The 226141-nt window shown below is 69.5% G+C and carries 206 protein-coding genes, 6 tRNA genes, 1 other RNA gene and 1 riboswitch (2 of these 214 only partly in view); of the genes, 47 read left to right on the top strand and 166 right to left on the bottom strand.

What is annotated here, in order from left to right; all coding sequences use genetic code 11:
- From INF26_RS03745 to INF26_RS03725, 5 genes are all read right to left on the bottom strand, one after another.
- On the bottom strand, positions 1 to 220 hold the 5' portion of the coding sequence (locus tag INF26_RS03745; RefSeq protein WP_193529369.1) for a hypothetical protein. Its footprint begins 113 nt before the window's first position; the window shows 220 of its 333 coding nt (coding positions 1-220); it begins with the start codon at positions 218 to 220; its stop codon lies off the left edge, out of view.
- A 189-nt stretch (positions 221 to 409) separates the two neighbouring features.
- Positions 410 to 486 (bottom strand) — tRNA-Glu (locus tag INF26_RS03740).
- A 4-nt stretch (positions 487 to 490) separates the two neighbouring features.
- Positions 491 to 567 (bottom strand) — tRNA-Glu (locus INF26_RS03735).
- A 29-nt stretch (positions 568 to 596) separates the two neighbouring features.
- Positions 597 to 670 (bottom strand) — tRNA-Gln (locus tag INF26_RS03730).
- Positions 671 to 767: 97 nt separating this feature from the next.
- Entirely contained in the window at positions 768 to 2162 is a 1395-nt protein-coding gene (locus INF26_RS03725; RefSeq protein WP_193529368.1) for a CCA tRNA nucleotidyltransferase, read from the bottom strand.
- Positions 2163 to 2291: 129 nt separating this feature from the next.
- Here INF26_RS03725 and INF26_RS03720 point away from each other — a divergent pair, with 129 nt between their 5' ends.
- Complete coding sequence (locus INF26_RS03720; protein WP_193529367.1) at positions 2292 to 3650, top strand: C1 family peptidase; 1359 nt, start codon at positions 2292 to 2294, stop codon at positions 3648 to 3650.
- A gap of 255 nt (positions 3651 to 3905) precedes the next feature.
- Here the strand turns inward: INF26_RS03720 and INF26_RS03715 are convergent, their stop codons facing one another.
- Together INF26_RS03715 and INF26_RS03710 are read right to left on the bottom strand one after the other, a co-directional pair.
- On the bottom strand, positions 3906 to 4547 hold the full coding sequence (locus tag INF26_RS03715; RefSeq protein WP_193529366.1) for an IMPACT family protein: 642 nt from the start codon (positions 4545 to 4547) through the stop codon (positions 3906 to 3908).
- Positions 4544 to 5083: a PTS sugar transporter subunit IIA gene (locus INF26_RS03710; protein ID WP_193529365.1), complete on the bottom strand. Its 540-nt coding sequence runs from the start codon at positions 5081 to 5083 to the stop codon at positions 4544 to 4546. The genes INF26_RS03715 and INF26_RS03710 overlap by 4 nt, the downstream gene beginning before the upstream one ends.
- 111 nt (positions 5084 to 5194) lie before the next feature.
- On the opposite strand from INF26_RS03710, the gene rnpB reads away from it, so the two are divergent.
- Positions 5195 to 5551: RNase P RNA component class A (gene rnpB, locus INF26_RS03705), an RNA gene on the top strand.
- 297 nt (positions 5552 to 5848) lie between these two features.
- Here rnpB and INF26_RS03700 read toward each other — a convergent pair.
- From INF26_RS03700 to INF26_RS03610, 19 genes are all read right to left on the bottom strand, one after another.
- Positions 5849 to 6514: a DivIVA domain-containing protein gene (locus INF26_RS03700; protein ID WP_193529364.1), complete on the bottom strand. Its 666-nt coding sequence runs from the start codon at positions 6512 to 6514 to the stop codon at positions 5849 to 5851.
- Positions 6515 to 6577: 63 nt separating this feature from the next.
- A complete protein-coding gene (locus INF26_RS03695) occupies positions 6578 to 6847 on the bottom strand; it encodes a YggT family protein (protein ID WP_193529363.1) in 270 nt (89 codons plus the stop codon).
- Between the two features lie 49 nt (positions 6848 to 6896).
- Positions 6897 to 7706, bottom strand: coding sequence for a pyrroline-5-carboxylate reductase (proC, locus tag INF26_RS03690; RefSeq protein ID WP_193529362.1), 810 nt, complete (start codon positions 7704 to 7706; stop codon positions 6897 to 6899).
- A gap of 11 nt (positions 7707 to 7717) precedes the next feature.
- Positions 7718 to 8341: a cell division protein SepF gene (locus INF26_RS03685; RefSeq protein WP_193529361.1), complete on the bottom strand. Its 624-nt coding sequence runs from the start codon at positions 8339 to 8341 to the stop codon at positions 7718 to 7720.
- 39 nt (positions 8342 to 8380) lie between these two features.
- Entirely contained in the window at positions 8381 to 9109 is a 729-nt protein-coding gene (locus tag INF26_RS03680) for a YggS family pyridoxal phosphate-dependent enzyme (RefSeq protein WP_193529360.1), read from the bottom strand.
- Positions 9109 to 9888 (bottom strand): polyphenol oxidase family protein, encoded by a 780-nt coding sequence (locus INF26_RS03675; protein ID WP_332307296.1) that lies wholly within the window; start codon positions 9886 to 9888, stop codon positions 9109 to 9111. Before INF26_RS03675 ends, INF26_RS03680 begins: the two co-directional genes overlap by 1 nt.
- Positions 9889 to 9923: 35 nt before the next feature.
- Positions 9924 to 11087: a cell division protein FtsZ gene (gene ftsZ, locus INF26_RS03670; protein ID WP_193529358.1), complete on the bottom strand. Its 1164-nt coding sequence runs from the start codon at positions 11085 to 11087 to the stop codon at positions 9924 to 9926.
- Positions 11088 to 11466: 379 nt separating this feature from the next.
- Positions 11467 to 12552, bottom strand: coding sequence for a cell division protein FtsQ/DivIB (locus INF26_RS03665; RefSeq protein WP_193529357.1), 1086 nt, complete (start codon positions 12550 to 12552; stop codon positions 11467 to 11469).
- A gap of 3 nt (positions 12553 to 12555) precedes the next feature.
- Positions 12556 to 13476: a UDP-N-acetylmuramate dehydrogenase gene (gene murB / locus INF26_RS03660; protein WP_332307295.1), complete on the bottom strand. Its 921-nt coding sequence runs from the start codon at positions 13474 to 13476 to the stop codon at positions 12556 to 12558.
- Positions 13467 to 14891 carry a UDP-N-acetylmuramate--L-alanine ligase gene (murC, locus tag INF26_RS03655; protein ID WP_193529356.1) on the bottom strand — a complete coding sequence of 475 codons (1425 nt, stop codon included), beginning with the start codon at positions 14889 to 14891 and terminating at the stop codon, positions 13467 to 13469. The genes murB and murC overlap by 10 nt, the downstream gene beginning before the upstream one ends.
- 167 nt (positions 14892 to 15058) lie before the next feature.
- Positions 15059 to 16186, bottom strand: coding sequence for an undecaprenyldiphospho-muramoylpentapeptide beta-N-acetylglucosaminyltransferase (murG, locus tag INF26_RS03650; RefSeq protein ID WP_193529355.1), 1128 nt, complete (start codon positions 16184 to 16186; stop codon positions 15059 to 15061).
- A gap of 270 nt (positions 16187 to 16456) precedes the next feature.
- Positions 16457 to 17953 carry an FtsW/RodA/SpoVE family cell cycle protein gene (locus tag INF26_RS03645; protein ID WP_193529354.1) on the bottom strand — a complete coding sequence of 499 codons (1497 nt, stop codon included), beginning with the start codon at positions 17951 to 17953 and terminating at the stop codon, positions 16457 to 16459.
- Position 17954: 1 nt separating this feature from the next.
- Positions 17955 to 19382 carry a UDP-N-acetylmuramoyl-L-alanine--D-glutamate ligase gene (gene murD, locus INF26_RS03640; RefSeq protein WP_193529353.1) on the bottom strand — a complete coding sequence of 476 codons (1428 nt, stop codon included), beginning with the start codon at positions 19380 to 19382 and terminating at the stop codon, positions 17955 to 17957.
- 13 nt (positions 19383 to 19395) lie between these two features.
- Positions 19396 to 20427: a phospho-N-acetylmuramoyl-pentapeptide-transferase gene (gene mraY, locus INF26_RS03635; protein WP_193529352.1), complete on the bottom strand. Its 1032-nt coding sequence runs from the start codon at positions 20425 to 20427 to the stop codon at positions 19396 to 19398.
- A complete protein-coding gene (locus INF26_RS03630; RefSeq protein WP_193529351.1) occupies positions 20424 to 21863 on the bottom strand; it encodes a UDP-N-acetylmuramoyl-tripeptide--D-alanyl-D-alanine ligase in 1440 nt (479 codons plus the stop codon). Before INF26_RS03630 ends, mraY begins: the two co-directional genes overlap by 4 nt.
- Before the next feature lie 13 nt (positions 21864 to 21876).
- Entirely contained in the window at positions 21877 to 23661 is a 1785-nt protein-coding gene (locus tag INF26_RS03625; RefSeq protein ID WP_193529350.1) for a peptidoglycan D,D-transpeptidase FtsI family protein, read from the bottom strand.
- A gap of 11 nt (positions 23662 to 23672) precedes the next feature.
- Positions 23673 to 24170, bottom strand: a complete 498-nt coding sequence (locus INF26_RS03620) for an FtsB/FtsL family cell division protein (RefSeq protein WP_193529349.1) — start codon at positions 24168 to 24170, stop codon at positions 23673 to 23675.
- Positions 24171 to 24391: 221 nt separating this feature from the next.
- Positions 24392 to 25372: a 16S rRNA (cytosine(1402)-N(4))-methyltransferase RsmH gene (rsmH, locus tag INF26_RS03615; protein ID WP_193529348.1), complete on the bottom strand. Its 981-nt coding sequence runs from the start codon at positions 25370 to 25372 to the stop codon at positions 24392 to 24394.
- An 18-nt stretch (positions 25373 to 25390) separates the two neighbouring features.
- Positions 25391 to 25849 (bottom strand): division/cell wall cluster transcriptional repressor MraZ, encoded by a 459-nt coding sequence (locus INF26_RS03610; RefSeq protein WP_193529347.1) that lies wholly within the window; start codon positions 25847 to 25849, stop codon positions 25391 to 25393.
- Between the two features lie 516 nt (positions 25850 to 26365).
- On the opposite strand from INF26_RS03610, the gene INF26_RS03605 reads away from it, so the two are divergent.
- Positions 26366 to 27016, top strand: coding sequence for a hypothetical protein (locus INF26_RS03605; RefSeq protein ID WP_193529346.1), 651 nt, complete (start codon positions 26366 to 26368; stop codon positions 27014 to 27016).
- Here the strand turns inward: INF26_RS03605 and INF26_RS03600 are convergent.
- Positions 27013 to 29445 carry a tetratricopeptide repeat protein gene (locus INF26_RS03600; RefSeq protein ID WP_193529345.1) on the bottom strand — a complete coding sequence of 811 codons (2433 nt, stop codon included), beginning with the start codon at positions 29443 to 29445 and terminating at the stop codon, positions 27013 to 27015. The genes INF26_RS03605 and INF26_RS03600 overlap by 4 nt on opposite strands.
- A 90-nt stretch (positions 29446 to 29535) precedes the next feature.
- Here INF26_RS03600 and INF26_RS03595 point away from each other — a divergent pair, with 90 nt between their 5' ends.
- Complete coding sequence (locus INF26_RS03595) at positions 29536 to 30156, top strand: hypothetical protein (RefSeq protein ID WP_193529344.1); 621 nt, start codon at positions 29536 to 29538, stop codon at positions 30154 to 30156.
- Positions 30157 to 30321: 165 nt separating this feature from the next.
- On the opposite strand, the gene INF26_RS03590 is transcribed toward INF26_RS03595, so the two are convergent.
- Entirely contained in the window at positions 30322 to 31212 is an 891-nt protein-coding gene (locus INF26_RS03590) for a site-specific tyrosine recombinase (protein WP_193529343.1), read from the bottom strand.
- A gap of 13 nt (positions 31213 to 31225) precedes the next feature.
- Positions 31226 to 32881 carry a CTP synthase gene (locus tag INF26_RS03585; protein ID WP_193529342.1) on the bottom strand — a complete coding sequence of 552 codons (1656 nt, stop codon included), beginning with the start codon at positions 32879 to 32881 and terminating at the stop codon, positions 31226 to 31228.
- Between the two features lie 224 nt (positions 32882 to 33105).
- Between INF26_RS03585 and INF26_RS03580 the strand changes: the two genes are divergently transcribed.
- Positions 33106 to 33405: a helix-turn-helix domain-containing protein gene (locus INF26_RS03580; protein WP_193529341.1), complete on the top strand. Its 300-nt coding sequence runs from the start codon at positions 33106 to 33108 to the stop codon at positions 33403 to 33405.
- A 139-nt stretch (positions 33406 to 33544) separates the two neighbouring features.
- Here the strand turns inward: INF26_RS03580 and recN are convergent, their stop codons facing one another.
- The 29 genes from recN to INF26_RS03435 all read right to left on the bottom strand — a co-directional run bounded on the left by recN (position 33545) and on the right by INF26_RS03435 (position 62259).
- Positions 33545 to 35188: a DNA repair protein RecN gene (gene recN, locus INF26_RS03575; RefSeq protein ID WP_193529340.1), complete on the bottom strand. Its 1644-nt coding sequence runs from the start codon at positions 35186 to 35188 to the stop codon at positions 33545 to 33547.
- A gap of 34 nt (positions 35189 to 35222) precedes the next feature.
- Entirely contained in the window at positions 35223 to 36080 is an 858-nt protein-coding gene (locus INF26_RS03570; protein ID WP_193529339.1) for an NAD(+)/NADH kinase, read from the bottom strand.
- 60 nt (positions 36081 to 36140) lie between these two features.
- Positions 36141 to 36878 (bottom strand): TlyA family RNA methyltransferase, encoded by a 738-nt coding sequence (locus INF26_RS03565; protein ID WP_193529338.1) that lies wholly within the window; start codon positions 36876 to 36878, stop codon positions 36141 to 36143.
- 5 nt (positions 36879 to 36883) lie between these two features.
- Positions 36884 to 37171 (bottom strand): exodeoxyribonuclease VII small subunit, encoded by a 288-nt coding sequence (locus tag INF26_RS03560; protein ID WP_193529337.1) that lies wholly within the window; start codon positions 37169 to 37171, stop codon positions 36884 to 36886.
- Between the two features lie 3 nt (positions 37172 to 37174).
- The gene (nusB, locus tag INF26_RS03555; protein WP_193529336.1) at positions 37175 to 37645 is read right to left on the bottom strand and encodes a transcription antitermination factor NusB; all 471 of its coding nucleotides are present in this window, start codon (positions 37643 to 37645) and stop codon (positions 37175 to 37177) included.
- Positions 37646 to 37651: 6 nt separating this feature from the next.
- Positions 37652 to 38014 (bottom strand): Asp23/Gls24 family envelope stress response protein, encoded by a 363-nt coding sequence (locus INF26_RS03550; RefSeq protein ID WP_193529335.1) that lies wholly within the window; start codon positions 38012 to 38014, stop codon positions 37652 to 37654.
- Positions 38015 to 38166: 152 nt separating this feature from the next.
- Positions 38167 to 38733 (bottom strand): elongation factor P, encoded by a 567-nt coding sequence (efp, locus tag INF26_RS03545; protein ID WP_193529334.1) that lies wholly within the window; start codon positions 38731 to 38733, stop codon positions 38167 to 38169.
- Positions 38734 to 38996: 263 nt separating this feature from the next.
- Complete coding sequence (locus tag INF26_RS03540; RefSeq protein ID WP_193529333.1) at positions 38997 to 39383, bottom strand: DUF956 family protein; 387 nt, start codon at positions 39381 to 39383, stop codon at positions 38997 to 38999.
- 93 nt (positions 39384 to 39476) lie between these two features.
- Complete coding sequence (locus INF26_RS03535) at positions 39477 to 40421, bottom strand: PTS system mannose/fructose/sorbose family transporter subunit IID (protein WP_193529332.1); 945 nt, start codon at positions 40419 to 40421, stop codon at positions 39477 to 39479.
- 15 nt (positions 40422 to 40436) lie between these two features.
- A complete protein-coding gene (locus INF26_RS03530; protein WP_193529331.1) occupies positions 40437 to 41249 on the bottom strand; it encodes a PTS mannose/fructose/sorbose transporter subunit IIC in 813 nt (270 codons plus the stop codon).
- 16 nt (positions 41250 to 41265) lie between these two features.
- Positions 41266 to 42264 carry a PTS sugar transporter subunit IIB gene (locus INF26_RS03525; RefSeq protein ID WP_193529330.1) on the bottom strand — a complete coding sequence of 333 codons (999 nt, stop codon included), beginning with the start codon at positions 42262 to 42264 and terminating at the stop codon, positions 41266 to 41268.
- A gap of 532 nt (positions 42265 to 42796) precedes the next feature.
- Positions 42797 to 43921 carry a M24 family metallopeptidase gene (locus tag INF26_RS03520; protein WP_193529329.1) on the bottom strand — a complete coding sequence of 375 codons (1125 nt, stop codon included), beginning with the start codon at positions 43919 to 43921 and terminating at the stop codon, positions 42797 to 42799.
- Positions 43922 to 43973: 52 nt separating this feature from the next.
- Positions 43974 to 45155: a 3-dehydroquinate synthase gene (locus tag INF26_RS03515; protein ID WP_193529328.1), complete on the bottom strand. Its 1182-nt coding sequence runs from the start codon at positions 45153 to 45155 to the stop codon at positions 43974 to 43976.
- On the bottom strand, positions 45152 to 45691 hold the full coding sequence (locus INF26_RS03510; RefSeq protein ID WP_226371820.1) for a shikimate kinase: 540 nt from the start codon (positions 45689 to 45691) through the stop codon (positions 45152 to 45154). The genes INF26_RS03515 and INF26_RS03510 overlap by 4 nt, the downstream gene beginning before the upstream one ends.
- A gap of 240 nt (positions 45692 to 45931) precedes the next feature.
- Positions 45932 to 46432, bottom strand: a complete 501-nt coding sequence (locus tag INF26_RS03505) for a YqeG family HAD IIIA-type phosphatase (protein WP_193529326.1) — start codon at positions 46430 to 46432, stop codon at positions 45932 to 45934.
- Between the two features lie 9 nt (positions 46433 to 46441).
- Positions 46442 to 47752, bottom strand: a complete 1311-nt coding sequence (mltG, locus tag INF26_RS03500) for an endolytic transglycosylase MltG (protein WP_193529325.1) — start codon at positions 47750 to 47752, stop codon at positions 46442 to 46444.
- Positions 47753 to 47761: 9 nt separating this feature from the next.
- Positions 47762 to 48175 carry a Holliday junction resolvase RuvX gene (gene ruvX, locus INF26_RS03495; protein ID WP_193529324.1) on the bottom strand — a complete coding sequence of 138 codons (414 nt, stop codon included), beginning with the start codon at positions 48173 to 48175 and terminating at the stop codon, positions 47762 to 47764.
- A 3-nt stretch (positions 48176 to 48178) separates the two neighbouring features.
- Positions 48179 to 50842 carry an alanine--tRNA ligase gene (gene alaS, locus INF26_RS03490; protein ID WP_193529323.1) on the bottom strand — a complete coding sequence of 888 codons (2664 nt, stop codon included), beginning with the start codon at positions 50840 to 50842 and terminating at the stop codon, positions 48179 to 48181.
- A 98-nt stretch (positions 50843 to 50940) separates the two neighbouring features.
- A complete protein-coding gene (locus INF26_RS03485) occupies positions 50941 to 52281 on the bottom strand; it encodes an AI-2E family transporter (RefSeq protein WP_193529322.1) in 1341 nt (446 codons plus the stop codon).
- A gap of 40 nt (positions 52282 to 52321) precedes the next feature.
- Positions 52322 to 53143, bottom strand: coding sequence for a SigB/SigF/SigG family RNA polymerase sigma factor (locus INF26_RS03480; protein WP_193529321.1), 822 nt, complete (start codon positions 53141 to 53143; stop codon positions 52322 to 52324).
- Entirely contained in the window at positions 53133 to 53504 is a 372-nt protein-coding gene (locus tag INF26_RS03475; protein ID WP_193529320.1) for an ATP-binding protein, read from the bottom strand. Before INF26_RS03475 ends, INF26_RS03480 begins: the two co-directional genes overlap by 11 nt.
- Positions 53504 to 54070, bottom strand: a complete 567-nt coding sequence (locus tag INF26_RS03470) for a hypothetical protein (RefSeq protein WP_193529319.1) — start codon at positions 54068 to 54070, stop codon at positions 53504 to 53506. The genes INF26_RS03475 and INF26_RS03470 overlap by 1 nt, the downstream gene beginning before the upstream one ends.
- A 93-nt stretch (positions 54071 to 54163) precedes the next feature.
- Entirely contained in the window at positions 54164 to 55489 is a 1326-nt protein-coding gene (locus INF26_RS03465) for a replication-associated recombination protein A (protein WP_193529318.1), read from the bottom strand.
- A gap of 235 nt (positions 55490 to 55724) precedes the next feature.
- Positions 55725 to 56729 carry an alpha/beta hydrolase gene (locus INF26_RS03460; protein WP_193529317.1) on the bottom strand — a complete coding sequence of 335 codons (1005 nt, stop codon included), beginning with the start codon at positions 56727 to 56729 and terminating at the stop codon, positions 55725 to 55727.
- Positions 56730 to 57046: 317 nt separating this feature from the next.
- A complete protein-coding gene (locus INF26_RS03455; RefSeq protein ID WP_193529316.1) occupies positions 57047 to 58294 on the bottom strand; it encodes a deoxyguanosinetriphosphate triphosphohydrolase family protein in 1248 nt (415 codons plus the stop codon).
- 11 nt (positions 58295 to 58305) lie between these two features.
- On the bottom strand, positions 58306 to 59697 hold the full coding sequence (locus tag INF26_RS03450; RefSeq protein ID WP_193529315.1) for a hypothetical protein: 1392 nt from the start codon (positions 59695 to 59697) through the stop codon (positions 58306 to 58308).
- Between the two features lie 139 nt (positions 59698 to 59836).
- Entirely contained in the window at positions 59837 to 60616 is a 780-nt protein-coding gene (locus INF26_RS03445; protein WP_193529314.1) for a metallophosphoesterase family protein, read from the bottom strand.
- Positions 60617 to 60721: 105 nt separating this feature from the next.
- Positions 60722 to 61300: a very short patch repair endonuclease gene (locus INF26_RS03440; RefSeq protein WP_332307294.1), complete on the bottom strand. Its 579-nt coding sequence runs from the start codon at positions 61298 to 61300 to the stop codon at positions 60722 to 60724.
- On the bottom strand, positions 61294 to 62259 hold the full coding sequence (locus INF26_RS03435) for a hypothetical protein (RefSeq protein WP_193529313.1): 966 nt from the start codon (positions 62257 to 62259) through the stop codon (positions 61294 to 61296). The genes INF26_RS03440 and INF26_RS03435 overlap by 7 nt, the downstream gene beginning before the upstream one ends.
- A 148-nt stretch (positions 62260 to 62407) precedes the next feature.
- On the opposite strand from INF26_RS03435, the gene INF26_RS03430 reads away from it, so the two are divergent.
- A complete protein-coding gene (locus INF26_RS03430; protein WP_193529312.1) occupies positions 62408 to 63637 on the top strand; it encodes an MFS transporter in 1230 nt (409 codons plus the stop codon).
- Positions 63638 to 63821: 184 nt separating this feature from the next.
- Here the strand turns inward: INF26_RS03430 and INF26_RS03425 are convergent, their stop codons facing one another.
- The 18 genes from INF26_RS03425 to INF26_RS03340 form a co-directional block, all read right to left on the bottom strand.
- Positions 63822 to 64934, bottom strand: a complete 1113-nt coding sequence (locus tag INF26_RS03425; protein ID WP_193529311.1) for a hypothetical protein — start codon at positions 64932 to 64934, stop codon at positions 63822 to 63824.
- Between the two features lie 404 nt (positions 64935 to 65338).
- Positions 65339 to 66598, bottom strand: coding sequence for an acetylornithine/succinylornithine family transaminase (locus INF26_RS03420; protein WP_226371819.1), 1260 nt, complete (start codon positions 66596 to 66598; stop codon positions 65339 to 65341).
- Positions 66599 to 66643: 45 nt separating this feature from the next.
- Entirely contained in the window at positions 66644 to 67519 is an 876-nt protein-coding gene (argB, locus tag INF26_RS03415) for an acetylglutamate kinase (protein ID WP_193529310.1), read from the bottom strand.
- A gap of 244 nt (positions 67520 to 67763) precedes the next feature.
- The gene (argJ, locus tag INF26_RS03410; protein ID WP_193529309.1) at positions 67764 to 69050 is read right to left on the bottom strand and encodes a bifunctional glutamate N-acetyltransferase/amino-acid acetyltransferase ArgJ; all 1287 of its coding nucleotides are present in this window, start codon (positions 69048 to 69050) and stop codon (positions 67764 to 67766) included.
- A 48-nt stretch (positions 69051 to 69098) separates the two neighbouring features.
- Complete coding sequence (gene argC, locus INF26_RS03405; RefSeq protein WP_193529308.1) at positions 69099 to 70175, bottom strand: N-acetyl-gamma-glutamyl-phosphate reductase; 1077 nt, start codon at positions 70173 to 70175, stop codon at positions 69099 to 69101.
- A gap of 304 nt (positions 70176 to 70479) precedes the next feature.
- Positions 70480 to 71061, bottom strand: coding sequence for a DJ-1 family glyoxalase III (locus INF26_RS03400; RefSeq protein WP_193529307.1), 582 nt, complete (start codon positions 71059 to 71061; stop codon positions 70480 to 70482).
- A 68-nt stretch (positions 71062 to 71129) separates the two neighbouring features.
- The gene (locus tag INF26_RS03395) at positions 71130 to 71588 is read right to left on the bottom strand and encodes a PTS sugar transporter subunit IIA (protein WP_193529306.1); all 459 of its coding nucleotides are present in this window, start codon (positions 71586 to 71588) and stop codon (positions 71130 to 71132) included.
- A gap of 50 nt (positions 71589 to 71638) precedes the next feature.
- Complete coding sequence (locus INF26_RS03390) at positions 71639 to 72916, bottom strand: MFS transporter (protein WP_193529305.1); 1278 nt, start codon at positions 72914 to 72916, stop codon at positions 71639 to 71641.
- 10 nt (positions 72917 to 72926) lie between these two features.
- Positions 72927 to 73901, bottom strand: coding sequence for an aldo/keto reductase (locus INF26_RS03385; RefSeq protein WP_193529304.1), 975 nt, complete (start codon positions 73899 to 73901; stop codon positions 72927 to 72929).
- A 122-nt stretch (positions 73902 to 74023) separates the two neighbouring features.
- Complete coding sequence (locus INF26_RS03380) at positions 74024 to 75214, bottom strand: iron-containing alcohol dehydrogenase (RefSeq protein WP_193529303.1); 1191 nt, start codon at positions 75212 to 75214, stop codon at positions 74024 to 74026.
- Positions 75215 to 75381: 167 nt separating this feature from the next.
- Entirely contained in the window at positions 75382 to 76599 is a 1218-nt protein-coding gene (locus INF26_RS03375) for a thiolase family protein (protein ID WP_193529302.1), read from the bottom strand.
- A gap of 48 nt (positions 76600 to 76647) precedes the next feature.
- On the bottom strand, positions 76648 to 77499 hold the full coding sequence (locus INF26_RS03370) for a 3-hydroxyacyl-CoA dehydrogenase family protein (RefSeq protein ID WP_193529301.1): 852 nt from the start codon (positions 77497 to 77499) through the stop codon (positions 76648 to 76650).
- 46 nt (positions 77500 to 77545) lie between these two features.
- On the bottom strand, positions 77546 to 79138 hold the full coding sequence (locus INF26_RS03365; protein ID WP_193529300.1) for an acyl CoA:acetate/3-ketoacid CoA transferase: 1593 nt from the start codon (positions 79136 to 79138) through the stop codon (positions 77546 to 77548).
- Positions 79139 to 79141: 3 nt separating this feature from the next.
- A complete protein-coding gene (locus INF26_RS03360) occupies positions 79142 to 80761 on the bottom strand; it encodes a class I adenylate-forming enzyme family protein (protein ID WP_193529299.1) in 1620 nt (539 codons plus the stop codon).
- Entirely contained in the window at positions 80758 to 81912 is a 1155-nt protein-coding gene (locus tag INF26_RS03355) for a glycerate kinase family protein (protein ID WP_193529298.1), read from the bottom strand. Before INF26_RS03355 ends, INF26_RS03360 begins: the two co-directional genes overlap by 4 nt.
- Positions 81913 to 81917: 5 nt before the next feature.
- Positions 81918 to 82808, bottom strand: a complete 891-nt coding sequence (locus INF26_RS03350; RefSeq protein WP_193529297.1) for a class II fructose-bisphosphate aldolase — start codon at positions 82806 to 82808, stop codon at positions 81918 to 81920.
- A 108-nt stretch (positions 82809 to 82916) separates the two neighbouring features.
- Complete coding sequence (locus tag INF26_RS03345; RefSeq protein WP_193529296.1) at positions 82917 to 84041, bottom strand: PTS fructose transporter subunit IIC; 1125 nt, start codon at positions 84039 to 84041, stop codon at positions 82917 to 82919.
- Positions 84041 to 84367, bottom strand: a complete 327-nt coding sequence (locus INF26_RS03340; RefSeq protein ID WP_193529295.1) for a PTS fructose transporter subunit IIB — start codon at positions 84365 to 84367, stop codon at positions 84041 to 84043. The genes INF26_RS03345 and INF26_RS03340 overlap by 1 nt, the downstream gene beginning before the upstream one ends.
- A 301-nt stretch (positions 84368 to 84668) precedes the next feature.
- Here INF26_RS03340 and INF26_RS03335 point away from each other — a divergent pair, with 301 nt between their 5' ends.
- Genes INF26_RS03335 through INF26_RS03325 form a run of 3 tightly spaced genes read left to right on the top strand, consistent with a single transcriptional unit; the run spans position 84669 to position 87185 of the window.
- Entirely contained in the window at positions 84669 to 85232 is a 564-nt protein-coding gene (locus tag INF26_RS03335; RefSeq protein WP_193529294.1) for an STM3941 family protein, read from the top strand.
- 21 nt (positions 85233 to 85253) lie between these two features.
- Positions 85254 to 86180 (top strand): AEC family transporter, encoded by a 927-nt coding sequence (locus INF26_RS03330; RefSeq protein ID WP_193529293.1) that lies wholly within the window; start codon positions 85254 to 85256, stop codon positions 86178 to 86180.
- Positions 86181 to 87185, top strand: coding sequence for a PfkB family carbohydrate kinase (locus INF26_RS03325; RefSeq protein ID WP_193529292.1), 1005 nt, complete (start codon positions 86181 to 86183; stop codon positions 87183 to 87185). It abuts the gene before it with no gap.
- 200 nt (positions 87186 to 87385) lie between these two features.
- Here INF26_RS03325 and ruvB read toward each other — a convergent pair whose 3' ends face one another.
- The 5 genes from ruvB to INF26_RS03300 all read right to left on the bottom strand — a co-directional run bounded on the left by ruvB (position 87386) and on the right by INF26_RS03300 (position 92181).
- A complete protein-coding gene (gene ruvB, locus INF26_RS03320; protein WP_193529291.1) occupies positions 87386 to 88447 on the bottom strand; it encodes a Holliday junction branch migration DNA helicase RuvB in 1062 nt (353 codons plus the stop codon).
- Complete coding sequence (gene ruvA / locus INF26_RS03315) at positions 88447 to 89082, bottom strand: Holliday junction branch migration protein RuvA (RefSeq protein WP_193529290.1); 636 nt, start codon at positions 89080 to 89082, stop codon at positions 88447 to 88449. Before ruvA ends, ruvB begins: the two co-directional genes overlap by 1 nt.
- Complete coding sequence (gene ruvC / locus INF26_RS03310; RefSeq protein WP_193529289.1) at positions 89079 to 89585, bottom strand: crossover junction endodeoxyribonuclease RuvC; 507 nt, start codon at positions 89583 to 89585, stop codon at positions 89079 to 89081. Before ruvC ends, ruvA begins: the two co-directional genes overlap by 4 nt.
- An 87-nt stretch (positions 89586 to 89672) precedes the next feature.
- The gene (locus INF26_RS03305) at positions 89673 to 91493 is read right to left on the bottom strand and encodes an NAD(+) synthetase (protein ID WP_193529288.1); all 1821 of its coding nucleotides are present in this window, start codon (positions 91491 to 91493) and stop codon (positions 89673 to 89675) included.
- A 307-nt stretch (positions 91494 to 91800) separates the two neighbouring features.
- Positions 91801 to 92181 (bottom strand): desulfoferrodoxin, encoded by a 381-nt coding sequence (locus INF26_RS03300; RefSeq protein ID WP_193529287.1) that lies wholly within the window; start codon positions 92179 to 92181, stop codon positions 91801 to 91803.
- 148 nt (positions 92182 to 92329) lie between these two features.
- Between INF26_RS03300 and INF26_RS03295 the strand changes: the two genes are divergently transcribed.
- Positions 92330 to 92911 carry an NAD(P)H-dependent oxidoreductase gene (locus INF26_RS03295; RefSeq protein ID WP_193529286.1) on the top strand — a complete coding sequence of 194 codons (582 nt, stop codon included), beginning with the start codon at positions 92330 to 92332 and terminating at the stop codon, positions 92909 to 92911.
- A gap of 133 nt (positions 92912 to 93044) precedes the next feature.
- On the opposite strand, the gene dnaE is transcribed toward INF26_RS03295, so the two are convergent.
- Positions 93045 to 96875 carry a DNA polymerase III subunit alpha gene (gene dnaE / locus INF26_RS03290; protein ID WP_193529285.1) on the bottom strand — a complete coding sequence of 1277 codons (3831 nt, stop codon included), beginning with the start codon at positions 96873 to 96875 and terminating at the stop codon, positions 93045 to 93047.
- 237 nt (positions 96876 to 97112) lie between these two features.
- On the opposite strand from dnaE, the gene INF26_RS03285 reads away from it, so the two are divergent.
- Positions 97113 to 97559: a hypothetical protein gene (locus tag INF26_RS03285; protein WP_193529284.1), complete on the top strand. Its 447-nt coding sequence runs from the start codon at positions 97113 to 97115 to the stop codon at positions 97557 to 97559.
- Positions 97560 to 97668: 109 nt separating this feature from the next.
- Positions 97669 to 98340: a C39 family peptidase gene (locus INF26_RS03280; protein ID WP_193529283.1), complete on the top strand. Its 672-nt coding sequence runs from the start codon at positions 97669 to 97671 to the stop codon at positions 98338 to 98340.
- A gap of 76 nt (positions 98341 to 98416) precedes the next feature.
- Here INF26_RS03280 and INF26_RS03275 read toward each other — a convergent pair whose 3' ends face one another.
- From INF26_RS03275 to INF26_RS03265, 3 genes are all read right to left on the bottom strand, one after another.
- Positions 98417 to 99601, bottom strand: coding sequence for a sensor histidine kinase (locus tag INF26_RS03275; RefSeq protein WP_193529282.1), 1185 nt, complete (start codon positions 99599 to 99601; stop codon positions 98417 to 98419).
- Positions 99591 to 100304, bottom strand: a complete 714-nt coding sequence (locus INF26_RS03270) for a response regulator transcription factor (RefSeq protein WP_193529281.1) — start codon at positions 100302 to 100304, stop codon at positions 99591 to 99593. The genes INF26_RS03275 and INF26_RS03270 overlap by 11 nt, the downstream gene beginning before the upstream one ends.
- Before the next feature lie 112 nt (positions 100305 to 100416).
- Positions 100417 to 101607, bottom strand: a complete 1191-nt coding sequence (locus INF26_RS03265; RefSeq protein WP_193529280.1) for a Fic family protein — start codon at positions 101605 to 101607, stop codon at positions 100417 to 100419.
- A gap of 210 nt (positions 101608 to 101817) precedes the next feature.
- Here INF26_RS03265 and INF26_RS03260 point away from each other — a divergent pair, with 210 nt between their 5' ends.
- Entirely contained in the window at positions 101818 to 102522 is a 705-nt protein-coding gene (locus INF26_RS03260) for a DNA alkylation repair protein (RefSeq protein ID WP_332307293.1), read from the top strand.
- 59 nt (positions 102523 to 102581) lie between these two features.
- The gene (locus INF26_RS03255; protein ID WP_193529278.1) at positions 102582 to 103082 is read left to right on the top strand and encodes a hypothetical protein; all 501 of its coding nucleotides are present in this window, start codon (positions 102582 to 102584) and stop codon (positions 103080 to 103082) included.
- Positions 103083 to 103084: 2 nt separating this feature from the next.
- On the opposite strand, the gene INF26_RS03250 is transcribed toward INF26_RS03255, so the two are convergent.
- Both INF26_RS03250 and INF26_RS03245 read right to left on the bottom strand, forming a co-directional pair.
- Complete coding sequence (locus INF26_RS03250) at positions 103085 to 103468, bottom strand: MmcQ/YjbR family DNA-binding protein (RefSeq protein WP_193529277.1); 384 nt, start codon at positions 103466 to 103468, stop codon at positions 103085 to 103087.
- A gap of 187 nt (positions 103469 to 103655) precedes the next feature.
- Positions 103656 to 104483: a TipAS antibiotic-recognition domain-containing protein gene (locus tag INF26_RS03245; protein WP_193529276.1), complete on the bottom strand. Its 828-nt coding sequence runs from the start codon at positions 104481 to 104483 to the stop codon at positions 103656 to 103658.
- A gap of 361 nt (positions 104484 to 104844) precedes the next feature.
- Between INF26_RS03245 and INF26_RS03240 the strand changes: the two genes are divergently transcribed.
- Positions 104845 to 105168, top strand: coding sequence for a DMT family transporter (locus INF26_RS03240; protein WP_193529275.1), 324 nt, complete (start codon positions 104845 to 104847; stop codon positions 105166 to 105168).
- Here the strand turns inward: INF26_RS03240 and INF26_RS03235 are convergent.
- A complete protein-coding gene (locus tag INF26_RS03235) occupies positions 105143 to 106045 on the bottom strand; it encodes a DMT family transporter (protein ID WP_332307292.1) in 903 nt (300 codons plus the stop codon). The genes INF26_RS03240 and INF26_RS03235 overlap by 26 nt on opposite strands.
- Before the next feature lie 163 nt (positions 106046 to 106208).
- Between INF26_RS03235 and INF26_RS03230 the strand changes: the two genes are divergently transcribed.
- Positions 106209 to 106796 carry a hypothetical protein gene (locus INF26_RS03230; RefSeq protein ID WP_193529274.1) on the top strand — a complete coding sequence of 196 codons (588 nt, stop codon included), beginning with the start codon at positions 106209 to 106211 and terminating at the stop codon, positions 106794 to 106796.
- Positions 106797 to 106818: 22 nt separating this feature from the next.
- Here the strand turns inward: INF26_RS03230 and INF26_RS03225 are convergent, their stop codons facing one another.
- Positions 106819 to 108216: an FtsX-like permease family protein gene (locus INF26_RS03225; protein ID WP_193529273.1), complete on the bottom strand. Its 1398-nt coding sequence runs from the start codon at positions 108214 to 108216 to the stop codon at positions 106819 to 106821.
- Between the two features lie 222 nt (positions 108217 to 108438).
- On the opposite strand from INF26_RS03225, the gene INF26_RS03220 reads away from it, so the two are divergent.
- The 4 genes from INF26_RS03220 (at position 108439) to INF26_RS03205 (ending at position 111242) form a co-directional block, all read left to right on the top strand.
- A complete protein-coding gene (locus INF26_RS03220; protein WP_193529272.1) occupies positions 108439 to 108849 on the top strand; it encodes a helix-turn-helix domain-containing protein in 411 nt (136 codons plus the stop codon).
- A 373-nt stretch (positions 108850 to 109222) separates the two neighbouring features.
- On the top strand, positions 109223 to 109591 hold the full coding sequence (locus tag INF26_RS03215) for a GntR family transcriptional regulator (protein ID WP_193529271.1): 369 nt from the start codon (positions 109223 to 109225) through the stop codon (positions 109589 to 109591).
- A 35-nt stretch (positions 109592 to 109626) separates the two neighbouring features.
- Positions 109627 to 110517: an ABC transporter ATP-binding protein gene (locus tag INF26_RS03210; protein WP_193529270.1), complete on the top strand. Its 891-nt coding sequence runs from the start codon at positions 109627 to 109629 to the stop codon at positions 110515 to 110517.
- On the top strand, positions 110517 to 111242 hold the full coding sequence (locus INF26_RS03205; protein ID WP_193529269.1) for an ABC-2 transporter permease: 726 nt from the start codon (positions 110517 to 110519) through the stop codon (positions 111240 to 111242). The genes INF26_RS03210 and INF26_RS03205 overlap by 1 nt, the downstream gene beginning before the upstream one ends.
- Before the next feature lie 30 nt (positions 111243 to 111272).
- On the opposite strand, the gene INF26_RS03200 is transcribed toward INF26_RS03205, so the two are convergent.
- From INF26_RS03200 to INF26_RS03190, 3 genes are all read right to left on the bottom strand, one after another.
- Positions 111273 to 114791 (bottom strand): UvrD-helicase domain-containing protein, encoded by a 3519-nt coding sequence (locus INF26_RS03200; protein ID WP_193529268.1) that lies wholly within the window; start codon positions 114789 to 114791, stop codon positions 111273 to 111275.
- Positions 114788 to 117976, bottom strand: a complete 3189-nt coding sequence (locus tag INF26_RS03195; RefSeq protein WP_193529267.1) for a PD-(D/E)XK nuclease family protein — start codon at positions 117974 to 117976, stop codon at positions 114788 to 114790. The genes INF26_RS03200 and INF26_RS03195 overlap by 4 nt, the downstream gene beginning before the upstream one ends.
- Positions 117977 to 118236: 260 nt before the next feature.
- Positions 118237 to 118539, bottom strand: a complete 303-nt coding sequence (locus INF26_RS03190; protein WP_193529266.1) for a YerC/YecD family TrpR-related protein — start codon at positions 118537 to 118539, stop codon at positions 118237 to 118239.
- Positions 118540 to 118657: 118 nt separating this feature from the next.
- Here INF26_RS03190 and INF26_RS03185 point away from each other — a divergent pair, with 118 nt between their 5' ends.
- The gene (locus INF26_RS03185; RefSeq protein ID WP_193529265.1) at positions 118658 to 119488 is read left to right on the top strand and encodes an HAD hydrolase family protein; all 831 of its coding nucleotides are present in this window, start codon (positions 118658 to 118660) and stop codon (positions 119486 to 119488) included.
- Positions 119489 to 119624: 136 nt separating this feature from the next.
- Here the strand turns inward: INF26_RS03185 and fucO are convergent, their stop codons facing one another.
- The 5 genes from fucO to INF26_RS03160 all read right to left on the bottom strand — a co-directional run bounded on the left by fucO (position 119625) and on the right by INF26_RS03160 (position 124690).
- Positions 119625 to 120788 (bottom strand): lactaldehyde reductase, encoded by a 1164-nt coding sequence (fucO, locus tag INF26_RS03180; RefSeq protein ID WP_193529264.1) that lies wholly within the window; start codon positions 120786 to 120788, stop codon positions 119625 to 119627.
- A 271-nt stretch (positions 120789 to 121059) separates the two neighbouring features.
- Complete coding sequence (dapD, locus tag INF26_RS03175; protein ID WP_193529263.1) at positions 121060 to 121761, bottom strand: 2,3,4,5-tetrahydropyridine-2,6-dicarboxylate N-acetyltransferase; 702 nt, start codon at positions 121759 to 121761, stop codon at positions 121060 to 121062.
- 24 nt (positions 121762 to 121785) lie between these two features.
- A complete protein-coding gene (dapB, locus tag INF26_RS03170; protein WP_193529262.1) occupies positions 121786 to 122505 on the bottom strand; it encodes a 4-hydroxy-tetrahydrodipicolinate reductase in 720 nt (239 codons plus the stop codon).
- Positions 122498 to 123388 carry a 4-hydroxy-tetrahydrodipicolinate synthase gene (dapA, locus tag INF26_RS03165; RefSeq protein ID WP_193529261.1) on the bottom strand — a complete coding sequence of 297 codons (891 nt, stop codon included), beginning with the start codon at positions 123386 to 123388 and terminating at the stop codon, positions 122498 to 122500. Before dapA ends, dapB begins: the two co-directional genes overlap by 8 nt.
- 54 nt (positions 123389 to 123442) lie before the next feature.
- A complete protein-coding gene (locus INF26_RS03160) occupies positions 123443 to 124690 on the bottom strand; it encodes a diaminopimelate decarboxylase family protein (protein WP_193529260.1) in 1248 nt (415 codons plus the stop codon).
- A 52-nt stretch (positions 124691 to 124742) separates the two neighbouring features.
- Positions 124743 to 124914, bottom strand: a riboswitch (Lysine riboswitch).
- A gap of 102 nt (positions 124915 to 125016) precedes the next feature.
- Here INF26_RS03160 and INF26_RS03155 point away from each other — a divergent pair.
- On the top strand, positions 125017 to 126177 hold the full coding sequence (locus INF26_RS03155) for a M20/M25/M40 family metallo-hydrolase (protein ID WP_193529259.1): 1161 nt from the start codon (positions 125017 to 125019) through the stop codon (positions 126175 to 126177).
- A gap of 94 nt (positions 126178 to 126271) precedes the next feature.
- Here the strand turns inward: INF26_RS03155 and INF26_RS03150 are convergent, their stop codons facing one another.
- Entirely contained in the window at positions 126272 to 126499 is a 228-nt protein-coding gene (locus INF26_RS03150) for a hypothetical protein (RefSeq protein WP_193529258.1), read from the bottom strand.
- Positions 126500 to 126720: 221 nt separating this feature from the next.
- Here INF26_RS03150 and INF26_RS03145 point away from each other — a divergent pair, with 221 nt between their 5' ends.
- Both INF26_RS03145 and INF26_RS03140 read left to right on the top strand, forming a co-directional pair.
- On the top strand, positions 126721 to 127419 hold the full coding sequence (locus INF26_RS03145) for a hypothetical protein (protein ID WP_193529257.1): 699 nt from the start codon (positions 126721 to 126723) through the stop codon (positions 127417 to 127419).
- A 63-nt stretch (positions 127420 to 127482) separates the two neighbouring features.
- Positions 127483 to 128325, top strand: a complete 843-nt coding sequence (locus INF26_RS03140; protein ID WP_193529256.1) for a LysR family transcriptional regulator — start codon at positions 127483 to 127485, stop codon at positions 128323 to 128325.
- 69 nt (positions 128326 to 128394) lie between these two features.
- Here INF26_RS03140 and tatA read toward each other — a convergent pair whose 3' ends face one another.
- The 3 genes from tatA to INF26_RS03125 all read right to left on the bottom strand — a co-directional run bounded on the left by tatA (position 128395) and on the right by INF26_RS03125 (position 130466).
- A complete protein-coding gene (gene tatA, locus INF26_RS03135) occupies positions 128395 to 128592 on the bottom strand; it encodes a twin-arginine translocase TatA/TatE family subunit (protein ID WP_193529255.1) in 198 nt (65 codons plus the stop codon).
- A 135-nt stretch (positions 128593 to 128727) separates the two neighbouring features.
- Entirely contained in the window at positions 128728 to 129156 is a 429-nt protein-coding gene (locus INF26_RS03130; RefSeq protein ID WP_193529254.1) for an amino acid-binding protein, read from the bottom strand.
- The gene (locus tag INF26_RS03125; protein ID WP_193529253.1) at positions 129156 to 130466 is read right to left on the bottom strand and encodes a phenylacetate--CoA ligase family protein; all 1311 of its coding nucleotides are present in this window, start codon (positions 130464 to 130466) and stop codon (positions 129156 to 129158) included. The genes INF26_RS03130 and INF26_RS03125 overlap by 1 nt, the downstream gene beginning before the upstream one ends.
- Positions 130467 to 131200: 734 nt before the next feature.
- On the opposite strand from INF26_RS03125, the gene INF26_RS03120 reads away from it, so the two are divergent.
- The 9 genes from INF26_RS03120 to INF26_RS03080 all read left to right on the top strand — a co-directional run bounded on the left by INF26_RS03120 (position 131201) and on the right by INF26_RS03080 (position 140667).
- Positions 131201 to 131518 (top strand): PTS sugar transporter subunit IIB, encoded by a 318-nt coding sequence (locus INF26_RS03120; protein WP_193529252.1) that lies wholly within the window; start codon positions 131201 to 131203, stop codon positions 131516 to 131518.
- A gap of 93 nt (positions 131519 to 131611) precedes the next feature.
- Positions 131612 to 132904: a PTS transporter subunit EIIC gene (locus tag INF26_RS03115; RefSeq protein WP_193529251.1), complete on the top strand. Its 1293-nt coding sequence runs from the start codon at positions 131612 to 131614 to the stop codon at positions 132902 to 132904.
- Between the two features lie 125 nt (positions 132905 to 133029).
- A complete protein-coding gene (locus INF26_RS03110; protein WP_226371817.1) occupies positions 133030 to 133410 on the top strand; it encodes a PTS lactose/cellobiose transporter subunit IIA in 381 nt (126 codons plus the stop codon).
- 29 nt (positions 133411 to 133439) lie between these two features.
- Positions 133440 to 134885 carry a glycoside hydrolase family 1 protein gene (locus INF26_RS03105; RefSeq protein ID WP_226371816.1) on the top strand — a complete coding sequence of 482 codons (1446 nt, stop codon included), beginning with the start codon at positions 133440 to 133442 and terminating at the stop codon, positions 134883 to 134885.
- A 56-nt stretch (positions 134886 to 134941) separates the two neighbouring features.
- Positions 134942 to 135715 carry a hypothetical protein gene (locus tag INF26_RS03100; protein ID WP_193529250.1) on the top strand — a complete coding sequence of 258 codons (774 nt, stop codon included), beginning with the start codon at positions 134942 to 134944 and terminating at the stop codon, positions 135713 to 135715.
- Positions 135716 to 135812: 97 nt separating this feature from the next.
- The gene (locus INF26_RS03095; protein ID WP_193529249.1) at positions 135813 to 136694 is read left to right on the top strand and encodes a MurR/RpiR family transcriptional regulator; all 882 of its coding nucleotides are present in this window, start codon (positions 135813 to 135815) and stop codon (positions 136692 to 136694) included.
- A 120-nt stretch (positions 136695 to 136814) separates the two neighbouring features.
- Positions 136815 to 138329, top strand: a complete 1515-nt coding sequence (locus tag INF26_RS03090; RefSeq protein WP_193529248.1) for a glycoside hydrolase family 1 protein — start codon at positions 136815 to 136817, stop codon at positions 138327 to 138329.
- A 4-nt stretch (positions 138330 to 138333) separates the two neighbouring features.
- Positions 138334 to 139776, top strand: a complete 1443-nt coding sequence (locus INF26_RS03085) for a glycoside hydrolase family 1 protein (RefSeq protein WP_193529247.1) — start codon at positions 138334 to 138336, stop codon at positions 139774 to 139776.
- Positions 139777 to 139842: 66 nt separating this feature from the next.
- The gene (locus INF26_RS03080) at positions 139843 to 140667 is read left to right on the top strand and encodes an HAD hydrolase family protein (protein ID WP_193529246.1); all 825 of its coding nucleotides are present in this window, start codon (positions 139843 to 139845) and stop codon (positions 140665 to 140667) included.
- Positions 140668 to 140697: 30 nt separating this feature from the next.
- On the opposite strand, the gene INF26_RS03075 is transcribed toward INF26_RS03080, so the two are convergent.
- The 4 genes from INF26_RS03075 to INF26_RS03060 all read right to left on the bottom strand — a co-directional run bounded on the left by INF26_RS03075 (position 140698) and on the right by INF26_RS03060 (position 144736).
- Positions 140698 to 141897 carry a phosphopentomutase gene (locus INF26_RS03075; RefSeq protein ID WP_193529245.1) on the bottom strand — a complete coding sequence of 400 codons (1200 nt, stop codon included), beginning with the start codon at positions 141895 to 141897 and terminating at the stop codon, positions 140698 to 140700.
- 64 nt (positions 141898 to 141961) lie between these two features.
- Positions 141962 to 142564, bottom strand: a complete 603-nt coding sequence (gene deoC / locus INF26_RS03070; protein WP_332307291.1) for a deoxyribose-phosphate aldolase — start codon at positions 142562 to 142564, stop codon at positions 141962 to 141964.
- 35 nt (positions 142565 to 142599) lie between these two features.
- The gene (locus INF26_RS03065; RefSeq protein ID WP_193529244.1) at positions 142600 to 143928 is read right to left on the bottom strand and encodes a thymidine phosphorylase; all 1329 of its coding nucleotides are present in this window, start codon (positions 143926 to 143928) and stop codon (positions 142600 to 142602) included.
- Positions 143929 to 144316: 388 nt separating this feature from the next.
- Positions 144317 to 144736: a hypothetical protein gene (locus INF26_RS03060; RefSeq protein WP_193529243.1), complete on the bottom strand. Its 420-nt coding sequence runs from the start codon at positions 144734 to 144736 to the stop codon at positions 144317 to 144319.
- Positions 144737 to 144909: 173 nt separating this feature from the next.
- On the opposite strand from INF26_RS03060, the gene INF26_RS03055 reads away from it, so the two are divergent.
- Positions 144910 to 145989 carry a 6-phosphofructokinase gene (locus INF26_RS03055; protein ID WP_193529242.1) on the top strand — a complete coding sequence of 360 codons (1080 nt, stop codon included), beginning with the start codon at positions 144910 to 144912 and terminating at the stop codon, positions 145987 to 145989.
- 87 nt (positions 145990 to 146076) lie between these two features.
- Here INF26_RS03055 and INF26_RS03050 read toward each other — a convergent pair whose 3' ends face one another.
- The 4 genes from INF26_RS03050 to INF26_RS03035 all read right to left on the bottom strand — a co-directional run bounded on the left by INF26_RS03050 (position 146077) and on the right by INF26_RS03035 (position 149438).
- Positions 146077 to 147039 carry a 3'-5' exonuclease gene (locus INF26_RS03050; RefSeq protein ID WP_193529241.1) on the bottom strand — a complete coding sequence of 321 codons (963 nt, stop codon included), beginning with the start codon at positions 147037 to 147039 and terminating at the stop codon, positions 146077 to 146079.
- A 445-nt stretch (positions 147040 to 147484) separates the two neighbouring features.
- Positions 147485 to 148006, bottom strand: a complete 522-nt coding sequence (locus INF26_RS03045; protein ID WP_193529240.1) for a nitroreductase family protein — start codon at positions 148004 to 148006, stop codon at positions 147485 to 147487.
- Between the two features lie 57 nt (positions 148007 to 148063).
- Positions 148064 to 148432, bottom strand: a complete 369-nt coding sequence (locus INF26_RS03040; protein WP_226371815.1) for a helix-turn-helix domain-containing protein — start codon at positions 148430 to 148432, stop codon at positions 148064 to 148066.
- Positions 148433 to 148550: 118 nt separating this feature from the next.
- Positions 148551 to 149438: a LysR family transcriptional regulator gene (locus INF26_RS03035; RefSeq protein ID WP_193529239.1), complete on the bottom strand. Its 888-nt coding sequence runs from the start codon at positions 149436 to 149438 to the stop codon at positions 148551 to 148553.
- A gap of 219 nt (positions 149439 to 149657) precedes the next feature.
- On the opposite strand from INF26_RS03035, the gene INF26_RS03030 reads away from it, so the two are divergent.
- The gene (locus tag INF26_RS03030) at positions 149658 to 151571 is read left to right on the top strand and encodes an amylosucrase (RefSeq protein ID WP_193529238.1); all 1914 of its coding nucleotides are present in this window, start codon (positions 149658 to 149660) and stop codon (positions 151569 to 151571) included.
- Between the two features lie 27 nt (positions 151572 to 151598).
- On the opposite strand, the gene INF26_RS03025 is transcribed toward INF26_RS03030, so the two are convergent.
- The 4 genes from INF26_RS03025 to INF26_RS03010 form a co-directional block, all read right to left on the bottom strand.
- Positions 151599 to 151883: a hypothetical protein gene (locus INF26_RS03025; RefSeq protein WP_193529237.1), complete on the bottom strand. Its 285-nt coding sequence runs from the start codon at positions 151881 to 151883 to the stop codon at positions 151599 to 151601.
- Positions 151884 to 151950: 67 nt separating this feature from the next.
- Positions 151951 to 152274, bottom strand: a complete 324-nt coding sequence (locus INF26_RS03020) for a hypothetical protein (RefSeq protein ID WP_193529236.1) — start codon at positions 152272 to 152274, stop codon at positions 151951 to 151953.
- 53 nt (positions 152275 to 152327) lie between these two features.
- On the bottom strand, positions 152328 to 153323 hold the full coding sequence (locus INF26_RS03015) for a dihydroxyacetone kinase subunit DhaK (protein WP_226371814.1): 996 nt from the start codon (positions 153321 to 153323) through the stop codon (positions 152328 to 152330).
- A 37-nt stretch (positions 153324 to 153360) separates the two neighbouring features.
- Positions 153361 to 153966 carry a DAK2 domain-containing protein gene (locus INF26_RS03010; protein WP_193529235.1) on the bottom strand — a complete coding sequence of 202 codons (606 nt, stop codon included), beginning with the start codon at positions 153964 to 153966 and terminating at the stop codon, positions 153361 to 153363.
- A gap of 185 nt (positions 153967 to 154151) precedes the next feature.
- On the opposite strand from INF26_RS03010, the gene INF26_RS03005 reads away from it, so the two are divergent.
- Both INF26_RS03005 and INF26_RS03000 read left to right on the top strand, forming a co-directional pair.
- Positions 154152 to 155135: a LacI family DNA-binding transcriptional regulator gene (locus INF26_RS03005; RefSeq protein ID WP_193529234.1), complete on the top strand. Its 984-nt coding sequence runs from the start codon at positions 154152 to 154154 to the stop codon at positions 155133 to 155135.
- A 99-nt stretch (positions 155136 to 155234) separates the two neighbouring features.
- Positions 155235 to 156188 carry a carbohydrate kinase family protein gene (locus INF26_RS03000; protein ID WP_193529233.1) on the top strand — a complete coding sequence of 318 codons (954 nt, stop codon included), beginning with the start codon at positions 155235 to 155237 and terminating at the stop codon, positions 156186 to 156188.
- A gap of 36 nt (positions 156189 to 156224) precedes the next feature.
- Here the strand turns inward: INF26_RS03000 and INF26_RS02995 are convergent, their stop codons facing one another.
- Positions 156225 to 156734 carry a DNA-deoxyinosine glycosylase gene (locus tag INF26_RS02995; RefSeq protein ID WP_193529232.1) on the bottom strand — a complete coding sequence of 170 codons (510 nt, stop codon included), beginning with the start codon at positions 156732 to 156734 and terminating at the stop codon, positions 156225 to 156227.
- Positions 156735 to 156863: 129 nt separating this feature from the next.
- On the opposite strand from INF26_RS02995, the gene INF26_RS02990 reads away from it, so the two are divergent.
- Both INF26_RS02990 and INF26_RS02985 read left to right on the top strand, forming a co-directional pair.
- Positions 156864 to 157118 carry an HPr family phosphocarrier protein gene (locus INF26_RS02990; RefSeq protein WP_193529231.1) on the top strand — a complete coding sequence of 85 codons (255 nt, stop codon included), beginning with the start codon at positions 156864 to 156866 and terminating at the stop codon, positions 157116 to 157118.
- A gap of 42 nt (positions 157119 to 157160) precedes the next feature.
- Positions 157161 to 157583, top strand: coding sequence for an RbsD/FucU family protein (locus INF26_RS02985; protein WP_193529230.1), 423 nt, complete (start codon positions 157161 to 157163; stop codon positions 157581 to 157583).
- Between the two features lie 126 nt (positions 157584 to 157709).
- Here the strand turns inward: INF26_RS02985 and INF26_RS02980 are convergent, their stop codons facing one another.
- The 3 genes from INF26_RS02980 to INF26_RS02970 all read right to left on the bottom strand — a co-directional run bounded on the left by INF26_RS02980 (position 157710) and on the right by INF26_RS02970 (position 162351).
- Positions 157710 to 158459: an LOG family protein gene (locus INF26_RS02980; protein ID WP_193529229.1), complete on the bottom strand. Its 750-nt coding sequence runs from the start codon at positions 158457 to 158459 to the stop codon at positions 157710 to 157712.
- A gap of 279 nt (positions 158460 to 158738) precedes the next feature.
- Entirely contained in the window at positions 158739 to 161093 is a 2355-nt protein-coding gene (gene feoB / locus INF26_RS02975; RefSeq protein ID WP_193529228.1) for a ferrous iron transport protein B, read from the bottom strand.
- Positions 161094 to 161496: 403 nt separating this feature from the next.
- Positions 161497 to 162351: a DegV family protein gene (locus INF26_RS02970; RefSeq protein WP_193529227.1), complete on the bottom strand. Its 855-nt coding sequence runs from the start codon at positions 162349 to 162351 to the stop codon at positions 161497 to 161499.
- Positions 162352 to 162499: 148 nt separating this feature from the next.
- Between INF26_RS02970 and INF26_RS02965 the strand changes: the two genes are divergently transcribed.
- Positions 162500 to 164269 carry a 1-deoxy-D-xylulose-5-phosphate synthase gene (locus INF26_RS02965; RefSeq protein WP_193529226.1) on the top strand — a complete coding sequence of 590 codons (1770 nt, stop codon included), beginning with the start codon at positions 162500 to 162502 and terminating at the stop codon, positions 164267 to 164269.
- Between the two features lie 4 nt (positions 164270 to 164273).
- Here the strand turns inward: INF26_RS02965 and INF26_RS02960 are convergent, their stop codons facing one another.
- From INF26_RS02960 to murJ, 22 genes are all read right to left on the bottom strand, one after another.
- Complete coding sequence (locus INF26_RS02960) at positions 164274 to 165647, bottom strand: DUF2130 domain-containing protein (protein WP_193529225.1); 1374 nt, start codon at positions 165645 to 165647, stop codon at positions 164274 to 164276.
- Between the two features lie 347 nt (positions 165648 to 165994).
- Positions 165995 to 167371: a S1C family serine protease gene (locus tag INF26_RS02955; RefSeq protein ID WP_193529224.1), complete on the bottom strand. Its 1377-nt coding sequence runs from the start codon at positions 167369 to 167371 to the stop codon at positions 165995 to 165997.
- A 248-nt stretch (positions 167372 to 167619) separates the two neighbouring features.
- A tRNA-Cys gene (locus INF26_RS02950) sits at positions 167620 to 167693 on the bottom strand.
- A gap of 37 nt (positions 167694 to 167730) precedes the next feature.
- Positions 167731 to 167806 (bottom strand) — tRNA-Gly (locus INF26_RS02945).
- Positions 167807 to 167901: 95 nt separating this feature from the next.
- Positions 167902 to 168654: an anti-sigma factor antagonist gene (locus INF26_RS02940; protein ID WP_193529223.1), complete on the bottom strand. Its 753-nt coding sequence runs from the start codon at positions 168652 to 168654 to the stop codon at positions 167902 to 167904.
- A gap of 71 nt (positions 168655 to 168725) precedes the next feature.
- A complete protein-coding gene (locus INF26_RS02935; protein WP_193529222.1) occupies positions 168726 to 170972 on the bottom strand; it encodes a GAF domain-containing SpoIIE family protein phosphatase in 2247 nt (748 codons plus the stop codon).
- 110 nt (positions 170973 to 171082) lie between these two features.
- A tRNA-Leu gene (locus INF26_RS02930) sits at positions 171083 to 171173 on the bottom strand.
- Positions 171174 to 171305: 132 nt separating this feature from the next.
- Positions 171306 to 172331, bottom strand: a complete 1026-nt coding sequence (locus INF26_RS02925) for an ABC transporter ATP-binding protein (RefSeq protein WP_193529221.1) — start codon at positions 172329 to 172331, stop codon at positions 171306 to 171308.
- Positions 172332 to 173459: an ABC transporter ATP-binding protein gene (locus tag INF26_RS02920; RefSeq protein WP_193529220.1), complete on the bottom strand. Its 1128-nt coding sequence runs from the start codon at positions 173457 to 173459 to the stop codon at positions 172332 to 172334.
- Positions 173459 to 174379 carry an ABC transporter permease gene (locus tag INF26_RS02915; protein WP_332307301.1) on the bottom strand — a complete coding sequence of 307 codons (921 nt, stop codon included), beginning with the start codon at positions 174377 to 174379 and terminating at the stop codon, positions 173459 to 173461. The genes INF26_RS02920 and INF26_RS02915 overlap by 1 nt, the downstream gene beginning before the upstream one ends.
- A 44-nt stretch (positions 174380 to 174423) precedes the next feature.
- Positions 174424 to 175461 (bottom strand): ABC transporter permease, encoded by a 1038-nt coding sequence (locus INF26_RS02910; protein WP_193529218.1) that lies wholly within the window; start codon positions 175459 to 175461, stop codon positions 174424 to 174426.
- Positions 175462 to 175573: 112 nt separating this feature from the next.
- Positions 175574 to 177259, bottom strand: a complete 1686-nt coding sequence (locus tag INF26_RS02905; protein WP_193529217.1) for a peptide ABC transporter substrate-binding protein — start codon at positions 177257 to 177259, stop codon at positions 175574 to 175576.
- Positions 177260 to 177470: 211 nt separating this feature from the next.
- Positions 177471 to 177722, bottom strand: coding sequence for a preprotein translocase subunit SecG (secG, locus tag INF26_RS02900; protein ID WP_193529216.1), 252 nt, complete (start codon positions 177720 to 177722; stop codon positions 177471 to 177473).
- A gap of 418 nt (positions 177723 to 178140) precedes the next feature.
- Complete coding sequence (gene tpiA / locus INF26_RS02895; RefSeq protein ID WP_193529215.1) at positions 178141 to 178908, bottom strand: triose-phosphate isomerase; 768 nt, start codon at positions 178906 to 178908, stop codon at positions 178141 to 178143.
- Positions 178901 to 180091: a phosphoglycerate kinase gene (locus tag INF26_RS02890; RefSeq protein ID WP_193529214.1), complete on the bottom strand. Its 1191-nt coding sequence runs from the start codon at positions 180089 to 180091 to the stop codon at positions 178901 to 178903. Before INF26_RS02890 ends, tpiA begins: the two co-directional genes overlap by 8 nt.
- A 96-nt stretch (positions 180092 to 180187) precedes the next feature.
- Positions 180188 to 181213, bottom strand: coding sequence for a type I glyceraldehyde-3-phosphate dehydrogenase (gene gap / locus INF26_RS02885; protein ID WP_193529213.1), 1026 nt, complete (start codon positions 181211 to 181213; stop codon positions 180188 to 180190).
- Between the two features lie 295 nt (positions 181214 to 181508).
- Positions 181509 to 182465: a DNA-binding protein WhiA gene (gene whiA, locus INF26_RS02880; protein ID WP_193529212.1), complete on the bottom strand. Its 957-nt coding sequence runs from the start codon at positions 182463 to 182465 to the stop codon at positions 181509 to 181511.
- Positions 182466 to 182472: 7 nt separating this feature from the next.
- Complete coding sequence (rapZ, locus tag INF26_RS02875; RefSeq protein ID WP_193529211.1) at positions 182473 to 183399, bottom strand: RNase adapter RapZ; 927 nt, start codon at positions 183397 to 183399, stop codon at positions 182473 to 182475.
- 50 nt (positions 183400 to 183449) lie between these two features.
- On the bottom strand, positions 183450 to 184508 hold the full coding sequence (locus INF26_RS02870; protein WP_193529210.1) for a Gfo/Idh/MocA family protein: 1059 nt from the start codon (positions 184506 to 184508) through the stop codon (positions 183450 to 183452).
- 188 nt (positions 184509 to 184696) lie between these two features.
- Positions 184697 to 185386 carry an N-acetylmannosamine-6-phosphate 2-epimerase gene (locus INF26_RS02865; RefSeq protein WP_193529209.1) on the bottom strand — a complete coding sequence of 230 codons (690 nt, stop codon included), beginning with the start codon at positions 185384 to 185386 and terminating at the stop codon, positions 184697 to 184699.
- 1 nt (position 185387) lies between these two features.
- A complete protein-coding gene (gene uvrC, locus INF26_RS02860; RefSeq protein WP_193529208.1) occupies positions 185388 to 187373 on the bottom strand; it encodes an excinuclease ABC subunit UvrC in 1986 nt (661 codons plus the stop codon).
- 2 nt (positions 187374 to 187375) lie between these two features.
- Positions 187376 to 189064, bottom strand: a complete 1689-nt coding sequence (murJ, locus tag INF26_RS02855; RefSeq protein ID WP_332307290.1) for a murein biosynthesis integral membrane protein MurJ — start codon at positions 189062 to 189064, stop codon at positions 187376 to 187378.
- A 193-nt stretch (positions 189065 to 189257) separates the two neighbouring features.
- Between murJ and INF26_RS02850 the strand changes: the two genes are divergently transcribed.
- Positions 189258 to 190508 carry a carboxylate--amine ligase gene (locus INF26_RS02850; RefSeq protein ID WP_193529207.1) on the top strand — a complete coding sequence of 417 codons (1251 nt, stop codon included), beginning with the start codon at positions 189258 to 189260 and terminating at the stop codon, positions 190506 to 190508.
- A gap of 8 nt (positions 190509 to 190516) precedes the next feature.
- Entirely contained in the window at positions 190517 to 191218 is a 702-nt protein-coding gene (locus INF26_RS02845; RefSeq protein ID WP_193529206.1) for an aspartate/glutamate racemase family protein, read from the top strand.
- On the opposite strand, the gene hisE is transcribed toward INF26_RS02845, so the two are convergent.
- The 9 genes from hisE to hisG form a co-directional block, all read right to left on the bottom strand.
- Positions 191215 to 191532, bottom strand: coding sequence for a phosphoribosyl-ATP diphosphatase (hisE, locus tag INF26_RS02840; protein WP_193529205.1), 318 nt, complete (start codon positions 191530 to 191532; stop codon positions 191215 to 191217). The genes INF26_RS02845 and hisE overlap by 4 nt on opposite strands.
- Entirely contained in the window at positions 191532 to 191888 is a 357-nt protein-coding gene (hisI, locus tag INF26_RS02835) for a phosphoribosyl-AMP cyclohydrolase (protein ID WP_193529204.1), read from the bottom strand. The genes hisE and hisI overlap by 1 nt, the downstream gene beginning before the upstream one ends.
- Before the next feature lie 101 nt (positions 191889 to 191989).
- The gene (hisF, locus tag INF26_RS02830) at positions 191990 to 192757 is read right to left on the bottom strand and encodes an imidazole glycerol phosphate synthase subunit HisF (protein ID WP_193529203.1); all 768 of its coding nucleotides are present in this window, start codon (positions 192755 to 192757) and stop codon (positions 191990 to 191992) included.
- Positions 192758 to 193171: 414 nt separating this feature from the next.
- The gene (locus INF26_RS02825) at positions 193172 to 193921 is read right to left on the bottom strand and encodes a 1-(5-phosphoribosyl)-5-[(5-phosphoribosylamino)methylideneamino]imidazole-4-carboxamide isomerase (RefSeq protein ID WP_193529202.1); all 750 of its coding nucleotides are present in this window, start codon (positions 193919 to 193921) and stop codon (positions 193172 to 193174) included.
- Complete coding sequence (gene hisH / locus INF26_RS02820) at positions 193918 to 194571, bottom strand: imidazole glycerol phosphate synthase subunit HisH (RefSeq protein WP_193529201.1); 654 nt, start codon at positions 194569 to 194571, stop codon at positions 193918 to 193920. The genes INF26_RS02825 and hisH overlap by 4 nt, the downstream gene beginning before the upstream one ends.
- Complete coding sequence (gene hisB / locus INF26_RS02815) at positions 194568 to 195155, bottom strand: imidazoleglycerol-phosphate dehydratase HisB (protein ID WP_193529200.1); 588 nt, start codon at positions 195153 to 195155, stop codon at positions 194568 to 194570. The genes hisH and hisB overlap by 4 nt, the downstream gene beginning before the upstream one ends.
- Entirely contained in the window at positions 195152 to 196243 is a 1092-nt protein-coding gene (hisC, locus tag INF26_RS02810) for a histidinol-phosphate transaminase (protein WP_193529199.1), read from the bottom strand. The genes hisB and hisC overlap by 4 nt, the downstream gene beginning before the upstream one ends.
- Before the next feature lie 2 nt (positions 196244 to 196245).
- Positions 196246 to 197664: a histidinol dehydrogenase gene (gene hisD, locus INF26_RS02805; protein WP_193529198.1), complete on the bottom strand. Its 1419-nt coding sequence runs from the start codon at positions 197662 to 197664 to the stop codon at positions 196246 to 196248.
- The gene (gene hisG / locus INF26_RS02800) at positions 197661 to 199328 is read right to left on the bottom strand and encodes an ATP phosphoribosyltransferase (RefSeq protein ID WP_193529197.1); all 1668 of its coding nucleotides are present in this window, start codon (positions 199326 to 199328) and stop codon (positions 197661 to 197663) included. The genes hisD and hisG overlap by 4 nt, the downstream gene beginning before the upstream one ends.
- 306 nt (positions 199329 to 199634) lie before the next feature.
- Here hisG and INF26_RS02795 point away from each other — a divergent pair, with 306 nt between their 5' ends.
- Positions 199635 to 200084 (top strand): hypothetical protein, encoded by a 450-nt coding sequence (locus tag INF26_RS02795; RefSeq protein ID WP_193529196.1) that lies wholly within the window; start codon positions 199635 to 199637, stop codon positions 200082 to 200084.
- 57 nt (positions 200085 to 200141) lie between these two features.
- On the opposite strand, the gene INF26_RS02790 is transcribed toward INF26_RS02795, so the two are convergent.
- The gene (locus INF26_RS02790) at positions 200142 to 200405 is read right to left on the bottom strand and encodes a hypothetical protein (protein ID WP_193529195.1); all 264 of its coding nucleotides are present in this window, start codon (positions 200403 to 200405) and stop codon (positions 200142 to 200144) included.
- 52 nt (positions 200406 to 200457) lie between these two features.
- Between INF26_RS02790 and INF26_RS02785 the strand changes: the two genes are divergently transcribed.
- The gene (locus INF26_RS02785; RefSeq protein ID WP_193529194.1) at positions 200458 to 200730 is read left to right on the top strand and encodes a ribbon-helix-helix protein, CopG family; all 273 of its coding nucleotides are present in this window, start codon (positions 200458 to 200460) and stop codon (positions 200728 to 200730) included.
- On the opposite strand, the gene ybaK is transcribed toward INF26_RS02785, so the two are convergent.
- The 5 genes from ybaK to INF26_RS02760 all read right to left on the bottom strand — a co-directional run bounded on the left by ybaK (position 200727) and on the right by INF26_RS02760 (position 208133).
- Positions 200727 to 201227 (bottom strand): Cys-tRNA(Pro) deacylase, encoded by a 501-nt coding sequence (ybaK, locus tag INF26_RS02780; protein ID WP_193529193.1) that lies wholly within the window; start codon positions 201225 to 201227, stop codon positions 200727 to 200729. The genes INF26_RS02785 and ybaK overlap by 4 nt on opposite strands.
- A 6-nt stretch (positions 201228 to 201233) precedes the next feature.
- Positions 201234 to 204107: an excinuclease ABC subunit UvrA gene (gene uvrA, locus INF26_RS02775; RefSeq protein ID WP_193529192.1), complete on the bottom strand. Its 2874-nt coding sequence runs from the start codon at positions 204105 to 204107 to the stop codon at positions 201234 to 201236.
- A gap of 265 nt (positions 204108 to 204372) precedes the next feature.
- The gene (locus INF26_RS02770; protein ID WP_193529191.1) at positions 204373 to 205992 is read right to left on the bottom strand and encodes an NAD(P)/FAD-dependent oxidoreductase; all 1620 of its coding nucleotides are present in this window, start codon (positions 205990 to 205992) and stop codon (positions 204373 to 204375) included.
- Positions 205993 to 206074: 82 nt separating this feature from the next.
- The gene (locus INF26_RS02765) at positions 206075 to 207256 is read right to left on the bottom strand and encodes an FAD-dependent oxidoreductase (RefSeq protein WP_226371812.1); all 1182 of its coding nucleotides are present in this window, start codon (positions 207254 to 207256) and stop codon (positions 206075 to 206077) included.
- Between the two features lies 1 nt (position 207257).
- On the bottom strand, positions 207258 to 208133 hold the full coding sequence (locus INF26_RS02760; protein WP_193529190.1) for an Mrp/NBP35 family ATP-binding protein: 876 nt from the start codon (positions 208131 to 208133) through the stop codon (positions 207258 to 207260).
- A gap of 117 nt (positions 208134 to 208250) precedes the next feature.
- On the opposite strand from INF26_RS02760, the gene INF26_RS02755 reads away from it, so the two are divergent.
- Positions 208251 to 209321 carry an MBL fold metallo-hydrolase gene (locus tag INF26_RS02755; protein WP_193529189.1) on the top strand — a complete coding sequence of 357 codons (1071 nt, stop codon included), beginning with the start codon at positions 208251 to 208253 and terminating at the stop codon, positions 209319 to 209321.
- On the opposite strand, the gene INF26_RS02750 is transcribed toward INF26_RS02755, so the two are convergent.
- Positions 209318 to 210550: an Mbeg1-like protein gene (locus INF26_RS02750; protein WP_193529188.1), complete on the bottom strand. Its 1233-nt coding sequence runs from the start codon at positions 210548 to 210550 to the stop codon at positions 209318 to 209320. The two genes, INF26_RS02755 and INF26_RS02750, sit on opposite strands and share 4 nt — an antisense overlap.
- A gap of 4 nt (positions 210551 to 210554) precedes the next feature.
- On the bottom strand, positions 210555 to 212795 hold the full coding sequence (gene uvrB / locus INF26_RS02745) for an excinuclease ABC subunit UvrB (RefSeq protein ID WP_193529187.1): 2241 nt from the start codon (positions 212793 to 212795) through the stop codon (positions 210555 to 210557).
- A 119-nt stretch (positions 212796 to 212914) separates the two neighbouring features.
- On the opposite strand from uvrB, the gene INF26_RS02740 reads away from it, so the two are divergent.
- Complete coding sequence (locus tag INF26_RS02740) at positions 212915 to 215200, top strand: tetratricopeptide repeat protein (RefSeq protein ID WP_193529186.1); 2286 nt, start codon at positions 212915 to 212917, stop codon at positions 215198 to 215200.
- Here INF26_RS02740 and INF26_RS02735 read toward each other — a convergent pair.
- The 7 genes from INF26_RS02735 to rpsA all read right to left on the bottom strand — a co-directional run bounded on the left by INF26_RS02735 (position 215187) and on the right by rpsA (position 221235).
- Complete coding sequence (locus tag INF26_RS02735; protein WP_193529185.1) at positions 215187 to 215840, bottom strand: lytic transglycosylase domain-containing protein; 654 nt, start codon at positions 215838 to 215840, stop codon at positions 215187 to 215189. The two genes, INF26_RS02740 and INF26_RS02735, sit on opposite strands and share 14 nt — an antisense overlap.
- Positions 215827 to 216432 carry a dephospho-CoA kinase gene (gene coaE / locus INF26_RS02730; protein WP_193529184.1) on the bottom strand — a complete coding sequence of 202 codons (606 nt, stop codon included), beginning with the start codon at positions 216430 to 216432 and terminating at the stop codon, positions 215827 to 215829. Before coaE ends, INF26_RS02735 begins: the two co-directional genes overlap by 14 nt.
- A 296-nt stretch (positions 216433 to 216728) precedes the next feature.
- A complete protein-coding gene (locus tag INF26_RS02725; RefSeq protein ID WP_332307289.1) occupies positions 216729 to 217373 on the bottom strand; it encodes an ATP-binding cassette domain-containing protein in 645 nt (214 codons plus the stop codon).
- On the bottom strand, positions 217370 to 218161 hold the full coding sequence (locus tag INF26_RS02720; protein ID WP_193529182.1) for an ABC transporter permease: 792 nt from the start codon (positions 218159 to 218161) through the stop codon (positions 217370 to 217372). Before INF26_RS02720 ends, INF26_RS02725 begins: the two co-directional genes overlap by 4 nt.
- Positions 218162 to 218163: 2 nt before the next feature.
- Complete coding sequence (locus INF26_RS02715) at positions 218164 to 219195, bottom strand: ABC transporter substrate-binding protein (protein WP_193529181.1); 1032 nt, start codon at positions 219193 to 219195, stop codon at positions 218164 to 218166.
- A 92-nt stretch (positions 219196 to 219287) separates the two neighbouring features.
- The gene (locus tag INF26_RS02710; protein ID WP_193529180.1) at positions 219288 to 219698 is read right to left on the bottom strand and encodes a zinc ribbon domain-containing protein; all 411 of its coding nucleotides are present in this window, start codon (positions 219696 to 219698) and stop codon (positions 219288 to 219290) included.
- A 331-nt stretch (positions 219699 to 220029) separates the two neighbouring features.
- Positions 220030 to 221235: a 30S ribosomal protein S1 gene (gene rpsA, locus INF26_RS02705; RefSeq protein WP_193529179.1), complete on the bottom strand. Its 1206-nt coding sequence runs from the start codon at positions 221233 to 221235 to the stop codon at positions 220030 to 220032.
- 238 nt (positions 221236 to 221473) lie between these two features.
- Here rpsA and INF26_RS02700 point away from each other — a divergent pair, with 238 nt between their 5' ends.
- Positions 221474 to 222211, top strand: coding sequence for an HAD family hydrolase (locus tag INF26_RS02700; protein ID WP_193529178.1), 738 nt, complete (start codon positions 221474 to 221476; stop codon positions 222209 to 222211).
- 519 nt (positions 222212 to 222730) lie between these two features.
- On the opposite strand, the gene INF26_RS02695 is transcribed toward INF26_RS02700, so the two are convergent.
- The 3 genes from INF26_RS02695 to INF26_RS02685 all read right to left on the bottom strand — a co-directional run.
- The gene (locus INF26_RS02695; RefSeq protein ID WP_193529177.1) at positions 222731 to 224821 is read right to left on the bottom strand and encodes a glutamine synthetase III family protein; all 2091 of its coding nucleotides are present in this window, start codon (positions 224819 to 224821) and stop codon (positions 222731 to 222733) included.
- A 142-nt stretch (positions 224822 to 224963) separates the two neighbouring features.
- Complete coding sequence (locus INF26_RS02690) at positions 224964 to 225143, bottom strand: hypothetical protein (RefSeq protein WP_193529176.1); 180 nt, start codon at positions 225141 to 225143, stop codon at positions 224964 to 224966.
- A 1-nt stretch (position 225144) separates the two neighbouring features.
- Positions 225145 to 226141 carry the 3' portion of a glutamate synthase subunit beta gene (locus INF26_RS02685; RefSeq protein WP_193529175.1) on the bottom strand. It continues 473 nt past the right edge of the window, so 997 of the gene's 1470 nt are visible here — the last part of the coding sequence; the start codon falls outside the window, past its right edge — the gene reads right to left on this strand; the stop codon is at positions 225145 to 225147.

Below are 226141 nucleotides of genomic sequence, written 5' to 3'. Positions count from 1 at the left end.
ACGGGGACTCCCCCGCCGTCCGCCGCGCCCGCCGGCGCCTGGCGGAGATCTCCCGCGCCGAGCGCAACATCCTGCGCGCCGTCGAGGCGGGCGTCGTGCCGCCCGGGACCGACCGGCGCCTGGCGGAGCTCGCCGGGGAGCGCGCGGCGCTCGAGCGGGAGGTCGAGGCGGCCGCCACGGCCGTCCCCACGGTCGAGGAGATGGCGGAGTGGGTCCGCACGCGCCTCTGCCGGCGCGACCCGGACGCCCTCCTGCGCCACGCCGCCTCCCGCGCGACCATCGACGACCGCGGCGTGCTACGTGTGGAGATACCGTGGCGCGCGAGCGAGAATCTGCTCGAAACGGGCGTCTCCGCGGCACAAAAAATCGGCGAACGCCCAGCTCAGGGGCAGTTCGCCGAATTCAAGTTTGGTAGCCCGTACCAGATTCGAACTGGTGATCTCCGCCTTGAGAGGGCGGCGTCCTGAACCGCTAGACGAACGGGCCGTTCTGGTAGCCCGTACCGGATTCGAACCGGTGATCTCCGCCTTGAGAGGGCGGCGTCCTGAACCGCTAGACGAACGGGCCACATATGCGATTGTGAGGCAAGCGGCAAATGGCTGGGACTGAGAGAGTCGAACTCCCGTTGACGGAACCAGAATCCGCTGTCCTACCACTAGACGAAGTCCCAATTTGCCACTTCGCGCGCCTCTCAGCGCAAGGAAGTACTATACGGGAATCGTCCCGCGCGCGCAACCGGAAATTCTGGAGAAGTTATGCGGGGGCGGCTACCACCTGAGCCAGGCGAGAAGGGCCTCGCGCTCGTTGGGAACCTCGCCGGCCTTCACGGCCTCCAGGAGCTGGGCGAGCACCATGCCCACGCCGGGGCCCGGCTCGATGCCGCGCTCGGCGATCACGTCGGCACCGCCCACGGCCAGGTCGCGCGCGCGCCACACGCCGCCGGCCGCCAGCTCGCGGCGCAGCACCGCGCTCATGGCGTCCAGCTCGACGGCGTAGCCCATGCACGCGGGGGCCTTGGCCACCGCGTCGGCGCGCTTGAGGTCGAGAAGCGCGAAGGCCAGCGGCCGCGCCTGGCCCGGCGCCGCCGCCTCCAGCTCGGAGAGCATCCGCCGCATGGACGGCGCGCTCGCACGGATCTCGAAGTCGTGCAGCAGCACGAGCGCCGCCGCCCCGCGCGTCACCTCGCCTGGGATCGCCAGGCGGCCCATCACGCGGCGCGTCACCCGCGCGCCCTCCCCCGGGTGCCCGAAGAAGTGCCCGCGCCCCGAGACGTCCTCGCTCCAGCACACGGGCTTGGCCACGTCGTGCAGGAGCGCGGCCCAGCGCAGCGCCGCGCTCGGACAGCCGCCGGCGAACTCCTCGACCCCCGCGCAGACGCGTGCGGTGTGCTCGAGCACGTCGTGGGCGTGGTAGGGGCTCTTCTGGTCGAACCCGGCCATGGGCGCGAGCTCCGGAACGGCGGCGGCGAGCACGGGGAGCTCGTGGCGCAGCGCCCATGCGACGCGCCCGGTGGCGAGAATGCCGTCCAGCTCCTGGCCGACGCGCTCCTGGGCGATCGCCGCCAGGCCCGACGCGCCCGCCTCGAGCGCCGCCTGCGTCGCGGGCTCGATCGCCGCGTCCAGCCGGCACGCGAAGCGCACGGCCCTCAGCACGCGCAGCGCGTCCTCCTCGAAGCGCCGCCGTGGTTCCCCCACCGCACGGATGACGCACGCCGCGAGGTCCTTCTCGCCGCCGAAGGGGTCGAGCAGGCCGCGCTCCGGGTGGAAGGCCATCGCGTTCACCGTGAAGTCGCGGCGCGCCAGGTCCTCGCGCACGTCCGTGACAAAGCGCACCTCGTCGGGATGGCGGCGGTCGGAGTAGGTGCCCTCGACGCGGTAGGTGGTCGTCTCGACGGGACGCCCGTCCGCGACGGCGGTGACCGTGCCGTGGTCCGTCCCCGTCTCGTGGACGGCCATGCCCGCCTCGCGCAGCACGCGCGCGGTCTCCTGCCACGGCGCCGAGGTGGTCACGTCCACGTCATGTCCCGGCCGGCCGAGAAGCGCGTCGCGCACCCAGCCGCCAACGACCCAGGCCTCATAGCCCGCGCCCTCGAGCGCGCCCAGGACGCGCCGCGCGTAGGCGGGCAGCTCGCGCGCCAGGCGCGCCTCGACGTCCGCACCCATGCGAGCCACCTCCCCGCGTCCTTCTCTGCCCGTCGTCCTTCTCGCCCGATTCTAGCAGGAACGCCCCCGAGCGCCGCCCCGGCGCCCGTGCTATGCTCGGCTCGTTAAGTCACGCGAGAAGGGATTCCTATGGACGAGAAGCTCACCGTCACCCCCGACGACCTCGCCGCCGCCAGCGCCGACTTCCGTGCCGATCGCGCCAACGTCGTCGCCAAGAACGCCGTCACCGCAAGCGGCATCCGCGCCGCCGCGCGCGTGCCTGAGGCCGTGGGAGCCAACGCCATGACCTTTGACGTGGAGGTCCGTCAGGGGGAGCGCTGCGACCAGCAGCACTCCGGGCGCTGTTGGATGTTCGCGAGCCTCAACACCATGCGCCATCGCATCATCCGTCGCTACAACCTCAAGACCTTCGAGCTCAGCCAGACCTATCCCCTCTTCTGGGACAAGCTCGAGAAGTGCAACTGGTTCCTCGCCAACATCCTGGACACCCTCGACGAGCCGCTCGACGGGCGCCTGGTGAGCTACCTGCTCTCCGACCCGATCTGCGACGGCGGCCAGTGGGACATGTTCCGCAGCCTCGTGAAGAAGTACGGCGTCGTGCCCAAGGAGGCCATGCCCGAGACCGCCTGTTCACGCAACACGCGCGAGATGGACAAGTATCTGACGCGCTACCTGCGCGGATGCGCGCGGCGTCTGCGCGAGAGCGCGGAGGCGGGCGTGAGCGCCGACGACCTTCTCGACATGCAGCGGGAGATGATGGGCGACGTCCACCACTTCCTCGTTACCTGCCTGGGCGAGCCGCCCGCGCGCTTTGAGGTGCGCCTGCGCGACAAGGACGACAAGCTCGTGCTCTCCGGCAGCTTCACGCCCCAGGAGTTCTTCGCCGAGGCCGTGGGCATGGACGTCGACGACTATGTGAGCCTCATCTCCGCACCCACCGCCGACAAGCCCTTTGGCCACGTCTACACCGTGAGCCGCCTGGGCAACGTCGTTGAGGACGGCGGCGTGCGATACCTCAACCTGCCGATCGAGCGTCTCAAGGAGGCGGCCGTGGCGCAGCTGCAAGACGGCCTGCCCGTGTGGTTCGGCTGCGACGTGGACCAGAGCTACCTGCGCGCCGAGGGCATCATGGACACCGCGGCGCTCGACGTGGACGGCCTCTTTGGCTTCCCGGTGGAGGGCTGCCTGAACCGCGCGGAGCGCCTGGACTACGGAGAGTCCCTCATGACGCACGCGATGGTCCTCGAGGGCGTGAACCTCACCGCCGACGGCCACCCCACGCTCTGGAAGGTCGAGAACAGCTGGGGCAAGGACCATGGTCGCGACGGCTTTGACACGCTCTCCGACGCCTGGTTCGACGAGTACGTCTACCAGGTCGTCGTGGACCGCCGCTACCTCACGGACGATGAGCGCGCCGCCTACGACACCGAGGAGGTGCGCGTGCTCGCACCGTGGGATCCGATGGGCTCGCTCGCCCGTGTGCGGTAGGCCCAGCATCGCTCCCACGAGGTTTGGGTTCGCGATTTCTGGAAAACACGACTTGCTCGCGACAAAAGCCCTGTTGGCGTTTAGCTGATTCGGCCACGGAGCCTTAACGTGAACCCAAACCGGAAAACGGTTTGGGTTCGTTTTACGCGCCGCGAGGGCACTGATATTGTTTTTGAAACTAGTTACCTGCGGTTTTGTCGGAGGTCAGGGCAATCGCGCCCAAACCGTGAACCCAAACCTCCCAGAAGGGGGATTTCAGAACTCCGCGAAGCGCGGCTCGCCCGCGCGGGCGAGCTCCTCGCCGCCGGCCAGCTCGTAGACGGCCGAGCAGAACCTCTCCTCGTCGCCCGCACGGAACAGGCACGTGAGCTGCACGTCCTCGGTGAAGAGCGACTCCGTCACGCGCCCGCCGGCGTCCGCGCACATCCGCGTCACGCGGTCGTAGAGCGCGTAGGGCAGCTGCACCCTCACCGGGCACACGAGCGTCATCTCCGCGATCGCGCCGTCCCTCTCGGCCGCGGCGACCGCGGCCTGCGTGGCGGCGGTGTAGGCGCGCACGAGGCCGCCCGGCCCCAGCAGCGTCCCGCCGAAGTAGCGCGTGACCACGCAGCACACGTCCGCGAGGCCCGCACCGCGCAGCACCTCGAGCGTGGGCATGCCGCTCGTGCGGCTGGGCTCGCCGTCGTCGGAGCAACGCTCGCGGCCGTCCGCGAGGATCCAGGCCGGGACGTTGTGGCGCGCGTCGTGGTGGCGCGCGCGGACCTCGGCGACGAAGGCCTCGGCCTCCGCCTCGGACCCCACGCGCCTGAGCTGGGCGATGAAGCGGCTGCGGCGGTCCTCGAACTCGCCGGTCACCTCGACGCCGGCCCGCAGCGTGCGATAACCCTCCCCCGTCACCGGGCGCACCTGAGCAGCGGCGCGCCGGCGCCGACCTCGTCGCCCGCGGCCGCGAGGGCCTCCACGCGCGCGAAGTCGCCGGGGTTGGTCACGGTGACCACGACCGTGTCGTCCAGGCCGCGCTCGGCCATGAGCGCGCGGTCGAAGGCCAGGACCGGCTGGCCCGCGCGGACCGCGTCGCCCTTGCGGACGAGCTGGCGGAACCCCTCGCCGCGCAGCGCGACGGAGTCGAGGCCCACGTGCAGCAGGACCTCGGCGCCCTCCTCCGACCTCACGAGCAGCGCGTGCCTCGTCTTGACCTCAGCGACGACCGTCCCCGTGACGGGCGCGTACGCGACGTCGCCCTCGGGCGCCACGCCCGCGCCGACGCCCAGCATGCCCTGCGAGAACGCGGGGTCGGCCACGTCGGCGAGCGCGACGACGCGCCCCGCCACGGGCGCGCACACGGCCCCGGGGCCCTCGGGGGCGGGCACGGGCTCGAGCGCCGACCTCGAGCGGTCCAGAAGCGACGATCCGAGTTTGCCGAACAGACCCACGCGATGCCCTCCCCCACGCGCCGCGCGCGGCGGCAACCTTTTAAGCAAAGGTATTGTAGAACAAGCGAATGCGACCGGCCCGCAGCGCCCTCATGGTAGAATCGCAGACGCGAGGTGGGCCAGGCGACCGCGGGGCGCGTTCGCGCGCCATGAGGAAAGTCCGGGCTCCACAGGGCAGGATGCCGGCTAACGGCCGGGCGGGGTGACCCGACGGAAAGCGCCGCAGAAAAGAAGACTCCCACTGGCGGGCCGCGCCCGTTAAGGGAAAAGCTGAAACGGTGGTGTAAGAGACCACCAGCGTCGTGGCAACACGGCGGCTTGGCAAGCCCCATCCGGAGCAAACGCAAATAGGAGCGCCATGGTGTGGCCCGCACCGCGCTCGGGTTGCGCGCTAGAGGCGGCCGGAGACGGCCGTCGTAGATAAATGGCCGCCCACGACAGAACCCGGCTTACAGGCCCACCTCGCACCTTCCACGCTCATCTCGGCCTGGGCCTGTGGGCCGTGGCGCCCCACTTCCAGAGTGGTCTTGGACCATCCCCGCGTGCGGTTGGGCTAGAAACAACGGGTCGTCCCCCTTGACGCGTGCGCTTGGGTTAGAAACAACGGGTCGTCCCCCTCCCCGCAGGCGCTTGGGTTAGAAACAACGGGTCGTCCCCCTCGAAGCGACGCTCCAGAGAGGGACGACCCGGTAGTTTTAACCCGGACGCCGCCGTAAAGGGGGACGACCCGGTAGTTTTAACCCACACAGAGAGAACGTGCGGGACCTAGTCGAGGTCGCCGAAGTCGGCGGGGTTCACCGCGGGGGCCGGCGTCGGGATCGGCGCGGCGACGGGCGCGGGCGCGCTCACGGGGCCGTCTGCGTGGGTGGTGCCGGCGGAGCCGCTCGGCGCGGCGGAGAAGCTGGACTGGGCCGGGAACATGGCCTCGGCGTCGTCCATGAAGTGCTGCAGGAGCTTCTTGTACTCGCCGCGGAACTCCTCGCGGGAGGCCTTGAGGCGGTCGATCTCGTCGAGCTCGTTCTGCTTCTCGGCGAGCGCCTGGCGGATGACCTCGCGGGCCTTGGCGTCGGCCTCGTTGCGGATGCGGTCGGCGTTGTCGCGGGCCTCGGACAGGAGCTTGTCCGCGGACTGCTGGGCGACGATGAGGACCTGGGAGATCTGGCGCTCGGAGGCGGCGAGGTCGGCGGACGGCGCGGCGGGGGCGGCCGGGACGCTCACCGGGTTCTCCTCCAGGCTCGCGATCTGGGCCTGGGCGGCGGAGAGCTGCTGCTCGGTGGAGGTCAGGCGGCCCTTGAGGTCGGCGATCTTCTGGAGCATCGCGTCAACCTCGGAGGAGAGCTGCTCGAGGAAGGCGTCGACCTCCTCGGTGTCGTAGCCGTGCTTGGAGGGAGAGAAGGTCTGCTGTTCGATGTCTGCGGGTGTGATTGCCATTCCTGTTCCCTTTCGCTTCGATGGACCCGGGCCGAGGCCCGCGTGCCAATGACGTTCCAAATTTTACAGAAGAATCGTGTACAGAAGACGCTCGATGACGCTCAGCACCAATATCGCCACAACAGGCGACCAGTCGATGCCGCCCACCGGCGGGATGAACCGACGGAAGATCTGCAGGTAGGGCTCCACGAGCATGCCTATGGCACCCCTGAGGTCGTCCACGAAGCTGCCCGGGCGCAGCGGGAACCACGTCATCAAACACCAGATGACGACGAGCCACCCGTAGATGTCGAAGAGCTTCTGGACGAGGACGAAGATCTGGTAGGTTCCCATGAGACCCTTTCTGGGGTACGTGGCTCTCGGTCTGCGGGGCGGGGCGGCGCTACCCGGCGAGCTCGCGGGTCCGCGCCAGCGCGGCGTCGACCGCCGCGAAGGTGCCGGCGACGAGCGGCCCCTCGAGCTCGCGCAGGGCCGCGGCGGTGGTGCCGCCCGGGGACGTCACCCGCTCCATGTATTCCCTCGGATGGACCCCCTCATTCAGGAGCTGCTCGGCGCAGCCGCGCATCGTGGCCTCGACCAGCTCGCGCGCCGCGGCGGCGGGCAGGCCCCGCAGCACGCCCGCGCGCGTGAGCGCGTCGACGAACAGCGAGAAGAACGCCGGCGCGCAGCCCGAGACGGCCCCGGCGACGTCCAGCTGGTCCTCGCGCATGACGGCGACCGAGCCCAGGGCCGAGAAGAGCGTGCGGGCCAGCTCGACGTCCTCGGCGGTCGCCCGCGTGCCGGCGGCGAGCGCCGTGGCGCCCGAGCGCACCTGGACGGGCAGGTTGGGCATCGCGCGGACCACGCGGGCGCCCGGAAGCGCGGACTCAAGCGCGGAGAGCGGCACGCCCGCGGCGATCGAGATCACGAGCGCGTCGGCGACGAGCGGGGCGGCGGACGCCAGGACCTCGCCCAGGACCTGCGGCTTGACCGCGAGGACCACGACCTCGGGGCGCTCGGCGAGCAGCTCGGCCTCGCCCGGGAAGACGCGCATGCCGAGCTCGGCGAGCGCGGCGCGGCGGTCGGCCTCGTGGTCGGCCGCCAGCACGTGCGCGGCGTCCGCGACGCCCGCGGCGACCAGGCCGCGCGCGATCGCTCCGCCCATGGCGCCGGCGCCGATGACGCCGACCCTCAGATCGAGCTTCTCGCCCATGGCGCGACCCCCTAGCGGACGAGGTCGCCGTCGGCGACGAGCTTGTCGAGATCGGTGGCGCTAAGCGAGGCGCCGGCGGGCAGCACGGCAAAGACGCGGTCGCCGAGCTCGGTGACCGAGCCGTTCACGCCGTAGGAGAAGCCGAAGCTGAAGTCGAGGATGCGCTTGGCGGTCTCGATGTTGGTGTTGCGGAACACGAGGACCACGGGCTGGTTGGTGCGCACGCGCTGCACGACGGTCTGGACGTCGTCGTAGGAGACGGGGCGCAGGACGTAGGGCGGCAGCTGCGAGGTGGTGACGCGCATCGTGGCGCCCAGGTCGGCGGACGCGGCGGGCGCGGGGGCGTCGTAGCTCGCGCGGTAGGGGTCGGACGGCTGGTAGGCGCCGTAGCCGCGGGACTGGGGCTGCTCGGCGGGCGTGGTGCTCACCGGGCGGCCGGAGCGGGTGTAGACGGAGATGCTCTCGGCCTCGGGGCGCGGCGTGGTGCCCAGCAGCCGGCCGCTGCCGCCGGTGTCGCGGGAGCGGCGGTCGTCCTGCTCGTAGCCGTCGGACTCGTAGTCCTCGTCGTAGTAGTCGTCCTCGTAGTAGTCGTCGACGCCGCGCAGGCGGTCCTTGATCGTGTCGAGGAAGCTCATGGTTGACCCTTCTTTCGCGCGCCAGAGGCGCAGCCCATACTATGCGAGGTCGTAACCTCGGTCGAACACGCATCGTCCCAGGCGGACGAGGGTCGAGCCCTCCTCCACCGCGATCTCGAAGTCGTCGCTCATGCCGCACGAGAGCGTGCGCAGCGGCAGGCCCGTGCGCAGGCGCAGCTCCTCCGCCAGGTCGCGCAGGCCCGAGAAGGTCCTTCTCGCCGCGTCGGCGTCGCCGGCGGGGGCCATCGTCATGAGGCCGCGGACCGAGATGCCCGGAAGCTCCAGGATGCCCTCGACGGACGCGCGGAGCTCGTCGGGAGAGAAGCCCGACTTCGAGCGCTCGCCGGAGACGTTGGTCTCGAGGAGCACGTCCGCCACGATTCCGCGCGCCTCGCAGCGCGTCGAGACCGCCTCCGCGAGGTGCCCCGAGGAGATGGAGTGGATCAGGCGGACGCGCCCGATCACCTGGTTGATCTTGTTCTTCTGCAGGTTGCCGATCATGTCGAAGGAGACGCCGGCGGCCTCGGGGCTTCCCTGCAGCGCCTCGAGCTTGCGCCCGAGCTCCTGCGGGCGGTTCTCGCCGAACAGGCGCCAGCCCGCGCGCATGGCGAGAAGGGCGGCGTCGGCGTCAACCGTCTTGGAGACGGCTATGGCCTCGACCTCGCCCGGCTCGCGCCCGGCGCGGCGCGCGGCGTCCGCGATCCGCGCGAGGATCGCCTCGCGGCGCTCCCGCAGAAACGTCTCGTATGACCTCGGGTCGTTGCTCATCAAAGCGTCGCCTCCCCCGCCCCCATGAGCGCGATCGCGCCGTGGCGGCCGGTCTCGCCGGACTCGGCGCGGTAGGAGAAGAACCGGTTGGTCGCGCTCGCCGTGGAGACGTCGCAGACCGCCACGCTCTTCTCGTCCACGCCCGCGGACGCCAGTGCGGACACGACGGCGGCCGTCAGGTCGAGGTGGCGCGGTGTCGGCACGACGGAGGGCCCGAACTCGGCGGCGAAGCGCGCGGCGAGCTCCTCGGAGACCTCGTAGTCGGCCGCGCCGACGTGCGGTCCCACGTAGGCGAGAAGCTCGGAGGGCACGCAGCCCACCTCGGCGCAGAGTGCGCGCGCGCACTTCTCGGCGATGCGCGCGATCGTGCCGCGCCAGCCGGAGTGGGCCACGGCGAACGCGCCCGGGGCGACCAGGACCACGGGCACGCAGTCCGCGAAACACATGAGGACCGGCACGCCCGGGGCCGTGCAGACGACCGCGTCGGCGCCCGCCTCGGCCTCGGCGCGGGCCGCGGCCAGCGCGGCCGGCTCGGCGGAGCGGACGCTCACCACGTGGTCGCCGTGGACCTGGTGCGGGACCACCAGACGGTCGAGAAGACCCTCGGCGCCGACCGCGGCCAGGGCGCGCCGGCGGTTCTCGGCCACGCGGGCGGCCTCGTCACCGCAGCGCGCGCCGAGGTTGAGCGAGGCGTACGGCGCGGCCGAGACGCCGCCCGTGCGCTCCGTGAACGCGAGCGTGACCCCGCCCGGACGGGACTCGTCCGTGAGCAGGGTCACGCCGCCAGAGGTCTGTCGCGTGAGCGAGGCCATCGCTAGAGACGGCTGCGCTTGAGGAAGTCGGGGATGTCGAACTCCTTGTCGTTGGACGAGGAGGACGAGGCCGGGCGGCTCACGTTGATCGGCATGGACGCCGGCTGGGCGGCCGGGGCGGGCGCGGCGGCCGGGGCGGCGACGCGCTCGCGGGCGGCCGGGCGCGCGACGGGCGCGGCCATCGACGGCAGCGTCTGCTGGACGTTGGCGTCGTTGAAGCCGGTGGCGATGACGGTCACGCGCACCTGGTCGCCGAGGGACTCGTCGACGACGGTGCCGAAGATGATGTTGGCGTCGGGGTCGACGTTCTTGGCGACGAGGTCGGCTGCGTCGTTGATCTCCTGGATGCCGAGGTCCTTGTTGCCGGCGATGGACAGCAGCACGCGCGTGGCGCCGTCGATGGAGCTCTCGAGCAGGCGGCTGGAGATGGCCTCCTCGGCGGCGTCGGTGGCGCGGTTGTCGCCGGAGGCGGTGCCGATGCCCATCATGGCCGTGCCGGCGCCCTTCATGATCGTGCAGACGTCGGCGAAGTCGAGGTTGATCAGGCCGGGGACCGTGATGAGGTCGGTGATGCCCTGGGTGCCCTGGCACAGCACGTCGTCGGCCATGCGGAAGGCCTCGAGCATGGTGGTCTTCTTCTCGGAGAGGTCGAGCAGGCGGTCGTTGGGGATGACGATCAGCGTGTCGACGTTCTCGGCGAGGTTGGAGATGCCGTCCGTGGCGGAGGCGTAGCGCTTGCGGCCCTCGAAGGTGAACGGCTTGGTGACGACGCCCACGGTGAGCGCGCCCACGTCGTTCTTGGCGATGTCGGCCACGACCGGAGCGGCGCCCGTGCCGGTGCCGCCGCCCTCGCCCGCGGTGATGAAGACCATGTCGGAGCCGGCGAGCGCGGCCTTGATCTCGTCGCGGGAGTCCTCGGCGGCCTCCTTGCCGACCTCGGGGTTGGCGCCGGCGCCGAGGCCCTTGGTGATGTCGGTGCCGATGTGGACCTTGATGTCGGCGTCGGAGATGGCGAGCGCCTGGGCGTCGGTGTTCACGGCGACGAACTCGACGCCGCGGATGCCCTCCTCGATCATGCGGTTCACGGCGTTGGTGCCGCCGCCGCCCACGCCGACGACCTTGATGACGGCGAGATAGTTGCTGAGGGTGTCGGTGTCCTTGATCATCGTGTTCTCCTTGCCTTCGTTCGTACGTCGTTTGGAGCACTGTGCGTGTGTCGCCCTGTCCCGTACGAGGCAAACCCTAAAGGTCAAGTTAACCCCGACGCTTGGGATAAAGCGACGTATCTTGGCACACTCGAGGGTTCGCCGTCAAGTCGTGTGACGAGAATGTGGATTCAGCAGGTGAGGGTGGCCCTCCCCCGCGTGAGAGTGACAGGCCAGACCGACGGACGCTTACGACGAAAGGCAGACGCCCCCACGTGAGAGTGACAGGTTCTGCGGTCCGCGCGGCTGGATCGGGCGTCGCGAGCGGTATAACCCGTCACTCACGGGCGACTGCGGCGCGAGGGCGCTGGGCGAGAAGGACGGCGAGAAGAGCCGGGGGTCACTCGTCCGTCTCGGCCGGCTCCTCGGGCTCCTCCTCGGGGTTCACGCCGCTGCCGAAGGTGAGGTTGTCGGAGCTGAGCTCGCGGTAGGCGGGGCTCGAGACCACGCGCACGTTGATGAGAAGCAGCCCGCCCTCGTGCTCGGCGAGGTAGCCCTCGACGATGCGCTCCTTCTCGGCGATGTCGGTGGGGGCGCCGAGGGACACCTCGACCCCGTTCTCGAGCACGCAGGAGATCCCCTCGGCAGAGGGGGCGCGGAAGCAGACGATCTGCGCGTTGAAGTCGGACGAGAAGCCCTCGCGGAACTGCGCCACCGCGTCGAGCGTCGCGTCGGTCGCCTCGGCGCCGGCCGACGGCTCGACCGTGGCCGGGACGTCCGTCACGAGCAGGCAGCCGTTGTCCCTCGCGATCGCGAGCGCGGCGTCGTTGGTCGACTGCCCCTCGGCCGGCTCGACCATGACCGGCTCGATCCACGTGCCCTGGTCGCTCAGGTACCACGCGACGGCACCCGAGCTCATGAGCACGAGCGCGTCGACGCGCTGCTCCTGGATCCGAATGCCGAGCGTGCTCGGGAAGCGCCGGTCGAAGTCGACCGAGGCGACCCAGGGGTTCTTCCTGAGCGCCTCCTCGATCGCGTTGGTGTCGACGTTGAGCAGGGTCGACCCGGCGGGGACCTGCGCGAGGCTCTGCACGGACTCGGCGCTCACGTGCTCGGTGGGCTCGACCTCGATCGAGGTGATCTCGAAGGCCGAGGTGTTGCGCAGCACGAAGAGGGCGACGACGCCCACGAGCGCGAGGGCGGCGACGCAGGCCGCGACGATCCCGGCGGTCCTCAGGGCCTGGCCGCGCTGGTGCTGGAGGCGGCGCTGGCGCGGCTGCAGGCCGTCGGCCTTCTCGCCGCGCGGCGCGACGCTCGGGAGCCTGAGCCCGCCGCCGGCCCTCTCCCTGGTCCGGCGCGCGCCGGTCGCCGCGGCGCCGGCAGGGGCGCGACGGGGCGCCTTGGGGGCCTTGGGAGCCGCCACCTTCTTCTGCGCAGGGGCCTTCTCCCGCTTGCGCGGGGTGGCCCTCCTCTTGCCGTCAGCCACGCGCTACCCCCCGAAGCCGAGGAACTTGACCTCGCAGGAGAGGTCGACGCCGTGACGCTCGAGGACGGCGTCATGGGCGCGGGTGATCAGGGCGAGGACGTCGGCGGCCGTGGCGCGGCCGCGGTTGACGATGAAGTTGGCGTGCACGGGCGAGATCTGCGCGTCGCCGCACTCGGCGCCGGAGAGCCCGCAGGAGGCGATGAGCTGGCCGGCGGAGCCGTCGGGCGGGTTGCGGAAGACCGAGCCGCAGCTCGGCTGGGAGAGCGGCTGCGCCTTGCGCCGGCGGCGCAGGCGGGCGTCCATGTCCGCGGCGATGGCGTCCTTCTCGGCGGGCATGAGGGCGAGCGTGGCCTCGAGGATGATCTCGGAGGTGGGGATCGACGTCGAGCGGTACCCCCAGCTCACCTCGTCGCCGTCGTAGCGGTGCAGGCCCTCGCCGGGGCGCAGGACCACGAGGTCGCGCACGCGGCGTCCGATCCACTCCCGGCGCGTGCCCGCGTCCATGGCCAGGGCGCCGCCGAGCGTCCCCGGGATGCCGACGCACGGCTCCAGGCCGGAGAGGCCGGCGCGCAGCGCCTCGTTCACCACGCGGGAGAGCAGGGCGCCCGCACCCGCGGTGAGCGTGTTGTCCTCCCCTATCCTGACCTGGGAGAACTCGTCGTCGAGGGTGATCACGCAGCCGTCGTAGCCGGCGTCGTCGACAAGGACGTTGGAGCCCTTGCCCAGGATGACCCAGCGCACGCCCTCGTCGCCCAGGACGGACACGGTGCGCGCGAGCGCCTCGTAGTCGCGCGGGCGCACGAACAGCGCCGCGGGACCGCCGATGCGGTAGCTCGTGTGGCGCGCGAGGGGCACGTCGCGCTCGACGGAGGCGTCGACCGCGCCCGAGAGGCTCATGTAGGCATTGAAGAGGCTCAACGGCACGAGCCCTTCTCGGCGGCGGCGCGCTCGTTCATGGCCTTGATGAACGCGGGGCCGACGGAGGTCACGTCGCCCGCGCCCTGCGTGATGAGCAGGTCGCCGGGACGCACCAGGTCGCAGAGGTTCTCGATGAGGTGGCGCCGGTTGGGGACGTAGACGACGTCGGCGACGTTGCCGGTGTGGCGCACCGACTCCACGACGGTCTTGCCTGAGACGCCCGGGATGGGCATCTCGCCGGCGCCGAAGACGTCCATGACGCGCAGGACGTCCGCCTGGTCGAAGGCGGTGCCGAACTCGGCGGCGAGGGCCTGCGTGCGGCTGTAGCGGTGCGGCTGGAACACGCAGACGATCCGCTTGAAGGGCAGCTCGGACGCGGCGGCGAGCGTGGCGCGGACCTCGGTCGGGTGGTGGCCGTAGTCGTCGACCACGGTCACGCCCGCGACGTCGCCCACGTGGGTGAAGCGGCGGCGGGCGCCCTTGAACTGGGACAGCGCCGTCGCGGCGGCGTCGGCGTCGAGCCCGAGCGCGTCCGCCACGGCGATCGCGGCGGTGGCGTTGGCCATGTTGTGGCGGCCGGGGTTGGCGGAGATGGTCACGCGGACGGTCTTCTCGCCGCCCGGGAGGCGCACGGAGAAGTTGCTGGCCAGCGCGTGGGTGGGCGCCTCGGGCAGGCAGACGTAGTCGCAGGAGGGGTCGAAGCCGTAGGTGAGCACGCGGCGGCCCGTGGAGCGGGCGAGCTCGACGTAGCGCGCCACGTCGCCGTTGACGATGACGGTGCCGGCGTCGCCGACGAGGCCCATGAACGTGCAGAAGGTCTTCTCGATGTTCTCGAGCGTGCCGTAGTGGTCGAGGTGGTCGGCCTCGATGTTGGTCACCACGACGACGTTGGGGTGCAGGTAGAGGAAGGAGCCGTCGGACTCGTCCGCCTCGCAGACGAAGTGCTCGCCGGAGCCGTTGCGGCCGTTGGTGTCGTAGCCCTCCACGACGCCGCCGATGAGGAACGACGGGTCGAGGCCCATCTTGTCGAGCATCGTGGCGACCATCGAGGACGTGGTCGTCTTGCCGTGGGTGCCCGCCACGGCGACCGTGGTGGAGGCGCCGGACAGGTACGACAGCATCTTCGCGCGCGGCCAGATGGGGATGCCCAGCTCGCGGGCACGGACGACCTCGGGGTTGGTCTCGGGGATCGCGGTGGAGGTGACCACGACCTGCGGGGAGACGGCGTCGATCGTCGCGGCGTCGTGGCCGACGCGGACGTCGATCCCCACGGCCTCGAGCTCGCGGACGTAGTGGGAGCTCTTGAGGTCGGAGCCCGTGACGCGGCAGCCGCGCTCGTGCAGGACGAGGGCGATGCCGCTCATGCCGGCGCCGCCGATGCCGATGAAGTGGGCGCTCGTAACGTTTGCTGTCTCGGGCATGGTGAGAGACCTCCGTCTGTGTCGTTGCATACACGCTCTACTGTATCCCAAAAGGCCGCGCGCCCGGGCCTTTCGGCGAGAAGGACACACTCCCTCCGCGTCCTCACGCGTGGGTTGAGGACGGCGGGCGGCGGGCCCTTCTCGGTTCTGTGCGCAGCTCCGGCGCGCTAGAGTCCGGCGGCGCGCTCCACCTCGTCGGCGAGGCTCGCGGCGGCCCGGGACTGGGCGAGCGCGAGCGCGGCCTCGCGCATGGCGGCGCGGCGGCCGGGGTCGTCGAGGAGCCCGAGCAGCGTCGAGGCGAACTCGGGCGCGTCGATCCTCTCGTCCGCCAGCAGCTCGGCGGCGCCGGCGTCCACGAGGAAGCGCGCGTTGGTGGTCTGGTGGTCGGCCGTGGCGTGCGGGTAGGGCACGAGCAGGCTCGGCACGCCCACGGCGGCGATCTCCGCGATCGAGGAGGCGCCGGCACGGGAGAGCACGAGGTCGGCCGCGGCGAGCGCCTGGCCCATGTTGGAGATGTAGGGCATCACGCGCCAGCGGATCTGCTCCTCGGGGGTGAGCGCGAGCGCCGAGACCGTCTCGTCGAAGCCGTCGGCGCCCGTGGAGTGCACGACGACGAGGCCCTCGCGCGAGAGCAGCTCGCGCTTGAGGCGGCCGACGCCCTCGTTGATATGCGCGGCGCCGAGCGAGCCGCCGAAGACCAAAAGCATCGTCTCGTGCGGCTCGACGCCGAAGGCGGCGCGGCCCTCGTCGCGGCTGGCGTTCACGACGCTGCGGCGCACGGGGTTGCCGGTGAGGACGACCTCGCGGGCGGCGCGGCCCTCGCGCTCGAAGGCGGCGCGGGCGGCCGGGACGGAGATGCACACGCGCGAGGCGTGCGGCGCGAGCGCCTTGTTCGCGAGGCCCGGCACCGAGTTCTGCTCGTGGAGCACGTAGGGGACGCCGAGGCGGTGGCAGCAGTTGAGCAGCGCCATCTCGACGTAGGCGCCGAAGCCCACGGCGACGTCGGGCGCGCCCTCGGCCGAGAAGAGCCGCGCGATCTGCGACTGGGCGCGCCGCATGCGGTAGAGCGAGGTCGCGAGCGTCCAGGGGCGCGAGCGGTCGAAGCCGGAGACCACGACCGGCACGAGCTCGAAGCCCGCCTCGGGGACGAGCCGCCCCTCGAGCTTGGCGGTCTGCCCGAAGAACCTCACGTGATGGCCGCGGTCGCGCAGCTCCTCCGCGAGCGCGAGCGCCGGGTTGATGTGCCCCGCCGTTCCGCCCGCCGCGATTGCCACCTCAAGGTGCTTCTCGGCCATGCCGTCCTCCGTCCGTCGGCTGTCAGTCACCCTATCCTAGCGCAGGGCGGCCGACGGGCGCGCGGTCCTTCTCGGTTGCGAGCGCGGGTTGGGAAATCGCGCGCGTCCCCGCCGGCGTCGGCGCTTGGGTTAGGAAATCGCGCGCGTCCCCCTCGGGGCGGCGAGAAGGACGGGGACGGGCGTCATTTTCTAACCCGACCGCCCCTCCGGACGGGGACGCGGGCCGTTTTCTAGCCGAGACCGCCTCGGGGTGGCGAGAAGAACGGCGCCCTAGCGGCGGCGCGCGCCGCCGCGGCCGCCGTTGCGCCCGCGCAGTCGGTCGGCCGCGCTCGGGCCGAGGTCGATCCGCGCGCGCCCGTCCCGTGAGCCGCCGCCCTGGACGACCTTCAGGCCGCCCCCTCGGGCGCGGCTCGGCGCGGCCTTCGTCGTCCGCGCGGCGCCCAGGTCGCCGGTGTCCCCCGGCGCGAGGTCCCGGCCGCGCCGCGAGCGCGGGGTCGCCTCGCCGACGAACGAGAGGCCGGGCGCCGACGCCTCCCCCAACCCCGCGTCGACCTGCCGCCAGCTGCGGCGCGCGTCGTCGTGCTCGGTCTCCGGGAGCCTTGAGTGCACGGAGACGGACGCGATCATGCCCACGATCATCAGGCTCGCGATCATGGACGAGCCACCGTAGCTCACGAACGGGATCGGCTTGCCCGAAAGCGGGAAGAGGCCGAGCACGCCGGAGACGTTGAGCAGCAGCTGGATCATCACGAGCGACGTGCAGCCCGCCGCCACGAGGCGTCCCGCGAAGTCGGGCGCGCGCCGGGCGATCTCGAGCCCCGCCCACATGAAGACCGCGAATCCCGCGAGCATGCCGAGGGTCCCCACCAACCCGCACTCCTCGCCGATCACGGCGAAGATGAAGTCGTTGTGGGCCATCGGCAGGTACGAGTACTTCTGGCGCGAGAAGCCGATCCCCACGCCGAACAGGCCGCCCGACCCGAAGGCGTAGAAGCCCTGGATGAGGTGGTAGCCCTTGTCGTACGGGTCGGACCAGGGGTCGATCATGGCCTGAAGGCGCTCGAGCGAGTAGGCGTCGCGCACCGAGACGATGAACAGGCCCACCACGCCGAGCAGAAGGACGCCTGCGAGGATCCCCCGGGGCATGCCCGCGAGGTAGCCCATGACGAGCAGCGTGAGGCCCAGGACCATGGTCGTGCCCTTGTCGGGCTGCAGGAGGATGAGGAGCAGGGGCACGCCCACGCCCGCCGCGAGGAGCTTCCAGAACGACGAGAAGTCGAGCGTGCCCTCCTCGTAGTAGCGCTCCGCGAGATTGGCGGCCGTGAAGATGATCGTCATCTTGGCGAACTCGGAGGGCTGGAGGTCGAAGAAGCCGAGGTCGATCCAGCGGGACGCGCCCATGTCGTTGTCGGTGCCTGCGACCAGCACGAACAGAAGCATGCCGGCCGTGACCACCCAGATGGGCATGAGCAGGCGCCGCACCCACCAGTGGTAGTCGATGCGGGCGAGCGCCACGGCGACGACCGCGCCGAGCGCGATGAAGACGAGCTCGCGCTTGAGGTAGTAGGCGGCGTCGCCGGTGGTGTTCATGGCCGAGACGGACGACGCCGAGAAGACCATGAGCGCGCCGAAGCCCACCAGGCACGCGACCGCCGCCACGAGCACGAGGCGCGGGCGCATGAAGCGCTCGGGGACCCCGAAGACCGAGCGGCCGGAGCGCTCGCGCGCGGCGCGCGAGGCGCCTCTTGATGCCGAGGTGCGGGCCATGCTACTCCCCCTGCGGCGCCGGGGCGGCGTCGCCCTTCTCGGCGAGCGCTCGGACGAGGTCCTTGAAGAGGCGTCCGCGCTCGCCCATGTTGGAGAACTCGTCGAAGGAGGAGCACGCGGGCGAGAGGAGCACGGTCTCGCCGGGGCGCGCCTCGGCGGAGGCCGCGGCGAACGCCTCGCGCAGGCGCGCGGCACGCAGGACGGCCAGGTCGGAGGGCACGGCCTCGAGCGCGGCGGCGATGCGCTCCCCCGCCTCGCCGTAGCAGACGGCGGCTCGGCAGCGCGCGCGGACGGCGGCGGCGAGCGAGGCGAGGTCGGTCCCCTTGTCGTGGCCGCCGAGCAGCAGCACCACCGACCCCGGCGCGAAGGCCGTGAGGGCCTTCTCCACGGCGTCGGTGTTGGTGGCCTTGGAGTCGTTCACGTAGCGGACGCCGCGGACCGTGGCGACGGGCTCCACGCGGTGCTCGATCGGCGAGAAGGACCTGAGCCCGGAGCGCACGTCCTTCTCGGCGACGCCGAGCTCGAGCGCGACGGAGGCCGCCGCGAGCGCGTTCTCGGCGTTGTAGCGCCCCACGATCTTGAGCTCGCCGGCGTCGACGAGCGCGTGCTCCGCGCCGTCCAGCCGCACGACGAGGGTCTCGCCGCGCAGGAAGGCGGCGCAGGACGAGGTTGGCACGGACTCGACGGAGAGGCGGCAGACGCGCAGGCCGCGCCCCTCCGCGCGCGCCGCCATGGCACGGCAGAAGTCGTCGTCGACGGAGACCACGGCGAGGTCGCCCGCGTCGAGGTTGGCGAGCTCGCGCTCCTTGGCAGCCGCGTACGCCTCCATCGTCCCATGCCACTCGAGGTGGTCGGGCGTGACGTTGAGCACGATCGCGGCGCGCGGGTGCAAAAGGCGCGTCGTGGCGAGCTGGAAGCTCGAGAGCTCCGCGACGAACCAGGTGCCCGCCCCGCGCCCGTCGAGCGCCTCGATCGCGGGCGTGCCGATGTTGCCCACGGAGACGGCTTCCAGGCCGCCCTCGCGGAGCAGGTGCGTGAGCAGGGAGGTGGTGGTGGTCTTGCCGTTGGTGCCGGTGACCGCGGCCCAGCGCTCGGGACTCTCGCGCCACGCGAGCTCCGGCTCGCCGACGACCTCCGTGGAGCAGGCGCGGGCGGCCGAGAAGAACGGGGACGAGTCGGGGATGCCCGGGGAGGCGACGGCGAGGTCGAAGCTGCCGGTCACCTCGTCCGTGCCGCACACCACGCGCGCGCCGAGGGCCTCGAGCGCGCGGGTCCCCTCGCCCGGCTCGGAGGCGGCGCCCCCGAAGACGGTGACGGAGTCCACGCGCGAGCCGAGGAGCGCGCAGAGGTAGCGCGCGGCGGCCTCGCCGGTGCGGCCGAGGCCGAGCACGGCGACGTTCCCGAGATGTGCCTGAGGGGTGACGGTCATTGTCGGCACGCTCCTAACCGAGCTGGAAGTAGAGTGCGAAGCCCAGGGCGGCGAAGGCGGCGGAGACGATCCAGAAGCGGACGACCACCTTGTTCTCCTTCCAGCCCTTCTTCTCGAAGTGGTGGTGGATCGGCGCCATGAGGAAGACGCGCCTGCCCGTGAGCTTGAAGCTGATCACCTGGATCATGACGGAGAGGGCCTCCGCGATGAACAGGCCGCCCATGATGAGCGAGGTCACCTCGGTCTCCGTGAGCACGGCGAGCGCGGCGAAGGCGGCGCCCAGGGCGAGCGAGCCGGTGTCGCCCATGAAGATCGAGGCGGGGTAGCAGTTGTGCCAGAGGAAGCCCACGCAGGCGCCCGCGATCGACGCGGCGAAGATCGCGAGGTCGAGCTCGTCGTAGCGGAAGGCGACCATGGCCATGAACAGCATGACGACCATCGTGCAGCCGCCCGCGAGGCCGTCGAGGCCGTCAGTCAGGTTGACGGCGTTGGAGAGGCCGGCCATGAGCAGGAACACGAAGACGAGGTAGAGCCAGGGCACGGCGACGGTCGCGCCTCCGACCTCAAGGGTCGTGGTGAGCACGCCGAGGTCGAGGGCGAAGCCGCCCGGGAAGCGCACCAGCGGCGAGATCCCGCAGACGTTGACCGCGACGAGGCAGAACGTGATGGAGATGAGGATGAGGCCGGCCATCTTCTGGGACGGCGTGAGGCCGAGCGAGCGGCCGTGGGCGACGCTCTCGATGTCGTCGAGCAGGCCGAGCGAGCCGGTGATCAGCGTCGCGGCCATGGCCAGGACGAGGCCGTGCGTCCACTCGCCGAGCAGCACGCAGGTCACGACCACGCCGAGCAGGATCACGATGCCGCCCATCGTGGGCGTGCCCTGCTTGACGAGGTGGCCCTGGGGGCCGTCGGCGCGCACCTGCTGGCCCACGCCCTCGTGGCGCATGAGGCGGATGAAGAGCGGCATGACGAGCGCCGTCACGAGCGCGGCGATGCCAACGGCAAGGAACACCTGGTAGGTGGGATAGGCGGGGTTTCCGATCATCGGGCGAGCGCTCCCTTCACGAACTGGTCCAGGCGCGCGGCGCGCGACGCCTTCACGAGCACGAGGTCGCCGGGCGCGAGCACCGGGACCATGACGGACGTCGCCTCCTCGACCGTGGCGAAGCGCTCGATGGCGTCCTCGGACAGGCCCATCGTGCGCGCGGCCTCGGCCATCTCGTCGGCGAGCTCCCCGCCGACGAGGACGAGCAGGTCGACGCCCTTGGCGGTAGCGTAGGCGCCCACGTAGCCGTGGAGGCGCGGCGCGTCGTCGCCGAGCTCGCCCATCTCGCCGAGGACCGCGATGCGGCGGCCCTCGCAGGCCATCTGGGAGAGCACGTCGAGCGAGGCCGCCATCGAGGACGGGGCGGCGTTGTAGGAGTCGTCGATGAGGCGGGCGCCGGAGGGGGCCTGCGCGACGTCGAGGCGCATCTGCGTGTGCCCCATGGCCGCGATCGCCTCGAGCGCGGCGGTGCGGTCGAGGCCGAGACGCCCGACGAGCGCGACGGCGAGCATGAGGTCGTCAACCGGGGCGCGGCCGGGCATGGGCAGCCGGACGCTCCCCCGCCAGCCGTCGGGGGCGGCGAGCTCGGCCGTGGCGCGGCCCTCGCCGTCGAGGGCGCAGGAGACGAGGCGCACCTCGTCCTTCTCGCCGCGCCCCACGGTCAGGACGTCGACGCCCGCCGGACGGGCGAAGCCGTCGGCGATGAACGGCGTGTAGTCGCCCGAGGAGGTGAGGGCGAGCACGGGGCGGATCTCGCCGTGGGCGCGCATACCGGAGACGACCTCCGCCTTGGCCCGGGCGATGTTCTCGCGGCTGCCGAGAAGACCGATGTGGCTCGTGCCCACGTTGGTGATGCAGGCGAGCGTGGGGCGGCAGGCGGCCGCGAGGCGGTCGATCTCGTGCAGGTGGTTCATGCCGAGCTCGCAGACGAGCACCTCGGCGTCGTCCGGGGCGGACAGCAGCGTGAGCGGCAGGCCGATCAGGTTGTTGAAGTTGCCGCGCGTGGCGTGGCAGCGGCGCTGGGAGCCCACGGCGGCCGCGAGCATCTCCTTGGTCGTGGTCTTGCCCACCGAGCCCGTCACGCCCACGACGACCCACTCGGGGTGGGCCTCTCGCCAGGCGCCGGACAGGCGCAGCATGAACTCCTCGCCATCGTCGCCCTCGGCGCGCAGCAGCGCGCAGCCGCAGGCGGCGACCTCGGCGGCCACCGCCTCGTCCACGTCGCGCGTCGCCACGACGGCGGCGGCGCCGGCGCGGGCGGCGGGGGCGAGGTAGGCGTTCCCGTCGACCTGCTCGCCGACGAAGGCGACGAACAGGGAGCCCTCCCCCGCGGCGCGGGAGTCGATCACGACCTCCCCGCAGACGGCGCGCGAGCCCGTCCCGAGGACCGACGCCCCCGTGACCCTCGCTATGTCCTCAACGCTCATGCGAAACATCGGTTTGCTCCCATCAGGACGCGGGCTGGACGCCCATGATCGACACGGCATGCTCGGCAATCTCCTTGAACGCCCGACCGGAGGAGTCGGACGAGTGGTAGGGCGTGTGGTTGAGGCCGACGTAGAGCAAGAGCTCCGGGTCGTCGGCGTTGGCGAAGCCGCACAGCGACGAGACGAAGGAGTTCTCGAGGTAGCCGCCGTCCTCGTCGGCCTGCTCGCCCGTGCCCGTCTTGCCGGCGAAGTCGTAGCCGTCGACCTGGCAGCCGGCGCCGGTGCCCTCGGTCATGACGGCGCGCATCATGTCGATCTCCTGCGCGGCGGTCTCCTCGGAGATGATGCGCTCCCCCTCCGGCCACGAGACCTCCTCCTCGCCCTTGTAGACGAGGAAGTGCGGGGTCGTCGGCACGCCGCCGTTGGCGACCGCGCCGAAGGCGCGCACGATCTGGACCATGGGCACGGCGAGGCCCTGGCCGAAGGCCATGGAGCCCGCGGTCGAGCCGTCGTACTGCTCGCGCGGGCGGACGATGCCGGCGGACTCGCCGGGGAAGTCGATGCCGGTGGTCTCGCCGATGCCGAAGCGCGCGACCCCCTCGGCGAAGGCGTCGGCGCCCATGACGTCCTGGACGAGCAGCGCCATGGCGGTGTTGGACGAGCGGGCGAGCATCTCCTTGACGCTCATGTCCATCGTGTAGTCGCGGTCGTCCACGTCCGTGACGTAGTCGTCGCCGACCTTCACCTCGGCGGGGACGGTGTAGACGGTGTCCTCGGTGAAGAATCCTCCCTCGATGCCGATCGAGGTCGTGAGGACCTTGAAGACCGAGCCGGGCTCGTAGGAGTTCGAGACGGCCTTGAGGTTGAGGGCCGAGGCGTCCGTCAGGTCGTCGAGGTCGGCCAGGGGCGTGGAGCAGGCGGCGAGGATCTCGCCGGTCCGGGGGTTGGTGACCATGACCGAGCCGGACTCGGCCTCGAAGGTCTTGGCCGCCTCGGCGATGACGCTCTCCGCGACCTCCTGGAGGTCGACGTCGAGCGAGATCACGAGGTCCGTGCCATCCTTCGCCGGCGTGATCTGCGTGGCGCCGCCCGCGATGGGGGTCCCGTCGAGGCCAGTCTCGAAGATCATCTCGCCGTCCGTGCCGAGAAGGACGTCCTCGTAGTAGCTCTCCAGGCCCGAGAGGCCGTTGCCGTCCACACCGACGTAGCCGATGACCTGGGAGCCGATCGATCCGTAGGGGTAGGCGCGCTTCGTGTCCTCGAGGAAGTAGACGCCCGTGAGCTCGCGGGCCTCGAGCTCCTCGGAGAGCTTGTCGGCCATCTCCTGGTCGACCTGGCGCTGGATGTAGACGAAGGTCGTGTCCTGGGTGAGGAGGTCCATGTAGGAGTCCTTCTCGCCCCCGAGCACGGAGACCAGGGCCTCGGAGACGCCCGAGGGGTCCTCGACGACGCTGGGGTTGGCGTAGATGGTCTGGCAGTCGACGCTCACGGCGAGCGCGTTGCCGTTGCGGTCGTAGATGGTGCCGCGCTTGGCGTGCAGGACCGCCCGGTTGGTGCGCTGGGACTCCGCCGCGGAGGCGAGCTCGGAGGACTGGAACACCTGGAGCCAGGCGAGCTTGGCGGCGACGACGCCGAGAAGGGCGAGGAAGAAGCGGCGGGTGAACGAGAAGCCGGCGTCGGTGCCGCCTGACCCCGAGCCGCCCGGGCGGCTGGCCCTCAGGCGTGAGCGCGCGCGAGAGGCCTCGTCGTACGAGGCCTCCGGTCGGTTGCGCCTGCCGGCGCGGCTCTGTCTGTCCCTCCTGCTCACGGGACAGAAGTCTACTTCACGTTCGCGTCAGCGGGGGCGTTGTCCGCCGTCTGCGCAGCATCCCCATCTGCACCCGTCGCGCCGGCCTCCTCGTCGGCGGGCGTGAGGTCGAGCGTCACGTAGCTGTCGGCGAGGACCATGCCGTAGTTCTGGGTCGCGATACGGGAGATGCGGGCGTTGCTCGAGAGGACGGAGCGCTGCACCTTCAACTGGGCGTTGAGCGAGGAGGTCTCCTCAATCTGGGCGGTGAGGTCGGAGTTTGCGGAGAGCAGCGAGACCGTGGCGACGGAGATGCCCACGCGGGCCATGCCGAGCACGACGAGGACCGCGGCGACCGCCAGGGCCGCCTTGAGGCGGGCGAGGAAGACCGGGGACACGCCGGCGCGCGCCTGCGCGTCGAGCCCGCCGCCGGTGACGACCTCGAACGAGGGCGCCGATGCGCGCTGGGAGAGCTCGCGCTCCCGCTGCGCCGCGTCGTAGCTGTATGCCGCTGATCCCTGGTACCTCATGCCTATTCCCTGTTCCGGTCGTGCATTGTTCTTCAGATGGTGCAGGTACGCTGGCAACTTGAGGGTTACTTGATAGTAAGTCTCAAGGTGTAATAGAGCGACCTTAAGAGTTCGTTTAGAGTTCGTTCGTGCGTCGTGGTGGTGCGTTGGTGGTGCGTTTTGGGTTCGTGCTGCTGCGTTTGTGCTTCGTTTCTCTCGCTCTCATAGACGGCTCGCGCCGGCTACGACACCTTGGGTCCCTCCGCGGAGGCGTCGAGCCTGACCGCCACGCGCATGAGGGCGCTTCGCGACCTGGGGTTGGCCGCAACCTCCTCGTCTGAGGCGACGAGGGGCTTCCTCGTCCTGACGTTGACTATCGGCACGTGACCGCACACGCAGACCGGGAGGTCCGGCGGGCAGGTGCAGCCCTGGGAGAGCTCCGAGAAGACGTGCTTCACGATGCGGTCCTCGAGCGAGTGGTAGGAGATCACGCAGATCCTGCCACCCGGGTTCGCCCAGCGGACGGCCGCCCTCAGTCCCCGGTCGAGCACGTCGAGCTCATGGTTGACCTCGATGCGCAGCGCCTGGAACGTCCGACGTGCGGGGTGTCCGCCGCTCCTTCTCGCCGCGGCGGGAATCGCCGCCTTGATGACGTCCACGAGCTGGAGCGTCGTCTCGATGGGCGCCTTCGAGCGGCGCTCGACGATCCCGCGGGCGATGCGCGCCGCATGGCGCTCGTCACCGTAGACGCGGAGGATTCGGGCGAGGTCTGCTTCGTTGTAGGTGTTCACGACCTCGGCTGCGGTTTGTGTGTGGTTGCCCGAATTCATGCGCATGTCGAGCGGGGCGTCCTCGTGGTACGAGAAGCCGCGCTCCGGGATGTCAAGCTGGGGGGACGAGACGCCGAGGTCGAACAGGAAGCAGTCGACCCCGGGAACCTCCGCCTGGACGAGAAGCTCGTCCAGGTCCCCGAAGTTGCCCTTGAGGAGAAGCGTGCTCGCCTCCGGGACCTCGCGCGCGAGGCGCTCGGTCGCCGCCGCGAGCGCCATGTCGTCCTGGTCGATGCCGATCGACAGGCCGTCCGGCGCCACGCGCCTCGCCAGCTCCACGGTGTGGCCCGCACCGCCGAGGGTGCAGTCGCACACCACCTCCCCCACCTGGGGGTCGAGCTCGGCGAGGACCTCGGCGAGCATCACGGGTACGTGCCGATATTCTGCTGTCAAGACCCCCACCCCCTGCTGCTAGTCGTGGAAGAGAAGCGCGTCGAGGTCGTCCTCGAGGCTCTCCTGCGTCGCGTTCCACTTCTCGGAGTTCCAGACCTCGAAGTGGTCCCCGGCGCCCACCACCGTGACGTCGGCCGTGAGACCGAGCTTCTCGCGCGTACCGGGCTTGGCCGCGTCGAGCTTGCCGAGGGCCACGCGGCCGGCGGAGTCGATGTCGACCTCCACCGCACGGGCCCACAGGCCGGTCTTCAGGCGAACGTCGTCACGGCTGCGGGGGTCGAAGTGGTTGTCGCCGTACTCGAAGAGCCCGTCGACGTACGCCTCGAAACCCTCGGGGGTGAAGCCGTTCACGCAGCCGTTGAGGGGGACGAGGTAGATCGTCCTCTTGTCGTCCCTCGCAAGCTGCTTGCGGAAGACGGCCGGCAGGGTGACGCGCGCCTTGGCATCCACGGACATCGGATACGAGCCAGCGAGCATGTCACCCTCCCCTCAGGACGAGAACCCGGCCCCGAACGGAGCGTGCGACTACTATACGTCATTCGCCACACTTTGCGACACAGAAAAACACTTTGCTACACCTTGCGGTTGAAATCTGGGCGCGGACGGTCATCTTGGGGCGCACGGCCCCCAGATGTTGGGTCTCCGATCGGTCCGGGACACAAGCGGGACTTGAGGTTTTGTGTCGCGGGCGTGAAGGGCTCCCCCACCGCGCCCCACCGGGGCACCCGTCCCGGAATCGCCGGGGTTCCGCGATCGCGCGGCGATGTCGTCCCAGAATCGCCGACCTTCTCGCCCGGCGAGAAGGACGCGTCCCGGAATCGGCGGGGTTACCGGGGAAGGTCGCCGATTCCGGGACGGCGTGACACCGCCGCTGCGGAACGTCGCCGGTTCCTAGACGGCGCGACACCAAAGCTGCGGAAGGTCGCCGATTTCGAGACGGCCGCGACGCCGTGCGCGCTATCATGGTCCCAACCTGAAAGAGGGAGGGTTTCCATGCAGACGCGCCGTGAGTTCCTCGCCCTGTCCGCCGGGCTGCTCGCCCTGCTCCCCGGCTGCACCGCTAACGAGCCTGAGGGGGAGGTCGACCCCGTCGTCGAAGACCCTGTCGTCGAACACCCCGTCGCGCAGACGCAGCCGGTGCAGATGCGCGTCACCATCCCGGCCTCCTACCTCGCATTCACCGGGAACACGGCCGACGAGGCGGCGCAGGGCTACGACGACTACTCCGACGGTGACATCGGCACGAGCGTCCTCGAGGACGGCTCGCTCGAGCTCTACGTCACCGACCACTGGTACGGGCAGCTGCGCACCATGTGGGAGGACACACTCGAGAAGAGCCTCGATGCGCTGGAGACAAGCGACGCCGTCGTCTCCGTCGAGGTGACGGACGGTCGCGACGGTGTGACCGTCACGGCGCGCCCCTCCTTCGCCGACCATGCGGACGCCGACCTCTACCAGCTCGTCGCCGCCTGCGGCTTCCTGCAGCTCATCGATCCGGAGTCCGACTGGCAGGGTGACTGGGCCGTCGAGGTCGCCCTCGTGGACGCCGAGACGGGCGTGGAGGTCGCGCGCACCACGCTGCCTGACGAGGAGCTCTCCTACAGCCGCGAGGGGTGGGACGAGGCCGTCTCGGCGGGAGTCTAGGCCCTCAGCGACGCGAGCACGTCGGCGAGCGCGTCATCGCGCCGATCGGCCGCCTGCAGGTACGCCTGGAGCAGCGGGTGGGCCACCGAGAAGATCCCGGCGTCCGTGCACGCCGCCGCAGCCGCACGCAGGCGCTCGGAGAGCGGCCCCACGTTACCCGCGGGCAGACCCGCCCCCTCGAGCGCGCGCGTGAGGCGCTCGCCCGTGAGCTTGGCCGGGTCGAGGCGAGCCGCGGCCAGCGCCTCGTGCTCGTGCTGGGCGAGCAGCCCGAGCTCGTGGCGGGCGGGCTCGGCCTGCGCACGGCCCAGCTCGATGCAGCGTCGGTAGCAGGCGACGGAGGTCTCCACCATGCCGAGGTCGTACGTGAGGCCGGCGAGGCGGTAGAGGCAGAGGGAGAGGCCGTCGACGGTCGAGCAGCGCGCCGCGGCGCCGGACACCGCGCGCAGGGCCTCGTCGGTCCGCCCCATCTCGCGCAGGCAGTCCGCGCGGGCGAGCGCCGTCTCGACCGTGCACGGCGCGAGCTCGGCGGCACGCTCGGCATGGGCGAGCGCGCGGTCGAGGCTGCCGGGGAGCGCGAGCCAGCGCTCGAGGACCGCCGCGTACTGGTGTGCGAGGAAGTAGGCGTCCGGGACGAGCCGCACGGTGCGCCCGTCGGCGCAGTCGAGGTTGTAGGTCACGCGCTCGGGGATCGAGCGGAAGTAGCGATGGGCCGTCCGCTCGTCGTCGCGATAGGCGCCGGCTGCCTCGACGGGCGCGAGGGCGTCCTCGAGCAGGTTCGCGACCCTCGAGAGCTCCTCCTGGTCCTGCTCGTCCGCCGTGGGGACGAGGGGCCCCGCCTGGCGCACGGCGCGCTCGAGCGCCGATCCGCCGACGAAGCACTCGATGAGGTCGTCGGTGTCCTCCACGTCGAGCTCGCCGGCGACCAGGGCGCGCGTCGTGCGCTCGCAGGCCTCGACGACCGAGGCGTCCGTGGCGGACGCGCGCAGCTCGGAGAGGGCCGCCACCGCGTCCTCCGTCGTGTCGCCGAGCCCGCCGAAGTCGTCCGCAACGCGCTCCCACGCGTCAAGGCGCACCACGCTCTCCGCGATGCCGAGCTCGGAGCGCCGGTGCGCCCCGCAGGTGCGCACGACCGCCTCGGGGCAGGGCTCGTCGGAGAGCTCCACCGGGCGATAGCGCTCGGCCGGGCGCAGCTGGGCGTCGACGAACGACAGCAGCGGCGCAACGGGGGCGAGCCAGCCGTCCGCTGCGGGGCGATAGCGTAGCTCGGCGGAGGGCTCGGGCAGACCACCCTCGCGCGGGGCGGCCGCCATGCGCTCGAGCGAGGAGCGCGTGAGGTCCGCGGAGAGGACGCAGTCCACGCTCCCGTCCACGTGGCAGTTGACGACCACGCGGCGAATCGCCGGCGAGGCGACAAGCGCCGTACGGGAGAGAAGCAGCGCCAGGTCATACGCGTAGGCACGGGCGAGCGCGGCGCGCTCCGCCTCCGGCGCGAAGGAGAAGGCCGCCGGCCGGGGCACGGCCGCCCTCACCCCGAGCAGCCCCTCGGAGACGTTGAGCCTGAAGTCCGCGACCATGCGGAAGGGCACCGGCAGGTTCTCCAGGGCGTCGGCAAAGGCCGCGCGCACGGCCCACTCGCCCCGGGGGTCGGTGCCCTCGGTGACGGTGGCGAGGAAGCGGCTGCCCGGATGGCGCACGGGCTCCAGGTGGGAGACGCCGGCGAGAAGAACGCGCAGCCGCTCGTCCAGCGTGACGGGCGGCTCGGCCATCCTGGCCGCGTCCTGCCCGAAGTTGAGGGCCGCCTCGACGGCCCAGACGCGGTCCGCGTCCTCCGGCGTCGGCAACGCGCCCTCGGGCACGAGCCACCAGCGGCCGCTGCGCGCGAGCCTGCGGGCGCCGCAGCGCGGCTCGCCCGTCCAGTCCGCGAGCCCCGTGCGCCGCACGAGCTCGCACTGGTCGGCGAGCATCTGGTCGGGGGCGTCCACAATGAAGTAGCGCAGCGTCGCGAGGGCGTCGTCCGAGCGCGGGAGCACCTGGTCGAGCGGGGAGATGCCGCCGTCCGAGCGCTTTGGGGAGGGGGCGGGCTTCGGCGCCGGGGCCGGAGCGGGCGCGGGCCTCGCCGGCGCGGGCACCGGAGCGGGGGCGGGCGCCACGTCCTTCTCGGCCTCCCGCGATGCCGGGGCCGCCCGCAGGCGGTCGCGCAGCCGCAGCGCCACGACCAGGATCCCCAGCACGACGAGCGCAAGCCCCAGGAGCATCCCCCGGGCGGTGTCGCGCATCTCGTAGGTGTCGCGCCAGCCCACCCCGGTATAGGACGGGTCGCCCCCGATGGAGGCGTACTGGAAGAAGGCATACCCCAAGAAGAGAACGCCGGCGACGATCAGCACCACGCCCGCCAGCATCGGAATCGGTCGGTCACTCGAGCGGTTCATGCCGCCCTCCCCTCTCGCGCCCTGAACTCGTATGATTCTATCATCATGCTGTTATGCTTCAGCAACCCAAACTCTCGTAGGAGGCCCCTCATGCTCACCCGACGCGCCCTGCTCGCGCTCTCCGGCGCCCTTCTCGCCGCCCTCTGCGGCTGCGCCGGCGGAGCGGCCGACCCCGAACCCGCCGAGCACGAGCCCACGCCCGCGGACCAGACCGTCTCCGTGCGCTTCCCCGCGTCGTTCCTCAACCTCTGCGCCCTCTCGCAGGACGACGCCCTCGAGCAGTACGCCGACGGCGCGAGCGAGGACGCGCTGGACGCCGCCGCCGAGGGCGACGACGTCATTCTCACCTTCACGACTGGGCAGTTCGATGCGCAGGTCGAGAAGTGGGAGGAGGAGCTCGAGGACGAGACCGCGTCGCTCCTTGCGCGGGACTGCGCCGACGCCGTCGAGGTGTCCGACGACCTCCGGGCCATCACCGTCACCGCGCGCCCCTGCTTCACGGACGACAACGACGCCGCCGCCGACCTCTACATGATCATGGTTGCCTGCGGCTACCTGCAGCTCTTTGACGGGCAGGAGGACTGGGGCTTCAGGGCAGCCTTCGTCGACGCCGAGACGGGCGTGGAGATAGCGGCCGCCGACATGCCCGGCGAGGGGCTCACCATCAGCCGCGACATCTGGTCGGACGCCCTCGCGGCGGCCGGCGTCTAGCCCCGCGCGGGGCCGCACCCGGTCTCGTCCCGGAATCGGCGGGGTTCCCGGGGAAGGTCGCCAATTCCAAGACGAAGTCGGACCGCGGCTGCGGAACGTCGCCGACTCCTAGACGGCCCGGCGCCGCGGCTGCGGAACGTCGCCGATTTCGGGACGAGCGCGGCGCTACGCGCGCGGGTGCGCCGAGAGGTACACGCGCCGGATGTGGGAGCGGTCGAGGTGCGTGTAGAGCTGGGTGGTCGCCACGTTGGCGTGCCCGAGCAGCTCCTGGACCACGCGCAGGTCGGCCCCACCCTCGAGCAGGTGCGTGGCGAAGCTGTGCCGCAGCGTGTGCGGGTGCAGGCCGCGGATCCCCACGACCCGCCCGTACTTCTCGACGATCGAATGGACGGACTGGCGAGAGAGACGCCCGCCCCGGGCGTTGAGGAACACGGCGGCGCTGGGCCGTCGGCCGGACAGGGCACCGCGGCCGCGCTCCAGGTACGCCCCGAGCGCGTCGGCGGCGGCCCCCATGATCGGGACCACCCGCTCCTTTGACCCCTTGCCGAAGACGCGCAGCAGCCCCTCGTCGAGAAGGACGGAGCGCTCGTCGAGCCCCACGAGCTCGCTCGCGCGCAGGCCGCAGCCGTAGAGCACCTCGAGCACCGCATGGTCGCGCAGGCCGACGGGCGTCTGCGGGAACGGCTGGTCCAGCAGGCGCGCGGCGTCCTCGCGCGAGATGACGTCGGGGAGGCGCTCGGGCTTGGCGGGCAGCGGCAGGTCGGCCGTGGGCAGCGTGGTGGCGATCTCGTCCGCGAGCATGAAGCGGTGGAAGCCCTTGACCGCCGAGGCGGCGCGCTCGACCGACGAGGCGGCGAGGCCGCAGGAGGAGAGCTCGGCCACGTAGTCCTCGATCAGCAGCAGCGTCACGTCGTCGGGGCGGGTCACGCCGCGCTCGGCCAGCCACGCCTCGTAGCGCCTGAGGTCGCGACCGTACGCGTCGAGCGTGTTGCGCGAGCTCCCCCGCTCCACGGCGAGGTAGCTCAGGTACTCCTCCCTGGCCTGCCCGAGGTCCACGTGCGGTGCCTCCCTACTCGCCCTCGACCGGCTCGACGTCGTGGCGGTCGCGGCCCTCGTGGTGCGCGATCGCGGCGCGCACGAACTCCCGGAAGAGCGGGGCCGGGCGGTCCGGGCGGCTCTTGAACTCGGGGTGCGCCTGACTCGCCACGAACCAAGGATGCACGTCCTCGGGCAGCTCCACCATCTCGACGAGCCGCCCGTCGGGCGAGAGGCCGGAAATGCGCAGGCCGGCGGCGGCGAGACGCTCGCGGTAGGCGTTGCTGACCTCGTAGCGGTGGCGGTGGCGCTCCCAGACGAGCGGCTCGCCGTAGGCCTCGGCCGCCAGGGTGCCGGGCTCGAGCCGGCACGGGTAGGCGCCGAGGCGCATGGTGCCGCCCTTCTCGGTGACGGTCGCCTGGTCGGCCATGATGTCGATCACGGGATGCGGCGTGTCCGGGTCGAACTCCGCGGAGCTCGCGCCGGGAAGGCCGCAGACGTCGCGGGCGAACTCGCAGACGGCGACCTGCAGGCCCAGGCAGACGCCCAGGTAGGGCACGCGCTCCTCGCGGGCGCGGCGCACGGCGCAGATCTTGCCCTCGATGCCGCGCAGGCCGAACCCGCCCGGCACGAGGATGCCGTCGGAGTCGCCGAGCACGGCCTCGACGTTCTTCTCGTCCAGCGCCTCGCCGTCCACCAGGCGGATGTCCACGTGGCGCCCGAAGAGCACGCCCGAGTGGTGCAGCGCCTCGATGACGGAGAGGTAGGCGTCCGGCAGCTGCGTGTACTTGCCGACGACGCTGATGCGCGTGACGTCGGCGCGGGCGTTGGCGGCGTGCATCGCGTCCGTGAAGGCGTACCAGCCCTCCATGTGGCACGCGCGCGGCTCGAGCCCCAGGCGCTCGCAGACCTTCTCGTCGAAGCCCTGAGCGGCGAGGTGCGCCGGCACGTCGTAGATGGAGGGGCAGTCGGAGTTCTCGAAGACGTGGTCGGCGGGCACGTCGCAGAAGCTCGCGATCTTGGCGCGGATGGAGGCGTCCACCTCGTGGTCGGAGCGGCAGACGATGAAGTCGGGCTGCAGGCCGAGGGAGCGCAGCTCGCGCACGCTGTGCTGCGTGGGCTTGGTCTTGACCTCGTGGGCGGCGGCGATGTAGGGCACGAGGCTCACGTGGATGAGGACGCAGTCGTCGCGGCCCTTCTCGTTGCGGAACTGGCGGATGGCCTCCACGAAGGCCTGGCTCTCGATGTCGCCGACCGTGCCGCCGAGCTCGGTGATCACCACGTCGGCGCCGGCCTCCTCCTCGACGCGGCGGAAGCGCTCCTTGATGGCGTCGGTGACGTGCGGGATGACCTGCACGGTGCCGCCGAGGAAGTCGCCGGCGCGCTCGCGGGAGATGAGCTCCTGGTAGATGGCGCCGGAGGTGAAGTTGGAGCTGCGCGTGAGGTTCTCGTCGATGAAGCGCTCGTAGTGCCCGAGGTCGAGGTCGGACTCGTAGCCGTCCTCGGTCACGAAGACCTCGCCGTGCTGGAACGGGCTCATCGTGCCCGGGTCCACGTTGAGGTAGGGGTCGGCCTTCTGCATGGTGACGCGGTAGCCGCGCCCCTTGAGCAGCCGGCCGAGCGAGGCGGCTGTGATGCCCTTGCCCAGCGAGGAGACGACGCCGCCGGTCACGAAGATGTGCTTTGCCATGGGGACCTCCCGCAGAATCCGTAACGTTTCCACGGGTCTCCATGGTAGCGCGCGGCGAGAGGGGCGGCGCGGCCACCGTCCCGATCGGACGCACGCGCGAAACATTGCGACACGAGACCGACACAGACCTTCTCGCCCGCCGGGGACCGCGCGCCGCCCTGTGGGGTTTTGCTTGTCATACTTGTATGGTGGTGCGCCCGTCCAGGCGGCCCGATAGTGGTCGCATGGAGCGCGAGAAGAACAACTCCCCCGACCTCGACCTCGAGGGCTACTCACAGCGGCTCGGCTACCGCCTGCGCGACCTGCGGCGCGAGCGGGGCCTGAGCCAGGAGGACGTCGCGAACGGCGCAGGCATCGCGATCTACACGTACCAGAAGTACGAGAAGGGCGAGTCCAAGCCCGGAACTCCCATGAACCCCACCTACCACACGCTGCTCTCGCTCGCCTGGGTCTTCGGCCTGTCCGTGACCGAGCTCCTGGACCTGGACGGCACGGGCGCAGACCGCGGCCCCGAGGCGGACTGAGGCCGGGGCGCGCGGCCTACGGTGACGGCTTTTACGTGTCCGCGCCGCCCTTCTCGCCGCGCGGGGCGCAAAACCTGTCACCAAACCGCGGGACGCGAGGGATCGGGAGGATTTGGCGCGGGGCGAGAAGGGCGTGGGGCTAGCGGCCCTCGGCGGCGTGCGCGGCGAGCATCTCGCGCGCGAGGTCGCGGCTCGCGGCGCCGGTGTCGCCGGAGAGCATGCGCGCGACCTCGGCCACGCGCTCCTCGCCGGAGATCTCGGTGAGCGTGGTCTCGGGGACGTCGCCCGCACCGTCGTGCTTCTCGACCAGATAGTGCCGCTCGGCCGCCACGGCCACCTGCGCGAGGTGCGTGACCACGATGACCTGGTGCGTCGCCGCCAGCCGCGCCAGCGTGCCCGCCAGCGCCACGGCCGTGGCGCCGCCCACGCCGGCGTCCACCTCGTCGAAGACCAGCGTCTCGCACGCGTCCGCGGCGCCCAGCACCACCTTGACCGCGAGCATCACGCGGCTGACCTCGCCGCCCGAGGCGATCCGGCGCAGCGGGCGCGCCGTGAGCCCGGCGCCCGGGCGGTAGAGGAACTCGACGCGGCTCGCCCCGCGGCGCGACCACTCGGCGCGCGGCGCCCGCTCGAGCGCAACCTCAAGGCCCGCGCTGCCCATCTCGAGAAGCGCCATCTGCTCGCCCACCGCCGCGGCGAAGCGCGGCGCGGCCTCGCGGCGCACGGCGTCGAGGGCGTCCGCGGCGGCGGCGAGCGCGGCCTCGCGGCGCCCGAGCTCCTCGGCGGCCCGGCGCTCCCGCTCCCCGCCGTCCCCCGCCGCGGCCACGACCTCGCGGGCCTCCGCGCGTCGACGGAACACGTCCTCCATGCGCGGACCGAAGGAGCGGCGCAGCCCCTCGAGCGCCGAGAGGCGCGTCTGCAGCCGCTCGAGCTCCTCGGGGTCGAAGTCCACCTCGTCCGCGTAGTCGCGCAGCTCGGAGGCGACGTCCTCGACGTCGATCAGCGAGCTCTCGAGCGCGCTCGCCCAGCCGGCGAGCGCCTCGTCGTAGCGCGCGGCCCCCTCGAGCTCGCGCACGGCACGCCCGAGGGCGTCGAGCGCCCCGTCGTCGCCGGAGAGCAGCTCGCGCGCGCCGGCCGCGGCAGCGAGAAGGGCCTCGCCGTGCTCGACGCGCGGCAGCTGGGCCTCGAGCTCCTCGAGCTCGCCCTCGCGCGGGTCGACCTCGTCGATGCGCCGCAGCGCGAACGCGGCCTCGTCGAGCCGCTCGGCGCTCGCCCTGCCCGTCTCCCTCACGCGCTCCAGCTCCGCGGCGGCCTCCGCGGCGGCGTCGAGGGCCTCTCGGTACGCGGCGAGGGCCTCGGCCGCGGGGGCGCCCGCCCAGGCGTCGAGCAGCTCGGCGTGCGTCGCGACGGAGAGCAGGCGCTGGTGCTCGTGCTGGCCGCAGAGGTCAACCGTCGCCCCCACGCGCTCCGCGAGCTCGCGGACGCTCGCCAGGTGGCCGGAGACCTCCACGCGGCCGCGGCCGTCCGCGCCCACGCGCCGGCGCACCACGGTGCCGTCCTCGTCGTCGCCGGGCAGGAAAAGGCGCCCCTCGACCTCGAGCGAGGGGGCGCCCTCGCGGACCATGCCCGCGTCGGCGCGCTCTCCCACCAGCAGCTTGATCGAGGACAGCAGGGCCGTCTTGCCCGCGCCCGTCTCGCCCGTGAGGACGGTGAGGCCGGTCGCCGGCTCTATGGTGGCGTCGCGGATGAGCGCGACGTCGCGGACGCGCAGCTCGTCGATCATCGCACGGCCCGCCCGTTATTCTCGCCCGGCGAGATCACTTGCCCACCTGCCCGTAGAAGACGCGGGAGACGGAGTCGTAGAAGCTCTGCGTGCTGCGGTCGAGCAGGACGAGGTCGCCGGGGCCGCGCCGCACGCTCGCGCGGACGCCTGTGCCGCCGCGACCGTCGCGGATCGGCTGGCCGTCGGCGAAGAAGTGGCGCATGGCCGGGCGCTCGGGGCTCATCTCGATCTCCACGACGTCGGAGGGCGAGGTGAGGAAGGCGCGCGCCATGATCGTGTGCGGCGCGATGGGAACGCAGACCATGCCCGTGAACTCGGGCGTGACGATGGGGCCGCCGGCAGCGAGCGCGTAGCCCGTGGAGCCGGTGGCCGTGGAGACCACGAAGCCGTCGCCGCGCAGGCGGTCGATGTGCTTGCCGGAGACGGAGACGTCGAACTCGACCATGTCACCGGCGCCGCCGCGGGAGAGCGCGAAGTCGTTCAGGGCGAAGCTGTGGGTGACGCAGGTCGACCCGTCCTCGCAGACGAACTCGCACTCCACGTCGAGCGTGGCGCGGCGGGAGACGTGCAGCTCGCCCGCCAGGGCGTCGCGCACGGTGGCGAGCAGGTCCTCGGGGCCGGCGGCGGTGAGGAAGCCCAGGTGGCCGTAGGAGATGCCGAGGACGGGCACGCCGGCGTAGCCCACGATGCGGGCGGCGCGCAAGAGGGTGCCGTCGCCGCCGAGCGAGACCACGAGGTCGCAGTCGTCGGCGGTCTCGCGGGCGTCGGGGAAGAGCTTCTTGTCGCGGGCCCAGGCGACCTCGACGCCCTCGCCGTCGAGCCAGCCCTCCAGGCGACGCGCGCTCTCGACGGCGTCCTCGCGGGCGTAGTTGGGGACGATGAGGACCTTCACGGGTGCCGGCCTTTCTCTCGGGTTCCGTGCCCAGTATACCCCGCCGCCGGGGCCGGCGCGCTAGGCGGGCAGGTCGCCGCAGAGGAGGTACTCGACGTTGCCCTTGTGGCCGGTGATGGGGCTCTCGCAGCTCCCGCGCACGACGAGACCGGCGTCCTCGAAGGCCGTGCGCACCCGCTCCAGCGCCGCCGCGCGCACGCGCCCCTCGCGCACGACGCCGCCCTCCCCCACGTCCTCGCGCGCGGCCTCGAACTGCGGCTTGACGAGCGTGAGAAAGGTCCCGCCCGGGCGCAGCAGCTCGAGCACCGCCGGCAGCACCGTGATCACGGACGTGAAGGAGACGTCGCAGACGGCCAGGTCGACGACTGACGCGCCGAGAAGGGCAGGCACCGCCGTGACGTTGGTGCGCTCGAGCAGCCGGACGCGCGGGTCGCCGCGCAGCTCCCAGGAGAACTGCGCGTAGCCCACGTCGACGGCCACCACGGAGGCAGCGCCGCGCTTGAGCAGGCAGTCGGTGAAGCCTCCCGTGGAGCACCCCACGTCGAGGCAGTCGAGGCCCCGCGGGTCCACGCCGAATGCGTCGAGGCCGCGCTCGAGCTTGAGGCCGCCGCGGCTCACGTAGGCCGCGCGGCCGCGCACGTGCAGGGGGATGCCGGGGGCGACCTGCTCCCCGGGGGAGGTGAGGCGTCGGTCGGTGGTGGAGACGTCGCCCGCCATGACGGCGCGCAGGGCCTCGTCGGCAGACGAGAAGAACCCCTGCTCGACGAGCTCGGCGTCGAGCCGGCGGCGACGCGGCATGGTGCCTACTGCCCGTCCGCGGCGGGCTCGGGCTCGGCGTCGGCCCCGGCAGCGGGCTCGTCGCCCTTCTCGGCGGCCTCGCCGGCGTCGGCCAGGCGCGCCTCCTCCTCGGGCGAGAAGTCCGTGGCGTCCACGAGGCTCACGGCCTTGGAGCCGAGCGCGATCGCCTCGTCAAAGAGGTCGAGCGAGCGCTCGAGCGAGACGTCCTTGTCGCGCACCTGGGAGACGAGCTCGTCCAGGCGGTCGTTGATCTGGCCGAAGCTCTGGTACTGGGAGACGTCCACGCGGGCCATGGCCTACGCCTCCCCGTCGTCCGCGGCGGTCTGCTCGCGCGTGGCGGCGACCACGTCGACGCCGGCCTCAAGGTCGTCGGCGACGCGGCCGAGGATGCCGTTCACGAAGCGCGACGACTCGTCGGTCCCGTAGGCCTTGGCGAGCTCGACGCACTCGTCGATGGTCACGGCGACGTCGACCTCGTCCACGTAGAGCATCTCGTAGAGCGCGAGGCGCAGGAGGTTGCGGTCCACCGCGTTCATGCGCGCGACCGACCAGCCCCTGGAGCGCGCCGCGATGACGGCGTCGAGCTCGGGGCGGCGCTCGTCGGCGCCGAGGGCGAGACGACGCGCATAGTCGTCGAGCGGGCCCTGCGACAGGGCGTACTCGCCGTCCAGGACGTCGAGGACCGCGCGCGCGTTGGCCTCGGCCTGGAACATCAGCTGCAGGGCCTGGCTGCGGGCGAGCGTGCGCCCGCCGAAGTGAGTGCTCAAGTGGGACTACTCCTTGGGGAAGACGAGGCTGTCGATGCAGACGTCGACGGCGGACACCGGCACGCCGATCTGCTCGGTCACGGCGCGGGCGACCTCGGTGCGGACGTCCGCGGCGAGCTTGGTGAACGGGTAGCCGTAGAAGACGGCCAGGTGGACCGTGACGTGGAGGCTGTCGTCCTCGACGACGGACTCGACGGCCTTCTCGGGGGCGACGGTGCGGCTCGTGAAGACGCTGATCAGGCTCGAGGCGATGTCGTTGCCGCCGACCGAGGCCACGCCCTCCACGCGACGCGCCGCAATCCCGACGATCGTGGAGACGACATCCTTGGAGATGCCGATGCCAGAGACGAAGAGCTCGCTTTCGGCCATGGAGGACCCCCTTGCTCGATTCAAACGGTCACCTGCCTAGTATACCCGTTGTCCGACCGGAGCGCCGGACGCGTCGGCGAGAAGAACGGGGCCGCCCCAGGCTCCCCCGGGACGGCCCCGACGCATGGCGCTTCTCGCCTGCGGGCGACGTGCTAGACGCGACCGACGAACTTGCCGCCGTCGCGGGTGTCGACCTTGATCTTCTCGCCCACGTTGAGGTAGAGCGGGACCTGGATCACGGCGCCGGTCTCGACGGTGGCGGGCTTGGAGCCGCCCTGGACGGTGTCGCCCTTGAAGCCGGGGTCGGTCTCGGTGATCTCGACCTCGATGAACATCGGGGGCTCGACGCCCAGAAGCTCGGTGTCGGCGTAGAGGAGCTGGGCGTTGTCGTTCTCCTTGAACCACTTGGCGTTGTCGCCGATGAAGTCGGAGGGGAGCTCGACCTGCTCGTAGGTCTCGTTGTCCATGAAGTAGAACGTGGCGCCGTCGTTGTAGAGGTACTGCATCTCCTTGGTGATGAGCTGCACGTTCTCGAACTTGGTGCCGGCGTTGCAGGTCTGGTCGATCACGCGGCCGGTCTTGAGGTCGCGGATCTTGTAGCGGACGAAGGCACCGCCCTTGCCGGGCTTGACGTGCTGGAACTCAACGATCGTGTAGTACTTGTCGTTGATCTTGAGGCCCATGCCGTTCTTGAAGTCTGCGGTGCTGATGGTTGCCATGTTGCGCCTTTCCGGTTGTGCTCACATACGTGCGGTATTTTAGCACCGGGCGGGCGTCTGCGCGCAGATTCCATGATGCGGCGGACGAAGTCGGCGGGCGTGCCACGAATCCCGAGTGGCGCATGCAAAAGATCGAACCTTCGCATGCGCGCGGGGCAAAACGTGTCCGTTTGGACAGAAAACCCGAGCGGCGCATGGCGAGAAGAACGCGCGGCTCGGGATTCTTGGCACGCGACGGGCGGTGCTGGCAGACGCGGCGGCGCCTAGCCGCGGCGCGTGATGCGGCGCCAGATGCCCATGAGCCCGGCCCGGATCACGCCGAAGAAGGACGCCGAGCGCACGATCCTCTCGCCGCCGATGTGGTCGCGCACGGCGCGGAGCAGCTGGTGGTTGTTGCGCGCGGAGAAGGCGAAGACGCCGTTCTCCTTGGTGAAGACGGCGAAGCGCGGGATGACGCGTCCGCCGAAGAGCACCGACGCCTCCACGTGGTCGAACTGGTCCCAGGGGATCTGGATGTAGTCCTCGACGTTGCGCTCGTTGTAGAACTCGAGCGCCTTGTCCCCCACCATCATGGAGCCCGTCGTGGAGAGCCCCTTGAACATGGTGGCGGGGATGGTGAGGTCGACCGTGGTGTTCTGAGACTGGGCCATGCGCGCCCACTCCTTTCAGGCTGGAAAAGGGGCCGCGCCCCCGTCCGTCAGAGCGACGGGACGAGGGCGCGGCGCCGAGAAGAGCGACGGAGCCTAGAGAAGGCCGGCGAGGTGACCGAGGATACCAACGGCGAACATGCCGATGATGATGACGATCGGGGAGACCTTCTTCTTGAGCAGCCAGCAGCACAGCAGCGTCACGCACACGGCGGCGAGGCCGGGGATCAGCTGGTCGAGGTTGGCCTGGAGCGTGGTGACCTTCTCGACCTCGAGGCCGGTGGCGCCGAGCGAGGCGTACTGGGAGAGCGCGCTGTGGATCGCGTCCGCGACGCCCTGGCCGCCGCCGTTGGCGGTCTCGGCGATGGCGTTCCAGTCGATGTAGGCGCCCTCGGACTGCGTGACGGTGGAGACCGTCGGCGCGAAGGAGATGGAGACCCAGCGCTGGACGAGGCCGCCGATGACGAACATGCCGAGGATCGAGGCGCCCTCGGTGATCTTGCCCATCAGGCCGCCGCCGAGGTCCTTGGTGATGGAGGTGCCCAGCTGGTAGCCGAACTCCTGCGTGTACCACTCGAAGGCGAGGCGGATGACGTTCCAGAGCACGAAGAAGAGGATCGGGCCCATGATGTTGCCGCTCATCGCAAGGCCGGCGCCGAGGGCACCGAGCAGCGGGCGAAGGGTGAACCAGAAGACCGGGTCACCGACGCCGGCGAGCGGGCCCATCATGCCGACCTTGACGCCCTGGATGGCCGCGTCCTCGACGGGGGCGCCGTTGGCACGGTCCTCCTCGAGGGCGAGCGTGACGCCGATGACGGGGGACGAGACGTACGGGTGCGTGTTGTAGAACTCCATGTGACGCTTGAGCGCCGCGATCTGGTCATCCTTGTTGGGATAGAGCCTCTTGATGGCGGGGATCATCGAGAAGCACCAGCCGCCGTTCTGCATGCGCTCGTAGTTCCAGGAACCCTGCAGGTACTGGTGACGGAACCAAACCTTGAGACGGTCGCTCTTGGAGAGCGTGATCTTGTTCTCTGCCATGTTGTCTCCCCCTTCCTACTCGTAGTCGTCCAGGATGTCGCCCAGCGGGTCGCCCGAGCCGATGGCGCCGGCACCGGACTGGCCGATCTCCTTGAGGCCCAGGTAGATGAGGGCGAGGCAGACGCCGATGACGCCGAGGGCGATCAGCGTGAGCTGGGAGATGGCGGCGAGGCAGAAGCCCAGCGCGAAGAACGGCCAGACCTCCTTGGTGGCCATCATGTTGATGACCATGGCGTAGCCGACGGCCGCGACCATGCCGCCGCCGATCGTCATGCCCTCGTTGAGCCACGCGGGCATCATCTCGAGGACGTCCATGACGGCCTCGGACGGGATGAAGCACAGGGCCGCAGCCGGAATGGCGATGCGGATGCCCTGCAGGCAGATGGCGATGATGGACCAGAGGTCAATCGCGAAGAAGTCGCCGCGGGCGGCGGCGCCGTCCATGATGTGGACGATGGGGATGGCGATCGTGCGGACGATCATCGTGAGGAACAGGCCGGCCACGGAGAGCGGCACGGCGACGGCGATGGCCGTGGTGATGGCGGTGGCCTGGTCGGAGCCACCAATCATGGCGATGACCATGAGGATTGCGGAGGCAACCGAGGCGAGCGCCGCGTCGGGGGCGACGGCCGCGCCGACGTTTGCCCAGCCGAGGGCCATCATCTGGAGCGTGCCGCCCAGGATGATGCCCGCTTCGAAGTAGCCGCTCACCAGACCGATGAGCGTGCACGCAACCAGCGGCTGGTGGAACTGCCACTGGTCAAGGACGCCTTCCATGCCGGCGAGGAAGGCAACGATGACAATCAGGATGATTGAAAGTACCGACATGTTTCCCTCCTTACCTTTACGCCTGAGCGGCCAGCTCGGACTTGGCCTTCTTCATCATGTTCTCGAAGTTCTCCGGGGCGTCCGCGGGGACCTTGCGGACGTCGAAGGTGACGCCCTTGGCCTGGAGCTCCTCGAGGCACTCGACGTCGGCCTGGTCCATGGCGATCGCGTTGGTGACGACGACCTTGCCCACGGAGTGAGCCATCGAGCCGAGGTTGACGTTCTTGATGTCGACGCCGCCCTCGATGGCCTTGAGCACGTCCTGCGGGGTCTCGAAGAGCAGGAACGCCTTCGTGGCGCCGAAGCGCGGGTCCTTGGACACCTCAATCATCTTGGAGATCGGGATGACGTGAGCCTTGACTCCCGGAGGAGCGGCCTGGACGATCATCGTCTTGCGCAGCTCGTCGTGAGCGACGCCGTCGGAGACGACGATGATGCGGTCGGGGTTGATCTGCTTGGTCCACGAGGTGGCCACCTGGCCGTGCAGCAGACGCGTGTCGACGCGGCAGTGCGCGATCTTGATGTGGCCGTCACCGAGGACGGTGCCCTCCGGGATGGCGCCGGTGGGCGCGGCGGCGGGAGCCGCGGGGGCGGCAGCGGCCTCGGCCGGTGCGAGCTCCTCGGGCTTGACGCAGATGCCAGCCTTGGCCTCGGCGTAGATGGCCTTGGCGACGTCGGCTGCGGTCTCGGCGCCCATGCGCTCCCCGTAGGCGGAGACGAGCATCGGCAGGTTCAGGCCACCCACGGCCACCCAGTTCTCGTGCCCCTCCTCAGCGAGCAGCAGCGAGACCTGGTTCCAGGGTGTCCCGCCCTGAAGGTCGACGAGGAACAGGACCTGGTCCTGGTCCTCGAAGCCGGCAACGGCCTCGAGCAGCTTGGCGCGAAGGTCGTCCGGACCCATCTCGGGCATGAGCGTCACGGCCGCGACGTTCTCCTGGGGCCCGAAGATCATCTGTCCGGACATCTTGATGCCCTCGGCGAACGTGCCATGACTGGCAAGGACAATGCTAACCACCACTTACCTCCTTCTCTCATCCAAACTCGTGCCTCTACCCGTGCAACGGCGAGAGGAGTTCACAACTTCTCCCTCGTCGCTCCACATACCGTCCACATCTTAGCACTTTGCCTCTGGGCCGTCGGCAAAAAACGAGTGAATTTGGCACGGCCGCGAATGCGTCGCTCGGGTTTCTTGGTAGGCCTCTGAACTGGGGTTTATTGGATCACACGAGGTAAAACGGGATGTCCTTCTCGCCAAGAAATCCGAGCCGTGCATGATTGCCGCCGGGGCGTCCGGAAATCCGGGCGGTTCCGCGCATAAGCGAGCGGGGCGTCCGGGAATCGCGGGGCTTCCCCGCTCCCGAACGCCCCCGCCACGGGAACGTCCAGATTATTGGGACAAAAGGGCGGCCGGGCGCGGGAACGTCCCGGATTCCGGGACGCCCTCCGGCCCGACCGCGAGAAGGTCGGCGATTTTGGGACGGACCCCCGCCCGCAGGCGGGAACCCCAACGATTCCGGGACGCCGCCCGGCGAGAAGGACGTACGCCCCTACTTCCCCACCACCACGAGCTCGTGCGTGGAGCGCGTGAACGGCTCGTAGCCGTCGGCGGTCACGAGGCCGAAGTCCTCGAGGCGGATGCCGAAGCGCCCGGGCAGGTAGATGCCCGGTTCGATGGTGACCACGGAGCCCTCGGGCACCGGGCGGTCCCAGCGGCGGTTGAAGTTCGGGTTCTCGTGGATCTGGATGCCGACGCCGTGGCCGAGGCCGTGGCCGAAGTACTCGCCGTAGCCGGCCTCCTCGATCACGCGGGCGGCGACCTCGTGGACGTCGCGGCCGATCACGCCGGCGCGCACGGCGGCGGCGCTCTCCTCGTGGGCGCGGCGCACGACGTCGTAGACGCGGCGCTGCTCGTCGCTCGGCTCGCCCACGCTCACGGTGCGGGTCATGTCGGAGTGGTAGTCGTGGTACCCGGCGCCGTAGTCCATGACGATCAGGTCGCCGAGCTGCACCTGGCGCTCGCCGGGCTGCGCGTGCGGGTTCGCGCCGTTGGGGCCCGAGGCGATGATCGAGCCGAAGGAGAGCTCGTCGGCGCCGTGGGAGAGCATGTAGTTCTCCAGCTCCACGCGGATCTGCTGCTCGGTCACGCCCGGGCGAATCCAGCCGCAGATGTGCTCGAAGGCGGCGTCGGTGACCTCCTGCGCGCGTCTCATGAGCTCGACCTCCTCGGCGTCCTTGACCATGCGCAGGTCGCAGATGTCGCCGTGGAGGCGCGGGGTGAGGCACGCCACGCCGGCGCGGGACAGCTCGACGAGAAGGTCGTCGTAGAACGCGAGGTCGCACGTGTCCTCGACGGCCACCACGCGGGCGCGCTCGGCGGCCGCGCGGCGCGCCGCCCAGGCGGCCGGCGTGGTGACCTCCATGTCGAGGGCCCAGGCGCACTCGGAGCCCAGGCGCTCGACGAAGGTGTTGTAGTAGCGGGAGTCGGTGTGGAGCCAGAGCCCGCCGGCCGTCACCACGGCTGTGTGCGCGACCTCGTCGTCGAAGGTGCGCTCCGCGCCGGTGAGCCAGCGCAGGTCGGGGTTGTTGCGCAGGATCACCGCGTCGTAGCCGCGCTCCGCCATGAGCGCGCGCAGGCGCTCCACGCGCCCCATGCAAGCCGTCGCATCTGCCATATCGTGTCCTTTCTCGCGAGGTTTTGAGACGATGTCCGTCCGGGGGCCGACGCTAGTCGGTCGGGCGCGAGGCGCACCAGGCCGTGACGTGCTCCGTCAGCAGCTCCTCGGTCATGACCGCGAGCCGCACGCGCCCGAGCGAGCGCGGGACGGCCAGCATGAAGCGCCGCGTGCGGGCGTAGCGCTCGGCCCGGATCGCGCCGACGAGCTCGGCGGGGTCCACGGCGACGCGCGAGGTGCCCACGCCCAGGCGCTCGAGCACCTCGTCGATGGCGAGCATGTCGTCGATCGAGAGGGACTCCTGCACCACGCCCAGGCGGGCGGCGAAGCGCATGCCGTCCGCGAGCGCCTCGCCGGCGTCCACCGCACCCGGCGCGACCGAGGCCAGCGCCGTGGCGAACGTGGTGCCGAGCTCGAGCGACTGGCGCAGGGCGGCGGAGTTGGACGAGGATACCTTGCCGCGGCTCTTGAGGATGTCCGCGAGCTGGGAGGCGAGGGCCTTCCGGTCGCCTGCGGCGACCGCGTCGGCGTTGTCCCAGAGCCGGCCGAACGAGCGGTCGGACTCGCACAGCGCGGTCTGCACCATGAGCGCGAAGGCGAGCCGAAGCTCCCCGTCCGTCGCGTCGGCGAGAAGCACGTCGAGGTCGAGGGCCGTGTAGCGCGCCGTGCTGTCCTGCTCGAGCATGCGCTCGCGACCGTCGGCGTCGAGCGCGCGCGGCGTGGTGGCGGCGAGGACCGCGGACGGCAGGTCGAGCGGCACCTCGGCGAGCTGGACGCCGCCGCACCAGGCGTCGCAGGCGAAGGAGGCGACGGAGAGCGTGCGGTAGCCGCCCACCGCGAGCACGATGTCGTCGCGCGTGACCCGGGCCTCGTCGAGCCGCCCGACGAAGGCGGCGACGGCGTCGAGGTCGCAGGCGGAGGCGTCGAGGGAGGCCGTGGCGACCTCGAAGCCCTCGGCACAGAGGTTGTCGTGGAGCGTGCGCACGACGTCCTCGAGCGCGCCCGGCTCGTGGACGAGCAGGCACAGGTGCGGCCGGCCCGCGGCGGACTTGAGCACGCGGGCGAACTCGGCGAGGATGCCCTCCCCCACCCTCAGGTCCATGGAGGCGCCGCGCATGACCACCCACTGGCGCGTGGTGCGCTGCGCGCTCGCGGCGACCGGCGCCGGGTCCTTCTCGGCCGCCTCCTCGGCCTCGGGCTCGCGGTCCTTCTCGGCAGTCGTCTCGTCGCTCATAGCAGGCCCTTCTCCCAGAGCAGCTGCCCCGACTCGAGGGCCACCTGCTCGAACGTCTTGTTGCGTATGTCGATCGTGAGGTCGGCGGCGCGCTCGTAGAGCGGGCGGCGCCGACGGTAGACCTCGGCCGCGTGCTCGGCCGTGCCGAGGTCGGGCCTGAGCTCGGGGCGGCGGATCTGCCGCAGCGAGTCCTCGAGGTCGCCGTCGAGGAACACCACGACGCCCATCTCGTGCATGAGCTCGCAGTTCTCGGGACGCTCCACGATGCCGCCGCCGCAGCTCACGAGCAGCGACTTGCGCTCGGAGAGCTTCCTCAGCTCGGCCGTCTCGGCCCGGCGGAAGCGGTCCTCCCCCTCGTCCTCGAAGATCTGCGCGACCGTGGCGCCCAGGGCGCGCTCCACGAGGCGGTCGGTGTCGACGTGGGGGCGGTGGAACAGTCCGCCGAGGTTGCGCGCGAGGGTGGACTTGCCGGCGCCGAGAAACCCAACGAAGAAGATGTGATCGCATCCCTCGTGGACGACGTATCTCGGATCCAACGGCACCTCTCTCCCCTTTCTCACTCGCATACCGAGAAGAGATTCTACTCGATACCGGGTGCCCGTGGGGCGCCCCCGTGTTCCTCCGGGAGGTGCGCTTCGCGGAACCTCCCTCCGGAACACGGGGGCGCGGCGCGCGACATCAGTAGGCCCGCCCGCGGAGTCCGGCGTTGCGGAGAGAAGTTCCGCGCAGCGCACTTCTCGGAGCAACGTCGGCGGAGCGGGCGGGCCGGGCAGGTCCTACTCGCCGTCGAAGGTGACGTTGTGGAGGGCGAGGCGCTCGAAGACGCGGAAGACGTGGGTGTACCAGAGGTCCTTGCGCGACTGCGGGCGCACGAGGATCGTCCTCACCCCGGCGAGGTTGCCGGCCGCGACGTCAGTGAAGACCTGGTCGCCGATCATGACGGTCTCCTCCCGCGAGGCGCCCATCAGCCGCATGGCGCGCACGAGCGCGAAGGGGGCGGGCTTCATGGCGTGATCGACCACCTCGACGCCCAGCTCGCGGGCCGTGCGGCCCACCTGGCTGGAGTGGAAGTTGTTGGAGACCAGGCACAGGCCCAGGCCGGCCTCGCGCGCGCGGTCGAGCCAGGCCAGGACCTCGGCCGGCGCGGACGTGGCGTCGCGCGGGACGCAGGTGTTGTCGCGGTCGAGCAGCACGAGGCGCACGCCGGACGAGACGAGCTCGTCGACGTCCACGAGCGGCAGGCTCGCCACGTAGCGCGTGGCGCGGAACAGTCCCATCCCCGTCTCCTACGAGTACGCCTGCATGTGCTCGTCGTAGGTCTCGGAGAACTGCTCCGTGTCCTGCGTGATGTAGAAGTAGTAGAAGTCCGTGTCGTCGGGGTTGCAGGCGGCCTCGATCGACTGCAGGCTCGGCGAGCAGACCGGGGTGGGCGTGAGGCCCTCGCGCAGGTTGGTGTTGTAGGGGTCGTCCAGCGTGTTGATCTCCTCCGCGGTCGCCGCGCGGCCGAGGGAGTAGGTCAGCGTGGCGTCGCTCTGCAGGCGCATGCCGTCGCGCAGGCGGTTGTAGAAGACCGACGCGACCTTGCCGCGCTGCTCGTCCGTCACGGCCTCGCGCTCGACGATCGAGGCCATGGTCAGCACGTCGTGGCCGTCCAGGTCGATCCCGTAGCGCTCGGAGAGCGTGGCGGCGGCGCCGTCGAGGTCGAGCGGGCCGACCTCGGTCTGGTACTGGTCGAGCATGGCGCGGATCACGGTGTCGGCCGTGACGTTCGCCTCGCTGGAGAAGTCGTAGGTCTTGGGGAAGAGGTAGCCCTCGAGGGAGTCGCTCTCCTCCTCGGCGGCAGCGGCGAGGAACGGGTAGTCGCCGACGTAGGCCGAGGCCTTGGCCTGGGCGAGGAAGTCGGCGGAGGCGATGCCGAGGGACTCCTCGGCGGTGGCCGCAATCTGGCTCACGGTGAAGCCCTCGGGGACGACGAGCTGCGCGGTGGAGACGTTGGGCCCCTCCGTGAGCAGCGAGATGATGTCGGAGTCGTCGGTCCCGGCCACGATCAGGTACGAGCCGCTCTTGATCGAGGCCTCGGCCTCGGTGCGACGGACCTCGGAGAGGAAGGCGCTCTGGTCGGAGATGAGCCCGTTGTCGTAGAGGATCTGGGCGACCGCGGCGGCGCCGGAGCCGTCCGGGACGGTGATGGTGACCTCGGTGCCCTTCTCGGCGAGCTGGTGCTCCTCGGTCGTGTCGCCGCCCGGGAGCAGCGAGGGGACCAGGACGAACGCGGCGACCGCCGCGAGGGCGAGAACCGCGACGAGGGCGATGACGACGACCGGTCCGCGCCCGCCGCCGCGAGGGGCGCGCGGGTCGCTCGGCGCGTGGGCGCCGGCGCGACGGGTGGCGGCGGCGGTCCTGGTGGACACGCGGCCCGAGGCGAGGGCCGAGCGCGGGGCGGTGGCGCCGCCGGCGGGTCCGGCCGGGCGCGGGGCCTGTGCCTGCCCGCTCGGCGCAGAGGCCGGGGTAGCGGCGCTCGAGGCGGCGCCGGAGGGTCCGCCCGTCGAGAAGTGCGAGCCCCCGTGTCGGGGGGTGCGGTTGCTGGAAGTGGCCATGGTGCCCTTTCAGGTCTGCCTGGCGTCCAGCCAGGACTGCAGGAACAGCGAGGCGGCCACGGAGTCGACGCGGCCGCGCATGGAGCGCTCGGAGAGGCCTTGTTCCCTCAGGATACGCTTGGCCTCGGCCGACGAGAGGCGCTCGTCGGCAAACTCCAACGGAAGTCCGCAGGATCGCGCGATCTTCTCGGCCTGGGCGCGGATGCGCTCGGCCTGCGGGCCCTCCTCCCCCGCCAGGGTGCGGGGCAGCCCGCAGACGAGAAGGTCGGGCTCCCAGTCCTCGAGGACGCGCCGGAAGGTCACGGCGTGCGCGAGCACCTCCGCGGCGGGCAGGACGCAGACCGGAGACGCGACGCGCGCGCCGGGGTCGCTCACCGCGACCCCGACGCGCACCTCACCGATGTCGAGCGCGAGAACCCGCATCCACTAGATGCCGAGCGCCGCACGGGCGGCGTCGAGCGCGGCGTCGATGCCGGAGACGTCGGAGCCGCCGGCCTGCGCCATGTTGGGGCGCCCGCCGCCGCGGCCGCCCACGAGGCCGGCGATGTCCTTGACGATGGAGCCCGCGGCGAAGCCCGCGGAGACGGCGCCGTCCGTGCCGCCGGCGAGGAGCGCGACCTTGCCGTCGGGGGTGGCGGAGGCGATCACGCAGGCCACGGGCTCGCCGCCCGCCGCGTCGCGGATGCCGTCCCAGGCGGAGCGCATCTCCTTGCCGGAGAGGCCGTCGATGCGGGCGACGACGACCTTGTAGCCGTCGAGCTGGACGGCGCCCTTGTACGCGTCGGCGACCTTGCCGGCGCCGGCGCCGGTCGTGGCGGCCTCGAGCGCCTTCTTGGTCTCGCGCAGCTCCGCCTGGAGGGCGGCCACGCGCGACGCGACGTCGTCCGGGCGGCACTTGAGCTCGTGGGCGACCTCGTCGAGGGCGAGCAGGCGCTCGTCCACGTACTCGATCGCGCCCATCGAGGTCACGGCCTCGATGCGGCGGGCGTTGGAGCCCACGGAGCCCTCGGAGACGATCTTGAAGAGGCCGAGGTCGGCGGTGTTCTTGGCGTGCGTGCCGCCGCAGAGCTCGCGCGAGAAGGGCGCGTCGGACTCGCCGGTGGAGACCACGCGCACGACGTCTCCGTACTTCTCGCCGAAGAGCGCGACGGCGCCGGAGGCCTTGGCCTCATCGATGCCCATGACGCGGGTGACGATCGGCTCGGCGGCGAAGATCTCGGCGTTGACCATGCCCTCGATGCGGGCGAGCTCGTCGGCCGTCACGGCCTCGAAGTGGGTGAAGTCGAAGCGCAGGCGGTCGGGGGCCACGAGCGAGCCGGCCTGGCTCACGTGGTCGCCGAGCACGCGCTTGAGCGCGGCGTCGAGCAGGTGGGTCGCGGTGTGGTTGCGGCGGATGAGCTCGCGGCGGCCGGCGTCGATCTGGGCGCTGACCTCGTCGCCTACGGCGACGGCGCCCTCCTCGACAGTGGCAACGTGTACGTAGAGGGCACCCTTGACCTTGGTGTCGGTGACGCGCAGGCGCGCGCCAGCGGCCGTGGCGAGGGTGCCGGTGTCGCCCACCTGGCCGCCCATCTCGGCGTAGAACGGGGTGGCGTCGAGGACGATCTCGACCTCCGCGCCCTTCTCGGCACGCTCGACCTCGGCGCCGTCGGCGACGAGCGCGAGCACGCGGGCGGGGCACTCGTCCTCGTCGTAGCCGCGGAACTCGGTGGCGGCCAGGCGGTCGGAGAGCGCGGTCCACACGTCGTTGAAGGTGCCCCAGGCGTCGCGGTTGGCGCTCGCGCGGGCGCGCTCGCGCTGCTCGGTCATGCAGGCGTCGAAGGCGTCCATGTCCACGTCGCGTCCGGCGGCCTCGCAGATCTCGCGCGTGAGGTCGATCGGGAAGCCGTAGGTGTCGTGCAGCTTGAAGGCCACGTCGCCGGGAAGCGTCGCGCCCTCGTCGAGCTTGTCGAGCTCGGCGGCGAGCAGCTCCTCGCCGGAGTCGAGCGTGGCGCCGAAGCGCTCCTCCTCGGCGGCGACGATGCCGTCGATCAGCGAGCGGCTCTCCACGACGGCCGGGTAGTTGTCGCCCATGAGCTCGCAGATCTTCTCGACGTAGGCGCCCAGGAACGCGCCCTCGATGCCCATGAGGCGGCCGTGGTAGACGGCGCGGCGCAGCAGGCGGCGCAGGACGTAGCCGCGGCCCTCGTTGCCCGGCAGGATGCCGTCGCCGATCATGAAGGTGACGGCGCGGGCGTGGTCGGCGACGATGCGCAGGCTGCGGTCGCGGGCGGCGTCGGTGCCGTAGGTGTGGCCGGAGAGGCGCTCGCCGACGCCGATGAGGCCCTGCAGCAGGTCGCCGTCGTAGTTGGTGGACTTGTGCTGCATGATGGCCGCGATGCGCTCGAGGCCCATGCCGGTGTCGATGTTGCGGTGCGGGAGCTCCGGCAGCGAGCCGTCCTCCTGGCGGTCGTACTGCGTGAAGACGAGGTTCCAGAACTCGAGGTAGCGGTCGCAGTCGTCGCAGCCGGGGCCGCAGTGCTCTCCGCCGCAGCCGAACTCCTCGCCCTGGTCGAAGTAGATCTCGGAGCACGGGCCGCAGGGGCCGGTGGGGCCGGCGGCCCAGAAGTTGTCCTTCTCGCCCAGGCGCGAGATGTGGTCGTAGGGGACGCCCTGCTCGTGCCAGAGCTCGATGGCCTCGTCGTCGTCCTCGAAGACGGTCATGTAGAGGCGCTCGGGCGGCAGGCCCAGGTGGTCGGGGCCGGTGATGAACTCATAGGCCCAGGCGATGGCGTCGGCCTTGGAGTAGCCGCCGAAGGAGAAGTTGCCGAGCATCTCGAAGAAGGAGAGGTGCGTGGCGTCGCCGATGTTATCGATGTCGTTGGTGCGCAGGCACTTCTGGCAGGAGCAGGCGCCGATCTCGGGCATGGTCTTCTTGCCCTGGTAGTACTCCTTGAACTGGTTCATGCCCGCGTTGGTGAGCAGAAGCGACGGGTCGTCCGGGACGAGCGACGAGGACGGGTACAGCTTGCAGCCCTTCGCCTCGAAGAAGCGCAGGAAGTCCTCGCGGATCTCCGCGGTGGTCATGGTCTTGTAGTCGGCGGTGCTCATGTGTCTCCCTCAGTCGGGTGGTTCTTCTCGCGTAATCAACCGTCCTAGTATAGCGCGAGCTGCGACGGCGCGCCCCACGGGGCTGGGCGGGTGCGGGGCTACGCGTCCCGCTGCCCGGACTCGGGCTTGTCGGGCTTCTCGGCCTTGTCGGCCTTGTCGGCCGGCTCGTCCTTCTCGCCCTTGTCGCCGAGGAGGTCGTCGTAGCCGTGCAGGCGCGCGAGGCCCGCGAGCAGGCGGGAGCGCGCGATGAAGGTGTCGTCGTCCAGCGCGTCGAAGGTGGCGCGCGGGCGCCCCTCGGCGTCGGAGTAGGCGGTGCCGCCGAAGAAGGCGCCGCCGGGCGAGACCAGCTGGCGGCCGGTGCGGCTCTCGAAGTAGTAGACGAAGAGGCCCTTGATCGCGGCCGTGAGCGGCACGGCGAGGACCATGCCCACGGCCCCGCCCAGCGCGCCGCCGACGACGATGCCCACGAGCGACAGCGCCGGGTGGATCTTGACGGCGGACTGCATGACCAGCGGCGAGAGCACGTTGTCGGTGACGTTTTGGGCCACCACCGTGATCACGAGCGTCCAGAGGGCGCAGACCGGGCTCACGAACAGGGCGAGAAGGACCGCGGAGACCGAGGAGAGCATCGGGCCCACCACGGGGACGAAGTGCAGGACGAACGTCGCGATGCCGAGCAGCCCCGCGTAGGGGTGGCCGACGATCCACAGGCCGGCGGCGACCATGAGGCCGTTGGCCAGCGACGTGATCAGCGTGCCGCGCATGTAGCCGCCCACGGAGCGGGAGAGGACGGCGAGGCTGAGCACGAGCTCGTCGTCGTACTCGGGGCCCGCGATGACCGCGAACTCGTGCATGATCCTGGGATAGTCGAGCGCGAACCAGTACGCGAGGATCATGGCGAGAAATACGGTCACGAGGTGGCCGGCGAAGTCGGTGATGCTCGTGACGAGGCCGGTGGAGAGCGTGCGCGCGAGGTCGGAGGCGACCTGGGAGCCCGCGTCGACGAGCACGTTCACGAAGGAGCTGATGGCGTTCTGCACGTTGCCGCCGCTCGCGGAGCCGTAGGTGTCCCAGAACGTCTCGAGCGCGGCCTGCGCCTGGGTGAAGTAGGAGGGCACGTTGCGCAGGAGCGTGATGAGCTCGCGCAGGAAGGGACCCATGAACAGGGCCACCAGGGCGGCGATCGCCGCCACGACCAGCACGAGGGAGAGCAGCGCGGCCGCCCCGCGCGGGACCTTGTGGTCCTCGAGGCGGTTGGTGATCGGGCTGCAGACGTAGCCCAGGATCGTGCCCACGAGCAGGAGCTCGACCGCCTGCCCCACGATGGACAGGCCGCGGACCGCGAGCAGGAACACGAGCGCGGCTCCCACGAGCGTCCAGGCGACGACCGCGCGCAGCCGCCACTTCTCGTAGCGCGTCGAACGGGGCTTGGCTGACATCTGGCTCCTTTCGGGTCCGGGCGGCACGCCCGGGGCGGCCTCACATGAGGCCGTCGGGGTCGATCTTGTCCTGGATCCGCCGGAGCGTGCGCCGCAGCAGGCGCGAGACCTGCACCTGGGAGACGCCCAGGCGCTCGGCGATCTCCACCTGCGTGAGGCCGTCCACGAAGCGCATGCGGATGACGTCGCGCTCGCGCGGCGAGAAGTCCGCGATGGCCTCCTCGAGGACGATGCGGTCGTCGGAGGCGGCGAGGTCGGCGTCCTCGGTGGCGTAGTGGTCGATGACCGAGGTGGGCTCGTCGTCGTCGGACGAGCCGCCGCCCTCGAGGGGCACGGAGCTGTAGGCGCTCGAGGACTCCATCGCCTCGAGGACCTCGTCGACCGAGACGCCCAGGCGCTCGGCGATCTCGGCGACCGAGGGGCTGCGCTGCAGCTGGTTGGTGAGCTCGTCGGTGGCCTGGTTGACCTTGGCGGAGAGCTCCTGCAGGCGGCGCGGCACACGGACGCTCCAGCCCTTGTCGCGGAAGTGGCGCTTGATCTCGCCCATGATCGTGGGCGTGGCGTAGGTCGTGAACTCGAGGCCGCGCTCGGGGTCAAAGCGGTCGATCGCCTTGATCAGGCCGATCGTGCCGACCTGGACGAGGTCCTCGAGGGACTCGCCGCGGTTCTTGAACTTGGAGGCGAGGAAGCGCACGAGGTTGAGATGGCTCATGATGAGCTGGTCGCGCGCCTCGGAGTCCCCCTCCCCCTTGTAGCGCCTGAACAGCTCGCGCGTGCGGTCCTTGTCCCAGGCGGCGCGGCCCTCGGGCACGCGCGCCCTCGCCCGGGACGAGACCTGCTCGGCGCGCGCCCTACTCGTCATCGGTACCGCCGGTCGAGCGCAGCAGATGCAGCGTGGCGCCGTCCCCCGAGAGGGAGAACTCGTCGCAGACCGCCGAGAGCAGCACGCGCACGAGGTCGACGGCATCGTCTGCGGGCTCGGACGCGCCGAGCGAGAAGTCCATGGCGACCTCGCCGGCGGCGAGCGAGAAGCTCACCTCCACAGCCTCCGGGGCCGTGGCGCAGGCGTAGACGAAGCCCTCGTCGGCGATCATCTTGACGTCCTCGACGTCCTCGACGCTCTCGATCCCGGCGGCCACCGCGAGCGCGGAGGCGGTCATGCGCACGGTGCGGGCGAACGAGGCCTCCGCGGGGACGCGCAGGATAACGTGCTTCTCGGTCATCACTCGCCCTCCTCGGCGGCATCGGCGTCGCCGGCCTTCGAGGGGGCGGGGGCCACCTCGCCGTAGTCGACGTAGCGCGTGGGCGCGGCGGGCTCCTCGGCGGGGGCCGGGGCCTCGCCGTCCTCGGCGGCGCGGCCGTCGAGCAGCGCGGCGGCATCGGGGGTCGCCTCGCCACGCAGGCGCGAGACCACGCCCGCGGCCGCGTTGGCGGCGCTCTCCGCGACGCCCTTCACGGCGCCGGTGACGCTCGACGCGGCGCCCGAGACGGACGAGACGTCGTCCAGGATCCCGTTGAGGCGGTCGAGGGAGGTGGACGCCTCGCCGACGGCGACCTCGGTCTTCTCGAGCAGCGGGGTCACGTGCTTGGCGGCGGGCTCGAGCTCGTCCATGAGGCCGTCGAGCTTGGCGACGACGGGCTGCGCCTGCTCCACGACCTCGCGGGCCGCGGTGGTGAGGCGCTCGACGTCGCGGCGGGCGGAGCGCATGGTGAGGGCGACCTCGACCACGGCCCAGATGCCCACGAGCACCAGCACGATAAGGACGATCGGAAGAATAGCGTCTGTCATTGCCCCTCCCCGGGACGTCGCTCACAGGGCGTCTGCCCAAATAGACATTCTACCCAATCGCCGCCGTGCCCTCCGGCGAGAAGGGCGGTGCCTCTACTCCCCGCCCGCTGCGTCGGCGCGGTCGCGGCCGATGGCCTCCTCGCGCCACGCCTCCCAGCCGCGGCCGCTCGGGTGGTAGAAGCAGCCGCGCTCGAGGCCCTCGGGCAGGTAGCGCTGCTCGACCCAGCCCTCCGGGTAGTTGTGCGGGTAGAGGTAGGGGCCGTACTCGTCCGAGCCGGGGCGGTGGCGGTCGCGCAGGTGGCTCGGCACCTCGCGGTGGGGCCCTCGGCGCACCTCCTCGAGCGCGGCGTCGATGCCAGCCTCGGCGGCGTTGGACTTGGGGGCCAGGGCCAGGTAGGTGGCGGCCTGTGCCAGGTTGATGCGGCACTCCGGCATGCCGATCACCTCGGCGGCGCGGAAGGCGGCGTGGGCCACGAGCAGCGCCTGCGGGTCGGCGTTGCCGACGTCCTCCGAGGCGCAGATCATGATGCGGCGGGCGATGAACTTGGGGTCCTCGCCGGCGTCGAGCATGCGGGCGAGCCAGTAGAGCACGGCGTCGGGGTCGCTGCCGCGCATGGATTTGATGAAGGCGGAGATGACGTCGTAGTGCATGTCGCCGGCCTTGTCGTAGGGCAGGCCGCGGCGGGGGTTTGCCTCGGTGACGTGCTCGCGCGTGATGAGCGCCGGGCCGTCCTCGGGCTTCTCGTCCACCATCTGGCTGGCGAGCTCGAGCGAGGTGAGCGCCGCGCGGCCGTCGCCGCCGGCGAGGCGCACGATCTCATCCTCGGCGTCCGCCTCGAGCGCGAAGGCGCCCGCGAGGCCGCGCTCGGAGGAGAGGGCGTTTCGGAGCAGCTCGCGGACCGACTCGTCGTCGAGCGCGACGAGCTCCACGACGCGGCTCCGGCTGATCAGGGCGGAGTTGACCTCGAAGTAGGGGTTCTCGGTCGTCGCGCCCACGAGCACCACCGTGCGGTCCTCGACGGCGTGGAGCAGGGCGTCCTGCTGCCCGCGGTTGAAGCGGTGGATCTCGTCGACGAACAGGATCGTGCGGCGGGCGGCCGTGAGCAGGCGGCTCTTGGCGGCCTCGATCTCCCGGCGCAGGTCCTTGACCGTACCCGTGACGGCGGAGACCTCGACGAACTCGGCGTGCGTGCTGTGGGCGATGATGCGCGCGAGCGTGGTCTTGCCCGTGCCCGCGGGCCCGTAGAGGATGACCGAGGAGAGCGTGTCGTGCTCGATGGCGCGGCGCAGCCAGCTGCCGGGGCCCACCGCCTGGGGCTGCCCGACGAAGCCGTCGAGCGTGGTGGGCCGCATGCGGGCCGCGAGCGGGGCGTTCTCGTCCCGGCGCGCGTTCTCTATGTGGGTGAAGAGCGTCTCCATGGGGGCGATTGTACGCCAGAGCGCCGCAGGGCGCCGGGAGGACGCCTCCCTTCGAGGGTGTGTGTGCCCCCATTTTGAGGGTGTGTACACTATTCAAAATATAATATGGTACCATGCGATTGCATAATCGCAGGTAGACGACTTGGCGAGAAAAACATCAATTGATGAATAGTGTACATACCCTCAGGAGAGGGAGGGGATGGGGCGGCGCACGAGGGGGTGCTTCTCGGCGGGCCTACAGGTTGTCGGAGACGAAGGCGTCCACGGTCTCCCAGTAGAGCTCGGGATCGGTGCTGGCGGAGAGGCCGTGGCCGGCGCCCTCCACGACGAGCTTCTCCTTCACCGCGCTCGCACAGGCCTCGTAGCACTCGTCGAGCATCGAGAAGGGCACGAACTCGTCGGCGTCCCCGTGGATGAAGAGCATGGGAACGCTCGCCTGGCGCAGGCTCTCCACCGCGGAGGCCGCCTCGAAGGCGTAGCCGGCGCGCAGCTGGCAGGCGAGGTCGGCGGCGTTCAGGATCGGGAATCTCGGCAGGCCGAAGACGTTATCCAGCTGCAGCTCGAACTCGTCCCACACGCTCGTGTAGCCGCAGTCCTCCACGATCAGGCGCACGTTCTCGGCGAGCCCGTCCATGCCCGAGGCCATCATGACCTCCGCCCCGCCCATCGAGGTGCCGAAGAGCAGGATCTTTGCGTCCGGGTCGCGCTCGACGATGTCGGCGACCCAGCCCACGAGGTCGCGCGCGTCGCCCCAGCCCATCTGGATGAGGCCGGCGTCGACGTTGCGCTCGTGGCCGCGCGCCGCGGGCATGAGCACGTCCATGCCGAGCTGCGCGAAGTGGTAGGCGTACTTGGCCATGTCGGCGGGCTTCCCGATGTAGCCGTGGCAGACCACGGCCCAGGTGTGGCCGTCCGCGTACGCGCCGTCCTCGGCGCCGGAGAGCTCCCAGCCCAGGAGCTCCGTGCCGTCGTCGGCGACGTGCGAGACGCTCCGCTTCCCGGCGTCGAACCAGGCGGCGGCCTCCTCCGCGTAGGCCTCGTCGAGCTTGGGGGCCTCCGCATAGTCCAGGCCGTCGACGTCGCCGGCGTGCATCGTGGCCGCCATCGAGATCTCGGCGTGCGGGTTGAGCGCAAAGTCGACGAGGAAGTTGCCCGCGAGGGCCAGGCCCGCGAGGGCGACGACCACGACCGCGGCGGCGACCACCGCCAGAACCCGTCTCGTTCTTCTCGCCAGCGCCATGCCCCTCCCCTTTCGTCCAAGGTGGGGATTCTAGCAGCAATCTGCCGCCAGGCCACAATCTGAGGTGGAAGCGGCCGGGAGGACGGGAGCCGTCCCGGAATCGGCGAGGTTCCCGCGACAGAAGAAGCGGCCGTCCCAAAACAGGGGACCTTCTCACAAAACGAGAAGAACGTGTCCCGGAATCGCGGGCCTTCTCGCCCGGGCGTCCCAAAAAACGGGAGGTTCCCGCCGCAGACACGCCCGAGCGTGGGAAAGGTCCCAAAATATCGGACGCGACGCCGACGCAAGCAGGAAACCCCGCCGATTCCGGGACGTCCCTACGCGCGCACCTCCGGCGAGAAGTACCCGTGGCTCGGGAAGAGCTCCGCGGCACGCGGGAAGACGGCGGCGCAGGTGGCCATGAAGTAGTCGTCCGTCATCGAGGAGATGAAGTCCACCACGGTCTGGTCCGGGTCCCGCTCCCAGTCGTAGCGGCGCCCGTAGAAGGCGAGGCGACGCTCCGTGGGCGCCACGTGGTGCGCGAAGATCGCGGCGGACTCGTCGCCGGAGGCCAGCGCCCCCAGCTCGTGCTCGTAGAGTGCCGAGAAGAGCTCGGCGACCTCGGCCGGGAAGTCGCCGTTGACCTCGGCGGCGCCGTAGATCTTCTCGTAGTTCTCGCGCTTGGCGCGGCGCATCTCGGCGAAGCCCTCCTCGCTCATGGCGATGGCGTCCTCGCCCACGCTGTGCTCCACGACGTCGGCCGCGAAGGCGGAGAGCGCCCAGGCGTTGTAGGCGCCGCCGAGCCCGTCGTCGAAGGCGCCCTCGTCCACGAGGCCCGCACGGATGGCGTCCTGACGGTCCTTGCCCACGTAGGCGATGATGTCCGACACGCGCACCACGCAGCCCTCGAGCGTCATGGGGCGCAGGTGGCGGATCGCCTCGTCGCCGTGCTCCCAGCAGGAGTCCACGACGCGCTCGTAGGTGTCGAACTCGGCCAGCCCGCTCGTCTCGAAGCGCTGGAGCTCGAACTCGCCGTTGTGGCAGAGCGCGCCGTCGAGGGTCTGCAGGCTGACGTTGCGGCCGGCGAGCTCGTCCATGACGCGGGCGCTCTGCACGTTGTGGAAGAACCAGCGCCCGGTGCGGGCGTGGTAGACGTCGTTCAGGAACCGCTCGCCGGCGTGGCCGAACGGGGTGTGGCCGAGGTCGTGCCCCAGCGCGATCGCCTCGATCAGGTCGAGGTTGAGCCCGAGGGCGCGGCCGATGTCGCGGGCGACGCGCGCCACGAGCTGCACGTGCAGCCCGCGGCGGGAGAGGTCGTCGTTGGCGCGGAACGAGAAGACCTGCGTCTTGCCCGCCAGGCGGTTGTACGCCGGGAGGTGGACGATCTTCTCGGCGTCACGCACGAAGGCCGGCCTCAGCGCGGTGTCCGCGTCGCGCTCGCAGAGGTCGCGGCGGATCGCGGACGCGTCGCGGCAGGCGAACGGCGAGAGCGCGCCGGACACGCGGCGCTCCTCGACGAGGGCGGCGGCCCGCTCGGAGAGCCGGCCGGTGAGCCCGGGCGCGAGCCTGTTCTCCCCCTGCGTCATGCGACCAGCCCCTAGTCGCGCACGACGAGGCAGCCCATGGTGACGCGGTTCGACCAGGGGCCGAGGCCGTCGTCGTAGCCGCCGCGCGCGTACACGCCGCCGAACTGGCCGCGGAAGAGGTAGAGGCCCAGCAGGTTCTCCACCTCCACGGGCTCGGAGCCGTGGTCGACCTTGTCGCCCGGGGCGGGGGCGCCCAGCACCACGCGGGAGCGGTAGGTGCTGTCGCGGAGCTCGACCGAGCCGCCCTCCTCGGCGCAGCCCAGAAGCACGCGCCACCAGCTGTCGCGGTCCGCGCAGGAGCCGCCCCAGACGGCCTCGTTGGCGCGGTAGGCGCCGGCGGGCCGGGCCAGCCAGCGCTCGGGCTCGGCGAGGTACGGCGCGAGGTCGCAGCCGCGGGACAGGACGTGCGTCTCGGGGACGTGGGCGCGCACGAAGGCGAGCTCGGAGTAGTCGAGCACGTCCTCCACGGCGTCGGAGGTGAGCACCGAGAAGAGCGCGTTGGTGGAGGCCGGCCAGGTGCCGAACCCGCCGATTACGCACGCGAGGCCGCGGCGCGCCGCCTCCACGAGGGCGTCGGCACCCGGGCAGGGCTTCTCGAGCATCTCCGACAGCAGGACGCGACGGTAGACGCAGGCGATGGGGCCCTGCGAGTCCACGAGCCTCCGCTGACCGGCGGCCTCCTCGATGCGCAGGTCGCGGATGTCCACGAAGCGCGCGAACACGCCCTCGTCCGCGAGACGGGCGATGACGTCGGCGAACTCCTCGGCGGAGGCGCTCTCGGGGTAGTCCACGATGCCCACGGCGGGGCGCTCAGGATGGCGGGTCCCCGCGTCGGCGTTGGCCCACGAGGTGTAGGTCTCGCGCAGGGCGTCCACGACGCCGGCCGCCACGTCGAAGGTCTCGATCCCGGGGTGCACCTCGGCGAAGCGGCGGTACGCCTCGGTGAGCTGCACGGCGCGCGTGACCTCGACGGAGGCGCTCATGCCGAGCGAGCTGTCCGTTGCCACGCCGGCGAGGGTGAAGTCGCCGGTCTCCTCGTCGAAGAGGACGTCGACGCGCGCGAACGGGATCGCCTGCTCGTAGCCCGTAGGGACGAGCGCGAGCGCCTCCAGCTCGGCGGGCAGGCCGAAGCGCGCGCGGAAGTCCGCGTCGTCGCGGTAGCGCCTCGTGACCTTGTCGAGGATGCGACCCATGGTCTCGGCCGCCTCGCGCAGGATGCCCACCTCGCCGGCGGAGAGCACCTTGGGCGAGAGCGCCCAGGTCGGCGTGCCCTCGCGGTGCGTGACGGGATGCGCGGAGGCGAGGTAGGACGCCGCGGCGTCACGGCCGGTCGCGTCACCCCCCAGCTCTGCCAGGATGCCCAGGTACTCGTCAGAAAGCGAACGGCTGCGAAGGTTGCTCATGATCCTCCTCGCTCCCCCGTTCAGGGGGGCACGGTTTGCATCGCAGGCATTGTAGGTGTTGCGTCGGACAAGAACAAAGGTCGCGGGGCGGGAAACGCCCCAGTTGTGGACCTTCGGTGGAGCGGGCCGGGTCGCGCCGCTACTCCCCCTCGCGCACGGGCTCGTAGAACTCCTCGCCGTCGTCCAGGCGCAGGATGAGCACCTGCCCGTAGCCCGCCCCGCCGGCGGCGCCGCAGTCGACGTCCCAGCGGTCGCGCCGCTCGCCCACGCGCACCATGCGCGCGAGGCCGTCGTCGCCGACGGCGGGACGGTCGAGCGAGCTCGCCATGCGCTCCAGGTAGGGCGTCGGTGTGTGGCCGGCGACGACGACGGGCCCCGACCCGTCGCGGCCCGAGAGGCCCCGCTCCGCACCCCAGAACTCCTCGCGGATCCAGGTGAGGTCCTCGACGCTCTGCGCGGCGAGATAGGCGTCGACGGACTCGTCGTCCCAGACGGCGGGCTCGGGGGCGGCGAGGTCCACGCCGGCGTGGACGAGCAGGTAGCGCCGCTCCCCGACGTGGGCGCTCGTCGCACGCGGGCAGGAGCGCACCCAGGCGAGCAGGTCCTCGAGCTCGTCCGCCCGGAGCTGCGCCAGCCCCTCGGAGGTGGTCGCCCCGCCGTTGATCGCCCAGTTGAGGGCCGCGAGGGTGTCGTCCTGGGCATCCAGGCAGGAGAGCATGAGGTCCTCGTGGTTGCCCATGAGCGCGACCGCGCCGGGGAGCCCCCGCACCACGCGCAGCACGCCCACCGGGTCGGGCCCGCGGTCGACCATGTCGCCCAGGCAGACCAGACGGTCGTCCGCCGCGGGCGAGACGCGCATGAGCGCGCGCTCGAGCGTGGCGCGATGGCCGTGCACGTCCGAGAAGACGTAGGTGGACATGGGCTCGGACCTCCTCGGCGCCGCGAGGCGCGAATCGTGTTCCGTCAAGCCTAGCACCGCAGCTAGCCGCGCGTGGCGACGCGCTGGCGAGCGGTCGGGCGGACCCTAGGAGCGACGCCGGCGCCGCGACCTCCGCGCCCTCAGGCGCCAGACCGGCGGCGCGCCCACGTCCAGCACGTGCGCGGGGAGCCTTCCCTCCCCCGCCGCGCGGACCTCCGCGACGAGGCGCGCCATCGTGGACTCGAAGCGGTCGCGCTTGAGCTGGCACTCCCAGACCACGAGCAGCGTCCACCCCGCCTCCAGCATGAGGCGGGCGTTGCGCTCGTCGCGCTCCCGGTTACGGGAGAACTTGGCCTCCCAGAACTCGGGGTGGGTCTTGGGACGGGAGGGGCCGCAGAACGGGCAGCGATGCCAGAAGCACCCGTTGATCTGGATCGCCACGCGCCTCCCGGGGAAGCAGACGTCGGGCCTTCCCGGGGCCGCCTTCCAGTGGAGGCGGTAGCCGGTGAGCCCGGCCGCGCGCAGGGCGGCGCGGACGCGCAGCTCGGGCGAGGTGTTCTTGCTGCGGTTGGCCTGCATGACGTGGCGCGTGGCCTCCGAGCTCGCAGCGGGGACGCGCGCGGCCGGCGCGTCCTTCTCGGCCCCTGCCGCGTCGTCCCTCTCGCCGTCGGCGCGTGCTACCACGCGACCCTCTTCCCCGGCGGGGTGGGCGCGCCCTCGAAGTTGAGGTCGGCCGTGAGCGCGCGGGCGCCCTCCAGGTCGAGGTCGGCGGCGAGCAGCTCGTCCAGGACCGGCAACGCGCGGGCGTGCGCGTCGTCGAAGAGGTCCCAGAAGCCCTGCGTGCCCACCTCGTGCGTGAACGGGTTCTCCCACGGCCGGTGGTCGCGGTTGTCGAAGTCGGAGGTGTCCTCGGGACGCGCGCGGTGCGACATGGAGCGAACGAGCGAGTAGGGCTTGCGCGTCGCCAGGCGCTCGACGGTGCCCAGGAGGTCGCGCTTGCGGCCTGACGGGGAGTCGAAGATGCGCTGCACCAGGCGGAACTCGTGCACCGCCGTGGAGAAGGTCCTCGGGTCGATCGCGCGCTCGTAGACCCAGAGCGCCGCGTAGAAGTAGACCTTGTCGATGGCGGCGAGGGTGGCGCGCGAGGCGGCGAGGACGCGCTCGTGCGGGCGCCAGCGCTCGACCGTGCGACCGGTCAGCGCGTAGAGGACCATCTCGTCGAAGTCGCGCTCGATCTCGGCGTGGACGCGGGAGCGGGCGGACTCGTCCAGCCCCGGGACGCCCGCGGAGCAGATGCCGTTCTGCCAGAAGTAGACGAAGGGGTGGATCGTGGAGTCGAGCAGCCAGTGGCAGGCGAAGCCGGCGACGTAGGCGCGGGCGATCTGGCGCTCGCGGCCCTCGAGGCGCAGCGCGGCCTCGCGCATGGCGAGAAGGACCTCGGCGGGCGCGCTCGCGTGCAGGGCGTTGCCGAGCGGGGACCACTTGTGCATGAGCGGGTCGACCGTGAGGTAGAAGAGCGGGTCCGGGCCCTGGTTGCCCAGCAGGAACGCGTCCCGCTCGGCAGGCGTGCGCAGGTTCAGGAGGCTGGTCGCGTCCTCGAGGACGCCCCGCCCGAAGAGGTCGTGCGTGAGGATGGCTGGCATCGCGAGCCCTTTCGTCGTGTCCTGACCCGATTATGCCCCAATCCGCGTGGCGTCGTTCCCCTCGCCCGCCGTTACGCACTTCTTACGCGCCGCACGTCCCCAACTCGCCTAACATAGAGGCGTTGTGGCGTCACAGGAAAGGAAGCACATGGCGCATCAGAAGATGACCAAGGCCGAGAAGAGCTGGATCGTCTACGACGTGGGCAACTCCGCGCTCGTCCTTCTCGCCACGAGCGTGATTCCGATCTACTTCTCCTCCCTCTCCCCCGACGGCGAGGTCGTGGTGGCCTGGAGCTACGCCGAGACGGTGGCGTCGCTGATCATCGCGCTGCTCATGCCCGTGCTGGGCTCGATCGCGGACATGCAGGGCATGAAGAAGAAGTTCATCGTGGGCTGCGTGGGCACCGGCGTGGTGGCCACGGTGGCGCTGGGCTTCGTGACCACGGCGCTGGCGTTCCTGGTGATCTACGTGATCTCGTCGGTGGCGCTCAACTCGTCGATGGTCTTCTACGACGCGCTTCTGGTGGACACCACCACCGACGAGCGCATGGACGAGATCTCCAGCCAGGGCTACGCCTGGGGCTACATCGGCAGCTGCGTGCCCTTCATCGCGTGCCTGGGCGTGGTCCTGGGCTACGAGGCGCTGGGCATCACGATGCAGACCGCCATGCAGATCGCGTTCATCATCACCGGCGTCTGGTGGGCGGCCTTCACGGTGCCCCTGCTCAAGAACGTGCAGCAGCTCCACTTCAAGCCGCGCGCGCCGCACGCCGTGGCAAACGCCGTTCGCGGCCTGGCCGTCACGCTGCGCGAGATCTGGGCCAACCAGGCGATCCGCTACTACATGATCGCGTACTTCTTCTACATCGACGGCGTGCACACCATCATCAAGCTCTCCACGAGCTACGGCACCGAGCTGGGGATCGACTCCACGCAGCTCGTGCTCGCGCTTCTCGTGACGCAGTTCGTGGCCTTCCCGAGCGCCATCATCTACGGCCGCCTCTCGTCCAAGTACGGCACGCGCCGCATGCTGCTAATCGCGATCGCGGCCTACTTTGGCATCACGCTCTTCGCCGCGTTCTTCCTGCGCTCGGCCGCCGAGTTCTGGTTCCTGGCGATTCTGGTGGGCATGTTCCAGGGCGGCATCCAGGCGCTCAGCCGCAGCGAGTTTGGCAAGCTCTGCCCCAAGGAGCGCGCCAACGAGTACTTCGGCTTCTTCGACATCTTCGGCAAGTACGCCGCCATCCTGGGCACGTTCCTCGTGGGCACGTTCACCGCGCTCACCGGCAACTCCAGCCTCGGCGTGCTCTCCATCGCGGTGCTCTTCGTCGTGGGCTTCGTCACGATGCTGCGCGTCCCCGAGAGCACGGAGGCGTAGGGGCACTTCTCGCCCGCGCTTCTCGCTCCCTTACCAAGAATCCCGACCCACGCATGCCGAGAAGGACGCGTGGGTCGGGATTTCTGTCCAAACGGACACAAAAGCCGAGCGGCGCATGCGATGGTTTCACCTTTTGCATGCGCCGCGCGGGATTCTTGGTCGGGCGCAGGGCGCACCCCGGCCCTCACGATACGTCCGTCCGGGCAAGCGGCGGCATAAGCTGCCCGATCAGCACCCTGCGCGCGGCACGCACCTCGGGGTCGTTGAGAATCCTGCGCGCCTTCCGCGGGAACGAGGCGCTCTCGTAGGGCTCGATAATCGAGAACAACTGCGCGAGCAGAGCCCTCATCGACTCCTCTCTGCGCGCGTCCTTCTTCGTGAGCGGCAGGTAGTGGATATGGCAGAGCTCGTAGTCGCGCGCGCGACTGCTGTCCTCGGCAAGCGCGGCCTCATCCGCGTGGTCTCCGCCCTGGTGCTCGCAGGCGGTCTCGTAGCCCGGCCAGTAAAAGTCGGGTCGCATGATGCCGTGGCCCACGACCGGCACGACCTCCTCCGGCCAGTCGAGGCGAACGTTCTGCAGCGGTCGCGCGAGATGGCTCCCTCCCAGGCGCGGCGGAAGGCAGAACGCCGCATACCAGAGCGTCTCCATAGTCGAGTTTGACCCATCGTTGGCATATGAGGCGACGAGCCGCGCACGCTCGAGACCCCTCAGGCGCGTCGCGCTCTCGAGAAACCCCTCCAGGTCACGCACCGACGCGATCGGCTCGAGGTCATGCGCCACCTCGCCCGTTCGCGGCTCGAGGGGGTCGCGCGCGTACAGGCCGACGAGCTCCATCGCAAACCCCAGAAGTCGAATGGTGCAGGCCTCCTTCGACAGTAGGCCGCGACGCTCCACGCCCCTCATAACGTCGACGGCGCTCACGAGCGACATCCCTGCGCCCTCCACCAGCACGTGCGTCACGTCTCCTCCGCGAACCACGAGGGGATCCCCCGCGGCGGTGAGGACCTCGAGGTAGGCCGAGTCGGGCAGATGCGCGAGCCCAGACGCGGCATGGACGAACGCCGACTGGCTCCTCGAGGCGTCGTCGTCAAAGCGCAGGCAAACCGGCTGCTGGCGCGAGGTGGCGAAGATCTCGGACGGCAGGGACCTCGCCAGCACCTGCGCGTCCACGCTGTCGTCGCAGCACCTCAGCACGCCCCTCTCGGCAGGAACCAGGATGAGGTCTTCGCTCCTCCGGGCGAACCTCAACATTCGCAGCGAGTCGTCACCCGCTAGGCAGAGCCTCTTCTCGCGCATGCGCCCTCCCTCCTTTGAGGGGGAGGATAGCGGGCGTCCCTTACCGCAAAGTGACGTTTGCTGTCCGCCAGCTTGCACCAACCTCCATGGGGTTGGGCCACGATACCGTTTACCTGCAGTGATAAGGACATGCTGTGCGATCGCGCCCAAGCGAGTCAAGTTTCGAGACTGTTTGGAACCTCATGTCCTACACAATTCCGGCCCCACCCACCCGACCAAGAATCCCGACCCACGCATGCCGAGAAGGACGCGTGGGTCGGGATTTCTGTCCAAACGGACACAAAAGCCGAGCGGCGCATGCGATGGTTTCACCTTTTGCATGCGCCGCGCGGGATTCTTGGTCGGGCGCAGGGCGCCGCGCGGGATTCTTGGTCGGGCGCAGAGAAGGACGGCTAGACGCCCCCCTACGCCAGGCGCGAGATCAGCGCCTCGAGGCGGTCGCAGGCCTCGTCGACCTCCTCGCGGGTGATCACGAGCGGCGGGAGGAAGCGCAGAATCGAGTCGCCGATGTGGTTGAGGACGAGGCCCTCGGACAGGCCCTCCTCCACGACCTGCGTGGCGATCGGCACGTCGAGCTGCGCGCCGCGCATGAGGCCGTGGCCGCGCACCTCCACGACGTGCTCCATCGCGGTGAGGCGATGGCGCAGGTGATGGCCGACGGAGAGCACGTGCTCCCCCATGCCCCCCTCCGCGAGCGTCCGCGCGCAGGCGAGGCCCACGGCGCTCGCGAGCGCGTTGCCGCCGAAGGTCGAGCCGTGGTCGCCGGGCTGCAGCAGGTCCGCGACCTCGGCGCGCGCGGCGACGGCGCCCATGGGGAAGCCCGCCGCGATGCCCTTGGCCATGGCAACCACGTCCGGCTCGATCCCGGAGCGCTGATAGCAGAACGGCGAGCCGCAGCGGTAGAACCCGGTCTGGACCTCGTCGCAGATCAGCAGGAGGCCCTTCTCGGCGCAGAGCTCGCGCACGTCGCGCAGGTAGTCGTAGTTGGCATTCCACACGCCGCCCTCGCCCTGCACGCACTCGAGCATGATCGCGCACACGCCACCGCGCTCGACGCGCTCGCGCAGCGTGTAGATGTCGTTAAGCGGCACGGAGACGAAGCCCTCGGGCAGGGGTCGGAAGCTCCTGTGGTACTTGTCCTGGCCGGTGGCCGCGAGCGTCGCCAGCGTGCGGCCGTGGAAGCTCTTGCGCGCGGTCACGATCGTGCTGGCGCCGTCGAGGTTCTTCTCGCCCCAGCGGCGCGCCAGCTTGAGGGCGCCCTCGTTGGCCTCGGCACCGGAGTTGGAGAAGAACGTCTTCCAGCGCGTGCCCGTCGAGCCCATCTCGTGGCCGCCCTCGTCGGTGGTCGTGGAGAGCAGCGCGGAGAGCGTCGCGGCCAGCTCGCCGCGGCGCTCGACGTAGAAGTAGTTGCCCACCTGCCAGATGCGGCCGGCCTGCTCGCGCAGGGCCTCGACCACGGCCGGGTGGCCGTAGCCCAGGCTGGCGCAGCCGATGCCGCCGAGAAGGTCGAGGTACTCGTTGCCCTCGGCGTCCACGAGCGTGGCGCCGTGGCCGCCCACGAACTCGACGGGGAGACGGCCGTACGTCCCCATCACGAAGGTGTCGTCGAGCTCGCGCTCCTCGGGCGAGACGGCCGGTTCGAGGTTCTTGTCGTCTGCAGACATCAGGGCTCCCTTCGCCTGACGACGCGCCGCGCGGGAGCGCGGCGGCTACTTTCTGGTGAACATGGTACCGCAGCCGGCGTCCGTGAAGATCTCCAGAAGCAACGAGTGCGGGTACGTTCCGTTCAGGATGACGACCTCCGAGACGCCCGCGTCGAGCGCCTCGGCGATCGAGCGGATCTTGGGCAGCATGCCGCCGTCCAGCTCGCCGGAGTCCAGCAGCATGTGGGTCTCGTCGCGCGTGAGGGTCTGGATGAGGGTGTCCTCGTCGTTGACGTCGCCGTAGAGGCCGTCGACGTCGGTCAGGTAGATCAGCTTGTCGGCGCCCAGGGCCTCGGCGATCTTGCCTGCCGCCACGTCGGCGTTGATGTTGAAGAAGCCGTCGGGGGCGCAGCCCACCGTGGCGACCACGGGGATGTAGCCGTCCTCGAGGATGGTCTCGATGAGGCTCGGGTCCACCTCGCGGATGCGGCCCACACGCCCGAGCTCGGGGTCGATCTGCTCGGCCTTGAGCGTCTTGCCGTCGGCGCCGGAGATGCCCACGGCGTTGTGGCCGTACTCGTTGAGCGCCCAGACGAGGTCCTGGTTGACCTTGCCCACGAGCACCTCGCGCACGGCCTCCATCGTGGCGTCGTCGGTCACGCGCAGGCCGCCCTTGAACTGCACCGGCAGGCCGAGCGCCTTGACGTGCGCGCTGATCGCCTTGCCGCCGCCGTGCACGAGCACGATGCGGATGCCGAGCAGCTTGAGCATCTCGATGTCGGCCACCACCTGGCGACAGAGCTCGGGGTTCTCCATGGCCGAGCCGCCGTACTTGATCACGAAGGTCTTGCCCGCGCTGCGGTGGATCCACGGCAGGGCCTCGTTCAGGACGTCGACCTTCGAGGCCGCCGCCTCCCTCTCCTGCTTGTCGCGCTGCTTCATGGCTGCTCCTTAGATACGCTGGCGAGAAGGGCTGTCCGGTCGTCCGGGGCGGGACGGGGAGGCCCCGGCGCTCAGACAGCTTGGCCAAGAACGGGCCAAGAACTCGCGGCGGGACCTCCCCGTCCCGCCCCTGCGGCACCGTTCCGCGCAGGGGTGAACGAGAAGGTCCGCCGCGAGTTCTGCAGGCGCGCTCTTTGCGCCGAAGCTGTCTGAGCGCCGGACCTTCTCGTCCACCCCGGTGGGGTCAGGTGCGGTAGTCGCCGTTAATCGTAACGTAGTCGTGGGTGAGGTCGCAGGTCCAGACGCGCGTGGAGGCCTCGCCCATCCCCAGGTTGACGGTGATGGTGACCTCCGGCTCCTCGAAGCGTCGGAGCATGTCGTCCTCGTCCATGGGCACGGTGAGTCCGGCGCGGCACACCGGGACGCCGAGGAAGTCGATGTCCACGCTGGTCTGGTCGAAGGGCACGCCGCACTTGCCGGCGGCCGCCGCCACGCGGCCCCAGTTGGCGTCGTGGCCGAAGATTGCGGTCTTGACCAGGGGCGAGTTGGCGATCGCACGGGCGACGACGTCCGCGTCGGCGGCGCTCGCGGCGCCCGCGACGGTCACGGTGACGAGCTTCGTGGAGCCCTCCCCGTCCGCGGCGATCTTGCGCGCGAGGTCGACGCACGCGGCGCGGACCGCAGCCGCCACGGCGGGGTATGCCGGGTGCGAGCAGTCGATCTTCTCGCCCCCGGCGGCACCGGTTGCGAGCAGGAACGCCGAGTCGTTGGTGGAGGTGTCGGAGTCCACCGTCACCTTGTTGAACGAGACGCCCACGGCGGAGCGCAGGGCCTCGCGGGCCGCGTCGGCCGTGAGCGGGGCGTCCGTCGCGAGGACCGCGAGCATCGTCGCCATGTTGGGCTGGATCATGCCCGAGCCCTTGACGAAGCCGCCCACGTGCACGGTCACGGTGCCGCCACCGGCCTGCGGGACCTCGCCGGCGAGCGAGACCTCCTTCGGCACAGTGTCCGTGGTCATGACGGCGCAGGCCGCGTCGTGCGCACCCGCGGAGGTCGGCGCGAGGGCGGCGACGCACGCGGGCACGCCGGCGTCGTAGGGGGCGAGCGGCAGCGGCACGCCGATCACGCCCGTCGAGGCGACGAGCACGTCGTCCTCGGCGCAGCCGAGCTCGGCGGCCACGCGCGCGCAGGCCTCGTGCGCGGCGGCGAGGCCGGGCTCGCCCGTGGCGGCGTTAGCGTTGCCGGAGTTCAGGACGATCGCCCGGGCGCGCCCGTCGGCGACGTGGGCTCGGCTCACGGTGACGGGCGCCGCGCAGAAGCGGTTGGTCGTGAACGTGGCGGCGGCGACGCACGCCTCGTCGGCGGCCACCAGGGCGAGGTCCAGACGGTTGGGGTTCTTGCGGAAGCCGGCCGAGACGCCTGCGGCGCGCACCCCGGCGGCGGCGCAGACGCCACCCTCACAGGGGACGAAGCCGCAGGCCTCGGGCGCGTCGGGACCACACGGGACCGCGAGCGGTTCAAAGCTGTTCATAGGGTTCTTCTCCGTTGTCCGCGCCCGCGCATGGGCGGGCGCCTTGGCTTAGACGAGGGGCGCCGGGGCGAGAAGCCCCGTGGTCTCGGGAAGGCCGAGCACGATGTTGGCGCACTGGACGGCCTGGGCCGCCGCGCCCTTCCCGAGGTTGTCGATCGCGCAGGACGCGACGATCGTGCGTCGTCGTCGGTCGTCCAGGGCCACGCCCACCTGGGCGCGCGCGGTGCCGAAGACGGAGGAGGTGGCCGGCATGGAGCCGGCGGGAAGCGCCGTGACCAGCGGCTCGTCGGCGTAGGCGCGCTCGTAGGCCGCCTGGACGTCCTCGGCCGTCACGCCGGGGGCCGCCTCGAGGTAGACCGTGGAGAGCAGGCCGCGCGTGAGCGGGGCCAGGTGCGGCGTGAAGACGACGGACATCTCGCGGCCCGCCACCTCGGAGAGCGTCTGCTCGATCTCCGGCGTGTGGCGGTGCTTGGCCACGCCGTAGGCCTCGACGGACTCGTTGGCGTGGCAGAAGTGGGTGCGCGCGTTGCAGCCGCGGCCGGCGCCGGAGACGCCGGAGATGGCGTCGGCGATCACGAGGTCGCCGGTCGCGAGACCCGACGCGAGGGCGGGCGCGGCGGCGAGCGCCGTCGCCGTGGGATAGCACCCCGGGACGGCCACGAGCACGGCCTCGCCGGCAGCGCGGCGCGCCGCGAGCTCGGCGACGCCGGCACGGAAGAGCTCCGGCAGGCCGTAGACCGTCTGGGAGAGCAGCTCGGGCGAGGTGTGCGGGGTCGCATACCAGGCCTCGTAGACCGCGGGGTCATGGAGGCGGTAGTCCGCGGAGAGGTCAATCACGTTGACGCCGCGGGCGAGCAGCTCTGGGGTGAGCGCCAGGCTCGCGGTGTGCGGCACGGCGAGGAAGGCCACGTCGGCCGCCGCGGCGATGGCGTCGGGCTCGGGCAGCGAGAGCACGATCTCGCAGGCGCCCGCGAGCGAGGGGTACACGGCGTCCAGGCGCGTGCCGGCCTCCTTGCGGTCCGTTGCCATGGTCAGCTCGAGAGCGGGGTGCGCCAGCACGAGGCGGCACACCTCGACCCCGGCGTATCCCGTGGCCCCCACCACACATGCCCGCACGCGCTCCATTGAAAGACCTCCTCGGGGAAGAATCGACTCCGCACAACATGGCACGCGCCCCGGCGCCCGTCAAGGCGGCGTCACCTGCTTGTCACATGCGGGGCGCGGGCGGACGTCCCTCTCGCCGCGCGTGCTTCTCGCTCGACTCTTGCGTCCCGCGTGCGAGTTGTGCACGAGTTAGCGCGCCGGCCGGCCTCTCCTGTCAGGCGCCAACTGGGAAAACGCAGCGCCAAGACAGGCCCTCAGCCCCCTAACTCGTGCACAAACGCAAACGGGCGCGCGCCAGGCGAGAAGAATCATGCGCCCGTGGCCGCTAGCGCAGGACGACGCCCGCGCGCACGCGCTCGACGGCCTCGTCGCCGAGGAAGTGGCGCACGATCTCCAGGCCGAAGAGCATGGCCGTGCCCGCGCCCTGGCTCGTGATCAGGTTGCCGTCCACGACGACGGACTCGTCGGCGAGGAGCTCGGCGCCGTGCTCGGCGAGCACGTGCTGGAAGCCGGGGTTGGAGGTTGCGCGACGCCCCTCGAGCAGGCCCAGCTCGGCGAGGATCGACGGGGCGGCGCAGATCGCGGCAAGGGGGCGGCCGGCGGCGGAGAACTCGGCCAGCGCCGAGCAGAGCGGCTCGCACGCGCGCAGGTTGGGCGTGCCGGGGATGCCGCCGGGCAGCACCAGCATGTCGTAGTCGTCGAACGAGAAGCCCGGCTCGGTGACGGAGCGGTCGCACACGATCGTCACCTCGTGCGAGGACGTGACCGTCCGCTCGGGCGTGATCGCCACGGTGTCGCACGGGATGCCCGCGCGGAAGAGCAGGTCCACCACCGTGAGACCCTCGATCTCCTCCAGGCCCGGTGCCACGAACACGGCCACGCGCGCGTCGCTTGCCTGCTTGAACATGATGCCTCCCTATGACGAGGGCCCCGCCGGCGTGCCGACGGGGCCCGAAGCTTCGAGCGTGGGCGAACCTACTCCTCGTCGATGCCCGCGTTGATGGCGTCGGCGATGGCGGCCGCGTCGTCGGTGCCGTGGACGAGGTTCTTGAACTCGTCCTTCATGAGCAGGACGGCGGTCTTGGAGAGGAGCTTGATGTGGGTGGTGCCGGCCTCGCCGCCGGGGACGAGCAGGGCGATGGCGACGTCGACGGGCTTCTCGTCGAAGCTCGGCCACTCGAGGGCGCGGTCGTTCTTGACCACGATGACGGCGGCCTCCTTGATGTCGTCGGACTTGGCGTGCGGCACGGCGAAGCCGTCGGTCATGCCGGTCTCGCCCATGGCCTCGCGCGCCATGAAGGCGTCGTAGACGGCGTCGGCGTTGTCGGTGATGCCGAACTCGGCGGCCTTGTCGGAGACGAAGCGCAGCAGCGCCTCGCGGGACTCGAGGTTCTGGTTGACGAAGACGCTCTTCTCGCTGACGAACTGGCTCATGTAATCTCCTCCATCACGGATATGCGCCCCAGGCGCTTGAATACGCGGCCTTATTCTACCGTAGTGCGCCCCGTTCGCGTGCGTGACGACACATTTGTCGCAGCCCCCGCACGAAGCATGACCGCCACGAACACGCTCGCCAGGCCCATGATGCACATGGCAAAGAGAACGGGCACGAAGGAGCCCAGCATGGTGGAGAGCAGACCAGACCCCCATGACCCCACAACTGACCCGAAGATGCTGTAGGTGTTCACGACAGCCATGTTTTCTGCCATGTTGCTCTGGCCCCACTCCGTGCGCGTCACGAAGGGCATGGACACCACTGCCGCACCCCAACCGATCCCCGTAACGAGACATGCGACCGTCTGCAGCGGAAGCGAGGTCAGGAGGAGCGACGCCACAAGCGAAAGCGGGCCGGCGACGCCAAGCACCGCCATCGCAAACATTGCGGGACCGCGCCCCAGCCGGTCGAGCGCGGCGCCCCCGCACAGGCGCCCGATGCCGCTGCCGATGTTGACGAAGCCTATGACGAACGCGGCGGTCATGTCGTCCGCGCCAAGTGACAGGGGCAGCTCACGCCCTATGCCGGTCACCCCCATCCCCACGCTCCCCATGAAGAAGAGGAAGGCGTAGAGCAGATAGAACGACCTGTCGCGCAGCATCTCCGCAAGCCCGGCATCCCGATTGCCGCCAGCGGACCCGTCTCCCCCGCGGTCGGAGTCGGGGGCCAAACCGGAGAGCGCAGCCCCCTCCCGAGCGGTGGGAGGACGCACGACAAGAGCCGTCAGCATCACGGCAGCCGCAAACAGCACGCCGGTGCCAACGAGAACCAGGCGCCAGTCAAGCATGGAATACAGCTGCGTCATCACCGGCCCCAGCACGAAGCCGCCGCATCCAAAGCCCATGAGGGCAACGCCCTGCGCCATGCCAGGGCGATCGGGGAACCAGGCGGTTACCGTGGGGATCACGATGTTGTAGACGACGCCGATACCCAGGCTCGACACCACACCGTAAAACGCCACCGTTGAGAGCAGGCTCGTCGCACCGCCCGCCGACGAGGTTCCGATAAATCCTGCAAGCAGAAGAGCTGCCCCCAGGAGGAGACCCGGCCGATCGAACCCACGGCGCTCAAGCTCTCCGGAAACGAGACATCCCACGGTAAACGAGATGATGGAGAGCGCAAATATCAGCGTCATCCCGGAGACGTCCCAGTCAAAGGCGACCTTGAGCGGGGCGAGAAGGACCGAGTACGCATAGATGAGTCCCAGGAGCAGGAGCAGGAGCGCCCCCGCCACCAGCACTAAAGGACGACGAAGCTGCGTTGACATGGGCGCTGTCTCACACTCCCGACTCCGCGTGCGCGGCAGCGACGCGAACCGCCCACTCCTCCAGGCGATCGGGATGGAAGGTGTAGTTGTCCGTCGTGTTGAGGGCGTCGAGGGCGGTCATGTCCTCGTCGGAGAGCTCGAAGTCAAAGACCTCGCTGTTGGACCTGATTCGCTCCTCGCGCATCGACTTGGGCATGGTGACGAAGCCATGCTGGAGAGCCCATCTCACGCAGATCTGACCTACGTCCTTGCCCAGACGCTCGGCCATCTCCACCACGTGCTGGTCACGCGCGACCTTCCCCCGCCCGAGCGGGGCCCACGCCTCGAGCTGTATGCCGCGCTCGCGACACCATGTGACGGTCTCGCGCTGCTGGTAGGTCGGGTTTAGCTCAATCTGGTTGACGTGGGGAACCACGCTCGCGCGCTCGAGAAGCACCGCGAGATGGTGCACGAGGAAGTTGGAGACGCCGATGGCACGCACGCGGCCGGCGGCATACAGCTCCTCGAAGGCGCGCCAGCTGTCCCAGACGCGCTCGCGCCAGGCATCCTCGAAACCTCCGACCTTGGGCCAATGAATCAGATAGAGGTCGAGATAGTCCGTCCCCAGATCGCGACACGTCTTCTCGAATGCCTTGAGCGCCGACTCGTACCCTTGGTCGACGTTGCGCAGCTTGCTCGTGAGGAAGAGCTCCCCGCGAGGTATCCCCGATTCGGCGATGACGCGCCCCAACAGGTCCTCGTTGCCGTATTGGGCAGCGGTGTCAATGTGGCGGAACCCGGTCTCGAGCGCACAGCATATGGCGCGCTCCCCCCGTTCGTCATTGGGAACCATGTACGTCCCGAAACCAAGGCAGGGAATCTCCACGCCGTTGGACAGCACGTAACGGTCGCATTTTCCCGTCAACCGTACATGCGGTTGAGCGAGCTTGCCACTTCCTGTAGCCGTCACGTCAACGGGCACCACAGTCTTCGGACCAGCTTCCATGTCATCCTCCAAAGCGATTCTTAGAAAAGCTCCCGGCCCCTCCCGAGATGGGGCCGGGAGCACCTGCCTGCGTGGGGCGCGCGGGGTCGAGGGCGCGCGCCCCGGGGGTGGGATGCGGCAGTCTAGCGGGCGTTCTTGAGGATCTGCTCGATGTCCTCGACGTGCAGCTCCATGAAGGCGCCGGCGTGGTCGCCGCCGCGGGCCTCCACGGCCGAGACGGCCATCTCGTGGATCTGCTCGTCGGTGGGGCTCACGCCCGCCTCGGAGAGCGAGGTCGGCATGCCGATCGAGTGGCACCACTGGTCCCAGGCCTCGATGCCGCGCAGCGCCGTGGCGCGCACGTCGTCGAAGTCGTTGACCACGCCGAAGACGTTGACGCCGAACTGGGCGAAGCGCTCCGGGCGCACGTCCAGGACGTACTTGGCCCACGTGGACCAGATGGCGGTGAGGCTCACGCCGTGTGCCATGTCGAACATGGCACCGAGCTCCTGGCCGATGGCGTGGGACGCGAAGTCGCCCACCAGGCCGGTGCCGGTGAGGCCGCAGTGCGAGAGCGAGCCGGCCCACATGAGGTTGGCGCGCGCCTCGTAGCTCGTGGGGTCGGCCAGGGCGGCCGGAACGGCGGCGCGCACGGTGCGCATGAGACCCTCGGACATGGCGTCGATGAGCTGCGTGCCCTTCTCGCGGGTGAAGTAGCGCTCCATCGTGTGCATCATGATGTCGGCGCCCGGGGCGGCCGTCTGGAAGGCGGGCAGCGAGTAGGTGAGCTCGGGGTTCATGATCGCGAAGAGCGGGCGCGCGCACTCGTGGTTGTAGGAGCGCTTGAGGACCTTCTCGCCCATCGTGTCGATGTCGATGACGGTGGAGTTGGAGGTCTCGGAGCCGGTGCCGGCGAGCGTGGAGACGGCGCCGAGCTTGGCGATCTTGTCGGTGGTCACCTTGTGGAGGAAGAGGTCCTCGAGCTCGAAGTCGTTGGCCAGGCCGTAGGCGATGGCCTTGGAGGAGTCGATGGCCGAGCCGCCGCCGATGGCGAGGACGAAGTCGACGCCCTCGCGACGGCAGAGCTCGACGCCCTCCTTCACGAGCGACAGGCGCGGGTTGGGGACGACGCCGTCGAACTCGACGTAGCCCACGCCGGCCTCGTCCATGCTCTTCTCGATGCGGTCGAGCAGGCCGGTGTCGCGGACGTAGTCGCCGCCCCAGTGGATGAGTGCCTTGGTGCCGCCGCACTCCTTGATCAGACGACCGGTCTCGCACTCGGTGTCCTTGCCGAAGACGACCTTGGTCGGGACGAGATACTCAAAATTAACCATTGCAGCAAGATCCTTTCTGTAAGGAAGCCTGTGGTTCGAGAAAACCGCGGAGGGATGCCGCCTGCCGCGGGGGCGGGTCATGCCGACCGCGAGTTCCGCAGCCGCGCCCTTTGCGGCGAGGACTGTCCGAGCGCAGCGGCATGACCCGCCCCCGCCCGGAGGGTCGCCTACTCCGCGGTGAAGTACATCGAGATGCCCTGGCCTCCGCCGATGCACATGGAGACCATGGCGTCGCGCTTCTCGGGGTGACGGCGGGCGAGCTCGTAGGCGCACTTGATAGCGAGGACCGTGCCGGTGGCGCCGATGGGGTGGCCGAGGGAGATGCCGCCGCCGTAGATGTTGACCTTCTCCTGGTCGAGGCCGAGGTCGCGGGCCACGGCGTAGGCCTGGGACGCGAAGGCCTCGTTGATCTCGAAGAAGTCGATGGCGGTGAGGTCGAGCTCGAGCTTCTCGGCCAGCTTCTTGGACGAGAAGTACGGCGAGTAGCCCATGAGCGACGCGTCGTAGCCGGCGATGGCGAAGCCGCGGATGGCGACCATCGGGGTGCAGCCGAGCTCCTCGGCCTTGGCGCGGGTCATGATGACCACGGCGGCCGCGGCGTCGTTCAGGGAGGAGGAGTTGCCGGCCGTGACGCTGCCGGTCCCGTCGGTGACGAAGCACGGGCGGAGCTTGGCGAGGCTCTCGGCGGTCACGCCCTCGCGCGGGCCCTCGTCGGTGTCGAAGACGGTGACGGCGCCCTTGCGGCCCTTGACCTCGACGGGGACGATCTCCTCGGCGAAGACGCCGTCGGCGACGGCCTTGCAGGCGCGCTGCTGGCTGCGGGCGGCGAAGGCGTCCTGCTCCTCGCGGCTCACGTTGAACTTCTTGGCGACGTTCTCGGCGGTGACGCCGTTGTGGGACATGTCGAGCGGCCAGGTGAGGATGTCGATCACGCCGTCCTCGAACTGCTTGTGGCCCATGCGGGCGCCCCAGCGGGCATCGGTCACGTAGTACGGGAGCTGCGAGAGGCTCTCGGAGCCGCCGGCCACCACGACCTCGGCCTGACCGGTCTGGATCTCCATGATGCCGTCGGCGATGGACTGGAGGCCCGAGCCGCACTGGCGGTTCACGGAGTAGGCGCAGGTCTCGTTGGGGAGGCCGGCCTTGAGGCTGATGGCGCGGGCGACGAAGCCGTTGGGGCCCCAGGAGCCCACCTGGCCGATGATGCACTCGTCCACGGCCGCCGGCTCGATCCCGGCGCGCTTCACGGCCTCGCCCACGACGAGGGCGCCCATGTCGATGGCGGAGACGGTCTTGAGGCTGCCGCCGAACTTGGCGATCGGCGTGCGGGCGCCGGAGACGATGACGATGTCGTCGGGGCGCTTGTCAAAGGTGCGGTTGCTCATGTTCTTCCTTCCTGGAGGGTTGCGGTTCGGGGTCCTTCTCGCCGGGCGCTACTCGTAGTCGTAGAAGCCGTGGCCGGACTTGCGGCCCAGCTTGCCGGCATCGAGCAGCTCCTTGAAGATCGGGGCGGGACGATAGAGGTCGTCGTGGTCGTAGCCCTCGTAGAGGTTCATGAGGGAGGCGTAGACCACGTCGATGCCCGAGAAGTCCATGAGCTCGCAGGGGCCCATCGGGTGGTTGCAGGCCAGCTTCATGGCCGTGTCCACATCCGCCGGGGAGACGCCCTCGGAGACGAGCCAGGCGCCCATGTTCTCGTAGGGATTGATGATGCGGTTGACGATGAAGCCGGGGGTGTTGGGGGCGGACACGGCGGTCTTGCCGATGGCCTCGGCCAGCTCGCGGGTGGCCTCGTAGGCCTCGTCGGAGGTCTTCTCGCCGCGGATGATCTCGACGAGCTTCATGACGGGCGCGGGATAGAAGAAGTGCATGCCCAGGACGGACTCGGGGCGGCTCGTGGCGGCGGCGATCTCGTCGATGTCGATGCCGGAGGTGTTGGTGAGAAGGACGGCACCCTCGTCGGCGTTGGCGTCGATTTGCTTGAAGGTGGCCTGCTTGAGGTCGAGGCGCTCGGGGACGGCCTCGATCACGAACTTGGCGCCGGCGAGCTGGGCGTAGTCAGTCGAGTAGGAGAGGCGACCGAGCACGGCGTCGCACTCCTCCTGGGTCATCTTGCCCTTGGCGACCTTCTTCTGCATGAGGCCGGCGACGAGCGCCTGGGCCTTGTCAAGCGGCTCCTGGGCGATGTCGAGGTTGACGACGGTGAGCCCCGCCTGCGCGCACGCCTGGGCGATGCCACCTCCCATGAGGCCGGAACCGATGACCGCTACCTTGACGTTCTCCATTGCTTGCTCCCTTTCTCTTCTTGACCAGTTGCTTCTGGGGTGTGCCTTACGCGCCGAACGACTCGGCGAAGCCGCACGGGCCGTCCGTGCGGAAGAGCGCGGCGTCCATCTCGCGCAGGTCGGGCGAGACGATGGGCGAGAAGTCCATCATGTCGAGCACCTGCGTCTGGAGGTCGACGCCCGGGGCGATCTCGGTGAGCATGACGCCCTCGGGAACGAGCTCGAAGACCGCGCGCTCCGTGACCACCACGACGCGCTGGCCCTTCCTGCGCGCCGCGGGGCCGTTGAAGGAGAGCTGGCCCACATGGGAGACCATCTTCTTGATGGCGCCCTCCTGGAGGATGGTGAGCTTGCCGTCCGAGAAGTCGTAGCGCGCGCCCTTGGCGGTGAAGGTTCCGAGGAAGACGACCGTCTTGGCGTTCTGCGTGATGTCGACGAAGCCGCCCGCGCCGGCGCAGCGCGGGCCCATCTTGGTGGAGTTGACGTTGCCCTCGCCGTCGAGCTCGCCCATGCCCATGTAGGTCACGTCGACGCCCGCGCCGTCGTAGTAGTCGAACTGCTCGGGGTGGCTCACCATGGCGAGCAGGTTCTGGCCGATGCCGAAGTCGATGCCGCCGAGCTGGACGCCGCCGTAGATGCCGCTCTCCACGGTGATCATCACCTGGTCGGAGAGGCCCTCCTCGGCCACGACGCGGCCCACCATGTCGTTGGGGATGCCGGTGCCGAGGTTGACCACGCAGCCCGGGTAGAGCTCCTTGCAGCCGCGGCGGGCGATGAACTTGCGCTCGTTGAAGGGCGCGGGCTCCACCGCGGAGGCGGGCACGCGGAGCTTGCCCACGTAGGACGGGTCGAAGTAGATGGAGGACGTCATGCGGTGGTCCTCCTCCGGGTTGGGGCAGACCACGACCTTGTCGATGAACACGCCGGGGACGGTCACGTCCTTGGGGTTGATCGTGCCGGTCTGGGCGACCTCGCGCACCTGGGCGATGACCTGGCCACCGTAGCGCTTGGTGGCGAGCACCGCGTTGAAGACCTCGAGCTTCATGGCCTCGTCGGTGGTGGTGAGGTTGCCCATCTCGTCGCAGGTGGTGCCGCGGATCAGGCACACGTCGATGGGGACCTCGTGGTAGAACATGTACTCCTCGCCGTGGAGCTCGATGACCTCGGAGATGTCGGGGAGCCCCTTGGTGCGCTCGTTCATCTTGCCGCCCTCGACGCGCGGGTCGATGAAGGTGCCCAGGCCGACCTTGCTCATCTTGCCCGGCAGGCCGCACGCCATGGAGCGGTAGAGCTGGGCGATCTGGCCCTGGGGCAGGCAGTAGGCCTCGACCTGGTTGTTGGCGATCATGTCCATCCAGCGCGGCTGGAGGCCCCAGTGGCTGCCGATGATGCGCGTCACGAGGCCCTCGTGGGCGAGGTGCTGGATGCCGCGGGCGCGGTCGGACTGGCCGCACGAGTGCAGCAGCGTGAGGCCGCAGGGGTGGCCGGTCTCGAGGAAGCGCTGCTCGATGGCCTTGAGGTTGGACTCGGAGGCCGAGACGAGCGTCATGCCGATCGTGCAGATCGTCGCCCCGTCCGGGATGGAGGCTGCCACCTCCTCCGGGGTGACGAAGGTTGCAGCGAGCGCGTTTGCTGCCATGAGCTACCTCTCCTCTGTCGTTGGGGTCTTGAGCGAGTCGAGCACGAGGGCGCGGACCGCGCGGCGGTCGGGCTTGTCCCCGCGCGTGGTGGGGATCGCGTCCACGAAGACCACGTGGACGGGGATCTTGAAGTGGGCGATGCGGCCACGGAGCGCGTCGGTGAGCTCCCGCTCGGTGGGCGCGGTCCCGGGGGCGGGCACCACGGCGGCCACGGGGACCTCGCCGTAGAGCTCGTCGGGGATGCCGGCGGCGCAGCAGGCCGAGACGAACGGCAGCTCGCAGATGACCTCCTCGAGCGCGGAGCACCAGACCTTCTCGCCGCCGCGGTTGATCATGTCCTTCTTGCGGTCGACGACCCAGACCATGCCCTCGGCGTTGGCGCGGGCCATGTCGCCGGTGGCGAGCCAGCCCTCCGCGTCCGGGCCGGGCGCGGCGTCCCCGTAGTAGCCCTCGGTGACGCAGGCGCCGCGGAGCATGAGCTCGCCCGTCTCGCCGAGCGCGACCTCGGCGCCGGACTCGTCCACGATCTTGGCGTCGACGCCCGGCACGGGCTTGCCCGTGGCGCCGGCGTAGACGGAGGTGGGCGAGTCGAGCGGGAAGAGCAGGGCCGGCGAGGCGGTCTCGGTCATGCCGTAGACCACCTGGAAGGTGGCCGTGGGCATCCACTCGTGGAAGGCCCGCATGGCCGGAAGCGGCTCGTAGCTCGAGCCCGAGAGCATCGCGCGGACGCTCGGCAGCTCGCGGAACTCGTCGCGCAGGGGCAGGAGCTCGGCGAAGGAGGTCGGCGAGCCGTGCAGGTAGGTGATCTCGTCGTCGCGCACACAGGTGAGCACGCGGCGGGCGTCGAAGAGGCGGTGCAGGTAGGTCGTGGCGCCCACGTAGACGAACTGGACGAGAAGCGCGATGAGCCCGGTCACGTGATAGATGGGAATCGGTATGAGGCAGCGGTCCTCGGGCGTGGTCCCCATGAGGCGCGCGTAGACCATCGCGGCGTGGCAGACGTTGTAGTTGCGCAGCACGACGCCCTTGGCCGCCGAGGTGGTGCCGCTCGTGAACATCATGATCACGGGGTCCTCGGGCCCGCCCGCGGCGTCGACGCCCTCGCCCGAGAGGCCGGCGAAGCCGTAGCCGTCCGCGACGCCGCGCGACCACACCACGGGGACGCCCAGACCCTCGAACGAGGGGGCCCAGGACCCGAACTCCTCGCCCGCCACGAGCGCGGACAGGTCGGCGGCGCGCACGAGCGAGAGCACCTCGGGCTCGCGGTACTTGGTTGGGATGGGGACGCACACGGCACCGAGCTTGGAGATCGCGTAGAGCGTGACGGCGAACTCGAGGTCGGCGTGCATGAGCAGGCCCACGTTGTCCCCGCGGGAGACGCCCGTGGAGGCGAGGTGGGCGGCGAGCTCGTCGACGCGGGCGAGAAGCCCCGAGAAGCTCGTGGCGCGGTGCCAGTCGTCCACGATCGCCGTGGCGTCGGGGGTGCGACGGGCCGTGTCGAGCAGCATGTGGTAGAGGCTGGCGGGAAGGTCGTCATAGGTGACGACGGCACGGCCGCCGAAGGACCGCGGGGACATCCCCCGCTGCAGCACGCGGTTCCAGCACGCGGAGCCCGAGATCACGAGCGCTCCCCTCCCAACCGGCTTCCGATCGACAGCAGCGAGAAGGTCCTTCTCGCCGCCAGGACGAAGTTCTCCTCGGCGTGAGCGAGCACGTCGGAGAGGGGCGCCGCGTCGATGACGGTGGGGACGAGCGCGTCGACGCCGCAGCCGAGAAGCTCGGTGGCGTTCGCGTCCATGCCGCCGACGATCGCGACGCAGGGGACGCCCGCCGCCCGGCAACGCGCGGCGACGCCGCTGATCACCTTGCCGTGGGCGGACTGCGCGTCGGCGTGGCCCTCCCCCGTCACGCACAGCGCGGCGCCCTCGAGGGCGTCGTCGAGCCCGACGAGGTCGAGCACCCACTCGACGCCGGGGACGACCTCGGCGGAGAGGAACAGGCGGGCGGCCGCGCCGAGGCCTCCGGCCGCGCCCATGCCGCCCTCGTGGGCGACGAGCGTGCCGAAGGTCCGCTCGAGCACGGTCGCGTAGGAGCGCATGCCCGCCTCGAGGCGCTCGAGCACCTCCGGGGAGGCGCCCTTCTGCGGGCCGAAGACGTAGGTGGCCCCGCGCTCGCCGACCAGGGGGTTGTCGACGTCGCACATGACGTGGAAGCGGGCGGCGCGCAGGCGCGCCTCGAGCCCGGAGAGATCGATCGAGGCCACGCGCTCGAGGTCGGCGCCGCAGCCGCGGAGCTCCGCGCCCCCGGCGTCGAGGAAGCGCGCGCCCAGGGCGCGGGCGAAGCCCATGCCGCCGTCGTTGGTGGCAGAGCCGCCTATGGCGAGCGAGACGTCGGTGGCGCCGTGGTCGAGGGCGTCGAGGACGAGCTGACCCGTGCCGTAGGTGCTGGCGCGCAGCGGGTCGAGCGCCTCGCGCGACACGAGGGTTATCCCCGAGGCGGCAGCCATCTCGATGACGGCGCGGTTGCCGGGCAGAAGGCCGTACGTGGCCCGGACGGGATCGCCGAGCGGGCCCTCGACCTCGGCCGAGACGAGGCTTCCGCCGGTTGCCGCAACGACCGCCTCGACCGTGCCCTCGCCGCCGTCGGCCACGCCGAGGCCGAGGCACTCGACGTCGCCGAACGCGGCGCGGGCCTCAGCCTCGAGCAGCTTCGCCGCACGTGCCGACGAGATCGTCCCCTTGAACGAGTCGCATGCGAAGACGAAGCGCGTCATGGCGTCTAGTCCGTCTCCTCCATCTTGCCCTCGCCGAACTGATAGCGGCCCGAGGAGCCGAAGAGGCGCATGTAGCGGGCAAGCCACTCGGTGGCCTTCTCCTCGGCGGCGACGGAGAGCAGGAGGTAGTCCGGACGCTCGTTCTCGGCCATGTACTCACGCAGGGCGGCGACGTAGGCGGCCGAGTAGTCGGTCCAGAGGTTGATCTTGTTGATGCCGCCCTCGACGGCGCGACGGAAATTGTCGTCGCCGGCGCCGGAGCCGCCGTGGAGCACGAGCGGGTAGTCCTCGCCGAGGGCCTCCTTGATCTCGGCCAGGCGGCCGAAGTCGAGCTGGGGGACGTAGTCGGCGGGGTACTTGCCATGGGCGGTGCCGATGGCCACAGCGAGCGCGTCGCAGCCGGTGCGCTCGACAAACTCGACGGCCATGTCGACCTTGGTATACATGTCATCGGAGCGGCCATCGCCGTCGGCCGCCTGGCCGACATGGCCGAGCTCGGCCTCGACGGACGCACCGTTGGCGTGCGCGAACGCCACGACCTGCTGGACGCGGCGGATGTTTTCCTCGAAGGGCAGGCTGGAGGCGTCGCACATGACGCTCGAGAAACCAGCCTTGATGCAGCGGCAGATGTCCTCGAACTCGGCGCCGTGGTCGAGGTTCAGGGCCACGGGGACGTTCAGGGGCTCCGCCAGGGCCTCCACCATGGGGACGAAGGCCTCGGGAATCGCGTTCATGTGGATCTGACGCGGAGAGACGTCGATGATCAGCGCGGACTTCTCGGCCTCCGCCGCGGCGAGCGCGGCGCGAACCATATTGAGGTCCGGGCAGTTGGGGGCGGGAATGGCATAGTGATTGACGCTGGCGTGCTGAAGCATTTCTCTCATGGAGACGTACATGGTGGGCTCTCCTTCTAAAGCCGATTCCCATACGGGCCGTCTGGCCCGATTCTTAGAAAAAGGGCGGGGGAGGTTTTCCCCTCCCCCGCCGCATGGCAGGTGGTGGTACTAGCCAAGCAGCTTGTCGAGGACGCCGTTGCCGGCCATCTCGGCCTCCTGGTCAACCGGCTTGCGGAGCAGGAAGTAGAGGGTTCCGGTGACGATGGCGCCAGCGAACCAGAACAGGATGAACTGGAGCGGGTTGCTCATCATGGCAATGACGAACACACCGCCGTGGACGGCAGCAGACTCGAGGGCGAAGTAGCCGCAGAGGCCGCCGGAGATCGCGCCGCCGATCAGGCAGGGAACGAGGCAGCGCCAGGTGTCCTGCACGAGGAACGGGATGACGTACTCCTGGATGTAGCAGCAGGCCAGGACGAGGCCGGAGATCGTGGTCGAGCGCTCCTTGTCGGTGAACTTCTTCTTGCCGGTGAAGCGGTCGATGATCTGGGCGATGCAGACGCCGAGCGGGTTCTGCATGCCGCCGCACATCTTGCAGGCAGCAGGCCCGAGGATGCCATCGGCGTTGAGGCCGTTGGCGACGAGGGCGACGGCCTTGGAGATCGGGCCGCCCTGGTCGGTGGACATGCCGGCACCAATCGCGGCGCCGAAGACAAAGCCACCGACGCCCTGGAGGTTGGTGAGGGCGCCCGTGATGATGTTCATGATCCAGCTGATAGGCACGCCGACGATGTACCACATGACGAGCGACGTCACGCCAGTCGAAATCACCGGGATCAGCAGGATCGGGAAGACCGAGGACACGTCCGTCGGGACCTTCTTGGAGAGATCCTTGAGCCAGATGGTGATGTAGCCGGCAATGAGGCCGCCGATGACGGCGCCGAGGAAGCCGGCCTTGATCGTGTTGGAGATGACGCCCACGGCGAAGCCGGGAGCGAGGCCGGGCTTGTCGGCCAGGGCCCAACCGATGTAGGCACCAATGATGGGGACGGAAACATCGAAGATGGCCGCACCGATGGCATACACGACCATGGCGAGCGTGTACTGGGTGTAGTCACCCACGGCAGCCATGTCCGCGGCGATGTTGTAGCCGCCCATGGCCTTGGCGATGCCCTCGAGCACGCCGCCGCCAACAATGAACGGAATCATGTAGGAAATGCCCGTGAGAACGGCGTCCCAGGCAATTCCGGCCTGGCTCTTCTTCTTCTCGTTCTTGCGCTTAATCTCAGCCATTAGCTAATTGCCTCCAATACTTCTTCCACGACCCCGGCGGCCGTCTCAACCGTCATGACCTCTTTCGTCCTGCAGCTGAGCGTCGGAATGGGATCAAAGCGCTCAGGGTTCTTGATCTTGATGTCGGCTGCGATGATTGCCGCATCCGCACGAGCAAGATCCTCGTCGGTGATCACGTTCTCCATACCCGTGGCGCCCTGGGTCTCGATCTTGGCCTCGCAGCCAGCAGCCTCGATTGCCTTGGTCAGGGACTCGGCGGCCATGAACGTGTGCGCGATGCCAATCTGGCACGCAGTGACGCCGACGATGTACTTCTTCTCTGCCATTTCCCCTCCTCTCACATGTGATTTGCGACCCGATTCGCTTGACCCTCCTGGCCCCAACCTCGGGCTTCTACTCGTATTGGAGGTCTCTGTGCGTCAATCATATTTCCTCCACAGTATTCGGAAGGCGTAATGCGCTATTTGGGGCACTATTCATATCTTCTACATATCATGTTCGTTTATTTGTTCGCTTATTTACAGGATTCTTGTGAAGTATTGACAGCTATACGGAACTGCGACACATTTCCTACATAATTACGCTAGTCGAGGAGCGCCGTAAGTCACGGCGCGGACAGGAGGGGCCGTGTCCAAGCAGACGTCCGGCGAGGCACTCGTCATTCGAGCCAAGGTTTTGCTGCCCGCCATATATACCTTCATGGGCGCGTGTCTGCTTCTCGCAGGCATACTTGCGCTCACTCAGCCGCTTCCCCATGCCGACAACCCGATATTCATGCGCGTCGCGCTCAGTGGCCTTGGGATACCCTTCTCCATCTGGATTCTCGTCTCAAACGTCCGCAAGATCTATCTCAGGCGCAACGCGATCGTCATCGACGAGCACGGCATCACCGACAACACCGGCGGCATGGCGCCCGGGTTCATCGCCTGGGAGGAGGTCGAGGACGTCCATCTGCTCAAGCTCAAGGACGACACCTATCTCTGCGCCACCCCGACGGACTACGTCAGCTGGTCCGCGCGCCTGCGGCGCGGGCAGCGGCGCCTCGCGCAGGCAAACCTCGACGCCGGCTTCGCCCCGATCAGGATCCAGTTCAAGAAGGCGACCGAGCGCTACACTGCTGCCGACGGCCTCGCCGCGGTGCGCCGGTTCCACCCCGAGAAGGTCTCGAAGGTCAGAAAGCCCAAGTACTAAGCCCTAGGAGAGATCGGCCGCATGCTCGACGTCATCATCAAGGTCTCCTCGTTCGTCTTCATCATCCTCGTCGGCATCGCGGCGGCGCGCAGCGGCAAGTTCGGCCAGGGCGCCGACCGCCTCATCTCGCGCATCGTCTTCAACCTCACGCTCCCCTGCGCCATCGTGCGTGCCTTCCAGTCAGCCGAGCTCCGTCCGGAGCTGCTCGGGCTCATCGTCGTCGGCTTCCTCGCCAACGTGATCCCGTTCTTCGCCTCCTACGTCGTCTACCGCTCGCGTCCCCTCGAGGAGCGCATCTTCCAGCAGGCCAACGTCTGCGGACTCAACATCGGGTGCTTCGCCCTCTCCTTCGTCCAGGCGTTCTTCCCCGCCGCCGGCGTCGTCGCCACCTGCCTGTTCGACGCCGGCAACTCCCTCATGGGAACGGGCGGCACCTGGGCGCTCATACGCTCGCTCGTGCTCGGGACCAACCACGACCGTCTCAGCGACCGCCTGAGGGTCTTCGCGCGCACGCTCTTCTCGTCCGTCCCGTTTGACTGCTACGTCGTGCTCATCGCGATGGGGCTCGCCGGCGCGCGCCTGCCCGAGCAGGTCATCACCCTCATCAGCCCGATAGCCGACGCCAACGCGTTCCTTTCGATGTTCATGATTGGACTTATGATAAGGTTCAGCGTTGACGGGAGGAAGGCGGTCGAGCTCGCGCGCCTGCTCGGATGGCGTCTGGCCTGCTCCGCCCTCCTCACCGCCGCCGCCCTGTTCGTCCTGCCCTTCGACGGCATCGTGCGCCAGGTCGTGATCGTCCTCGCCTGGGCGCCGGCCGCCTCCACCGGCCCGCTCTACACGCTCTGGGCCGGGGGCGACGAGGGACTCGCGGGCATGGCCAACGCGCTGACCGTTCTTCTCGGCGTGGTTATCATGACCGCGCTCGTGATAGTGATGGGAGTCTAGGTGAGCATCCTCTGCTTCGGCGAGCCGCTGATGAGGCTCGCAACCCTGAACCACGAGCGGTTGGACTCCGCGCTCAACCTCAGCATCTCGTACTGCGGCGCGGAGACCGTCGTGGCCGTCACCCTCGCGCAGCAGGGCGAGAGCGCGGTCTTTGCCACCAAGCTCGCGAGCAACCACCTCGGCACCAACGCCCTCATGACCCTCACGCGCTACGGCGTGGACGTCTCCCGGGTGATCCGCTCGAACGACCGCATGGGCATCTACTTCTCCGAGCGCGGCCTCTCGATCCGCCCCAGCATCGTCACCTACGACCGCTCCGGCACCGCCATGGCCAACGCCCTGCACACCGACTTCGACTGGGACCACCTGCTCAACGGCATCGAGGTCCTGTTCTTCTCGGGCGTGGCGCCGGCCATCTCCGAGGAGCTCTACACCGCCTGCAAGGAGGGCCTCGCCGCCTGCAAGGGACGCGGCATCCGGACGGTGATGGACCTCAACTACCGCGAGACGATGTGGAAGTCGCGCCAGGTCGCGCAGCGCAAGGTGGGGTCGCTTCTCTCCAACGTGGACCTGCTCATCGCCTCCGAGGACGACATCATCGGCTACGAGGGCGCGCAGGTGGAGACCGAGGACGTCTTCGACTACTGCCTCAGCTGGGCGAAGGGCATGCTCGCGGACTACCCGCTGCGCGGGGTCTACATCGTCGTGCGCAACGTCGACCGCTATGACTTCGCCGCGATCCGCGGCGCCATAGTCACGCGCGAGGGATGCTGGCTCTCCGACACGCAGCAGGTCTCCGTCGCCGACATCTCGAGCTGCGGCAGCGTCTTCTCCGCCGCCATCATCCACGGCGACCGCTGCGGCTGGGACCCCCAGTTCATCGTCGACTACGCCACGATGTCGAGCGCCTACAAGGCCACGATCTACGGCGACTACTCCTCCGCCACGGAGAGCGACATCGCCTCGCTGCTCGCCGCCGGCTTCAAGCCGCGCATCCGCCAGTAGCTCCTTCGCCGCGCCTCTTGTGGGCCAGAACCACCGGTTCGTCCCCGTTCTTCTCGGCACGCGGGCTAAAACTAGCGGCTCGTCCCCCTTTCCCGAGGCGTTCGGAGGGGGACGAGCCGTTGTTTCTAACCAAAACCGGCCGTCAAAGGGGGACGACGCGTTGTTTCCAACTCGTCAGACGCCGAGAAGGACGCGCTCCCCTAACGTGCGGCCGGAGGCTCGATGCCCAGGTGGTCGAAGGCCGCGAGCGTGGCCTGGCGCCCCTGCGGGGTGCGCACGATGAGGCCGCACTGCAGGAGATACGGCTCGTAGACGTCCTCGAGCGTGGCGGGGTCCTCGGAGACCGCGCTCGCCACGGTGGTGAGCCCGACCGGACGCCCGCGGAAGGTCGAGCAGAGCGCGGTGAGGATCCGCACGTCCATGGTGTCCAGGCCCAGCGCGTCGATCTCGAAGAACTCGAGCGCCTCGGCCGCCACCTCGCCGGTGATGGTCCCTTCGCGCTTGACCTGGGCGTAGTCGCGCACGCGCTTGAGCAGGCGGTTGGCGAGGCGCGGGGTGCCGCGGGAGCGCGACGCGATCTCAGCTGCGCCCTGGGCGTCTATCCCCACGCCGAGGATGCTCGCCGAGCGGCTCACGATGACCGAGAGCTCGGCGGGCGTGTAGTAGTCCAGGCGGTACGAGATGCCGAAGCGGTCGCGCAGGGGGCCGGTGAGCAGGCCGGTGCGCGTGGTGGCGCCGACGAGCGTGAAGCGCGGCACGTCGATGCGGATGGAGCGCGCCGCGGGGCCCTTGCCGATGACGATGTCCAGGAAGAAGTCCTCCATCGCCGGGTAGAGGATCTCCTCGATCTGGTGGTTCAGGCGGTGGATCTCGTCCACGAAGAGGACGTCGCCCTCCTCGAGGTTGGTGAGGATGGCCGCGAGGTCGCCGGCGCGCTCGATGGCGGGACCGGAGGTCGTGTGCATCTTGGCGCCCATCTCGTTGGCGACGATGCCCGCGAGGGTGGTCTTGCCCAGGCCCGGGGGGCCCGAGAAGATCACGTGGTCGAGGGACTCGCCACGGTCGCGCGCCGCCTGGATGAGCACGCGCAGGTTCTCGCGGACGCGCTCCTGGCCGATGTACTCGTCGAGGGTGCGCGGGCGCAGCGTGCGGTCCTGGTCGAGGTCGTCTGCCGTGAGCTCGCCGGTGACGTCGCGTGGGCCCGCCGTGCGCGCGACGGGCGCGGGCGTGGCGAAGAGGTCCTTCTCGTCTGCCTCCCACATCAGCGACCACTCCCCAGACGGCGCAGCGCGTAGGCGAGCACCTGCTCGATCGTGACGGCGCCGGCCTCCTCATGCCCCTCGAGGGCGAGCTCTGCCTCCTGGGAGGTGAAGCCCATGGAGAGCAGCGCCTCGGCGGCCTCGGCCTCGACGCCGGCGGAGACAGGTGCCGCCGCGAGCGGAAGCCCGGCGTCCGGGCCGGAGAGGCCGACCAGCCCGCGCAGCTCGGCGTTCTTGGAGAAGACGTCCGAGAGCTCGACGAGCAGGCGGCTGGCCTTCTTGCGGCCCACGCCGGGCACCTGCGCCATGCGCGCCGCGTCCTGCGCCAGCACCACCTGGGCGAGCGCGGCGGGCGAGAACGTGGAGAGGACCGAGAGCGCGAGCTTGGGTCCCACGCCGGAGATGGCGCGCAGCTGGTCGAAGAGGGCGCGCTCCTCCCGCGTGGCGAAGCCGTAGAGCTCCATCGCGTCCTCGCGCACGATCATGCGCACGAGCACGGTCACGCCGGCCTCCCCCGCGTGCGGGAGCGAGGCGGCGGTCGTCGACGAGACGCCGAGCTCGAACCCCACGCCGCCTGCGTCGAGCACGACGCGCGACGGCGTGACCTCCAGAAGCGTACCGGTCAGCTGGACTATCACGTGAGGACCCTCCTTGCCTGGCCCAGATTCTTCGTGCGCGTGACGTTGGCGTGGCAGACCGCCGCGGCGAGCGCGTCCGCGGCGTGGTCGGGACGCGGGTCGTGGTCCAGCGCGAGTATGCTGCGGACCATGTAGGTGACCTGGTGCTTGTCCGCGGCGCCCGTGCCCACGACCGCCTGCTTGATCTGCATGGGCGTGTACTCCCCCACCGATAGGCCGGCAGTGGAGCACGCCACGATCGCCGCGCCGCGCGCCTGCGCCGTGGCGATGGCGGACTTGGTGTTCTCGCCGAAGTAGATGCTCTCTATGGCGAGCTCCGTGGGGCCGTACTTCTCGATCACCTCGGAGAGCGTGCGACATATGCGCCCGAGGCGCACGTCGATGGGCTCGCCTGCCGTGGTGGTCACGCAGCCGTAGGCGCGCGCCCGGCACGCGGACCCGCGCGTCTCCACGACGCCCCAGCCCGTGTGGGCCAGACCCGGGTCTATGCCGAGAATAACCATGCTTCCCCTTGCCGCTGTGCGTGCCGTTCGAACGTCCGTTCTATCCTAGCACAAGCGCCGGGCGGCGTCCTCCCGGGAGCCGGCGCGCTAGTTCTCCGAGAAGGGCCCGTCCCAGGGGTCCGCCGCCGGGGGCTGTCCCTGGCCTCCGTGACGGCCGGACGCACCCTTCCCCGCTCCCGCGTCAAGGGACGAGAACCCGCCGCCCGCCGAGAAGTCGCGCAGGTAGCCGAGAAGGTCGAGGATGTCGCCCTCGTGCGCGCCCTCCCGCTCGGACGCGGGCTCGGGCGCCTCGGTCGCGCCGGGCGCGTCCGCGGAGAACTCCTCGAGGCGGGCCGCCAGGCGCTCGGCGTCCGGGCGCGGGCGGTCGCGCCAGGCCAGCGAGACCGGGCCGCGGGCCTCGTCGAGCGTCCGGGACGAGACCGTGGGCGCCAGCACGCGGGCCGGCCGGTCCGTCTCGAGGTCCCTCAGGCGACCGACGACGGCACGCACGACGTCGGCGTGCCCGCGCTCTGCCACGATGTCGGACAGGGACAGCTCCCACTCCACGTAGCTCGAGAGCACGAGGTCGACGAACTCGATACGGGACTCGGGGGAGCCCAGGTCCCCCTCGCCGGCGACGACGTCGGGCACGCGGACCTCCGCGAGCGCCTCGACCGGCAGGACCGGGGAGATCGCGTTGCGCATGCGCGCCAGGGCGAGAAGGTCGGAGCGGTAGAGGTCCGCGAACGGCTGGAGGGCCGCCGCGGAGAGGGTCGCCGGCTCGAGGGCGCGGCCCGTCTTGTCCAGCGAGCCGAGGGCGACGGCGCCGCTCTCGCGCGCGACGGCCGCCAGGCGGAGCTGCAGGAGGTCGGAGGCGGAGTCGGCGTCGGGCGCGGACGCGACGTCCGCGATGGTGACGTTCTCGTCGGGAAGGCGCAGCGCGCGCACCACGTCGCCCGCGCGGCCCGCGTCGGCGGGGCCGCCCCGCGCGACGACGGCGCGCACGTTGGTCGGCCCGAGGGCGTCGACGGCGAGCACCGCCGCGAGCAGGGAGGGCAGGGAGCCGTCCAGAGCGACGCAGGCCGAGGGGGAGCCGAGCTCCCCCACGAGCGAGGAGAGGCCCATCCCGAGGGCGCCCCAGGTCAGAAGCGACGGGTCGTAGACCTCGGGCGTGACCGGGTTAGACAGGGGGCCCTCCGCCGAGGGGTCGACGTCGCAGACGAGCAGCGCCTCCTCGAGCGAGGGGGCGCTCGCGGCGAGCTCCCCCCACGGCGCCAGCACGAAGCTCGAGCCGCAGCAGAGCTGCGTGTCGTAGCAGCCGAGCGAGCCCACGCCCACGACCCACGCCCCCGTCGCGCGCGCGTCGGCGGGGAAGCGTCCCTCCGCGAGCGAGCTCCCGAGGGCGCTCGACGGGTCGTCCACGGCAAAGCCGTACGGCGAGAGGAACACGATCACGTCCACGTCGTACGCATAGTCGTCGTAGACGTCGAGGTCGTCGTAGGTGAACGCGACGCCGAGGCGGGCGCCGCGGAAGGGGATCTCCGGGAGGGCGTCGGAGGTGGCCTCCTCCCCCGCCGGCGACCCCGAGGCGAGCGACTCGAGGCGGGCGGCGAGGCGGACCGGGCGGACCTCGCCGCCGTCGATCAGCAGCGCGTCGGGGAGCGGCTCCCCGTCGAGGTCCACGAGAACCGGCACGAGACAGGGGCAGGCGAGCTCGTCCATGAGTCCGGAGAGGCACTCGATGAGGTCGAGCAGGAGGCCCTCGCGCTCCGCGCCCAGGACGGGCGTGAGCCCGCAGAGCGTCGCGGCGGGGTACACCAGCAGGTCGACGCCCTGCTCGGCCGCCCGGCGCGAATAGTCGGCCATGCTTCGCGCGGTGGCCTCGAAGTCGCCCGCCCGCGTGGAGAGCTGCGCGATGCCGATTCTCATGTGGTCCCCCTCGTTCTTCTCGACTGCGCCCATTGTCTCACAGCGGCGCGGGCCCACGTCCTTCTCGCCTGGCGCCGCGCGGGCCGGCCACCCCACGCCCTCTTCACGTTGTGCACGAGTTAGCTATGCTCCCAGTCCCCATCGAGTTACGTTTGCGCAGGTGGCGAGAAGGTCCACGGGGCCGTGCGTCTCCCTAACTCGTGCACAAATGAAAGGGCGGGCGGAAGACGGGATGGAGGGCCGAGCACCGCCGCGCACGAAAGGGGCCCCGTCGCCGGGGCCCCGCCGAGTCCGATGGTCGCCGAGCCTAGACGTCGGCCTTCCAGAGGCCGTGCAGGTTGCAGTAGGCGTAGACCGTGCCGCCCTCGGAGCAGCAGGCGCCGAACTTGGTCTTGGGCTCGTCGCCGGGCGCCAGGTGCTTGAGGCAGAGCTTTCCGTCCGTCACGAGCGCGATCCACTCGATGTAGTGCTCCTCGGTCATGGGGTGGGCAACCTCGCCCACGGAGACCACGATATGGTTGCCGTCCTTGGCGACGACGGGAACGTGCTTCTCGGTGGCGGCGTCGGTGGAGCCCGCGACGAGCAGCTCCATGGGCTCGCCGCAGCAGCTCGGCGTGACGCCCCCGTCCCTCACGACGGCCACGATGTTGCCGCAGTGGTTGCAGCGGTAGAACTTGACCTCGGCCATGATGTGTCCTCTCTCATGGGTCGGGCGCCGTCTGCGCCCGTTGCCTCTCTCGTACCCGTCCGGAGGCGGCCCTAAGCCGAGAAGGGCGGGCGGGGGCCGGAGGTGGTAAAACGATACCGAACGCCCACATGCCCCCCGAGGAGGACCCATGACCGCAGACCCGCGCACGCTCGTGATCGTAGCCCACCCTGACCTCTCCGGCTCGAGCCGCGTGAACCGCCGCTGGGCCCGCGAGCTCGCCGCCCATCCGGACGAGTTCGTCGTGCGCGACCTCTACGCGCTCTACCCCTCCGGCACGCTCGGCGAGAAGGACGCGGAGGCCGAGCGCGCCTTCCTCGCCGCCCACGGAACGATCGTCTTCCAGTTCCCGGTCTACTGGTACAGCGCGCCGGCGCTGCTGCGCACCTGGACCGACGAGGTCTACGGCCTCGGCTGGGCCTACGGCGGTGAGGCGGCGGAACCGGGCGAGCCCGGGCGCATGCTCGCGGGCAAGCGCTTTGCGGTGGCCATGTGCGCCGGCGACATCGAGGCCAACTACCGTCGCGAGGGCACCGTGGGCTTCACGCCCGCCGAGGTGATCATCCCCTTCCGCGCGACGGCCAACTACGTGGGCGCGACCTGCGTGGCCGAGCCGTTCACGCTCTTCGGCACCGAGGGCGCCCTCACCGACGACGAGCTCGAGGCCAGCGCCGCCGCCTACCTCGCCTGGCTGCGCGACCTGCGCGCGTAGCCCCGCCGCGGCCCCGTCCTGGCTGACCCGAGTGACAGGTTCTGCGGTCCGCACGGACGTCGCAGGCGCCGCGGAGAGCAAAACCTGTCACCCGACGAGACGACGCGATGCCCGGCGGAGGCCCGGCAGCCGCCTACGCCACGAGCACCTTGCCCTGACGGCCCACCAGGTCGGTCATCTCGGCGATGAGGACCATGTTGCGCGCGTCGATCCGGCAGGGCAGCTCCATGCGCATGACGTCGCCGGAGGTTGCCTCCACGCGCAGCTCCACGTGGTCCAGGCCGGGGTAGCGCCCGAGCACCTCGCCCAGGCTGTCCATGTAGGGCCGCGTGAGCAGACTGGCGGGGATGTTCACCTCGAGGACCTTGGGGCGGTTGCTCTTCTCGTCCAGGATGAGCGGCTCCACGGCCATGCAGATGATCTGGTTGCCGCGGTCCGAGCGCTCGAGCTTGCCCTCCACGCGCACGAACACGTTGCCCACGCTCGCGCCCGTCTCGGCGTCCACCTCGCCGGCGAGCGTGGCGGCGCACTTCTTGTAGAGCTTGGGGAAGACCACGAGCGTGACCTCGCCCTCCATGTCCTCGAGCGTGACGATGGCCATGGAGTCGCCGTTCTTGGTGGTCTTCTTCTGCAGGGCCGAGACCATGCCGGCCAGCCGGATCACCTTGCCCTCGGGCACCTTGAAGCGCTCGTGGACGGCGCCCGTGGCGTCGACCGCCTCCTCGGCCACCTCGATGTCCGCGATCGTGTAGTCGCGGCTCTTGGCGAGCGCGTACTCGTACGGGCGCAGGGGGTGGTCGGAGACGTAGAGGCCGAGCACCTCGTGCTCCTTGGCGAGCTTGATCGTGCGGTCCCACTCCACGCCGTCTGAGGGCGGCACGGTGTTCTCGAAGCCGGAGCCCTCCACGCTGCCAAAGAGGTCGAAGAGCGAGGTCTGGCCCGTGGCGCGCTCCTTCTGCCGGCGCGCCGCGGCGTCGATGATGTTCTCGGGGTTGGCCTTGTCCACGAAGCGCATGAGCTCCATGCGGGTGTAGCCCGTGGCGTCGAACGCGCCGGAGCAGATCAGCGCCTCGACCACGCGGCGGTTGGCCTGGGCGGAGTCCATGCGGTCCACGAAGTCGTGCAGGGTCGCGAACGGGCCGTTCTTCTCGCGCTCCTCCATGATGGCCTCGCCCACGCCCTCGCCCACGCCGCGGATGCCGGCAAAGCCGAAGCGCACGCCCTCGCTCGTGGCCGTGAAGTCGCGACCGGACTCGTTGATGTCCGGCGGCAGGATGGCGATGCCCTCGTGGCGGTAGGCGGTGACGTAGTGCGCAATCTTCTCGGTCTTGCCCATGTAGGACGTGAGGACCGAGGCCATGTACTCCTTGGGGTAGTGAGCCTTGAGCCAGGCCGTCTGCATGACGAGGATGGCGTAGCCGGCCGAGTGGCTCTTGTTGAACGCGTAGGACGCGAACTCGAGGACGTCGTCCCAGATCTTCTGGGCGATCTCCTTCTTGTAGCCGTTCTTGACGGCGCCGTTCATCCAGTGGTCGTAGGTGGTCTCGTCCTTGCCGTCGTCCCAGTGGAACACGGTTGAGGTGAGCAGCTTGATCTTCTTCTTGGCCACGGGCTTGCGGATGCGGGAGTCCGACTCGCCGGCCGAGAAGCCCGACATCTTCATCGAGATCCTCATGACCTGCTCCTGGTAGACCATCGTGCCGTAGGTCTCGGAGAGGATGTCGTCCAGGCGCGGGTCGTAGGAGACGGCCTCCTCGCGCCCGTTCATGCGGTTGATGTAGCTCGTGACCATGCCGGCGCCGAGCGGGCCCGGGCGGTAGAGGGCGATGAGGGCGACCACCTGCTTGTACTCGGTGGGGCGCATGTTCTTGATCGTGGAGGTCATGCCCGCGGACTCGATCTGGAAGACGCCCGCCGTGCGGCCCTCGCGCATGAGCTTGTAGATCTCCGGGTCGTCAAAGGGAATCTCGTCCACGTTGATGTCGATGCCGTAGTTGGCCTTGATGTTGGCGAGCGCCTTTGAGATGACCGTGAGGGTGCGCAGGCCCAGGAAGTCCATCTTGAGCAGGCCCATGTCCGCCACGGAGTGGCCCTCGTACTGCGTGATCTCCACGCCGCCCTTGGTGTCCACCTTCGTGGGCACATGGTCGTTCACCGGGGTGGGCGTGATGAGGACGGCGCAGGCGTGGACGCCCTCGCCGCGGTGCAGGCCCTCGATGGAGAGGGCGGCGTCGATGATGCGGCGGGAGTCGGCGTCGTCCGTGTAGGCGGCCTCGAAGTCCGGCGAGTACTGGTCCGGGTGCTTCTCGGACTTGTGCAGGGCCGCGCCGAGCGTGAGCTTGGGGTCGTTGTTGAGCATCTTGGAGAGCTTCTGGGCCTGCCACACGGGGAAGCCGAGGACGCGCGCGGCGTCGTTGATCGCCTGCTTGGCCTTGATCGTGGAGTAGGTGATGACGTGGCAGACGCGCTCGGGGCCGTAGAGCTGGCGAACGTGCTCGACGACCTCGAGGCGACGCTCATCGTCGAAGTCCATGTCGATATCCGGCATCTCCGAGCGCTCCGGCGAGAGGAAGCGCTCGAACATGAGGCCGTTGTCGAGCGGGTCGAAGGTGGTGATGTCCATGGCGTAGGCCACGATGGCGCCCGCGGCCGAGCCGCGGCCGGGGCCGACGCCGATGCCGTTGCGCTTGGCCCAGCGCACGTACTCCTGCACGATGAGGAAGTAGTCCGCGAAGCCCTTCTCGCAGATGACCTTGTACTCGTACTCGAAGCGCTCCTTGACGTTCTCCCCGCCCACGGTGAGCTCGCGCCAGTTCTCGCCGTAGCGGCGCGCGAGGCCCTCCTCGCACTCCTGCCTGAAGCGCTGCTCGGAGGTCTCGCCCTCGCGCAGGTCCGGGAACTTGGGGAGGTACATGTGCGACCAGTCGAGCTCGTAGTTGCACTTGTCGGCCACCTCGAGCGTGTTGTCGACGACCTCCGGGCACCACGAGAAGAGCTCGCGCATCTCCTCCTCGCTCTTGATGTAGAACTCGGTGCCGGTCATCTGCTTGCGGTTGGTGTCGTCCAGGCGCGAGGCGGTGCCGATGCAGGAGAGGACGTCCTGGGTAGGGGCGTCTTCGCGCGTGAGGTAGTGGTTGTCGTTGGTGGCAACGACCTTGATGCCGAGCTCGCGGCCGAGCTTCACGATCTGCTCGGAGAGCGTGCGGTCGGTGAAGCCGCCCCAGTTGGGGTCCGAGAGGCCGTGGTCCTGGACCTCGAGGTAGAAGTCGTCCCCGAAGATCTCCTGGTAGGCGAGCGCCCAGCGGCGCGCCTCGTCCGGGCGGCCGTCGAAGTACATGCGCGGGATGATGCCCGAGACGCAGGCCGAGGTGCAGATGATGCCCTCGTGGTAGCGGCGCAGCATGTCGAGGGTGGTGCGCGGGTAGTAGTAGAACATGTCGCCGGAGGCCGCCTCGCTCATCATCTTCATGAGGTTGACGTAGCCGGTCTCGTTCTTGGCGAGAAGGATCAGGTGGTAGCGGTGCTGCCGCGTGCCCTTCTCGATGCAGTCGTCCGTGATGAAGTAGGCCTCGCAGCCGAAGATCGGCTTGATCAGCAGGCTCGGGCGGTTGGCGCGCACGGCCTCGAGGTCGTGGGTCTCCTCCCAGATGCGCACGTCGGAGGCCCACTGCGCGTGGACGCGGTCGTGCGGCGCGGCGTCCGGTGCGTCCGCCTCGGGCTCCTCGAGCTCCCAGCCCTTCTGGAAGCACTCGAGGTCGTGCTTCCACTGGTGCATGTCCTTCTGGTCGTCGTTGTAGCGGCGGCACTCCATGTCGAAGTCGGGCACGCCGAACATGTAGCCGTGGTCGGTGAGGGCGAGCGCCGGCATGCCGAGGTCGACGGCGCGCTTGACCATGTCCGAGACGCGCGTGGCGGCGTCCAGGATCGAGAAGTCCGAGTGGTTGTGGAGGTGAACGAAGGCCATGGGTGCTCCGGGGTATGGGGGGCGCGTTTTTCTCGTCACCTAGGATAGCCGAAGCCGCGGACGGGATTGCGCCTCGCGCCAGACGCGCGAGCTGCGGCGCGTTTTGTTTCCGCAGCTACACGGCGTGCAAAATTCTCAATACGAACACATGTGCGCCATATGGAGAAGCGGGGCGGACCGGGCGCGGGGCAGGAGGGCGGCTAGACTGTAGGCATGCGACGAGGGGGGGGGACTCCCATGATGAGACTGAGGACGGTGGCGACCGCGCTCTTCCTGGCGTGCTCGCTCGCCCTTCCAGGCTGCGGGGCCACTCCCGCGGGCGCGGTCGTCTTCGAGGAGACGGTCTCGCCCAACGAGGAGTACGTGAGCTCGGAGGAGGACGTCGTCTACTACACCGTGCGGGTGACGCAGGCCGCACCGGGCACGGCGACGGTCTCCGCCGAGTCCAACTCCGGGTTCTTCGAGCCGGTGAGCTACGAGATCGAGTGCGACGGCAGGCTCTCCGCCGATGACGTCTCCGTGGAGTGGACCACCCTCATGGGCGGCACCGAGCCGAGCGAGGACGACCAGATCGCCGTCGCCGAGGTCTCCGTACGCGCGGGCGACGGCAGCTCGTACGAGCGGAAGATCAGCTTCGTCACCCGCGCGCTCGAGATGGCAGCCGAGGCGACCCCAAGCGCGTAGACGCGTGGCGAGAAGAACCTCGGCGCCTTAGGGAAGTATTAGCAGTCGGTTCATGCGCCGTTATGGCAGGCGCCCCTAGGCTTGGGCAATCCAAGTCGAAGGGGGAAGCATGGGCACGATTCGTGTGGCGCCGCGCAGGTACATCAACCGCAGAAGGGCTCGGCGGGTACCGTTTGTCCTCGGGGCCGTCGGGGCGCTGGTGGTCGCGGTCGCTGTCGTCGCCTGGTTCGTTGTCGCCTCGACGGCTCATGGGACAGCGCAGCCGGCACACTCCACGCCCCGCTCGGAGTGGCGCGCCGGTGAAGTCCCTTTCCTGTATCAGACCGACCCGCAGTGGGCGAGCCACCCCTATGCCGACGGAACCGTCGAGAAGAACGGGTGCGGCCCCACGTGCCTCGCGATGGTCTACGTCGCACTCACCGGGCGCGACGACCTCGACCCCGCCGCCATGGCGGACTTCTCGGAGCGCGGCGGCTACACGACTGACGGGATGACGGCGTGGGCCCTCATGAGCGACGGGGCGGCTGAGCTGGGTCTCGCCTCCGAGGAGCTGCCCGCCAGCGCGGCCGCCGTACGCGAGGCACTTCTCGCTGGGAAGCCCGTCATCTGCAGCGTGGGCCCGGGAGACTTCACCACCACGGGCCACTTCATCGTGCTCGCAGGTCTGACCGAGGACGGCGAGGTCGTCGTGCACGACCCCAACAGCGCTGAGCGCAGCGCCCGCCCTTGGGACCTCGAGCGCGTGCTCGGCCAGTGCCTGAACCTCTGGGCCTTCTCGTGAGACAAAGGGGACAGGTTCATTTGTCTCATTTGAAAATGAATGAGACAAATGAACCTGTCCCCTTTGTCTCTTTGTCTCACGCGGGCAGCTCGACGGCGAAGGTGGTGCGGCCGTTCTCACTGGCTGCGGAGATGGTTCCGCCGTGCAGCTCCACGATCTCGCGCGCGATGGCAAGGCCGAGGCCGGCGCCGCCGGTGGCGCTCCCACGGGACCCGTCCAGCCGGAAGAAGCGGTCGAAGATCGCGCGGAGCTTGTGCGAGGGGATGGTCGCGCCCGTGTCGGACACGGTGACGACGACGCTCCCCTCCCCGGCCGTCGCCCCGATCTCCACGGGCGTCCCCTCGTCGCTGTAGGCGATCGCGTTGCGCAGCAGGTTGCCAAAGACGCGCGCGAGGCGGGCCGCGTCGGCCGTGACCACGAGCGGCTCGCCCGGCCGCTCGACGGTCCGCACCGTGCCCGCCACCGTCACCCGCGCCACGTTGCCGTGGGCAGCAAGCGCCGGATAGAACTCGTCGGCAAGCTGGACGAGAAGCCCGGCGAGGTCCACGGGCGCGAGCTCGAGCTCGATGTTCGTGAGGCTGTAGCGCGTGATGTCAAAGAACTCGTTCACCAGGCGCTCGAGCCGGCACGCCTTGTCGAGCGCGACGCCCGTGTAGCGGACGCGCTGTGCCTCGGGCATGTCCGGCACCTCGTCCAGGAGCGAGAGGTAGCCGATCACCGAGGTGAGCGGCGTCTTGAGGTCGTGCGCGAGGTAGGTCACGAGGTCGCTCCTGCGCGCGGACTCGTCGGCGAGCTGGCGCTCCCGCTCCGCGGCGGCGCGCTTGGCGTCGGCGGCGACGAGCGCGAGCTCCTCCCAACCGGGCGGGAACGCCTCATGGGCCTCCAGGTCGTGGGCGAGAAAGACGCGCAGCTGCTCTGCGGCACGGGCGCGCTCCTCGCGGCGCGCGCGACGGGCGGAGAGGACGGCCGCCACCGCGCAGCCCACGGCGAGAAGCACGATGCCGCAGATGCCCAGCTGCATGAAGAAGTACTTGGTGCCGGAAACGTCCAGCACCATCTCCGGCCAGAGGCCGAATTCGTTCAGGTTGTTGACGTTCAGGATCTGCGGGGCCAGCCAGTCCATGAACGAGCCGTTCCAGGCCTTGTCCACAAAGCCGAAGACCGTGCTGAACGCCGCCGATGCGACCAGAATCGCGCCCGCCACCATCGCGACGGTCAGGACGATTGGCCGCGCCCCGCCGTTCTTCTCGCTAGCGCTCAATCTTGTACCCCAATCCCCAGACGGTCCTGATGTAGCGCGGGTCCTCGAAGGAGTCGCCCATCTTCTCGCGCAGGTGCCGCACATGCACCGTGATGGAGCCCGAGCCGCGCTCGTAGTACTCGTCGCCAAAGATGCGCTGGTAGAGCTCGCGCGCGGAGACGACCGCGCCGTCCGCCTCGAGTAGGATCCGCAACAGGGAGAACTCCGTCGGCGTGAGGGCGAGCGGGCGCTCGTTCAGGGTGGCCTCGTGGGCCGGCACGTCGAGCACGAGGCCACGACACGCAATGACGCCGTCCTTCTCGCCATGTGCCCCGCCCGCCGCGTTGTAGGTGGTGTAGCGCCTGAGCTGCGCCTTCACGCGCGCCACGAGCTCGAGCGGCAGGAACGGCTTCACCACGTAGTCGTCCGCGCCCAGGGTGAGGCCGGCAATCTTGTCCGCCTGCTCGCCGCGTGCCGTGAGCATGATCACCGGGTAGCTGCGGCGCTCGCGGATGGCGCGGCAGACCTCGAGGCCGCTCGCGCCGGGCAGCATGACGTCGAGGATCGCAAGGTCGAGCGCTGGCGCGCCGTCATCCGTCACGCGAGCGATCGCCGCTGCTCCGTCGCCGAGCATCTCCACATCGAAGCCCTCTGCCTCGAGGTAGACGCGAACGAGCTCGCAGATCTCCGGCTCGTCGTCCACCACCAGCACGCGTGCGCCCATGCGTCCCTCCCCTCGTATCGGCCACAAGGATACGCGAGAAGAACGCGGCAGTTCCTAACGTTTGCTTAAGGGCCCGAGGCGGGCGGCTCCACCCGTCACGCCGAGTGACCAATCACCGCGCGAGCATGCGACGAATGCCCGACATGCTCGATATCTCCTCAAGGACGTCGATGAGCTCGTCGCTCTGGTAGAAGTCACCGCGCCGACGCGACCCCAGGGGGCGTAGCATCCCATACTCGCTCGCTCTCGCTACCAGGGTCGAAGCGGCACGCGGAGTGATTGCCAGGTGCTCCGCGACATATGCGATGGTAACTACAGGCTGCTCTGCCAGCAGCGGCGGAAGGCGCCAGATGGCCGACCCGACGCGCTCGGAAATGACGGACCTCCAGTCTTCCATCACGTCGTCAATGAGACCGGAGACACGTCTGCCGATGACGAGGGCGAGCTCGAGCGCATTCAACACGCTCTCCACTATGGGCAGGTAGTCACCGCCCTGATAGGCCTCGATCGCCTCCATGTAGGCATCGACGTCATGGAGGAGGCCTGCGGAGACGGGGAGTGTGGTGCGCGTGAGCACGCCCTCGTTCCTGAGGATGCGGTGGAGAAGGACCCTGCCCGTGCGTCCGTTTCCGTCGATGAAGGGATGGATGGTCTCGAACTGAGCGTGGGCGATCGCCGCCTTGGCAATGGGACTGACGTCGTCCCTGCCGACAAAGGCGACAAGGTCCTCAAGGCAGCCTTTGATGCGGCTTGGGACGGGCGGAACGAAGAGCGCCCCATGCGGGCTGTATGCCGTCCCGCCGACCCACACCTGCTCGTCGCGCAGCTCCCCTCCGAACGACGCGCCCGTTGGCTCAATCAGGGAGCGATGGATGGCCTCGATCTGCGCGATCGAGATATCCGGCGGCAGCCTGAGCGCCTCACGCATGGCCGCGACGTTACCCTGAACGATGCGCGCGTTAGCTGGGGCGTCATTCGAGAGCTCGGCAAGGGCGACATTGCGGACGCTCGAGGTGAGATGCTCGATCTGTGAACTCGCTGCGGACTCGCTTCGCAGCAGGAGAGCCGGCAGGTCGTAGCCACGCGCAGCCTGCGCCTCGTCGAAACGAGCAAGCCTCATCAGCAGGTCGTCAATGCGTGCGGAGATGGCCTCCGGGACAGCTGGGCTGAGGTTGGCAATGGAGGCTGGAATGGACGCCTGGTAGGTCGTCGATATCCTCCTGCGAGCACTTCGGGGGATGAGGTCCCTCTCGTTCGGGTCGATATACCAAGGAAGTTCCTCGTAGCCGACTGCCGACAGCATGTCCCCCACCCCCGTTCAGACGTGTCGTAGGTTCCATTTTACTTCTCGTAACCTCGATTAGAGGAAGTGAATTCAAATTCACTTCCGCTAATCGCAAACTACGGAAGCAAAACTGACGAGAGTTCCTAACGCGCTGTCTCCATGTGTGATATATTCAGTGTATCAGAACATTTGTTCGTGTCAAGAATAACGTCGAAGAGGTTCGTACTCGTGGATAATACGTTCTCCCGCATCCGGCGCGAGCTCGAGGCGCTTGCCGACCCCGCATATCGGGACTTCCAAGCGAAGCTCGTGCCGACCGTCGACCCCGCGCGCATCCTCGGCGTGCGCACGCCGGCACTGCGCGACTACGCCCGCAGGCTCGCACGCGAACAGCCAGCTGAGACGCGCGCCTTCCTCGCGGTGCTCCCGCACGAGACCTACGACGAGAACAACCTGCACGGCGAGCTCATCGGCCGGATGGCAAAGACGCCCGCGGAGGCGTTCGAGCTGCTCGACGCCTTCCTCCCCTTCGTTGACAACTGGGCAACTTGCGACCTCATCCGCGTCCCCGCCTTCAAGCATGACCTGCCGGCGGTGCTCGAGCGCATCCACGGCTGGGTCGCTGACGAACCGGAGTATACGGTGCGCTTTGGGGTGGTCCAGCTCATGACGCTCTTCCTGGACGACGCCTTCGAGCCGGAGCACCTCGCCCTTGTCGCCGGCATCAATCGCCCCGAGTACTACGTCAACATGGCGCGCGCCTGGTACTTCTCGTTTGCTCTGATAAAGCAGCCCGAGGCGACCCTTCCCCTCTTCGAGCGGCGGCCTATCGCCCTCGACGTATGGACGCACAACAAGGCGCTCCAGAAGGCGCGCGAGAGCCGCCGCATCGCGCCTGAGCAGAAGGCGTACCTGCAGTCGCTCAAGGTTTGACGCAACAGAGCCCCGAGTTGGGGAATAGAATGAGCGAGAAGAACGTCGAGGGGAGATTCATGAGAGTCCGCACAGTCATCTCCGCCCTGCTCGCTGCGAGCATCGCGCTGCCCCTCACGGGGTGCTTCGGGCTGCCCGGCCTCGACGACGTCGCCGACCAGGCGGAGGACTTCGCCTCGCAGGCGCAGGAGCTTGCCGACACGCTCTCGGACGTCGATTGGGGCAAGGTCTGCCGCCTCGTCGTGAGGGACGCCCAGACCGGCGAGATCATTCGCGAGGTGACCGACCAGACGGAGATCGAGAACACCTTCGAGCCATTCTCCGAGGAGAGCGGCCTAGCCGAGGAGCCGGACGCCGACGCAGAGTACGTCTTCGAGCTGTGGGAGCCGGAGACGCAGAAGCTCGGGCAGAGCGCCGACGACCTCGAGGAGTACAAGGGGCTCGAGGTCACCACCTATGAGGGGTCGCCCGTTGTGGGACTCGAGGTGAGCCCCATCGGCCTCAAGCTCTATCTCACGTCGCAGGCCGCCGCCGACGCGCTGCGCGCGCTCGCGAGGTAGCGCTACTCGCCGGAAATCTCCCGCTGCACGCGCTTGGGCAGCCTGGAGAAGACGAGGCTGTAGCTCATGTCGCAGAGGTCGAGCACGAGCCCCTCGGGCAGGTCGGCGTCAAGGTCGACGGAGACCCACGTGCGCCCGTCGGAGTAGTAGCCGGGGAGCACCGCGCCCGGGTGCTCGGCGCGCAGCTCCAGGATGCGGTCGGGGTCGCACTTGAGCGACAGCAGGTGCCGCCCCGCGTAGGGCGGCTTCGCGTCGGGAGAGGCAGTGAACTCGCAGGCGAACTGCCTGCCGCCTACCCAGTAGACCATCCATCCCCACTTCTCGTGGAGGGCCTTCGTGGTGCCGGATCGCGAGAGCAGGTGGGCGTCTATGTGCGAGAGGTCCATGACGCGTCTCCTTCGGCTGGACTCACGCCCCGATTATACCGGGCGTGCCGCCGATAGCTCGTTTTACTAGGATGTCCTAGCAAAAGTAAATATCTTGCAATTTGCTAGGTATAAGAGAACAAGGACCGATAACCGAATAAGAAAGGGCACACGTCCTATTAGGACCAGGACACGACCCCTAGGCATATCACGCGCACGCGTGGATCGCGTCGCGCAGGAACTGCGCGGCACCCGGGGCCACCTTCTCGCAGTAAGCGCGGAACCGCTCGTCGGAGACGTAGCCGTCGGCCAGGCCCTTGTGTGCCTCGGGCGTGTAGAGGCCGTCCGGCCAGTACATGCGCAGCCAGTGGCCGTGCATCGCCACGAGCTTGTGCGCCTCCGGACCAGACGGATCCCCCGTCTCCATCGCACGTCGCAGCTGCTCGTTGATCGCCAGCGCCAGCTCCTCGGCCTGCAGGTGCGCAGCCTCCCCCATCGCCACGTACTTCTCGTTGGCCACGTCCACCACCTCGTCGCCGTAGGCAGCACGGACCTCCTCGCCATAGGCCGCCTCGTTCTCGGCAACCTCGCGCCAGCGCTTGAGGTGCGGCAGCAGCGTGGCCATGAGCGAGACTGCCTCGTCGAGGGAGACGCCGAGTGCCTTGGCCTCCATGGGGGCCGTGGCCTCGATGAACTCGTCCATCGTCATGCCCTTGGCGGTGAAGTCGCCGTGGTCATAGCAGAACTTGCAGAAGTCCGCGCTCTTGGAGCCGTCGGCCTCGGTACCGTGCATCTCCTCGTCGGGGATGGGCATGCTGCAGCACTGGCAGTAGTAGCTCATGGGCATGTCGAAGAAGCGCTCGAGCGGCACGCCGAAGGTGACGCAGATGAGCTTGACCATGTCGATCCCGGGGGTCGTCTCGCCCTGCTCCCAGCGACTGACGGCCTGCCGCGTCACGTAGAGCCTGCGCGCCATCTCCTCCTGCGTGATGCCCGCCTCTTTACGGATGGCGGCGATGACGTCCTTGATGGCCATAGGTCCCCCCTGCTCAGGTCTTTCGGTAAGGCCATTGTCGCCGCGCGGACGACGCCGCACAAGAAACAGCCCGTTGCGCAGCTGCTCGCCGGCAAACTGCCCGCCATCCACCCGGCACAAAGCAAGGGGGCGAACACCGCCCTCTCGAGGTTTGGGTTCACCATGAGGCGGCAACGCGAAAACGCGAGGCTGTTACCTGCGCTTCTGCAAGCGGATACTCGCGAAACCGCTAAAACATGAACCCAAACCTCTTTTGAGGCATGGCAGCCACCTGTGCTACGATGCCCCAGACCCAACGGGTCTCTGACGAGGGCAGCCGTACCAGAATCGCAAAGACGGCGCATCTATCTGGGAGGTTGCCATGGATTGGGTCATCTTGGTCGTGTCGGGCGCGATGGAGGCCGTGTGGGCCCATGCCCTCGACCGCTCCGAGGGCTTCTCACAGCCCGTCCCCTCAATCGTGTTTCTCGTCGCGCTCGCGGCGAGCATGCTCGGCCTCAGCCACGCCGTCCGCACGATTCCGCTGGGCACCGCCTACGCCGTCTGGGTGGGCATCGGCGCCGCGCTCACGGTGGCATGGGGCGTCGTCTCCGGCGCGGAGTCGTTCTCATGGGCAAAGATCCTGCTCATCGCGGGTCTCGTGGCATGCGTCGTCGGCCTCAAGCTGGTGGGCGAGACGCACTAGGATCTCGCGGTGCCACGAGCCATGTGCCGACCGCCATGAGAACGAGCGCGAGGACAAACGTCGGCGCAAGCGGCGTGCGGAACAGAGCGAACGCCAGCGCACTGCCAATGAAGGGGTTCACCGCGTAGAACGCGCTCGTTCGTGCCGCCCCCAGGTCGCGCTGGGCGCGCACGTAGCAGGCGATCGACAACCCGTACGAGACGAACCCGAGCAGGAGCGCAAGCCCCGCGTTAACGAGCGTCGGCAGGGCGTCTCCCGCACAGAGCGCCACGGCGAGCGCGCCGGCACCCGAGCCCCACCCCTTGATGACGACGACCTTGACCGGATCGCAGTCCGACAGCCTGTTCGTGCAGTTGTTCTCGATGCCCCAGCACAGACATGCCGCAAGCGTGAGAAGCGAGCCGGCGGAGAACCCCCACGCGCCCGCGTCCCAAGACAGGAGAAAACACGCCAGGGATATGGCACCGATGCCAATTGCCGCACGCGCCCCCACCCGCTCCCCGAACGCGAGGCGGGCGACAAGGGCGGTCGCCACGATCTCGAAGTTGTTCAGCAGCGACACGCTCTCCGCCGACGAGAGGGAGAGTCCGGCCATGAGCAGCAGAGGCGCCGCTACGTCGAGCGTGACCATCGCAGCCACGTAGGGGACGTCCGCCCGCTCGAGGGACCGTCCGCGCGCCTCGCCGCGCTCGACGCGCACACCGTCAGCGAGCGAAAGCGCCGTCATGCCGGCGCCCGCGCCAAGGTACAGCAGCGCCGCCATCATGTTCGGCGCGATATCGGCAAGCAGCACCTTGGAAAACGGCGTGCTCAGCGCGTAGAGCGCCGCCGCGGCGAGCGCGAAGGCGACGCTTCGTCCTGTTCGACCGGACCCCACGCGCAAACGCCTCCCCGATTCCAAGCGGCCTGTCCTATGGCTACGATACCGTCCTTTCCCACGGGACCGCGCCACAAACCCTTTCAGAGCGCTTACCGGCTCGTTACGCACGGCACGCGCCGTGCGGCTACCCTAGGCGCACCCTTAGGGAAGGATGCTCCGCATGGCTGTGTTCGCAAGGCTGCCCACGTCCGACGAGATGCAGTACGCAGGTGACGTCATCCGCGGCAAGAGGCGTCTCGACGTCGTGGTGTACGTCATATTCGCGCTGCTGGGCATGGCGTTCGGCGCGGCGGTCGGCTTCGCGGGGACACGGGCGAACGATCAGCCCTTCGACCTCGGCTTCACGCTCGGCTGCGCCGCGGGCTTCGGCGTGGCGTTCTTCGTCTTCGCGATACTCATCATGAGCTCCATCAGGTCGCTCCAGGCGGTCTGCCGCGTCTGGCTGCCCGCGCGCGTCATCGTCGCGATCGCGGCGGCAGCCTTCGCGCTCAGGGTGCTCGACACCGTGAAATTCGTTCTCATCGTCGGACCGACGTCGATCATCCAACAGGTAGTCATGGGCGGGCTCGGCTTCATCTTCGCCCTGCTGTTCCTGAACCTCGGCGTCCGACTCGTCTTCCTCGTCTACTGCATGGCGACCGGGCGCGACGAGGACGAGATCGTCACGCGGAGCATCAGCGCGGGCTCCAAGTCGCCGTACAAGGACGATGGGGACGCCCCGGAGGACAGTCCGATTTCCGAACAGTAGCCCCACGACTGACCGCGCGTTGTCAGGAGCCGGCATTCGGATGCACGCCCCCGTCCAGCAGCACGCGCGAGCACTCGCGGACGCAGAGCAGGTAGTACAGGGCGAGAAGCCCGAGCGTGCCCACGACCGAGCACGCCGCGACGGCGAGAAACACCTCGTCCGGCACGCCGCCCGCGAGCTGGCGCACCAGCATGAGGCCAAAGCAGTCGTGCGCCACCGCGAGCGCCGCCGGCAGCGCAAAGGCAACGCCCACCTGCGCGTACACGGCGCCGCGCGCCTCCCGCCCGTCCGCCCCGAGCGCCGTGAGCGTGGCGTAGGCACGCCGCCCGTCCGCGGCCTGGCTCACCTGCTGCAGCGCGAGCACCGCGGCGGCCGCCACGAGAAACGCCTCCCCGTAGAAGATCCCCACGTAGCCGATCGGCGCGAGCGACGCCTCCGAGAGCGCTCCCGGGTCCGCGAGCCCGGCCGCGCGCCGCCCCACCGAGAACAGGAGCCCCGCGCAGATCATGCAGACCGCGCACGCCACGAGCACGCAGGTGCACGAGAGCGCCTGGCACCCCGTGGACACGTGGCCCTCCACCTGCCGCAACGTGAAGGCGCGCAGCCCCTCCCAGTAGCGGGCACCCCGACGCACCCGTCCTGGCACGCCAACTGCCACCAGGCGAAAGACGAGCGAGGTGGCCACGTAGGCCGCCCACCCCATCGGCAGGATCGCGAGCACGAAGAGACCGGGCTGGACCACGCACGAGCCCCACACCACGGCGAGAAGGACCACGGCCAGTACCGCCTGCGCGCGCGTCACGCCGCGGTGGCCAGACAGCGCGAGCCGCTCCGGCGCGCGGTCGTGCTCGAGGAGCTCCACGAGCGGCCGGCGCAGCACGTCAACCACGGAGAGCACGATTGCCAGCCCCTCGATCCCGGCGAACCACGCGCACGCGTCGAGCGCGGCCGCGGGCGAGAAGGACCAGGCGAGCCGCCACGGCACGCCGAAGACGAATGCCGCCACCGCGCCGAAGACCGGCGACGCCGCCGCGCCAAGCGCGAGCCCCGCCGCCAGCGCCGCGAGCCCCACGAGCATGCCCTCCGCCGCAAGGATCGCCGCGAGCGCCGGCGCACGCATCCCGAGCAGCGCGTACGTCCCGAACTCCCGCGAGCGACGCCGCACGATGAAGCGCGTGGCATAGGCCACGAGCACGGCAAAGACGAGCACCACGAAGACCGAGAAGGCGCCCGTGACGTCACGCGCCTTGTGGATGACCTCGAGCTGCGGGCCCGTGAGCGGCATCGCCAGGAGGTAGTCACCCGAGGCGTTGAACGCGTAGAGCAGGCACGTGGCAAAGGCGAGCGTGACGAGGTAGACCGAGTAGTCGCGTGCGCAGCGCGAGACGTTGCCGAGCGCGACGCGCAGGGTGACGGGCATGGCGGCTCCTTCCGGCCGGCATCAGTGACAGCCCCATCGTCCTTCTCGCCCGCCCGGCGCGCCATCGCCCGGGCTTATGCTCCCCTAACGGTTTCGCAAGGTTATCTGCCGTAAACTGCTACTCTACCAACGGTCGAGCCAACTCAACTGGCGGTCGGTTGAGCGCGGGGCGGCATCGCGTGACGATGGCCCTGCCAGCCGGACCCCAGCGAAAGGACCATCATGACCAAGCAGACCTTCGGCGCCACCATCTCCGCACTGCGCAAGGAGAGGGGCCTGACGCAGCTCGAGCTCGCCCAGCAGATGGGCGTCACGGACAAGGCCGTGAGCAAGTGGGAGCGCAACCTGTCGTTTCCGGACGTGGCGTCGCTGCCAAAGCTCGCAGAGGTGCTCGGCACCTCGGTGGACGAGCTGCTCGAGGTGAAGACGGCGGCGCAGGAGGAGCCGGCGCCCTCCAAGGTGCCCGCGCTCGTAGAGCTCGTCCTCAAGGCGGTCGCGCTGGCGATGGGCGTGGGAGTGACCGCGCTCACCGTCATGGACGAGGTGGAGCCGAGAAACGCGCTCGGGCTTCTCGGCATCGGCGTCGCGTGCCTGGCGCTCGTCCAGCTCATACACTCCCCCGATCCGGAGTAGCGAGAAGGGCGGTCTTCTCCCCGTCCCGAAAACGCGGGGATTCTCCGTCTGGGCCGATAGCGCGTCCCAGAATCGGCGGCCTTTCCCGCCGCAGCACTCGCTCAGTACGGGAATCCCCAGGATTCCGGGACGCCCGGGCGAGAAGGTCGGCGATTCCGGGACCCGTTCTTCTCGCCTGACGGGAACACCGCCGATTTCCGGACGGCCGCCAACCGTTGCGCGGGAAAGCCGCCAATTCCCGGACGTTCCTCCAGCGAAAAACTTTGTCCTTCTCGCTTGCACTGTGTATAGGTGTGTATATACTGTACTTACCGGGTATACACGGTGGGCTCGCGGGAGACGTCCTGGCGGGCCAGCACGGAAGGATGACGGCTTGGACATCATCATCTCAACCTCGAGCGGCAGGCCCATCTACGAGCAGATAACCGACCAGATCAAGTCGGCGATCGTGACGGGCCAGCTCGCGGAGGGCGAGCAGCTCCCCTCGATCCGGGCACTCGCCAACAGCCTGCGCGTAAGCGCGATCACCACCAAGCGCGCCTACGCGGACCTGGAGGCGGCGGGGCTCATCGAGACGGTGCAGGGCAAGGGCACCTACGTCGCCGGCGAAAACGCCGAGCTCATCCGCGAGGAGCAGATGAGGGAGGTCGAGGGGCTTCTCGCCAAGGCCGTGGAGCGCGGCCGGACGATCGGCCTCACCGACGACGAGCTGTCCGAGATGTTCGCCCTGGTACTGGAGTGACGCGCGAGAAGGACCTCGCGCAGAAAGGACGTCACATGAGCGGCAGTCTCATCGAGGCCCGCGGGCTCACCAAGCACTACAGCGCCTTCTCGCTGGAAGGCGTGGACCTCACCGTGAACGAGGGCGAGGTCGTGGGCTTCATCGGCCAGAACGGCGCCGGCAAGTCCACCACCATCAAAGCCCTTCTCGGCCTCTTCCCCACCGACGGCGGCACCTCGAGCGTGCTCGGCGTGCCCAGCGACGAGCTCTCTCGCGCGTCCGGCGCGGCGGTGAAGGAGCAGGTCGGCGTGGTCTTTGACGCGATCTCGCTCCCGGAGCACCTCAAGGTCGCCGACGTGGGCCGTATCTACGAGCGCACCTACGCCACCTGGGACGCGCATCGCTTCGAGCGCCTGACCGCAGATTTTGGTCTGGACGCCAAGAAGACGGTGAAGGAGCTCTCGCGCGGCATGGGCATGAAGCTCAGTCTGGCCTGCGCGCTCGCGCACGACGCGCGCCTGCTCATCCTCGACGAGGCCACCGCCGGCCTGGACCCGATGGCGCGCGACGAGGTGCTCGACCTCCTGCGCGACTTCGTGGCCGAGCCCGGTCGCGCCATCCTCATGAGCAGCCACATCACGAGCGACCTCGAGCGCATCGCGGACCGCATCGTGTGCATCGACGCCGGACGCATCGTCTTTGACCTGCCCAAGGACGTCATCACCGACGAGATGGGCATCGCGCGCTGCCGCGTGGCTGACCTCGAGAAGATCGCGGACTCAGGCGTCGTCCCGGACGCCGAGCTGCGCTACCTGCGCCACGACTACGGCATCGACGTGCTCGTCCCCGACCGCTTTGCCTTTGTGGAGAGCTTCCCGGAGATCCCGGTCGACCGCATGACCATCGACGACTACATGACCCTCACCCTGAAGGGCGGTGTCCGATAATGAAGCGCGCGTTCCTCCTCGAGATGACGATCTTCCGCGACTACGCACGGCAGCTCGTGGGCCTGGGGCTTCTCGTGAGCCTGTGCATCGGCCTCGGCATGCAGACGCCGCTCGCGATGCCGGCCACCCTCACCTGCATGTTCTTCATGATGAGCGCGATGGGCCTGGCCGCCTACGACCAGCTCAACCACTGGGAGCTCTTCCGGCTGACGCTCCCGCTCTCCCGGCGCGACGTCGTGCTCGGCCGCTACGCCGCCATCGTGACGTTCGGCCTGCTCGGAATGGTCGTAGGTCTCGTTGCGGCGCTCGCGGCGACTGCCGTCGTCTCGGCGGCGGGCCTTCCCGGCGAGGTCGGCGAGGCCTTCGCCTTTGACCCCGACATGCTCTCCGTCATGGCCGTCGTCACCTGCTTCACCCTGCTCATCGGCGCCGTCGTGGCGAGCGTGGTGACGCCGCTCTACTTCCGCCTGGGCCAGACGCGCGCCACGCAGATCCTGCCCACCGTGATCGTGCTGCTGTTCGTGGTGCCCGTGGTCATCCTCGGCAACAGCGGCATGCTCGACGGCGGCATCCCGGGCATGGAGCTCGTCTCCTCTGCGCTCGAGGCGCTGGACACGCCGGTCGGCATGGCCGTTGGCTGTGTGGTTCTTGTCGCCCTGTCGGCTGTGGCGCTGGCGATCTCCGCCGTCGTCTCCCTTAAGCTCTACGAGAGGCGCGAGCTCTAGGGCCGCCGGACGGTCGGGACGAGAGGCGCCTCACGCGCCGAAGGCGTAGCGGGCGACCAGCGGCTCGCCGGTCGCGTCCGGGTCCTCGCGCTCCACGCACACGAAGGCGCACTCGACCCGCCCGAAGCCCTCGGCGAGAAGGACGCCGGCGTAGAACTCCGCCTGCATCGCGTGGCGCTCGCCGACCTCCTCGGGGCTGAGCCCCGCGTCACCCGTCTTGTAGTCGACCACGAGCGCCGTGTGCGCCGCCTCGTCGGTGCACAGCAGGTCCATCGCGCCCTCCAGGTAGTCGCCGTGGGGCGAGTCCTGCTGCGGCTGGAAGAACGGCACCTCGGCCCGGACGAGCGGCCACGACAGCGCCTCGGCGCGGACGGACGAGCGCTCCCAGCGCGCGAGCGCGCCCCTCAGGCGCTCCTCCGCGCGCGGCGAGAGGTGCCAGCGACGCACCTGCGACCGCACGCGCGCCTCGTCGGCCGCGCGACCGGACTCCACCATGGCCTGGGCGAGCTCGTGGAAGGCAGACCCGAGGTTCGTGGCGCGGTCCGCGTCCTCGGCGTCCGCCTCGCCGGCGGCCTCCGCGGCGCGCTGCTCGCGCGTGGGTGCGGGCGGGGGCGCGAGCTGGGCGTGGACGCTCGAGTAGCTGAAGACGCCCGCGCGGGCGCGCCAGTAACCCGTGGGCGGGGCGGCGGGCGGCACCATCTCGTAGAGCGCGAACGTCCCGACGCCCGCCTCCCCAGCGGCCGCCTCCTCGCCCGCGACGCCCGGGCGCACCGCGTCCGCCGCGCGCTCGGGGAGCGGCCCGTCGAAGCCCCCGAGCGTGCCGCCGGAGCTCGCCGTGACGGCCTTGTCGGCGCCCCTGCCCTCGGTGCTCACCTCGACGCAGCGCAGGCGCGCGGGGGCGCTGCCGCCGTAGTCGAGCTCGGTCTCCCCCGCCCTCGTGGCGCACGGGTCGCCGAGAAGCGCCTCGAGCGTCCCGGCGGCGAGCGCCGACGACGGCACGCCCTCCTTGCCGCTCGCCGCGCTGACGCCCAGGACGAGCGCCTCGCGGGCGCGCGTCATGGCCACGTAGAGCAGCCGCGCCCGCTCGCGCGCGTCCGCCGCCGCGTCCTCGGCGCGCAGGGCCGCGTAGCGTGCCGCGAGCGGCATGGCCTCCCAGCCGCCCGCGCCGGGCTCCAGCTCCTCGGCGTCGATCTCGCCGAGGAGCGCGGAGAGCTTGTGCTCGTCGTCGCGGGGGCGCAGCACGAAGGAGCGCCTGCCGCCACGCAGCGGCCCGAGCGCCAGCGTGGCGTCGGACTGCGGGCGCGACCAGCACTCTGCAACCGCGCAGACGCCGAACTCGAGGCCCTTGGAGGCATGGATCGTCATCACGCGGACCGTGCCGTCGCCCGCGGCGCCGTCGTCGCCCGCGAGCGAGGCGGGCGGCACCTTGGCCACCCGGAGCCACGCGTCGAACTCCGTCGCCGCGCGGGCGGCGCCGAGCCCGAGGCCCTCGGTGAGGTCGCGCACGTAGCGCACCGCCGCGAGCACGTTGGCCGCGCGGGCGCGGCCCTCCGTCCCCTCGGCCTCCAGGCGGGCGAGCCAGCCCGAGTCGCGCGCCACGTCCAGGCACACGTCGGCCACCGGCCGCCAGCGCACCTGCTCGAGCGCCCGCCCGAGCACCTCGTGCGCCCGCGCGAGCCTCATCGACGGCTCGTGGCCGCCGTAGAACTCCATCGTGGCCATGCCGCGGTCGATCCCGCGCTTCGTGGGTGCGTCGAGCTTCTCCTGGGTCCGCGACCCCAGCTCGCAGAAGTCGTTGGCGTCGAGTCCGAACATCTCGCTCGCCAGCAGCGGGAAGAGGCCCGACTGCGTGTCGGCGGGGTTCGCCAGGGTGTGCAGCAGGGCGCACATGACCTTGACCTCGTCGGTCGAGGTGAACGTGGAGCCGCCCGTCACCACGCACTCCATCCCGCGAGCGCGGATCGCGTCGATGTAGAGCTCGGCGTTGGTCGTCACGCCCAGCAGCAGCGCCATGTCACCGGCGCGCTCGCCGTGGGCGCGGTAGGTCGCGAGGGCGTCCGCAACCTGCGCCGCCATCGTCGCGACCTGGTGCCTGCTCGGACGGCCGGCCACACCGCGCCCGGAGCACACCTCGACGTCGATGCGCGGGAGGTCGCGCGCCCGGTACCCGTCCGTGCGCGTGGGGCAGTCGTCGAGGTGCATGAAGCCCTCGAGCACGCCGGGTGCCGTGCCGTCCCCGCCCGTGCACGCGCGCTCCACGAGCGCGAGCACGTCCGCGTGGCTGCGGTAGTTGGTGTCGAGACGGACGGTCCCGGCCTCGTCGACCTTCTCGCCGTGCGCGCGGAAGACTCCGACGTCGGCGCCGCGGAAGCGGTAGATCGACTGCTGGGCGTCCCCGACCGTGCACAGGTGTGCGCCGTCGCCCCCGGCGAGAAGCCCGATGAGCTCGAGCTGCGTCTCGTCGGTGTCCTGGAACTCGTCCACCATGACGAGGCGGAACCGCCCCGCGTAGTCACGGCGCACCTCGTCGTTGTCCCGCACGGCGAGAAGCGCCTCGCGCACGAGGTCGTCGTTGTCCAGGCAGCGCTCGGCGACCTTGAGCTCGCGGTAGCGGCGCTCGACGCGGCGGGCGAGCTCGAGGAGCGCGCCCGCGTGCGGTGCGGCGGCGCAGAAGCGGGCCTCGGCGAGGGCGAGGGCCCGCGCGGCCTTGGCGGACCTGACGGCCTCCTTGAGCGCCCCGCTCGCGGTGGGCATGGCCATGCCCTCGAGCAGGTCGCGGACCGCCTCGGGGGTGCGCTCGCGCAGCGGGCGGCACGCGAAGTCGCGCAGCGCCTCGAGCGCCGGGTCGACCTTGCCCCGCGCGGCAGGCGTGAGCTTGCAGGCGCCGAGCTCCTCCATGCGCATGGTGAACGCGTCCAGCGCCTCGCGCAGCGAGTCCGCGCCAACGGCCTCGGGCGAGAGCGAGCTCACGCCCCCGGTGCACGAGGCGCCGGCCTCCACCATCGTCTCCACGAGGCCCATGGCGCCCGTGTAGCCGCTCTTGCCCCTCATGCCCAGGCCGTACTCGGCGAGGGCGGGCGCGAAGGCGTCGTCGGAGCGCGCCGCGCGCATGACCTCGTCCATGGCGCGGTCGAACAGCGCCGTCTGCGCCGAGTCCGCCACCACGGCAAACGCCGGGTCCAGCCCCAGGTCGAGGGCGTGGCGGCGCAGGATGCGGGAGCACATGCCGTGAATCGTGGAGATCCAGGCATCGTCGACGGCGAGCGCCTGCTCGGCGAGGCCCGCCGAGCGCAGGGTCCTTCTCGTCCGCTCCTTGATCTCGCGCGCCGCTGCCTCGGTGAAGGTGATGACGAGCACCTGGTCCAAGCCGTCCAGGAACGGGGCTCCGCCCGAACCGGAGCCCGGCGAGAGCGCCCAGGCAATGCGCTGCGTGAGGGTGAAGGTCTTGCCCGAGCCTGCGCCCGCCTCCACGAACAGGGGCGCGTCGAGAGTCGTGGCAATCGTACGCTGACGGTCGTTCAGGCTCGAGAGGTCAAGCGTTCCGCTCACTTCCGCAGCCTCCTCTCGCAGTTGAGCACCGGACAGAACTGGCAGGCCTCCGCGTCGAGCGGGTCGGCCTCGATGTCGCCCGCCATGAGGCGCTCCATCTTGCGGGCGATGGCCTCCTCGCTGGCGTCGAGCAGGGCCTCGATGCCGCCCGCGCCGTCGCGCCCGAAGGACTCGCCCCGCGGCACCGACACGGACGCGGTCCGCGTGCGCGAGAGGCGCCGCTCGCCGAAGACCACATCCGCGAGGTTCTCGTCCACGGCGCCGGCCAGGGCGTGCGCCCCCTTGGTGCAGAGGTAGAGAGCCGCACGGACCGTAAGGTCCGGGAAGGCGCGCCGCACGACCTGGGCGTATATGAGCGACTGCACGCGCCGGGGCAGCGAGAAGGACCCGTCCGGGCGACCCGACGGGAAGGCGTCGTACTCCTTGGCGAAGCCGACGTCGGACTTGTGCTTGTAGTCGATGACGGCGACCTGCCCGTGCGCGTCCACGTCGATTCGGTCGACCGTACCCGTGAGCAGGACGCCCGCGTACTCGACCTTCGGCGCGCCGCCGCGGCCGAAGCCCCACTCGAAGAAGCGGGGCTCGAAGCCCGTGAGCATGCCCCGCTCGAAGTCGAGCAGCGATCCCAGGTCGCGGCGGAGCCCCTCGAGCTGGCCGAGCTCGCGCGCGAGGTGCGGGACGAGCGCCTGGGGCAGGGGCCTGCGCCCGCCGACGAGCTGGTACTGATGGGCGAGATGGGCGTCGAACTCCTCCCCGAGCACCGCGCGGGCCTCCTCCGGGTCCGCGCCACCCTCGCCGGCGGACACCGCGGAGCCCGGCAGGCGCTCGCCCGGCGCTTCCTGGGCGCGCGCCAGCAGGCAGCCGACCTCCTCGCGGTAGTCCTCCCGCTGCATCGCGTCGGGATGCGCGGCGCGCAGGTCGGCGAGCGCGTGCCCTCCCTCGAGGCGCTCACGTGCGCGGGCAACGAGCTCGGAGCGGCTCACCTCCAGCACGCGGTGGGCGAAGGTGCCCATCTCCGCGCCCGTGAAGCCGGCGTCGGCGTCGCGCAGGCGCAGGCGGCGCAGGCTGAACCACTTGTAGGGGCACTCGAGGTAGCTCTCTATCTGGGATGCGGAGAGCAGCGGACGCGTGGTCTCAGGGGACATCCCCTCGGGCGGCGGCGAGACGAGCGCGCGCTCCCGCGCGTCGATGCGCCCCGCGGCCGACGGGGTCTCCGCACCCGCGACGGACGCGGGCCGGCCCGTCGGCGCGGCGTTCTCGGAGAGCAGGGCCTCCGAGCGCGTGAGCACGTTCCCCTCGCCCAGCGCGCGGGCGGTCTTCTCGGCCCCCGCCTCGGCACCCAGCCCGTAGCAGGCGAGGACCTCGGAGAGCATGACGGAGGGGTAGCACTCGCGGCCGTCCGCCCCGAAGAGCGTGCGCTCCAGCGCGAGCACCCGGCGGGGCACGCGAGCCACGGCCGAGAAGCGCATGCGCTCGAGCTCCATGGCACGCGGCGGCTCCTCGACACCCCAGGCGCGCAGGACGTGGGAGCGCACGTCGTCCCGCTCGGAGACGGCGGCCTCGACCGAGGTCTGCCCGAGCACGAGCAGCGCGTCCGCGGAGGCGGGGGCGAGGCGGCTCGCGGCAGTGGGGTCGTATATGCGGACCGTGGCCCGCGCGCCCTCGGCCAGGCGCTCCGGGCGCAGCACGACGCCCGCGCGACCGAGCGCGACCTCGGCCAGCCCCACGAGCTCCGCGAGGGACACGGCGCCGGGCTGCTCCGGGTCCGCCGTGACGCCGAGCTCTTTCAGGGAGCGAGCGACGTCGAGCACCGCGCCCAGGGCCATGACCGCCTCGCGCGCGGCGGGAGAATCGGAGGCGTCCCCCTGCGCATAGGGCATGAGCAGCTTGGACGCGGCGGAGCCCAGCCTCCCGCGCAGCAGCTCGCGCGTGGCGGCGGCGACCTCGGGCGAGACGACGCGCTCGGAGCGCAGCTGACCCAGGAGCACGGGCGGCACGAGCAGGCGGTTGGCACGCCACTCGGCGTCCAGGCGCCGGGCGCGCGTGGCGTCCATGTGGGATATGTCGGAGATCAGGAAGTCGGACAGCTCGCGCGGGGGCCACCAGGACATGTCCCGCAGCTCCACGCGGACGGTGCCGGCGCGCGGGGCGTCCGGGACCGGCTCCGCGGCGGGCCAGGTCCGGGCCAGCTCGGCGAGCCGGGCGACGCTGCGGGCGTAGCCGAGGAAGGCGCGACCCGGCTCCAGCTCCGCCATGGGGCGCGTGAGCTGGGCGCGGACGGACACTCCCCGCGCGGCGAGGCGCGGCGACAGGTCGCGCCAGGCGCGCGACACGTCCGGCGTGGCCACGACGACGTCCGCGCAGCCCTCCTCGACGAGCCCCGCCACCTCCCGGCAGACGAGCTCGGGCTCGGCGGAGGGGCCGGACGGCAGGATCATGCGCACCGCGCCCGTGGGCTCGAGCGGGCGCTCGACCGGACGGAAGAGCCCGTCGAGAAGGTCGGAGAGCTCCTCGGCCCGGCACGCGTCGCGCCCGCAGGCGGCGGTCTCGACCACGGCGACGTCGAACACCTCGGAAAGCCCCTCGACAAGGGCGCGCTCGGCGCGGGCCATGTGCGTGAAGCCCGCGAAGGTCACCGGGGGGACCGCGACGCCGGCGGCGGCGAGGACGCGCGGCAGCTCGGCCATCACCTCGCAGGTCTCGACGAGGCCCGCGACGCGCAGGTCCTCGCCCAGGCCGGCCACGAGCCCGACCATCGCGCGCTCCGCCTCGGTCGTGCCCTCCGGCGCGGCGTCGGCCGCCTCCGCGAGCCACGGCAGGCCCGTGCGCGCGAGGTCGGCGAGCAGCGCCGCGGTGCCGGGCGTGTCGGTGAGCGGCGTGTCCGGCCGACGGCACGCGCGCTCGAGCGCGCGCGCCGCGAGCAGGTCGCGCGAGAGGCCGTCGGCGGGGCGGCGGCCGTCCCCCCAGACCTCCCAGCGCTCGGCCGCCCAGGCGGCGGGCGTGCTCACGGTGACCCCGAGCGAGAGGCCCTGCTCGGCCAGCGCGCGCTGGACGTCGAGCGCCTGCGCGAAGCTCGGCACGAGCACGACCGCCCGCCCGCACGAGGCCAGCGCGTCCCGCACCCGGGACAGGAGCTCGGGTGAGGTTAGCTGCTCGTCTGTTGCTGTGAGGACGCTCGGTGGCATGGGGTCTCCCGACGTGAGGTGCTTCTCGTCACATCCTACCCTACCCCGGGTACCGGACAGAAATCGCACGACGCTCCCGGAGCCCGCGGCGAGGACTCACGTTGTGCACGAGTTAGGGCACTCGCAGGCGCGCGGTCCTTCTCGCCAACTGCGCAAACGCAAGAGGGGAAGGGCCAGAGACGTAGCTAACTCGTGCACAACTCGAGCGAGGCAAGAAAAACGGGTCGGACGGCGCCGCCTGGCGAGAAGAACGGCCGGCCTCAGCCGCGCGGGCCGTCCAGGCGGCCGAGCACCAGGCGGTAGCCGCCGGTCGGGCCGTTGAGACACTTGGAGACGCGGCTCACCGTGGTCGAGGAGGCGCCGGTCGCACGGGAGACGTCGACGTAGGAGGCGCCGGCCGCGAGCATCGTGGCCACCTCCAGGCGCTGGGAGAGATCCTCTATCTCGCGCGGGGTGCACAGGTCGGAGAGCAGCGCCTCCGCCTCCTCCGCCGACCCGAGCGAGCAGAGCGCCTCGAGCAGACGCCTCTTCTCGGCCTCGCCGACTCCCCCGAGCTCCGCCATGTCCCCTCCTCGCCGTCTCGCGCGATCGCTGCCCATCCACTTTAGCGCATTAAAGCGCCCGGGCGCCAGACCACGCGCTAGAATTATGCGGGAGACACCACGAGGGGACGGAGGGCCCGTGAGGAGCTACCTGGAGGACGACCTGCGCGACGTGCGTCTCGTCGCGAGCGACATGGACTACACGCTGCTCGCCGACGACGGCTCGATGCCCGAGGGGATGCCCGAGCGCATCCGCGCGCTCGAGGACTCGGGGGCGCTCTTCGCCGCGGCGAGCGGTCGGCCCCTCTACACGCTGCGCGACATGTTCCCCGGCCTGTGGGACCACATGGCCTTCATCACCGACAACGGCGCCGGCGTGGTCTGCGGCGAGGACGTGGTCTTCAAGAGCATCATCGACCCCGACATCGTCCAGCGCCTCACCGAGTTCACGCTGGGGCACGGCTACGGCATCCCCACGATCTGCGGCCTCGAGGCATGCTACGTGCGCCGGCAGGACCGCGGGCACGACGCGTTCTTCCGCACCTTCTACCACAACATCGAGTACGTCGATTCGCTCGACCACCTTCCGGTAGAGGTCAACAAGTACACCCTCTTCTTCCCCGAGGCCAACTCCGCGGCCATGCTCGACGAGGTGTACGCGCCGGCCTTCGGCGAGGGGCTCTCGCTCACGTGCGGCGGCGACGTGTGGCTGGACATCATGAACGAGGGCGTCACCAAGGCCACGGGCATCGAGCGGCTCTGCGCATACCTGGGGATCTCCGTGGACGACGTGATCGCGCTCGGCGACACGGACAACGACTCCGAGATGCTCTCCAGCGTGGGCCACGGCTACCTCATGGCCAACGCCGAGAAGCGCATGGAGCGGTATGCCGCGTTCCGCGCCCCCTCCAACAACGACCGCGGCGTCGCCCAGGTAATCGACGCCGTCCTCTCCGCCCGCAGGGCGTAACGGCTTGCCGTCCTTCTCGGCAGCGTAATACCAAGCCGACGGCGCCCGGCCCCTTTGCTAAGCATGCTTTCTGAGCGCTACGCGCGAAGCAGCATGCGTGCAAAGGGGCCGGGCGCCTACCCGTCGGCGATGCGTGTTACGCCATAACCTTGCGGAAGAGCTCCACGACGGCGGCGTGGTCGGCCTCGCGCGGGTTGCCCGGGAAGCAGGCGTCGGCGATGGCGTCGTCAGCCAGCTGGTCGAGGTCGGCCTCGACGAGGCCGTCGCAGGTCGGCTTGATGTTGACGTCGGCGGAGAGCTGGCGCACGGCGGCGATCGCGGCGTCGGCGGCCTCGTCGTCGGTCATGCCGGTGGTGTCGACGCCCATGGCCACGGCGACCTCGGCCAGGCGCTTGGTCACGACGGGCTTGTTGTACTCCATGGCGACCGGCAGCAGCATCGCGCAGGCGACGCCGTGCGGGGTGTCGTAGTGAGCGGAGAGCGTGTGCGCCATGGCGTGGTCGATGCCCAGGCCCACGTTGGAGAAGCCCATGCCGGCGATGTACTGGGCGAGCGCCATGCCCTCGCGGCCGGAGCCCGGGACGCCGCTCTTGGCCTCGGCCACGGCGTCGCGCAGGTGCTGGGAGATGAGCTGGATGGCCTTGTAGTGGAACATGTCGGAGAGCTCCCAGGCGCCCTGGGTGGTGTAGCCCTCGATCGCGTGGGTGAGCGCGTCCATGCCGGTGGCGGCGGTGAGGCCGGCGGGCATGGAGGCCATCATGTCGGGGTCGACGACGGCGACGTCGGGGATGTCGTTGACGTCGACGCAGACGAACTTGCGGACCTTCTCGGGGTCGGTGATCACGTAGTTGATCGTGACCTCGGCCGCGGTGCCGGCGGTGGTGGGCACGGCGATGGTGAAGACGGCGTGCTTCTTGGTGGGGGCAACGCCCTCGAGGGAGACGACGTCGGCGAACTCGGGGTTGGCGACGATGATGCCGATGCCCTTGGCGGTGTCCATCGAGGAGCCGCCGCCGATGGTGACGATGCAGTCCGCGCCGGAGGCCTTGTACGCCTCGACGCCGTCCTGGACGTTCTTGATCGTGGGGTTGGGCTTGATCTCGGAGTAGAGCTCCCAGGCGATGCCCGCCTCGTCGAGCAGGTCGGTCACCTTGGCCACGACGCCGAACTTCACGAGGTCGGGGTCGGAGCAGACGAAGGCCTTCTTGTAGCCGCGGCGCTCGAGCTCGCCGGGGATCTCCTTGATCGCGCCGGAGCCGTGGTAGGAGATGTTGTTCAGGACGAAGCGGTTGACTGCCATGCTGTGTTCCCTCCTTGGGAGTGTTCGTGCCGGAATGCCGGTGGTCCGGTGCGTAGTATTCCCCTTGAGAGTTGTTGACAGGCTAACTTCTCCGCGGGCGGCGCATCGGGTCGGCGAAGGGGCGCTTGGGGCCCTCGGCCGGCCTGACGCCGCGCCATGCTGACAGAAAATGCCGCCCGCGGCCCGCCTCGGGGGCTCGCGAGCGGCAAAAGTCGTCACTGTCCCGGCGACGAGGGCGCCGGGGGGCGAGAAGGACGTCGGCTCGTGGGCGCTACAGAGCACGCAGGGCGTCGACGAGCGCGGTCTTGTCGGCGGTCTTCTCGTCCTTCATCTTGATCACGCGCGCCGGGCAGCCGGCCACCACGGCGCCGGCGGGCACGTCCTCGACGCAGACCGCGCCGGCGGCCACCACGGCGCCCGCACCCACGCGCACGCCCTCGATCACCACGACGTTGGCGCCGATCATGACGTCGTCCTCGACGACGACGGGCGTGGCGCTGGCGGGCTCGACCACGCCGGCGAGCACGGCGCCCGCGCCCACGTGGCAGCGCGCGCCCACGATCGCGCGCCCGCCGAGCACGGCCCCCATGTCGATCATGGTGCCCTCGCCCACCACGGCGCCTATGTTGATCACAGCGCCCATCATGATGACGGCGTTGTCGCCAATCTCCACCTGGTCGCGGATGATCGCGCCGGGCTCGATGCGCGCGTTCACCCCGCGCAGGTCCAGCAGCGGCACCGCCGAGTTGCGACGGTCGCACTCGACGTCGGCGTACTCAATCGAGTCCGCGTTGGCGAGAAGGACGGGCTCGATGGTGGCCCACTCGCCGAAGACGACCTTGCCGTCGCGACCGCCGTAGACGTGGGCGTCGCCCCAGTCCAGGCGCATCCCGCACTTCTCGCGCACGTACAGCTTGACCGGCGTCTTCTTGGGGGCGCTGGCGATGAAGTCGATGATCTCCTGTGCGTTCAAACCCGTTCCTCTCGATCCGTGCGTCTAGCCGAACATCAGGGTATCAAAGTCGTAGAAGCCGGGCTCGCGCGTGAGCAGGCGCTGCGCGGCGGCCACGGCGCCGGTGACGAAGATCTGCCGGCTCGTGGCGCGGTGCGTGAGGCAGAGCTCCTCGTCGGTGCCGAAGAAGTGGACCTCGTGCGTGCCCGCGACGGTACCACCGCGCACGGCGTGCACGCCGATCTCGCCGGGGACGCGCGGGCCCACGATGCCCTCACGGCCGCCCACGACCGGCCGCTCCCCCGTCGGGTCGACGGCGGCGAGCAGGGCCTTGGCGGTGCCGCTCGGCGCGTCGGCCTTCTGGTTGTGGTGCGTCTCCACGATCTCCACGTCCCAGCCGGCGAGCGTGCGGGCCACCAGCGCCGTGGCGCGGCGCAGGGCCGCGACGCCGAGGGAGTAGTTGGACGCCCAGATCACGCGGTTCTTCTCGCCCAGGGCGCGCAGCTCGTCGAGCTGCTCCGGTGAGAGGCCCGTGGTGCCGGAGACCACCGCGGCGCCCGTGCGGCGCGCGTAGGCCAGCGTGTGCGGCAGAGAGGCGGGCGCGGAGAAGTCCACGGCCACGTCCGCCGCCGGCGCGAGCTCGTCAAGCTCGTCGACGTTGTCCACGTCGTAGGAGCCCACCACGTCAAAGCCGCGGGCGAGGAGCTCCTCGCGCACGAGGCGGCCCATGCGGCCCGCACCGCCGATGACGATCGCGCTAGCCAAGGAGACCCACTCCCCTCATGGCCGCCACGAGGCGCTCGCGGCCCGCGTCGGAGATCGTCCAGAGCGGCTGGCGGTAGTGCTCGCCGATCATGCCCATCTCGGCGAGGGCGCACTTGACCGGGATCGGGTTGACCTCGCAGAAGAGGGCGTGGATGAGCTCGAGGTTCTCGAGCTGGGCGCGGCGGGCGGCCTCGACGTCGCCGGCGAGGAAGTCGGCGCACATCTGGTGCACCGTGGCGGGCGCGACGTCAGCCCACACGGAGATGACGCCCTTGGCGCCGAGGCTCATGAGCGGCACCACGATGTCGTCGTTGCCGGAGAACATGCGGAAGTCGTCGGAGAGGTAGCGGGCGGCCATGGTCGCGTAGCTGATGGAGCCCGAGGCTTCCTTGAGGCCCCACGCGTTGGGATGGGCGGCCAGGCGCTCGAGGTTCCTCTCGCTGATGGAGCAGCCGGTGCGGCCGGGGATGTTGTAGAGGATGCACGGCACGTCGACCTTGTCGAGGACCGCCGTGAAGTGGCGGTAGATGCCCTCCTCGTTGGACTTGTTGTAGTAGGGCGTGATGAGCAGCAGGCCATCGATGCCGAGCTTGACCAGGCCGGCGGCCTTGCGCTCGGACTCGAAGGTGGCGTTGGAGCCGGCGCCGCCGATCACGGGGACGCGGCCAGCCACGCGCTCGATGACGCAGCGGGCGACCTCGTAGTCCTCCTCGTCAGTCATCGTGGAGGACTCGCCGGTGGTGCCGAGCACGAGGATGCCGTCCGTGCCGTTGGCCAGGTGGAAGTCCACGAGGCGCTCGAGCGCGGGGAAGTCGACGGCACCGTCCTCGGTGAACGGGGTGACGAGCGCGACGATCGATCCAGTAAGGTTGGTCATGTCCATGGTTGCCTCTCTTCTCTTCAGTCCGCGTGCAAAGGGGACAGGCACTTTTGCACGCTACACGTCCAGGGTTGCCAGGTAGTCGGCGGGCGTCTCGGCCCGGCGGATGAGCTCGACCGAACCGTCCGTGCGCAGCAGCAGCTCCGCGGAGCGCAGCGCGCCGTTGTAGTTGTAGCCCATGGAGTGCCCGTGGGCGCCCGCGTCGTGAATGAACAGCAGGTCGCCGACGTGGCACTCGGGCATGAGGCGGTCGCGGGCGAACTGGTCGTTGTTCTCGCAGAGCCGGCCGACCACGCTGTAGCGGCGCGTGCACGGCGCGCCCTCGGAGCCCATCACCGTGATGTGGTGGTACGCGTCGTAGATGGCGGGGCGCATGAGGTTGGCCGCGCAGGCGTCCACGCCCAGGTAGTCGCGGTAGGTGACCTTCTCGTGGATGACGCGGGTTACGAGCGCGCCCGCCGGCGCGAGCATCCAGCGGCCGAGCTCCGAGAAGACCGCGACGTCGCCCATGCCCGCGGGCACGAGCACGTCCTCGTACGCCCGGCGCACGCCCTCGCCAATGACGGCCAGGTCGCAAGGGGTGTCATCCGGATAGTAGGCCACGCCGATGCCACCGGAGAGGTCGACGAAGCCAATGTGAACGCCCAGGCGCGCGGAGAGGTCGGCGGCCATCTCGAAGAGCTGGCGCGCGAGACGCGGATAGTAGTCGTTCACCTGCGTATTGCTGGCGAGAAACGCGTGGATGCCGAACTCCTCCACGCCCAGGGCGGCGAGCTCGGAGAAGGCGGCCTCGAGCTGCGCCGGCGTCATGCCGAACTTGGAGTCGGCCGGCGAGCCGATGATGCCGTTCGAGCTCTCGAAGGTCCCGCCCGGGTTCACGCGGCAGCACACCGTGCGCGGCACGCGGCCCCCGAGGGCGCGCGCAAGGCAGGCCACCATGTCCGGCCCGTCCAGGTTGATGATCGCGCCCCGCTCGTCCGCCGCGCGGAAGTCCTCGTCGGGCGTGTCGTTCGAGGAGAGCATGATGTCGCGGCCGGTCACGCCCGCGCGGTCGGCGAGCAAAAGCTCCACGCCCGTGGCGCAGTCGCAGCCGCAGCCGCACTCCGCGAGGACCCGAAGTATGGCGGGGTTGGGCGTGGCCTTGACGGCGAAGTACTCCTTGAAGCCGGGGTTCCAGGCGAAGGCGGCGTTGAGCTCGGCTGCGCGGCGGCGAATCTCTGCCTCGTCGTAGAGGTAGAACGGCGTGGGATGCTCGGCTGCTATGGCCTCGAGCCTCTCGCGCGTGACAAACGGACGCTTCTGCATGACACCCCTCGCTCGCCGTGCAGGTGCGCGGCCCCGGGGCGGACGTGCGTCCGGCAAGGATAGCGCACCTGCGAGTTCTTCTCGCAGACAGTCCCGAGGGTCTTTCCCGCGGGCCCACCGCCGCGCCGCGCCCGGCTTGGCAGTTCGGCGGACCTCGCCTCGTCCCGGGATCAGCGCCCGCCGGCTCCTCCGGGACCCTTCGTGTCCGCTCCTCTATCGATGTGGGTAGCCTACCATCGCCCCGTACGACCCACAAGGCGAAAAACAAACCTGAAACATCGCGTAATGCGGTAGGCTCGAAGGCGATCGAAGGGGCAGGAGGAGCGGTGGACGAGAAGATCAGGCGCGTCGCCGAGGCATACGCCGACGAGTGTTACGAGGAGGAGCTCGAGCTCCTGCGCACGCTCGCGCGGATTCCGGCGCCGTCCGGCCACGAGGAGCGGCGCGCGGAGTTCATCCGCGACTGGCTGCTCGCCCAGGGCGCCCCGGTGGGTGCCGTCCGGATCGACGACGCCAAGAACGTCATCCTCAGCCTGCCCGGCCCGGACGACGGCGACGACGGCATCGCGGTCTTCGCCGCCCACACCGACGTGGTCTTCCCCGACACCGACCCGCTGCCACTCGCCGAGAGCGCGACGCGCCTCCTGGCGCCGGGCGTCGGCGACGACACCGCCAACCTCGTGGGGCTGCTCCTCGCGGCTCGCTACCTGCTGCGCCACAAGGTGCCGCTCGACCGGCGCCTGCTCGTCGTGGCCAACTCCTGCGAGGAGGGCCTCGGCAACCTCGCCGGCACGCGCGAGCTCTTCCGCCACTACGACGGACACGTGCGCGAGTTCACGAGCTTCGACCTCTACCTCGGCATGCACGTGGTCTCTGCCGTGGGCAGCCACCGCTGGCGCGTGAGGTGCCACACCGAGGGCGGCCACTCCTGGGAGAACTTCGGGCGCGACAACGCGATCGAGGCGCTCTGCTCCTTCATCGAGGACCTCTACGCCCTCGAGCTGCCCACGCGTGCCAAGACCACGATCAACGTGGGGCGCTTCGTGGGCGGCACCACGGTGAACTCCATCGCCGAGGACGCGAGCGTGCTCGTGGAGTACCGCTCGGCCTCCGAGGAGTGCCTCGAGGAGATGTACGGCAAGTTCGTCGTGCTCGTGGAGGAGCACCTCAAGGAGAATACGCGCATCGACGTGCAGCTCATCGGGCGCCGGCCCGCCTCCGGCGAGCACGTCCCCGAGGGCCAGGCGGCGCTCGTCGCCCGCACGGACGAGGTCCTGCGCGAGCTGGGCGGCGTGAGGGAGATCCATCACCAGGAGTCCTCGACGGACGCCAACATCCCGCTCTCGCTGGGCATCCCCGCGCACACCGTGGGCACCGTCGAGGGCGACCTGCTCCACACGCGCGAGGAGTGGATCGAGAAGGACAGCCTGCGCCGCGGGCTCGCGGTCATTCTCGCCCTCATGCTGGACCACGCGACGGACATATAGCAGAAGGGGCGAGGCGCCCGTTCCGCGCCCCGCCCCCGTCGTCTACAAAAAAGGAGCCCGCAGGCTCCCGCACGAACGCTCCCGTTCCGACGCCCTACGCGGCGCGGACGCACTTAACGAGCAGGTGCGAGTCTGCGTGGTTCTGCTCGTGAGCGGAGAACCACTGGTCAACGTCGTTGAACAGGATGCTCGGGCTGTCAGCCCAGAAGCGACGCTCGTGGTTGTCGAACAGCGCGCGATACTCGCCGCTCATGAACCAACCGTTGCGGCAGGCGTCGTGGACCTTGCGCTGACGACGTCCCATGTTCTTGACCTTGGTCATAGGTACTTCCCCCCTTCCAAAACCGTTGGACACGTTCGTTATACCCAATGGAACCGTTCATAGAAAGTGCCTTGACAAAACCGTTACAAATAAGTACTTCCACTTAAACGTCTGGTGATCCACCGTTCACGCGGCCACGCGGGGCGAGAAGGGCCCTGTCCCGCAACACGTCGCTTCATGCTATGGTCGTGCACAGGAAACCGACCCGAACGGAGCGACCCATGCGACTGTCCAAGCTGCTTGTGCCCGCACTCTGCCTTTCCGCCGCGCTTCTCGCCGGCTGTGCCCAGACGACGCCGGAGGGCGCCGACGCCCAGACCGACCGCACGCCCGTCCAGGACGTCATGGACGGCGGCACCACGGAGCCCGAGCAGAGCAACTGGCAGCAGCCCGCGTTCTACGAGCGGTCCTTCTCGGAGGTCACGTCCGACCTCGACCTTCTCGGCTTCGAGCTGGTGGACGAGTACTACGACGAGGAGAACGCCTACCTCTCCGTCGCGTTCAGGGGGACGCCCGCGGGCGTCACGCTGGAGGGCTCGGACGGCACCGTCACCGTGAACCTCTACGCGTCCGAGCCGACGTTTAGCGACGACGCCGGCGAGCCCTCCGTCGAGACGCTCGCGGACGGGGTCGCGCCCAACGGCTTCGACGTCTTCCTCTACGTCCCCGACGCCGACCCCTCCGAGTACGAGGGCATCGCGCGCCAGGCCGCCGACGCCGCGGGCCTGGGCGAGTTCACCGATTCCTACGTGGGCGAGGCCCCCTTCACCGAGGGCCAGCAGGTGGGCAACTTCACCACCGAGACGACCTTCAACGGCGAGGCGGCGGGATGCCTGTTCGTCGTGCAGCGCTACGAGGACCCCAGCGTCGCCCCCAACCCCGACGCCCCGCTCGTCGTCTCCTACGGCTGCTATATGTAGGGACGACGAGAGGATCTCCCGCGATACAATCTGCGTATGTCGCAGCCGTCTCGGGAGGGCACCTTGAACCTCAAGCAGCTCGAGTACTTCGTCGCCATCGCCGAGGAGGGCCAGATCACGGCCGCCGCCCGGCGCCTGCACATCTCCCAGCCGCCGCTCTCCTACGAGCTCGCCCAGCTCGAGCAGGAGCTCGGCACCCAGCTTGTGCGCCGCGGTCCCCGCGGCGTGACCCCCACCGAGGCCGGCCGGCTCCTCTACGAGCGCGCCCGGCGCATCCTCGCCATGACCACGGCGACGGCCCGCGAGGTGTCGAGCGTGGGCAGGGGCCTCACCGGCACGCTCTGCCTCGCCGTGTGCGACGCCGCGGCGGGCCTCGCCCCGGGCGGCCAGCTCGCCGAGCTCGCCCGGCTCTCCTCCGACGTCGCGCTGGAGCTGCGCGAGGGCAGCGTGCCCGAGGTGCTCGACCTCGTCGCGAGCGGCATCGCGGAGGTGGGCGTCGTGCGCACGCCCTTCCCCACGCAGGGCCTGCGCGCCCGCTACGCACCGGCGGAGCCGCTCGTTGCCGTCATGCCGCCCGAGCTCGAGCGCGGCGAGGAGCTCTCGGTCTCCCTCGAGCAGCTCCGGGACGTCCCGCTCGCCTGCAGCCGGCGCGTCGCCGCGGCGCTCGACCGCGCGCCCTCCTGCCTGACCGAGGACGAGCGCAGCACCTGCGCCTGCGCGGCCGCGGGCCTCGGCGTGGGCCTCGTTCCCCGCTCGCTCCTCACCGTCTGCGACACCGGCCCCTGCTACATAAAGACCGTCACCGAGAAGGACCTCGAGTCGCGCGCCGCCGTCATCTGGAAGGCCGACCGCGCCCTCTCCCCGCTCGCCGAGCGCGCCGTCGCCCTTCTCGGCGAGCTCTGTTAATCGGGGACAGTCCCCGATTAACAGAGAGCGCCCCCGGCGGGAAAGGGGCCGGGGACGCAGGAGGAAGGACTACTGCTGCTGCCCGGGGTCGTCGGCAGGGGCCTCGACGGACGCATCGTCGGGATCCTCGCCCTCCATGCCCTCGCGGACGCTCTTGACCGTCTTGCCGAGGGCTGAGCCCAGCTTGGGCAGGTTCTTCGGCCCAAAGATCACCAGGACGACGAGCAGGATGAGCGCGAGCTCCATCGGACCCATGCCAAAGATCATGTGAGACCTCCCGTGACGTTGTTCTTCTCGTCCATGGTAGGTCGCGTCAGCCCAACGGTAAAATACATATACGAATGGGGTGCCATACAACGAATGTATGGCACCCCATCAGACGAGAAGAGCCTCGCGACGGGCCTACTCGACCTCGTCCTGCTCGAACACGTGGAAGCCGGCCTTCTCGATGGCCCAGCTCGCCTCCGCGGCGCTCGCCGGGTCGGCGATCTTGAGCGCCAGCACCGCCATGTCGTCGGTCGTGGAGAAGCAGTAGAAGTACTCGATGTCCACGTCGAGGTCGTCGAGCTTCTCGAGCAGGTCCGCGGCGCCGCCCGGGTGGTGCGGGACGGCGATGGCCATGACCTTGGTCTTGATGGCGCGATAGCCGCCGGCGTGGAGGGCGGCGAGCGCCGCCTCGGTGTCGCTGCAGATGATGCGCACGATGCCGTACTCGGTGGTGTCGGCCACGGAGAGCGCGGCCATGTTGATGTTGGCGTCGCCGAGGGTGCGGCACAAAGATGCGATGCGGCCGCGCTTGTTCTCGAGGAAGACGGTGATCTGGTCAATCATTACTTGATCCCCTTTCGCAGGTCGACGATGCGCTTGGCCTTGCCCTCGCTGCGCGCGATGGTCTTGGGCTCAACGAGCTTGACCTTGACGCCCACGGACAGCGCCGTCTTGAGGCGCGCAGAGATCTCCTTCTGCAGGCGCTCGACCGCGGCGACGGAGTCGAAGGCGAAGTCGGGGTTGACCTCGGCCTTGAGCGTGACCATGTCGAGCGAGCGATGGTCGGTGTCGACCTCGATCTGGTACCAGGAGGAGACCTGGTCGAAGGTCTTCATGACGTCCTCGATCTGGCTCGGGAAGACGTTGACGCCGCGGATGATGAGCATGTCGTCGGTGCGGCCGTGGATGCGGTCGATGCGGCGGTGCGTGCAGCCGCAGGCGCACTCGCCCGGCAGGATGCGCGTGATGTCGCGCGTGCGGTAGCGCACGACGGGCGACGCCTCGCGGTCGATCGTGGTGAGCACGAGCTCGCCCCACTCGCCGTCGGGCAGGACCTCGCCGGTGTTGGGGTCGATGATCTCCGCGTAGAAGTGGTCCTCGGCGAGGTGCAGGCCGTTCTGCTCCCAGCACTCGATGGCCACGCCCGGGCCCATGGTCTCGGTGAGGCCGTAGACGTCGAGCACGTGGTAGTTGAGCTTACGCTCCAGGTCGCGGCGGAAGTTGTCCGAGAAGGGCTCGGCGCCGTGGATGCCCGCGCGCAGGTGGAAGTCGCGCGCCGGGTCGATGCCCATCTCGAGGGCGGTGTCGGCGATGTGCATGGCGTAGCTCGGCGTGCAGCAGATGATCGTGGAGCCCATCTCCTTGAGCACGCGGATCTGGCGCTCGGTATTGCCCGCGGACATGGGAATCGTGGTGGCGCCGGAGTAGAGGCCGCCGTAGTGCGCGCCCAGACCGCCGGTGAACAGGCCGTAGCCGTAGCAGACGTGGACGACGTCGTCGGCGCCGCCGTTCGCGTACTCGATGCCGCGCGCGAAGCACTCGCCCCAGATGTCGAGGTCGTGCTGGGTGTAGCCGCCCACCGTCGCCACGCCCGTGGTGCCGGAGGACATGTGGATCTCCTTCACCTCGGAGAGCGGCGTGGCAAACATGCCGTAGGGGTAGTTGTCGCGCAGGTCCTGCTTGGTGACGAACGGCGCATTCTGCAGGTCGTCGAGGCTCTTGACGGCGTAGGGGTCAAAGCCGGCGTCGTCGAAGCTCTTCTTGTAGAACGGCACGTTCTCGTAGCACGCGATCACGGTCTTCTTGATGCCCTCGAGCTGGATCTCTTCGATCTGCTCGTGGGGCGCGTGGAGAATCTCCTGCATCTTGCCCATTGGTGCTTGCCCTTCCGTTGTGACCCAAAACTCGCTGCGCTGATTCTAAGACCAGCCCGACGGGAACTGGGCACCCGTTTACGGTTGTGTGACATTGCCCGCCGCGAGCGAGGCGAAACCTTCCGACAAGGGGGTCGTCCAGGAATCGGCGGGGTTCCCCGAACCGGGCGGGGCGCCGTCCCGGAATCGGGGACCTTCTCGCCCGGCGAGAAGAACATGTCCGAGAATCGCCGACCTTCTCGCCCGTGCGTCCCGGAATCGCCGACCTTCTCGCCTGCGGCCGGGAAACATCGCTGATTTCCGGACGCAGAGACCACCCGACGCGGGAACATCGCCGATTCCTGGACGCAGCCGCAGCCATTCGCGGGAACCTCCCGGATTCCTGGACAACCCGCGTACCGAACGGGGAACCTCGGCGATTCCAAGACGCGACCCCCCCCGGGGGGGGGCACAGAACATTCGCAAGCGGAAACGGAGGGCGGTGGCGCGGACGGCGCCTCTCGTTCCTGAAAAATGTCAGCTGTTTCCCTGCCGGGCGGTAAGAAGAAATCCGTGGACGGTGGGTCCAGTTTACGCACCCCTTGCTTTACCACCCCGCGGATAGATTTGACCTAGCGAATGTGTAGGAGCCGTGTACGCAAGCGAGGGAGGTGGGGCCTCGGGCAGAAGACCAGGGAACCTCTTTCGATCGTCGATGTTTCACGCAAAGCAAGACACGAGAAAAGGAACAGCTAATGGAACGCAACATCCTTCTTTGCTGCGGTGCAGGCATGAGCTCGGGCTTTCTTGCGAGCTCCACTGAGAAGGCCGCCATCGAGACCGGCCTCGACTACAACGTGAGCGCCAAGAGCCAGAGCGTGGCCCTCGAGGAGATGCCCGACTTCGACGCCGTCCTGCTCGGGCCGCACTTCGCCAACTCCGTCGACGAGTTCGAGGAGGTCCGCGAGGACACCGGCTGCGACACCATCATCGCCGTCATCCCCCGCGAGATCTACGGCAACGTGGACGGCAAGGCCCTGCTCGGCTTCATCAAGGAGCTGCTTGGCGACTAATCGCCCACGCACCACGGATTCCTGCCGGGCAGACGCCCGGCTCCGCATACCCGCGCCACCAGCGCGGGCCGAGAGCAAGCGAAAGGAGTAGACATGTCCGAAGAGTTCGAGGGAACCGCCAAGGAAAGCAAGTTGATGCATTGGATTGAGCACACCCTCGCCCCCAAGACCCGTGCCTTCATGGCGCGCCCCTGGCTGTCTGGCTTTACGAACGGCATCATGAAGTGCCTGCCGTTCATCCTCACCGGCTGCCTGATCTTCTTCTACAACGCCATCCGCAGCTGGATTCCCGCCCTTCCCGACCTGAGCCTCGTCCAGACCTACACCTTCTCGATGCTCGGCCTGATCTACACCTACATGATCCCGCACGAGCTCATGGCGACGCTCAAGCACCGCAAGTTCATGGTCACCGCCGGCATCACGGGCATCTGCGTCTACATGCTCACCATGGCCGGCGTCATGGACGAGACCGGCACCTACATCACCATCGAGTTCGCGCGCTTCGGGCCCACCGGCTCCATGGTCGCCATGCTCGTCGGCCTTGAGGTCGCCTTCATCTTCAACCTCTGGGCAAAGGTCCAGCTGTTCAAGAAGGGCTCCTCGGTCCCCACGTTCGTGCAGGAGTGGATCAACAACATCATCCCGATCTTCGTCTGCGTCCTGGTCCAGATGATCATCGTCGGCATCGCTCAGGTCGACCTCTACAGCACCGTGCTGTGGCTCTTCTCCCCCATCCAGGCCGTCGCGCAGTCCTTCCCGGGCTTCGTCCTCTGGAACTTCATCCAGACCTTCTTCTACACCATCGGCGTCTCCGGCTGGACGTGGACCGGCCTGTGCAACTCCTGGCAGGTTCCCGCCATGGCCGAGAACATCGCCTCTGGCCTCACCGGAGTGAACGGTTACCTCAACGTCTCTGAGGTCATCTCCGGCATCGGCCTCATCAACCTCGGCGGCATCGGCGCCACGCTCGCCCTCAACGTCCTGCTGCTCTTCAGCAAGTCCAAGCGCCTGCGCACGCTCGGCCGCGTGACGATTGCCCCGTCGCTGTTCAACATCAACGAGCCCGTCCTCTACGGCACGCCCGTCGTCTACAACCCCACGCTCTTCATCCCGGCCAACATCACGGCCATCGTGGGCTCGATCATCACCTGGTTCATCTTCAGGCTCGACCTGCTCGCGCTGCCCACGGTCGCGGCGACCAACGTGGGCACCCTGCCGGTCATCGCCAACACGGTGATGCTGACGGGCGACCTGCGCGGCATCCTCTGGTGGGTCGTGCTCTTCGCGGTGTACCTCATCATCTACTTCCCGTTCTTCAAGGCGTTCGAGAAGGGTGAGGTCGCCAAGGAGAACGGCGAGGCCGCCAAGCTCGAGGCCCAGGAGTAGCGCAGCCCGACTCGTTCAGGCTGACCCCGGCCCGACGGGCCAAAGCAAAGCCAAGTGGGGCGTGGTCGGACGGCCACGCCCCATTTTGGAATCAAGGACGACACACCAGACGAAAGGAGACCGTCATGGCAGACGAGAAGAACGCGTTCACCCCCGAGGAGGAGGCAAAGCGCGAGCAGGAGTTCATGGAGGCGGCCATCAAGATCATCATGCCGGCGGGCGACGCCCGTCACAACGCCTCCGAGTCGGTCGACGCCCTCATCGCCGGTGATGACGAGAAGGCCGAGGAGCTCCTCAAGGAGGCGCACCAGAACATCCTCGCCGCCCACAAGGTACAGACCGAGCTCATCCAGTCCGAGGCGGCACGTGAGATGAACACCGGGACCTCAACCAAGATCCCGCTGCTGTTCATCCACGCCCAGGACACCCTCATGACCATCATGTCCGAGGTGACCCTCACCGAGTCCATGGAGAAGATGTACCGCTCCCTCAGGGACTCCCGCTAGACAAGCCGCGAGGAAGGGGCGAGAAGGACATGGACATCGTTCGAGAGTTTCCCGAGGGGTTCATGTGGGGCGCCGCAACGAGCGCCTACCAGTGCGAGGGCGCCGCTCTCGAGGACGGCAAGCGGGAGAGCCAGCAAGACGTCATCAACCGTGAGATTCACGACGAGTACGGCTACGCCGACGCGTCGGTCACCGCCGACCACTACCACCACTACAAGGAGGACGTCGCCCTCATGGCGGAGATGGGGTTCACCTCGTACCGCTTCTCCATCAGCTGGGCTCGCGTCCTGCCCGACGGCACCGGAGAGCCCAACCCGGCGGGCGTCCGCTTCTATCACGACCTGATCGCCGAGCTGCGCTCCCATGGCATCGAGCCCGTCGTGACCATGTGGCACTACGACCTTCCCATGGCGCTTGTCGAGCGCTATGGCGGGTGGCGCAGCCGTCAGATCGTCGACGACTTCGAGTACTACGCGCGCTTCATACTGAACGAGTACAAGGACGAGGTCAGATACTGGCTCACCATCAACGAGCAGAGCATCGTGGTGAACTACATCGACCGCAAGAACCTCATCAGCAAGGCCGACTACTTCAACCCGCGCTTCCGCTACCAGGCGAACCACTACATGAACCTCGCCCACGCCAAGGCGGCCATCGCCGCGCACGAGATCGTCGAGGGAGCCCAGGTGGGAGCCGCCCTCGACTGCGCGCCCTACTACCCCGCCAGCAGCGACCCCGCCGACATACTCGCGGCTCGCGGGGCAAACGCGTTCAAGAACTACTTCTACATGGACGCCTACATCAAGGGCGAGTACACGCCCTCGGTCATGCGCTACCTCGAGCGTCAGGGCCTCATGTTCGACATCGAGCCGGGCGACCTCGATCTCATCAAGCGCGGCTCGGAGTGCTTCGACTTCCTGGGGGTCAACTACTACCAGAGCGCCTGCGTCAAGGCTCCCACCCCGGGTGCCTCGCGTCGCCCCAAGGACAACAACAAGACCGGCAAGGGAGGACACGCGGTCAGCGAGATCCAGCCCGACCTCTTTGAGGGGACGGACAACCCGCACCTCGAGTCCACGGACTTCTCGATGCCCATCGACCCGAACGGCCTCGAATTCATCCTCGAGGAGATCAACGACCGCTACGGCATTCCGGTCATGATCTGCGAGAACGGCTTCGGCGGCTATGACACGCTCGAGAAGGACGGCTCCGTCCACGACCCCTATCGGATAGAGTACCTGCGCGCGCACATCAAGGCCATCGGCCGCGCCATCGCCAACGGCGTCACCGTCCTGGGCTACAACCCCTGGAGCGCGATGGACCTGCTCTCCACGAGCAACGGCATCGCCAAGCGCTACGGCTTCGTCTACGTGGACCGCACCGACGACGACGAGCGCGAATGCAAGCGATATCGTAAGGACTCGTTCTGGTGGTATCGCAACGTGATCGCCACCAACGGCAAGAACCTCGAGTAGCACCGGGCGAGGGGGCCCGTCGCCCCCTCGCCTACGACGCTTCGGAAAGGGAGACGATGGAGACCATAAACGTAGGCGCGGCCATCTTCGCAGCGGCGCTCGCCGTGCTCGCACCGATCCTGTTCATCCTCTACGTGTTCAGGTTCCGCAAGCTCGCCTTCCACCTCCCGGACGTCCTGATGGGCATCATCGTGTCCTGGTTCGCGCAGACGGTCCTCTTCAGCCTGATCGTCCGTCTCGTCCCCCAGATCCCGGGGCTTTCCCTCCTCTCGGGCGATCCGCTGGCCCAGCAGCTGCTCTACGGAGTCGCCGGCGCCGTCTGCTTCCTCGGGGGCTGGCTCGCGGTGTGGGCCACCACCTATCAGCGCCGCTTCTCCGAGGGTCAGGTCTCTCGCCTCACGGTGGGCGCCAGCGTGATCAAGATCCTCTCGGACATCATGTCCGCCGCCATCTCCAACGTGACGGTGGCCCTGCGCATCTCCGACGGCACGCTGGAGGGGTTGCTCGCCCAGAGCGTCAACAATCCCGCCGTGGACGCCGCCGAGCTCGCCGCCACCTACGAGTCCTACACGCCGGCCCAGTATCTCTATCTCGGCATCCTTGCCATCCTGGTCATTCAGACCACCTACCTCGTGCTGCTGCAGATCGCCGAGGGCAAACCCGCCTGGCAGCCCGTCGTCTGGAGCCTGGCGTTCTCGTTCGTCTACAACTTCACCTACTCCATCCCCATCCCCAACGTCATGCTGATCGTCGCCATGGCCCTCGCAATCGCAGAGCTGGTCGTCATCAGCCGCATCATGGGAGACTACCTCGCACGAAAGGATGCGTAGCACGCGGCCTCCACTTCCGTGACGGCGACCGGCAGCCCCGTTGAGCTGCCCGGCATTCGTGTTACCATCGGAACATCACTTCGACGAAGGGGGACGCATGGACGGCACCGAGGACAAGAACTCGGGCGGCACGGCTCCCGACGACCTCTTCGAGAGCGGCCGCTACGAGGGCTACATCGGGAGGCTGAAGCACTTCAGCCTCATCAACTCCCTGCTCAAGACCTTCAACCGAAGCTCCGTCTCGAGCCCTAGCAGCATCATCGCTCGCTACTTCCTCACCCACTTCGAGGAGTTCCCCGACCTCAACATCTACGACGTCGCCCGCGACTGCTTCACCTCGCGCTCCGGCATCCGTCGCTTCGCGCAGCAGGCCGGGTTCGAGAACTTCAGCCAGATGAAGGCGAACTACTGGGAGTGGGTGCTCTGGCAGAGGTACTTCACCGACTACGTCGACCACGACGACATCCGCGCCAACCTCGTCGAGCGTATCAACTCCATGTTCGACGACATCAACGAGATGGTGTCCGAGGACTCCCTCCGCGAGCTCGCGAACATGATTCATGATGCCGCCTGCCCCGTGCTTCTCGCCTCGGACTTCTCCGCCATGGCGGTGCGCGAGTTCCAGCAGTCCATGATCTTCATGCACAAGCTGATACGCGTGATCAGCGACTCCGACGGGGACGAGGCGGTGCTCAAGACGCTCGCTCCGGACGATGTCGTCATCGTCATCTCGGCCTCCGGGAACTTCGCCGACGCCGCCGGCATCGAGCTCGAAACGTGCCCCGCGCGCAGCGTCCTCGTCACCCTCAACCGCGACGCCGAGCTCGCCGCGTCCTACGACGTTGTCTACCACCTCTCACGTCGCGAGTACCGCAGGGTCAGGACCGTGTACTCGGAGTACGGCATCCGCTACTTCTTCGACCTCCTCTACAACATGTACTTCCGCCTCTACGGCGAGAAGGGCGAGCGGCGGCGCTGAGCCGGCGAGTGGGGGTCCACTTAACGGCCCGCATGTGAGAACTCCTTCTGGGATGCTTACGGTAGCCAAAGCCGTCGGCGGCACGCCCCGGCGCAACCGTCCCGTCGAAAGGAGCATCTCATGCACTATGACCATGATCCTAAGTTCCCCGAGGGGTTCCTGTGGGGCGCATCGAGCGCAGCATGGCAGGTCGAGGGAGCGACGGACGCTGACGGTCGCACCCCCGCCATCATCGACCTCAACTCCCAGACCAAGGTCCCCTTCGCCGACAACTCCATCGCCGCCGACCACTACCACCACGCGCACGAGGACGTCGAGCTCATGGCCGAGTGCGGCTTCACGAGCTATCGCTTCTCGCTCGCCTGGCCGCGCATCATCCCCCACTCCGACGGCAAGGTGAACGAGGCGGGCATCGCCTTCTACAACGAGCTCATCGACGACCTCGTCGCCCACAACATCACCCCGATCGTCACGCTCTACCACTACGACATGCCCGTGTGGGTCGACGAGGAGCTCGGCGGCTGGAAGAGCCGCAAGACCGTCGACGCCTTCGAGCACTACGCGCGCGTCTGCTTCGAGCGCTTCGGCGACCGCGTCAAGTACTGGCTCGCCATCAACGAGCAGAACATGCAGATCTGCTACGGCGACTGGCTCGGCGTCGACAAGGGCTGCGACGACTGGTTCCGCGACAAGTGGCGCGTCAACCACATCATGAACCTGTGCCACGCCAAGGCCGTCAACGCCTGTCACGAGCTCGTCCCCGGCGGCAAGATCGGCCCCGTGCCGGGCATGGTGCCCATCTACCCCTTCTCCTCCGAGCCCATGGACCAGATCGCGGCCATGAACGCCGAGGAGTTCACCGAGAAGATCTGGAACGACACGGACGCCTACGGCGAGTACAGCACCTTCCTCAAGAACTACTGGAAGAACAACGACATCGACCCCGGCATCGAGCCCGGTGACGAGGAGCTGATGAAGTCCGCCAAGATCGACTTCATCGCCGTGAACTGCTACCGCTCCAACACCGCGCGCTGGGCGGCCGCCAACGCCGCCGCGCAGGCGCAGCTGATGAACAAGACGGGCGAGAAGGGCAAGCTCATCTTCCCCACCGTCCCCGGCCAGTACCAGCTCTGCTACAACCCCTACGTCCCCTACACCGACTGGGACTGGGAGATCGACCCCGTCTCCATGCGCTACGTGATGCGCTACCTGTGGGACCACTACCACCTGCCCATGGTCGTCACCGAGAACGGCTTCGGTGCCCACGAGCACAAGGACGAGAACGGCGAGGTCCACGACCAGTACCGCATCGACTTCCTGCGTGACACCGTCTACCAGCTGGGCCTTGCCATCGAGGACGGCGTCGAGATCTTCGGCTACAACCCCTGGTCGTTCACCGACCTGCTCTCCACCGGCAACGGCATCGAGAAGCGCTACGGCCTCGTCTACATCGACGCAACCGACGACGAGCTCAACGAGGCCAAGGCGGCAGGCGTGCTGCCCCCGATGAAGCGCATCAAGAAGGACTCGTTCCACTGGTACTCCAAGCTCATCAAGTCCAACGGCGCCGAGTGGGGCTGTGACATGACGAGCCACGCCGAGCCCGTCGACACCGCGCACGCCAAGGAGGACTAGCAGCATGGCCGACTCCGTTTTCCCCAAGGACTTCCTCTGGGGCGCGTCCACCAGCGCCTACCAGGTCGAGGGTGCCGCTCTCGAGGGCGGCAAGAAGGCCTCCCAGCAGGACGTCATCAACGCCAAGAACTTCGAGGAGCGTGGCTTTGCCACCGCTGAGGTCACGAGCGACCACTACCACCACATGCATGAGGACGTGGAGCTCATGGCGGAGATGGGTCTCAAGGCCTATCGCTTCTCGATCGCCTGGTCGCGCGTCATCCCCGACGGTACGGGAGAGCCCAACCCCGAGGGCGTGAAGTTCTACCATGACCTCATCGACGACCTCATCGCCCACGGCATCGAGCCGATCGTCACGCTCTATCACTACGATCTCCCCTGGGCCCTCGTGGAGCGCTACGACGGTTGGATCTCCCGTCAGGTGGTTGACGACTTCGCCGCCTACGCGCGCTTCGTCATCTCCGAGTACGGCGACAAGGTCAAGTACTGGACCACGATCAACGAGCAGAGCATCATCGTCCAGTACTGGACGCAGAAGTGCTTCATCGCCGACAAGTACCTCTCGCAGAACCAGCTCCGCTACCAGATCAACCACCACATGAACCTCGCGCACGCCATCGCGTGCAACCTGGTCCACGAGCTGGTCCCGGGTGGCATGGTCGGGTCGGTCATCGGCTATTCGCCGGTCTACCCGCTGACGTCCAAGCCCGAGGACGTCATGGCGGCGCAGAACGCCCACGACCTGCGCAACGCCTACTACCTCGACATCTACTTCAAGGGCCACTACACCAAGTCCGCGCAGCTCTATCTCGAGCGCCACGGCCTCGCCCCCAAGATCGAGCCCGGAGACATGGAGCTCATCGCCTCCGGGTCCTCCGACTTCCTGGGCATCAACTACTACGCCAGCGAGTGCGCCAAGTGGTGCCCCGACGACGGCAGCAAGGAGATTCGCTGGAGCGGCGTCAACTGGTCCGGCAAGAAGGGCGACATCAGCGGCTTCGAGACGCACCCCGGCTTCTACGAGATGTGCAAGAACCCCAACCTTGACACCACAGACTGGGACTGGGCTATCGACCCCATCGGCATGGAGTACCTGCTCAGAGACATCTACACGCGCTACGGCAAGCCGCTCATGATCCTGGAGAACGGCCTGGGGGCCTTCGACGAGCTCACTTCCGACGGCCACGTCCATGACCAGTATCGCATCGACTACCTCCGCGACCACATCGCCGCCGTGAGCCGCGCCATCGACTACGGCGTGCCGGTGATCGCCTACAGCCCGTGGTCGTGTGTCGACCTGCTTTCCACGAGCAACGGCGTGAAGAAGCGCTACGGCTTCATCTACGTCGACCGGACCGACGACGACCCGCGCGAATGCGCGCGCATCCGCAAGGATTCGTTCTGGTGGTACAAGGACGTCATCGCGTCGAACGGCGCTGACCTCTAGCGAGACGACAGGGGCGCCCTCGGGCGCCCCTTCTATTTTGACGATTCGGAGGATAGGAGCATGGGCATGGCTGCCGAGACGGACACGCGACGGGCGGGACTTCTCGCCTTCGACCTCGACGGGACGGTCTTCGGGGACCACGTCACCGAGGAGCTCTCTCCGCGGGTTCGCTCGGCGTTCGAAGAGCTGCATCGGCGCGGCTGGGTCCTCTGCGCCGCGTCCGGCCGTGCCCGCCAGGAGCTCGGAAGCGGCATCCTGGAGACCCCCTGGATCGAGTGGCAGCTCTGCTGCAACGGCGCCGCACTCTTCCGCCACGGAGACGACAGGCCTGCCATAGCGCACCTCATGACCCACAAGCAGGCTCTAGTGGTGCGCGAGGTTCTCGGGACACGCCCCCTTCGCTACTGGACTCACACCAACGAAGGCATGCTCATTGACCGCGAGGCGGACCTCTGGGAGGACCCGGGTGCCATCGGAGGGCTGATGGTCGTAGACGACCCGCTCAACGGACCGGGCGTGGAGGAGGGCGTCTACAAGGTCATGGCTCACTTCGCGACCGAGCAGGACCGCCTCGATGCCGAGAGGGTCTTTGCACCCCATGCCGACCCCTACGAGGTCATCAACCAGGGCCCGCTGGCACTCGAGTTCACCCTCAAGGGAGTGAGCAAGGGATCGACCGCGCTCGACCTCTGCCTGAGAGAGGGAATCGACCCCGCCGCCTCCGTGGGCATCGGCGACTCCGGCAACGACATGTCCTTCACCGAGACCCCCATGACGTTCGTCGCCATGGAAAGCGCCGAGCAGAAGGTGCTCGACGTCGCGGACTACGTCTGCCCTGACGTGGAACACGACGGCGTCGCCGTCTGGATCGAGGAGCACCTGCTGGGCTGAGCGGAGCGCCTCCCGCGCGGCGCGACGTCGTCAGATGAGGTCGAGGAAGCTCTTCCCCTCCCCCATGGGAGACAGGTCGAAGTTTTCCAGAATGGTGGCACCCAGGTCGCTCGCTGCCGCGCGCGCCCCCAGGGACACGCCGCCCGCCCGCATCGAGGGCGACCAGACGAGCAGGGGCACAAGCTCTCGCGTGTGATCCGTGCCCCTATAGGTCGGGTCGTTTCCATGGTCTGCCGTGATCACGAGGAGGTCGCGCTCCCCGAGCCGTCTCATGACGTTGGCAAGGCGCCTGTCGAGGGCCTCGAGGGCGCGGCCGTCCCCCACGACGTCACGACGATGCCCGTAGACCGAATCGAAGTCCACGAGGTTGCAGAAGCAGAGGCCTCGCCAGCTGTGTGAGAGGACCTCGTCGACGTGGTCCATGCCATCCATGTTGGAGCGGTTGTGGTAGGCGCGCGTGAAGCCCTCGCCGCAGAAGAGGTCCCAGGTCTTTCCCACCGCGATCACGTCAAATCCGGCGTCGGACAGCTTTGTGAGCACTGTAGGGCCGGTGGGCTTGAGCCCGAAGTCCCTCCGATTGTCCGTCCTGACGAAGGAGTCCCTCGACGAGCCAACGAACGGGCGGGCGATGACGCGCCCCATGGTCACCTCGGGTCCGTTCACCAGGGAGCGAACCACCTCGCAAATTCGATAGAGCTCGGGTACCGGAACGACCTCCTCGTGCGCGGCGATCTGCAGCACCGAGTCGCCCGAGGTGTAGACGATGAGGTCACCGGTCTCCAGATGTCGCTCCCCGTAGTCCACGAGGACCTTGGTTCCCGAGTACGGGCGGTTGCAGAGGATGCCACGGCCGGAAACCTCGCCGATCTTCTCGAGAAGCCAATCCGGGAACCCCTCGGGGAAATAGTCGACGTGAAAGCGTACCGGCAGGCACATCATCTCCCAGTGGCCGTCGAGGGAGTCGTTGCCCAGACTGGTGACGCGCATGGAGCCGTAGGCACCGAGCGGGGCATCCGGACGGGGAACGTCGGGAAGCCCCTCGGGCCTCGTGAGACCGACGCCGAGCGAACAGAGCGTCGGGATGCGCAGCGCGCTGGGCATGCTCCGGGAGAAGTAGGTCGCGACATGCCCCAGCGTATTGGCTCCCTCGCTCGAGAAGGAGGCCGCGTCAGGCGCGCCGCCCACGCCGATAGAATCGGCGACGATCACGAGGACGCGCTCGAACCTCATGCCCCCACCTCGTCGAGAATGCTCGCGGCCGCCGACACGCCCAGACGACTCGCGCCCGCTTCGATCATGGCAAGCGCGGAGGCGAGGGTGCGGATGCCGCCAGAAGCCTTGACACCCATCTCCTGCCCGACGGCATCGCGCATGAGCCGGACGTCCTCCACGGTGGCACCCCCGTCGAGAATCCCGTCGAGGTCTTCACGAAGTCGGCGCCCGCTCGCTTGGCGCAGGCACAGGCGACGCGCTTCTGCTCGTCCGTGAGCAGGCAGGTCTCGATGATTACCTTGAGCAGGGCGCCTCGGTCGTGGGATCTCTCGGCGAGCGCCGCGATCTCGGCCTGGACGACGTTGGACTCTCCCGCCCTGAGCATGCCGACGTTGATCACCATGTCGAGCTCGCGCGCTCCGTCCCGGAGCGCGCGGGACGCCTCGGCGACCTTGGCCTCGGTCGAGGTCGCCCCCAGCGGGAACCCGATCACGGTGCACGTAGCGACGGTGCTTCCAGACAGCGACTCGGCGACGCGCGACACCCAGCAGGGGTTCACGCATACGGAGGCCGTCGAGAGCCGGAGCGCGTCCGCGCAGACGCGGTCTACGTCGGAGGCCGTTGCCTCGGGCTTGAGCAGGGTGTAGTCCATGCAGGTGGCAAGTTCTTCGCGCGTGAGCTTCATGTTGGCTCCTTATGGGCGGGCTCGGGAACTGAGTCCTACTCGAAGCGGCACACGCCGGCGGCGTCCACGCGCGCGAGCACGATCGGCTCGGGCGCTGGGGGCTCGGCGGCGATATGGACCGCAGAGGTGAACGTGGCGAGCGCGTCCGCGAGCCGGCTCTCGTCAGAGGTGTGCAGAAGGGCGACGACCTCGCCCTCCTCGACGGCATCCCCGCGGTTCTTGAGAAGCGTGATGCCGGCAGAGGGGTCGATCTCGTCCTCCAGGCGCTCGCGTCCGGCACCTAGCTCGACGCTGGCGATCCCGATGGCGGTGGTATCGAGCCGCGTAACGTAACCTGACCGGTCGGCGAGGACCGCATGCTCGACGGATGCACGACGGAAGCGACTGGTGTCCCTGAGGCATGAGACGTCCCCGCCCTGGGCCTCGATCATCTCGCAGAGCTTGGCAAAGGCCGAGCCGTCAGCAATCGCCCCCGCGGCGAGGGTCGCCCCCTCCTCGCGCGTGGTCGCCCGTCCGGCGAGGACGAGCATCTCGGCGGCCAGCGCCACGCATTCGTGCTCGAGGTCCTCGGGACCATTGCCGCACAGGGTGTTGGCGACCTCGATGACCTCGAGCGAGTTGCCTATGGCGTGACCGAGCGGGCGGTCCATGTTGGTAACGAGCGCCACCGTGGTGCGACCGGCGCCCTCGCCGATGGCTACCATGGTCTGGGCGAGCTCAATCGCGGAGTCGAGGTCCTGCATGAACGCGCCCGAACCAACCTTCACGTCGAGCAGGATCTTGTCGGAGCCTGCAGCGAGCTTCTTGCTCATGATGCTCGAGGCTATGAGCGGCACGGAGCTCACGGTTGCCGTCACGTCACGAAGGGCGTAGATGATCTTGTCGGCCGGAACGAGGTTACCCGTCTGCCCCACGATCGCGCAGCCGTGCTCCAGCACCGTTCTCACGAAACGCTCGCGGTCCAGCGCCGTCGTGAGCCCGGGGATGCTCTCGAGCTTGTCGAGCGTGCCTCCTGTATGGCCGAGGCCGCGACCGCTCATCTTGGCGACCGGAACCCCCAGGGATGCCACGATGGGGATGACGGCGAGCGACGTCTTGTCGCCCACGCCACCAGTCGAGTGCTTGTCCACCTTGATGCCCGGGATGGCCGAGAGGTCGACGACGTCGCCCGAGCGCTCCATCGCAAGCGTCAGCGTGGTGGTCTCGCGGTCGCTCATCCCCCGCAGATAGATGGCCATGAGGAGCGCCGTAGCCTGATAGTCTGGGATCTCGCCCGCCACGAGGCCGCTCACGAAGAACGAGATCTCCTCGTCCGTGAGCTCCCGACCGTCCCGCTTCTTCTCGATGATGTCGTACATGCGCATGGCGAACCCTCCGTCCGTCGCCCTCCGTTGCGCCCATCATAGGGGCGGAAGGGGCGGACGGCGTTGACGCGTCGGGAAGCGGGGGACCTCAATGTGGCCCCAAGCATGCCGTCCCAGATCCGCCGAGACGGACACGCGTTTACGGCTGTGACATTGCGGTGGAGCCCAAGGCAGAAATGCGGTGCCCCTGTGGCACTTTTCGCCTCGTCTGAGTGCCTCGAAGGACCATTGCAGGAAGCGGGTGGATTTGGTCCATTTCTCAACAGGCTTTTTGCCGACCAGTCTGGCGGCTTGCTCAGGCGGGGCGAGACAATCCACTCAGACAACGCAAAAAGTGACACAGCGATGCCGAAAAACTGCCTTGGGGTCATCAGGCGGACAACGAGCCCTACCGCGCCGCCTCGAGCCGTGCGAGCACGGTCTTGGTGGCCGCGATCGCGGCGTCCACGTTGTCCTCGGCATCGGAGATCTTCTTCTGCACGTAGAGGTCCACGAAGGGGTTGTCCACGAGGACGTCGAGGGCCGAGGCGATCGCGCCCACGTCCACGCGCAGCGCCTCGATGCCGCGAACGTCCGAGAGCTCGCGCGTGAACGCGTAGAGGTCGGCGCGGGCCTGGTCGAGCGCGCCGCGGGCGTCGTTGAGGCTCCAGTGCTTGAGGACGCTCGTCAAAGGGCCGCCCATCACCAGGTCGAAGAGCCCCCAGTTGCTCGCGCTGCCGAGCGCGTCAGCGGCCTCCTCCAGGCTGGCGAGCGCCCTGCGGCCCGCCGCCACGGCCTCCTGCACCTCGCGTCTCTCGTCCGGCGTCATGGGACCCTCCTCGGTTCGAGTTCCTCTCGCCCATGGTAGCAGGCCCGTGCGCGGCTGCCGCGTGTAAGCCCACGTAAATCCCTGAGAACGATACCGTTTGTGGAGAATCGCGCACGCCCGGCCGAATCAGGCGCATACTTTTCCTATCTGTGGTCTTGAGGGAAGGAATGCCCATGCTTCGAGTTGGTCTTCTCACGAGCGGCGGCGACTGCCAGGCGCTCAACGCAACCATGCGCGGCATCGTCAAGACGCTCTACCGCCAGTCCGACGAGCCCGTCGAGGTCTACGGCTTCGAGGACGGCTACCAGGGCCTGATCTACGAGCACTACCGCATGATGGACAACCGCGACTTCTCCGGCCTGCTCACGCGCGGCGGCACCGTCCTCGGCACGAGCCGCACCCCGTTCAAGCTGCTCGACACGCCCGAGGCCGACGGCATCAACAAGGTCGAGGCGATGAAGCACACCTATCGCAAGCTCAAGCTCGACTGCCTGTTCATGCTCGGCGGCAACGGCTCCACCAAGACGGCCAACCGCCTCTCCGAGGAGGGCCTGAACGTCATCGCGCTGCCCAAGACCATCGACAACGACACCTGGGGCACCGACCTCACCTTCGGCTTCACCAGCTCCGTCGAGGTGGCCACCCGCTGCATCGACGAGATCCACACCACCGCCAGCTCCCACGGCCGCGTCTTCGTAATCGAGATCATGGGCCACAAGGTCGGCTGGATCCCGCTGTACGCGGGCGTGGCCGGCGGCGCCGACGTCATCCTCATCCCCGAGATCCCCTACGACATGGACAACGTCGTCCGCGTCATCGAGGAGCGCGACAAGGCCGGCTCGCGCTTCACGATCGTCGTGGTCGCCGAGGGTGCCATCTCCAAGGAGGAGGCCGCCCTCTCCAAGAAGGAGTACAAGAAGCTCGTGGCCGCACGCACCACGCCGTCCGTGGCCTACGACATCGCGGCGGAGATCGACAAGCGCACCGGTCGCGAGATCCGCATCGCCGTGCCCGGCCACACCCAGCGCGGCGGCCAGCCCGACGCCCAGGACCGCATCTTCGCCACGCAGTGCGGCGTCGAGGCGGCGCTCGGCTGCCTCGAGGGCAAGTTCGGCTTCATGGTCGCCCAGAAGAAGGGCAAGATGACCCGCGTGCCGCTCAAGGAGGTCGCCGGCAAGCTCAAGTACGTCGACCCCGAGGGTGACCTCGTGCGCGAGGCCAAGGCGCTCGGCATCAGCTTCGGCGACGAGTAGCGCCCTCCCCCCACACCGCTCAGACACGAAGGCGGGACCCCTCGGGGCCCCGCCTTTTCTCGTGACGAGAGGGACGTGCGCGCGGACCTACAGCATGTTGCGCGCGGCGAACTCCGCCTGGACCGTGGCCAGCATGAGCTCCACGTCGTCGAGGCCGAGGTGCCGCTCGGACTCCCCTGCCTTGAGCGTGCCGCGCCGGCGCGCCCAGCTCTCGAGCGAGGCGGGTCGCTGCTCATGCGGGAGCGTCTTGGTCTCGGGGTCCACGCGACGGCAGATGTCGCGCGTGTCGATGGGCACCACGCGCCCGGCCTTGCGCGCCTCGGCGTAGCCGTCGATGTGCAGCATGAACCACGAGTCCTCGAACGCGGCGTTGTGGGCCATGTACGGGTAGGCGGTGAGGGCGGCGAGAAGCGCTGCCTGGGCCTGGCTGTCCTCGCGGAACGGCCGCTTGCCCTCCAGGTCGGACCACGAGATCCTATGGATGTCCGCGAGCGGCACGCCCTTCTCGGCGTACATCTCGGGCAGGCCGAAATAGCCGGCAAAGGGGTCGTGCGGCCGCGCGTCGGGGCCCACGGTCATGAACTCGAGGCCCACGTTGATGATGTAGCCGCGCGCGGGATCGCGGTCGGTGGTCTCGATGTCGATGCCCACGACCATGCCCGAGACCGGCGCGTCCACCCACGCCACGTTGAGGTCGCGCGCGTCCGGTCCGGCGAGTCGCGCCACCTGCGCGTCACGCCGATGCTGGAGCACGGCGACGGCATGGATCAGGTCCTCGTTCGAGAGGGAGCGAGCGAGCGTGGAGACGTTGACGTTGCGCAGGCGCTCGATGCCGTAGCGGTCGCAGAGGTCGCGGTTGCGGTCGGCGAGCGAGCGGATGAGGTCGAAGGCGCAGGGCTCCTTGCCCGCCGGCGCCTCGCGCCAGGCACCCATGAGCGTGACCAGGGCGTCCTCGTTGCGCGCACGCTCCGCGGAGAGCGACGCGTCGTCGGTGAGGAACCCCGGGAACACGAGGGCGCTCGCGCAGTCTATGGCCTGGCTGAGATCCACGAATGCTCACTCCCGTCAAAGGAAAAGACGCCGAGAAGAGCCCGGCGCCTTCCTAGGCTAGCAGAACGCCCGTGCCTGCGGGCGGAAAGCACGTCCCTGTGGAGGGAACGCATAACCCCGCGGATGACCGCCGGCCCCACACGAGGTGACGCTTAAGCTTTCGGGGTTGTTGTAGGCTCGCCTCATTCGAGCGCTTACGAATTCGGGGTAGTTGTAGGCTCTGGCACCGCTCCCCGTGGCGAGAAGTACTTCTCGCCGAAAAAACCGCAGCTAGTCGCTACGGGACGGCACTTCTCGACGATGGGGTGCCCTCGGCGGGGTACAACAACCCCAGATTCATAAGCGTCCAGACGACCGGACACTACAACTACCCCGAATTCTTAAGCACGAGGGGCGCCGACGAGCCCACGACAGGTGCAGCAGACGCGAACCGCCCGCGCGACGCCTACTCGGCGAGAAACACGCGGCCCTCGCGGCGCGGCTTGGGATCGGGAACCTCCGCGGGGTACCCCAGGATGCAGTGGCCGATTCCCTCGTAGTCGCCCTCGATGCCCAGCCCTGCGAGGATGGCCTTGCCCTCGGGCGTGTCGAACTCCTCGCGGGCGCGGTGGATCCAGCAGCTGCCCAGGCCGAGCGCGTGCGCGGCGAGCATGAGGTTGCCCATCACGAGGCTGCCGTCGTAGACGCGGTTGCGCTGGTCGCGCGGGGCGAGCACCACGAGGACGACCGGCGCGCCGTAGAACGGGTCGCGGTCGGGATCGCCGATTATCCCTGCGTTCATGGCGGAGAGCCGGTCGCGCAGCTCGCGGTTCGTGACCGCGACGATGATGGGGTCCTGCTGGCCCATGCCGCTCGCCGCCCAGAGCCCGGCCTCGACCACGGTCTCGATCTGCTCTGTGCTCGGGACCTCGTCGGTGTAGGCGCGCACGCTGCGGCGCTCCTCCATGGCCCTGATGACCTCGTTCATGATGCGCTCCTCTCGGGTGGGTCCGTCTCGTTCGTTATACCCGAGAGTGCGCGGCCGCTATCCCTCGACCTCGCGCAGCAGGTCGGCGGGGTCCACGCCGTAGAGGCGCGCGAGCTTCACGAGGTTCGTGGTGGACGGCTCGGACGCGCCCTGCTCCCACTTGGACACGGCCTGTCGGCTCACGCCGAGCTTCTCGGCCACGAGCTCCTGCGTCATCTTGCAGCCCTCGCGACGCTCACGTAGCACCTCGCCGAGCGAGCGGCGCGCGGCCACGGTCTCGGGGCTCTTGTCGGCCTTCTCCTGCCGCAGGAACCAGCGGATGGCGAGGACCACCAGCACGATGAAAAGGACCCAGGGCACCACCCTGCCAAGGAGGATCGGAATCAGGACTATCGCGATCTCCATCGGCCCCATTCCATAGATCATGACGCCCTCCCTTCGCCGACTTTGCCCCACTGTAGCCGAGCGACGCAGTTGCGCCCACCACCTATCGCGCAACGGGCGGTTGCGTTTGGGTTGCGGCGGAAGCGTCCGCCCGAGAGCCCTAGCCGAAGAGGCTCAGGCGCGCGAGGGAGCGCCGGAAGGAGGCGAGGTCGAGCCCGCCGGGGCCGCGCAGCGTCGAGAGGCAGATGGGCACCGACAGGGCATCGCTGCGGACGAGCGGGCGGATGACGTAGCCTTCGGGCGCACCCGTGATGTTGCCGACGAAGATGAACGAGTAGCACCGCCCGTCGGTGACGGGCTCGGGGACCGCGTCGCCCACCGAGCAGCGGACGATCTCTGAGCGCAGGCCGCGTCTGAGGTACTCATCCACCACGGCATGGCAGTAGTGGTCGAAGTTGCAGGGGTAGAGCACGGGGTAGTCCGCGAGCTCGTCGAGCGTGATCTCGCTCTTGGCGGCGAGCGGGTGGTTCAGCGGGACGAGGACGTCGGAGGAGACGGTGCCGAGCGGGGTGCACGCCACGTCGTCCGCCTCGAGCGCGCCCACGGTGATGAGGCCGTCCACGCGCCTGGCGCGGAGCACGTCGAGCCCCTCGGTGCAGTCCAGCAGCTCGACTTCGACGCGACGGCCGAGCACCTTGTCCGTCACCGTTGAGATCAGGCGGACGAGCCGGTCGACCCCCGGGTAAGCGGGGCAGCAGAACCCCATGCGGAAAGGCGAGTTAGCGACGACGGCCGGCGCGCTTGCGAAGCGCTCGAGCGCTTCCCACTCGTCGAGCACGCGCCTGGCGCGCGTCGAGAAGGCGCGGCCGAGCGGGGTCGGTGTGACGCCCGCGCTGCGACGCTCGAAGAGGGGCTCGCCGAGGGCGCCCTCGAGCTCAGCCATGGCCTTGGAGACCGCCTGCACGGAGACGCCCTCCCGCGCGGCGGCGGCGGAGAAGCTCCCCAGGTCCACGATGGCGCAGACGTATCTGACCTGCTTGATGTTCATGACCCTCCCGGCATTCTCTCAACCTAGAGCCTTTTAATGTTTGCACATGCCCGATGATTAACCTTTGGTAACCGTCGCTGTAAACGCTTGGTTGAACAGCGCCGTATGCGTTCGGCGACGCCGGGGCACGCTCACGGGATTGGGCGGGCACGCGGGCGACGCGCGTCCTACAATGCCCTTGGATGTGAGAACGTTTCCAGTCAGAGAGGTGTCCCGCACATGACAAACGAGAAGAACGTCGCGCCCGCGCCGCAGCGCCCGCGCCGCACCCGTCAGCCGCTCGCCCGCTCAGCGGAGCGCGCGCACGACGACGCCGAGTTCCTCCGCCGCCTGCGCCGCCACCACGACGAGCTGCGCTGGCTCTACATGGAGCTCTACGACAACGGCGCCATGTTCGCCGAGCTCTGCGACCAGATGAAGGCCTTCTACGACGAGCGCCCGGAGCCCCTCAAGGCCCTCGACGCCCGGCGCGAGGGGCGCGCGTGGTATCGGGACCGCGACCTTCTCGGCATGCAGATGTACATCGACAACTTCGCCGGCAACCTCCGCGGCGTGGAGGACCGTCTGGACTACCTGGATCAGACCGGGGTCAACTACCTCCACCTCATGCCCTTCCTGGACACGCCCGCCGACCGCAGCCGCTCCGACGGCGGCTACGCGGTCTCCGACTTCCGCCGCGTCAAGCCCGAGCTGGGCACGATGGAGGACCTCGCACGCCTCGCCGAGAGGTGCCACGAGCGCGGCATCAGCCTCTGCATGGACTTCGTCATGAACCACACCTCCGACGAGCACGAGTGGGCGCGGCGCGCCCGCGCCGGCGAGGGCGAGTACATGAGCCGCTACTTCTTCACCGGCGACCAGGCCCTCATCGACCGCTACACGCGCGACGTGCCCCAGGTCTTCCCCACCACCGCGCCGGGCCACTTCACCTACCTGCCGGAGCTCGGCCAGTCCGTGATGACGCAGTTCTACCCCTACCAGTGGGACCTCAACTACAAGAACCCGCGCGTCTTCAACGAGATGATGTACAACTTCCTCTACCTGGCCAACCAGGGCATGGACGTCATCCGCATCGACGCCGTGCCCTACATCTGGAAGCAGCTCGGCACCAACTGCCGCAACCTCCCGCAGGTCCACACGATCGTGCGCATGATGCGCATGATCTCGGAGGTCGTCTGCCCGGGCATCGTCCTTCTCGGCGAGGTCGTCATGGCGCCGGTGGAGGTCGTGCCCTACTTCGGCACCGTCGAGAAGCCCGAGTGCCACATGCTCTACAACGTCACGACGATGGCGACCACCTGGAACAGCGTGGCCTGCCGCGACACGCGCCTGCTGCGCCGCCAGCTCGAGGCCGTCTGCGGCCTGCCGCGCGCCTACACCTTCCTCAACTACCTGCGCTGCCACGACGACGTCGGCTGGGGCCTCGACTACGCCACGCTCTCCGACTGGGGCATGGAGGAGGTGCCGCACAAGCGCTACCTCAACGCCTACTTCCAGGGGCACACCGAGGGCAGCGTCAGCCGCGGCGAGCTCTACAACGCCGACCCCGTGACCGGCGACGCCCGCTTCTGCGCCACCACGGCCTCCATGTGCGGCATCGAGGCCGCGGGCTTCGAGGGCGACGCGGACGCCATGGACGTGGCCATCCGCAAGGACGTCATGCTCCACGCCTACCTGCTCACCCAGTCCGGCCTGCCGATCGTCTACAGCGGCGACGAGGTCGGCCAGGTGAACGACTACTCCTACCACGACGACCCCGAGCGAGTGGACGACTCCCGCTACATTCACCGCGGCCGCTTCGACTGGGCGCTCGTGGACCGCGTCGATGAGCCCGGCACCGTCCAGCAGCGCCTCTACGACGCGCTCCGGGCCCTCGAGGGCATCCGTCGCGGCGAGGAGGTCTTCGGGGCGGACGCGGAGGTGCGCGTCGTGGGCTACGGCGACCCGGCGATCCTGTGGGTGGAGCGGCGCCTGGGCGGCAGGACCCTGCACGCGGTCTTCAACTTCTCCGACGAGGACCGGACCGTCTGGATGCCGGAGCGCGCCGAGTACGTCGACCTCGTGACGGGAAAGAAGTCCCAGCTCGAGACCTTTGAGCTCCCGAGCTGGGACTTCAGATGGTGGCTTCGCTAGGGGCGCCTGGGCGCCGGGGCGCGGGGGCTACTCCGTCTCCGCGTCCCCCACGCCGATCCTCTCGGTCGTGTCCTCGGTGATCCACAGGGTGTTGCGGTCACGCGAGATGAACTGGCGCGTGACGCCGTCCTCGAGCACGAACACCTCGGCGTTCTCGGGGGCGAGCTCGTAGAGGACGTCGTTGTAGTCGACGACCTCGTTGTTCTCGCCGCTCATGGTGACGCTGCGGACCTCGGTCGCGTCGGTGTCCACCCCCTCGGGGACGTTGCTCCCGAACGGGTCGAACTCCATGACCACGCCCGCCGCGATCACGGCGACCCGATGATTCCCACGATGACGCGGCCTGCCTTGCCCGGAACCGCCATGCGAACCCCTCTCGCTACTTCTCCTCGTACAGCTCGATGATAGCGTCATCCTTGATCACGAAGGCGAGACGGACGTTGTCCCCCACGCGCTCCGGCCCGAAGATCGTGCGGTCGGCGTCCATCATGTAGGGCTCGATGTCGTCCACGCGATACGCCACGTGCGGCTGCTTGGAGAGGATCTCCGGGAAGCGCGTGCCCTCCTCGAACTTGAGGTACTCGATCTTGTAGTCGTACTCGTCCACGCTCTCGTTCACCCAGAAGCCGCCCCACTCGTTGTAGACCATGTTGGGCTTCTTGTTGAGGACGGGGATGCCTACGTGCATGTACTCGGCTGACATGTGAGCCTCCTGACCTGATTTCCGCGCACGGCGAGAAGAGCCGCGAGCTCGACCTACTCCTTGAAGAAGACGGGCGTGTGGGCGGGCGCGGCCCACAGGCGGCAGAACTCGTCGTCCCACTTGGCGACGTTCATCTGGAAGCCGCCGGACTCCTGGACCGTGAGGATCTCGCCCACCATGCTGGCCACGACCTCGACGCCCCGCTCGTTCAGGTACCTCACGGCGTCCTTGAACAGGATGAGCATCTCCATCATCGTCGTGGCGCCGCAGCCGTTGATCATGACGAAGGCCTTGTCGCCGGAGGCGAGGCCCGTGGCCTCCACCAACTTGGGGGCGATGAGGCCGATCGTCTCGGCGGAGGAGGCCATCGGGACGCGGACGCCGCCGCCCTCGCCGTGCTGGCCCGCGCCGATCTCCATCTGGTCCGTCTCGCCCAGGTCACCGAAGGACATGCCGTTCTGCGGGTGCGTGGCGTCGGTGCTCTTGACGGTGATGGAGGCCATGCTCGCGGCGTAGCGCTCCGCGATCTCGGCCACCTCGTCGAGGCTCTTGCCCTCGGCGGCCGCCGCGGCGACGATGTGGTAGAGGGGCACGCAGCCGGCGAGACCGCGCTGGTTGTCCTCGCCCTCCGGGTCGTAGCGGATCTCCTCGCCCGTCACGACCTGGCGGACGTTCAGGCCCGCCTTCTGGGCGAGCTTCATGGCCTGCTTGCCCGCCAGCTGGTCGCCGGCGTAGTTGAGCGTGAGCAGCAGGACGCCGTGGCCCTTGTCGGCGAGCTTCAGGGCCTCGAAGACCGCCATGCCGTTGGGAGCCGCGAAGATGTCTCCGTCGACCTGGACGTCCAGCATGCCCGGGCCCACGAAGCCCTTCTGGGCGGGCTCGTGGCCGGAGCCGCCGTAGGTGACGATCGTCACGCGGTCGGCGCCCTCGAGGGCGCGGCTCACCACGGTGTGGCCGTCGACGGTGAGGATGTCGCCGTAGGCCAGCGCGAAGCCCTCGAGCTCCTCGTCGGTGATGGTCTCCTGCGCGTTGATGAACTTCTTCATCATGGTCCGTGCTCCTCTCAGTCGTCTGTCCGCTCGGGCGCTACGCCTCCGCGAGCCCCTTGAAGAACCGTGCCATCGAGACCGCGCCCGCGTCGGGCGTGCCGATGGTCTTGTCGCCGTAGCTCTTGGCGCGGCCGAACTTCGACGGGAAGTTCCTGCTGTTCTCGGCCCCCGCCTCGGCGGCCTCCGCGGCCTCGTCGAAGAGGTCGAGCTCGTCTCCGGTGCAGGCGGCGATGGCCTCGCTCGCCGGGATCAGCGCGTCCATCATCGTCTTGTCGCCCACCTGCGCCCCGCTCATGTCGGAGAGCTCCTCGAGGGCGTTGGCGAACATGGCCTTGAGCTGCTCGACCGTGACCTCGCTGGAGTCGGGCGCCGCCTCCTGCAGGCCGTCGAGCCAGGTGTTCCACAGCGGCACGGCGCTGCCGCCGTTGAGCACCATCACGGACATCGCCGCGTCGTCGAGCATCTGCTGGACGGTGCCGTTGGCGCCGGCCACGGAGCTGCTGATCGCGGAGGCGATCTTGGACATGGTGATCCCGTGGTCGGCGTCCCCGAAGCGCGAGTCAATCTCGGTCAGCTCGGCCTCGGCCGAGATGACCTCCATGCAGCCGTGAAGCAGCCGCGCCGCCAGTTCGTCCCGTGTCATCTGGGCATTCCTCCCCCGTCGCGGTTTTCGTTGCCTCAATCGTATGGGGAGCCCGGGAGCGCGGCCCAACGACACGGGCGAACAGCGCGCTGCGTTCGGCTAGCGGCGCGCGTCGGGGCGGCGATCTCCCGCCGCGTGCGCCGCGTGCGCTACACTAGGGGCGGAACAGGGAGGTTAACGTTAACATGGACATCAACCAGATCGCCCAGATGGCGGGCGTGTCCCGCGCCACCGTCTCACGCTACCTGAACGACGGCTACGTCAGCCAGGAGAAGCGCGCCGCCATCCGCCGCGTCATCGAGAAGACCGGCTACGTGCCCTCCCGCCAGGCAAAGTCGCTGCGCACCGGCAAGACCAACGTCGTGGGCGTCATCATCCCCAAGATCAACTCCGCCTCGGTGAGCCGGATGGTCGCGGGCATCACCCTCGTCCTCAACGAGGCCGGCTACCAGGTCCTTCTCGCCAACACGGACAACGATGCCGCGCGCGAGGTGGACTACCTGCGCCTCTTCTCGGAGAAGAGCCAGGTGGACGGCGTCATCCTCATCGCAACCGTCGTCACTCCCGAGCACCGCGCCGCCATCGCGGGCCTGCCCGTGCCGGCCGTGGTGCTCGACCAGGACGTCGACGTCTGCTCCTGCGTCTACCAGGACGACTACGCCGCCATGCGCGAGGTCGCCGCGGTCGCGCTCAGGACGGCGACCCACCCCGCCTACATCGGCGTCTTCGAGGAGGACGTCGCCGTCGGCCAGATGCGCCGCAGGGGGTTCCTCGCGGCGTGCGCCGACGCTGGCCTCGAGGTGCCCGAGCGCGCCCTGCGCATCGCCGAGTTCTCCGTCGACTCCGGCTACGAGCAGGCCGAAGCGCTGCTCGAGGACTACCCCGAGCTCGACGCCATCGTCTGCGCCACCGACTCGATCGCCTACGGCGCCCTCACCTGCCTGCGCGAGTACGGCCGGCGCGTCCCCGAGGACGTCGTCGTGACCGGCGTGGACGACTCCGAGATCTCGCAGATCGTCACGCCCACGCTCACCACGGTCCACAACCACTACAAGACCTCCGGCGCCGAGACGGCGCGCATGCTCGTGGGCTTCATGTCGGGCGAGGAGAACGTGCCGCGCAAGGTCAAGATGGGCTACGAGGTCGTGACGAGGAACTCCACCCGCTAGCCATCCGACCGACGAACCGTTTGCCGAGAAGAGCGTCCCGCTCGCGCCCCGAGCGCCATAATGGGTGTGGAATCGATTCCGCAACCGAAGGGATGCCACATGTTCTCCGTCTCCGCACTGGGCGAGCTCCTCATCGACTTCACCGACGCCGGCACCTCCGCGGGCGGTCAGCGCCTCTTCGAGCGCAACCCCGGCGGAGCGCCCGCCAACGTGCTCGTGGCGCTGGAGAAGCTCGGTCACAGGACGGCGTTTCTCGGCAAGGTGGGCGCCGACATGCACGGCGAGTTCCTGCGCGCCACGCTGGAGGAGCAGGGCATCGACACGACGGGGCTGATCAGCGACCCGGACGCGTTCACGACGCTGGCCTTCGTCGCCCTCTCGCCTGACGGCGAGCGCGAGTTCTCCTTCGCGCGCAAGCCCGGCGCGGACACCCGCATCACCGAGGGCGAGCTCGCGCGCGACGTGATCGCCGCCTCGCGCGTCTTCCACGTGGGCTCGCTCTCGCTCACCGACGAGCCCGCGCGCTCCGCCACGCTCGCCGCGCTCGAGGCCGCGCGCGAGGCCGGCTGCACCCTGTCCTACGACCCCAACTATCGCGCGAACCTCTGGCCGTCCGTCGAGGCCGCCGTGGAGCAGATGCGCGCCGTCGTGCCGCAGATGGACCTCATGAAGCTCTCCGACGAGGAGTGCGTGCTGCTCACGGGCGAGGCCGACCCCGAGGCCGCGGCGTCGGCGCTACTGGCGGCGGGCCCCAAGGTCGTGGCCGTGACGCTCGGCGCGGGCGGCGCGTACGTGCGGACGGCCGAGGGCGGCGCCGAGGTGGCGGGCTTCCCGGCAGAGGCTGTGGATGCCACCGGCGCCGGCGACTCGTTCTGGGGCGGCTTCCTCGCGGGCTTCTGCGAGAGCGGCAAGGCGGCCGGCGAGGTCACCGTTGCGGACGCCGCGGAGTTCGCGCGCCTGGGCAACGCCGTGGCCTCCCTCTGCGTCCGAAAGCGCGGCGCCATCCCCGCGATGCCGGAGCGCGCCGAGGTTGAGGCCCTGCTCGCCGGGTAACGTCGGGTTCGGGCGCACTCGCCTGCCGCGCGCCCCTCACTCCAGCGCGGCGAGAAGAGCCTCGCTCCAGCGCTCCGTCAACCGCCCCAGGGACCAGGCGGCGTTGGCGGGGCTCGTGGACGGCAGCGCCTCGGCCGCCATCCCCGTCACCGGCTCCAGCCAGCGATGATACAGCCGCGCCGCCGTGCCGCCGTTGCAGAGCACCGCGCTGATCGGCGCCGCGCCCGTTATTCTCGCCACGTCCGCCGGCACCACGTTTTTGATTGACGCGTCCGCAGACCCGCGCACGTCGCAGCTCTCGACCACGTCCCAGAGCGCGATGCCGCGGCGCAGCAGCAGCCCCCGCTTGGCCTCGACGTCCCCGGGCGCGGGCTCCGCCTCCCCCAGCGCCTCCGCGACGACGCGCCAGAAGCGGTTGCGCGGGTTGCCGTAGTAGAAGCGGTTCTCGCGCGAGAGCACCGAGGGGAACGAGCCCAGCACCAGCACGCGGCTGCGCTCGTCGAAGACCGGCTCGAAGCCGTGCGTGATATGCTGATACTCCTCCATGTCGCCTATGGTAGCAGCTACCGTCCGCCGATGGGCCTGCCCACGTTCGGCGCTTTCTCGCACGCGCGCCACCTGCGCAGACGTACCGTTGTTCCCGATGGCGGACGCCCCGCCCCCGAGAGGAGCCCCATGATCGAGATCCCTTGCACCATCACGGACCCGTTGGGGCTGCACGTGCAGCTTGCGGTCCTTCTCGCCAGCGAGGCAAAGCGCTGGCGCAGCCGCACGACGCTCGAATACCATGGGAACGTCATGCCCGCCGCCGACCTCATGCAGGTCATGATGCACGGAATCCGCAGCGGGGAGGACATCGTCGTGCGCGTGGATGGCCCCGACGAGACCACCGCCGCCGACGCAATCCGCAAGATCATGGCAACGTTTTAGTCGACGGCGACCCGGCGCCGGCGCGCGAGGAAAGGAACACCAATGCTCAACGGCATCCCCAAGAACGTCTCCCCCGACCTCATCAAGGTACTCATGGAGATGGGCCACGGCGACGAGATCGTCCTCACCGACGGCAACTACCCCGCCACCTCCAGCGGCAACACGGCGCTCGTGCGCTGCATCGGCCTCGGCGTGCCGGAGCTGCTCGAGTCCATCCTCACCCTCATGCCGCTCGACGACTACGTGGAGAGCCCGGTTGCCATGATGGAGGCGCCCGGCGCGGAGGAGCCGCCGATCTGGGCGGAGTACCGCCGCATCATCGCCGAGAAGTGCGGAGACGTGAAGATCTCCCACATCGAGCACGACGCCTTCATCGAGCGCGCCCGCCGCTGCTACGCCATCGTGGCCACCTCCGAGGAGGCCACCTACGCCAACATCCTGCTGCGCAAGGGCGTCGTCCAGTAGGCCGAGAAGAACGTTCCGGTCGCCGCCTCGCGGGGGGCGGCCCATATCCGGCGCTTCGAACAGCTTCGCCGCAAAGGGCGCGGCTGCAGAACTCGCGGCGGACATGGGCCGCCCCCCGCGAGGCTTTTACCGTACGATCTCGCTCAGCGCCACGCGCACGGCCTCGTCCTCGTCGTCGGTCACCATGACGAGCTCCGGGTCGAGCGGCGAGATGTTGCCCTCCTCGAGCACGGTGCCCTCGAGCCAGCCCATGAGGCCGCGCCAGTAGTCGGTGCCGAAGAGGACCACGGGCGTGCGCGCGACCTTGTGCGTCTGCACGAGCGTGAGCAGCTCGAAGGCCTCGTCGAGCGTGCCGAACCCGCCCGGGAAGATGATGGCGCCGCGCGAGTACTTCACGAACATGGTCTTGCGCACGAAGAAGTAGCGGAACGTCATGCCCAGGTTGACCCACTTGTTGATGCCCTGCTCGTGCGGGAGCTCGATGCCCAGGCCGACGGACTTGCCGCCGGCCTTGGCAGCGCCGCAGTTGGCGGCCTCCATGATGCCCGGGCCGCCGCCCGTGATCACGGCGACGCCCGCGTCGGCCAGCTTGCGGCCCACGTGGCGCGCGGCGCGATACATCGGGTCCGTGCGCGGCGTGCGCGCCGAGCCGAAGACGCTCACGGCCGGCCCCAGCTCCGCGAGCGCGCCGAAGCCGTCGACGAACTCCGCCTGGATGCGCAGGACGCGCCAGGGGTCCATGTGCAGCCAGTCGGTGTCCGCCTCGGGCGCGAGGAGGTTGCCCGTCGAGGTGTCCGACGGGATCATCGGCCCGCGCAGGATCACGGGTCCGCGGTGGTAGGTGGCCTCGAACGCCTCGTCCTTCTCGTCTGCCATGGCCTCTCCTTTGCTCAGCGCCGCCCATGATAGGCGGCCAGTGTCAGCGGCGCGTAAACGGTTCCTAGGCACTGTGTACCCATTTGGGGCGCTCCCGCTCGAACCGGCACCCTCCTTTCGGCCCCGACGACCGCGACCTCTCACGGGTATGTACACAATTCAGGCTTTGATTCTCAACCAACCACGTTGTCTACCTGCGGAGACACAAACTACGGACAAGTATCAAAGTTGCATCGGTGTACATACCCGAAACGAGGAGGCATGCCCGGGTCGCGGCCCCTACCCCAGGCCGAGCGCCGTCCCCAGCAGGCGCACCGCCAGCGCGACGATCCACGCCACGCCGCACTGCATGGCGACCACGGCCCACATCATGCGCGTCCCCAGCTCGGCCTTCACCGCGGAGACCGCGGCCACGCACGGCGTGTAGAGCAGTGTGAACGTGAGGAACGCAAACGCCGTGAGCGGCGAGAAGAGCTCGGGCAGCCCCGCGGTGGAGCCGCCCATGAGGACGGTCAAAGTGGCCACGACGTTCTCCTTGGCGCCGAAGCCCGCCGCCAGGGCCGCCGCCGCGCGCCAGTTGCCGAAGCCGAGCGGCACGAAGAGCGGCGCCAGCAGGGCGCCCAGCGCGGCGAGCATGCTCTGGGACTGGTCGGAGACGACGTTGAGGCGCACGTCGAAGGTCTGCAGGAACCAGATCACCACGCTCGCCACGAAGATGATCGTGAACGCCTTGGTGGCGAAGCCCTTGGCCTTGTCCCAGGCCAGGCGCGCCACGGTGCGCGGCGCGGGCATGCGGTAGTTGGGGAGCTCCATCACGAAGGGCACCGGATCGCCCTTGAAGGCCGTTCCCTTGAGCACGAGCGCCACGAGGATGCCCACCACGATGCCCATGAGATAGAGGGAGATCATCACGAGCGGCGCGCACTCCGGGAAGAACGCGGCCGAGAAGAGCGCGTAGACCGGCACCTTGGCCGAGCAGCTCATGAACGGCGTGAGCATGACGGTCATCTTGCGGTCGTGCTCGGAGGGCAGCGTGCGCGTGGCCATGATCGCGGGCACGCTGCAGCCGAAGCCGATGAGCATGGGCACGAAGCTGCGGCCGGAGAGGCCCAGGCGACGCAGCAGCTTGTCCATCACGAAGGCCACGCGCGCCATGTAGCCGGAGTCCTCGAGGATCGAGAGCAGGATGAAGAGCACCACGATGATCGGCAGGAAGGAGAGCACGCTGCCCACGCCGGCGAAGACGCCGTCTATGACCAGGCTGTGCACCACGGGGTTGAGCCCGAAGGCCGTGAGCGCGGCGTCGACCTGTGCCGTCACGAGATCGATGCCGGCGGCGAGAAGGTCGGAGAGCCGCTGGCCGATGACGTCGAAGGTGAGCCAGAAGACGAGCGCCATGATGGCGACGAACACCGGGATGGCGGTGTACTTGCCCGTGAGGACGCGGTCGGCCGCGACCGAGCGCGCGTGCTCGCGGCTCTCGTGCGGCTTGACCACGCACTCGGCGCAGACGCCCTCAATGAACGAGAAGCGCATGTCCGCCAGCGCCGCCATACGATCGCGCCCGGACTCGTCCTCCATCTGTGTGATGATGTGCTCCACGGCGTCGAGCTCGTTCTGGTCGAGGCCGAGCGCGTCCATGACGAGGTGGTCGCCCTCGATGAGCTTGGTCGCCGCGAAGCGCACCGGCAGGTTGGCCGCGGCGGCGTGGTCCTCGATGATGTGGCAGATGCCGTGAATGCACCGGTGCAGGGCGCCGTGGTCCGGGCCGTCCGCCGCGCAGAAGTCCACGCGTCCCGGGTGCTCGCGGAAGCGCGCCACGTGCAGCACGTGCTCCACGAGCTCGGAGATGCCCTCCTCGCGCGCGGCGGAGATGGGCACCACGGGGATGCCGAGCGCGGCCTCCAGACGGTTCACGCTCACCGTGCCTCCGTTGGCGGTGAGCTCGTCCATCATGTTGAGGGCGAGGACCATCGGCCGGTCGAGCTCCATGAGCTGGAGCGTCAGGTAGAGGTTTCGCTCGATGTTGGTGGCATCCACGATGTCGATGATCGCGTCCGGGTCGTCCTCGAGGATGAAGCGGCGGCTCACCACCTCCTCGCTCGTGTACGGGGAGAGCGAGTAGATGCCCGGGAGGTCGGTGACCGTGGCCTCGGGATGGCCCTTGATCTGGCCGTCCTTGCGGTCGACGGTCACGCCGGGGAAGTTGCCCACGTGCTGGTTCGAGCCCGTGAGCGCGTTGAAGAGCGTGGTCTTGCCGCAGTTCTGGTTGCCGGCCAGCGCCAGACTCAGCGGCCGGCCCTCGGGGATGGCCTTGCCGGCCGCGCGCGGCGCGTACTTCTCGCCGATGGCGGGGTGATCCGCCGCCTCCAGGCGCTCGCGACCGCGCGGGGCCTCGTGCATGTCGTGCACCTGGGTGAGCGTGATGTGCGCGGCGTCGTCGCGGCGCAGGGTGAGCTCGTAGCCGCGCAGGCGGATCTCCAGCGGGTCGCCCATGGGGGCGCGCTTCATCAGCGTGACCTCCACGCCGGGCGTGAGACCCATGTCCAGGATGTGCTGGCGCAGCGACGGCTCGTCGCAGTCCACCGACGCGACGACGGCGTCCTTGCCGATCTCCAGCTCGTCCAGGTTCATGCGTGCCCTCTCTCGCGACCGTGTCCGTGCGTCATTGTAGCCCGCGGGGAGCGGGAGCGAGCGGCGCGTCCGAGAATCGCCGAGGTTCTCGCCTGGCGAGAAGAGCGCGTCCCGGAATCGCCGACCTTCTCGCCGAACGGCGCCGGGCCGTCCCGGAATCGCCGGGTTTCTCGGCCGCGCGTCCGAGAATCCGAGATGTTCCCCAGCCTGCGGCCCGCCGCACCGGAGAACCTCGCCCATTCTGGGACGGAGGCCCAGCCCAAACGGAGAACCTCCCGGTTTCTGGGACGACCTCGCGGCACAACCGGAGAACGTCGCCGATTCTGGGACGCGATGCTGGCAGGCGGCGGGAACCTCCCGATTTCCGGAACGGCAGTCGCCGAGAAGAACGACCCGCCGTTCGCTACGCGCGGGCGAGGAAGGCGACGCCGAGGGCGCCGGGGCCGCAGTGCGAGGTGATGACATTGCCGGTCTCGTACCACTCCGCGCGCTCGAAGCCCAGGTCGCGGGCGTGGCCCTCCACCGTCTGGGCGACCTGCTCGGGCAGGCCGGGCGACTTCACGAACACGATGCGCGCCGGGTCGAACTCCTCGCGCAGCGCCAGGTAGTCGACCAGCGCGACGGCAGCCGAGGACATGGAGCCACGCAGCTTCTTGGTGGCCACGAGCCTGCCGTCCACGAGCTCGACAACGGGCTTGATCTTGAGCAGCGTTGCCCCGAGGAACGCCACGTTGGAGAGGCGCCCGCCGGCGCGCAGGTAGCCCAGGTCGCCGGGGAGGAACGCCATGCGGGTCCGCGCGGCGACGCCCTCGGCGTGGGCGCGGGCCTCATCGAGGGTGGCCTCGGGATGGGCGGCGAGCCAGGCCGCGAGCTCGCGCACGACGAGACCCTGCCCGATCGTGACGTGGCGGGTGTCAAGCGTCGCCACGTAGTCGCGCCCCTCGGCCGCGGCCTCGGCGGACGCGAGCGAGCAGGTCGTGACGGCGGAGTAGGCGACGTGCAGGATCTGCGCCTCGGGGTCCTCGGCGTGGATGCGGTCGAACACGACCTGGAAGTCGTGGGGGGTGCAGCCGCTCGTCTTGGGCAGCACGCCGAGCTGACGGCACCGCTCGAGCATCTCCGCGGAGGTGAGCTCGCCGTCGTCGATGGTCTTCTCGCCCACGGTCACGTGCATCGGGACGAGCACGACGCCCAGCTCGGCAGCCTCGGCGGGGGTGACGTCGCATCCGGTCTCGGCGGTGATCACGATCTTCGGCATGAGTTCCTCCCAGGTCGCAGACATATGCACATTCTATCCAGAATCCGGTCTTCTCGCTCGCGGGCTTTCCGCAGATGCGACACAACTTTGGTTCGAAAATGTGCGATGCTAGAGGGCCAGAGCGATATCCGAGGGAGAGGGAGGGGACATGTATCTCGAGCACGTCAGCTCGCCCGCAGACGTCCGTGCCCTTCCCGCCTCCGCGCTCCCCGCCCTCGCCGCCGAGATCCGCTCCGCCATCGTCGGGAGCACGTCCGTCATAGGCGGCCACACCGGCTCCAACCTCGCGTCCGTCGAGCTCACCATCGCCCTCCACCGCGTGTTCGAGACCCCGCGCGACAAGATCGTCTTCGACGTCTCCCACCAGACGTACGCCCACAAGATGCTCACCGGCCGCGCGGCCGCGTTCCTCGACCCCGCGCGCTACGGCGAGGTCTCCGGGTTCTCCAACCCCTCCGAGTCCGAGCACGACCTCTTTGCCATGGGCCACACGTCCACGTCCGTGAGCCTCGCCTGCGGCCTCGCGGCGGCGCGCGACCTCGCGGGCGAGAAGTACGACGTGGTGGCCGTCATCGGCGACGGCTCGCTCTCGGGCGGGCTGGCCTTCGAGGGCCTGGACAACGCCGCCGAGCTGGGCAGCAACCTCATCATCGTCGTGAACGACAACGAGTGGTCCATCGCCCCCAACCACGGCGGCCTCTACCGCAACCTCGCCGAGCTGCGGGCCACCCACGGCGAGGCGCCGAGAAACGCGTTCCGCGCGCTGGGCCTGGACTACCGCTACCTCGAGGACGGGCACGACATCGCCGCCCTCGAGGCCGCCCTCGCCGAGCTGCGCGGCACGGACCACCCCGTGGTGCTGCACGTCCACACCGAGAAGGGCCACGGCTACGCGCCGGCCGCTGGCAACCCCGAGGGCTGGCACCACGCCGTCCCCTTCGACGTCGAGACGGGCGCCGTCCTGCCCGGCGCCGCGGCCCACCCCGCCGACGAGAACTACGCCAACGTCACCGGCGCGCTCCTCATGGACTGGATGCGAACGGACCCGCGCGTCGTCGCGGTGAACGCCGCCACGCCCTACATCATGGGCTTCACCCCCGAGCTCCGCGCGCGGGCGGGAGCCCAGTTCGTGGACGTCGGAATCGCCGAGGAGCACGCGGTCAGCTACGCGACGGGCCTCGCCCGCGGAGGCGCCCGACCGGTCCTGGGCATCTACGCCACCTTCCTGCAGCGGGCCTACGACCAGCTCTGGCACGACCTCTGCCTGAACGCCGCCCCGGTGACCATCCTCGTCTTCGGCGCGTCCGCCTTTGGCACCCCCGATGCCACCCACCTGGGATTCTTCGACATCCCCATGCTCGGGTCCATGCCCGGGCTCACCTACCTCGCCCCCACCTGCATCGAGGAGTACCTCGACATGCTCTCCTGGTCGATCGAGCACGAGGGCGGGCCCGTGGCCATCCGCGTGCCCGTCGCGGAGGGCGTGGTGTCCCGGCCGGACTTCGCGCGCGCGGACGACTACGCCCGCGGCTGGGAGGTCCTGCGCGAGGGGTCCGACGTGGCCCTGCTCGCCCTCGGCGACTTCCTCCCGCTCGGGGAGCGGGTCGCGGACGCGCTAGCCGGGCGCGGCGTGAGCGCCACGCTGGTCAACCCCCGCCTCGCCACCACGCCCGACGAGACCCTGCTCGGGCGCCTCGTCGCAAGGCACCGCGTGATCGTGACCCTCGAGGACGGCATCCTGGACGGGGGCTTCGGCGAGCGCTGCGCCCGCGCGCTGGCGGCCGACGACGTCCGCACCCTGTGCTACGGGCTGCCGCGGGCCTTCGTGGACCGCTACGACCCGGACGCCCTTCTCGCCAGCTGCGGCATCACCGTCGAGGGCGTCGTCGCGGACGCGCTGGCCGCGCTGGAGCACTAGGACCCTACTCCACCTCGTCCGGCTCCACGGCCTCGGTCGCCTCTCCCCTCTCGGCGCGCGCCTCGGCGAACTTCTCGCGCATCGTGGGGTTCTTCCAGGTGAGCTTCCTGATGGTGAGCTCGTCGGCCTTCTTGTTGGCAAGGCGCAGCTGGTTCTCCGACGAGGTGAGGTTCTCCTTGACCTTCTGGAGGTGCGAAATGGTCTTGTCGATCTCGTCGATCGCCGTCTGGAACTTGCGCGAGGCCGTCTCGTAGTTCTTCCCGAACTTGTCCTTGAAGTCCTCGAGCGCGTCCTCGAAGCGCGTGATGTCGATGTTCTGCTGGCGGACCTCCGCGAGCTCGCGGCGGTAGGAGTGCGCGTTCTCCGCGGCGTTTCTCAGCAGCGTGATCATGGGGATGAAGAACTGCGGGCGGATGACGTACATCTTCTCGTACTCGTAGGAGACGTCCACGATGCCCGAGTTGTAGAGCTCGCTCTCCGGCTCGAGCATGGAGACGAGCACCGCGTACTCGCAGTTCTTGTTGCGACGGTCCTGGTCGAGCTTCTTGAAGAAGTCGGAGTTCTTGTGGCGGCTGGAGGCGGCGGAGGCATCGTCCTCGTTCTTCATCTCGAACATGATGGAGACGACCTCGACGCCGTCAGCATCCACCTCGCGGAAGACGTAGTCGCCCTTGGAGCCGCCCACGACCTCGTTGTCCTTGTGGAACTCCGCGCCGCGGAAGCCGAGGCTGCGCCAGCGATTGAACTCCATCTCGCAGTGCTGCTCAAGCGTCTCGCCGATGAGCTTGGTCGAGAGACGGGCACGCTGGTTGCGCAGGCGCTCGATCTCGTCCTCGCGGTCGCGGATGGTCTGGTCCTTGTACTGGGCCTGCTCGGCCATCTGCTGGCGCAGCGACGCCTCCGTCTGCTGGCGCTCGAGCTGCGCGGCGCGCAGGCTCCCCTCCAGCTCCACGATGCGTCGGTCCTGCTCGCCGGTCGCCTGGGTGACGGCGAGGGCCTTCTCAGCGTCGAACGCGGACTCGCGCGCCTTGAGCTGCTCCGTGAGCCGCGCGATCTGGCGCTCCCGCTCGGCGAGCTGCTCGGCGAGGCTCTTCTCGGCGTGCGCGCGCTCCAGGGCCAGCGCGTCCGTGCTCTCCCTGACGCGGGCCTTGAGCTGGGCGATCTCCGCGTCCTTCTGCGCCGCGGAGATCAGCGCCTCCTGGCGCGCCCGCGCGACGGCGGCCTCGACCGCGCTCTCGCGCTCGCGCTCGGCGCTCCTCTCGCGCGCCGCCAGCTCGCGCTGGAACTCGGCATCGCGCACCTGGCGCACGATCTGCGCGTACTCCGTCTCGTCGACCTGGAACACCTCGCCACAGTGCGGGCACCTGATCTCCGCCATGGGACCCTCCGTCCTTCTCGCCTGGCGTAAATCTTACCCGCCCCACCGGACAACAATTGCGAGAAGCCCGGGACCGGCCGTCCCGCGCGACCCTCCCGCAAGTCTCTCACGCGACCGACGCGCATCAGTGACAGGTCTTACGCCTCGCGGCGGCCATCGGGTGCCCACGATGCGCACAACCTGTCACTCAAGGGCGATTCGGGGCGCCGGGCCGCCTTCCAGTACGTAAAACCCGTCACTCGAGAAGGACGATGGGCGCCCGCCCGGCCGTCGACGGCCGACGAGAAGGGTCCCGCGCCGGGCAAGCTGCCGGCACGGGACCCCGAGTCGCCGTTCTTCTCGACGCGCTAGCGTCCGAAGGGGTTGTTGCGCTGCTGCTGGTACTGCTCGTAGAGGCGGATGAGGTCGTCGACGCTGATCTCCTGGCCGTTGACCGTCACGGTCTCCTCCTCCTGCTGCTCCTGGAGCGCCTCGTCGGAGCCGAGCGTCACCTCGAAGGTCCTCTCCTGGTCGCCGCGCATGACCGTGACCTCCACGGTGTCGCCGATCTCGTGGGAGCGCACGGCGAGGATGGCGCCGTCCGCCGAGCCGATGGTCTCGCCGCCGATGCTGGTGATGACGTCACCGACCTGGATGCCCGCCTCGGCGGCCGGCCCGCCCTCGGTGACCTCAACGACGTAGGCGCCCTCATCGACCGCCAGCCCGTTGGAGAGCGCGTTGGACGGCGTCACGGTCTGCATGGAGAGGCCGATGTAAGCATGGGTGACCGTCTCGCCGGCGATGATCTTGTCGGCGACCTGCGTGGCGTAGTCGCTCGGGATCGCGTAGCCGATACCGGCGAAGCTCTCCGTGTCGGACGAGAAGAGCGTGCAGATGCCCACGAGCTGGCCGCGGTCGTTCACGAGCGCGCCGCCGGAGTTGCCCGGGTTGATCGTGGCGTCGGTCTGGATGAGGTTGGTGTAGAGGGTGTTGCCCGAGGCGCCGCTGAGCAGCGTGCTGCGCGAGAGCGCGGAGACGATGCCCTGCGAGACGGAGTTCTCGAGACCGAAGGGGCTGCCCACGGACATGACCCAGTCGCCCACCTGGAGCGCGGAGGAGTCGCCGACCTCCATGGGCGTGACCTCGTCGTCGCCGAAGTCCACGTGGATCACGGCGACGTCGCTGGAGGGGTCGGTCCCCACGAGCGTGGCGTCGTAGCTCTTGCCGTTGTAGGCGACCGATATGCTCTCCGCGTCCTCCACGACGTGGTTGTTGGTGATGATGTTGCCGTCGGTGTCATAGATGACGCCGGAGCCCATGCCCTCGCCCTCGGCGAAGGTGCAGTAGATCGTGGCCACCGACGGGAGCGCCTTGGCGGCGACCGCGTTGGCGGTGGTGGTGTCCTCGTCGGAGGGGTCGATCGTGATCTGCTGGGTGCCGTCAGTGGACACGATCTGCGTGTCCGCCGTGCCGACGACGCCGGTCGCGAACAGCGTGCCCGCCAGCAGGCCCGCGCCGAGCACGCCACCCAGGAGCCCCATCAGCAGCGCCTTGAGGCCGGTGCGGGGCTTGCGGCCCTTCTCGTGCTTGGGTGCCGGGTCGTGGTCGAAGTCGGGGGGCGCGGGGTGGCCGGGCGCGGGCGGGCGGGCCTCGGTGCGGGCCTGCGCGTCCTGCTCGTCATTCTCCTCGGTCCTTCTCCTCAGGCCCTCGGGCTCGGGGGCGCCGTAGTCAGGGTACTCGCTCATGGCATGACTTCCTCTCTGCGGCAGGGCCGCGTCGTCTTCCACTGCACACTGTACCCCGCCGGCCGGCGCGCTGTCGCGGCGCGGGCGGCACCACCTGCATGACACGTTGCTTTTCGGTTCCTGAAAACGACGAGAAGACCGGGGCGCCGGACACGTTGCCCTTCTCGCCCTGCGATGACGCGCACGAACGACTCCGTGCGTTAATCGATCGAGAAAAAAGGGCGCCCCGCGGGGCGCCCGTAACGTTCTGGAGGCGAAGCCCGGATTCGAACCGGGGGTCAGGGCTTTGCAGGCCCGTGCCTTACCACTTGGCCACTTCGCCGTATGAAAAAGGCCGAGAGGCTCGGCCCGGAGCTTCATGGAGCGGGCTACGGGGTTCGAACCCGCGACCTCAACCTTGGCAAGGTTGCGCGCTACCAACTGCGCTAAGCCCGCAAAAGCAGAGAATACTATACGGGGCGGAACCCGCCCGCGCAAGCGTCTTTCCATGAACGGATGAAGAAAACGTGAAGCGGGCGGGCGGCTCGGCCTCAGGGGCGCACGCGGGCGGCGGGACCCACGAGCTTCACGAGCCGGACCACCGTCCCCTCGCCCGACGCCTTGCGCGATATGGTGACCGAGTCAGTGAGCAGCCGCATGAGCCGTATGCCGCGCCCGCGCTCGGCGCACGGCCCCGCCTCAGGCGGCTCCTCGTCCTCGGCGAGCTCGAACCCGCACCCGCAGTCCGAGACCTCCACGCACACGCGGTCCGGGTAGTCGGCCACCGTGACGAGCACCCCGCCCGCGCAGGTGTGGTCGACCGCGTTGCCCAGCGCCTCCCCCACCGCGAGCGTCATGTCGAACACCTCGTCGGGGGTGAGCGGCAGCTCGCCGAGAAGGTCGGCGACTCGGGCGCGGGCGTCGGCGAGCGACCCCTCGTCGACGCGGAACGTCATGCGTCGCTGGGGGAGCACCCCCAGGTCCAGGTTGGCGGGCAGGGCGTGCGGGCCCGTGCGGCGCACGGGCATGAGGTCGAGCACCCTCATGCGACGGAGCGCACGGTAGGCCTGGTCGGACACGTTCATGAGCGAGAGCAGGCCCCCCTTGGAGCGCATCTGACGCAGCTCGGTGAGGATGAGGCCCATGCCCGCCGAGTCGACGTAGCTCGCGTCGGCGAGGTTCAGGAATATGCGTCGGCAGCCCCTCGACACGAGGCGGTCGATCCGCCGGCGCACGGCGGGGACCGTGGTCACGTCGAGGTCCCCCTCGACGGGGACGAGGGCTATGTTCACGCTGGCAGCCATGCCCTAGTTATTCCCCGCGCGGGCGCGCCCTAACGCCGCGGGGAGGCCCGCTCGGCGGATGGGACGGCCGCCTATGCCGGGGCGTCCCCCTCGCCCCGCCCGACCTCGTCGAAGCGCAGCGCCATCATGGCGACGTCATCCTCGAGGTTGCGACCGGTGAAGGCCTCGAGCGTCTCGAGCAGGCGCCCGACGAAGCCCTCGAAGGGCTTGTCGCCCGCGGACTCCCGCATGGCCGCCTCGCGCAGGCCGTCCTCGCCGAAGAAGGCGCCGTCCCCGTTGCGCGCCTCGGTGGTCCCGTCGGTGTAGAGCAGGAGCACGTCGCCAGGGACCAGATGCGCGATGCCGTCCTGGTAGACGATGTCGTGGAAGGCTCCCACGACGCCGGACTGGACGTCCAGGGTCGAGATCTCGTCGGCTCCGGCGCCCACGAGCAGCGCCGGCGGGTGCCCGGCCGAGCAGTAGCGGATCGTGCCCTCGGACAGGTCGACGATTCCCACGAAGAGCGTCGCGAAGGTCTCGAGGCGCGAGAAGCCCAGGAGGAACTCGTTGAGCGAGCGCACCATGCGCGCCGGGGCGAGCCCCTCCCAGGCGTAGGCGGCGAGCGCCGTCTTCACGGCCGCGGAGACCGACGCGGCCTCCACGCCCTTGCCCGAGACGTCGCCCATGATGACGCAGGCGCGCCGGCCCGGGAGGCGGACGAGGTCGTAGAAGTCCCCGCCCACCAGCGCCGACGCCGTCGCCGACGAGTACACCGCCTCGGCGGTGATGCCGTCCACGTGCTGGAGCTCGTTGCGCATGCCCGTCTGGAGCGCCTGGGAGATGCGCTTGTCCTGCTCGCGCGCCTCCTGGCCGCGCGCGATGTCGCGGACGTCCGCCACGAAGTCGAGCAGGAACTCGACCTCGAGCTCCCCGAGGGGCTCGGCGTCGTCGGCGCGCAGGAGAAGCGCGCGGCGCGGGGCGCCCGACAGCTCCCCGAAGTCGAGCAGGGCGCCGACGCAGGGCTCCCCCAGCTCTCGGAGCATGCGCGACAGGTCGGACTCGGGGGAAATCGGCACCACCGCGACCCCGTCGAGCGCATGGGGCGAGACGAGCGCGTCGAGGTCGAGGGAGAGCTCCCGGGGGCCGCTCACCGGCATGTCGACGACGACCGTGCCGCTCACGGCCGACGGGCGTACGGGCGCAACCGTGGCCTCGAGCTCCGTCGACACCGTGCACATCACGTCCTCCATGCACGAGACCACGCGCTCGTCCCCGCCCTCGGTGGCGGCGTCGAGCAGCTCCTCGCGCAGCTCCGTCTCCAGGGAGGCGAGCTGGTCGGCGCGCTGGGAGCGCAGCGCGGTGAAGGCGCTCGCCAGCTGGACCGAGAGGTAGTGGGCCACCGAGTCGAGCAGGCTGGCGTCGTCCTTGAGCAGCGGGTGCACGCGCCGCCAGCCCACCTCGATGATCGCGATGACATGGCCCCCGAACCACACCGGGACCACCATGAAGCTCGTGAACGGCGGCAGCAGCGCGCTCCTGACCCGTATGACCTCATGGGTCTCCTCGCTCACGACCTCCCGGTGGGTGAGGCGGCCCTGGCGCAGGGCGTCGTTGTCGGGCGCCTTGACGCGCAGGCGCACCGTGTGGCCGTCGTGAACCGCGACGCGCTCGATGCTGCGGCCGAACGGCATGAAGCGGGCGAGACGGTCGTCGAGCAGCGAGCTCGAGACGCCGCGCAGGCGGAAGCCGTCGGACTCGGAGAGGTAGACGAGGGTGCCGTCCGCCTCCATCGTCTCGGTTATCTCCTCGAGGACGCGCCCGAAGAGCGCCTGGAGGTCGTCGGCGTCTATCGTGTCCAGCACGATGTTCAGCGTGCCGGAGAGGCGGTGGTTGGCGCGGCGCAGGTCCAGAAGGGCGCGCTCCGCCTCATGCCCAACGAGCTCGTCGCGGCCGGCGGGGATCGCGAGCAGGAGGTACGTCTCGCCCGGCGCGCGCACGCGGTCGCAGCGGACGCGCACCTCGAGCTGGCGCCCCGCGGCGGTGAAGCAGGTGACGAGGTCCGCCGTCCCGTCGAGCGGGAACGGGAGCGATCCCTCCGCCACCTCGCCCGCGGCGGGGGTGCCGTCGGAGGAGGGGAAGAGGAGGCGCACGTCTGAGCCCACGATGCCGGCAGGGCCCGCGAAGAGCCCCTCGGCCTCCTCGTTGGCGAGCAGGACGCGGCCGGCGCCATCGAAGACGAGCACCGCCTCGCTCGTGAGCTGCAGCATCTTGGAGAACGTCCCGACGACGCTCCCCTCTCCGATGCCCTCGACGCGCCTGCTGAGTGCGCCCTGTGCCATGCGAGCCCCCTCGTCGCGGTTCCTCTCGGCTAGCGTACCACGGGACGCCGCAGGCCCGCAGGCCCGTCCGCATACGAAAACGGGCCCCTTTCGGGGCCCGTGTACCTTCGTGGTGTCGGAGGCGGGACTTGAACCCGCACGACCTTTTAGTCAGTCACTAGCACCTCAAGCTAGCGCGTCTGCCAATTCCGCCACTCCGACTTGTCACTGCGCTTTCGCGCAAGGGATAGTATGCACCACTCCCCCATCCGGCGCAAGCCCCAATTTGAAAAATGGCGCCCCCGCGCTAGGACGGGGGCGCCAGGCTTCACAGAGCCGAGAAGAACCACGGGCCTAAAGCTCGATCGAGGTCTCCTTGATCGGGTTCACGGCCGCGCAGTGGCACGCGCAGAAGTGACCCGGCGCGACCTCGCGCAGCTCGGGCTGCTCCTCGGAGCAGACGGCCTGGGCGATCGGGCAGCGCGTGTGGAAGCGGCAGCCGCTCGGCGGGTCGATCGGCGAGGGCGGGTCACCCGGGAGGATGATGCGCTTGCGCGTCTTCTGGACGTCCGGGTCGGGCACCGGGACGGCCGAGAGCAGCGACTGCGTGTAGGGGTGGTGCGGCTCGGTGTAGAGCGTCTTCCAGTCGGAGATCTCGACGATCTTGCCGAGGTACATCACGGCCACGCGGTCGGAGATGTGCTGCACGACGGAGAGGTCGTGGGCGATGAAGAGGTACGCCGTCCCGAAGTGGTCCTGCAGGTCCTTGAGGAGGTTCAGGACCTGCGCCTGGATGGACACGTCGAGCGCCGAGACGGGCTCGTCGCAGATGATGAGCTTGGGGCGCAGGGCGAAGGCGCGGGCGATGCCGATGCGCTGGCGCTGGCCGCCGGAGAACTCGTGCGGGTAGCGGTTGATGTGCTCCGGGTTTAGGCCGACGACGTCGAGAAGCTCGCGGACGCGCTCGATGCGCTCCTCCTTGGTCCCGATGCCGTGGATGACCATCGGCTCGGAGACGATCTCGCCGATCGTCATGCGGGGGTTCAGCGACGCCTGCGGGTCCTGGAAGACGAACTGCATCTCGCGGCGCATGGCCTTGAGCTCCTTGCTGTTCATCTGGGCGACGTCCTTGCCCTCGAAGTACACGTGTCCCGCGGTGGGGTTGGTGAGGCGCATGATGGAGCGGCCGGTGGTGGACTTGCCGCAGCCGGACTCGCCGACCAGGCCGAAGGTCTCACCGGGGTAGATCTCGAAGGAGATGTCCTTGACGGCCGAGACGACGCGCTTGGAGAAGCGGCCGGCGATCATGCCGGACTCGGCGGGGAACTCCTTGGAGAGGTGCTCGACCTTGAGCAGAGGCTCCTTCGTGGTGTCGGTCATTTAGGCCTCACCTCCCGTCAGGTCGGGGTCGAGCGTGTCGGGCATGCCCGTGGCGATCTTCCCGCGGGAGCGGGAGGTGTCGGGCGCGAACTTGAGGAACTCGGGGTCATCGGCGAAGTGGCAGGCCGAGTAGTGGCCGGTCTCGGTGACGATGTGCTCGGGCTCCTTCTGGTGGCAGATGTCCACGGCGTAGGGGCACCTCGGCGCGAACGGGCAGCCGGAGGGCAGGTTCACGAGCGAGGGCGGGTTGCCGTGGATCGGCGTGAGCGGCTTCTTCTCGTCGATCGCCTGCTCGGGGATCGAGCGGATGAGGCCCCAGGTGTAGGGGTGGCGACTCTCGTAGAAGATCTCGTCCGCGGTGCCGAACTCGACCGGGCGACCGGCGTACATGACCATGATCTTGTCGGCCATGTCGGCGACGACACCCAGGTCGTGGGTAATCATGATGATGGCGTTGCCGTTCTTCTCCTGCATCTCCTTCATGAGCTCGATGATCTGGGCCTGGATGGTGACGTCCAGGGCCGTGGTGGGCTCGTCAGCGATGAGGATGTCGGGGTCGCAGGCCAGCGCCATGGCGATCATGACGCGCTGGCGCATGCCGCCGGAGAACTGGTGCGGGTACTCGTTGACGCGCTTCTCCGGGGACGGGATGCCCACGAGGCGCAGCAGCTCGGTCGCGCGCTCGAGGGCCTCCTTCTTGGAGTAGCCGCGGTGCAGGCGCAGGCCCTCGCCCACCTGACGGCCGATCTTGTAGACCGGGTTCAGGGAGGTCATGGGGTCCTGGAAGATCATGGCGATGTCGTTGCCGCGGATGTGCTGCATCTCCTGCTCGCTCATCTCGAGCAGCGAGCGGCCGCGGTAGCGGACGTCACCCTCCTCGATCTTCCCCGGGGGCATGTCGATGAGGCCCATGATGGTCATGTGCGTCACGGACTTGCCGGAGCCGGACTCGCCGACGACGCCGAGGGTCTCGCCGCGGTCGAGCGTGTAGGAGACGCCGTTGACGGCCTTGACCACGCCGTCCTCGGTGTGGAAAAACATCTTGAGGTTGTCGACCTCGAGCAGGTGGTGCCCCTCGGGGATGGGCTGCGTCTTGAGGTCGACGTAATCGTTCTTCTTCTTTGCCATCATGCATCCTTCATCTTGACGTCGAGGGCGTCGCGCAGACCGTCACCGAGCAGCGTGAAGGCGAGCACGGTGGAGAGGATCGCGAGACCCGGCATGATCATGAGCCAGGGGGCCGTCATGAGGTAGGCCTGGCCGTCCTGGATCATGATGCCCCAGGAGGGGTTGGGCGGCTGGACGCCCATGCCGAGGAAGGAAATGGCCGCCTCAGACAGGATGGCGGAGCCGATGTTCATCGTCGCGTAGACGACGATGGACGCCACGGAGTTGGGGAAGATGTGGCGGGCGATGATGCGCGCGTCGGAGGCGCCCATCGCACGGGCCGCGTCGACGTAGTCGTTCTCCTTGACCGAGAGGATCGCGGAGCGGAAGACGCGCGCGATGCTCGGCCAGCCGAGGATGCCGATGGCCACGAACACGTTCGTGATGCTCTGGCCCAGGGCCGCGATCAGGCACAGGACGAAGAGCACGTACGGGAAGGCCAGGAAGATGTCGGCGGCGCGCATGATGATGGTGTCCCAGATGCCGCCGTAGTAGGCCGCGAGGGCGCCCATCACGAGGCCGATCGCCGTGGAGATCGCGGTGGCGAGAAGACCGATGGTGAGCGAGATGCGGGCGCCGTAGATCACGCGGACGAGGATGTCGCGGCCGGTGACGTCGGTGCCGAACGGGTGCTCGAGCGAGGGCGGCTGCAGCGACTGCGCGGCCATCTGGGTGGTGTCGGCCGCCGTCGGCGAGCCGAGGAGCTGCGGCGCCCAGAGGTCGGCCGTGATGGCGACGAGGGCGACGAAGATGATCCAGACGGCGGCGATGATGGCGAGCTTGTTCTGGCGCAGGCGCCTCCAGGCGTCACCCCAGAGCGTGCGCGAGGCGCCGCTGCCCTTGTCGTGCTCCTGTGCCACGGCCTCTGCCGTGGCCTCCATGCCCAGCTTCTGAGTGGGGCTCGGATACAGCATGCTCTCCCCTCCTAGTCTTCGCTCTTGCTGCTACCCAGCCTGATGCGAGGATCAAGGAAGGCATAGCTGATGTCGACGATCAGGTTGATGACCATGACGACCACGATGATGATCGTCACGCCGCCCATGACGAGCGGCCAGTCGCGCGCGGAGATCGCGCGGTAGATCTCGTAGCCGACGCCCGGCCAGTTGAAGACCGTCTCGGTGAGGATTGCGCCCGCCATCATCGCGCCGAAGTCGATGCCGATGTAGGTGACGACGGGGATGAGGGCGTTCTTGAGGGCGTGGTGCACGATGACTGCGCGGTTGGAGAGACCCTTGGCCTTGGCCGTGCGGATGTAGTCCTGGTTGAGGACGTCAAGCAGCTGCGAGCGCATGATGCGCGCGGTGTAGGCCGTGGAGACCGCCGCGAGCGTGAACGCCGGCAGGATGTAGTGCATGAAGTCCTGGTACGGGGAGGTCGGCCCGCCCGCGCCGGAGATGGGCATCGAGAAGGCACCGCCGGTGATGTTCTTGAGCCAGATGCCAAAGATCAGCTGCAGGATCATGCCGAGCCAGAACGCCGGGACGGCGACGAGCACCGAGGTCACGAGCGTCACGAGGACGTCCCAGAACGAGTAGCGCTTGACGGCCGAGATGAGGCCGGCGCCGATACCCATGACCGCCTCCAGGCAGATGGCGCAGGCGGCGAGGCGGATCGTGTAGGGGTACTTCTCGGCGAAGATGTCCGTGACCGGGCGCTTCTTGGAGTAGGAGGTACCCAGGTCGCCATGGAGAAGGTCGTCCATGTAGCGGATGTACTGCTCCCAGATGGGGACGGGAATGGTGTCGCCGTTCTCGTCGTAGATCGGCTGACCGTTCTCGTCGCCGTAGATCATGTTGTTCTGAACCTCGAGCTGAAGGCGCGTCTGCTCGGGCACAGCACGGCCGCCGGTGATCATCGAGATCGGGTCACCGGGCACGATTGCCTTCATGGCGAACAGAATGATCGTCACGCCGATGAAGACAGGGATGAATTGAAGCACGCGCTTCAATATGTACTTCCCCATAGACTTCTCCCTGCTACCTATTCCATCAAAAGGCGGGCGCCCATCCACGAGGACGGGCGCCCTGCACAGACATAATCGAAATTATATCTTTAGAAGCCCTTCTCCACCAAAGCTACTCAGCGCTGACGAGCTGGGCCTTGGAGAGGTCGGCCTTCTTCTGCGGGTCGAGGTACATGGTGGCCACGTTGGAGCCGCCGACGCAGGTGTGCGTGTAGAACATCAGCGGGATGACCGGCATGTCCTCACCAATCTCCTTGTTGACGGCCTGGAGGGCAGCCTTGCGCTCGGCGTCGTCAACGGTGGAGCGGGCGGCCATGAGCTTCTCGTCGACATCCGGGTTGCTGTAGCCGGCGCGGTTGTCGCCGTTGCCGGTGTAGAACAGCGGGAACAGGAAGTTGTCCATGATCGGGTAGTCGGCGACCCAGCCCAGACGGCCGAACTGGTAGTCGAGCTTCTGGTAGAGGTCGAGGACCGTGGCCCAGTCGGGCGTGTTGGCGACGCAGGAGATGCCCACGGCAGCGAGGTCGGAGATGATGGAGTCCATGATCTCCTTGTGGCCGCCGTCCTGGTTAGAGGTGATCTCGAGCTCGATGCCGCGGTTGCCGTCGGCGTCAGCGGGGTAGTACTCGTCGAGGATCGCCTTGGCAGCGTCGACGTCGTACTTGGAGTACTGCCACGCGCCCTCCTCGTAGCCGTCGATTCCGGGCGGGACGATGTTGTCGGCCGGGGTACGGGAGCCGTTGAAGAGCGTGTCGCAGATGGCCTGGCGGTTGATGGCCATGGACACGGCGTGACGCAGGTTCACGTCGGCGAACGGGCCGTCAACGACGTTGCAGGTCAGGTAGTACGTGGAGGGCTCGGTGCCGTTGAGGAACTGGTGGCCCGGGGTGATGGTGTAGCCGTCCTCGGAGGTGCCGTAGGTCTCGGCGGCGGAGGCGAGGGAGGCCACGGGGACGTCGGAGACGTCGAGGTTGCCGGCCTGGAACTCCTTGTAGGCGGTCTCCACGTCCTTCTGGATCATGAAGTTGACGCCGTCGAGGATGGCCTTGTCGCCGTAGTAGTCGTCAAAGCGGACGATGTTGATGTACTGGCCGTCGACCCACTCGCCGTCCATCTTGAAGGGGCCGTTGCCCACGGGGGCGAGACCGAAGTCGGTCTGGCTCATGTCCTTGGCGCAGTCGGGGATGGGGGCCAGCGCCGGGTGGGAGGCCACGTAGGGGAAGTCAGCGTAGCTGTAGGAGAGCTTGACGACGAGGGTGCTGTCGTCGGGGCAGGTGATGCCCGTCATCTCATCGGCCTCGCCGGCGGCGAGGGCGTCATAGCCGTCGACCATGGCGAGGTGGTAGCCGATGACCGAAGGGCTCTCGGGGTTGGTGGCGGGGTTGACGATGCGCTCCCAGCCGTACTTCCAGTTGGCGGCCTTGACGTCGGTGCCGTCGTGGAACTTGGCGGCCTTCAGGTGGAAGGTGAACTCGGTGGCGTCGTCGTTGACGTCATAGCTCTCGCAGGCGAGGCACTCGAGCTTGCCCTCCTCGAAGTTGTACTGGGTCAGCGAGTCGAAGAGCTGGAAGCCGACCTGGGTGCCCTGATCCTCCTGCAGGTTGAATGGATCGATGCAGACCGGGTTGTTGATGTAGTAGCGAAGGGTGCCGCCGGTGGCAGCGGTGGTCTCACCGTCGGTGGCAGCCTCGCCGCCGCCCTTCTGGCCGCAGCCGGCGAGCACGGCGAGCGCGCTGGCGGCGAGGCCGCCCTTCACGAACGAACGACGAGTGACACCACCCATCTTCTCCTGAGCCATACTGTTTCCTCCTCCTATGAACGAGGCGGGCAAACTTTTTGCCCCGTCCCTCGGCCCGTGACAGGGGCTTCTACCGCCCCTACCTTGACGGGACGATACTTTACTCTAAAAAAGCGCGAAAGTTCCGTCCCGACACGCATCTGAAACGTTTGCGCCCCCGGGCGTCGCATGAGCGGCACCCGGGGGCGCGGTGGTTCTATGTCCTCTCGCCCTAGCCGAGCGTGCCGGTGGGGAACGTCAGGGCCATGACGACCACGCACAGGACGAAGACCACCGTGGTGATCACGGTGAGGCGGTTGAGGTTCTTCTCGAGCACGCCCGAGCCGGTGCCGGAGTTGTAGAGCGACGACGCGATCATCTCCGAGACGCCGGTGCCCTTGCCGGAGTGCATGAGCACGAGGATCACGGTGAGCGCACCGGAGAGGAACAGCAGGATGGTGAGGATGACGTTGAGCGGGTTCACTGAGGCTCCTTCAGGACAGATTCATAGCAGTTGGTAATGGTAGCACAGATTCTGGGGCGCACGTCCTTCTCGCCTGTCCTCCACGTTCTTCTCGCCTGGCGCCGGGAGTGGGCCGTGTCCCAAAATCGGCGAGGTTCTCCGTAAACGACCTGCGTGCGTCTCGGAATCGGCGACCTTCTCCACGGGCGAGAAGAACCCGTCCGAGAAACACGGGGTTTCTCGCCCCACCGTCCCGGAATTGGCGGGGTTCTCGCCCCGAGGTCGCCCGTACGCGTCTCCGGGCGGGGAACATCGCCAATTCCAGGACGCGCCCTCTGCCTTCGCAGGGAACATCGCCGATTCCGGGACACCTGCAGGAGCCCGACAGAAAAGGGGCCCGGACGAATCCGGGCCCCGCCTCAACGCATGTCGAGAAGGACTACGCCATGGCGCTCTTGACCATCGCGGCGAAGCTCTCGGCCACGAGGGAGGCGCCGCCGACGAGCGCGCCGTCGACATCCTCCTTCTCGAGGAAGCCGGCGATGTTCTCGGGCTTGGCGGAGCCGCCGTAGAGGACGCGGATGCCAGAGGCGATCTCCTCGCCGAAGACCTCGACGAGGGTCGCGCGGATGGCGCCGCAGACCTCCTGGGCGTCGTCGGCCGTGGCGGTCTTGCCGGTGCCGATGGCCCAGATGGGCTCGTAGGCGATCACGTACTTGGAGGGGTCGGTGATCTCGAGGCCCTCGGTGTCCTTCTTGATCTGGTCGACGACGAACTCGACGTGCTTGCCGGCCTCGCGGACCTCGAGGGACTCGCCGCAGCAGGAGATCGGCACGATGCCGTGAGCCATGAGGGCCTTGGCCTTCTTGTTCACGTCCTCGTCCGTCTCGCCGAAGTAGTCGCGGCGCTCGGAGTGGCCGATCACGCAGTAGGTGGCGCCCACGGCCTCGAGCATGTTGGGAGCGGTCTCGCCGGTGTAGGCGCCGGACTCCTCCCAGTAGACGTTCTGCGCGCCGAGCGCGAACGGGGCGCTCGTCTGCTCGATGACCTCAGAGACGCCCTTGAGGTCGACGGCGGGCGGGCAGACGACGACGTCGACGTCGCCGGTGCCGTCCTTGAGCTCGTCGGCAAGACCCTGGGCGAGGACGATGCCCTCGCTGTAGGTCTTGTTCATCTTCCAGTTGCCAGCAATCATCCTCTTACGCATCGAGAAGCGCCTCCACTCCGGGAAGGGCCTTGCCCTCGACGAGCTCCATGGAAGCGCCACCGCCGGTGGAGATCCAGCTCATCTTGTCGGCCAGGCCGAACTTGTTGATGGCCGCGACGGAGTCGCCGCCGCCGATGATCGAGGTGCAGTCGGAGTCCGCGATGGCGCGGGCGACGGCCTCGGTGCCGTGGGCGAAGTTGTCGAACTCGAAGACGCCCATCGGGCCGTTCCAGAAGACGGTCTTGGCGGCCTTGACGGCATCGGCGTAGAGCTTCTCGGTCTCGGGGCCGATGTCCATGCCCTCACGGTCGTCGGGGATGGCGTCGGAGGAGACGACCTCCGGCACGGCGTCCTCGCCGAAGTGGTCGGCGACGCGGTTGTCGATCGGGAGGAGGATCTTGACGCCCTTCTCCTCGGCCTTCTTCAGCATCTCGCCGGCGCGCTCGACCCAGTCCTCCTCCTTGAGGGAGAGGCCGACGCTCATGCCCTGAGCGAGGAAGAAGGTGTAGGCCATGCCGCCGCCGATGATCAGGGTGTCGGCGGAGTCGATCAGGTGATCGAGGACGCCGATCTTGGAGGACACCTTGGAGCCGCCGACGATGGCGACGAAGGGACGCTCGGGCTCGGCGAAGATCGAGGTCAGGGTGTCGACCTCCTTCTCGAGCAGGAAGCCGGCATAGGCGGGGAGATACGCGGCGGGGCCCACGACGGAGCCCTGGGCGCGGTGTGCGGTGCCGAAGGCGTCGAGGACGAAGATGTCGCCGTAGGAGGCGAGGATCTTGGCGATCTCGGGGTCGTTCTTCTTCTCGCGCTTGTCGAAGCGGACGTTCTCGAGGACGAGGATCTCGCCGTCGGCGAGGGCGTCGACGGCGGCCTTGGCCTTCTCGCCGTAGGTGTCGTCGACGAACTTCACGTCATAGCCGGTGATCTCGGCGAGCTTGTCGGCCGCCGGCTTGAGCGAGAACTGGGGCTCGGGACCGTCGCCCTTGGGGCGGCCGAGGTGGCTCATGAGGATGATCTTGGCGCCCTTGTCCTTGAGGTACTCGATCGTGGGGATGGCGGCACGGACGCGGGTGTCGTCCGTGACGACGCCGTCCTTCAGGGGGACGTTGAAGTCCACGCGCATGAGGACGCGCTTGCCCGCGACGTCGGCGTCGCGGACGGTCTTCTTGGTGAAGGCCATGTTCACTCCTTTGACGGGTTCCTGCGAAAAAGGGGCGCGGCCGCGGCCCTGTGAGCTGCGACCGCACCCCCTGCGAAGCTGATGCGAAGCGAGTGACTACGCGACGAACTTCTCGAAGTACTTGATGGTGCGGACCATCTGAGAGGTGTAGGAGTTCTCGTTGTCGTACCAGGAGACGACCTGGACGAGCGTCTGGCCGTTGCCGAGGTCAGAGCACATGGTCTGGGTGGCGTCGAAGATGGAGCCGTGGGTCTCGCCGATGATGTCGCGGGAGACGATCTCGTCGGTGACGTAGCCGAAGGTGTCGGGGATGGTCTCGGCGTAGGCCTTCATGGCAGCGTTGACCTCGTCCTTGGTGACGACCTTGTCAACAACGGCGTAGAGGTTGGTGAGGGAGCCGGTGGGCGTCGGGACGCGCTGGGCGGCACCGATCAGCTTGCCGTTGAGCTCCGGGAGGACCAGGCCGATGGCCTTGGCGGCGCCAGTGGAGTTGGGGACGATGTTCTCGGAGGCCGCACGGGAGCGACGCTTGTCACCCTTGCGCTGCGGGCCGTCGAGGGTCATCTGGTCGCCGGTGAAGGCGTGGATGGTGGTCATGATGCCGGAGACGATGGGGGCGAAGTCGTTCAGGCCCTTGGCCATCGGGGCGAGGCAGTTGGTGGTGCAGGAGGCCGCGGAGATGATGTTGTCATCGGCGGTCAGCGTCTCGTGGTTGACGTTGTAGACAATCGTGGGGAGGTCGTTGCCCGCGGGAGCGGAGATGACGACCTTCTTGGCGCCGGCGTCGATGTGAGCCTGGGCCTTGGCCTTGGAGGTGTAGAAGCCGGTGCACTCGAGGACGACGTCGACGTCGAGCTCGCCCCAGGGCAGGTCAGCGGCGTTGGCCTCCTTGTAGATCTTGATCTCCTTGCCGTCGACGACGATGGCGTCCTCGGTGGAGGTGACCTCGTGGTCGCGGCCGTAGTTGCCCTGCGTGGAGTCATACTTCAGGAGGTACGCGAGCATGTCGGGGGAGGTGAGGTCGTTGATGGCGACGATCTCGGAGCCCTCGTGACCGAACATCTGACGGAAAGCCAGACGGCCGATACGACCAAAGCCGTTGATTGCAACCTTAACTGCCATGCTTTCTCCTTTCACGGTGTCGCCAAGGACCTCCCTCGACGACCCAAAGCATTCGGGCACGATGCCCTAACCATCCGATAGTGTACCCCACGCGCGGGCGCGTGGGCGGCTTAATCTGAATGCGGCGGCATTTCGGCCGCAGGCGCTCCGTTTTCCGCCGTCGACGTGAGAATGTTCCCATAGGGCGTACCAAGGGAAGCCGTCCCCGCGGGCGGGGACGGCTTTGCGAAAGCTAACGAAAACGGGGCCGAAAACATTACCGACCGCGAGGCGGGATCGGCAGACGAGAGGGGCGTCAGGGTCGCTCGTCCTTCTCGGCGCTGCCCTCGGCCTCGTCCACGAGGGCCTGGAGGCGCAGGAAGCGGTGGTACATGGCCGACTTTGAGGCGGGCGGGTCGAGCATCTCGCCCAGGGCGGCGAGGCTGAGCTCGGGGTGCGCGCGGCGGGCGCGGCAGAAGTCGCGCAGCGCCGGCGGCAGCGAGGGGAACCCCAGGAGCCGCTCGGCGCGCTCGATGAGCTCGAGCTGCTCGGCGGCGGCGCCCGTGGAGCGAGCCTGGTTCGCCATCTCGGCGTTCACGCGTCGGTTGACGTCGTTCTTGACGGACTTCTTGGCGCGCGCCACCTCGACGAAGCGCGCCATGCGCCGCGCGCCCATCGCCCGCAGGAGCGCGCTCACGTCGTCGTAGCTCTTAAGGTAGATCGCGAAGGCGCCGCGACGTCGGTTGAGGCGCGCCGAGGCGCCGAGCGCGCCGACGAGACGCGCCAGGTCAGCGGCGTAGTCCTCCCCCGTCACGGCTATCTCCAGGTGGAACTCGCCGCGCGGGTCGGCGATGAAGCCGCCCGCCATGAAGGCCCCGCGCACGTAGGCTGCGCGCGCCTCGGGCGAGGACACGAGCGCGGCGGGCACGCCCGGCGTGAGGCCGCGGCCCGGGGTCAGGATCCCCATGCGCACCAGGTCCGCGTCCAGGCCCTCCTGGACCGGCATCTCGATCAGGTAGTTGCGCGTCTTGTGCAGCACGGAGCGGCGCACCGTGAGCGAGGTCTCCAGGTCGAAGAGCTTGTGCGTGAGCTTGATCACCGTGCGCGCCACGGCGCCCGTCTCCGTTGCCACGCGGATCGAGTAGCGCCCCGAGCCATGGAACGAGAGCGTGCCGCAGATGCGCACGAGCGCGGAGAGCTGCGCCAGCTCGGCCGCGCGCGTGGGTGCCTCGACGCGGGAGAGCTCGTCTTTGACCTCGGCGGTGAACGACATGGCGCCCCTAGCTCGTCCGGACGTTGGCGAGGGCCAGGTCGCGGTGCGAGATGCTCACGTGGTAGCCGCTCTTCTCGAGGTAGGCGGCCGTGGCCTCGGCGATGGCGACGCTGCGGTGCTGGCCGCCCGTGCAGCCCACCGCGATGGCCAGGTGGCTCTTGCCCTCGGCGACGTAGCCCGGCATCGCGACGTCGAGCAGCTGCTGCCAGGCGTCCATGAACCGCTCCGTGGTGGGGTTTTCCAGCACGAAGTCCGCGACGAGCTGGTCCTTGCCGGTGAGCGTGCGCATCACCGGGTCGTAGAAGGGGTTGGGCAGGAAGCGCACGTCGATCATGAGGTCGGCCTCGACCGGCATGCCGTGCTTGAAGCCGAAGGAGAAGACCGACACCTCCATGAGCTGCTGGTCCGTGAGCTCGGAGAAGGTGCGGCGCAGACGGGTGCGCAGGTCGCGCGGGCGCAGCTTGCTCGTGTCTATGACGAGGTCGGCGGCGTCCCGGACGGCCGCGAGCTGTGCGCGCTCACGGGCGATCGCGTTCGAGATGCTCTCCCCGGGGGCGGCCAGCGGGTGGCGCCGGCGGTTCTCGTCGTAGCGGCGCATGAGGACGTCGTCGGAGGTGTCGAGGAACACCACGCTGCAGGTCATCTCGTGCTCGCGCAGCTGCGTGACCGACTCCGCGAACTCGTCGAAGAGGCCCTGGCTGCGCAGGTCGCACGTCACGGCGAGGTGGCGACCCACGCCCGAGTTGATGCCCACGAGCTCCGCGAGCTGCAGAAGCAGTCGCGGCGGGAGGTTGTCGATGCAGTAGTAGCCCATGTCCTCGAAGACGTGGAGGGCCTGCGTGCGGCCGGAGCCGCTCATGCCCGTAATCACCACGACGTCGGGCACGCGCGCGGCACCCTCCGCGGCGCGCATCTGCTGGCCGTCTGCTGACATGGGTCCTCCTCTCGGCTGAGGTCAGTATAACCCGCGCCCGGCGCGGGACCCTAACGCTCCTCGGGGTAGACGACGCCCCAGTCGGCGCGCAGGCGCGTCATGAGCTCCATGACGTCGGCCGCGTAGCCGAGAAGGGCGCGCTTCTCGGCGTCCCCGGCGACCGCGGCCTCGAGGTCAGCCATCTCGTAGCAGAGCGCGTAGGCCTCCTCCCCCGCACGCACGGTCTCGCGGCGGCCATCCTCGGTCCAGACGATCGTGGCCTCGTCGGCGCGCGGGTACTCCTCGACCTCCACGTAGCAGCGGTCGAAGGAGAGCACGGCGCGCTTGGGCTGCTTGGAGTGAAGGGTGAGCGAGACCACGCCGAGCTGTCCCTCGGCGTTGCGGCAGACGACGCCGCCCGCCTCGTCCACGCCGGTCGAGGCCAGGTTGCCGAGCGAGACGACCTCGGTGGGCTGGCTCGCCATGAAGAGGCGCATCAGGCTGAGCGCGTAGACGCCGATGTCGAGCATCGCGCCGCCGGCGAGCTCGATGTTGTAGAAGCGGTTGGTGAGGTCGCCGTACTCCTTGTAGCTGCCGAAGTTCAGCTGGGCGAGGTTCATCCGGCCGAACTCGCCGGCGCGGGCGCGCCGCAGCAGCTCGGCGTAGAGCGGCATGTGCAGGATCGTCGTGGCGTCCATGAGGACCACGCCGTTCTTCTCGGCCAGCGCGCGGGCCTCGTCGAGCTCGGCGGAGTTGAGCGTGATGGACTTCTCGCAGAGCACGTGCTTGCCCGCGGCAAGGGCGCCGCGCAGGTAGCGGATGTGGGTGTTGTGCGGCGTGGTGACGTAGACGGCGTCCACCTCGGGGTCGGCGTAGAGGTCCTCGACGGTGTCGTAGACGCGCTCGACGCCGTGACGCTCCGCGAAGGCGACGGCCTTCTCGCGGGTGCGGTTGGCCACGCCGTGGATGCGGCGGCCGGCGAGGGCGAGTGCCTCCGCCATCTGGTTGGCGATCACGCCGCAGCCGATGACGGCCCAGGTGAGCTGGGGCGCGGTGAAGACGTCGTCGGGGAACGGGCGGTCCTTCGCGGCCTCGTAGGCGGCAGCGGCGGCGGATGCGGCGTCGGGCATGGGGAGGTCCTTTCTCGCGCGAGGCTCTTCTCGCCCCCCATGGTAGTCGAAGCCCCGGACGCGCCAAGGCCCGCTCGTGAATTCACGAGCGGGCACCTTAGGGCCCGAACGCGCGAAAAGGGGGCTCTCGTGAATTCACGAGCGGCAGTTCCGTGCACGAGGCGCGCGGCGAGAAGGACCCCCGCTCCTCACTCCCCCGCGGCGGCGACGAACCAGCTCGTGATCGTGGTGGGGTGCGTGATCGCGGTGCCCACCACGACCGCCCAGGCGCCGGCGTCGAGCGCGGCGCGCGCGTCGGCCGGCGTGTGGACGTGACCCTCGCAGACGATGGGCACCTCGGGGAACTCCGCGACCGCGGCGCGCAGGAGCGGCAGGTCGGGACCGTCGTCGAACGCGGTCCCCGCCGCCGCGCGCCCGTGCGAGAGCGTGGTGGAGACCAGCTCGCAGCCGGCGGCCACGCCGCGGCGGATGTCCTCGATCGTGGCGCAGTCGGCCATGAGGGCGACGTCGCTCGCCGCGCGCACGCCCGCCACGATCTCCTCGAACGTCCGGCCGTCCGGGCGCGGGCGGTCCGTGGCGTCGAGCGCCACCACGTCGGCGCCGGCACTCGCGCAGGCGAGCGCGTGGCGCAGCGTGGGTGTGATGAAGACGCCGTCGTGGCCCTCCTTCCACAGGCCGATCACGGGCACCTCCACGCGGCCCTTGATCGCGGCGATGTCGGCGAGGCCCTGGCAGCGGATGGCCGCGGCCCCGCCCAGCTCGCAGGCGCGGGCCATCTGGGCCATCGTCTCGGGATGGCGCAGCGGCTCGCCGGGGTAGGCCTGGACGCTCGCAATGACGCGCCCGCGCAGGACGGCGGCGACGGGATGGACGGACATGCTACTCCCCTCCCGCGGGCGAGCCCGCGACCTTCTCGGCCGGATCCTCCGGCCCCAGCTCGTGCAGCGCCTGCCAGACGGCGCGCGCCACCTCGGCGGGCACGCCCGGCGTGGCGGCGATCTCCTCCTCGCTCGCGGCGCGCAGCCGCTTGAGCGAGCCGAAGCGCCTCATGAGCGCGCGGCGGCGCTTGGGCCCCACGCCCGGGACGTCGTCTATGACCGAGCGCGTCATGGCTTTGTCGCGCAGCTCGCGGTGGAACGTGATCGCGAAGCGGTGGGACTCGTCGCGCACCTGCTTGATCAGGTAGAGCGAGGGCGACCCGCTCGGCAGCACGACCGGCGTGTCGTCCCACGGCACGAAGATCTCCTCGTCGGACTTGGCCAGACCGCAGACCGGGATGTCCAGCCCCAGCTCCTCGAGCTGCGCCATGGCAGCCGTGAGCTGCGGCTTTCCGCCGTCCACGACGAGAAGATCGGGGCGGGAGCCAAAGCGCTCGTCGGCCATGCGCTCGGGCGCGTAGCGCCGCCCGAGCACCTCCGACATGCTCACGAAGTCGTTCGCCTCGGTGAGCGGGGTCTGAATCTTGAAGCGGCGGTACTGGGACTTGTCGGGCCGCCCGTTGGTGAAGACCACCATCGAGGCCACCGTGAAGTGGCCGTGCAGCGTGGAGATGTCGAAGCACTCGATGCGCATCGGCGGCGCATCGAGCGCCAGCGCGCTCTCCAGCTGCAGCAGCGCCTGGTTGGTGCGCTCGTCGGCGTAGCCAGTCTTGACCATGTGGCGCATGAGGGCGTGGCGGGCGTTCTCGGCGGCCATGTCCAGCAGGTGGCGCTTCTCGCCGCGGCGCGGGCGGTGGAGGTGCACCGGGCGCCCGCGCTTCTCGGCGAGCCATCCCTCGACGACCTCCGCGTCGGCGAGCTCGCAGTCCAGGTCGACCTCGGCCGGAATGTCCGCCGTCTCGTCGTAGTAGCGCTTCACGAAGCCGCCGACGAGCTCCTCCTCGCTCACGTCGAGCCCCTTGTCGAGGATGAACTCGACCGAGCGCACCGTGCGGCCCTCGCGCACCACGAAGACGCAGGCGCAGCTGATGGTCTCCTCGCGATAGAAGCCCACGAGGTCGGCGCTCACGTTCCCCGAGAGGACCACCTGCTGGCGGTCGTCGAGGGCGTCCAGGCCGTCAAGCCGGGCCTTGAGGCGCCCCGCGCGCTCGAAGTCGAGGTTGGCGGCCGCCTCGCGCATCTGCTCGGTGAGCTCGCCCACGATGGCGCGGCGGTTGCCGGCGAGGAAGCTCTCGACCTGGCGCACGTGCCGGGCGTACTCGACCGTGTCGATCATGCCCGCGCACACGCCGGGGCCCCGGCCCACGTGGTAGTCGAAGCAGGGGCGGCAGCGCTGGCCCAGCACGAGGTTGGCCACGGCCGCCTGCGAGGGGTCGCGGTCCAGCAGGCGCTTGGCGCGCTTCCACTCGGCGCAGGTGGCCGTGCAGATGGGCACCACCTTGCGCAGGGTGTCGATGGTCTCGCGGGCGGCGCGCGCGTCGGTGTAGGGCCCGAAGTAGCGCGTCCCCTTGCGGTGCCTCTCGCGCGTGTACTTGATCGCGGGAAAGACGTCGGACTCGGTGATGGCGATGAACGGGTAGCTCTTGTCGTCCTTGTAGTCGACGTTGAAGTAGGGGTGGTACTGCGCGATGAGGTTGCGCTCCAGCACGAGCGCCTCGTGCTCGGACCCCACGACCACGTAGTCGAAGTCCTGCACCACCTGCATCATGAGCGGGATCTTCTCGCGCTCGTCGGAGAGCGTCACGTACTGGCGCATGCGGGCGCGCAGGCTCTTGGCCTTGCCCACGTAGACGACCTCGCCCTTGCCGTCCTTCCACAGGTAGCAGCCGGGCTCGGTGGGGACCTGCGCCACGCGCGCGGCGAGAAGGGCGAGGTGCTCGTCCGCGCCCCGCCCGCCCGCGCCCGCCTGTCTGAGGTCGGCCGCCATGGCTACCTCTTGAGCCGCCGCGTGATCGACGAGAGCATGCCGACCTCGGGGATCCGGAGCGCGACGGCAGGGACGAACGTCACGACCAGCGAGACGATGCCGGAGACCACAACATAGGCCAGCGCACGGCCCAGGCTCGCGACTTCCGTGGCCCCGCTCGCGCCGACGACGGTCAGCGGCGCGACGAGGGTCTCGAGCGCCCGGAGGACCGCGCCGCCGGCGAGCGCGCCGACGAGTCCGAGCGCCAGGCCGAGGACCGCCCCGTGCAGCATGGCCCGCACCCGCAGCCCCCTCAGCCTCCGCCGCATCCAGACGACGGCGCCGGCGTTGGCGACCAGGTAGAACGCGACCGTCGAGAACGCGATCGCGGGCATGCCCCCACCGAGCTGCACGCCCACGACGAGCGCCCAGACGACCTGCATGAGCGAGCCGAGCACCATGAAGACGGCATAGGGCCGCATGTCCATGAGCGCCGAGCACCCCTTCTGCGCGAGCATGCAGACGCCGTAGAGCGGCAGCGCGGGCGCGAGGAAGCGCAGGTACTCGCTCACCAGGCGGACACCCTCGTAGTCGAACCTGCCGGAGCTGTAGATCATGTTGAGGGGCTCCGCGAACACGACGAGGTAGAACGCGAACGGGATGAGGAAGAAGAGCTGCTCCGCCACGCCGCGCGAGAAGCCCGCGCGCACCGCGTCGTCATCGCCGCGCGCCGCGTCTCGGGCGAGCTCGGTGTAGAGGGCCGTGTTGAGCGACACCGAGATCAGGGCGTAGGGAAGCGTGTACCACAGGCGCGCGTAGGCGATCACCGAGGCGCCCGTGCCCGGCTGGACCGCGAGCGCCGCCGAGTTCTGCACGGACGCCGTCACGAAGGTGCACGCGGTCGCGACCAGCGTGGGGACGCCGAGCGAGACGGTCTTCCTCAGCCGCCTGTCGGCGAGGTCGACGTGGAAGCGCGGGCGCAGGCCGTACTTGGCGAGCGCCGGGATCTGGCATGCCATCTGCACGAAGACGCCCAGCGTCGTGCCCACGGCGAGCACCGTCACCGCCAGGCCGGAGCTCATCGCCTCGAGGGCAGGGAAGGCCGCGAAGCTGGCGATGACCACCACGTTGTTGAGGATGGGGGCGAAGTTGCTCCAGAAGTAGTCGCGGTGGGCGTTGAGCACGCCGGAGAACACGGACCCCAGGCCGTAGAACAGCACTTGGATCGCAAAGAAGCGGAAGAAGTAGACGGCGACCTCCATCTCCTCCCCGCCGCTCATGAACGACTGCGTCCAGATGAGGGCCGGGGCGAAGGCGATGGCGAGAAGCGATATGCCGCCGAGAAGGACGAGCAGGACCGAGAGGAGGTTCGAGACGTAGGCGTTGGCCGCCTCACGCCCGCCGCTGCGGCGGGCCTCCATGTACACGGGCAAAAACGCCGTGACGAGCATGCCCCCCATGACGAGCTCGTAGAGCATGTTGGGGAGGTTGTTGGCTATGTTGTAGGAGGAGGCGAGGTAGGAGACGCCGAAGGCGATGCCCATGACCCACGTTCGGGCGAATCCGGTCACGCGCGACACGATGATGAGGCCCGTCATGAGGCTGGCCGAGCGGCCCACGCTCTCGTAGTCGCCAGACCCCTGGAAGTCGTCGTCCTTCTCGCCCGTCTTTTGAGCGAAGTGCCGCCCCTGCGGACGCTGGTGTTCCGACACCGTCACCCTCCTCGTCTCCGTTCCGGTCACCTGATTGTATCGGCTCGCGTCCGGCCACGCTGCCTCTACCGCCGTTTCATGCAGAAACGGCGCATATGCGCGCGGCGTCTCGGGCGGGCGCTATACTTTCTTTTCTGACGTCGCGCCGCGTGCGGGTCGTCCGGTAACCATGCCCCGCGTAGGAAGGCGCCCCATGAAGTTCGTCGACCGTGAGTTCGTTCCCGTGCTCCTGGGAGGAGACATCAACGCCTACTCCGTCGCACGCGCCTTCTACGAGCAGTACCAGGTGAAGAGCATCGTGATCGGCAAGTACGGGACCGGCCCCTCCTACCGCAGCCGCATAGCCGACTACCGGCACGACCCCGCAATCGACACCTACGACACCTTCCTGCGCACGGTCAACGCCATCGCCGGCGAGCACGCCGACAAGACGGTCGTCCTCATGGGCTGCGGGGACAGCTACGTCGCGCTCGTGGCGCAGGCCAAGGACGCCGGGGAGCTCGCCGACAACATCGTCGCGCCGTACGGGCCCTTCGAGATCATGGACAGCGCCCAGCGCAAGGAGGTCTTCTACCGGCTTTGCGAGAAGCACGGGGTGCCCTACCCGCACACCCTCACCTTCACGCGAGAGATGCTGACGCCCGACGGCGAGCCGCTCGCCGCCCTCGACGCCATCGACTTCCCCTACCCGATGATCCTCAAGCCCTCCGACGGCATCGAGTACTGGGCGCACCCCTTCGCCACGCAGGAGAAGGCCTACACCATATCCTCGCGCGAGGAGCTGGAGTCCACCATCCGCGACGTCTACGCCTCCGGCTATGCCGACGACCTCATCATCCAGGACCGCGTGCCCGGCAACGACGAGCGCATGCGCGTGCTCACGAGCTACTCCGACCAGACGGGCACGGTGCGCATGATGTGCCTGGGCCACGTCCTTCTCGAGGAGCACGAGCCCCACGCGGTGGGCAACCACGCCGTGATCATCACCGAGCCGAACGACGAGCTCTGCGAGAGCGTCCGCGCGCTTCTGGAGGACCTGCACTTCGTGGGCTTCTCCAACTTCGACGTCAAGTACGACGAGCGCGACGGCTCGTTCAAGTTCTTCGACTTCAACACGCGCCAGGGCCGCAGCAACTACTACGTGACGGGCTCCGGCTTCAACGTCGCCAAGTACGTCGTCGAGGAGTACGTCTACCGCCGCCCCTTCGAGCCCGCCTTCGAGACGGCGCGCGAGGAGCACCTCTGGACGGTCCTGCCCTACCGCGCGATTGACGAGTTCGTCCGTGACGCGGGGCTGCGCGACCTCGCCCACCGGCTCATCCGCGAGGGCAAGGCGGTCAACCCCGTCTTCATGAGGGGCGACAACGTCCCGCACCGCTGGCTGCGCATGGTGCGCCAGCACTTCCGCTGTCTCGCGCAGATGCGCCGGTACTACCACGACTAGGGGGCGGCATGGAGAAGCTCGGGGTGATCGGGGGCATGGGCCCGGAGGCAACCGCGTACTACTATGACCAGGTGGTGCGGCACACCCAGGCCGCGACCGACCAGGACCACATCGACATGGTCATCCTCTCCTGCGCCTCCATGCCCGACCGCACGCGCGCGATCCAGACCGGGGACGCCCGCTCGCTGCTCACGACGATGCGCTCGTGCGTGAGCCTGCTCGAGCAGGCGGGGTGCGCCCACATCGCCATCCCCTGCAACACGTCGCACTTCTTCTACGACCAGATCCAGGCGTTCACCGGCATCCCCGTCATCCACATGCCGCGCGAGGCCGTCCGGGAGACCGTGCTCGTGGGCGGCGCGCGCCGCGTGGGCGTCATGGGGACGGACGGCACGGTGGCCTCGGGCGTCTACGCCCGCGAGTGCGAGGCGCTGGGCGCGACGTGCGTCACTCCCCCCGCCGAGCTCCAGGCCAGCGTCATGTCCATCATCTACGACGACGTCAAGGCGGGGCGGGAGCCCGACCTCGACGCGTTCGACCGCGTGATCGGGTGGTTCCTGGACGAGGGCGCCTGCGACAGCGTGATCCTCGCCTGCACCGAGCTCTCCGTGGTCTCGCAGTACCGCCGCCTTCCCGAGGCGGTGCTCGACGCCATGGACGTGCTCGTGCGCAAGTCGATCCTGCTCTCGGGGGCGCGCTATCGCGCCTAGCGCCGCCGCGCGTCGAGCTCGCCGGCGAGCTCGTCAAGCGTCACCCCGTAGCGCTCGAGCGCGACGAGCAGGTGATAGACGAGGTCGGCGGCCTCGTAGCGGATGTGGTCGTGGTCGCGGTCCTTGCAGGCCATGACGACCTCGGTTGCCTCCTCGGTGAGCTTCTTGAGCAGGCTGTCCTCCTTGCCCTGGAGCAGCCGGGCCGTGTAGGATGCCTCCGGCGAGGCGTCGCGACGGCCGTGAATCACGGTCGCGAGTCCGGCAATGGTCTCCCCCAGGTTCCCGTCGACGACGTTCTCCGTACGCTCGCCCATCACATCTCTCCGTTCTTCTCGTCCGCCCCGTTGCCGAGCTCCCTGAAGAAGCAGCTCCGGTTCCCCGTGTGGCACGCGGGGCCCGGCGAGTCCACCTCCACGAGCAGCGTGTCGGCGTCGCAGTCCACGAGCACGCGCCGCACCCGCTGGACGTTTCCGCTGGTGGTCCCCTTGTTCCAGAGCTCCTGCCTGCTGCGGCTCCAGAACCACGTGGTCCCCGTCTCCAGGGTCAGGCGCAGCGACTCCGCGCTCATCCACGCCACCATGAGGACCTCGCCGGTGCCCTCCTGCTGAACCACCGCGGGAACGAGGCCGCGGTCGTCGAAGTGTACGTCGGAGATCGAGATCAGCTCCATGATCCTCCCCTTCCCTTCCCGTGTCTCGGCGAACCATGCACACCTAGTGGTTTTATGCCCTCGAGGGGGCAGGTTCCGACGGGTGTGTATGGTCGCCCGCCCTAGAAGTCCAGGCGCACCGGGATGCCCTGGCTCGCCATGTACTCCTTGACCTGGCGGATCGTGAACGTGCCGAAGTGGAAGACGCTCGCCGCGAGCACGGCGTCGGCCTCGCCCTCCAGGATGCCCTCGGCGAAGTGCTCGAGCGTGCCCACGCCGCCGGACGCGATGACGGGGATGGGCACGGCGCGCGCCACCGCACGGGTGAGCGCGAGGTCGAAGCCGTCCTTGGTGCCGTCGCGGTCCATGCTCGTGAGCAGGATCTCGCCGGCGCCGCGGCGCGCGGCCTCCTCGGCCCAGGCCACGGCGTCGATGCCGGTGGCCTGCCGACCCCCGGCCAGGTAGACCTCCCAGCGGTCCTCGCGGCCCACGCGCTTGGCGTCGATCGCGCAGATGACGGCCTGCGAGCCGAAGGCCGTGGCCGCGGCGGTGATGAGGCCCGGGTCGCGCACGGCCGCGGAGTTGACCGAGACCTTGTCGGCGCCCGCCGCGATCATCGTGCGGCAGCCCGTGACGTCGCGGAAGCCGCCGCCCACCGTGTAGGGGATGCGGAGCTCGGCGGCGGCGCGGCTGGCCAGCTCGATCGTGGTGGCGCGGTCGTCCGAAGTGGCCGTGATGTCCAGGAACACGACCTCGTCGGCGCCCTCGCGGTCGTACTTGCGCGCCAGCTCCACGGGGTCGCCGGCGTCGCGCAGGTCCACGAAGTTGACGCCCTTCACCACACGGCCGTCGTGTACGTCCAGGCACGGAATGACGCGCTTGGTCAGCATGGCTTCCTTTCGTCGATGCCGGCGAGCCACCGCCCTTCTCGCCCAGCTCAGCGCTCGCCCCGCTCGCTCGCTGCGCGAAATCGCTTGGCGAGAAGGGCGGCGGCTCGCTGGCCCGGGCGAAGGGTCCATGTTGCAAAGCTTACCGGAGGCTGGCGGTGAGAACACGCCTCGCATCCGGGTCGTAACACGAGGATGCTTACGAAATCGCGCTGAGTGTAGGGACGAGTTGAGCCGGTGCTTAAGAAATCGAGGTCGTTGTAGGCTCGAGGCGCCATGCGTCGACACCTGCGACAGAAAAGCGCAGGTCGCGCGACGCCAGCACGCCCAGGGCCCGGCAATCGGGCGAGAAGGGCCTGCACTTACCTCGAATTCGTAAGCGGCAGACGGCGCACGGGATGCAACTACCCCGAGTTCTTAATCGCCGGCATCCCGCGCACACGCGGCGAGGGCGTCCTCGAGCGAGAAGGACCCCTCGTAGAGGGCGCGCCCGGTGATGGCTCCCTCGATGACGTCCGGGCCGAGGGCCGCAAGCGCCCGCAGGTCGTCCAGGCTCGCGATGCCGCCCGAGGCGACCACCGGAAAGCCCGCCACCCCTGCGACGTGACGGTACGCCTCGGCGTCGATGCCGCAGCGCATGCCGTCACGGGCCACGTCGGTGAAGACCAGGTGGCGATAGCCCAGCTCGGCGAGACGGGCGACGAGCTCGTCGGCTGAGAGCGACGCGCCCTCGCGCCAGCCGTTCACGCGCACCTCCCCGCTGCGCGCGGCCACGTCGGCGACGACGAGCTCGCCGAACTCGCGGGCCGCCGCCTCCGCGAAGGCGGGGTCGCGTACGAGCGCCGTCCCGATCGCGATGCGCCGCACGCCCAGGCCCACCAGGCGCTCCACCGCGGCCATAGAGCGCACGCCGCCCCCGGCGTCCACCGAGATGCCGTCCACGGCGCAGATCGCGCGGATCGCGGCGTCGTTGGCCGCGCGGGCGGCCTCGTCCTCCTCGAGCGTGGCGGAGAGGTCGACCACATGGACCCAGCGCGTGCCGGCGTCGCGGAAGGACTCGGCCACCGCCGCCGGGTCGTCGGAGTAGACGTCCATGCGGGAGCGCTCGCCGTTCGCGAGCCGCACCACACGCCCGCCCACCAGGTCGATCGCCGGGAAGAGGATCATGCGGCACCCCCCGCCAGACGCACGAAGTTGCGCAGGATCTGAAGGCCCACCGCCGAGCTCTTCTCGGGGTGGAACTGCACGCCGTAGGTGCTGGAGCCGTCCCAGGCCGCGGAGGCGAAGCTGCGCGCGTAGTGCGTGCGCGCGGTCACGAGCCCCGCCGGCACGTCGTCCGCGAGCGCGTACGAGTGGGTGAAGTAGACGTGCGCGCCCTCGGCGACGCCCGCGAAGAGCGGGCAGGAGCGGCCGAGCGGCGTGAGGTCGAGCTGGTCCCAGCCCACGTGCGGCACCTTGAGCCGCGAGGACTCCAAGCGCGTGGCGGAGCCCGCCATGACACCCAGGCCCTCCGCCCACGAGCCGTCGTCCGTCTCGCTCCCGCGCTCGAAGAGCAGCTGGAGGCCCAGGCAGATGCCCAGGAACGGCACACCGCGGCCAAGTGCGGCGAGAAGGGCCTCGCGCTGGCCGCTCTCCCCCAGGTAGGCCGCCGCGTCGCCGAAGCTGCCCACCCCGGGGAGCACCAGCGCGTCGGCGGCGGCGATCGCCACCGGGTCGTCCGTCACGACCGCCGTGCCGCCGGCCTCGACCAGCCCCCGCTCCACCGAGCGCAGGTTGCCCTTGTGGTAGTCGACGATGACGATCGGGCGCGCCGTCACAGCGAGCCCTTCGTGGAGGGCACGCCGTCGACGCGCGGGTCGCCCTCGACGGCCTCGCGCAGGGCGCGCGCCGCCGCCTTGAACGTGGCCTCGATGATGTGGTGGGCGTTCTCGCCGGCGACGAGCCGCAGGTGCAGCGTGATGCCGGCCTCGCGCGCGAGCCCGACGAAGAACTCCTTCGCGAGCTCGGTGTCGAAGGTCCCCACCTTGGAGGGGGCGATCGGTACGTCCCAGTAGAGCCCGCCGCGGCCGGAGATGTCCACGGCCGCCATGACGAGCGCCTCGTCGAGCGGCACCATCACGGAGCCGAAGCGGCGGATGCCGCGCTTGTCACCGAGCGCCTCGCGCAGCGCCTGGCCGAGCACGATGCCCGTATCCTCGACGGTGTGGTGGTCGTCCACCTCGGTGTCGCCCTTGGCGCGCACCGTGAGGTCAACGAGCGAGTGGCGCGCGAGGGCGCAGAGCATGTGGTCGAAGAAGCCCACGCCCGTCTCGACGTCGGCGGCTCCGGTGCCGTCCAGGTCCACGGAGATCCCGATGTCCGTCTCCGCGGTGGCGCGGACGACCTTGGCGGTCCTTGTCATGATTCCTCCCTTGTGAGCACCGAGAGCGCGTCGAGGAGGGCGTCGTTCTCCTCCCGCGTTCCCACGGTGAGCCTGAGACAGTCGTCGAGCCCCGGCGTGGAGCTGAAGTCGCGCACCAGGATCGAGTGCTCGTCGCGCAGCCGCTCCCACGTGCGGTGGGCGTTCGGCACGCGCGCCAGCACGAAGTTGGCGGCAGAGGGCCACGTACGCACGCCGGGCAGCGCGGAGAGTCCTGCGGCCAGACGCTCCCGCTCCGCCACGATGTCGGCGACGACGGGGGCGAGAAGCGCGCGGCGCTCCACGAAGGTGAGCGCGACCGCCTGGGCGAGCACGTCTACCGAGTATATCTGGCGCACGGCGCCGAGGGCGTCCACGACCTGGGGGTCGGCAATGAGGTAGCCCACGCGAAGGCCGGCGAGCGCGAAGGCCTTGGAGAGCGTCCGCAGCACGATGAGGCGCGGGTTGCCCGGGACGAGCGGCGCGAGGCTCTCGTCCTCGCCGGCGAACTCCACGTACGCCTCGTCCACGAGCACGAGCGCCTCGGTCTCGGCGAGCAGCCGCCCCACGAGCGCACGGTCGACGAGGCCGCCCGTAGGGTTGTTGGGAGAGGTGAGGATCACGAGGGCCGCGTCCGCCGCGGCGGCGAGAAGGGCCTCGGCGTCCACCGAGAAGTCCTCCGCGTCGCGCGGGACGGCGACGACCGGCGTCTCGCACATCGCGGCGAAGTTGGCGTACTCGGCAAAGTCCGGCGGGCAGGTCACGACGGTGCGCCCGGGCCCGCCGAAGGCAAAGAGCAGGTTGAAGAGAAGCTCGTCGCCGCCGTTGCCCACGATCACGTGGGCGCGGTCCGTGCCGTGACGCTCGGCTAGCGCGTCGCGCAGGGCGTTTGCCATGGGGTCGGGGTAGCGGTTGAGCGACGTGGCCCGCACGGCATCGAGCACGGCCTCGGCGAGCCCCGCCGGCAGCGGGTGCGTGTTCTCGTTCGCGGAGAGGTTCACGCGCACGGGCGAGAAGCGCGGGTCGTAGGGCTCGAAGGCGCGCAGCGCGGGGCGCAGGCGCGCCGTGACGTCGAGGCACTTCTTTGCCATGGCTAGCCCCTCCGCTCGAAGCCGGGCAGCGGGACACCGGCCGGCGCGGGCAGCGCCTCAGGCCATGCCACCTCGCCGGCGCACCCCGCGAGGTCGAGCGCGACGCCGAACGTGCCCTCCGGCGCGTCGGCGAGAGCCTCCGCGATCACCCGGCGAATGCCGACGGAGAGGGCGTGGGCCCAGAGGCCCTCGGCCTGGGCGATGGTCTGCGTGGCGGGGGCATCCGCGAGCAGGCCCTCGGGCGTGTAGCAGATCACGCTTGAGCGCTTCTGGAAGTCGTAGACGCCGAGCGGGTTGGCCCAGCGCGCGGTGCCGCCCGTGGGCAGCGTGTGGTTGGGGCCGGCCACGTAGTCGCCCAGGGGCTCGGAGCTCCAGGGGCCCACGAAGATCGCGCCCGCGTTGCGCACGCGGCCGAGGAGCCCGAGCGCGTCCGCGCAGTGGAGCTCCAGGTGCTCGGGGGCGATCACGTTGATCGCGTCCACGGCAACGTCGAGCGTGTCGCAGACCACGACCACGCCGCGCTGGTCCAGGCTCGCGCGGGTAATCTCCTCGCGCGGGCTCTGGGAGACGAGAAGCTCTATGGCGGCCAGGACGCGCTCGGCGATGAGGGCGTCACAGGTCACGAGGTAGCAGCTCGCCATCGGGTCGTGCTCGGCCTGGGCCATGAGGTCGGCGGCCACCACCTCGGGCGCCGCCGCGAGGTCCGCGAGCACGCAGACCTCGGAGGGTCCGGCCACCATGTCGATGCCCACGTCGCCGGAGACGTAGCGCTTGGCGGCGGCCACGTAGGCGTTGCCCGGCCCCACGATCTTCTCGACCGCCGGGATCGACTCGGTGCCGTAGGCCACGGCGCCGATCGCCTGGGCGCCGCCCACGGCGTAGACCTCGTCCACGCCCGCGAGCGCCGCGGCGGCGAGCGTGTAGGCGGAGAGCGTGCCGTCTGCCTGCGGCGGCGTGACCATGACCACGCGCTCCACGCCGGCGACCTTGGCCGGGATGGTGTCCATGAGGACGGTAGAGGGATACTGCGCGCGGCCGCCGGGCACGTAGACCGCGGCGGAGGCCACGGGGGTCACCTTCACGCCAAGCATCGTGCCGTCCGCGCGGGTGGTGAACCAGGACTGCTCGCGCTCGCGCTCGTGGAAGTCGCGGATCTGGTCGCGCGCCCGTGTGAGCGCGGCGAGGAACTCGGGCGGCACGAGGTCGAGCGCGCCGGCGACCAGCTCGTCCGGCACGCGGAAGTCCCGCGGGCACGCCCCGTCAAAGCGCAGGCAAAACTCGCGCACCGCGGCGTCGCCGCGCTCGCGCACGTCGTCCACGATCTTCTCGGCCGCGGCCATGACCTCGGCGGGAAGGACCCCGGAGCGGTTGAGGTCGGCCTGCGTGAGGCGCGCGCCCCCTTCGAGCGTTACCGTCCTCATGACGCACTCCCCTTCCTGACCTCGGCGAGACGAGCCGCGAGGTCGCGAATCCTCCTGTCGCAGCGATACGCCGCCGGCCCCGCGAAGAAGCGGGCCGAGCACTCCATGATCTGGTCGACGATCACGAGGTCGTTCTCGGCGAGCGTGGTGCCGGTGGCCGTGATGTCCACGATGCGGTCCGTCATGCCCACGATCGGACCCAGCTCGATGTTGCCATGCAGCGTGACGATGTCCACCTGCTGGCCGATGGAGTCGTAGTAGCGCTGCGTGATGCGCGGGTACTTGGTGGCCACGCGCACCGTGCCGCGCCAGGCGTAGTTGCGCTCGGCCTCGCCCGCGCGCCCCGCAGGCTCCGCCACGACGAAGCGGCACGCCCCGTAGCCCATGTCCACGAGCTGCAGCAGGTCGAGGTCCGCCTCCACGAGCGAGTCCGTGCCACAGAAGCCGCAGTCGGCTCCGCCGTGGCCCACGAAGGCCGGGGCGTCCTGGGCGCGCACGATCACGTACTCCACGTCGCCCTCGCGCACCACGAGGCGACGCCCGGGGTTTTCCAGCTCTGCCGTGGGGAGCCCCGCCGCGGCGAGCACGCGCACCGTGTCCTTGAAGAGCGACCCCTTGGGCACCGCGACGCGCAGCGGCCGCTCCGCAAGGCGCACCCCCGGCGTCACCACGCCGGACTCGCCCGGCTCGCCGAGCACCTCCTGCAGGCGCTCGAGCGAGAGCGCGAAGCCGCAGGCCACGAGGTCCGGCCGACCGTAGTTGGCGAGCACCGCGTCGTAGCGGCCGCCCGAGGCGAGGCTCGCGGCGATGCCCTCGGCGTAGCCCTTGAAGATGATGCCGGTGTAGTAGTCGAACGAGTTGATGATCGAGAAGTCAAAGGACACGCGACCCGCCTCGAAGAGGTCGGCGAGCTCCTCGGCGAGCGCGGAGAGCTCGGCGGTCCCGCGCCGCGTCTCGGGCACGCCCGCGTCGGCGAGAAGCCCGTCGAGCCGCGCGATCACGTCGACGCCGCCGCCCATGCGGCAGGCCTCGGAGAGGGCGCGGGCGGCGGCGGGCGCGAGGCCCTTCTCGGCGCCCAGCACCTCGTCGAGCGTGACGAGGTCCGAGTCGTGGACCAGCGCCCGCACGCGCTCGGAGAAGGCCGGGCTCGGCGAGCAGGCGTCGAGCAGCGCCGTCACGGGCACCGGGGAGCCGAAGACGATGCGCCAGGCCGGCACCTCCAGCCGCTCGAGGGTCTCCGCGAGCAGGCGCACGACCTCGGCCTCGGAGGCGATGCCGTCACGCGCCACGAGCTCGACCCCGAGCTGCGTGAACTGGCGCGGCTGGCCGCGCAGGCTCGGCTCCTCACGCACCACCGGTGCGCTGTAGCGCAGGCGGACGGGCAGGTCGGCCTCGCCCATGCGGCCGGCGACGAGGCGCGCCGCCGGCAGCGTGAGGTCGGGCCGCAGCGTGAGGAGGGTCTGGTCGGTGTCGAAGAGCTGGAAGGCGCTGTCCTTTATCCGGCCGCCCCGCTCGAGCGCGGCGCGCTCCTCCAGAAGCGGCGTCTCCACCGGGAGGTAGCCGTGCTCCGAGAAGCACCCGCGCACCACGTCCGTGATGCGCTCGCGGGCGAGCGCCTCCCTCGGGAGGATGTCCCTGAAGCCACGGGGCGTTGCTGCCGTCACGTCCGTTCCCTTCCTGCCGCGTCCCTCGCGTTCCGTGCCCCATCACTTTAGCACACTAAAGCGCTCGCGCAAGGACCGACCGGTTTGTTCGCGATCGCACGCCGTCGTCATCGTCCCCGCACGGGACGGGCCGGCGAGAGCTCTCCCGCGGGCGAGAAGGACCCTCTCGCCGACAAAGGGTCGAACCATCCGGACCGGGCGTAGGCGACGAGCTGCGGCGTCAGCCTGCCGCAAGCCACGCGTCGGGCAGCCGTCAGGGACGCCCTGCTACGCTGGCGCCCCCACATCCGAGAGAAGGGAGCAAGCATGGCACTGAACTGGGAAGAGGCAAGGGTGATCGTGACCTGTCGCGACCTGCGCGAGCTCGGGGAGGTGGCGAGCGACGCGATCGTCGTCACGCTCACGCCCGACGAGGCGCGCCAGCCCGAGTCGGCAGAGGCGGTTCGCAACCTCGTGCTCGACCGCACGATCGAGCGACGGCGCCAGACGCTGAACGAGGTCTACGAGCTCGGAACCTCCCTGCCCGAGCCCACGTTCGAGGACGAGGACCGCGACGACGACGCCACCGCCGCGGAGCGCGAGCTCCTGAAGAGCCTGCTCGAGCTCGAGGCGGAGCGCGGCGAGAGGGACGATGAGGAAGGCTGGGCGGGCCCGGCGCTCGACCCCGTCGAGCACGGCCTCATGCTCGGCGGCGCCGCCGGCTCGGGCGTCCGCATCTTCATCGGGCGCGTGGAGGAGCTCGTGGTGAACAACTGAGCGGCGCGGCGGGCGGCGGCGACTCGCCGCCCGCCCATCCGCTTCTTGCTCCTCCCCTTATTTTTGTATAACGTTTCGTTTAACGGAAGGTGCGCCATGAGGAAGGACCTCATCCGGATCCATGAACGCATCCACCGCCGACATCCGGAACTCTTGGCGACCGACGTACTGAAAGCATGGGGCAACGCCTTCGTCGTCGCCGAGCGCGTCGACGACGACCTGCCCCGTTCCACGCTCGTCGCCCTTGGGCATGACGGACGAGGAAGGGCTCTGGAGCTGATAGGAACCGTTTTGGAGGATGGGTCCGTCCTCGTTTTCCATGCCCAGGCCCCTCCAACGAAAAAGGTGCTGCGTGAGCTATGGGAGGCACAGCGTGCAATACGTCACACGGGAAGGCGGCGTCCTCACCGACCGGGACATCGAAGAGATCGCTGAGCGTCTCGAACGCGGCGAGCTTCCCGGAAAATGGGGTCGCATCCTGGTCGGACGACCGCGCATAAGCTCCGAGCAGCTCAAGCTCATCGGAGTCAAGGTGCCCGAGTCGACGGTGCGCGCCTTTGACGAGAAGGCCGCCCGGAACGGGCAGACGCGCTCGCAACGGCTGCGCCAGCTCATCGAGCGTGACCTCAACGAGGACGGCGCCTAGCCCCGCACGATGTCGGCGAGGGTCGCCTCGCAGAAGCGGACGAGGTCGTCGGGGGCGAGCACGAGACTGAGGCCGCGCCGGCCGCCCGAGACGTGGATCTCGTCGAAGAGCTGCGCCGTCTCGTCGATCAGCGTGGGGAAGCGCTTCCTCATGCCGACGGGCGAGCAGCCGCCGCGGACGTAGCCGGTGACCGGCTCGAGGTCGCGCACGTGCATCAGGCTGAGGCTCTTCTCGCCCGCCGCCGCGGCGGCCTTCTTGAGGTCCAGCTCGTCCGCGACGGGGATGCAGCAGACCACGTGACCGCCACCCGGGGTCACGCAGACGAGCGTCTTGAAGCTCGCCGCGGGGTCCTCGCCGAGCATCTGCGCGATGTGGAGGCCGAGCTCGCTCGACGTGTCCGTCTCGTCGACCTCGTAGGTCTCGTAGGCGAAGGGCACGCCCGCGGTCTCGAGCTCGCGCATGGCGTTGGTCTTCTGGAACTTCTCGCGGCGCGCCACGGCCGGCTACCCCTTCGCCTGACGGGCGCGGTCGCGCGCGAGGATCTCGCGCAGGAACTGGCCGGTGTAGCTCTCCGGCACCTCCGCGACCTGCTCGGGCGTGCCGTAGGCCACGACCGTGCCGCCCCCGTCGCCGCCCTCGGGCCCCATGTCGAGCACGCGGTCCGCCATCTTGATGACGTCGAGGTTGTGCTCGATCACGAGGACCGTGTTGCCGGCGTCCACGAGCTTCTCGAGCACCTCGACCAGCTGGCGCACGTCCTCGAAGTGCAGGCCCGTGGTGGGCTCGTCGAGGATGTAGAAGGTCCTGCCGGTCTGCTGGCGGTGGAGCTCCTTGGCGAGCTTCACGCGCTGCGCCTCGCCGCCGGAGAGCGTCGTGGCGGGCTGGCCGAGGTGGATGTAGCCCAGGCCCACGTCGTAGAGGGTCTGGAGCTTGTTCTTGATGCGCGGGATGTTGGAGAAGAAGGCCAGCGCCTCGTGGACCGTCATGTCGAGCACGTCCGAGATGGACTTGCCGTGGTAGAGGACCTCCAGGGTCTCGCGGTTGTAGCGTTTGCCGTGGCAGACCTCGCAGGGGACGTAGACGTCCGGCAGGAAGTTCATCTCGATCTTGATCTGGCCGTCGCCCTTGCAGGCCTCGCAGCGGCCACCGGGGACGTTGAACGAGAAGCGCCCCGGGCTGTAGCCGCGCGCTCGGCTCTCGGGCAGCGACGCGAAGAGCGCGCGCAGGTCGTCCCAGAGCCCGATGTAGGTGGCGGGGTTGGAGCGCGGCGTGCGGCCGATCGGCGACTGGTCGATGTCGATGACCTTGTCGATCTGGTCCACGCCCTCGAGCTTTCTGTAGGGGCCCACGACGCGCTTGGAGCGGTGCACGGCGTTGGTGAGCGCCGGCGCGAGCGTGTCGGTGACGAGCGAGCTCTTGCCCGAGCCCGAGACGCCCGTGACCACCGTGAGCGTGCCGAGCTCGACCTTGGCGGTGACGCCCTTCAGGTTGTTGGCCGTGGCGCCGGTGACCTTGATCTGGCCCTTGCGCGGGTTGCGGCGCTTCTCGGGCAGACGGATCTGGCACTCGCCGGTGAGGTAGGCGCCCGTGACGGACTCGGGGCAGGCGGCGATCTGGTCCGGCGTGCCGGCCGCCACCACGCGACCGCCCAGCTCGCCGGCGCCGGGGCCCATGTCGATCACGTAGTCCGCGGCGCGGATCGTGTCCTCGTCGTGCTCGACCACGATCACGGTGTTGCCCTGGTCGCGCAGGCGCTTGAGCGTCTCGATGAGGCGGTTGTTGTCGCGCTGGTGCAGGCCGATCGAGGGCTCGTCGAGGATGTAGAGCACGCCCATGAGGCCGGCGCCGATCTGCGTGGCCAGGCGGATGCGCTGCGCCTCGCCGCCGGAGAGCGTGGCGGCGGCGCGGCTGAGCGTGAGGTAGTCCAGGCCCACGTTCACGAGGAAGCGCAGGCGCGCCAGGATCTCCTTCACCACGGCGCCGGCGATGAAGCGCTGACGGTCGGTGAGCTCGAGCGCCTCGAAGAACGCGAGGCACTCGCGGCAGGAGAGCTCGCAGACCTCCCAGATGTTCTTCTCGCCCACCGTGACGGCAAGGATCTCGGGCTTGAGGCGCGCGCCGTGGCACGCCGAGCAGGGCACCTCGCGGATGTACTTCTCGAGGTGCGTCTTCATGGTCTCCGACGTGGTCTCCTGGTACTTGTCGAAGAGGATCTTGCGCACGCCGGGGAAGGTGGTGAACCAGTGCGTGTTGCGGCCGTCGCGCGTGAGGTAGTCGACGCGGATCTTGGCCGTCCCGAGGCCGTCGAGAAGCGCGGACTGGACCTTCTTGGGGAGGTCGGCCCACGGCGTGTCCTCAGAGGCGCCGAGGTGGCGGCACGCGGCCGCGAGGACCTGCGAGTAGTAGTTGGAGTGCCCGAATATGCTGCCGAAGACGCCGCCCGCCACGGAGAGCGTGGGGTCCTCGATCAGGGCCTCGGCGTCGACGATCTTGCGGAAGCCCAGGCCGTCGCACTCGGGGCAGGCGCCGTAGGGGGCGTTGAACGAGAAGTCGCGCGGCTGGAGGTCGTCCAGCGAGTGGCCATGCTCGGGGCAGGCCAGGGCGAGGGAGTAGCTGAGGAGCTCGCCGGGGTAGCGCTCGGGGTCGTCGCGGTCGGGCAGGAGGTAGAAGCCGACCTTGCCCTGCGCCAGCTTGGTCGCCTGCTCCACGGCCTCGGCGATGCGGCCGAGCGAGTTCTCGCGCACCACGATGCGGTCGACCACGACCTCGACGTTGTGGCGGTTCTTCTTCTCGAGGCGGATCTCCTCGTCGCCGAGCTCGCGGACCTCCCCGTCGATGCGCACGCGCGAGAAGCCCTCGCGGCGCAGGTCCTCGAAGAGCTTGGTGTACTCGCCCTTGCGGTCGAGGACCACGGGCGCGAGCACGAGGGCGCGGCGGCCCTGCGCGCGCTCGAGGACCTTGTCGGCGACTTGGTCGGTGGTCTGGCGCTCGATCACGCGGCCGCACTCGGGGCAGTGGGGCGTGCCGATGCGCGCGAAGAGCAGGCGCAGGTAGTCGTAGATCTCGGTCACGGTGCCCACGGTGGAGCGGGGGTTTCTGCTCGTGGTCTTCTGGTCGATGGAGACCGCCGGCGAGAGGCCGTCGATGCTGTCCAGGTCCGGCTTGTCCATCTGTCCCAGGAACTGGCGCGCGTAGCTGGAGAGCGACTCCACGTAGCGGCGTTGGCCCTCTGCGTAGATCGTGTCGAAGGCGAGGCTCGACTTGCCGGAGCCGGAGAGGCCCGTGATGACGACGAGCTTGTCGCGCGGGATGTCGACGTCGACGTCGGCGAGGTTGTGCTCGCGCGCGCCGCGGATGACGATGGAATCGTGGGCCATGGGACCCTCCTCGGAAGTGCTGGGTGAACCAACCTTTTGATTGTACCGGGGCGGCCCGGCGGTGTTCTTCCGAGAAGTGCGCTCCGCGGAACTTCTCTACAGAACACCGCCGGGCCAGGACGATCTTAGGGTCGGGCGGCCCGTCCGGGAAAACCCGCCCCGTGTACCGGTGGGCTGATGTATGGGCTGAGAGATTGCGCCCCGTGTACCGGTTTCGCGGCTGCGGACCGGTACACGGGACGGGTTCTCCGAACGGCGACGGGGGCTAGAGGCTCGCCACGATCTTCTCGGCGGCGAGGATGCCGTCGGTGGCGGCGCTCATGATCCCGCCCGCGTAGCCCGCGCCCTCGCCCACGGGCCAGAGGCCGCGCGTGGAGACGCTCTGCCCGTCGGCGCCGCGCGTCACGCGGACCGGGGAGCTCGAGCGCGTCTCCACGCCCGTGAGCACGGCGTCGGCCGCGTCGAAGCCGCGCAGCCTGCGCCCGAGGACGGGGACGGCGGCGCGCAGGGTCTCGACGATGTAGGGGGGCAGACAGGGCGCGACGTCGCCCCAGGCCACGCCGCGCGGGTAGGTGGGCCGCACGCGACCGCCCGCGCTCGAGGGCACGCCCGCGAGGAAGTCCCCGACGAGCTGCGCCGGGGCGACGTAGGCGCCGCCGCCCGCCGCGAACGCCGCCCGCTCGCAGGCGCGCTGCAGCTCCACGCCGGCGAGGGCGTCGTCACCGGGCAGGTCCTCGGGGAAGACGTTGGCGAGAAGCCCGGAGTTCGCGTTCGTCCCCGCGCGGTCCGAGAGGCTCATGCCGTTCGTGCAGACGCCGCCCGGCTCGCTCGCGGCGGAGACCACGTAGCCGCCGGGGCACATGCAGAACGAGAACGCGCTGCGGCCGGAGGGAAGGTGGCACGAGAAGCTGTAGGGGGCGGCGCCGAGCGCGGGGTGGCCGGCGGCGCTGCCGTAGAGCGCCCGGTCGACGTCCGCCTGGAGGTGCTCGATGCGCACGCCCATCGCGAAGGTCTTGCGCTCCAGGGCGACGCCCCGCTCGCGCAGCAGCTCGAAGACGTCGCGCGCGGAGTGGCCGCAGGCGAGGACGACGCAGCTTGCGGCAACGCGCTCCTCGCGCTCCGTCCCGTCGTCCGCGCGCGTCGCGAGCGTGACGCCCCGGACGGCACCGTCGGCGACCTCGAGGTCGGTCATGCGGCAGCGGGTCCGCACCTCACCGCCCGCCGCCTCTATCTGGCGGACGACCTCGGTGACGACGCCGGGCAGCACGTCGCTGCCGACGTGGGGCTTCGCGTCCCAGAGGATCTGGCGCTGGGCACCTGCGGCGACGAGGGTCTCCAGGATCAGGCGGTGCGCGGGACTCTTGGTGCCGGTCTGGAGCTTGCCGTCCGAGAAGGTCCCGGCGCCGCCGACGCCGAACTGGATGTTGCTCTCGGGGTCGAGCTCACCGGTCTCGTCGTGGCGGCGCACGACCTCTGCGCGGCGCGCGGCGTCGTCCCCGCGCTCCACGAGCAGGGGCTCCAGCCCGGCGAGGGCGAGCGAGAGGGCGCAGAAGAGCCCGGCGCAGCCGGCGCCCACGACGACGGGCCGGGCAGAGGGGTGCGCGACGGGCGCGGGGAAGGAGAAGGGTCGCTCGCCCACGATCTTTACGCCCTTGTCCGCGCGCGGACGGGCGCCCGGCGCGAGCTCGGCGCGCAGCGTGAACGTGAGCTGCACGTTTCCGCGCTTGCGCGCGTCGATCGAGCGCCGGCGCCGCTCCAGGGAGACGACGTCCCCCTCGCGGACCCCCAGCCTGCGCGCGAGCGCGCGCCGGCATGCCGCGAGCTCGCGACCGTCGGTGCCGTCCAGCGCGGAGAGCGGGATTCGTATGCCGGAGACCTCAATCATGGGTGTCCCATCTCAAGAGACCATGCACGCCTCACCATTCTGACGCATCTGCGGGCCAAAACGGGGAGGCGTGCGTGGTTGGTCATGGTGTAGATGCCGCCGCGGAGCCGGCCACCAGGCCGCTCTTCCAGGCCCAGGCGAGGTTGAAGCCGCCGCAGGCGCCGTCGACGTCGAGCGCCTCGCCGCAGGCGAAGAGGCCGGGCAGGTCGCGGGCCCCCAGCGTGGCGGGGTCGAACTGGCCCGTCAGCAGGCCGCCGCGCGTGACCTGGGCGCGCTCGGGCTCCGCCGGCCCGAGGACCACGAGGCGCAGGTCGCGGGCCGTCTCGAGCGAGTCGCCCAGCGCCCGGGCGACCACGGGGTCGAGAAGCCCCGCGCAGCCGCCCGCCCGAGCGAAGAGCCGCGAGGCGCGCTCGGCCTCGAGGCCGCACGTGAGGTCGAGCGAGACCACGTCGCCGGGCCGCGCGGAGCGCGAGAGGTCGAAGACCGCGATGCCCGAGATCCCGTAGGGACGGAAGAGCACCTCGCCCGTCTCGCGGGCGACCTCGGCACCGTCGCGCAGGAGCCGCGCCGTCGCATGCGCGCGGCGGCCGTCGAGCTCGTCGAGGGAGACCCCCGCGGGCGCCTCACACGCGAGCGAGCAGAGCACCGGCTCGAAGGGTGTGCAGGCGAGCCCCAGCGAGCGCAGGAGCCCCTCGCCGCCCCCCACCGAGAGCACCACGGAGCGTGCGGCGACCGTGCCCGACCCCACGCCCCCGTACGTCACGCGCCAGCCGTCGCCGCCCCGCTCGACGCCCGTGACCTCGCGCGCGGGGGCCAGCACGGCGCCGGCCCTCTCCGCGCGGGCGAGAAGCACCTCGCGCACCGAGGACGCCTGGCGCGAGAGCGGGTAGAGGCGCCCGTCCCCCTCCTCGGCCACGGCGAGCCCGCAGCCCTCGAAGAAGTCGAGCACGTCCGCGCCGAACCGCTCGCCGCAGACCGCCTCGACGAAGCCCGGGTCGTTGTAGCGCCCCCACGCCAGCCGCGCGTTCGAGAGGTTGCAGCGCCCGTTGCCGGTGGCGAGGATCGTCCGCCCGCACTCGGGCGCGCGCTCGAGCACCACCACGGACGCGCCGGCCTCGGCGGCCGCGATCGCCGCGGCAAGGCCCGCCGCGCCGCCGCCGACCACGCACACGTCGCAGCGCCCCGGCACGCTCACGGCGGCCGCGGCGGCGAGCGCCACCTCGCGCGCCTGCGACCTGGAGGTCCTTCTCGGCTTGCGCGCCAAGCTACTCGCCCTGGCCCCGCAGCGCGTCCATGAACTCCGCCGTGCGCACGACCGCGTCCACGGCGTCGGGGAGCAGCCCCTCGGGGAGCTTGCCCTCGAAGGTGCCCTCGTCGCAGGCGGTCGCGATCGCGGCGTCCATCGGGAGCTGCCCCAACGCCTCCACGTCGAAGGCCTTGGCGGTCTCCTCCAGGCGGCTCGGGCCGTAGGGGTAGATCCTCTCGCCGCAGTGCGGGCACTCGACGTAGGCCATGTTCTCAACGAGGCCGAGCACCGGCACGTTCATCATGTTGGCCATGTTCACGGCCTTGCCGACGACCATCTGCACCAGGTCCTGCGGCGAGCTCACGATCACCACGCCGTCCACCGGCAGGGACTGGAACACGGTGAGCGCCACGTCGCTCGTTCCCGGGGGCATGTCGACGAGCAGGTAGTCCAGCTCGCCCCAGGCGGTGTCCTCCCAGAACTGCTTGATCGCGCCGGCGACCACCGGGCCGCGCCAGAGCACCGGGTCGGTCTCGTTCTCGAGCACGAGGTTGGCGCTCATGACCTCGATGCCGCCCTTCGTCAGCACGGGGACGAGCAGGTTGTCCACGCCGCGGGCGCGCACGTCGGCGAGGCCCATCATGCGCGGGATCGAGGGGCCGGTGATGTCCGCGTCGAGGATGCCCACGCGGGCGCCGCGGCGCGCCAGCTCCACGGCCAGGATGCCGCACACGAGCGACTTGCCCACGCCGCCCTTGCCGGACACGACGCCCACCACGTGGTGGATGTTGGAGTAGTCGTTCTGCTGGAAGCCGGCGGGGGGCTCGGGCTGCCTCTGGCCGTGCAGCACCTCGTCGACCTCCTGGCGGAGCTTGTCCTGCTCGTTCTGGTCCATGCTCTTCCTCTCGACGCGCCCGGCGGGCGGAGTTTGGCAACAGTGTTGATTCTACCCCGAGCGACATCCGGATGGTTCATACTGGCGAGAAGAGCGACGACATCGAGGGAGGCGCACATGACGAGCGGCGCGCAGGGCGAGGACTGGGGCCAGGGCTGCGGGGCCAACTGCTTCACGCTCGACGGCGACGGCTTCACCTGCAGCCAGGTGCTCGACGAGCCGGAGGTGTGGCGCGTCGAGCTCCTCATGCACGACACGTTCCTCCCCTCGGTGAACGCCTTCGTCGTGCGCGACGGCGCCGAGACGCTCGTCGTGGACGCCGGCACCCCGGACGAGTTCAACGACACGCGCCTCATGCGCGCCCTGGTCGGCCTCGGCGTCGACCCCGAGCGCGTCACGCTCTTCTGCACGCACGCCCACATCGACCACACCGGCCTGGCCCGCGAGCTCTCCGAGGCGGGCGCCCGCGTGGTGGTGGGCGAGGGCGTGGCCGGCGACATGACGCGTCTCGCCGCGCACGCGTGGCGAGACGAGATGGTCGCCCGCATGCGCGCCGAGGGCGTGGGCGAGGCGGAGGCCGTCGAGCTCGCCGACGTGATCTGGGACCACGCGCGCGACTTCACGCGCGAGGGCATACCCTTCGAGACGCTCGCGGAGGGCGACGTGCTGCGCTGCGGGCGCTGGGCCTTCGAGGTCGTTGCGACGCCTGGCCACACGCCCGGGCAGTGCGCCCTCTGGGAGCCGCGCACGCGCACGGCGTTTCTCGGCGACGCGGTGCTCTTCCTCTGCTCCACCTGCATCGGCTTCTGGGGCGAGGGGGAGGACCCGATCGGCGAGCAGCTGGCGACGCTGCGCCGGCTCGCCGACCGGGGCATCGAGCACGCGCTCATGGGCCACGGCCTGCAGGAGGGCGACGTCGCGGAGCGCTGCCTCGCCAACGCCGCCCACCACGAGCGCCGTAGCGCCCGCGCGCTCGCGGCGATCCGGGAGACCCCCGGCCAGACGGGCTTCGAGCTGGTGCCGGCGATGGGCTGGCGCGCACCGTTCGAGCGCTGGGGCGAGACCCCCGCGCTCACGCGCTGGTTCCTCGTCTCGGAGAGCATCGCCCACCTCGACCACCTCGTGGCGACCGGCGCCGTGCGGCGCGAGCTCGACGCCGCCGGCGCGAGCCGCTACGTGGCCCTCTAGGCCGGGAACCCGCCCTCGGGGCTGGAGAGCCTCGCCATCCGCTCCTCGAGCGGGACCATCCTCCCCTGCTCGAGCGCCGCGAAGTCCGGGAGCTCGAACTGCGGCATCTCGAACTCCGGCAGCTGCGGCAGCTCGAAGTCGGGCATGACGGTGCGGACGAGGAGCGCCAGGGCCCGCGTGATCTTGGCGCGCTCCCCCGGCTCCAGCTTGCCCAGCTCGCGCAGCATGGCGGGCACCGTGGTCTGCCAGTTCTCGCTCAGCTGCCCGAAGGTGTCCTTCCCGCCGGCGCCGATCACCGAGAAGAGCGTGTCGACCAGCGCGGCCCGCTCCTCGTTGGGCATGCTCGCGATCCACTCGTTGAGCGTACGGTCGACGAAGCGCGCGCCGCGCCCGATGCCCTCCGCGTAGACGAAGTCGGTACCCTCGACGACCCACGAGAAGGGGTTGTGCTGCAAAAGGCCGCTCGTGGACGAGTCGACCACGGCGTAGTCCTCCTGCCGCTCGAAGAGCATCCCGATGACGGAGGAGCGCGGCACCGTCTTAGAGAGCAGGTGGGCGCGGCGCAGCCATGCCACGTCCGACAGCGCCTCCTCGGTGAACCCCGGGCCGTCGTGGGAGAACGCCCGGACCACCCGGCCGGCCACGTCGGCGGGGCAGCGCGCCAGGGCGTAGGCCGCCAGGTTGCCGCCCTTCGAGTGGCCTCCCAGGTAGATGCCCCCCTCTATGGTGGAGGCAACGCGCTCCAGGTACGAGACGGCGGCGAGCTGGGACGGGACGCCCGTCTCGAAGGCCATGTTGAAGTCCTCCTTCCAGCCCACGACCGAGTTGTCGGTCCCGCGGAAGGAGACGTAGGCGGCGCCGCGCGGCAGCCGCAGCGTGCAGGCGGAGAACTGCTTCTCGGCCGACTCGTCGAAGTCGTCGACGTAGTCGCTCACGCGCAGGTCGCGCAGGCGCGGACTCGCCGCGACGGCGCCGAGCAGGCGCACAAGGCCCTCGGGGTCCCAGAGGTCCCGCGTCATGGCCTCGAACCAGTCCGCGCGGTAGAGGTCGACGAGGGGCATGCCCTCGGGGGTGCGCGCCGCGGCGGCCTGCTCGGGCAGGCGGAAGTACGAGAGGCACGACAGCACGAGGCTGTCCACCTCCCCCAGCGGGCGGTCGCCGAGGGAGTCGAACTCCCGGGCGAGGTACCCGAAGAGGTTCTTCTCATCCTGTGACGCGTTGGCTCCCATGGCCCTACTTCCTCCTCGGTCGGTAGCGGCGGCGCGTGGCGTGCGCGCTGCCCTTGCGCGCGCCGGCCTTGAGGCGCTCCATGACGGCGTCGGCCGAGCTGCCCTCCACGCGGGTGCGTATGGCCACGATCTGGTCGCGCAGGCGCGCCGCGGTCTCGAAGTCCATGGCCTCCGAGGCGGCCGCCATCTCCTCCTCGAGCGCGTCGACCACGTCGGCGAGCTCGCGCTCCGAGAGGCCGGCCAGCTCCGCCGCCAGCGCGTCCGCAACCCCCTCGTCGACCTGGCCCCCGGACGGCTCGGCCAGGCTCTCGAAGGCGCCGTGGCTGCCCGTGCCGTGGCGGTCGCGCGTCTTGCCCTCGAGCGTGGCCTCGGCCTCGGAGATGAACGACGAGACGTCCGTAATCGACTTCTTCACCGTGCGCGGGACGATGCCGTGCTCCTCGTTGAAGGCCTCCTGCAGGGCGCGCCGGCGATTGGTCTCCCCTATCGCCTCGCGCATGGAGTCGGTGATCGTGTCCGCGTACATGATGACCTCGCCCTGCGCGTTTCTCGCCGCGCGGCCCATGGTCTGGATCAGCGAGCGGCGGTTGCGGAGGAACCCCTCCTTGTCCGCGTCCAGGATCGCCACGAGCGAGACCTCGGGGATGTCCAGGCCCTCGCGCAGGAGGTTGATGCCCACGAGCACGTCGATCTTGCCGACGCGCAGGTCGCGGATGATGTCCACGCGGTCGAGCGTGGCCGTGTCAGAGTGCATGTAGTTCACGCGCACGCCCTCGTCGAGCAGGTGGTCGGTGAGGTCCTCGGCCATGCGCTTGGTGAGCGTGGTCACGAGCACGCGCTCCTTCTTGGCCACGCGCTCCTTGATCTCTGAGATGAGGTCGTCGATCTGCCCGTTCACCGGGCGGACGTCGACCTTGGGGTCGAGAAGACCGGTGGGGCGGATGATCTGCTCGACCTGCTGCTGGGTGACCGACTCCTCGTAGTCGCCGGGCGTGGCGGAGACGTAGATGAACTGCGGAACGCGCGCCTCGAACTCGTCGAAGCGCAAGGGGCGGTTGTCGAGCGCGGAGGGCAGGCGGAAGCCGTGCTCCACGAGCGTGACCTTGCGCGAGCGGTCTCCCTCGTACATGCCGCGAATCTGCGGCACCGTGACGTGGGACTCGTCGATGATGCAGACCATGTCCTTGGGGAAGTAGTCGATGAGCGTGTAGGGAGGCTCGCCCGCCTTGCGCCCGTCGAGGTGGCGCGAGTAGTTCTCGATGCCGTTGCAGTAGCCCATCGTCTCGAGCATCTCGAGGTCGTAGCTCGTGCGCTGCGCGAGGCGCTGGGCCTCGAGCAGGAGGTCGTTGGCCTTGAGCTCGGCCACGCGCTGCTCGAGCTCCTCGTTTATCGTCTCGAGCGCGTGCGTCACCTTCGGGCGCTCGGTCACGTAGTGCGAGGCGGGCCAGATCGGGATGGCGTCGAACTCGCGGACGATCTCCCCGGTGACGTTGTCCACCTCGGCGATGAGCTCCACCTCGTCCCCGAAGAACGAGATGCGCAGGGGGTTCTCGGCGTAGGGCGGGTAGACGTCCACGGTGTCCCCGCGCACGCGGAACGTGCCGCGGGAGAGATCGTAGTCGTTGCGGTCGTACTGGATGTCGATGAGGCTATGGATGAGCTCATCGCGCTCGAGCGGCTCGTCCTTGCTCACGTTGGGGGCGAGCCCGGCGTAGTCCTGCGGGCTGCCGATGCCGTAGATGCAGCTCACGGACGCCACCACGATGACGTCGCGGCGCGAGAGCAGGCTCGAGGTCGCCTGGTGGCGGAGCTTCTCGACCTCCTCGTTGATAGACGCGTCCTTCTCGATGTAGGTGTCCGTCTGCGGGACGTAGGCCTCGGGCTGGTAGTAGTCGTAGTAGGAGACGAAGTAGACCACGGCGTTGTTGGGGAAGAGCTCGCGCATCTCGCTCGCCACCTGAGCGGCGAGGGTCTTGTTGGGCTCCATGATGAGCGTCGGGCGGTTGAGGCGCTCGATGGTCTTGGCCATGGTGTAGGTCTTGCCCGAGCCCGTGACGCCCATGAGCGTCTGGTAGCGGAGTCCCCGCTCCACGCCGTCGGCGAGCTTGTCTATGGCCTGGGGCTGGTCTCCCGCCGGCTCGTAGGGGGAGACCACGGCAAGCGGCTCCCCGGCGCCCTCGCGCCCAAAGCGCACGAGCTCGCCGCCGACTCGCTCCGGGCCCCGGGCGTCGCCCTCTCCTGCCATCGCTTCCCCCTTCGCCGCCTCCGTTGCAACAGTGTACCCCATTTCCCAGAACGCAAACATGTGTTCTCATTTTTGTCCGAACGCTCGGCTACAATCTGACCAGAGTCGAAGGGGGTCATGTGACGCATCCGAGAAAAACGACGGGCTGGAAAGTCTTTGGGGGTATCGTCATCGTCGTCGGAGCCCTGCTCGCGACCTGTTCGATACTTTTCTTCATCGCGTTCGGCACTGGCGAGCGCGGCGAGGCGCGCACCGCCTGGCAGGGATGTCTCGCCGGGGTGACCGCCGTGATCTTCGGCACGGGAATCTTCGCCGCCAAGCCGGGGCCCGGCGCGCGAGCCTCGCAGCCTGGCGCCGCCCGGGTCCCGGGCGCCCGCCCCTCCCCCGGAAACGCCGCGCTCGAGGGCATGATCTCACACAGCGAGGACGTGGTGGCCACGCTGCGCGACATCGTGGCCCATGGCGGGAACGGCTTCGGCGACCTCCCGGACCTGCTACGTCGCACGGGCCTCATGGACTGGCCGGACCCGCCGGCCACACGCGCCCACCGTCTCCATCGGAGCGGCCGCTGGTGGCTGGGCGCCACCATGGACGACGAGATGACGTACGACGGGATCGTCGCGCTCGAGGTGGCGCTCAATCTGAACGACGACCTGATGGGCCGGCCGTGCCCGCCCGGGGCCACACTCGAGGAGCGCGCCCGATCCGTCCTCGCCGGCGTCCACCGCCTGCGTCCCAGGACGTTCGAGGCGGACGACCCCGCCGCCCAGCTCCTGGAGTTTCTGACCGACGAGACTGACGAGCGTGGCGAGTGGTCCTGCCGGGCGCGCTTCGCGGACGCGTTCGAGAACCTTCCGCTTCCGGTCCGCGCGGGACTGGCCTTCCGGGCAAACGTCGCACGGGGCCTCCTCTGCGCGCGCCTGACCGTGCCGTACCCCACCTGCCTCTCGGCCGTGAGCTCGGACGAGCCGGCGCGCGAGCGGATCCTCACGGGCTATGCGGCGCGTGCCGCGCTCGCGGTCGCCCGGGCGGCCTTCGCGTCGTCCCCCGCGCTCGCGCGCGTCGTGGTGAGCTGCGGTCACGGGACCGGGGAGACGCTCGTCTCGCTCGACCTCGACGTCGAGGCGCTCGAGCGACTCGACCGCCTCATGGGCACGGACGTCGAGGCCCTGCCCTCCGACCCGGCGCTGCGAGCTCGTGGGTGCGAGGGGTCGGCATCCGAGCCCCTGAAGCCCCACCTCGCCCTCGATGACGAGCGGCTCTGCCCCCCGGAGCGCTACCAGGAGATCGAGCTCGACGTCTCGCCCGTCGGGGAGCCGCTTGCCACGGCCTGCGGGGCACGACGCGCGGCCGACCTCGGCATCATGGAGAAGGCGGGGCGGACCCACGCTTGGCGGGAGCTGGCCCCGCGGCTCGGCGACACCACACAGGGCGCCGTCGCGCTCCTCGTTGACCTGCGCGACCGGACGGACGACGTCACGGTCGCCGAGGCGTGTGAGCGCACGAGCAGGGCGCTCGTCGCGGGCACGACTGACGTCTCCGCAACGGATGAGCTCGAGCGGCTCTTCGTCGACGGGGGCGACCTCGTCGCGGTGACCGACCGGGCACGCGCCGCGCTCGGGCAGGAGTGCCCGCCCGAGCAGCTCGAGGAGCTTCTCGCCGAGCTCGAGGCAGCACTCTCCCCCATCACGAGCATGGGCATCTACCTCGACGACACCGCTTCGGTGTACCGCTACTTCAACTCGTTCCCCGAGCGGATCCGCTACAACCTCGCATTCCGGGACGACGGGCGCACCGTACGGCTCGTGCCCGACGAGTACTATGCGGCGCACTCGCTCGCCGCACGCATGCTCAACCTGCTCGGACGCCCCGGGGAGGCCCTGCCCCACGCCGAGGAGCTCATGCGCATCGCCCCCCTCACCCCCGACGCGGCACTCATGAAGGTCCGTGTCCTGGAGGACCAGTCGCGCATCTTCGAGGCCGCCGACCTTCTCAAGGAGACGATCGGCTACGCCTCGATGGTGCGCGACCTCGCCATCTGCTTCTATCGCCTGGCCTTCATGGAATGGAAGCTCGGCCGCGAGGACCTCACGGTGATCTGCTACCAGCGCGCCATCAGCCTGCACCCGGAGGTCGCCAAGCTGGCGCGGGAGGAGCTGGACGACCTCCTCTCGGCAAACAGCGAGCTCAAGCTGTTGCCTGATGACGAGATCGTTGAGGCGCTCTCCCAGGCCGGACTGCCGACGGGCGAGGTGTCCAAGATGCGCCGGCAGACGCGCGACGCCCTCGTCGCCACCACCGACGCCGGAATCTTCTCCGTCGCTCACGCGCTTGCGGGGAGCCTTCACGAGCTCATCAGCGACGACGCCCTTCTCGACGTCCGCCGCTCGCTCACGTGCCCGTGATGCCGTTCGGATAGCTGTCCTGGTAGGCCTCGTAGGCCGCGAGCACGCGGTCCAGGTACGCACGCGTCTCGGCGTACTCGACGTCCTCCGGGATCGTGCCGCCCTCCGAGATCCATCCCTGCACGGCCCCGATGCCGGCGTTGTAGGCCGCGATGACCTCCTCCAGCCCGGAGAGGTGCTCCTGGAGGTAGCCCAGGTAGGCGCAGCCGTACTCGATGTTCGTCGCCGGGTCAGCAAGGTCGTCCGGGTCATAGGCGTCGTCGTCGACGAGGCCGAGCGACACGAGGCTGCGCGCCGTGTCCGGCATGACCTGCATGAGCCCGACGGCCCCGACGGGCGAGACCGCGCCCTCGTCCCAGCCGGACTCGCACTCTATCACCGCACAGGCGAGCAGCGGGTCGACGCCGTGGCGCTCGCACGACGCCTCTATCTGGTCAGCGTGACGTACGGGGTGCAGCGCGCGACCGAGCGAGGTCGGCAGGGCCACCACCACGGCGACCACCGCGAGCACCATGACGAGGACGACCACGGGCACCACCCGGTACCAGCGGGCGAAGCGCTCCCCTCCGCGCGGGGCGGCACCCGAGCGCGGCGTCGGGCGCCTGGTCGCATGCCGCGGCGTCGGCCTACGCCCAGCCATGCGCGTCCCACCAGGCGCGGACCCGCGCGACCAGGTCCCTCTCGTCCCCCGTGTTGTCGATCACGGTCGTCGCGTGGGAGCGCAGGTACTCGTCGGAGGGCTGGCGCGCCACGCGCCGGTCGAAGTCCCCCACGTCCATGCCGCGCCCACGCGCCCGCTCGCGACGCACCTCGAGCGGGCAGGCCACCACCACGACCTCGTCGGCGAGGTCGACCATCGACTCCACCCGGTCGAGCAGCGGCACCTCCACCACGCAGCACGCCGGCTCGTGCTGCCCGCAGATGCCGGACGTGAGCATGCGGGCGAGCATGGCGCGGATGTGCGGGAGCTCGATCTCCTCGAGCAGCTCGGCGGAGGACTCGTCGGCAAAGGCGCGACGGGCGAGAAGGGCGCGGTCGAGCACCCCGGTCTCGGGGTCGACGAGGTCGTCGCCAAACGCGGCGCAGACCTCCGTCACGCAGGGCTCCCCGGGCGCGAGCACGGCGCGCGAGAGCTCGTCGAGGTCGATGCGCCACGCCCCAAGCCGCTCCAGCTCGCGCGCGACCGTCGACTTCCCCGACGCCGTCCCCCCAGCGAGAAACACCGTGTACACCCCGACCCCCTTCCTAGACCGTTGACCCATCATCGCACATGCGCCGGCGCGGCGGATCGGCGATGCGGCGGGGCAACATACCCCATCTGCTCGGACAGCTTCGGCGCAAAGGACGCGCCTGCAGAACTCGCATCTGGGGTATGTTGCCCCGCCACGAGCTCGAAAGCGCGCCGGCATACCCTCATCCGCGAGTTCTTCTCCGCATCCGAAGGTGCGGAGAAGCTGTTCGAGCGGGGAGGGTATGTCGGCGCGCGTGGGCCGCAGGTGAGCAGATGGGGTATGTTGCCCCGCCGGACCTAACAGGTGGACACGTGGCCGTCCTCGACGCGCCAGAGGACGGGGTTCTCGAAGAAGGCGAGTTCGCGCTCGTCGTGGGTGGCCCACAGGACGGTCCTCTCGGCGACGAGCGGCCCGACGAAGGCCATGACGGCGTCGACGGTCTTCTCGTCCATGCCCTTGAGCGGCTCGTCGAAGAGCAGGGTGTTCGCGTCGGCCAGCACGCAGCGCAGGATCGCCACGCGCCGCCGCTGGCCGCCCGAGAGCTCGCGCACGGGCCGCGCGTCGACGGGCAGGCCGCAGGCCTCCATCGCCGCCCGCTCCTCCGCGAGGAAGCGCTCGAGCAGCTCGTCGGGAAGATACCCGTGCGGCAGGCGGATGTTCGCGGTGGCCGTGAGGTTCTCGCAGAGTCGGTCCTCCTGGAACGTCATGCCCAGCCGCACGTCCGCGCCCCGCATGACCTCACCCGCGTCCGGCCGCTCGAGCCCGGCGAGCAGCCTCAGCAGCGTAGTCTTGCCCGCGCCGGAGGGTCCCATGATCACGTGCGGGCGAAGCGGCTCGAAGTTCGCGCTCGCGCCCTCGAGGACGCGCACGGCGCCGTAGTCCTTCTCGACATCCCGGAGGGCGAGCGCGAGGTCGCCGCCCGTCTGCGATCCCGCGCTCACGGCCGTGCCTCCCATCGCTCCATCAGACGCCCCATGACGCGCTTGACGAGCGCCTCCAGCGCGACGGACACCGCCACGATCGCCACGGTCCAGGCGAAGAGGTCCGGGGTGTCCAGGTAGACCTTGGCGTCGTAGAGGTGCTCGCCGATCGTGAAGTCCGGCAGGCCGATCACCTCGGCCGCGATGCCCGCCTTCCAGGAGAGGCCGAGCGCGAGCGTCACCGCGACGCGGAAGTACGGCAGCACCTCGGAGGCGTAGACCAGGCGCACGCGGTCCCAGCCGCGCACGCCGAAGACGTCGCACATCTCGAGCAGCTTGGGGTCGGTCTGGGAGATGCCCTCGAGCACGTTGGCGTAGACGACGGGCAGCGCCATGACGAGCGCGATCACCATCGAGAGGTAGCTCGACGAGACCCACAGCAAGACGAGGATCACGAACGACGCCACCGGAACGGCCTTCATGGCGCCCATCACCGGGGCGAGCAGCTCGCGAACCACGGTCGCGCGGCTCGCGAGCGCCGCGAGGGCCGTCCCCGCGACGACCGCGGCGAGAAACCCGACGCCGATGCGCCCGAGCGACACGCCCACCGAGGCCCAGAACTCACCGGTCGTCGCCAGCTCGGCGAGACGGGCCAGGACCTCGAGCGGACCCACGAGGATGATGCGCGCGTCGATCGCCCGCGCGCCGAACTCCCAGACCACGAGCCAGAAGGCGACGCAGGCGAGACGGGCGGCCCACGTCCGGAGCCGCCCGTCCTTCTCGGTGCCTCTCTCGCCCGCGCGCGCCAAGCCTACGCGCCGTAGTAGAAGTCGTCGCCGGGAACGGCGCCGCCCACGGCCTCCGCGTTCTGGTCGGCGAGGACCGCGAGGTAGCCGGAGAGGCGCTCCTTCATGTCCTCGCCGGTCACGCAGACGATGTTGCACTCGGGCAGGGCCTTCTCGGCCACGTGGGCCGGCACGATGTCGTAGTCGCCCACGAGCTGCGCGGCGTCCGCCACGTTCTCGTTCACGAAGTCGACGGACTCGGCGTAGTGCGCCAGGAACGCGTCGACGGCGGCGGGGTTCTCGTCGGCGAAGGCGGAGCGGACGACGGCGACGCCGGTGATCATGGAGCTCGTCTCGTCACCGGTCTGGACGCGGTCCCACTCCTCGGTGAGGTCGAGCGCCACGCGGATCTTGTCGTTCTGCGCCTGGGCGGTGGTCACGAAGGGCTGCGGCAGCATCGCCACGGCCTCGCCCTCGGCGGTCGCGAGCGCCTGGACGCACTCGGCGTGCTCGCTCTTCCACTCGATGGTCACGTCCTCGCCGACGGTGAGCCCGTTCTTCTCGAGCACGTACTGGAGGCCGTACTCGGGCGTGGAGCCCTTGCCGGAGGCGTAGATCGTCTTGCCGCGCAGGTCCTCGACGCTTCTGACGGTGTCGCCCAGCTCGCAGATGTAGAGCACGCCGAGCGTGTTGATCGCGATGACGCGGACGCCGCCCTCGGTCTTGTTGTAGAGCGTTGCCGCGAGGTTGGCGGGCACGGCGGCGATGTCGACGCCCTCCTTGGCGATGAGCGGGGTGATCTCGTCCGGGGCGGCGTAGATCTCGAAGGTGTAGTCGTTGTCCGCGAGGTTGCCGGCGTCGACCTCGCTCATGAAGCGCACGAGGCCCATGGCGGTCGGGCCCTTGAGGGCCGCGGTGCGCACGGCGACGGGTTCGGCGTCGGCTGCGGGCTCCTCCTCGGCCGCGGGCTCCTGGGCGGTCGTGCCGCAGGCCGCGAGCGCGAGCGACGCCGAGCCGGCGCCGGCGATCTTCAGGAACGTCCTTCTGTCAACTCTCATGGTGAGCCTCCCTATCGTTGATATGCGATTAAAACGATAGCACTACGAGGCTGACGCCGACCGCTGGTCGGGGCTGGGGGCGCCGAGCGGCCCTACGAGCGGACCTCGAACTTGGTCCCGCACTTGGGACACGTCACGCGCAGTCGGCCCTTGCCGCGCGGCACGCGGACCTTCTGGCGGCACGAGCCGCAGCGCACGTGCTTGTAGGCGCGCAGCTCGCCCCAGGCGGCGCGCGGGTTCTGTACCCAGGGGCGCGCGGGGCCGAGCGCCTTCAGGAACGCCTCGTTCTCATGGGCGCGGGTACCGAGGTTCCTGGACTGGATCCGGAACATCGAGTACGCCACGAGCAGAAGCGCCGCCCAGCCGAGCCAGCCCGTGCGCAGCAGCGCGTTCACCAGCAGGACCACGATGGCCAGGTTCACGCAGAAGACGGCGAGGTCGTCCGGCCCCTGCCTCCCGCGAAGCCACTCCGCCACCTTGCGTTGCCAGTCACCCGACGCCATCTCCGCTCCCCTCTCGTTGGTCAACGGTTGTAAACGTACCCCGTTCGGGCATGAACGATACCGCGGCTCCGAGCGCCCGCAAACCCCTGCCGCGCCCTCCTTTGCCCCTCCTTTTGTCCCCCCCTTCCCCTTCCGGGTATGTACACTGCTTCAAAATTGATGTTCTTCTCGACAAGCGCTCTACCTGCTGGTTTGCGCTTACCACGCACAAAATCAAAGTTGCAACAGTGTACATACCCTCAAAGGGGGGCAGCGGCAGAGGGCGAGGGGCGACGCAAAAAGCGGGGCCACCCTCAGGTGACCCCGCTCCTAGACGCGTTGGCGAGAAGGGCTACTCCTCGACGGTCTCCTCGGCCTCGACGGCCTCGGGCTCGGCCTCAACCTCAGCCTCGGCCTGCTCGCTCTCGGGGAGCGGCTTGACCTCGACCTCGGTACCGAGGGTCTCGGCGGCGGCCTTCATGGAGAGGGAGATGCGACGACGGTCGAGGTCGATCTCCATGACCTTCACCTGGACGGTGTCGCCCACGGCGCAGACCTGGGACGGCTGGTCGACGTGGGTCTTGGCCATCTCGGAGATGTGCACGAGGCCCTCGACGCCCTCACCGAGGTCGACGAACGCACCGAAGGTGACGAGCTTGGTGACGGTACCCTCGACGATGGCGTCGACCGGGTACTTCTTGACGAGGGAGCGCCAGGGGTCCTCGGTGGTCTGCTTGAGACCGAGGGAGATGCGCTCGCGGTTGAGATCGACGTCGAGCACCTGGACCTCGACCTCCTGGCCGACCTTGACGACCTCGGAGGGGTGGTTGACGTGGTTCCAGGAGAGCTCGGAGATGTGCACGAGGCCGTCGATGCCGCCGAGGTCGACGAAGGCGCCGAAGTCGACGATCGAGGAGACGGTGCCCTTGAGGCGCATGCCGACCTGGAGCTTGGAGAGGATCTCCTGGCGCTCGGCCTTGCGGGCCTCCTCGAGGACGACGCGACGGGAGAGGACGACGTTGTTGCGGTTGCGGTCCATCTCGATGACGCGGGCCTCGATGCGGGTGCCGAGGTAGGCGTTGAGGTCCTTGACGCGACGGAGGTCGACGAGGGAGGCGGGCAGGAAGCCGCGCAGGCCGATGTCGAGGATCAGGCCGCCCTTGACGACCTCGATGACCTCGCCCTCGACGGTCTCGCCGGAGTTGAACTTCTCCTCGACGGCGTTCCAGGCGCGCTCGTACTCGGCACGCTTCTTGGAGAGGACCAGACGACCCTCCTTGTCCTCCTTCTGGAGAACGAGAGCCTCGATCTCGTCGCCCATGGCGACGACGTCGGCGGGGTTGACGTCCTTGCGGATGGAGAGCTCGCGGGAGGGGATGACGCCCTCGGACTTGTAGCCGATGTCAAGCAGGACCTCGTCGCGCTCGATCTTCACGACGGTGCCGGTGACGAGGCCGCCCTCGTCAAAGTCGGTCACGGTGCCGTCGATGAGGTTGCTCATCTCCTCGTCGGAGATGTCGTCCAGCGCGAAGATGGACGAGTTCTGAATCTCACTCAAAAGTGGACCCCTTTCGAACTTCGGGGCCCCGGTCGTCATGGTCGCTGCCTGCAGTGCCAAGTCGCGGCGTCTACGTGGAAACTTACATGCTCTCGGGGGCCGACAGATACGGTTGTGCGGGCCCTATGCCCACACGAACGATAGAGTAGCGTTTTTCGCGTATGATTTTCAAGCGCGGAGAACGGGTATTCTCTAATTTCCGCAAGACGTCGGCAAAGGGACGGGAGGTGGTGCGCGCGTGATCAGAGCGGTGCTCTTCGACCTGGACGACACGCTGCTGAGGCTCAACCTCACGGCGTTCATCGCCCGCTACGTGGCCGGTGCCTCCCGCCTGCTCGCCAGCGTCGCCCGGACGACCCCCGTCGCGCTCGGCGTCCCCTACGTCCGCGCGTTTCTCGCCATGGACGCGCAGGACCGCGAGGACTCCCTCACCAACGAGCAGCTCTTCAACAAGACCATGCTCGAGGCCTGCGGCATCCCGCTCGACGACCCGGTGATCGCCGACCTCATGACCTACTACGAGGAGCGGATCGTCCCCGGCTTCTCGAGCGGCGTCGTGGCGGCACGCCCCGTGCCCGGCGCCCGCGAGGCCATCGAGGCCGTGCACGACGCGGGCCTGATCTGCGCGCTCGCCACCAACCCCACGTTCTCGCTCGCGTGCGACCGCGCCCGGATGGGCTGGGCCGGCGTGGACGAGAAGGACTTCGCGCTCGTCTCGACGTACTCGAACTCCACGCGCTGCAAGCCGAGCACGCGCTACTACCAGGAGTTCGCCAACCAGCTGGGCGTGCGGCTCGAGGAGTGCCTGATGGTGGGCAACGACGCCGTTCGCGACATCGTGCGCGACGGCTGCGGCCTGCGCACCGCCTACGTCGGTCACGGGCGCCCGCGCGGCGCCGTCTGGCGCGGCCCCATGGAGCGCCTGGCCCGCGAGCTGCCCGACCTCGTCGCCCGCCTGGACGAGCAGGACGCGTAGCCGCGCATTTCCAACAAATTGCGATGCTGCGTTCCCCCAGGGGTCCTCTGGAACGCAGCATCGCAGATCTCTGGCCGAGACGCCTAAAAAGGACGTCTCTTCTCGCTAATGCGTTCTTGTGAGCCCGCGGGAGAACGCAACATCGTGCGTTTCCGGCAATCTTCGATATTGCATGGGCGCAAAGCGCCGGGTTCGGCGGGTCATGCGCTTCCGGGTGACTTCCGCATCCCGGAGGGACCCCTCTCGCGCAAACCTTCTCGGTTTTGGGAAACAAGTTTATGCGGTAGCGGGAATCCCGGCGTTTTGAGATAAAATATTTTCCCACAGTTCGCGAGAGTGCGCTGAACCGGCTGCATACGAGCCCTTCTTGACGCGCAGACATAAAACCCGTTTCTCAAAGCCAGGTAGGAGCGGCGGGACGGCTCCGAGGAGGAATCGGCGGCCGCAACCACCCCAAAGGCGGCGCCCGGCACGTCATGCGCGACGTGCCGGGCGCCCGTCAGAGGCTGTGAGCCGTCCCTACACCCAGAAGAGCATCTTGTTGTAGGTGGGCACGGGCCAGTAGTCGGCGCCGCAGATGCGCTCCATCGCGTCGACCGGGGCGCGCAGCGCGTCCATGGCGGGGAGCACCTCGTCGCGGTAGGCGTCACAGCGCGCCTGCGGGTCGGCGACCTCGCGCGCGGCGACGTTCGCCTCCTCGAGCGCGCGCGCCGCCTCGTCGATCTGCGCGATCCCCGCGGTGAGCGTCCGCACGAGGTCCTTCTCGACCTTGGCGTCGATGCCGATCTCGGCCTTGGTGGCCACGCTCGTGGCGAGGTCGCCCGAGTAGTCGGAGAGCGCGGGCACGTAGAGGTGGCGCGCCATGTAGACCATCGTGTTGGCCTCGATGTTGAGGAGCTTGGCGTACTGCTCGGCCTTGGAGACGTAGCGCGCGTGGATCTCGGCCTCGTCGAGCACGTGGTACTTCTCGTAGAACGCCACGTTCTCGGGCTTGGTCATGCACGGCAGCGCGTCCGGCGTGGTCTTGAGGTTGGGCAGCCCGCGCCGGGCGGCCTCGACCTCCCACTCCTCGGAGTAGCCGTTACCCTCGAAGAGCACGCGCTGGTGGTCGCGCAGGGTGTGGCGCACCCAGCGCAGGGCGAGGTTGGTGAACTCGTCGCCGGTCTTGCCCTCGAGCTTGGTGGCGAAGCGGTCGCACTGCTCGGCCACTGCGGTGTTGAGGACCACGTTGGGATCGGCCAGGTTCTGCTGGCTGCCGCACATGCGGAACTCGAACTTGTTGCCGGTGAAGGCGAAGGGCGAGGTGCGGTTGCGGTCGGTGGAGTCGCGCAGGAGGTCGGGCAGGGCGGGCACGCCCAGGTCCATGACCTCGGCCTCGTGGACCTCGGGCTCTTCCTTGTTGATGAGGGCCTCCACGATGGCGTGGAGCTGGTCGCCCAGGAAAACCGAGATGATCGCCGGGGGCGCCTCGTTGGCGCCGAGACGGTGGTCGTTGCCCGCGGAGGCCACGGAGGCGCGCAGCAGGTCGGCGTGCTCGTCGACGGCCGCCACGAGCGCGGCGAGAAACACCAGGAACTGCAGGTTCTCGCTCGGCACCGCGCCCGGCTCGAGCAGGTTCTTGCCGTCGGCGCAGATGGACCAGTTGTTGTGCTTGCCGGAGCCGTTCACGTACTCGAAGGGCTTCTCGTGCTCGAGGCAGGCCAGACCGTGACGGGTGGCCATGAGCTTGAGCTTCTCCATCGTGAGGAGGTTGTCGTCGATGGCCAGCGACCCCTGCTCGAAGATCGGCGCCAGCTCGTGCTGGGACGGCGCGACCTCGTTGTGCTTGGTCTTGACCGGGACGCCGAGCTTCCAGAGCTCGTCGTCGACCTCCTTCATGAAGTCGTTGACGGTCGGGCGGATGGCGCCGAAGTAGTGCTCCTCCAGCTCCTGGCCCTTGACCGGCTCGCAGCCGAAGAGCGTGCGGCCGCAGTAGACGAGGTCGGGGCGCGCCTCGTAGTCCTCCTCCTTCACGAGGAAGTACTCCTGCTCGGGGCCGATCGTGGTGAAGACGCGCTTGGGCTCGCGGCCAAAGAGCGCGAGCACGCGCTTGGCCTGCTGCTCGAGCACCACCTGCGAGCGCAAAAGCGGCGTCTTCTTGTCGAGCGCCTCGCCGGTGTAGGAGACGAAGGCGGTGGGGATGCAGAGGACCTCGTCCTTGATGAAGGCCGGGCTCGTGGGATCCCAGGCGGTGTAGCCGCGGGCCTCGAAGGTGGCGCGCAGGCCGCCGCTCGGGAAGCTCGAGGCGTCCGGCTCGCCCTGAACGAGCTCCTTGCCCGAGAAGGACATGAGGATCGTGCCGTCGTTGATCGGCGTGAGGAAGCTGTCGTGCTTCTCGGACGTGATGCCCGTGAGCGGCTGGAACCAGTGCGCGAAGTGCGTGGCGCCCTTCTCGAGCGCCCACTCCTTCATCGCGTGCGCGACCTCGTTGGCGATGTCGAGGTCGAGCGGCTTGCCGTCGTCGATGACCTGGCGGAGCTCCTTGTACGTCGGCTTGGGGAGCCGCTCCTGCATCACCGCGTCGGTGAACAGCAGGCTGCCGTACTCCTGCGAGACCCTGTCCTTGCCCATGTGCGCCCCTTCTCTCGGCGGTGTGGCTTACGGCCGAATACTCTACGGGCCCATTGTTTCACAGCCGTTGCGCCAACGTGAAGCGCGGCGCATGGTTTGGTTGCATCTTCAGGGCCATTTCATGGCGAGAAGGGCACGGGCCTCACAGCCAGACGAGCTCGGCGGGACCGTCCCCGGCGGGCTCCGGCGGGGAGTCGTCGCTCTTCGCGCCCCACTCCAGCGACTCCTCGAGCCACGGGCGCGGGGGCGTCGCGGGCTCGAAGGCGGCCTCATGGCCGTCCTCAAGCCACACGATGCCGTTCCTGTCGTCCGGTCCGCCCATGTCAGAGCCCCAGCGCGTCGGCAACCTCATCCACGCAGGCCAGCGCATCGGCGATCGCGCTCACCACGAGCGAGGACCCGCTGCGCACGTCGCCGGCGAGAAAGACCGGCGTGTCGCCGGCAGACGCCGCGCGATGCGCGCTCTGACCCGGCGCCGGCAGCCCGCGCTCCCCCACGCCCACGCCCAGGGCGTCCAGCACGCCGCGCTCCGGGCCCGTGAAGCCGCAGGCCACGAGCACGAGCTGCGCGGGGATCTCCCGCTCGCTGCCCGCCACGCGCTCGGGACGGCCGCCCGACCAGTCGAGGTCGGCGACGGTGAGGCCGCGCACCGCGCCCGCCTCGTCGAGAAGGACCTCGAGCGTGTCCACGCCCCAGGAGCGCATCTCGCCGCCCATGAGCTCGATGGCCTCCTGCTGGCCGTAGTCCGTCTTGAGCGTGGCGGGCCACTCGGGCCAGCGCGTGGCACCCGGCCCCGGCTCGGCGGGACGCGGCAGGAACTCGATCTGCCGCACCGAGCGCGCGCCCTGGCGCACGGCGGTGCCGAGGCAGTCGTTGCCCGTGTCGCCGCCGCCGATCACCACGACGTCGAGCCCCTCGGCGCTCACCGCGGGCTCGCCTCCGTCGAGCAGCGAGCGCGTAGAGGCCGTGAGGTAGTCCACGGCCCAGACCACGCCACCCGAGGCGAGACCCTCCTCGAAGCCCGCCGCCGAAAGACCGCGCGGCACGCGCGCGCCGGCGGCCAGGACCACCGCGTCGGATTCCGCGAGCAGCTCCCGCGCCACGTCCTTCTCGGCCGCGTCCGTGTTCAGGCGAAACTCGATGCCCAGCTCCTCCATGAGCGCCACGCGGCGCGCGACCACCTCCTTGGGGAGCTTCATGTTGGGGATGCCGTACGTGAGCAGGCCTCCCGCGCGGTCCGCCCGCTCCACGACCGTCACGCGGGCCCCTCGGCGGGCGAGCTCCCAGGCGGCCGCGAGCCCGGCGGGGCCGGAGCCCACC

Origin of the sequence: Thermophilibacter gallinarum (assembly GCF_014982725.1) — a bacterium.
GTDB classification, from domain to species: domain Bacteria; phylum Actinomycetota; class Coriobacteriia; order Coriobacteriales; family Atopobiaceae; genus Thermophilibacter; species Thermophilibacter gallinarum.
The sequence above is the reverse complement of the archived record's forward strand: the minus strand, read 5'-3'. Positions and strand labels throughout refer to the sequence as shown.

Coding starts and splice junctions, on each gene's coding strand:
- INF26_RS03645 (WP_193529354.1), bottom strand. CDS start 17,953: ATGGCCCGCACCTCGGCATCAAGAGGCGCCTCGCGCGCCGCGCGCGAG.
- INF26_RS03345 (WP_193529296.1), bottom strand. CDS start 84,041: ATGGCTGAGATTAAGCGCAAGAACGAGAAGAAGAAGAGCCAGGCCGGA.
- INF26_RS02710 (WP_193529180.1), bottom strand. CDS start 219,698: ATGGCGTCGGGTGACTGGCAACGCAAGGTGGCGGAGTGGCTTCGCGGG.
- INF26_RS03270 (WP_193529281.1), bottom strand. CDS start 100,304: ATGGGCGCACGCGTGCTGGTGGTGGACGACGAGCCGGAGATCTGCGAG.
- INF26_RS03115 (WP_193529251.1), top strand. CDS start 131,612: ATGTCCGAAGAGTTCGAGGGAACCGCCAAGGAAAGCAAGTTGATGCAT.
- INF26_RS02935 (WP_193529222.1), bottom strand. CDS start 170,972: ATGGCACAGGGCGCACTCAGCAGGCGCGTCGAGGGCATCGGAGAGGGG.
- INF26_RS03460 (WP_193529317.1), bottom strand. CDS start 56,729: ATGGCGCTGGCGAGAAGAACGAGACGGGTTCTGGCGGTGGTCGCCGCC.
- INF26_RS02790 (WP_193529195.1), bottom strand. CDS start 200,405: ATGGAAAACGAGGACGGACCCATCCTCCAAAACGGTTCCTATCAGCTC.
- INF26_RS03085 (WP_193529247.1), top strand. CDS start 138,334: ATGGCCGACTCCGTTTTCCCCAAGGACTTCCTCTGGGGCGCGTCCACC.
- INF26_RS02960 (WP_193529225.1), bottom strand. CDS start 165,647: ATGGCGGAGATCAGGTGCCCGCACTGTGGCGAGGTGTTCCAGGTCGAC.
- INF26_RS03685 (WP_193529361.1), bottom strand. CDS start 8,341: ATGAGCTTCCTCGACACGATCAAGGACCGCCTGCGCGGCGTCGACGAC.
- INF26_RS03030 (WP_193529238.1), top strand. CDS start 149,658: ATGACAAACGAGAAGAACGTCGCGCCCGCGCCGCAGCGCCCGCGCCGC.
- INF26_RS03355 (WP_193529298.1), bottom strand. CDS start 81,912: ATGACGCGCTTCGTCTTCGCATGCGACTCGTTCAAGGGGACGATCTCG.
- mraY (WP_193529352.1), bottom strand. CDS start 20,427: ATGATCGGAAACCCCGCCTATCCCACCTACCAGGTGTTCCTTGCCGTT.
- INF26_RS03225 (WP_193529273.1), bottom strand. CDS start 108,216: ATGCCCGTCACCCTGCGCGTCGCGCTCGGCAACGTCTCGCGCTGCGCA.
- INF26_RS03240 (WP_193529275.1), top strand. CDS start 104,845: ATGGATTGGGTCATCTTGGTCGTGTCGGGCGCGATGGAGGCCGTGTGG.
- INF26_RS03000 (WP_193529233.1), top strand. CDS start 155,235: ATGTTCTCCGTCTCCGCACTGGGCGAGCTCCTCATCGACTTCACCGAC.
- argC (WP_193529308.1), bottom strand. CDS start 70,175: ATGGAGCGCGTGCGGGCATGTGTGGTGGGGGCCACGGGATACGCCGGG.
- INF26_RS03065 (WP_193529244.1), bottom strand. CDS start 143,928: ATGCGCATGTACGACATCATCGAGAAGAAGCGGGACGGTCGGGAGCTC.
- INF26_RS03520 (WP_193529329.1), bottom strand. CDS start 43,921: ATGGCAGATGCGACGGCTTGCATGGGGCGCGTGGAGCGCCTGCGCGCG.
- INF26_RS03530 (WP_193529331.1), bottom strand. CDS start 41,249: ATGTCGGTACTTTCAATCATCCTGATTGTCATCGTTGCCTTCCTCGCC.
- INF26_RS03020 (WP_193529236.1), bottom strand. CDS start 152,274: ATGTCAGCCGAGTACATGCACGTAGGCATCCCCGTCCTCAACAAGAAG.
- INF26_RS02865 (WP_193529209.1), bottom strand. CDS start 185,386: ATGTCCGTCCATCCCGTCGCCGCCGTCCTGCGCGGGCGCGTCATTGCG.
- INF26_RS03245 (WP_193529276.1), bottom strand. CDS start 104,483: ATGGCCATCAAGGACGTCATCGCCGCCATCCGTAAAGAGGCGGGCATC.
- INF26_RS03010 (WP_193529235.1), bottom strand. CDS start 153,966: ATGACACGGGACGAACTGGCGGCGCGGCTGCTTCACGGCTGCATGGAG.
- uvrB (WP_193529187.1), bottom strand. CDS start 212,795: ATGGCAGGAGAGGGCGACGCCCGGGGCCCGGAGCGAGTCGGCGGCGAG.
- INF26_RS03580 (WP_193529341.1), top strand. CDS start 33,106: ATGGAGCGCGAGAAGAACAACTCCCCCGACCTCGACCTCGAGGGCTAC.
- INF26_RS03370 (WP_193529301.1), bottom strand. CDS start 77,499: ATGGAGAACGTCAAGGTAGCGGTCATCGGTTCCGGCCTCATGGGAGGT.
- INF26_RS03610 (WP_193529347.1), bottom strand. CDS start 25,849: ATGCTCGCTGGCTCGTATCCGATGTCCGTGGATGCCAAGGCGCGCGTC.
- uvrC (WP_193529208.1), bottom strand. CDS start 187,373: ATGGCGGCCGACCTCAGACAGGCGGGCGCGGGCGGGCGGGGCGCGGAC.
- INF26_RS03600 (WP_193529345.1), bottom strand. CDS start 29,445: ATGAACCGCTCGAGTGACCGACCGATTCCGATGCTGGCGGGCGTGGTG.
- INF26_RS03550 (WP_193529335.1), bottom strand. CDS start 38,014: ATGGCCGAAAGCGAGCTCTTCGTCTCTGGCATCGGCATCTCCAAGGAT.
- murG (WP_193529355.1), bottom strand. CDS start 16,186: ATGGCCGAGAAGCACCTTGAGGTGGCAATCGCGGCGGGCGGAACGGCG.
- INF26_RS03040 (WP_226371815.1), bottom strand. CDS start 148,432: ATGATCTATGGAATGGGGCCGATGGAGATCGCGATAGTCCTGATTCCG.
- hisE (WP_193529205.1), bottom strand. CDS start 191,532: ATGGGCGAGCGTACGGAGAACGTCGTCGACGGGAACCTGGGGGAGACC.
- INF26_RS02970 (WP_193529227.1), bottom strand. CDS start 162,351: ATGCCGAAGATCGTGATCACCGCCGAGACCGGATGCGACGTCACCCCC.
- INF26_RS03365 (WP_193529300.1), bottom strand. CDS start 79,138: ATGGCAGCAAACGCGCTCGCTGCAACCTTCGTCACCCCGGAGGAGGTG.
- tatA (WP_193529255.1), bottom strand. CDS start 128,592: ATGATCTTTGGCATGGGTCCGATGGAGCTCGCGCTCATCCTGCTCGTC.
- INF26_RS03620 (WP_193529349.1), bottom strand. CDS start 24,170: ATGAGGTACCAGGGATCAGCGGCATACAGCTACGACGCGGCGCAGCGG.
- INF26_RS02755 (WP_193529189.1), top strand. CDS start 208,251: ATGACGAGCGGCGCGCAGGGCGAGGACTGGGGCCAGGGCTGCGGGGCC.
- INF26_RS02905 (WP_193529217.1), bottom strand. CDS start 177,259: ATGGCTCAGGAGAAGATGGGTGGTGTCACTCGTCGTTCGTTCGTGAAG.
- INF26_RS03700 (WP_193529364.1), bottom strand. CDS start 6,514: ATGGCAATCACACCCGCAGACATCGAACAGCAGACCTTCTCTCCCTCC.
- INF26_RS03205 (WP_193529269.1), top strand. CDS start 110,517: ATGAAGCGCGCGTTCCTCCTCGAGATGACGATCTTCCGCGACTACGCA.
- INF26_RS03035 (WP_193529239.1), bottom strand. CDS start 149,438: ATGAACATCAAGCAGGTCAGATACGTCTGCGCCATCGTGGACCTGGGG.
- ruvB (WP_193529291.1), bottom strand. CDS start 88,447: ATGTGGGAGGCAGACGAGAAGGACCTCTTCGCCACGCCCGCGCCCGTC.
- ruvX (WP_193529324.1), bottom strand. CDS start 48,175: ATGCGGGTTCTCGCGCTCGACATCGGTGAGGTGCGCGTCGGGGTCGCG.
- INF26_RS03330 (WP_193529293.1), top strand. CDS start 85,254: ATGCTCGACGTCATCATCAAGGTCTCCTCGTTCGTCTTCATCATCCTC.
- INF26_RS03535 (WP_193529332.1), bottom strand. CDS start 40,421: ATGGCAGAGAACAAGATCACGCTCTCCAAGAGCGACCGTCTCAAGGTT.
- rapZ (WP_193529211.1), bottom strand. CDS start 183,399: ATGTCAGCAGACGGCCAGCAGATGCGCGCCGCGGAGGGTGCCGCGCGC.
- INF26_RS03390 (WP_193529305.1), bottom strand. CDS start 72,916: ATGTCAACGCAGCTTCGTCGTCCTTTAGTGCTGGTGGCGGGGGCGCTC.
- INF26_RS02920 (WP_193529220.1), bottom strand. CDS start 173,459: ATGGCAAAGAAGAAGAACGATTACGTCGACCTCAAGACGCAGCCCATC.
- INF26_RS02940 (WP_193529223.1), bottom strand. CDS start 168,654: ATGGCTGCCAGCGTGAACATAGCCCTCGTCCCCGTCGAGGGGGACCTC.
- recN (WP_193529340.1), bottom strand. CDS start 35,188: ATGATCGACGAGCTGCGCGTCCGCGACGTCGCGCTCATCCGCGACGCC.
- hisD (WP_193529198.1), bottom strand. CDS start 197,664: ATGAGGACGGTAACGCTCGAAGGGGGCGCGCGCCTCACGCAGGCCGAC.
- INF26_RS02760 (WP_193529190.1), bottom strand. CDS start 208,133: ATGGACCAGAACGAGCAGGACAAGCTCCGCCAGGAGGTCGACGAGGTG.
- argB (WP_193529310.1), bottom strand. CDS start 67,519: ATGAAGCAGCGCGACAAGCAGGAGAGGGAGGCGGCGGCCTCGAAGGTC.
- INF26_RS03055 (WP_193529242.1), top strand. CDS start 144,910: ATGCTTCGAGTTGGTCTTCTCACGAGCGGCGGCGACTGCCAGGCGCTC.
- dapA (WP_193529261.1), bottom strand. CDS start 123,388: ATGGACATGACCAACCTTACTGGATCGATCGTCGCGCTCGTCACCCCG.
- INF26_RS03130 (WP_193529254.1), bottom strand. CDS start 129,156: ATGATTGACCAGATCACCGTCTTCCTCGAGAACAAGCGCGGCCGCATC.
- dnaE (WP_193529285.1), bottom strand. CDS start 96,875: ATGGCCTTCGTTCACCTCCACAACCACTCGGACTTCTCGATCCTGGAC.
- INF26_RS03445 (WP_193529314.1), bottom strand. CDS start 60,616: ATGTCCACCTACGTCTTCTCGGACGTGCACGGCCATCGCGCCACGCTC.
- feoB (WP_193529228.1), bottom strand. CDS start 161,093: ATGAACCTGGACGAGCTGGAGATCGGCAAGGACGCCGTCGTCGCGTCG.
- INF26_RS03220 (WP_193529272.1), top strand. CDS start 108,439: ATGACCAAGCAGACCTTCGGCGCCACCATCTCCGCACTGCGCAAGGAG.
- INF26_RS02770 (WP_193529191.1), bottom strand. CDS start 205,992: ATGATTGAGGTCTCCGGCATACGAATCCCGCTCTCCGCGCTGGACGGC.
- murD (WP_193529353.1), bottom strand. CDS start 19,382: ATGACCGTCACCCCTCAGGCACATCTCGGGAACGTCGCCGTGCTCGGC.
- INF26_RS03340 (WP_193529295.1), bottom strand. CDS start 84,367: ATGGCAGAGAAGAAGTACATCGTCGGCGTCACTGCGTGCCAGATTGGC.
- INF26_RS02995 (WP_193529232.1), bottom strand. CDS start 156,734: ATGGAGGAGTATCAGCATATCACGCACGGCTTCGAGCCGGTCTTCGAC.
- INF26_RS03395 (WP_193529306.1), bottom strand. CDS start 71,588: ATGAGCCAGTTCGTCAGCGAGAAGAGCGTCTTCGTCAACCAGAACCTC.
- INF26_RS02850 (WP_193529207.1), top strand. CDS start 189,258: ATGAAGTTCGTCGACCGTGAGTTCGTTCCCGTGCTCCTGGGAGGAGAC.
- efp (WP_193529334.1), bottom strand. CDS start 38,733: ATGGCAACCATCAGCACCGCAGACTTCAAGAACGGCATGGGCCTCAAG.
- hisC (WP_193529199.1), bottom strand. CDS start 196,243: ATGGCAAAGAAGTGCCTCGACGTCACGGCGCGCCTGCGCCCCGCGCTG.
- INF26_RS03080 (WP_193529246.1), top strand. CDS start 139,843: ATGGCTGCCGAGACGGACACGCGACGGGCGGGACTTCTCGCCTTCGAC.
- INF26_RS03305 (WP_193529288.1), bottom strand. CDS start 91,493: ATGAGAATCGGCATCGCGCAGCTCTCCACGCGGGCGGGCGACTTCGAG.
- INF26_RS02690 (WP_193529176.1), bottom strand. CDS start 225,143: ATGGGCGGACCGGACGACAGGAACGGCATCGTGTGGCTTGAGGACGGC.
- INF26_RS03280 (WP_193529283.1), top strand. CDS start 97,669: ATGGGCACGATTCGTGTGGCGCCGCGCAGGTACATCAACCGCAGAAGG.
- INF26_RS03295 (WP_193529286.1), top strand. CDS start 92,330: ATGACCGCAGACCCGCGCACGCTCGTGATCGTAGCCCACCCTGACCTC.
- INF26_RS03425 (WP_193529311.1), bottom strand. CDS start 64,934: ATGCGCGAGAAGAGGCTCTGCCTAGCGGGTGACGACTCGCTGCGAATG.
- INF26_RS03505 (WP_193529326.1), bottom strand. CDS start 46,432: ATGGGACTGTTCCGCGCCACGCGCTACGTGGCGAGCCTGCCGCTCGTG.
- INF26_RS03110 (WP_226371817.1), top strand. CDS start 133,030: ATGGCAGACGAGAAGAACGCGTTCACCCCCGAGGAGGAGGCAAAGCGC.
- INF26_RS02715 (WP_193529181.1), bottom strand. CDS start 219,195: ATGAGAGTTGACAGAAGGACGTTCCTGAAGATCGCCGGCGCCGGCTCG.
- INF26_RS02845 (WP_193529206.1), top strand. CDS start 190,517: ATGGAGAAGCTCGGGGTGATCGGGGGCATGGGCCCGGAGGCAACCGCG.
- INF26_RS03350 (WP_193529297.1), bottom strand. CDS start 82,808: ATGTACGTCTCCATGAGAGAAATGCTTCAGCACGCCAGCGTCAATCAC.
- INF26_RS02955 (WP_193529224.1), bottom strand. CDS start 167,371: ATGAGCGAGTACCCTGACTACGGCGCCCCCGAGCCCGAGGGCCTGAGG.
- INF26_RS03250 (WP_193529277.1), bottom strand. CDS start 103,468: ATGGACCTCTCGCACATAGACGCCCACCTGCTCTCGCGATCCGGCACC.
- INF26_RS03695 (WP_193529363.1), bottom strand. CDS start 6,847: ATGGGAACCTACCAGATCTTCGTCCTCGTCCAGAAGCTCTTCGACATC.
- INF26_RS03725 (WP_193529368.1), bottom strand. CDS start 2,162: ATGGGTGCGGACGTCGAGGCGCGCCTGGCGCGCGAGCTGCCCGCCTAC.
- INF26_RS03480 (WP_193529321.1), bottom strand. CDS start 53,143: ATGACGAGTAGGGCGCGCGCCGAGCAGGTCTCGTCCCGGGCGAGGGCG.
- INF26_RS03150 (WP_193529258.1), bottom strand. CDS start 126,499: ATGACCAAGGTCAAGAACATGGGACGTCGTCAGCGCAAGGTCCACGAC.
- INF26_RS03455 (WP_193529316.1), bottom strand. CDS start 58,294: ATGACGCAGGGGGAGAACAGGCTCGCGCCCGGGCTCACCGGCCGGCTC.
- hisB (WP_193529200.1), bottom strand. CDS start 195,155: ATGACAAGGACCGCCAAGGTCGTCCGCGCCACCGCGGAGACGGACATC.
- deoC (WP_332307291.1), bottom strand. CDS start 142,564: ATGAAGCTCACGCGCGAAGAACTTGCCACCTGCATGGACTACACCCTG.
- INF26_RS03485 (WP_193529322.1), bottom strand. CDS start 52,281: ATGTCAGCCAAGCCCCGTTCGACGCGCTACGAGAAGTGGCGGCTGCGC.
- gap (WP_193529213.1), bottom strand. CDS start 181,213: ATGGCAGTTAAGGTTGCAATCAACGGCTTTGGTCGTATCGGCCGTCTG.
- murC (WP_193529356.1), bottom strand. CDS start 14,891: ATGCCCGAGACAGCAAACGTTACGAGCGCCCACTTCATCGGCATCGGC.
- INF26_RS03605 (WP_193529346.1), top strand. CDS start 26,366: ATGCAGACGCGCCGTGAGTTCCTCGCCCTGTCCGCCGGGCTGCTCGCC.
- uvrA (WP_193529192.1), bottom strand. CDS start 204,107: ATGGCCCACGATTCCATCGTCATCCGCGGCGCGCGCGAGCACAACCTC.
- INF26_RS02695 (WP_193529177.1), bottom strand. CDS start 224,821: ATGGGCAAGGACAGGGTCTCGCAGGAGTACGGCAGCCTGCTGTTCACC.
- alaS (WP_193529323.1), bottom strand. CDS start 50,842: ATGAGCACCGCCGACTACAAGACCATGACCACCGCGGAGATCCGCGAG.
- INF26_RS03585 (WP_193529342.1), bottom strand. CDS start 32,881: ATGGCAAAGCACATCTTCGTGACCGGCGGCGTCGTCTCCTCGCTGGGC.
- INF26_RS03075 (WP_193529245.1), bottom strand. CDS start 141,897: ATGAGGTTCGAGCGCGTCCTCGTGATCGTCGCCGATTCTATCGGCGTG.
- INF26_RS03380 (WP_193529303.1), bottom strand. CDS start 75,214: ATGGTTAATTTTGAGTATCTCGTCCCGACCAAGGTCGTCTTCGGCAAG.
- INF26_RS02735 (WP_193529185.1), bottom strand. CDS start 215,840: ATGGCTGGGCGTAGGCCGACGCCGCGGCATGCGACCAGGCGCCCGACG.
- INF26_RS03420 (WP_226371819.1), bottom strand. CDS start 66,598: ATGTCTGCAGACGACAAGAACCTCGAACCGGCCGTCTCGCCCGAGGAG.
- ruvC (WP_193529289.1), bottom strand. CDS start 89,585: ATGGTTATTCTCGGCATAGACCCGGGTCTGGCCCACACGGGCTGGGGC.
- INF26_RS02965 (WP_193529226.1), top strand. CDS start 162,500: ATGTATCTCGAGCACGTCAGCTCGCCCGCAGACGTCCGTGCCCTTCCC.
- INF26_RS02990 (WP_193529231.1), top strand. CDS start 156,864: ATGATCGAGATCCCTTGCACCATCACGGACCCGTTGGGGCTGCACGTG.
- INF26_RS03095 (WP_193529249.1), top strand. CDS start 135,813: ATGGACGGCACCGAGGACAAGAACTCGGGCGGCACGGCTCCCGACGAC.
- INF26_RS03595 (WP_193529344.1), top strand. CDS start 29,536: ATGCTCACCCGACGCGCCCTGCTCGCGCTCTCCGGCGCCCTTCTCGCC.
- INF26_RS03515 (WP_193529328.1), bottom strand. CDS start 45,155: ATGAGCGACGAGACGACTGCCGAGAAGGACCGCGAGCCCGAGGCCGAG.
- INF26_RS03255 (WP_193529278.1), top strand. CDS start 102,582: ATGAGAGTCCGCACAGTCATCTCCGCCCTGCTCGCTGCGAGCATCGCG.
- INF26_RS03465 (WP_193529318.1), bottom strand. CDS start 55,489: ATGGAGACGCTCTTCACCCACATAGAGAACGCGCGCCGGGACGAGAAC.
- INF26_RS03105 (WP_226371816.1), top strand. CDS start 133,440: ATGGACATCGTTCGAGAGTTTCCCGAGGGGTTCATGTGGGGCGCCGCA.
- INF26_RS03100 (WP_193529250.1), top strand. CDS start 134,942: ATGGAGACCATAAACGTAGGCGCGGCCATCTTCGCAGCGGCGCTCGCC.
- INF26_RS02910 (WP_193529218.1), bottom strand. CDS start 175,461: ATGGGGAAGTACATATTGAAGCGCGTGCTTCAATTCATCCCTGTCTTC.
- INF26_RS03090 (WP_193529248.1), top strand. CDS start 136,815: ATGCACTATGACCATGATCCTAAGTTCCCCGAGGGGTTCCTGTGGGGC.
- proC (WP_193529362.1), bottom strand. CDS start 7,706: ATGGGCGAGAAGCTCGATCTGAGGGTCGGCGTCATCGGCGCCGGCGCC.
- INF26_RS03470 (WP_193529319.1), bottom strand. CDS start 54,070: ATGACAGACGCTATTCTTCCGATCGTCCTTATCGTGCTGGTGCTCGTG.
- INF26_RS03680 (WP_193529360.1), bottom strand. CDS start 9,109: ATGAGCAACGACCCGAGGTCATACGAGACGTTTCTGCGGGAGCGCCGC.
- INF26_RS03190 (WP_193529266.1), bottom strand. CDS start 118,539: ATGGCGGAGCTCGGGGGAGTCGGCGAGGCCGAGAAGAGGCGTCTGCTC.
- INF26_RS03375 (WP_193529302.1), bottom strand. CDS start 76,599: ATGAGCAACCGCACCTTTGACAAGCGCCCCGACGACATCGTCATCGTC.
- INF26_RS03385 (WP_193529304.1), bottom strand. CDS start 73,901: ATGGAAGCTGGTCCGAAGACTGTGGTGCCCGTTGACGTGACGGCTACA.
- mltG (WP_193529325.1), bottom strand. CDS start 47,752: ATGGCCACTTCCAGCAACCGCACCCCCCGACACGGGGGCTCGCACTTC.
- INF26_RS02795 (WP_193529196.1), top strand. CDS start 199,635: ATGGCACTGAACTGGGAAGAGGCAAGGGTGATCGTGACCTGTCGCGAC.
- INF26_RS03160 (WP_193529260.1), bottom strand. CDS start 124,690: ATGCAGAAGCGTCCGTTTGTCACGCGCGAGAGGCTCGAGGCCATAGCA.
- INF26_RS03450 (WP_193529315.1), bottom strand. CDS start 59,697: ATGAGCAACCTTCGCAGCCGTTCGCTTTCTGACGAGTACCTGGGCATC.
- hisF (WP_193529203.1), bottom strand. CDS start 192,757: ATGCTGACCAAGCGCGTCATTCCGTGCCTGGACGTACACGACGGCCGT.
- INF26_RS03400 (WP_193529307.1), bottom strand. CDS start 71,061: ATGTTCAAGCAGGCAAGCGACGCGCGCGTGGCCGTGTTCGTGGCACCG.
- INF26_RS03720 (WP_193529367.1), top strand. CDS start 2,292: ATGGACGAGAAGCTCACCGTCACCCCCGACGACCTCGCCGCCGCCAGC.
- INF26_RS03015 (WP_226371814.1), bottom strand. CDS start 153,323: ATGATGAAGAAGTTCATCAACGCGCAGGAGACCATCACCGACGAGGAG.
- INF26_RS02890 (WP_193529214.1), bottom strand. CDS start 180,091: ATGGCCTTCACCAAGAAGACCGTCCGCGACGCCGACGTCGCGGGCAAG.
- INF26_RS03430 (WP_193529312.1), top strand. CDS start 62,408: ATGGCGCATCAGAAGATGACCAAGGCCGAGAAGAGCTGGATCGTCTAC.
- hisI (WP_193529204.1), bottom strand. CDS start 191,888: ATGGAGCTGATCTCGATCTCCGACGTACACTTCGACGACCGCGGCCTC.
- INF26_RS02915 (WP_332307301.1), bottom strand. CDS start 174,379: ATGGAGGCCACGGCAGAGGCCGTGGCACAGGAGCACGACAAGGGCAGC.
- INF26_RS03060 (WP_193529243.1), bottom strand. CDS start 144,736: ATGACGCCGGACGAGAGACGCGAGGTGCAGGAGGCCGTGGCGGCGGGC.
- whiA (WP_193529212.1), bottom strand. CDS start 182,465: ATGTCGTTCACCGCCGAGGTCAAAGACGAGCTCTCCCGCGTCGAGGCA.
- INF26_RS02985 (WP_193529230.1), top strand. CDS start 157,161: ATGCTCAACGGCATCCCCAAGAACGTCTCCCCCGACCTCATCAAGGTA.
- INF26_RS03435 (WP_193529313.1), bottom strand. CDS start 62,259: ATGCCAGCCATCCTCACGCACGACCTCTTCGGGCGGGGCGTCCTCGAG.
- argJ (WP_193529309.1), bottom strand. CDS start 69,050: ATGAACAGCTTTGAACCGCTCGCGGTCCCGTGTGGTCCCGACGCGCCC.
- INF26_RS02825 (WP_193529202.1), bottom strand. CDS start 193,921: ATGATCCTCTTCCCGGCGATCGACCTGGTGGGCGGGCGTGTGGTGCGG.
- INF26_RS03560 (WP_193529337.1), bottom strand. CDS start 37,171: ATGGCCCGCGTGGACGTCTCCCAGTACCAGAGCTTCGGCCAGATCAAC.
- ftsZ (WP_193529358.1), bottom strand. CDS start 11,087: ATGATCAAGGACACCGACACCCTCAGCAACTATCTCGCCGTCATCAAG.
- tpiA (WP_193529215.1), bottom strand. CDS start 178,908: ATGCGTAAGAGGATGATTGCTGGCAACTGGAAGATGAACAAGACCTAC.
- INF26_RS03120 (WP_193529252.1), top strand. CDS start 131,201: ATGGAACGCAACATCCTTCTTTGCTGCGGTGCAGGCATGAGCTCGGGC.
- INF26_RS03265 (WP_193529280.1), bottom strand. CDS start 101,607: ATGCTGTCGGCAGTCGGCTACGAGGAACTTCCTTGGTATATCGACCCG.
- INF26_RS03630 (WP_193529351.1), bottom strand. CDS start 21,863: ATGTTTCGCATGAGCGTTGAGGACATAGCGAGGGTCACGGGGGCGTCG.
- INF26_RS03005 (WP_193529234.1), top strand. CDS start 154,152: ATGGACATCAACCAGATCGCCCAGATGGCGGGCGTGTCCCGCGCCACC.
- INF26_RS03045 (WP_193529240.1), bottom strand. CDS start 148,006: ATGAACGAGGTCATCAGGGCCATGGAGGAGCGCCGCAGCGTGCGCGCC.
- INF26_RS03195 (WP_193529267.1), bottom strand. CDS start 117,976: ATGCCACCGAGCGTCCTCACAGCAACAGACGAGCAGCTAACCTCACCC.
- INF26_RS03300 (WP_193529287.1), bottom strand. CDS start 92,181: ATGGCCGAGGTCAAGTTCTACCGCTGCAACCACTGCGGCAACATCGTG.
- INF26_RS03285 (WP_193529284.1), top strand. CDS start 97,113: ATGATGAGACTGAGGACGGTGGCGACCGCGCTCTTCCTGGCGTGCTCG.
- INF26_RS03540 (WP_193529333.1), bottom strand. CDS start 39,383: ATGGCCCAGTCTCAGAACACCACGGTCGACCTCACCATCCCCGCCACC.
- INF26_RS02980 (WP_193529229.1), bottom strand. CDS start 158,459: ATGGCAGACGAGAAGGACGAGGCGTTCGAGGCCACCTACCACCGCGGA.
- INF26_RS03230 (WP_193529274.1), top strand. CDS start 106,209: ATGGCTGTGTTCGCAAGGCTGCCCACGTCCGACGAGATGCAGTACGCA.
- INF26_RS02750 (WP_193529188.1), bottom strand. CDS start 210,550: ATGGGAGCCAACGCGTCACAGGATGAGAAGAACCTCTTCGGGTACCTC.
- INF26_RS03125 (WP_193529253.1), bottom strand. CDS start 130,466: ATGGGCAAGATGCAGGAGATTCTCCACGCGCCCCACGAGCAGATCGAA.
- INF26_RS02870 (WP_193529210.1), bottom strand. CDS start 184,508: ATGCCCGACGCCGCATCCGCCGCCGCTGCCGCCTACGAGGCCGCGAAG.
- INF26_RS03145 (WP_193529257.1), top strand. CDS start 126,721: ATGCGACTGTCCAAGCTGCTTGTGCCCGCACTCTGCCTTTCCGCCGCG.
- INF26_RS03210 (WP_193529270.1), top strand. CDS start 109,627: ATGAGCGGCAGTCTCATCGAGGCCCGCGGGCTCACCAAGCACTACAGC.
- INF26_RS03475 (WP_193529320.1), bottom strand. CDS start 53,504: ATGACCGAGAAGCACGTTATCCTGCGCGTCCCCGCGGAGGCCTCGTTC.
- INF26_RS03565 (WP_193529338.1), bottom strand. CDS start 36,878: ATGCCGCGTCGCCGCCGGCTCGACGCCGAGCTCGTCGAGCAGGGGTTC.
- INF26_RS02925 (WP_193529221.1), bottom strand. CDS start 172,331: ATGACCGACACCACGAAGGAGCCTCTGCTCAAGGTCGAGCACCTCTCC.
- fucO (WP_193529264.1), bottom strand. CDS start 120,788: ATGGCAGTCAACCGCTTCGTCCTGAACAACATCTCCTACCACGGCTCC.